The sequence below is a fragment of the Cytobacillus gottheilii genome (genome assembly GCF_900166665.1).
GTDB lineage: Bacteria > Bacillota > Bacilli > Bacillales > Cytobacillaceae > Cytobacillus > Cytobacillus gottheilii_A.
Genome location: NZ_LT800494.1, coordinates 1,100,031 through 1,330,716 on the forward strand (window position 1 = coordinate 1,100,031; position 230,686 = coordinate 1,330,716).

General features: G+C 39.6%; 204 protein-coding genes, 1 tRNA gene, 2 pseudogenes, 1 riboswitch and 6 other annotated features (2 of these 214 only partly in view). Of the genes and pseudogenes, 175 read left to right on the plus strand and 32 right to left on the minus strand.

Annotated elements, in window-relative coordinates; genetic code table 11:
* Window positions 1-1,225 (minus strand): annotated as a pseudogene (locus tag B7E07_RS05435) (transglycosylase domain-containing protein) (its annotated part extends 1,421 nt beyond the left edge of the window); the annotation flags it as partial.
* A 350-nt stretch (window positions 1,226-1,575) separates the two neighbouring features.
* Window positions 1,576-1,807 (plus strand) — a binding site (T-box leader).
* A gap of 46 nt (window positions 1,808-1,853) precedes the next feature.
* Here B7E07_RS05435 and tyrS point away from each other — a divergent pair.
* From tyrS to B7E07_RS23530, 5 genes are all read left to right on the plus strand, one after another.
* Window positions 1,854-3,113 carry a tyrosine--tRNA ligase gene (gene tyrS, locus B7E07_RS05440; RefSeq protein WP_080844413.1) on the plus strand — a complete coding sequence of 420 codons (1,260 nt, stop codon included), beginning with the start codon at window positions 1,854-1,856 and terminating at the stop codon, window positions 3,111-3,113.
* A gap of 93 nt (window positions 3,114-3,206) precedes the next feature.
* Entirely contained in the window at window positions 3,207-3,662 is a 456-nt protein-coding gene (locus B7E07_RS05445; protein ID WP_080844414.1) for a hypothetical protein, read from the plus strand.
* A gap of 314 nt (window positions 3,663-3,976) precedes the next feature.
* Window positions 3,977-4,423 (plus strand): MarR family winged helix-turn-helix transcriptional regulator, encoded by a 447-nt coding sequence (locus B7E07_RS05450; protein WP_080844415.1) that lies wholly within the window; start codon window positions 3,977-3,979, stop codon window positions 4,421-4,423.
* A gap of 69 nt (window positions 4,424-4,492) precedes the next feature.
* Entirely contained in the window at window positions 4,493-5,359 is an 867-nt protein-coding gene (locus B7E07_RS05455) for a permease (protein ID WP_080844416.1), read from the plus strand.
* An 18-nt stretch (window positions 5,360-5,377) separates the two neighbouring features.
* Window positions 5,378-5,515 (plus strand): hypothetical protein, encoded by a 138-nt coding sequence (locus tag B7E07_RS23530; RefSeq protein WP_176215117.1) that lies wholly within the window; start codon window positions 5,378-5,380, stop codon window positions 5,513-5,515.
* A 130-nt stretch (window positions 5,516-5,645) separates the two neighbouring features.
* Here the strand turns inward: B7E07_RS23530 and rpsD are convergent, their stop codons facing one another.
* Window positions 5,646-6,248 (minus strand): 30S ribosomal protein S4, encoded by a 603-nt coding sequence (rpsD, locus tag B7E07_RS05460; protein ID WP_066442997.1) that lies wholly within the window; start codon window positions 6,246-6,248, stop codon window positions 5,646-5,648.
* 821 nt (window positions 6,249-7,069) lie between these two features.
* Here rpsD and B7E07_RS05465 point away from each other — a divergent pair.
* From B7E07_RS05465 to megL, 3 genes are all read left to right on the plus strand, one after another.
* Entirely contained in the window at window positions 7,070-7,582 is a 513-nt protein-coding gene (locus tag B7E07_RS05465; RefSeq protein WP_218970401.1) for a hypothetical protein, read from the plus strand.
* Window positions 7,583-7,634: 52 nt separating this feature from the next.
* On the plus strand, window positions 7,635-9,521 hold the full coding sequence (locus B7E07_RS05470; protein WP_080844418.1) for a sensor domain-containing diguanylate cyclase: 1,887 nt from the start codon (window positions 7,635-7,637) through the stop codon (window positions 9,519-9,521).
* A gap of 207 nt (window positions 9,522-9,728) precedes the next feature.
* Window positions 9,729-10,907 (plus strand): methionine gamma-lyase, encoded by a 1,179-nt coding sequence (gene megL / locus B7E07_RS05475; RefSeq protein ID WP_080844419.1) that lies wholly within the window; start codon window positions 9,729-9,731, stop codon window positions 10,905-10,907.
* A gap of 166 nt (window positions 10,908-11,073) precedes the next feature.
* On the opposite strand, the gene B7E07_RS05480 is transcribed toward megL, so the two are convergent.
* Complete coding sequence (locus B7E07_RS05480; protein WP_080844420.1) at window positions 11,074-11,553, minus strand: GAF domain-containing protein; 480 nt, start codon at window positions 11,551-11,553, stop codon at window positions 11,074-11,076.
* Window positions 11,554-11,770: 217 nt separating this feature from the next.
* On the opposite strand from B7E07_RS05480, the gene refZ reads away from it, so the two are divergent.
* Complete coding sequence (gene refZ / locus B7E07_RS05485; RefSeq protein WP_080844421.1) at window positions 11,771-12,400, plus strand: forespore capture DNA-binding protein RefZ; 630 nt, start codon at window positions 11,771-11,773, stop codon at window positions 12,398-12,400.
* An 8-nt stretch (window positions 12,401-12,408) separates the two neighbouring features.
* Here the strand turns inward: refZ and hisJ are convergent, their stop codons facing one another.
* Entirely contained in the window at window positions 12,409-13,218 is an 810-nt protein-coding gene (gene hisJ / locus B7E07_RS05490; protein ID WP_080844422.1) for a histidinol-phosphatase HisJ, read from the minus strand.
* A gap of 189 nt (window positions 13,219-13,407) precedes the next feature.
* On the opposite strand from hisJ, the gene ezrA reads away from it, so the two are divergent.
* Window positions 13,408-15,096 carry a septation ring formation regulator EzrA gene (gene ezrA / locus B7E07_RS05495; RefSeq protein WP_080844423.1) on the plus strand — a complete coding sequence of 563 codons (1,689 nt, stop codon included), beginning with the start codon at window positions 13,408-13,410 and terminating at the stop codon, window positions 15,094-15,096.
* Between the two features lie 74 nt (window positions 15,097-15,170).
* On the opposite strand, the gene brnQ is transcribed toward ezrA, so the two are convergent.
* Complete coding sequence (brnQ, locus tag B7E07_RS05500; RefSeq protein ID WP_080844424.1) at window positions 15,171-16,496, minus strand: branched-chain amino acid transport system II carrier protein; 1,326 nt, start codon at window positions 16,494-16,496, stop codon at window positions 15,171-15,173.
* A 216-nt stretch (window positions 16,497-16,712) separates the two neighbouring features.
* Here brnQ and B7E07_RS05505 point away from each other — a divergent pair, with 216 nt between their 5' ends.
* The 6 genes from B7E07_RS05505 (at window position 16,713) to rarD (ending at window position 24,318) form a co-directional block, all read left to right on the plus strand.
* Window positions 16,713-17,852, plus strand: a complete 1,140-nt coding sequence (locus B7E07_RS05505) for a cysteine desulfurase family protein (RefSeq protein WP_080844425.1) — start codon at window positions 16,713-16,715, stop codon at window positions 17,850-17,852.
* A complete protein-coding gene (gene thiI, locus B7E07_RS05510) occupies window positions 17,849-19,057 on the plus strand; it encodes a tRNA uracil 4-sulfurtransferase ThiI (protein ID WP_080844426.1) in 1,209 nt (402 codons plus the stop codon). The genes B7E07_RS05505 and thiI overlap by 4 nt, the downstream gene beginning before the upstream one ends.
* A gap of 83 nt (window positions 19,058-19,140) precedes the next feature.
* The gene (locus tag B7E07_RS05515) at window positions 19,141-19,344 is read left to right on the plus strand and encodes an alpha/beta-type small acid-soluble spore protein (RefSeq protein ID WP_066443007.1); all 204 of its coding nucleotides are present in this window, start codon (window positions 19,141-19,143) and stop codon (window positions 19,342-19,344) included.
* A 241-nt stretch (window positions 19,345-19,585) separates the two neighbouring features.
* Window positions 19,586-21,175, plus strand: coding sequence for an acyl-CoA synthetase MbcS (gene mbcS, locus B7E07_RS05520; protein WP_080849115.1), 1,590 nt, complete (start codon window positions 19,586-19,588; stop codon window positions 21,173-21,175).
* A gap of 389 nt (window positions 21,176-21,564) precedes the next feature.
* Window positions 21,565-23,172 carry an amidohydrolase gene (locus tag B7E07_RS05525; RefSeq protein WP_080844427.1) on the plus strand — a complete coding sequence of 536 codons (1,608 nt, stop codon included), beginning with the start codon at window positions 21,565-21,567 and terminating at the stop codon, window positions 23,170-23,172.
* A 213-nt stretch (window positions 23,173-23,385) separates the two neighbouring features.
* Complete coding sequence (gene rarD / locus B7E07_RS05530; protein ID WP_080844428.1) at window positions 23,386-24,318, plus strand: EamA family transporter RarD; 933 nt, start codon at window positions 23,386-23,388, stop codon at window positions 24,316-24,318.
* 335 nt (window positions 24,319-24,653) lie between these two features.
* Here the strand turns inward: rarD and B7E07_RS05535 are convergent, their stop codons facing one another.
* The gene (locus B7E07_RS05535; protein WP_080844429.1) at window positions 24,654-25,457 is read right to left on the minus strand and encodes an NAD kinase; all 804 of its coding nucleotides are present in this window, start codon (window positions 25,455-25,457) and stop codon (window positions 24,654-24,656) included.
* Window positions 25,458-25,618: 161 nt separating this feature from the next.
* On the opposite strand from B7E07_RS05535, the gene sppA reads away from it, so the two are divergent.
* From sppA to B7E07_RS05595, 12 genes are all read left to right on the plus strand, one after another.
* Window positions 25,619-26,623 carry a signal peptide peptidase SppA gene (gene sppA, locus B7E07_RS05540; protein WP_080844430.1) on the plus strand — a complete coding sequence of 335 codons (1,005 nt, stop codon included), beginning with the start codon at window positions 25,619-25,621 and terminating at the stop codon, window positions 26,621-26,623.
* Between the two features lie 113 nt (window positions 26,624-26,736).
* On the plus strand, window positions 26,737-27,171 hold the full coding sequence (locus B7E07_RS05545) for an RDD family protein (protein ID WP_373886066.1): 435 nt from the start codon (window positions 26,737-26,739) through the stop codon (window positions 27,169-27,171).
* Window positions 27,172-27,248: 77 nt separating this feature from the next.
* Window positions 27,249-27,953 (plus strand): DUF2953 domain-containing protein, encoded by a 705-nt coding sequence (locus B7E07_RS05550; protein ID WP_306807544.1) that lies wholly within the window; start codon window positions 27,249-27,251, stop codon window positions 27,951-27,953.
* A 16-nt stretch (window positions 27,954-27,969) separates the two neighbouring features.
* Window positions 27,970-28,461 carry a GerW family sporulation protein gene (gene ytfJ, locus B7E07_RS05555; protein ID WP_080844433.1) on the plus strand — a complete coding sequence of 164 codons (492 nt, stop codon included), beginning with the start codon at window positions 27,970-27,972 and terminating at the stop codon, window positions 28,459-28,461.
* Between the two features lie 156 nt (window positions 28,462-28,617).
* The gene (tpx, locus tag B7E07_RS05560) at window positions 28,618-29,118 is read left to right on the plus strand and encodes a thiol peroxidase (RefSeq protein WP_080844434.1); all 501 of its coding nucleotides are present in this window, start codon (window positions 28,618-28,620) and stop codon (window positions 29,116-29,118) included.
* 163 nt (window positions 29,119-29,281) lie between these two features.
* Window positions 29,282-30,268, plus strand: a complete 987-nt coding sequence (locus B7E07_RS05565) for a class I SAM-dependent methyltransferase (RefSeq protein WP_080844435.1) — start codon at window positions 29,282-29,284, stop codon at window positions 30,266-30,268.
* A 278-nt stretch (window positions 30,269-30,546) separates the two neighbouring features.
* Window positions 30,547-31,734 (plus strand): acetate kinase, encoded by a 1,188-nt coding sequence (locus tag B7E07_RS05570; protein WP_080844436.1) that lies wholly within the window; start codon window positions 30,547-30,549, stop codon window positions 31,732-31,734.
* A 161-nt stretch (window positions 31,735-31,895) separates the two neighbouring features.
* Window positions 31,896-32,729 (plus strand): EcsC family protein, encoded by an 834-nt coding sequence (locus tag B7E07_RS05575; RefSeq protein WP_080844437.1) that lies wholly within the window; start codon window positions 31,896-31,898, stop codon window positions 32,727-32,729.
* Window positions 32,730-32,731: 2 nt separating this feature from the next.
* Complete coding sequence (locus B7E07_RS05580) at window positions 32,732-33,244, plus strand: MogA/MoaB family molybdenum cofactor biosynthesis protein (protein WP_080844438.1); 513 nt, start codon at window positions 32,732-32,734, stop codon at window positions 33,242-33,244.
* Between the two features lie 734 nt (window positions 33,245-33,978).
* On the plus strand, window positions 33,979-35,187 hold the full coding sequence (locus B7E07_RS05585) for an argininosuccinate synthase (RefSeq protein WP_080844439.1): 1,209 nt from the start codon (window positions 33,979-33,981) through the stop codon (window positions 35,185-35,187).
* Window positions 35,184-36,581 carry an argininosuccinate lyase gene (gene argH / locus B7E07_RS05590; protein ID WP_080844440.1) on the plus strand — a complete coding sequence of 466 codons (1,398 nt, stop codon included), beginning with the start codon at window positions 35,184-35,186 and terminating at the stop codon, window positions 36,579-36,581. Before B7E07_RS05585 ends, argH begins: the two co-directional genes overlap by 4 nt.
* Window positions 36,582-36,923: 342 nt before the next feature.
* Entirely contained in the window at window positions 36,924-37,718 is a 795-nt protein-coding gene (locus B7E07_RS05595) for an aminoglycoside 6-adenylyltransferase (RefSeq protein ID WP_080844441.1), read from the plus strand.
* A gap of 192 nt (window positions 37,719-37,910) precedes the next feature.
* On the opposite strand, the gene B7E07_RS05600 is transcribed toward B7E07_RS05595, so the two are convergent.
* Window positions 37,911-38,363, minus strand: coding sequence for a universal stress protein (locus tag B7E07_RS05600; RefSeq protein WP_080844442.1), 453 nt, complete (start codon window positions 38,361-38,363; stop codon window positions 37,911-37,913).
* A gap of 103 nt (window positions 38,364-38,466) precedes the next feature.
* On the opposite strand from B7E07_RS05600, the gene B7E07_RS23535 reads away from it, so the two are divergent.
* The gene (locus B7E07_RS23535; protein ID WP_176215118.1) at window positions 38,467-38,622 is read left to right on the plus strand and encodes a hypothetical protein; all 156 of its coding nucleotides are present in this window, start codon (window positions 38,467-38,469) and stop codon (window positions 38,620-38,622) included.
* A 347-nt stretch (window positions 38,623-38,969) separates the two neighbouring features.
* Here the strand turns inward: B7E07_RS23535 and B7E07_RS05605 are convergent, their stop codons facing one another.
* Entirely contained in the window at window positions 38,970-40,064 is a 1,095-nt protein-coding gene (locus B7E07_RS05605; protein WP_080844443.1) for a M24 family metallopeptidase, read from the minus strand.
* 215 nt (window positions 40,065-40,279) lie between these two features.
* Here B7E07_RS05605 and B7E07_RS05610 point away from each other — a divergent pair, with 215 nt between their 5' ends.
* The 3 genes from B7E07_RS05610 to B7E07_RS05620 all read left to right on the plus strand — a co-directional run bounded on the left by B7E07_RS05610 (window position 40,280) and on the right by B7E07_RS05620 (window position 43,059).
* Window positions 40,280-40,960 (plus strand): metal-dependent hydrolase, encoded by a 681-nt coding sequence (locus B7E07_RS05610; RefSeq protein WP_080844444.1) that lies wholly within the window; start codon window positions 40,280-40,282, stop codon window positions 40,958-40,960.
* A 457-nt stretch (window positions 40,961-41,417) separates the two neighbouring features.
* Window positions 41,418-41,660, plus strand: a complete 243-nt coding sequence (locus B7E07_RS05615; RefSeq protein WP_080844445.1) for a hypothetical protein — start codon at window positions 41,418-41,420, stop codon at window positions 41,658-41,660.
* Window positions 41,661-41,739: 79 nt separating this feature from the next.
* Entirely contained in the window at window positions 41,740-43,059 is a 1,320-nt protein-coding gene (locus B7E07_RS05620) for a CBS domain-containing protein (RefSeq protein WP_080844446.1), read from the plus strand.
* A gap of 90 nt (window positions 43,060-43,149) precedes the next feature.
* On the opposite strand, the gene B7E07_RS05625 is transcribed toward B7E07_RS05620, so the two are convergent.
* On the minus strand, window positions 43,150-43,455 hold the full coding sequence (locus B7E07_RS05625) for a YtpI family protein (RefSeq protein ID WP_080844447.1): 306 nt from the start codon (window positions 43,453-43,455) through the stop codon (window positions 43,150-43,152).
* Window positions 43,456-43,659: 204 nt separating this feature from the next.
* On the opposite strand from B7E07_RS05625, the gene B7E07_RS05630 reads away from it, so the two are divergent.
* Window positions 43,660-44,595: a DHH family phosphoesterase gene (locus tag B7E07_RS05630; protein ID WP_080844448.1), complete on the plus strand. Its 936-nt coding sequence runs from the start codon at window positions 43,660-43,662 to the stop codon at window positions 44,593-44,595.
* Window positions 44,596-44,992: 397 nt separating this feature from the next.
* Here the strand turns inward: B7E07_RS05630 and ytrI are convergent, their stop codons facing one another.
* Window positions 44,993-45,493 (minus strand): sporulation membrane protein YtrI, encoded by a 501-nt coding sequence (gene ytrI / locus B7E07_RS05635; protein ID WP_080844449.1) that lies wholly within the window; start codon window positions 45,491-45,493, stop codon window positions 44,993-44,995.
* Window positions 45,493-45,828: a sporulation membrane protein YtrH gene (locus B7E07_RS05640; protein ID WP_066443031.1), complete on the minus strand. Its 336-nt coding sequence runs from the start codon at window positions 45,826-45,828 to the stop codon at window positions 45,493-45,495. Before B7E07_RS05640 ends, ytrI begins: the two co-directional genes overlap by 1 nt.
* Before the next feature lie 74 nt (window positions 45,829-45,902).
* Between B7E07_RS05640 and B7E07_RS23895 the strand changes: the two genes are divergently transcribed.
* From B7E07_RS23895 to B7E07_RS05680, 9 genes are all read left to right on the plus strand, one after another.
* Window positions 45,903-46,073: a hypothetical protein gene (locus B7E07_RS23895; protein ID WP_218970402.1), complete on the plus strand. Its 171-nt coding sequence runs from the start codon at window positions 45,903-45,905 to the stop codon at window positions 46,071-46,073.
* Between the two features lie 100 nt (window positions 46,074-46,173).
* The gene (gene dnaE / locus B7E07_RS05645; RefSeq protein ID WP_080844450.1) at window positions 46,174-49,539 is read left to right on the plus strand and encodes a DNA polymerase III subunit alpha; all 3,366 of its coding nucleotides are present in this window, start codon (window positions 46,174-46,176) and stop codon (window positions 49,537-49,539) included.
* 191 nt (window positions 49,540-49,730) lie between these two features.
* The gene (locus tag B7E07_RS05650) at window positions 49,731-50,969 is read left to right on the plus strand and encodes an NADP-dependent malic enzyme (protein ID WP_080844451.1); all 1,239 of its coding nucleotides are present in this window, start codon (window positions 49,731-49,733) and stop codon (window positions 50,967-50,969) included.
* Window positions 50,970-50,978: 9 nt separating this feature from the next.
* Entirely contained in the window at window positions 50,979-51,599 is a 621-nt protein-coding gene (locus B7E07_RS05655; RefSeq protein WP_080844452.1) for a FadR/GntR family transcriptional regulator, read from the plus strand.
* A 265-nt stretch (window positions 51,600-51,864) separates the two neighbouring features.
* Entirely contained in the window at window positions 51,865-52,734 is an 870-nt protein-coding gene (gene accD / locus B7E07_RS05660; RefSeq protein WP_080844453.1) for an acetyl-CoA carboxylase, carboxyltransferase subunit beta, read from the plus strand.
* Entirely contained in the window at window positions 52,728-53,705 is a 978-nt protein-coding gene (gene accA / locus B7E07_RS05665) for an acetyl-CoA carboxylase carboxyl transferase subunit alpha (protein ID WP_080844454.1), read from the plus strand. The genes accD and accA overlap by 7 nt, the downstream gene beginning before the upstream one ends.
* A gap of 662 nt (window positions 53,706-54,367) precedes the next feature.
* Window positions 54,368-55,327, plus strand: coding sequence for a 6-phosphofructokinase (gene pfkA / locus B7E07_RS05670; RefSeq protein WP_080844455.1), 960 nt, complete (start codon window positions 54,368-54,370; stop codon window positions 55,325-55,327).
* A gap of 29 nt (window positions 55,328-55,356) precedes the next feature.
* Complete coding sequence (gene pyk / locus B7E07_RS05675) at window positions 55,357-57,117, plus strand: pyruvate kinase (protein WP_080844456.1); 1,761 nt, start codon at window positions 55,357-55,359, stop codon at window positions 57,115-57,117.
* A 318-nt stretch (window positions 57,118-57,435) separates the two neighbouring features.
* Window positions 57,436-57,825: an FxsA family protein gene (locus B7E07_RS05680; protein WP_080844457.1), complete on the plus strand. Its 390-nt coding sequence runs from the start codon at window positions 57,436-57,438 to the stop codon at window positions 57,823-57,825.
* A 338-nt stretch (window positions 57,826-58,163) separates the two neighbouring features.
* Here the strand turns inward: B7E07_RS05680 and ytvI are convergent, their stop codons facing one another.
* Window positions 58,164-59,279, minus strand: a complete 1,116-nt coding sequence (ytvI, locus tag B7E07_RS05685) for a sporulation integral membrane protein YtvI (RefSeq protein ID WP_080844458.1) — start codon at window positions 59,277-59,279, stop codon at window positions 58,164-58,166.
* 239 nt (window positions 59,280-59,518) lie between these two features.
* On the opposite strand from ytvI, the gene B7E07_RS05690 reads away from it, so the two are divergent.
* The 27 genes from B7E07_RS05690 to B7E07_RS05820 all read left to right on the plus strand — a co-directional run bounded on the left by B7E07_RS05690 (window position 59,519) and on the right by B7E07_RS05820 (window position 88,673).
* Window positions 59,519-59,980: a DUF441 domain-containing protein gene (locus B7E07_RS05690; RefSeq protein WP_080844459.1), complete on the plus strand. Its 462-nt coding sequence runs from the start codon at window positions 59,519-59,521 to the stop codon at window positions 59,978-59,980.
* Between the two features lie 451 nt (window positions 59,981-60,431).
* The gene (gene citZ, locus B7E07_RS05695; protein WP_080844460.1) at window positions 60,432-61,550 is read left to right on the plus strand and encodes a citrate synthase; all 1,119 of its coding nucleotides are present in this window, start codon (window positions 60,432-60,434) and stop codon (window positions 61,548-61,550) included.
* Window positions 61,551-61,723: 173 nt separating this feature from the next.
* On the plus strand, window positions 61,724-62,992 hold the full coding sequence (icd, locus tag B7E07_RS05700) for an NADP-dependent isocitrate dehydrogenase (protein WP_080844461.1): 1,269 nt from the start codon (window positions 61,724-61,726) through the stop codon (window positions 62,990-62,992).
* A gap of 89 nt (window positions 62,993-63,081) precedes the next feature.
* Window positions 63,082-64,020: a malate dehydrogenase gene (gene mdh, locus B7E07_RS05705; RefSeq protein ID WP_080844462.1), complete on the plus strand. Its 939-nt coding sequence runs from the start codon at window positions 63,082-63,084 to the stop codon at window positions 64,018-64,020.
* A 246-nt stretch (window positions 64,021-64,266) separates the two neighbouring features.
* Window positions 64,267-64,743, plus strand: a complete 477-nt coding sequence (locus tag B7E07_RS05710) for a MaoC/PaaZ C-terminal domain-containing protein (RefSeq protein ID WP_080844463.1) — start codon at window positions 64,267-64,269, stop codon at window positions 64,741-64,743.
* A gap of 303 nt (window positions 64,744-65,046) precedes the next feature.
* On the plus strand, window positions 65,047-65,763 hold the full coding sequence (locus B7E07_RS05715; RefSeq protein WP_080844464.1) for a response regulator transcription factor: 717 nt from the start codon (window positions 65,047-65,049) through the stop codon (window positions 65,761-65,763).
* Window positions 65,760-67,529, plus strand: coding sequence for a two-component system histidine kinase PnpS (gene pnpS, locus B7E07_RS05720; RefSeq protein WP_080844465.1), 1,770 nt, complete (start codon window positions 65,760-65,762; stop codon window positions 67,527-67,529). The genes B7E07_RS05715 and pnpS overlap by 4 nt, the downstream gene beginning before the upstream one ends.
* 346 nt (window positions 67,530-67,875) lie before the next feature.
* Entirely contained in the window at window positions 67,876-68,841 is a 966-nt protein-coding gene (gene hflK, locus B7E07_RS05725; protein WP_080844466.1) for an FtsH protease activity modulator HflK, read from the plus strand.
* Window positions 68,834-69,784 carry a protease modulator HflC gene (gene hflC, locus B7E07_RS05730; protein WP_080844467.1) on the plus strand — a complete coding sequence of 317 codons (951 nt, stop codon included), beginning with the start codon at window positions 68,834-68,836 and terminating at the stop codon, window positions 69,782-69,784. Before hflK ends, hflC begins: the two co-directional genes overlap by 8 nt.
* 130 nt (window positions 69,785-69,914) lie before the next feature.
* Window positions 69,915-72,551, plus strand: a complete 2,637-nt coding sequence (polA, locus tag B7E07_RS05735) for a DNA polymerase I (RefSeq protein ID WP_080844468.1) — start codon at window positions 69,915-69,917, stop codon at window positions 72,549-72,551.
* 33 nt (window positions 72,552-72,584) lie between these two features.
* The gene (gene mutM, locus B7E07_RS05740; RefSeq protein ID WP_080844469.1) at window positions 72,585-73,415 is read left to right on the plus strand and encodes a DNA-formamidopyrimidine glycosylase; all 831 of its coding nucleotides are present in this window, start codon (window positions 72,585-72,587) and stop codon (window positions 73,413-73,415) included.
* A gap of 240 nt (window positions 73,416-73,655) precedes the next feature.
* A complete protein-coding gene (gene ytaF / locus B7E07_RS05745; protein ID WP_080844470.1) occupies window positions 73,656-74,297 on the plus strand; it encodes a sporulation membrane protein YtaF in 642 nt (213 codons plus the stop codon).
* Between the two features lie 18 nt (window positions 74,298-74,315).
* Window positions 74,316-74,921, plus strand: a complete 606-nt coding sequence (gene coaE, locus B7E07_RS05750; RefSeq protein WP_080844471.1) for a dephospho-CoA kinase — start codon at window positions 74,316-74,318, stop codon at window positions 74,919-74,921.
* 454 nt (window positions 74,922-75,375) lie between these two features.
* On the plus strand, window positions 75,376-76,407 hold the full coding sequence (locus B7E07_RS05755) for a glyceraldehyde-3-phosphate dehydrogenase (RefSeq protein WP_080844472.1): 1,032 nt from the start codon (window positions 75,376-75,378) through the stop codon (window positions 76,405-76,407).
* A 680-nt stretch (window positions 76,408-77,087) separates the two neighbouring features.
* Complete coding sequence (gene speD, locus B7E07_RS05760) at window positions 77,088-77,468, plus strand: adenosylmethionine decarboxylase (protein ID WP_066443056.1); 381 nt, start codon at window positions 77,088-77,090, stop codon at window positions 77,466-77,468.
* Window positions 77,469-77,573: 105 nt separating this feature from the next.
* Complete coding sequence (locus tag B7E07_RS05765) at window positions 77,574-77,975, plus strand: hypothetical protein (RefSeq protein ID WP_080844473.1); 402 nt, start codon at window positions 77,574-77,576, stop codon at window positions 77,973-77,975.
* Window positions 77,976-78,053: 78 nt separating this feature from the next.
* The gene (gene nrdR / locus B7E07_RS05770) at window positions 78,054-78,512 is read left to right on the plus strand and encodes a transcriptional regulator NrdR (RefSeq protein ID WP_080844474.1); all 459 of its coding nucleotides are present in this window, start codon (window positions 78,054-78,056) and stop codon (window positions 78,510-78,512) included.
* A 78-nt stretch (window positions 78,513-78,590) separates the two neighbouring features.
* Window positions 78,591-79,982: a replication initiation and membrane attachment family protein gene (locus B7E07_RS05775; RefSeq protein ID WP_080844475.1), complete on the plus strand. Its 1,392-nt coding sequence runs from the start codon at window positions 78,591-78,593 to the stop codon at window positions 79,980-79,982.
* 3 nt (window positions 79,983-79,985) lie between these two features.
* Window positions 79,986-80,915, plus strand: coding sequence for a primosomal protein DnaI (dnaI, locus tag B7E07_RS05780; RefSeq protein ID WP_080844476.1), 930 nt, complete (start codon window positions 79,986-79,988; stop codon window positions 80,913-80,915).
* 572 nt (window positions 80,916-81,487) lie between these two features.
* Window positions 81,488-82,369: a putative sporulation protein YtxC gene (gene ytxC / locus B7E07_RS05785; RefSeq protein ID WP_080844477.1), complete on the plus strand. Its 882-nt coding sequence runs from the start codon at window positions 81,488-81,490 to the stop codon at window positions 82,367-82,369.
* Window positions 82,370-82,754: 385 nt separating this feature from the next.
* Window positions 82,755-84,686 (plus strand): threonine--tRNA ligase, encoded by a 1,932-nt coding sequence (thrS, locus tag B7E07_RS05790; RefSeq protein ID WP_080844478.1) that lies wholly within the window; start codon window positions 82,755-82,757, stop codon window positions 84,684-84,686.
* Between the two features lie 329 nt (window positions 84,687-85,015).
* Window positions 85,016-85,139: a sequence feature (ribosomal protein L20 leader region), on the plus strand.
* A gap of 164 nt (window positions 85,140-85,303) precedes the next feature.
* A complete protein-coding gene (infC, locus tag B7E07_RS05795) occupies window positions 85,304-85,807 on the plus strand; it encodes a translation initiation factor IF-3 (protein WP_066443063.1) in 504 nt (167 codons plus the stop codon).
* A gap of 16 nt (window positions 85,808-85,823) precedes the next feature.
* Complete coding sequence (gene rpmI / locus B7E07_RS05800) at window positions 85,824-86,024, plus strand: 50S ribosomal protein L35 (protein WP_009333215.1); 201 nt, start codon at window positions 85,824-85,826, stop codon at window positions 86,022-86,024.
* 25 nt (window positions 86,025-86,049) lie between these two features.
* Window positions 86,050-86,409, plus strand: coding sequence for a 50S ribosomal protein L20 (gene rplT, locus B7E07_RS05805; protein ID WP_066443064.1), 360 nt, complete (start codon window positions 86,050-86,052; stop codon window positions 86,407-86,409).
* 95 nt (window positions 86,410-86,504) lie between these two features.
* Entirely contained in the window at window positions 86,505-86,777 is a 273-nt protein-coding gene (locus B7E07_RS05810) for a DUF1294 domain-containing protein (RefSeq protein ID WP_080844479.1), read from the plus strand.
* Between the two features lie 132 nt (window positions 86,778-86,909).
* Window positions 86,910-87,470, plus strand: coding sequence for a TVP38/TMEM64 family protein (locus B7E07_RS05815; RefSeq protein WP_306807545.1), 561 nt, complete (start codon window positions 86,910-86,912; stop codon window positions 87,468-87,470).
* Window positions 87,471-87,659: 189 nt separating this feature from the next.
* The gene (locus tag B7E07_RS05820; protein WP_080844480.1) at window positions 87,660-88,673 is read left to right on the plus strand and encodes a DUF3231 family protein; all 1,014 of its coding nucleotides are present in this window, start codon (window positions 87,660-87,662) and stop codon (window positions 88,671-88,673) included.
* A gap of 630 nt (window positions 88,674-89,303) precedes the next feature.
* On the opposite strand, the gene B7E07_RS05825 is transcribed toward B7E07_RS05820, so the two are convergent.
* The gene (locus B7E07_RS05825) at window positions 89,304-89,681 is read right to left on the minus strand and encodes a sigma-w pathway protein ysdB (protein ID WP_080844481.1); all 378 of its coding nucleotides are present in this window, start codon (window positions 89,679-89,681) and stop codon (window positions 89,304-89,306) included.
* Window positions 89,682-89,828: 147 nt separating this feature from the next.
* Here B7E07_RS05825 and B7E07_RS05830 point away from each other — a divergent pair, with 147 nt between their 5' ends.
* Window positions 89,829-90,317 (plus strand): dUTP diphosphatase, encoded by a 489-nt coding sequence (locus B7E07_RS05830; protein WP_080844482.1) that lies wholly within the window; start codon window positions 89,829-89,831, stop codon window positions 90,315-90,317.
* 70 nt (window positions 90,318-90,387) lie between these two features.
* A complete protein-coding gene (locus B7E07_RS05835) occupies window positions 90,388-91,473 on the plus strand; it encodes a M42 family metallopeptidase (RefSeq protein WP_080844483.1) in 1,086 nt (361 codons plus the stop codon).
* Window positions 91,474-91,528: 55 nt separating this feature from the next.
* Here the strand turns inward: B7E07_RS05835 and sspI are convergent, their stop codons facing one another.
* Entirely contained in the window at window positions 91,529-91,735 is a 207-nt protein-coding gene (sspI, locus tag B7E07_RS05840) for a small acid-soluble spore protein SspI (protein ID WP_066443070.1), read from the minus strand.
* Window positions 91,736-91,853: 118 nt separating this feature from the next.
* Here sspI and B7E07_RS05845 point away from each other — a divergent pair, with 118 nt between their 5' ends.
* The 3 genes from B7E07_RS05845 (at window position 91,854) to pheT (ending at window position 96,449) form a co-directional block, all read left to right on the plus strand.
* Entirely contained in the window at window positions 91,854-92,606 is a 753-nt protein-coding gene (locus B7E07_RS05845) for a TrmH family RNA methyltransferase (RefSeq protein WP_080844484.1), read from the plus strand.
* Between the two features lie 74 nt (window positions 92,607-92,680).
* Window positions 92,681-92,934: a binding site (T-box leader), on the plus strand.
* Window positions 92,935-92,981: 47 nt separating this feature from the next.
* Window positions 92,982-94,019 carry a phenylalanine--tRNA ligase subunit alpha gene (gene pheS / locus B7E07_RS05850; RefSeq protein WP_080844485.1) on the plus strand — a complete coding sequence of 346 codons (1,038 nt, stop codon included), beginning with the start codon at window positions 92,982-92,984 and terminating at the stop codon, window positions 94,017-94,019.
* Between the two features lie 18 nt (window positions 94,020-94,037).
* Window positions 94,038-96,449, plus strand: a complete 2,412-nt coding sequence (gene pheT, locus B7E07_RS05855; RefSeq protein WP_080844486.1) for a phenylalanine--tRNA ligase subunit beta — start codon at window positions 94,038-94,040, stop codon at window positions 96,447-96,449.
* Window positions 96,450-96,520: 71 nt separating this feature from the next.
* On the opposite strand, the gene B7E07_RS05860 is transcribed toward pheT, so the two are convergent.
* A complete protein-coding gene (locus B7E07_RS05860) occupies window positions 96,521-96,727 on the minus strand; it encodes a twin-arginine translocase TatA/TatE family subunit (RefSeq protein WP_080844487.1) in 207 nt (68 codons plus the stop codon).
* Window positions 96,728-96,913: 186 nt separating this feature from the next.
* A complete protein-coding gene (locus tag B7E07_RS05865) occupies window positions 96,914-97,819 on the minus strand; it encodes a 4Fe-4S binding protein (protein WP_080844488.1) in 906 nt (301 codons plus the stop codon).
* A gap of 234 nt (window positions 97,820-98,053) precedes the next feature.
* Between B7E07_RS05865 and B7E07_RS05870 the strand changes: the two genes are divergently transcribed.
* Genes B7E07_RS05870 through B7E07_RS05880 form a run of 3 tightly spaced genes read left to right on the plus strand, consistent with a single transcriptional unit; the run spans window position 98,054 to window position 101,840 of the window.
* On the plus strand, window positions 98,054-99,271 hold the full coding sequence (locus B7E07_RS05870) for a PucR family transcriptional regulator (protein ID WP_080844489.1): 1,218 nt from the start codon (window positions 98,054-98,056) through the stop codon (window positions 99,269-99,271).
* Window positions 99,272-99,289: 18 nt separating this feature from the next.
* Window positions 99,290-101,308: a molybdopterin-dependent oxidoreductase gene (locus B7E07_RS05875; protein WP_080844490.1), complete on the plus strand. Its 2,019-nt coding sequence runs from the start codon at window positions 99,290-99,292 to the stop codon at window positions 101,306-101,308.
* Window positions 101,301-101,840: a 4Fe-4S dicluster domain-containing protein gene (locus B7E07_RS05880; RefSeq protein WP_080844491.1), complete on the plus strand. Its 540-nt coding sequence runs from the start codon at window positions 101,301-101,303 to the stop codon at window positions 101,838-101,840. The genes B7E07_RS05875 and B7E07_RS05880 overlap by 8 nt, the downstream gene beginning before the upstream one ends.
* Before the next feature lie 157 nt (window positions 101,841-101,997).
* Here B7E07_RS05880 and B7E07_RS05885 read toward each other — a convergent pair whose 3' ends face one another.
* On the minus strand, window positions 101,998-103,371 hold the full coding sequence (locus B7E07_RS05885; protein WP_080844492.1) for a VWA domain-containing protein: 1,374 nt from the start codon (window positions 103,369-103,371) through the stop codon (window positions 101,998-102,000).
* A gap of 157 nt (window positions 103,372-103,528) precedes the next feature.
* Between B7E07_RS05885 and B7E07_RS05890 the strand changes: the two genes are divergently transcribed.
* Window positions 103,529-104,317 carry an SDR family oxidoreductase gene (locus B7E07_RS05890; protein ID WP_080844493.1) on the plus strand — a complete coding sequence of 263 codons (789 nt, stop codon included), beginning with the start codon at window positions 103,529-103,531 and terminating at the stop codon, window positions 104,315-104,317.
* A 213-nt stretch (window positions 104,318-104,530) separates the two neighbouring features.
* Here the strand turns inward: B7E07_RS05890 and rnhC are convergent, their stop codons facing one another.
* Window positions 104,531-105,469, minus strand: coding sequence for a ribonuclease HIII (gene rnhC, locus B7E07_RS05895; RefSeq protein WP_080844494.1), 939 nt, complete (start codon window positions 105,467-105,469; stop codon window positions 104,531-104,533).
* Window positions 105,470-105,597: 128 nt separating this feature from the next.
* On the opposite strand from rnhC, the gene zapA reads away from it, so the two are divergent.
* The 13 genes from zapA (at window position 105,598) to B7E07_RS05960 (ending at window position 121,221) form a co-directional block, all read left to right on the plus strand.
* Complete coding sequence (zapA, locus tag B7E07_RS05900) at window positions 105,598-105,849, plus strand: cell division protein ZapA (RefSeq protein ID WP_066443082.1); 252 nt, start codon at window positions 105,598-105,600, stop codon at window positions 105,847-105,849.
* Window positions 105,850-105,857: 8 nt separating this feature from the next.
* Window positions 105,858-106,400, plus strand: coding sequence for a CvpA family protein (locus tag B7E07_RS05905; protein WP_080844495.1), 543 nt, complete (start codon window positions 105,858-105,860; stop codon window positions 106,398-106,400).
* 122 nt (window positions 106,401-106,522) lie between these two features.
* The gene (gene polX, locus B7E07_RS05910) at window positions 106,523-108,241 is read left to right on the plus strand and encodes a DNA polymerase/3'-5' exonuclease PolX (RefSeq protein WP_080844496.1); all 1,719 of its coding nucleotides are present in this window, start codon (window positions 106,523-106,525) and stop codon (window positions 108,239-108,241) included.
* Window positions 108,242-108,324: 83 nt separating this feature from the next.
* Window positions 108,325-110,682 (plus strand): endonuclease MutS2, encoded by a 2,358-nt coding sequence (locus B7E07_RS05915; protein WP_080844497.1) that lies wholly within the window; start codon window positions 108,325-108,327, stop codon window positions 110,680-110,682.
* A 15-nt stretch (window positions 110,683-110,697) separates the two neighbouring features.
* Complete coding sequence (locus B7E07_RS05920) at window positions 110,698-111,105, plus strand: DUF350 domain-containing protein (protein WP_080844498.1); 408 nt, start codon at window positions 110,698-110,700, stop codon at window positions 111,103-111,105.
* Window positions 111,106-111,425: 320 nt separating this feature from the next.
* Window positions 111,426-113,129: a long-chain-fatty-acid--CoA ligase gene (locus tag B7E07_RS05925; protein WP_080844499.1), complete on the plus strand. Its 1,704-nt coding sequence runs from the start codon at window positions 111,426-111,428 to the stop codon at window positions 113,127-113,129.
* 336 nt (window positions 113,130-113,465) lie between these two features.
* Entirely contained in the window at window positions 113,466-114,050 is a 585-nt protein-coding gene (locus tag B7E07_RS05930) for a TetR/AcrR family transcriptional regulator (protein WP_080844500.1), read from the plus strand.
* Between the two features lie 30 nt (window positions 114,051-114,080).
* Entirely contained in the window at window positions 114,081-114,854 is a 774-nt protein-coding gene (locus tag B7E07_RS05935; protein WP_080844501.1) for an enoyl-CoA hydratase, read from the plus strand.
* 134 nt (window positions 114,855-114,988) lie between these two features.
* A complete protein-coding gene (locus B7E07_RS05940) occupies window positions 114,989-115,762 on the plus strand; it encodes an electron transfer flavoprotein subunit beta/FixA family protein (protein ID WP_080844502.1) in 774 nt (257 codons plus the stop codon).
* Window positions 115,763-115,799: 37 nt separating this feature from the next.
* Window positions 115,800-116,777, plus strand: coding sequence for an electron transfer flavoprotein subunit alpha/FixB family protein (locus tag B7E07_RS05945; RefSeq protein ID WP_080844503.1), 978 nt, complete (start codon window positions 115,800-115,802; stop codon window positions 116,775-116,777).
* Between the two features lie 281 nt (window positions 116,778-117,058).
* Complete coding sequence (gene trxA / locus B7E07_RS05950; RefSeq protein WP_066443093.1) at window positions 117,059-117,373, plus strand: thioredoxin; 315 nt, start codon at window positions 117,059-117,061, stop codon at window positions 117,371-117,373.
* Window positions 117,374-117,588: 215 nt separating this feature from the next.
* Window positions 117,589-119,361 carry an excinuclease ABC subunit UvrC gene (uvrC, locus tag B7E07_RS05955; RefSeq protein WP_080844504.1) on the plus strand — a complete coding sequence of 591 codons (1,773 nt, stop codon included), beginning with the start codon at window positions 117,589-117,591 and terminating at the stop codon, window positions 119,359-119,361.
* A 231-nt stretch (window positions 119,362-119,592) separates the two neighbouring features.
* Window positions 119,593-119,770, plus strand: a riboswitch (Lysine riboswitch).
* A gap of 221 nt (window positions 119,771-119,991) precedes the next feature.
* Window positions 119,992-121,221: an aspartate kinase gene (locus tag B7E07_RS05960; RefSeq protein WP_080849117.1), complete on the plus strand. Its 1,230-nt coding sequence runs from the start codon at window positions 119,992-119,994 to the stop codon at window positions 121,219-121,221.
* A 109-nt stretch (window positions 121,222-121,330) separates the two neighbouring features.
* Here the strand turns inward: B7E07_RS05960 and B7E07_RS05965 are convergent, their stop codons facing one another.
* Window positions 121,331-121,780: a YslB family protein gene (locus B7E07_RS05965; RefSeq protein WP_080844505.1), complete on the minus strand. Its 450-nt coding sequence runs from the start codon at window positions 121,778-121,780 to the stop codon at window positions 121,331-121,333.
* Window positions 121,781-122,130: 350 nt separating this feature from the next.
* Between B7E07_RS05965 and B7E07_RS05970 the strand changes: the two genes are divergently transcribed.
* The 14 genes from B7E07_RS05970 to B7E07_RS06035 all read left to right on the plus strand — a co-directional run bounded on the left by B7E07_RS05970 (window position 122,131) and on the right by B7E07_RS06035 (window position 135,666).
* Window positions 122,131-122,739 (plus strand): succinate dehydrogenase cytochrome b558 subunit, encoded by a 609-nt coding sequence (locus tag B7E07_RS05970; protein ID WP_080844506.1) that lies wholly within the window; start codon window positions 122,131-122,133, stop codon window positions 122,737-122,739.
* Window positions 122,740-122,787: 48 nt separating this feature from the next.
* A complete protein-coding gene (gene sdhA, locus B7E07_RS05975) occupies window positions 122,788-124,548 on the plus strand; it encodes a succinate dehydrogenase flavoprotein subunit (protein ID WP_080844507.1) in 1,761 nt (586 codons plus the stop codon).
* Between the two features lie 2 nt (window positions 124,549-124,550).
* On the plus strand, window positions 124,551-125,318 hold the full coding sequence (gene sdhB / locus B7E07_RS05980) for a succinate dehydrogenase iron-sulfur subunit (RefSeq protein ID WP_080844510.1): 768 nt from the start codon (window positions 124,551-124,553) through the stop codon (window positions 125,316-125,318).
* A 462-nt stretch (window positions 125,319-125,780) separates the two neighbouring features.
* Window positions 125,781-127,391: a bifunctional metallophosphatase/5'-nucleotidase gene (locus B7E07_RS05985; protein ID WP_080844513.1), complete on the plus strand. Its 1,611-nt coding sequence runs from the start codon at window positions 125,781-125,783 to the stop codon at window positions 127,389-127,391.
* 65 nt (window positions 127,392-127,456) lie between these two features.
* A complete protein-coding gene (locus B7E07_RS05990) occupies window positions 127,457-127,933 on the plus strand; it encodes an acyl-CoA thioesterase (protein ID WP_080844515.1) in 477 nt (158 codons plus the stop codon).
* Between the two features lie 338 nt (window positions 127,934-128,271).
* On the plus strand, window positions 128,272-128,496 hold the full coding sequence (locus B7E07_RS05995; RefSeq protein WP_009333184.1) for a helix-turn-helix domain-containing protein: 225 nt from the start codon (window positions 128,272-128,274) through the stop codon (window positions 128,494-128,496).
* 237 nt (window positions 128,497-128,733) lie between these two features.
* Window positions 128,734-129,192 carry a MarR family winged helix-turn-helix transcriptional regulator gene (locus B7E07_RS06000; RefSeq protein WP_080844518.1) on the plus strand — a complete coding sequence of 153 codons (459 nt, stop codon included), beginning with the start codon at window positions 128,734-128,736 and terminating at the stop codon, window positions 129,190-129,192.
* A gap of 11 nt (window positions 129,193-129,203) precedes the next feature.
* Window positions 129,204-130,004, plus strand: a complete 801-nt coding sequence (racE, locus tag B7E07_RS06005) for a glutamate racemase (protein ID WP_080844520.1) — start codon at window positions 129,204-129,206, stop codon at window positions 130,002-130,004.
* A gap of 102 nt (window positions 130,005-130,106) precedes the next feature.
* Window positions 130,107-132,257 carry a DNA helicase RecQ gene (gene recQ, locus B7E07_RS06010; protein WP_257391402.1) on the plus strand — a complete coding sequence of 717 codons (2,151 nt, stop codon included), beginning with the start codon at window positions 130,107-130,109 and terminating at the stop codon, window positions 132,255-132,257.
* Between the two features lie 117 nt (window positions 132,258-132,374).
* Entirely contained in the window at window positions 132,375-133,442 is a 1,068-nt protein-coding gene (locus B7E07_RS06015) for a GerMN domain-containing protein (protein ID WP_080844524.1), read from the plus strand.
* Between the two features lie 114 nt (window positions 133,443-133,556).
* A complete protein-coding gene (gene rph, locus B7E07_RS06020; protein ID WP_066443106.1) occupies window positions 133,557-134,300 on the plus strand; it encodes a ribonuclease PH in 744 nt (247 codons plus the stop codon).
* A 35-nt stretch (window positions 134,301-134,335) separates the two neighbouring features.
* On the plus strand, window positions 134,336-134,947 hold the full coding sequence (locus tag B7E07_RS06025; RefSeq protein ID WP_080844527.1) for an XTP/dITP diphosphatase: 612 nt from the start codon (window positions 134,336-134,338) through the stop codon (window positions 134,945-134,947).
* The gene (locus B7E07_RS06030; protein WP_080844529.1) at window positions 134,944-135,459 is read left to right on the plus strand and encodes a metallophosphoesterase family protein; all 516 of its coding nucleotides are present in this window, start codon (window positions 134,944-134,946) and stop codon (window positions 135,457-135,459) included. The genes B7E07_RS06025 and B7E07_RS06030 overlap by 4 nt, the downstream gene beginning before the upstream one ends.
* 133 nt (window positions 135,460-135,592) lie before the next feature.
* Window positions 135,593-135,666, plus strand: a tRNA-Arg gene (locus B7E07_RS06035).
* Between the two features lie 304 nt (window positions 135,667-135,970).
* Here the strand turns inward: B7E07_RS06035 and B7E07_RS06040 are convergent.
* Together B7E07_RS06040 and B7E07_RS06045 are read right to left on the minus strand one after the other, a co-directional pair.
* Window positions 135,971-136,174, minus strand: a complete 204-nt coding sequence (locus tag B7E07_RS06040) for a hypothetical protein (RefSeq protein ID WP_080844531.1) — start codon at window positions 136,172-136,174, stop codon at window positions 135,971-135,973.
* Complete coding sequence (locus tag B7E07_RS06045; RefSeq protein ID WP_080844532.1) at window positions 136,167-136,688, minus strand: DUF6241 domain-containing protein; 522 nt, start codon at window positions 136,686-136,688, stop codon at window positions 136,167-136,169. Before B7E07_RS06045 ends, B7E07_RS06040 begins: the two co-directional genes overlap by 8 nt.
* Before the next feature lie 857 nt (window positions 136,689-137,545).
* Between B7E07_RS06045 and B7E07_RS06050 the strand changes: the two genes are divergently transcribed.
* Entirely contained in the window at window positions 137,546-138,583 is a 1,038-nt protein-coding gene (locus B7E07_RS06050; RefSeq protein WP_176215119.1) for an N-acetylmuramoyl-L-alanine amidase family protein, read from the plus strand.
* 220 nt (window positions 138,584-138,803) lie between these two features.
* Here B7E07_RS06050 and B7E07_RS06055 read toward each other — a convergent pair whose 3' ends face one another.
* Complete coding sequence (locus tag B7E07_RS06055) at window positions 138,804-139,625, minus strand: STAS domain-containing protein (protein WP_373886044.1); 822 nt, start codon at window positions 139,623-139,625, stop codon at window positions 138,804-138,806.
* 450 nt (window positions 139,626-140,075) lie between these two features.
* On the opposite strand from B7E07_RS06055, the gene B7E07_RS06060 reads away from it, so the two are divergent.
* Together B7E07_RS06060 and B7E07_RS06065 are read left to right on the plus strand one after the other, a co-directional pair.
* Window positions 140,076-140,651 carry a nucleotidyltransferase family protein gene (locus B7E07_RS06060; protein ID WP_080844535.1) on the plus strand — a complete coding sequence of 192 codons (576 nt, stop codon included), beginning with the start codon at window positions 140,076-140,078 and terminating at the stop codon, window positions 140,649-140,651.
* Complete coding sequence (locus B7E07_RS06065) at window positions 140,632-141,834, plus strand: hypothetical protein (RefSeq protein WP_080844536.1); 1,203 nt, start codon at window positions 140,632-140,634, stop codon at window positions 141,832-141,834. The genes B7E07_RS06060 and B7E07_RS06065 overlap by 20 nt, the downstream gene beginning before the upstream one ends.
* Window positions 141,835-142,273: 439 nt before the next feature.
* Here the strand turns inward: B7E07_RS06065 and B7E07_RS06070 are convergent, their stop codons facing one another.
* Entirely contained in the window at window positions 142,274-143,029 is a 756-nt protein-coding gene (locus B7E07_RS06070) for a hypothetical protein (RefSeq protein WP_080844537.1), read from the minus strand.
* A gap of 375 nt (window positions 143,030-143,404) precedes the next feature.
* Window positions 143,405-143,636, plus strand: a binding site (T-box leader).
* Window positions 143,637-143,702: 66 nt separating this feature from the next.
* Between B7E07_RS06070 and ilvB the strand changes: the two genes are divergently transcribed.
* The 13 genes from ilvB to yihA all read left to right on the plus strand — a co-directional run bounded on the left by ilvB (window position 143,703) and on the right by yihA (window position 161,988).
* Window positions 143,703-145,424, plus strand: a complete 1,722-nt coding sequence (gene ilvB, locus B7E07_RS06075; protein WP_080844539.1) for an acetolactate synthase large subunit — start codon at window positions 143,703-143,705, stop codon at window positions 145,422-145,424.
* Window positions 145,421-145,936: an acetolactate synthase small subunit gene (ilvN, locus tag B7E07_RS06080; protein ID WP_066443113.1), complete on the plus strand. Its 516-nt coding sequence runs from the start codon at window positions 145,421-145,423 to the stop codon at window positions 145,934-145,936. The genes ilvB and ilvN overlap by 4 nt, the downstream gene beginning before the upstream one ends.
* 62 nt (window positions 145,937-145,998) lie before the next feature.
* Window positions 145,999-147,024 carry a ketol-acid reductoisomerase gene (ilvC, locus tag B7E07_RS06085; RefSeq protein WP_080844540.1) on the plus strand — a complete coding sequence of 342 codons (1,026 nt, stop codon included), beginning with the start codon at window positions 145,999-146,001 and terminating at the stop codon, window positions 147,022-147,024.
* Window positions 147,011-148,549: a 2-isopropylmalate synthase gene (locus B7E07_RS06090; protein WP_080844542.1), complete on the plus strand. Its 1,539-nt coding sequence runs from the start codon at window positions 147,011-147,013 to the stop codon at window positions 148,547-148,549. The genes ilvC and B7E07_RS06090 overlap by 14 nt, the downstream gene beginning before the upstream one ends.
* Window positions 148,550-148,737: 188 nt before the next feature.
* Window positions 148,738-149,850, plus strand: a complete 1,113-nt coding sequence (leuB, locus tag B7E07_RS06095; protein ID WP_080844543.1) for a 3-isopropylmalate dehydrogenase — start codon at window positions 148,738-148,740, stop codon at window positions 149,848-149,850.
* Window positions 149,851-149,898: 48 nt separating this feature from the next.
* Window positions 149,899-151,314: a 3-isopropylmalate dehydratase large subunit gene (leuC, locus tag B7E07_RS06100; RefSeq protein WP_080844544.1), complete on the plus strand. Its 1,416-nt coding sequence runs from the start codon at window positions 149,899-149,901 to the stop codon at window positions 151,312-151,314.
* Between the two features lie 11 nt (window positions 151,315-151,325).
* Entirely contained in the window at window positions 151,326-151,907 is a 582-nt protein-coding gene (leuD, locus tag B7E07_RS06105) for a 3-isopropylmalate dehydratase small subunit (protein ID WP_080844546.1), read from the plus strand.
* A gap of 99 nt (window positions 151,908-152,006) precedes the next feature.
* Complete coding sequence (locus tag B7E07_RS06110; RefSeq protein WP_080844548.1) at window positions 152,007-153,020, plus strand: tetratricopeptide repeat protein; 1,014 nt, start codon at window positions 152,007-152,009, stop codon at window positions 153,018-153,020.
* Window positions 153,021-153,201: 181 nt separating this feature from the next.
* Window positions 153,202-154,488, plus strand: coding sequence for a trigger factor (gene tig / locus B7E07_RS06115; RefSeq protein WP_080844549.1), 1,287 nt, complete (start codon window positions 153,202-153,204; stop codon window positions 154,486-154,488).
* Window positions 154,489-155,252: 764 nt separating this feature from the next.
* The gene (clpX, locus tag B7E07_RS06120) at window positions 155,253-156,518 is read left to right on the plus strand and encodes an ATP-dependent protease ATP-binding subunit ClpX (protein WP_080844551.1); all 1,266 of its coding nucleotides are present in this window, start codon (window positions 155,253-155,255) and stop codon (window positions 156,516-156,518) included.
* Between the two features lie 328 nt (window positions 156,519-156,846).
* The gene (gene lonB, locus B7E07_RS06125; protein ID WP_080844552.1) at window positions 156,847-158,514 is read left to right on the plus strand and encodes an ATP-dependent protease LonB; all 1,668 of its coding nucleotides are present in this window, start codon (window positions 156,847-156,849) and stop codon (window positions 158,512-158,514) included.
* A 562-nt stretch (window positions 158,515-159,076) separates the two neighbouring features.
* On the plus strand, window positions 159,077-161,404 hold the full coding sequence (gene lon / locus B7E07_RS06130) for an endopeptidase La (RefSeq protein WP_080844554.1): 2,328 nt from the start codon (window positions 159,077-159,079) through the stop codon (window positions 161,402-161,404).
* Window positions 161,401-161,988, plus strand: coding sequence for a ribosome biogenesis GTP-binding protein YihA/YsxC (gene yihA / locus B7E07_RS06135; protein ID WP_080844556.1), 588 nt, complete (start codon window positions 161,401-161,403; stop codon window positions 161,986-161,988). The genes lon and yihA overlap by 4 nt, the downstream gene beginning before the upstream one ends.
* A 410-nt stretch (window positions 161,989-162,398) precedes the next feature.
* Here yihA and B7E07_RS06140 read toward each other — a convergent pair whose 3' ends face one another.
* The gene (locus tag B7E07_RS06140) at window positions 162,399-163,238 is read right to left on the minus strand and encodes a TetR/AcrR family transcriptional regulator (protein WP_080844557.1); all 840 of its coding nucleotides are present in this window, start codon (window positions 163,236-163,238) and stop codon (window positions 162,399-162,401) included.
* Between the two features lie 100 nt (window positions 163,239-163,338).
* On the opposite strand from B7E07_RS06140, the pseudogene B7E07_RS06145 reads away from it, so the two are divergent.
* The 5 genes and pseudogenes from B7E07_RS06145 to B7E07_RS06165 form a co-directional block, all read left to right on the plus strand.
* Window positions 163,339-164,970, plus strand: a pseudogene (locus tag B7E07_RS06145) (efflux RND transporter permease subunit); the annotation flags it as partial.
* Window positions 164,971-165,152: 182 nt separating this feature from the next.
* Window positions 165,153-165,443, plus strand: a complete 291-nt coding sequence (locus tag B7E07_RS06150; protein ID WP_080844559.1) for a hypothetical protein — start codon at window positions 165,153-165,155, stop codon at window positions 165,441-165,443.
* A gap of 215 nt (window positions 165,444-165,658) precedes the next feature.
* Complete coding sequence (locus B7E07_RS06155) at window positions 165,659-166,441, plus strand: transporter substrate-binding domain-containing protein (RefSeq protein ID WP_080844560.1); 783 nt, start codon at window positions 165,659-165,661, stop codon at window positions 166,439-166,441.
* 64 nt (window positions 166,442-166,505) lie between these two features.
* A complete protein-coding gene (locus tag B7E07_RS06160) occupies window positions 166,506-167,153 on the plus strand; it encodes an amino acid ABC transporter permease (protein WP_080844562.1) in 648 nt (215 codons plus the stop codon).
* A 22-nt stretch (window positions 167,154-167,175) separates the two neighbouring features.
* Window positions 167,176-167,898, plus strand: a complete 723-nt coding sequence (locus B7E07_RS06165; RefSeq protein ID WP_176215284.1) for an amino acid ABC transporter ATP-binding protein — start codon at window positions 167,176-167,178, stop codon at window positions 167,896-167,898.
* A 112-nt stretch (window positions 167,899-168,010) separates the two neighbouring features.
* On the opposite strand, the gene B7E07_RS06170 is transcribed toward B7E07_RS06165, so the two are convergent.
* Window positions 168,011-168,493, minus strand: a complete 483-nt coding sequence (locus B7E07_RS06170; RefSeq protein ID WP_080844565.1) for a LiaI-LiaF-like domain-containing protein — start codon at window positions 168,491-168,493, stop codon at window positions 168,011-168,013.
* A 308-nt stretch (window positions 168,494-168,801) separates the two neighbouring features.
* On the opposite strand from B7E07_RS06170, the gene hemA reads away from it, so the two are divergent.
* From hemA to ysxE, 8 genes are all read left to right on the plus strand, one after another.
* Window positions 168,802-170,148 (plus strand): glutamyl-tRNA reductase, encoded by a 1,347-nt coding sequence (gene hemA / locus B7E07_RS06175; protein WP_080844566.1) that lies wholly within the window; start codon window positions 168,802-168,804, stop codon window positions 170,146-170,148.
* Window positions 170,149-170,161: 13 nt separating this feature from the next.
* Window positions 170,162-170,995 carry a cytochrome C assembly family protein gene (locus tag B7E07_RS06180; RefSeq protein WP_080844568.1) on the plus strand — a complete coding sequence of 278 codons (834 nt, stop codon included), beginning with the start codon at window positions 170,162-170,164 and terminating at the stop codon, window positions 170,993-170,995.
* Between the two features lie 36 nt (window positions 170,996-171,031).
* On the plus strand, window positions 171,032-171,964 hold the full coding sequence (hemC, locus tag B7E07_RS06185; RefSeq protein WP_080844570.1) for a hydroxymethylbilane synthase: 933 nt from the start codon (window positions 171,032-171,034) through the stop codon (window positions 171,962-171,964).
* Complete coding sequence (locus B7E07_RS06190) at window positions 171,964-172,746, plus strand: uroporphyrinogen-III synthase (RefSeq protein WP_080844571.1); 783 nt, start codon at window positions 171,964-171,966, stop codon at window positions 172,744-172,746. Before hemC ends, B7E07_RS06190 begins: the two co-directional genes overlap by 1 nt.
* A gap of 18 nt (window positions 172,747-172,764) precedes the next feature.
* Window positions 172,765-173,745, plus strand: coding sequence for a porphobilinogen synthase (gene hemB, locus B7E07_RS06195; RefSeq protein ID WP_080844573.1), 981 nt, complete (start codon window positions 172,765-172,767; stop codon window positions 173,743-173,745).
* 43 nt (window positions 173,746-173,788) lie between these two features.
* A complete protein-coding gene (gene hemL / locus B7E07_RS06200; RefSeq protein WP_080844575.1) occupies window positions 173,789-175,075 on the plus strand; it encodes a glutamate-1-semialdehyde 2,1-aminomutase in 1,287 nt (428 codons plus the stop codon).
* A gap of 670 nt (window positions 175,076-175,745) precedes the next feature.
* Complete coding sequence (spoVID, locus tag B7E07_RS06205) at window positions 175,746-176,933, plus strand: stage VI sporulation protein D (RefSeq protein WP_080844578.1); 1,188 nt, start codon at window positions 175,746-175,748, stop codon at window positions 176,931-176,933.
* Between the two features lie 108 nt (window positions 176,934-177,041).
* Entirely contained in the window at window positions 177,042-178,109 is a 1,068-nt protein-coding gene (ysxE, locus tag B7E07_RS06210; RefSeq protein ID WP_080844579.1) for a spore coat protein YsxE, read from the plus strand.
* 15 nt (window positions 178,110-178,124) lie between these two features.
* Here ysxE and B7E07_RS06215 read toward each other — a convergent pair whose 3' ends face one another.
* The gene (locus tag B7E07_RS06215) at window positions 178,125-178,316 is read right to left on the minus strand and encodes a hypothetical protein (protein WP_080844581.1); all 192 of its coding nucleotides are present in this window, start codon (window positions 178,314-178,316) and stop codon (window positions 178,125-178,127) included.
* Between the two features lie 190 nt (window positions 178,317-178,506).
* Window positions 178,507-178,747, plus strand: a binding site (T-box leader).
* 63 nt (window positions 178,748-178,810) lie between these two features.
* Here B7E07_RS06215 and B7E07_RS06220 point away from each other — a divergent pair.
* From B7E07_RS06220 to B7E07_RS06235, 4 genes are all read left to right on the plus strand, one after another.
* Window positions 178,811-181,459, plus strand: a complete 2,649-nt coding sequence (locus B7E07_RS06220) for a valine--tRNA ligase (RefSeq protein ID WP_080844582.1) — start codon at window positions 178,811-178,813, stop codon at window positions 181,457-181,459.
* An 80-nt stretch (window positions 181,460-181,539) separates the two neighbouring features.
* Window positions 181,540-182,871, plus strand: coding sequence for a bifunctional folylpolyglutamate synthase/dihydrofolate synthase (locus B7E07_RS06225; protein ID WP_080844584.1), 1,332 nt, complete (start codon window positions 181,540-181,542; stop codon window positions 182,869-182,871).
* A 57-nt stretch (window positions 182,872-182,928) separates the two neighbouring features.
* Window positions 182,929-184,647 carry a sensor domain-containing diguanylate cyclase gene (locus tag B7E07_RS06230; RefSeq protein WP_080844586.1) on the plus strand — a complete coding sequence of 573 codons (1,719 nt, stop codon included), beginning with the start codon at window positions 182,929-182,931 and terminating at the stop codon, window positions 184,645-184,647.
* Window positions 184,648-185,085: 438 nt separating this feature from the next.
* Window positions 185,086-188,001, plus strand: a complete 2,916-nt coding sequence (locus B7E07_RS06235; RefSeq protein ID WP_080844589.1) for a VWA domain-containing protein — start codon at window positions 185,086-185,088, stop codon at window positions 187,999-188,001.
* Window positions 188,002-188,079: 78 nt separating this feature from the next.
* On the opposite strand, the gene B7E07_RS06240 is transcribed toward B7E07_RS06235, so the two are convergent.
* The 3 genes from B7E07_RS06240 to B7E07_RS06250 are packed head-to-tail and all read right to left on the minus strand — an operon-like array spanning window position 188,080 to window position 191,169.
* Window positions 188,080-190,092, minus strand: a complete 2,013-nt coding sequence (locus B7E07_RS06240; RefSeq protein WP_080844591.1) for a hypothetical protein — start codon at window positions 190,090-190,092, stop codon at window positions 188,080-188,082.
* 11 nt (window positions 190,093-190,103) lie between these two features.
* Window positions 190,104-190,664 carry a PilW family protein gene (locus tag B7E07_RS06245; protein ID WP_080844594.1) on the minus strand — a complete coding sequence of 187 codons (561 nt, stop codon included), beginning with the start codon at window positions 190,662-190,664 and terminating at the stop codon, window positions 190,104-190,106.
* Window positions 190,648-191,169 carry a type II secretion system protein gene (locus tag B7E07_RS06250; protein WP_080844597.1) on the minus strand — a complete coding sequence of 174 codons (522 nt, stop codon included), beginning with the start codon at window positions 191,167-191,169 and terminating at the stop codon, window positions 190,648-190,650. The genes B7E07_RS06245 and B7E07_RS06250 overlap by 17 nt, the downstream gene beginning before the upstream one ends.
* 151 nt (window positions 191,170-191,320) lie before the next feature.
* Here B7E07_RS06250 and B7E07_RS06255 point away from each other — a divergent pair, with 151 nt between their 5' ends.
* The 30 genes from B7E07_RS06255 (at window position 191,321) to pheA (ending at window position 218,722) form a co-directional block, all read left to right on the plus strand.
* Complete coding sequence (locus tag B7E07_RS06255) at window positions 191,321-192,733, plus strand: hypothetical protein (RefSeq protein ID WP_080844600.1); 1,413 nt, start codon at window positions 191,321-191,323, stop codon at window positions 192,731-192,733.
* Window positions 192,734-193,064: 331 nt separating this feature from the next.
* A complete protein-coding gene (locus B7E07_RS06260) occupies window positions 193,065-193,820 on the plus strand; it encodes a PRC-barrel domain-containing protein (protein WP_080844602.1) in 756 nt (251 codons plus the stop codon).
* 26 nt (window positions 193,821-193,846) lie between these two features.
* Entirely contained in the window at window positions 193,847-195,229 is a 1,383-nt protein-coding gene (locus B7E07_RS06265; RefSeq protein ID WP_080844604.1) for a G5 domain-containing protein, read from the plus strand.
* A gap of 22 nt (window positions 195,230-195,251) precedes the next feature.
* Entirely contained in the window at window positions 195,252-196,916 is a 1,665-nt protein-coding gene (locus B7E07_RS06270) for a GspE/PulE family protein (RefSeq protein ID WP_080844605.1), read from the plus strand.
* Between the two features lie 12 nt (window positions 196,917-196,928).
* Window positions 196,929-197,969, plus strand: coding sequence for a type IV pilus twitching motility protein PilT (locus B7E07_RS06275; RefSeq protein WP_080844607.1), 1,041 nt, complete (start codon window positions 196,929-196,931; stop codon window positions 197,967-197,969).
* Between the two features lies 1 nt (window position 197,970).
* A complete protein-coding gene (locus B7E07_RS06280; protein ID WP_080844608.1) occupies window positions 197,971-199,176 on the plus strand; it encodes a type II secretion system F family protein in 1,206 nt (401 codons plus the stop codon).
* Between the two features lie 114 nt (window positions 199,177-199,290).
* A complete protein-coding gene (locus tag B7E07_RS24895) occupies window positions 199,291-199,746 on the plus strand; it encodes a prepilin-type N-terminal cleavage/methylation domain-containing protein (RefSeq protein WP_080844610.1) in 456 nt (151 codons plus the stop codon).
* A gap of 8 nt (window positions 199,747-199,754) precedes the next feature.
* Window positions 199,755-200,498, plus strand: a complete 744-nt coding sequence (locus B7E07_RS06290) for a prepilin peptidase (protein WP_080844612.1) — start codon at window positions 199,755-199,757, stop codon at window positions 200,496-200,498.
* Between the two features lie 12 nt (window positions 200,499-200,510).
* A complete protein-coding gene (gene pilM, locus B7E07_RS06295) occupies window positions 200,511-201,503 on the plus strand; it encodes a type IV pilus biogenesis protein PilM (RefSeq protein ID WP_080844613.1) in 993 nt (330 codons plus the stop codon).
* A 3-nt stretch (window positions 201,504-201,506) separates the two neighbouring features.
* Window positions 201,507-202,148, plus strand: a complete 642-nt coding sequence (locus B7E07_RS06300; RefSeq protein WP_080844616.1) for a PilN domain-containing protein — start codon at window positions 201,507-201,509, stop codon at window positions 202,146-202,148.
* Window positions 202,145-202,939 carry a pilus assembly protein PilO gene (locus B7E07_RS06305; protein ID WP_257391403.1) on the plus strand — a complete coding sequence of 265 codons (795 nt, stop codon included), beginning with the start codon at window positions 202,145-202,147 and terminating at the stop codon, window positions 202,937-202,939. Before B7E07_RS06300 ends, B7E07_RS06305 begins: the two co-directional genes overlap by 4 nt.
* Before the next feature lie 95 nt (window positions 202,940-203,034).
* Window positions 203,035-203,487 (plus strand): type II secretion system protein, encoded by a 453-nt coding sequence (locus B7E07_RS06310; protein ID WP_139785579.1) that lies wholly within the window; start codon window positions 203,035-203,037, stop codon window positions 203,485-203,487.
* Between the two features lie 122 nt (window positions 203,488-203,609).
* Window positions 203,610-204,662 carry a hypothetical protein gene (locus B7E07_RS06315; RefSeq protein ID WP_080844622.1) on the plus strand — a complete coding sequence of 351 codons (1,053 nt, stop codon included), beginning with the start codon at window positions 203,610-203,612 and terminating at the stop codon, window positions 204,660-204,662.
* Window positions 204,663-204,865: 203 nt separating this feature from the next.
* Window positions 204,866-205,438, plus strand: coding sequence for a Maf family protein (locus B7E07_RS06320; protein WP_080844625.1), 573 nt, complete (start codon window positions 204,866-204,868; stop codon window positions 205,436-205,438).
* A gap of 44 nt (window positions 205,439-205,482) precedes the next feature.
* Complete coding sequence (gene radC / locus B7E07_RS06325) at window positions 205,483-206,172, plus strand: RadC family protein (protein ID WP_080844628.1); 690 nt, start codon at window positions 205,483-205,485, stop codon at window positions 206,170-206,172.
* Between the two features lie 145 nt (window positions 206,173-206,317).
* On the plus strand, window positions 206,318-207,340 hold the full coding sequence (locus B7E07_RS06330) for a rod shape-determining protein (RefSeq protein ID WP_080844631.1): 1,023 nt from the start codon (window positions 206,318-206,320) through the stop codon (window positions 207,338-207,340).
* A 101-nt stretch (window positions 207,341-207,441) separates the two neighbouring features.
* Entirely contained in the window at window positions 207,442-208,341 is a 900-nt protein-coding gene (mreC, locus tag B7E07_RS06335; RefSeq protein ID WP_080844634.1) for a rod shape-determining protein MreC, read from the plus strand.
* Window positions 208,338-208,853 carry a rod shape-determining protein MreD gene (mreD, locus tag B7E07_RS06340; protein ID WP_080844637.1) on the plus strand — a complete coding sequence of 172 codons (516 nt, stop codon included), beginning with the start codon at window positions 208,338-208,340 and terminating at the stop codon, window positions 208,851-208,853. The genes mreC and mreD overlap by 4 nt, the downstream gene beginning before the upstream one ends.
* A 287-nt stretch (window positions 208,854-209,140) precedes the next feature.
* Window positions 209,141-209,818: a septum site-determining protein MinC gene (gene minC, locus B7E07_RS06345; RefSeq protein WP_080844639.1), complete on the plus strand. Its 678-nt coding sequence runs from the start codon at window positions 209,141-209,143 to the stop codon at window positions 209,816-209,818.
* 1 nt (window position 209,819) lies between these two features.
* A complete protein-coding gene (gene minD, locus B7E07_RS06350; protein WP_080844641.1) occupies window positions 209,820-210,623 on the plus strand; it encodes a septum site-determining protein MinD in 804 nt (267 codons plus the stop codon).
* 142 nt (window positions 210,624-210,765) lie between these two features.
* Window positions 210,766-211,551 carry a M23 family metallopeptidase gene (locus tag B7E07_RS06355; protein WP_080844644.1) on the plus strand — a complete coding sequence of 262 codons (786 nt, stop codon included), beginning with the start codon at window positions 210,766-210,768 and terminating at the stop codon, window positions 211,549-211,551.
* The gene (locus tag B7E07_RS06360) at window positions 211,544-212,410 is read left to right on the plus strand and encodes a M50 family metallopeptidase (protein WP_080844647.1); all 867 of its coding nucleotides are present in this window, start codon (window positions 211,544-211,546) and stop codon (window positions 212,408-212,410) included. The genes B7E07_RS06355 and B7E07_RS06360 overlap by 8 nt, the downstream gene beginning before the upstream one ends.
* Window positions 212,411-212,432: 22 nt before the next feature.
* Window positions 212,433-213,899 carry an Rne/Rng family ribonuclease gene (locus B7E07_RS06365; protein ID WP_080849121.1) on the plus strand — a complete coding sequence of 489 codons (1,467 nt, stop codon included), beginning with the start codon at window positions 212,433-212,435 and terminating at the stop codon, window positions 213,897-213,899.
* Between the two features lie 49 nt (window positions 213,900-213,948).
* Window positions 213,949-214,029, plus strand: a sequence feature (ribosomal protein L21 leader region).
* 12 nt (window positions 214,030-214,041) lie between these two features.
* Window positions 214,042-214,350 (plus strand): 50S ribosomal protein L21, encoded by a 309-nt coding sequence (gene rplU / locus B7E07_RS06370; protein WP_080844649.1) that lies wholly within the window; start codon window positions 214,042-214,044, stop codon window positions 214,348-214,350.
* A 12-nt stretch (window positions 214,351-214,362) separates the two neighbouring features.
* A complete protein-coding gene (locus tag B7E07_RS06375) occupies window positions 214,363-214,695 on the plus strand; it encodes a ribosomal-processing cysteine protease Prp (protein WP_080844653.1) in 333 nt (110 codons plus the stop codon).
* A 12-nt stretch (window positions 214,696-214,707) separates the two neighbouring features.
* Entirely contained in the window at window positions 214,708-215,001 is a 294-nt protein-coding gene (gene rpmA / locus B7E07_RS06380; protein ID WP_066443170.1) for a 50S ribosomal protein L27, read from the plus strand.
* Window positions 215,002-215,332: 331 nt separating this feature from the next.
* Window positions 215,333-215,893, plus strand: coding sequence for a sporulation initiation phosphotransferase B (locus B7E07_RS06385; protein ID WP_080844655.1), 561 nt, complete (start codon window positions 215,333-215,335; stop codon window positions 215,891-215,893).
* A 103-nt stretch (window positions 215,894-215,996) separates the two neighbouring features.
* Window positions 215,997-217,289: a GTPase ObgE gene (obgE, locus tag B7E07_RS06390; RefSeq protein WP_080844657.1), complete on the plus strand. Its 1,293-nt coding sequence runs from the start codon at window positions 215,997-215,999 to the stop codon at window positions 217,287-217,289.
* 28 nt (window positions 217,290-217,317) lie between these two features.
* Window positions 217,318-217,773, plus strand: a complete 456-nt coding sequence (locus B7E07_RS06395; protein ID WP_080844660.1) for an ACT domain-containing protein — start codon at window positions 217,318-217,320, stop codon at window positions 217,771-217,773.
* 88 nt (window positions 217,774-217,861) lie between these two features.
* Window positions 217,862-218,722, plus strand: a complete 861-nt coding sequence (pheA, locus tag B7E07_RS06400) for a prephenate dehydratase (RefSeq protein ID WP_080844662.1) — start codon at window positions 217,862-217,864, stop codon at window positions 218,720-218,722.
* Window positions 218,723-219,406: 684 nt separating this feature from the next.
* On the opposite strand, the gene B7E07_RS06405 is transcribed toward pheA, so the two are convergent.
* On the minus strand, window positions 219,407-219,943 hold the full coding sequence (locus B7E07_RS06405; protein ID WP_139785708.1) for a transcription repressor NadR: 537 nt from the start codon (window positions 219,941-219,943) through the stop codon (window positions 219,407-219,409).
* A gap of 333 nt (window positions 219,944-220,276) precedes the next feature.
* Here B7E07_RS06405 and safA (B7E07_RS24385) point away from each other — a divergent pair, with 333 nt between their 5' ends.
* Window positions 220,277-221,803, plus strand: coding sequence for a SafA/ExsA family spore coat assembly protein (gene safA / locus B7E07_RS24385; protein ID WP_080844665.1), 1,527 nt, complete (start codon window positions 220,277-220,279; stop codon window positions 221,801-221,803).
* Window positions 221,804-221,886: 83 nt separating this feature from the next.
* Here safA (B7E07_RS24385) and B7E07_RS06415 read toward each other — a convergent pair whose 3' ends face one another.
* A complete protein-coding gene (locus B7E07_RS06415) occupies window positions 221,887-222,423 on the minus strand; it encodes a transcription repressor NadR (RefSeq protein ID WP_139785708.1) in 537 nt (178 codons plus the stop codon).
* 333 nt (window positions 222,424-222,756) lie between these two features.
* Between B7E07_RS06415 and safA (B7E07_RS06420) the strand changes: the two genes are divergently transcribed.
* The 5 genes from safA (B7E07_RS06420) to B7E07_RS06440 all read left to right on the plus strand — a co-directional run bounded on the left by safA (B7E07_RS06420) (window position 222,757) and on the right by B7E07_RS06440 (window position 227,580).
* Window positions 222,757-224,262, plus strand: a complete 1,506-nt coding sequence (safA, locus tag B7E07_RS06420) for a SafA/ExsA family spore coat assembly protein (protein ID WP_080844666.1) — start codon at window positions 222,757-222,759, stop codon at window positions 224,260-224,262.
* Complete coding sequence (locus B7E07_RS06425) at window positions 224,234-225,229, plus strand: aminoglycoside phosphotransferase family protein (protein ID WP_257391404.1); 996 nt, start codon at window positions 224,234-224,236, stop codon at window positions 225,227-225,229. Before safA (B7E07_RS06420) ends, B7E07_RS06425 begins: the two co-directional genes overlap by 29 nt.
* 96 nt (window positions 225,230-225,325) lie before the next feature.
* Window positions 225,326-225,979 (plus strand): YhcN/YlaJ family sporulation lipoprotein, encoded by a 654-nt coding sequence (locus B7E07_RS06430; protein ID WP_176215120.1) that lies wholly within the window; start codon window positions 225,326-225,328, stop codon window positions 225,977-225,979.
* Between the two features lie 283 nt (window positions 225,980-226,262).
* Window positions 226,263-226,697, plus strand: a complete 435-nt coding sequence (locus B7E07_RS06435) for a BofC C-terminal domain-containing protein (RefSeq protein ID WP_373886067.1) — start codon at window positions 226,263-226,265, stop codon at window positions 226,695-226,697.
* Between the two features lie 331 nt (window positions 226,698-227,028).
* Window positions 227,029-227,580, plus strand: a complete 552-nt coding sequence (locus B7E07_RS06440; RefSeq protein WP_080844679.1) for a tyrosine-type recombinase/integrase — start codon at window positions 227,029-227,031, stop codon at window positions 227,578-227,580.
* A 60-nt stretch (window positions 227,581-227,640) separates the two neighbouring features.
* On the opposite strand, the gene B7E07_RS06445 is transcribed toward B7E07_RS06440, so the two are convergent.
* On the minus strand, window positions 227,641-228,327 hold the full coding sequence (locus tag B7E07_RS06445; RefSeq protein WP_080844681.1) for a universal stress protein: 687 nt from the start codon (window positions 228,325-228,327) through the stop codon (window positions 227,641-227,643).
* A gap of 270 nt (window positions 228,328-228,597) precedes the next feature.
* Between B7E07_RS06445 and B7E07_RS06450 the strand changes: the two genes are divergently transcribed.
* Window positions 228,598-230,686: the 5' portion of a Na+/H+ antiporter subunit A gene (locus B7E07_RS06450; protein WP_080844682.1), read on the plus strand. The gene runs 347 nt beyond the window's last position; 2,089 of the gene's 2,436 nt are visible here — the first part of the coding sequence; it begins with the start codon at window positions 228,598-228,600; its stop codon lies beyond the right edge, outside the window.

Here is a 230,686-nt window from a genome sequence, read left to right on the forward strand (position 1 = left end):
CAGTTTCAGGGTCTTTAACGGTTTCCCCTTTATCTGGTCCATAATTTGGATAATTATCTTTTACAGCTTGCATACTGTCGTAAATTTCTTTATTAACAGTAGAGTGTATTTTATAGCCATTTTGTCTAATATTACGATCTGCTAATGTTTGATATTCTTCTCTTAGCTGGTCATCGTTTTCCAAGTCTTTCTCTTCATAACCATCATTCTTTGCTAATATCTTACTCATAATGTCAACTGCTCGTTTTTCTATTTCATACGTTAAGTAAGGATATTTCTCCAGAGGGTTGTCCTCATCTTGCTGCCTAAAATCTTGTGTAATATCATAGGCTATTGCTTCTTCATATTGTTTTTTGTTGATCTGTTCATCATCATACATCCGTTTTAAAACGGTCTGCATTCTGCTTAGTCCAGGTTCTAATCCTTCAGGCTCCTTTAATTCACCAGATTGCGTAAATGGTGTGTAGCCGAATGGGCTTTGTGGAAGTCCTGCAATAAAGGCAGCCTGCGGTAAGGTTAAATCTTTTGCTGCAACACCAAAAATACCTTCTGCAGCCGATTGAACTCCTGCAATATTTCTACCAGCAGAGTTTCTTCCAAAGGTTGAAACATTCATATACGCTTCTAAAATTTCCTTCTTTTCAAAAAACTTCTCAAGTCTGAGAGCAAGTAAAATTTCTTTCGCTTTTCTTTCGAAGGAAATTTCATTTGTCAATATTTGATTTTTGATCAGCTGCTGGGTTAATGTACTTCCACCAGACTGAACGGATGAATTGCTGACTTCTTGAAAAAGAGCTCGCAGTATGGCTTTAGGAACAACTCCTTCATGCTCATAGAAATATTCATCCTCTGTAGCTACGATTGCATTCACTAAATACTCAGAAACATCATCAATATTTACTTCTTCACGTTCCAGATCAGTTCTAAGCTTTCCCAAGTAAACATCGTTTGCAAAATAAAGCTCTGATGTTTCTTCATAGTTGTATATGTCTTTTTGCATGTTATCATAAGAACGGATAGGTTCATCTTTAACAAGAGAAGCAAAATATCCTGCGCCAGCTCCGCCTGCAAAGGCTGTACCGAGTACGATAACAATGATCAATAAGAGCGTCAAATTCCAAATGACCTGGTATGTGATGCTTGCACCCTTGACTGTTTTCTTATTTGTAAAGAAACCGGCTGTCGGCTTTAACTTATTCTTCCAATTTTGAAGAATCTCTTTCATTCGCATCATTCCCCCTAAAATCACATACATTATAGCATAAGTCAACATCTAATATGACAAGGTTCGCCATTTATCTGAAATTTCCTTTTATTACTAGAAGTTTTTTGAAGAAAGATCGTTTATCTTTTGGGTAAGTAGAAACCTTTAATAAGTAATTTTATAAAAATAAATTTATTCAAAATGCTTGCACCCATGCTGCATATTTGCTTTTTTTCAATTTTTCAATTCGAACAAAATTATGCAAAATCTTTTTTCCAGTAATGGTAAAGCGGAAATTGAAATCTGTCATAATTTTTTTGATATTGACATCGGTTTACTAAATATGATAAAACTGCTTTATTAACTAAATAGCTTATGCATTGACGGGAATCAGTAGTGCTTCTATCCCTGTTTCAGAAAGCCGGCGGCTGCTGTGAGCCGGTGCAAATAGAAGGATGAATTACCTCCCTGAGCGTTCTCGCTGTCAACCTGTGATCGGGCAGTTATAGCAGCGGACGGTTCAAACCGTTATTTTTGTTTGAGTGGAGGAGATTTTATCCTCAATCTGGGTGGTACCGCGCAATGTATTTATGCGTCCCTGCAATTTGCAGGGACGTTTTTTTATTTGAGGAAAATAGGAGGCCAAACGATGAGTTTATTAGAGGATTTACAATGGAGAGGAATTGTTTACCAGCAGACAGATGAAGAAGCGATTAAAAATACGCTAAACGATCAGAAAATTTCTTTGTACTGTGGCGTTGACCCGACTGCTGACAGTATGCATATTGGGCATTTGCTTCCATTTTTAACGTTAAGACGCTTTCAAAATGAAGGTCACCGTCCAATCGTGCTTGTTGGCGGTGCAACAGGTTTAATTGGTGATCCTAGCGGCAAAAGTGAAGAACGTAAGCTTCAAACGTTAGAAATGGTTCAGCATAATGTCAGCTGCATTAAAAACCAGCTTGAAAACATTTTTGATTTTGAAAGTGAAAATGGAGCGATCATGGTGAATAACTATGATTGGGCAGGCTCAATGGATATTGTTACCTTCCTTCGTGATTTCGGGAAGCATGTTGGCGTCAATTACATGCTGGCTAAGGATACGATTTCTTCACGTTTGGAAACAGGCATTTCCTTTACTGAATTCACTTACACGATTCTGCAGGCAATGGACTTTTATCATTTGTACAAAAATCATGATTGTAAGATGCAAATTGGCGGAAGTGATCAGTGGGGCAATATTACAACAGGCCTTGAACTCATCCGCAAAATGATGCCTGAAGGTGCAAAAGCTTACGGCTTAACCATTCCTCTTGTCACAAAAGCGGATGGAACAAAATTCGGGAAAACAGAAAGCGGCGCAATCTGGCTTGATCCTGAAAAAACAACTCCATACGAGTTTTACCAGTTCTGGATTAACACGGCTGATGCTGATGTGATTAAATACCTAAAGTTCTTTACTTTCTTAACAAGAGAAGCTATTGAAGAACTGGAAGAAGCAGTAGCAGCAGAACCGCATCTGCGCAAAGCACAGAAGGCGCTGGCGGAAGAAATGACTCGTTTAATTCATGGAGAGGATTCTTTGCAGCAGGCCATTAAAATTTCGGCAGCTCTTTTTAGCGGCGATGTTAAAAGCTTGTCTGCAGCAGAAATCAAGCAGGGCTTCAAGGATGTTCCGTCATACGAGCATAATGGTGAAGCAGAGATGAATATTATCGACCTATTAATAGATGCAAAAATTGCCCCTTCTAAACGTCAGGCACGGGAAGATGTGACAAATGGGGCGGTTTCCATTAACGGAGAGCGTGTGACAGATACAGCTTACACTCTTTCTGACAAAGACCGGATTGATGGACAGTTTACCATCGTGCGCCGCGGGAAGAAGAAATACTTTCTGATTAAATACTAAACAGCATAGTATAACAACGAAGAGGATGATATGTTTATAATAAGCATATTTCCTCTTTTTTAAATCTTTAAAAAGCAGGCAGGTGAACAATTAATGCTATCAACACCGTTAGGACCGATTAAGATTTTTATTAATGATATTGAAATAGAATATACCGTAATAAAATTAAGTACCATGGAAAGGCAATGGCCGGATGTAAACGGCAGGTACTTAATCCAATATGAATACCAAAAGGAATTTAAAAAACAGCATATTAAGTGCTGCATCCCAACCCTGGATATAAAGGGAGATATAGAAAGCGGAGAAAGACTCGAAACGATCGCTTTTTATAAAGATGATATTAAACTGTCCATTAGAGCAGAAGGGGAGTTTCACGAGTATCCGGTCTATTTAGACTATAGTGGAAAATATTTAGATAATGGAATTCAATACGAAACCTTCGAAGCAACCGAAGATCGGACATTTAAATTTGGTGTCAGCTGGATTCAGCCTTGTACGGAAGAGAATGAAGTTCAAACATGGTTAGCTGCTGATCCGACGGTGATGTAATAAAGATGTAATCGCCTAATGAGAAGGGAATTTTCTAAGTAAATAGCATTCTTTGGATATACATATAAGAGGCATGATAAAGAATATTTATGATTCTCAACTAAAGTATGGTCTTTGTTTGTAAGGTCATAGCGGTAATGTTTCGGAAACATCCTTATTTTTACAATTAATTTATTCCGGAAGTTCTTCCGCAATAAATAGCTGTTTTTATCTAGGTCTATAAATGAAAACATGCCATATTAGAAGAGTAGATATGAGGATATTATTTGCAAAATACAAATAATATGTTATAACTAAACATAGAGGTGAATATTATGGAAAATCCTAGAGAGCTATTTCAAATAATGACAAGAAGGTTTGGGATGCTTAATAAGAATTGCTGTTCAAGCGGGGGAAATGACATTTCTTTAGTGCAAAGTCACATTCTTTATGAAATAGACCGGCTGGAGCAGCCCAATGTCCAGCAGGTGGCAGATGTTTTAGGCATGGATATTACAACGTTCAGCAGGCAGATACAGACTCTTGTGAAAATGAATCTCGTCAAAAAATCGCAGCTGCCTGAAGATAGAAGAATACATATTCTTTCACTTACGGCAGAAGGGAAATATACAGCAGCTGCAATTGATGCAGAGATGAATCAATACTTAGAAGAAGTGTTTTCACATATGAACGAGTTTGAGAAAGAAACGGTTATCCGTTCCATTAAGCTGCTGAATAATGCGATGGCTAAATCAACTGTATGCTGTAAACCATTAATATGAGCAAGATAAAACTTGCTCATTCATTTATAAATAATATTTGCAAAATGCAAATAAAATGAGGTGGTTAGTGTGTGGGAAGAATTTGTAAGAAGTTTTTTTGGGATTGTTGTAGAACTAACGATCTTATTTGTATGTATCTCTTTTATTATTAACCTTTTTCAAGTATTGATCCCATATGGAAAAATGGAAAGGCTGATGCAAAAAAGCCATCCGGCGATAAGTGTATTGGTTACGCTCGGATTTGCTTTCATCACCCCATTTTGTTCATGCTCGACGATCCCAATCATTGTTAATCTATTAAACAAGAAAGTTCGTTTCAGTATTGTGATGATCTTTCTATTTGCTTCTCCCGTTCTCGATCCAACGATTATCACATTGATGTCTGCCACTCTTGGCATTAAAGTTGCGTTGGTTTATACAGTTGTTACATCTCTTTTATCTGTTGTGATTGGTTTTGCGTTGGAGAAATTTGGATTCGAAAGGCATGTTAAAAAAGTGGTCATGACGGGTTATCAGCAGGAAGAACTTCAATTCTCCTTAAAAGGAGCACTTCTGGAAACATTACAGCTGATGAGAACCGTGTATCCCTTTTTAATAATCGGTGCTGCAATTGGAGCATTGATTCATGGGGTCATTCCAACTGAGTGGATTACAGACTACCTTGGCGGTGAGCAATGGTGGCTTGTACCTATTGCTGCAATAATGGGTATTCCGCTTTATATTAGGTTATCCACGATGATTCCCATATCACAAATCATGATCCTTAAAGGAATGGCACTTGGACCAGTAATGGCGTTAATGATTAGTTCGGCAGGTGCAAGTTTGCCAGAATTAGCGTTATTAAATAGCATATTTAAAAAGAAATTAGTCTTTGCGTTCGTGGGATCTGTCTTTATGATGGCAACATTATCAGGTTTGCTGTTTTACTTAATTTAGAAGAATGGAGAATTTACGATGAATATATTAAAAGGTTTATTTGGAAAAAAAGAAACTGCTTGCTGCATGGTAAAGATTGAGGAAGTAAAAAATGATTCAAAGCCTGCCAGTAACAAAAAGAATGACCCAGTGAAAGAACGAAAAGATGTTAAATGAAAGGACCTTTGAGAAGCGCATCTTTTTACTTTCTTATTACCAGAGACGATAAAATATAGAAAAGCAGACAAAAAGAAAAACCCTTAAAATGGTTAACATTTTAAGGGTTTTTCGTATGTTAATCAATAGATTAACGAGAGTAGAATTCAACGATTAATGATTCGTTGATTTCAGCAGGAAGTTCAGAACGCTCAGGAAGGCGAGTGAATGTTCCTTCTAATTTGTCAGCGTCAAAAGAAACGAAATCAGGTACGAAGTTGTTTACTTCGATTGCTTCTTTCACGATGTCAAGGTTGCGAGACTTTTCGCGAAGTGTGATTGTTTGACCAGGTGCTACGCGGTATGATGGGATATCTACGCGAGCTCCATCAACCATGATGTGACCGTGGTTAACGATTTGGCGAGCTTGGCGGCGAGTGCGCGCTAAGCCTAAACGATAAACAACGTTGTCAAGACGTGATTCAAGAAGAATCATGAAGTTTTCACCGTGTTTACCAGCCATTTTACCTGCTTTATCGAACAAGTTGCGGAATTGGCGCTCGTTCACACCATACATGTGACGAAGCTTTTGCTTTTCCTGCAATTGTAAACCGTATTCAGATAATTTTTTACGTTGGTTTGGACCATGTTGTCCAGGAGCGTAAGGACGCTTTTCTAATTCTTTACCTGTACCGCTTAAAGAAATGCCAAGACGGCGAGATAATTTCCAGCTTGGGCCAGTATAACGAGCCATGAGAGACTCCTCCTTTAGTGTTTTTATTTGGGTAAAATAAAAACAGATGCTTACGAACTCTAAGACCATTTTGTTTTCATGTACCTTCGCCCTAGCAGCTAAGGGTTACACAGTACCCCATCCTCAGAATGTATCTGATTGAGGAACAAAATGAGAACGAAAAGTGTTTGCATAGGCTGCAATATTTTACACAAAGAGTATTATATAATTTTTTCCTGCAATAAGTCAATAGTAATCTCAACTTTAAAAAAGGAAAGCATAGCAGCCAAGCTCATTAAAGGGAATCTTCAATTGGCTGCTTACTGAAGCAATGTGAGGTATAAGCGGAGAAATTCCTCTTATTTATAAAAAAACACTGAAAATAGCTAAAATAGACGGAGGATTTCCGACTATTTCCTAAAAATATGTGAAAATGGAGCATTTTGCTATGAATAACCGGAAATATTCCGCTTATTTAGACCGGAATGGCTCCATTCTTCATTTTAACCGGAATAACTCCGCTTATTTTAAATAACATTGGCTTCCAGATAAGGATACAATACTTGCATATTTTTTATTGCTTTGGTTCAGCAGCCCGGGGCTAGAAGGCTAGTGAAATGACACTATAAGCTCTTACCCAGCTTGCCGGAATGTATGCTTCTTTCATAAATATAGGTATAATCCTACCATCATATCGTAAAACAATAATTAATGAAATTAAATATACAGGAAAAGGCAACCTAATGTTATAATATAGGAAAATAGATATAAGAGTGATCGTTGTGAAGGAATCAAGAAAAGAAAAACGTATCCGCTTGATTCTCATTTTTGTATGTATCTGTGTGACTATACTAGCTTTTTTATATAAGAGGAATCATGAAGTCATTGATTCAAATGACACATATTCACCGCTTTATCTAGTTATAGCACAGGGAACATCCATAAACGAAAATCCCAAAGTGGCTATATACAAAGAGACAAATCAGGAGCCTGTGCTGGCAATCTATGAAGTGGACATATCGAATGGGCATAAATTCTCAGCCATTCAGGCAGTCACCTTAAAAGGATTACCAGAAAAGCTCTCAAATGATGAGTCAAATCGAGGAATATGGGTATATATGAGTAATGATTGGCTTTATTTGGATGAATTGCTGAAAGTTGCTGATCGCGATGAAGCATTTAAAATGGAAGATCCTTTATTTGAAGTTGAGCTAACAACAGAAAAGAAGGAAGAGCTGCATAAAAAAGGGGTGCAGAAACCGACTGCCATTCATTCTTTGACAGCTGATCAGGACTTATGGCTGGTTGTTGAACAGGACGGCAGTTTTAACATAGTTGAGAACTTGCAGGATTAAATAATAGTGGGCATGCTGCGTAAAATAAATGCCAGCATGATAACAGGTGATGATGTTGATGGTCAATACAAAGGAAGATCCAATAATATTAAAACTAAAAAGTCACTTCTATGATCTTATTGATACAGAAAGTGGTTTATTTCATTATGATCATATTGTAAATAAAATGCTAACAGCCATTCATTCATTGCTTGAAGTGCCTGGTATCCTTCTATATAAATGTAATGAAAGAGAGCAAGTTCTTCAACTCACAGCTCCAATTGGCACAATAGATGTGAGTCAGTTTCCAAAAAGATTTGACTTAAGTGCCATTCCTGACATAAGCAGGAGCGGTGCACCAGTAAAGCGAACGAGTTTAATTGAACTAAATGGAAGTGCTTTTATGCTTCTGCTGAAAAAGAAAAATCAAGTGCTGGGCTGTCTCGTTTTTCAAGGGAATGTAAAGGAATGTATCTTATCAGAAGAAGTTTTACAATCTTTAGCAACCGAATGCGGACATTTCTTAGCAAAAATCCAAGAGCTTTCGACTGTTCTCTCTGAGGAAAAGAGATATCAGCAATTATTTCGGGTAACAGAGAAGTTTCACTCTTCCATGAGCATGGATAGTGTTTTAGGAGAGATCATTCAAACCTTGCAGGAGGTTTACCCGACATTCACCTACTATTTGCTTCTATCTCATGATAACAATAATAATACAGATCTGCCGATTAAGGATTTGGAATATGATAGTGAAAATATTGCTGCTATGCAGGCGTATGTAACTGGGACGATTCAATTTGAGGATTCTCAGTCGTATGAAAGGTCAGTGCTGTATGCGCCGTTAATGGGCAAGCAGGGTGTTTATGGCGTTTTACAGGTTATTGCACCAAACACGGTTAATTTCCCTAAAAATGAGGTGGAATTCATCACACTGCTTGCAAATACGGCTGGAAGTGCACTTGAAAATGCTCAGCTTTATCAGCAATCGAAACGTCTAATTTCGGACTTGCAGCTCATTAATGAGACTTCTCATCGGTTAAATTCAGATTTACGACTAACTGAAACAATGAAATATATGTCCGAACAAATTTCAAGTTCGTTTGGTGCTGAAGAAGTTGGCTTCATTTTATTATTGAATGATGGAGAAGATATCAATGTTCTGCAGGGCAGCACACCTTTCTTTCAAGTAAGAGAATCGGAAAGATATATTCATCTGATGAAGGATAAGATCTCGAAAGAAAGGGAGCCATTATTTTTAGGAGATTTTCATTTTCCTGAGGGCTCAGAAGACAATGGGTTTAAGTCCATTATGGCTGTTCCGATGGATCAATCTGGTGAATTAAAGGGATTTGCGCTCGTCATGCATCATCAGCCCTATCATTTTTCCTTTGAAGCCTTTAAGCTGCTGCAGTCGCTCATCCACCACTCTACATTGGCATTTACAAATTCAATGCTTAGAGAAGAGTTAGAGAGAATGGTCGTTACAGATCATCTTACAAAACTTTTCTCAAGGAGCTATCTTGATAAAAAGATTTATAGCTCAATGAATGAGGACCAAGAAGGAACCTTCATGCTAATTGACATTGACAATTTTAAAAGGGTAAATGACACTTATGGTCATCAGGCCGGTGATGAGGTAATCGTTCAAGTTGCCAATATGATCAGAAAGAATATCCGCGGTTCAGATATTGGGGCACGATGGGGCGGTGAAGAACTAGCCGTATACTTGCCGAATGTTGTCTTAGAAGCGGGCATTGCTATTGCCAACAGACTCGTGAAAAAGGTAAGTGAGACGACTAACCCTCATGTAACCATTTCATGTGGAGTTTCATATTGGTCTAAAGCGAATATCACGGCTTCTCAAGAAGAAGATTCATATTCTGCTTTGTTTAAACGAGCAGACAAAGCTCTTTATAAAGCAAAGGAAACCGGAAAAAACAAACTGGTTGTTCAAAATTAAGATGTCCTTTTGGGCATCTTTTTGTTTAATTTTATTAATCATGAACTTATGAAAAACTTCAAATGATCAATTGTACCCTGCTCAATATGCTGATCGATTTTTAATGTGCAATAATAAATGAAGCTATTACTCTTCCATTTTTTGAGAAAGTATCATATTCTAGTAAGAGGATGATGTAAACGCTTACAAAAGAGGAGAGATACTTGTATGCATAAGAAACATTTCGAGACCATGACCATTCATGGCGGATACAGCTCAAATGAACATAAAGGCAGTTTGGCACCGCCAATTTTTCAAACGTCTACCTTTACTTTTGAAAATGCTGAACAAGGAGAGAGGCGTTTTTCAGGTGAAGAGGATGGGTTTATTTATTCGCGTCTTGGCAATCCAACAGTATCCATGCTTGAGCAAAGAATAGCACAATTGGAACAGGCTGAGGCGGCACTTGCATTTGGCTCTGGTATGGCAGCAGTTTCTGCTATTCTGCTGTCTTTAACAAAAACGGGCGATCACATCGTATGCTCTCAAGGTGTGTATGGATGTACATTTGGATTGTTGAAGCTGATTCAAGAAAAATATAAAATTACACACGACTTTTCTCCAATGAGATCAAGAGAAGAACTACTTCGAGCGATTCGGCCAGAAACAGCCTGTATCTATGTTGAAACACCGATTAATCCAACCATGCAGCTTGTTGATTTGGAAATGGTAGCAAAGGTAGGGAAAGAAAAAGGAATTCCAGTTGTCGTAGATAATACGTTTTGTTCGCCATATCTGCAAAATCCATTAGTGCTAGGCTGTGACATTGTGGTGCATAGTGCTACTAAATATATAAGCGGACACGGAGACGTCATTGCTGGAATAGCGGCAGGCAGCAAGGAAATCATGAGCAAAATAGCTCAAACGACACAAAAAGATATTGGCGGAGTACTCTCCCCGTTTGATGCATGGCTCTTACTTCGCGGTTTAAAAACACTGGCTGTCCGGATGGATCGCCATTCTGACAATGCGGAAAAACTTGCAGAATTTTTATATGATCATAAAAAGATTGCACAAGTTTATTTCCCAGGCAACCCTGAACATTCTGATTATAAAATTGCCAATAAACAAATGAGAAGACCTGGAGGATTAATATCCATTGAAATTAAGGGAGATAAAAAGGCTGCCCAGGCCTTTATGAACGAATTAAAACTTATTCAAATTGCCGTCAGTTTAGGAGATGCAGAAACATTAATTCAGCATCCGGCAACGATGACACACGCTTCGGTTCCTTTTGAGGATCGAAAGAAGATGGGAATATCAGATTCACTGATCAGATTATCTGTTGGACTGGAAGCTTGGGAGGATCTGCGCAATGACCTCAAGTATGCTTTGGGAAAAATATAATATAGAAACCGGGCCATTAAGCCAGATTGTTTATGAGTAATTTAAAAAAGACCCGAACGATCTCTGCTTATCGTTCGGGTTTTATCATTGTACTTATAGAAAGTTGAATGTTTATATTTGCTCCGCACTCTGAATGACTAGTTCACGTGCCGATATATAAAGCAAATTATAAATGTTTAACAAGTTCTTGAACAAATTGTTCCAGTTTGCTCTGGTCAATTTCATCAAAACGATTTTTTTCTGGAGAATCAATATCCAAGACGCCAAGGAGTTCGCCATTTTTGATTAGAGGCACGACAATTTCTGATTGTGAGGCCGCATCACATGCAATATGTCCAGGGAATTGGTGTACATCCTCCACTCTATATGTTTTTTGTTCTTGTGCAGATGATCCGCAGACACCTTTGCCTAAAGGAATCCGTACACATGCAGGCAACCCCTGGAAAGGTCCTAACACAAGCTCTCCTTCTTCTAGCACGTAAAAGCCGACCCAATTGACACGATCTAAAAATTGATTAAGTAAAGCAGACGCATTACTTAAATTTGCAGTTGTATTTGTTTCTCCTTCAAGCAAAGCAGCAAGCTGCTTTATGACAAGGTCATAATTTTCTTCGCGTGTACCGCGGTATGTTTCGACGTTAAACATCATGGTTCACCTATCTTTCAAGAAATGTATGGAAATGTATCGCAAAATCACAGGATTTTCGCTAGAATTTGTCGAGATCTTTATAAAGGAATCTCGAAATCTTAACAAGAATGTATACATTATAGCAAAGGTAGAAACACAATGAACAGTAAGTTTCCTCGGATTAATCTAAAAAATATTATACGATCTTAGCTGAAGCAGAAAGAGAGGAAAGATTTTGAAAAGAAACGCTCGGGACGCAATTATTGATGCTGCAGTATACTTATTTAATCATAAGGGCTTTAAAGGCACTTCCGTCCGTGATATTGGAGACAAGGCTGAAACGAATTCTGCAAATATTGCCTATTACTTTGGCAATAAGGAGGGTTTGCTGGAATATTGCTTTACAAAGTATTATGAAGGCTATTTGAGAGAAATGGAAAAAGGTGTCGCCTCTTTAGAAGATGGAGCTGTCAGCTGTTTAAAGAAGACACTTGAAAAGATTATGCTTTATCAATTTGACAATAGTCAATTAACAAGAATGATTGTGAGAGAAATGTCTTTAGATTCACAGATGGTCCGGGAAATTATGTCCACATATGCCATGAAGGAAAAATACTTTTTTCAGCTAATATTTGAACACGGCTTTGCAAATGGGGAATTTCGACGAGAATCCTCGGGTTATTATTTGCTGCAGCTGAAGGGTCTGCTGACAATGCCTTTCTTAAATACACATTATATGACTGAGGTGCTGTATCTTCTTCCCCAAGAAAAATATTTCGCAGACAAATATTTACAAGAGTTATACAGCTGGGTGGATGGGAGGATGAACAGCCAGCATCAGGATAAAAAGATGCTGACTGTGTAATCATTATTCTATCGATTTAAGTGCTGCTGCCCGATCATCATCTGCAAGCCTTGGCCAAGCTCTTTGACTTGGTGTGCGTCTGATCCATAAACAAGTTTTATGCCCATATCCAGTGCAGCCTGAGCTGCCCATAAAGGCGGATAGGGCTCGCGGCATAAAGGCTTACTTGAGCCGGCGCCATTATAGTCCAGCTCATATCCGTTTTGTTTTATTGCTGTCAGTATGGAAGTAATCGTTTGCTTAAAATCTTCATTACTCTGAAATTTTTTCTTAAACTTTTCAACAAGATTGATATGTCCAATTCTTTTGGGCTTATATTTTCCCAGGTCAGTGTTTATAGAGTGGTGGACGGTTTGATAATATCGATTATAGACTTTCTCAATACTGCCGTATCTGCTGATCATCTCCTCAAAAACATCCGGGCTATAATCGACACAGTCATACTTGTTATCATGCTTTAAAAAGTGGACGGATAAAATGGAATCGTCGATAAGATTCCCGTATTCGTCAAGAAAAGCTTTAATCTCCTGTTCATACCCTTCAATAAAATCTACTTCTAATCCAGCATTTACGATGATGCTGTTTTTATATTTTTCCTTTAAGATATTTACTTCTGTAAAATAGGCTTCAAGCCGGTCAATGGACATAGCACTATCCTTTAGCGGAGTTGGTTCTGCAAACTGCGGAGGGAGAGGTGCGTGCTCTGTGAAGGATATTTCTTGGAATCCAAGTGATATTGCCTTTATAATATAACTTTCAAGAGAATCTTTTGATCCGTGCGGACAGTATGGTGTATGGATATGACCATCTTTTCTCATATTCTGATTGCCCTCCTTGAACTGCATATGAACAAATGTTAAAGATTTAGTGATTTATTTCGATAAAATGTGAAATAAATAGTCAAAAAATGTCGTTTACATGGTATCATAAAAACATTGAATTGAACACGAAAAGTGAAAGTATAGATGAACATACCGGCTCGGAACAGAACAGGGGGCTTTTAAGAAGTGGAATACATAATTGGCGGTATTGTAATTGTCATTCTTATATATTTGACAGGTTACTTTTTAAAAAAGAAGTATTATAAAGAAGTCGATCGGCTTGAAACATGGAAAATGGATATTATGAATCGCCCTGTGCTGGATGAAATGGCAAAGGTGAAACAGCTGAATATGACCGGTCAGACAGAAGAACTGTTTGAAGCATGGCGTTATAACTGGGATGAAATTGTAACAGCAGAACTTCCAAATGTTGAGGAATATTTGTTTGATGCTGAAGAATCAATAGATAAATATCGTTTCAATAAAGCGAAAGAGGCATTACGTGCAATTGAAAGCAGCCTTGAACGTATTGAAGAGCAAATTAAAGGTCTGCTTACAGAAGTCAAAGATCTTGTTGGCAGCGAGGAAAAGAACAGACTTGAAATTGAAGAATTAAAAGAAAACTATCGTGAAAATAAAAAGATTTTACTCGCACACAGACATACATTCGGCAAAGCAGAGGAAGTATTAGAAAAGCAATTTGAGAAAGCTGCTGACTTATTCGAGCAATTTGATGAAAAAACAGAACAAGGGAATTATTTGGAGGCACGTGAAATTGTGCTGGCGATTCAAGAAATACTTAATCATTTGCAGAAGTGCATGGAAACCATTCCTGAATTGCTGATTGAATGCCAATCTAAGCTGCCATCTCAAATGTCGGATCTACGTGATGGGTATAAAGAAATGCAGGAAAACGGTTATATTCTTGATCATATTCAACTGGATAAGGACCTTGAACAATTTCAGCAAGAGCTTAATCAGCTCCTGGAATCACTTCATAAAGCGGAGCTCGAAAATGTGCAAAGTACAGTAGACGATATGAGAGACAGTATCGACCTTTTATACGATCTTCTCGAACAGGAAGTACATGCAAAGCATAATTTACAGCAGCAGGAGTCACTTGTAAGTGAAAGGTTTTATAATAGTTTAGAAAGCAATAAGCTTCTTAAGAGAGAGCTTAACGAAATTTGTGAAAGCTACCATGTTGACCAGCAGGATAAAGAAGTACAACTTAAATTGGAAAAAACATTAGCTGCTCTAACAAAAAAATATGATGTGCTCCATCATAAGATGAAAAGTCAAGGTTCTGCACAAACACAGCTGCAGGAAGAGTTTTTGCAGATTAAGTCAAGTCTGGATGAAATTTGCCTTGAACAGGAAGTATTCTCAGAAAAGCTGCAGGCGCTTAGAAAAGATGAAATGACTGCAAGAGAAACTGTGGCAGAATTGAAGAAGACCATGACAGATACAATTAAACTGGTTTCTAAAAGCAATATCCCAGGCTTATCTCAGGAATATAAATATTTGGTGCATGATACAAAAGAAAGCTTAGAAAATGTGATGCTAAAATTAGAAGAAAAACCGCTTAACATTCCTACTGTTCAGCAATATCTAGAAGTTTCTGTAATGACAGTGGATAAGCTGGTACAATATACAGAGGAAATGATTGAAACCATCCAGCTGGCTGAAAAAGTAATCCAATATGGAAACCGCTATAGAAGTTCCTATCCTTCTATTGAAAAGGCATTGCAGGAGGCAGAACAGGCTTTCAGAAGCTACGATTATAAAACATCTCTTGAACAGGCTGCTTCTTCTATTGAAGAAGTTGATCCTGGTGCATTAAAGAAAATAGAAGAGCTGTTAAAAGAAGAATAAGATGTGAAAAAGGCTTAGAGTGAATAAACTCTAAGCCTTTTGTATGATCTTTCCCGATCGCTGCTAAGGTTCGCCTAAAGCACCTTTTTGCCCATATAGAAGGATAGAATGTATCCGAAAAACGCACCGGCAAATGCAGGTGTGATCCAGCCGAGTCCTTCTGAAAATAAAGGCAAAAATGCGAGTGCATTATGTATACTTGAAACATTGACACCAGCTTCTTTTAAACCATCCGCCAAGCTGATGAGTCCTGTTGGCAGCAAAGCACAAACATAGACGAAGGAATAGCCTTTAAACAGATGATGAAAAAAGGATAAAACAATTAATACAATTGCAAGCGGATAAATAATGACTAGAACAGGAATAGAAAACGTAATAAGCTGAGTCAGTCCTGCGTTAGCCAGTATCGCGCTAAAAAGCGAGAATACAATCACAATCATTTTATAAGATAAAGCTGGATATAGCTTTGAAAAATACTCCGCACAAGATGAAACAAGTCCAATGGAGGTTGTTAAACACGCAAAAACAATGGCTGCTGCTAAAATGACTGATCCAAGTGGACCGAATAAATACCGTGCAGTTGCGGATAAAATAGCACCGCCATTATCTTGAAAGCCAATGGCTTCAGGTGCGGTTGAACCAATATAAGCAAGTGCCATGTAAATAACGGCAAGTCCGGCAGCAGCAATGAGTCCGGCTGCTACACATATTTTTGTAATTGATTTCTGATTTTTCACGCCTAAGCTATTAATAGACCCAATCACGATAATGCCAAATACCAGAGCAGCGATCGTATCCATCGTTAAATAGCCTTCAATAAATCCTGTAAAAAATGCGGCATCATTATAAGAGTCTTCCGGCAAACCTTGATTGCCAAGCGGTGTAATAATGGCTTTTATCACAATAATTCCTAAAATGGCTAATAGAGCAGGTGTTAAAACCTTTCCGATTGTATTGACGAGTTTAGTTGGATTCATAGCTAGCCATGCAGTTAGGATAAAGAATACTGCTGAAAAAAAGAGTAGAGGCCAAATAGTATTGGAAACGTTTTCATTAAGAAACGGAATAACACCAATTTCAAAAGAAACAGTAGCGGTACGCGGAATAGCGAACAATGGCCCAATAACCAAATACATGACCACTGTAAATACAACTCCAAAGACAGGATGAACTCTGCTGGCCATTGTTTGTACATCACCCGTTCTTGCAATGGCAATGATCGCTAATAAGGGCAATCCAACACCTGTAATTAAAAAGCCGAAAGCAGCGGTCCAGACAGAAGTGCCAGCCTCCTGGCCCATAAATGGAGGAAAAATCATATTTCCAGCTCCAAAAAATAAAGCAAATAGCATTAATCCTATTACAAATATTTGTTTAATGGAAAGCGAATTTTGTTTCAAAGAATAATCCTCCTAAACAATTGCTGTTTCCTTTCATTCCTCAAAATGTTTAGAACATTTTCATAGTAACATGATTTTTTAAAAATAGCAGATTTTAAAATAATTTAAATATTAGCAAAAATATTCCGCTATATTATTAATATTGGCAGTCATTCTTTATATCGTCCTTCTGCTATTTATGGTAAGATTGAGAATTGCATAAGGTGGTGACCATTCATGATTTATTTTGATAATAGCGCAACAACGAAACCATATAAAGAGGCAATCCAATCATTTGTAAAGGTTAGTGAGGCTTACTATGGCAATCCCTCTTCCCTTCATTCATATGGAGCGAAGTCTGAAAAGCTTCTGGCTCAGGCGCGTGAACAGATGGCAAAGCTGCTGCATGTGGATGCACAGGAGATTATTTTTACTTCTGGTGGAACAGAAGGAAACAACCTTGCCATCAAAGGAGGAGCACTTGCCAAGCGCGGAAAACATTTAATTACAACTGATATTGAACATCCATCCGTAAAGGAAGCCATGAAGCAACTGCAGGAAATCGGCTTCCATATTACCTATATTCCGGTTGATTATAGAGGCATCGTAAATGTTGAAGATATAAAAGCAGCTATAACAAATGATACTGTGCTTGTATCAATCATGCATGTAAATAATGAGGTAGGCTCCATACAGCCGATTCATGAAATCGGGGCAATACTAAAAAGCTATCCTAATATTCTTTTTCATGTGGACCATGTTCAGGGGATTGGAAAGGTTCCTTTAAATATTAGAGACTGTCATATTGATCTCTGCACCATATCAGCTCATAAATTTCATGGATTAAAAGGTACTGGCGCTTTGTATGTTCGACGAGGAGTAAAAATCTCTCCTCTGTTTTCTGGAGGCAGTCAAGAACAGCAGATTCGAAGCGGAACCGAAAACCTGCCAGGCGCCGTTGCAATGGCAAAAGCGCTGAGAATGGAGCTTTCAAGACAAGAAGCAGAATTCAGTAGGCTAGTTGCAATGAAATCATATCTGATAAGGGAATTATGCATGATCGATGGAATCATCCTTCATACCCCGGAAGAACATTCCGCTCCCCATATCATTAATTTTTCAATCAGCGGTATGAAAGCAGAAGTGTTTGTCCATGCTCTTGCTGAGCATGATATATATGTTTCAACCACAAGTGCATGCTCGTCAAAATCAAAGGCAGTCAGCCAGACACTGCTGGCTATGAGCGTGAATGAAGACCTTGCCAAAAGAGCGATTCGTGTGAGTTTATCTTATGACAATACACTGGAAGAAGCGCAATTATTTATTGTGGCAGTAAAAAATTCAATTACGAGTTTAAGAAAGGTAATGAAAACATGATCAATTATGACCGCATATTAATCCGGTTTGGCGAAATTTCTACAAAAGGGCGAAACCGCAGCAAGTTTTTAGATAAATTAAGACAAAATGTCAAACGAGTATTATACCAATTTCCTGAAATAAAAATAGAAACGCATCGTGATCGAATGTTTGTAAAACTTAACGGAGCAGATGGAGAAAGTGCTGCACAGTGTTTAAAAGAAGTGTTTGGCATCCAATCCTTCAGTCTGGCCATTAAGACGGAGCGTGATATCGATCAAATTAGAGATGCTTCATTAGCATTATTTATGAAGGTATTTGAGGAAGGCAAAACGTTCAAAATCACTTCTAAACGTGCCTATAAAAAATTCGAGCTTGATACTGGGGAAATGAACCATACTTTTGGGTCTCATATCCTAAAGAATGTTGAGCATGCAAAGGTAGATGTGAGAAATCCTGATATTAACCTGCAAATTGAAGTAAGAGAAGAAGGGGTTTATTTATCCTGTGAAAATATAAAAGGTGCAGGAGGTCTTCCTGCTGGTTCAAGCGGAAAAGCCATGCTAATGCTTTCAGGAGGAATCGATAGTCCTGTAGCTGGTTACTTAGCAATGAAGAGGGGAATTGAAGTGGAGGCAGTCCATTTTCACAGTCCCCCTTTTACAAGTGAACGCGCAAAGCAGAAAGTCATTGATTTAACAGAAAAGCTTTCTAAGATTTGTGGAAAAGTTACCTTGCATATTGTGCCGTTTACTGAAGTGCAGCAAATGATTCAGAAGCAAGTTCCGGAGAATTATACGATGACTTCAACAAGAAGAATGATGCTTACCATAACGGATCAGCTTCGTAAAAGAAATGAAGGCCTTGCTATTATTACAGGAGAGAGCCTGGGACAAGTTGCCAGTCAGACTCTAGAGAGCATGTATGCTATTAATGATGTGACAGCTACACCAGTGCTTCGTCCATTAATTACGATGGATAAAGAAGAAATTGTAGAAATCGCCCAAAAAATTGATACATTTGAAATTTCAAATCGACCGTTTGAGGATTGCTGTACAGTATTTGTCCCTGCTTCTCCAAAAACAAAGCCAAAACTTGATAAAGTAGAGCGATTTGAAAGCTTCGTTGATTTTACAGATGCTATTTCAAAAGCAGTTGCAGACACAGAAACGCTAAATATTACGCCTGGATTCCGTTACGAGAACGATGAAGAGGATTTATTCTAAACTCTTTCATTAAATTACCAATTTAAAAGTGCATACCGCCATGTGATTCTACACATTCTATACTCACAAGGAGGTGAAATCACATGGCAAACAACAACAACTCAAACCAGCTTTTAGTTCCTGGTGTACAACAAGCTCTAGATCAAATGAAGTACGAAATCGCTACTGAATTTGGTGTAAACCTTGGTGCAGAAACTACTTCTCGTGCTAACGGTTCAGTAGGAGGAGAAATCACTAAGCGTTTAGTTCAAATGGCTGAACAACAATTAGGCGGTTACCAAAAATAAAAATAGATAATATGGCTACAAGGAGCAGGGCAAACGCCCTGCTCCTTTTCATTTTTAAATAATACTGAAGAGGTTTGCGGCAGTTGCAGTTGAGATTAAAGTATGGATGAACTATACCTAGTCGTTCGCCTTTTTTGCCAATCAACAAGTATTCTTTATAAAATGGTAAATTTGATTGTTTTGATTTTTTGGAAAATTTAGTATAATGTTTGGAGATGAAACAATTAAAGGGGGAAACGTTGTGAAAGTAGAAGATTTACTTGCTCCTGATCAGTATAACCTTGTCGATGAAGTAGAAAAATTTGCGATTGATCCTCAGAAAGTTGCATTAAAATGGGAAAATGAACTAGGTTCGAAACAGGAAATTACATATCAGAAGCTGATGGAAAGAGTGAATAGAATTGGAAACGTTTTCTTGGATAGTGGACTGCAAAAAGGTGATACAGTTTTGGTCATCGTTCCGCGTCTAATTGAAGCATATGAAGTCTACTTAGGTGCATTAAAAATAGGGTTAACAGTGATTCCAAGCTCAGAAATGCTTCGTGCTAAAGACCTGCAGTATCGCATTAGTCATGGAGATGTAAAAGCGATCGTAAGTTATTATCCTTTTATTGAACAATTTTCTGAACTAGAAAAACTCCAAACGTTAAAAAAATTTACTTTAGGGGATAAAGCAGAAAATTGGACTTACTTAGATGAGGAGCTTGAAAAGGCATCTCCAATTCTTGAAGCTGCTAAAACAAACAAAGATGATATGGCTTTTTTATCATATACATCTGGCACCACAGGAAATCCGAAGGGTGTTGTGCATACACATGGATGGGCGTTTGCACATTTAAGAACGGCAGCACCTCACTGGTTATTAATTGAAGAAGGAGATACCGTCTGGGCAACAGCCGGTCCAGGCTGGCAGAAATGGGTTTGGAGTCCCTTTTTATCAGTCCTCGGTTCTGGCGCAACTGGTTTTGTTTACAATGGCAAGTTTGATCCAAATAAATATTTACAGCTTTTACAGGATTATGAAGTGAATGTCCTCTGCTGTACGCCTACAGAATACCGGTTAATAGCTAAAGTGGATGAAATTGGCCAATATCAATTACCTCATTTACGAAGTGCAGTATCTGCAGGGGAACCATTAAATAGAGAAGTAATTGATATTTTCAAGAAGTACTTTCAAATTAATGTGCGAGATGGGTATGGCCAGACTGAGAATACATTGCTTGTTGGTGTTACAAAAGATATGGAACTTAGACCTGGTTCAATGGGTAAACCAACTCCTGGAAACAGAGTTGACATTATTAATGAAGATGGGAAACCTTGTGAAGCAGGGGAAGTTGGAGATATTGCCGTGCATGTGAGCACACCTGCCTTGTTTAAAAATTATTATAAAGATCCTGAGCGAACAGCTATGCAGTTTAGGGGAGAATATTATATTACTGGAGATAAAGCAAAAAAGGATGAAGACGGATACTTCTGGTTTGAGGGACGAGGCGATGACATTATCATAAGCTCCGGCTATACGATCGGGCCATTTGAAGTGGAGGACGCCCTTGTTAAGCACCCTTATGTCAAAGAGTGTGCTGTCGTTGGCAGTCCTGATGAAGTTCGCGGCTCCATCGTAAAGGCATTTGTGGTCTTAAAGGACATTCCCGATTATGAAGAAAGTGAGATTATACAGCTGCTTCAGGACCATGTGAAAAAAATGACTGCTCCATACAAATACCCTCGGAAAATTGATTTTGTTGAGGAGCTCCCAAAAACGATTTCGGGAAAAATAATGAGAGTGGAGCTGCGGAAAAAAGAACTTGAAAGGGCGGCAAACAAGGTATGATTTGAGGAAAAGCAGGCGAGGGTGCCTGCTTTTTGTTTTAGGGGCGTATTTATCGCGTTGGCGGATAAATTGATATTTTTGGCAGGAAAATCAAAATAACGGCGGATATAATTTTTTTACGGCGGATAAATTGAAAAAAACAGCGGATATTTCAAATAGACGGCGGATATCCGGAAAAAGAAACCAGCAAAACTTGATTTTTTAAGGATGAAAACCGCTAATTTGGCCAGCTTTATGGTGTTTCCAATGGATTTTATCAACATAAGCTTTAAAACCGCAATATTTTCATTACAGACCACCAGCTTCAGATACTAAAGATTTATTTTGCTTGTCCATGCTTCACTAGGTGTACTATACTATGTTCAAATTGAATTAAAGGAGCATGGAGTATGGGGACGCTTTGGCATGGGGGAAATATTTATACATTAGAGCAGGAAAATGAACAAGTAGAAGCTGTTTATACAGACGGCGGAGTGATCATTGAAATAGGATTTTACAATGAACTTTCTCAAAAATACAAAAATAAAATAGATGTGATTGAAGACCTTAAGGGTGCGACCATGCTGCCAGGATTTGTTGATAGCCATATGCATTTAATTGGCCATGGTGAAAGGCTGATCAGACTTGATTTGTCAAAGTGTACATCAAAAGGAGCTGTGCTCGCAGCTGTGAAAGAATATTCGCTGCAGTTCCCTGCTGGTGAGTGGATTGTTGGAGAAGGCTGGAATGAAAATTTATGGGAAGACCCTACACCGATTACTTCAGCTGAAATAGACAATGTAGTTCCAAATCATCCTGTTTTATTAAAAAGAGTATGCCGTCATGCAATAACAGCAAACACCTTAGCTTTTGAGCTGGCAGGCATCACAGAAGCTACTGAATGCCCTCCAGGCGGCGTTATAGAACTCAACGCTCAAGGACAGCTCACTGGCATCCTAAAGGATCAGGCGCAAGAACTGCTATTTTCAGCGGTGCCGCCTGTTACAAAAGCCTATTTGAAAAAAGCACTCCAAGCTGCAATAACGGATGCTTATTCTTTAGGTTTAACAGGATCGCACACAGAAGACCTTAATTACTACAATGGATTTGAACATACATATGAAGCAATTAAAGAAGTCATTGAAGAGGATCAATTTAACTATCGGGCACATTTACTTGTCCATCACGAAGTAGTAGACGACATGATTGCCAGTGGACAGCATTTTATGAGCGGTTCTGAATGGGTTGAATTTGGAGCGATGAAAATTTTTGCTGACGGTGCATTGGGAGGACGTACGGCATTGCTGAGTCATCCTTACGCAGATGACGAATCTACTTCAGGAGTGGCCATCTTTTCACAAGAACAGCTGGATGAGCTCGTGAAAAAAGCACGAGAATACAATTTGCCTGTTGCTGTTCATGCCATAGGTGATCTGGCCTTTGAAATGGTCGTGAATTCAATTGAAAAATACCCTCTAATCGGGAAAGGCAGAGATCGTCTGATTCATGCGCAAATATTACGTAAGGAACTGATCGACCGGATTAAAGAGCTGCCGCTAATACTTGATATTCAGCCGCGATTTGTTGCTTCCGATTTCCCTTGGGTCGTAGAACGTGTTGGGCAGGAATACATGAATTATTGTTACGCTTGGAAGACGTTATTGGATGAAGGTCTCCATTGTGCAGGAGGCTCTGATGCGCCAATAGAGCCTGTTGATCCGCGGCTTGGCATCCATGCAGCTGTCACGAGAACAAATATTGATAGCACCGATCAAACGGTTTATAACGAAGAAGAAAGGCTTACCGTGTTTGAAGCGGTTTCTCTTTTTACAAAAGGAAGCGCATATGCGATTTCACATGAACATGACCGAGGTGTCATTAAGAAAGGGAACCTTGCTGACTTTACGATCCTTAAAGAAAATATATTTACAATTGCTTCAGAGGAGATTGCTTCCATCCCAGTTCAACAAACTGTCATTGGCGGCAAAACTGTGTACCGGAATGTGACTGTGAAATAAATATTTTACCTACTATACCGAATGATTAGAAATTATCTTTCTAACCATTCGGTTTTTATTGTGTATAAATATGAGCGAAATGAAGCAGATGGCAAAAATGATCTGTTGATAGAGTAAATTTTTAATAAAGATTGATAAAAATATATTGCAAGTCTTTTTAACTGGTGTCTATAATAGTAATATTTCGAAATCAGAAAGAATTGAGGATGGAAGATGGGACAAAACGATATTAAAAACGGCGCACTGTATGCTGGATTCTCATATCTATTGTGGGGGATTCTGCCAATCTACTGGAAGCTCATTCATCATGTCAATTCGGATGAAATATTGGCAAATCGGATCTTATGGAGTTTCATATTCATGATTTTTATTTTAGTAGTTAGCCGAAAATGGGCACCATTTTTACAAACACTAAAGGGCTTAAAGGCAAATAAAAAGCAGGCTGCAGCCCTTGTTTTAGCATCTATACTCATTAGCTGCAACTGGTTTGTTTATATTTGGGCAGTGAATGCTGATCGAATGATTGAAGCGAGCCTTGGCTATTATATAAACCCTCTAGTAAGTGTTCTGCTTGGAATGCTGGTCTTTAAAGAGCGGCTTGGTATTATGCAATATATATCCTTTATATTAGCTTTAGCGGGAGTGCTTATATTAAGCATTTCTTACGGCCAGGTTCCGTGGGCATCCCTTTTGCTTGCTTTTTCTTTTGGTTTCTATGGCCTTGCGAAAAAGCTGATTACCGTTGAACCAGCAATTGGATTAACATTGGAAACATTAGTAGTTGCACCATTTGCCTTAATCTATTTAGTTATTTTATATTCAAATCAATCATTGGCTCTTTTTCACTTATCAGCAGGAACGGATTTATTGCTGCTTGGAGCAGGGATTGCAACAGCTATTCCTCTGCTGCTTTTTGCAAAAGGTGCACAAAAAATCCCTTTATCTATGCTAGGGTTTTTGCAGTATATTGCACCAACTATTACTTTGATTTTAGGGGTGTTTGTGTATGGTGAAGCATTTTCATCCGTACACCTTCTGGCTTTCCTATTTATTTGGAGTGCATTGACTGTTTATTCTCTTTCTAAAACAAAGCTATATGTACATTGGCAGGAGAAACGAAAAGAACGAAAGAAAATAGCCCTTTAATGCAATTGCAAAAGAGGCTGGGACATAAGTATTTAACAAATGCATAGAACCGAATGGTTAGGAAGTCATCTTTCTAATCATTTGGTTTTTTTATGGTTATAAAATAATATTTTATTAACATGAGTGAAATGGAGCGGAGGATCCTCGACTCCTGTGGGCAATAGAGGAAAAGCTGAGACCCCGCAGAAGCTTTGCTTCGAGGAGGCTCAGCTTCCTCCCCACGGAAAGCGAGGGTCCGCAGCGCACTGGAACGGACTTGTTTAAATACCAAACCAAGATATTGAATATTCGTGTTTTAGAAAGATTAATTTCGTTTTGTCCCAGCCTCTTTCTGTTTATGATAGAAATGTTCTTTTAACTTTCTCCCAGAAGGAATTGTCCTTTAGTTTAACGGTTTTAATTTCCTTGCCGCTTAGTTTTACATCAATTTTCTGTACATGCTGAACACTCATGGCTTCGTTATCCATCGCCATGACAGGATGATCATTGCCGTCTTGAATAACCTTTAAAGTGAGTCTCCGGTTTTCACTAAGGATAAAAGAAGAACCGAGTGTACGATACGTATTGTTGTTAAGTGAAGCAAGTTCACTTACTTGCAGACAAGGAATCATCGGATCTACGACTGCACCAGTTACAGATTTATTGTAAGCAGTACTGCCTGTAGGCGTCGATACAATCATGCCATCTCCTCTGAATGTTTCAAAATGAAGATCATCAATCAGCACATCCATCGCAAAGGTTTTAACTATGGAAGAGCGAATTGTATATTCATTCAGGCAGTAAAAGGATGCCTCATCATCAACCGAAACTTCGATAGTCGGATATCGGCGAACCTCAATATTTTCACTTTGTGCGGCCTCTATCATTTTGTCTATATCGTCTATTTGGAAATCACAATACATGCTCAAGCTTCCAGTCGTTGAAATTCCGGCATAAAGGCAATCATCTCTAAACCCTGTTTTTCTCACAGCTTGTAGAAACGATCCGTCCCCGCCAATACTCACAATGATATTAGCGTCCTCAGGCTCACTTAAAACATGAAAGCCATTTTTTTCTGCCAAATCGTAAAGAGGCTGAACCATCTCTAATGTCTTCGAATCCTGCTTGTGGTAGAAATACATATTACGTCGAGCTGTCATCATTATTCCTCCAGACTAGTATAAATAGAGTAGTGATTCTTTTACTAAGTAAACCTTATTTTGTTATCATAGTGTTGACATTTCCAGTTTACATGTTTTTGAAACATTTTTAAAGTTTCGTACGTATGAGTTACTAGCTATTAAAAGGGAGGTTTTTATGAATGAATGGAAAACGCTGGGCAGCTATAGGGATTGCGGTATTTCTTTTTGGCTTTTCCGTCGTCAGCAACTTATTATTTGCTTTTAGAGATGCAGAGAGCTCGCTGGCAGAAATGCTCACTGCAACTTCAGAGCCTTTTGTTCCTGAAGTGATTGAGGAAGGCAATGCAATGAATAAAATTGCGGTCCTAAATTTAAATGGGACGATTCAGGATACAGGTGAAGCGGGCTCTTTATTGGGAGCAACAGGCTATAATCATCAATCCTTTATGAAAAAGCTGGATTTTGTAAAAGAAGACAATAGTGTAGAGGGAATTATCCTTCGTGTGAATACACCAGGCGGCGGTGTGGTGGAAAGTGCAGAAATCCATGATAAGATCGTCGAAATCCAAGAAGAGACAGAAAAACCAGTATACATATCAATGGGATCAATGGCTGCTTCTGGCGGTTATTATATTTCTGCTCCTGCGGATAAGATCTTTGCCAGTGCAGAAACAATGACAGGTTCTCTTGGCGTTATTATGCAAGGCTATAATTTCTCAGGACTTGCAGAAAACCTCGGAGTTGATTTCGTCACAATCAAAAGCGGGGAATACAAGGATATTATGAGTTCCACGAGGGAAATGACGGAAGAGGAACGGAGCATACTGCAGGATATGATTGATAACTCCTATGATGGCTTTGTAAAGGTGATTGCGGAAGGCCGTGAGATGACTGAAGCAAAAGTCAGGGAGATTGCAGATGGAAGAATATATGATGGGCGGCAAGCGCTTGAGTTGAATTTGATTGATGGTTTTGGCTATCTTGATGATGTCATCCAGCAAATGGAAGACGATTATGATTTGGGCGGAGCTCAAGTTGTTCAATATACTGATAATGTAGGCTTTGGATCCTTGTTAAGCATGGGAGTACAAAAGTTTGCCGGTCCTGAAACAGAAATGGCGGGACTTGTTAATATGTTATCGCATACTCACTCTCCACGCCTCATGTACTTATACGCGGAATAGGAGGTATTCTCATGACTGACGATAAACGTTTGGATACAGAACTAGAAAAAACGGAAATTCATACTCAATCAGATGAGTATCCTCTAGTAGATGAGAGTGTGCATTCTTCTGCAATGGCCATTCAGCAGACAGAACATATTCGGTTTGCGGGGTTTTGGATGCGATTTTGGGCGTATTTAGCTGATATCATTGTAATCGGCAGTATTAATGGGCTTTTCATTAAACCGCTATTCAGAGTGCTGGATTTACCACTATATGAAACAGGTCTTTTTTCAATGATGACGATTGCAACAGCACTGACCTTTTATTTATATTTTGTCCTTATGACTAAATTTTTCGGTCAGACATTAGGCAAAATGATTTTTGGCTTAAAGGTTGTGCACCTGAATGGAGAAAAACTCTCATGGAATACGGTTCTATTTAGAGAATGGATCGGCCGTTTCATTTCTGGTTATATCATCGTATTATATGTCATTGTTGCTTTCCTGCCTAAAAAACAGGGTTTACATGATCTTTTCGTCGATACTTCAGTGGTTCATGAAAAATAAGATAACGAAAACCTGTTAGTTTATATCTAACAGGTTTATTTTTGCCCAAATTGGTCGATACTTGCGGCTGAAAGGCTGTGAATGAAGTGAAGTGGCTGCTGATTATTGCTGGTATTCTACTATTTCTCCTGCTCCTAATCATCTTTACAAAAGTAAAGGTGTATTTTCATTTGTATCATAATAAAGATCAAAACCATATTAAGCTTGAATTTAGAGCATGGTATGGATTAATTAAATATAAAATAGATATTCCCCTTGTTAAAATAGCAGAAAACTCACCAGCTGTTGTTGTGAAGGAAAAAACGGCTGCGGGTCCAAATGAGAACCAAACGAGTAAGGATACAAAGGAATACTCGGCCGATACACTGCTAGATAGTCTGCATGACACAAAAGAAATATTAAATCATGTTGTTTCTTTATATAAAATCATTGAATCTTTTCTTAAGAAAATAACGATTAAGACCTTATCCTGGCATACGTTAGTTGGTGTTGGCGATGCAGCCATGACGGGTATGATAACGGGAGCCTTTTGGACAGTTAAAGGAAGTTTAATGGGATTTATCAGTCATTATTTTCGTCTAAAGGCAACTCCGGATATAACCATTACCCCTCAATTTCAATTTGCTGTATCTCAAACGGCACTATCATGTATGTTTCATTTTCGGATCGGGCATGCTATGGTGGCAGGAATTAAACTGATCAAATATTGGAAGGGCGGTATGGCAGACTTTCGAACCAAGCCATTATCTGTCTTATCTGATGATAAAACCAATACTGTTTAGTTAGGAGGCGCAGTAAATGTCTGAACATCCAATTCAAGGCTTGATGACTACTGCAATGGAAAATCTTAAGGAAATGATTGATGTAAACACCATCATTGGTGACCCGGTAGAAACACCGGATGGCAGTGTTATTTTAACTGTATCAAAAGTAGGGTTTGGTTTTGCGGCCGGCGGAAGTGAATTTAAACTTGAAGATAAGAGCGGCGGCCAAGGAGAAACAAAAACGCATCCTTTTGGCGGAGGTAGCGGTGGCGGTGTATCAATTACGCCAATTGCTTTCTTGATTGTAAATTCGCATGAAGTGAAAATGGTTCATCTCGATGAAAGTACTCACTTATACGAGAAAATTATTGACCTTGCACCTCAAGCTGTTGAAAAAATTCAGCAAATGTTTAATAAAAAGGATTCCCAGAATCAATCTGGCGGAGGTCAGCAAAACCAAAGTCAAAATCAAAGCCAAAATCAAAATCCAGGTTATAATGGACCAAAAGAAGATTTACAATTTTAGTATAAAAAAAAGAGTTAACTTCATGATTTTCGAAGTTAGCTTTTTTAATGGCCAGCAGGCACGTTTTTTATTGAAATAAGAACCTTTTTCTTTGCAAAACCGCAGCCGAAAAGCTATGATTTACACTGTACATAATACGAAAGGGAGGATTTTTTTATGGCTTCTATTACATTTAAAGGCGGTCCTGTTACACTGTTAGGCCAAGAGGTTAAGGTGGGAGACAAGGCACCTGAGTTTACAGTGCTTGCCAATGATTTATCTCCTGTGACACTTGCAGATTCTAAAGGGCAGGTTAGATTAATTAGTGTAGTTCCATCCATTGACACTGGTGTATGCGATGCACAAACGCGCCGTTTCAACGAAGCAGCTGCAGAATTAGGCAATGTGAAAGTATTGACAGTTAGTGTTGATCTTCCATTTGCACAGAAGCGCTGGTGTGCAGCAGCAGGCATTGAACAAGTACAAACGCTATCTGATCATCGCGACCTTTCATTTGGGGAAGCGTTTGGAGTAGCCATTAAAGAACTCCGTCTTTTAGCAAGAGCGGTATTTGTTGTAGATTCTAATGACGAAGTGACATATGTTGAATATGTAAGCGAAGCAACAGATCACCCTGACTACGATGCTGCAATTGAAGCGGCAAAAGCAGCAAAATAAGATAGCCAGCCCCGTGTTTATGCGGGGTTTTTTATTGCTTTATGAGAGTATTGTCCTCTTGAAAAGTAAGTGAATGATTGAAAATTACAAGATTACGTTTAACTTGTGATAATATAGCTACATTCTGTATAGTGAGGATTTTTTAAGAACGGGGGAAAGATGATTGAACAAATTAGCACCGGTGGAAGAATTATTTACTGTTTTTAATGAGACAGCCACCGTTATTCAAGAGGAAGTAGATTGTACATTTTTAGAGGCACTTGCTGAAACAGGGGAAAATCTGTTTCATGGAAGCATACTGCAAGAGGATCTGAGTGAGCTTGGTATGAAAAGGATACGCAAAAGCTATGATTCTATCCAGCTTGAACGCTTCAGCTCTGAAGAAATAAGGAAATCGTTTCAGCTAGCCATTTTAAAAGGTATGAAACAAAATATTCAGCAGAATCATCAAATGACACCAGATTCCATCGGGATGTTTATGGGTTATTTAGCTGATAAGTTTTTAAGCGGAAAAGAACTTCATCTTCTTGATCCAGCTGTTGGGACAGGGAATTTATTAACAACTGTTATCAACCATATGCATAATCGTACAATCGATGCAACAGGTGTAGAAATTGATGACATCTTAATTAAGCTTGCTTATATTAATGCAAATTTACAGCAGCATCCAATTCAATTTTTCAACCAAGATGCGCTGGAGCCTTTATTCACAGAGCTTGCTGATGCTGTAGTTTGTGATTTGCCAGTAGGCTATTATCCGAATGATGTAAGAGCTGCTGAATATAAGCTAAAAGCGGATGAAGGGCATGCATATGCACATCATCTCTTTATTGAACAGAGTGTGAACCATGTGAAAGAGGGCGGCTATTTATTTATGCTCGTACCAAACGGTCTTTTTGAAAGTCAGCAGGCAGGAAAGCTTCACAATTATTTGAAGGAGCATGCGATCATACAAGGGCTCTTTCAGCTGCCGTTAACACTATTCAAAAATGAACAAGCTGCTAAAAGCATCTTAATTCTGCAAAAGAAGGGTGAAGGAGTAAAGCCTCCGAAAGAGGCATTACTTGTCAATCTGCCTAGCCTATCAAAAGCGCAAGCGGTTGACCGCATCCTTACACAAGTGAACGAATGGATCAAAGAGAATAAGTAGATAAAAGCCGGGAATTTCCCGGCTTTTTCTTATGTTTAAATAGTGTTAACCTCTCATAAAGGGGAATTATAATAGAGAATATTCTGTGCATTAATTTAAACTCAATTTCTAATAATTATCAGAATAAAATTACTTTTGTTATGAAAACGATAACAATTTGTACTTGTCTTGAAAAATACGGAAAGCAATGATTAAATGAGAAATTGAGAGATATAAATGATCAGCGTTGAGCAGACTATATTTGTATGTAAACGCAGTTTATAAAAGGAGCGGACAAAATGGCAAAAATTATTGCAATTAATGCCGGCAGTTCATCATTGAAATTTCAATTGTTTGAAATGCCTAATGAAGAAGTTATTACAAAAGGTTTAATTGAGAGAATTGGCTTAGATAATGCGGTATTCAACATTACGGTAAATGGTGAAAAGGTAAAAGAAGTAACAGATATTCCAGATCACGAAGTGGCTGTAAAAATTCTTCTTGATAAACTAACTTCACTAGGAATCATTCAGTCATTAGACGAAATCGAAGGAATTGGCCACCGCGTAGTGCATGGCGGAGAAGAATTCCCAGATTCAGCTTTAATTACTGAAGAGGTTCTTGCTAAAATTAGCGATCTTTCAGAGCTTGCACCTTTACATAATCCTGCAAATATCACAGGAATTAAAGCGTTCCAGCAAGTTCTTCCAAATGTACCGGCTGTAGCTGTTTTTGATACAGCATTCCACCAGACAATGCCCGAAGCTTCATTTTTATACAGCTTGCCATATGATTACTACACAGAGTATGGAATCCGTAAATATGGTTTCCACGGTACTTCACATAAATATGTATCAGAACGTGCAGCGGAAATGCTTGGACGTCCGATTGAACAGCTTCGCCTTATTTCCTGCCACTTAGGAAATGGAGCAAGTATCGCAGCTATTGAAGGCGGTAAATCAATCGATACTTCAATGGGCTTTACACCTCTTGCAGGGGTGACAATGGGAACAAGATCCGGTAACATCGATCCTGCGTTAATTCCATTCATCATGGAAAAAACAGAAAAAACAGCTGAAGAAGTACTTGATGTTTTAAATAAAAAGAGTGGTATGCTTGGCGTTTCCGGTTTCTCAAGCGACCTTCGTGATATCGAAGTTCAAGCTTCAGAAGGAAATGAAAGAGCTGAGCTTGCTCTGCAAGTTTTTGCAGACAGAATCCATAAATATATCGGTTCATACGCTGCAAGAATGTATGGCGTAGATGCGATCATTTTCACAGCTGGAATTGGTGAAAACAGTGACGTCATTCGTGAACGAGTTCTTCAAGGACTTGAGTTCATGGGTGTATACTTTGATCCTGCACTTAACCAAGTACGAGGCAAGGAAGCATTTATCAGCTATCCGCATTCACCTGTAAAAGTCATGGTCATTCCAACTGATGAAGAAGTTATGATTGCACGTGATGTTGTAAGATTAGCACAGTAATAAATTACATTAAGGGGAATCCATCCAGTCAAAATTGACCGGATGGATTCCTTTTTTGCTTTTATTGATCTTTCGTTCCTACAGCCGGAAAAGAATTCTGTCATCACGCTATGCTATACTGGAAGTAACAGAAGAAATTATTGGATTCGGAGGGATGTTTAATGGCATTGACAGCCAGCGAGCAAAGAGTACTAAGCTCAATTCAAGAATGGGAAGAGAAGTTGTATAGTTACGAACCAAATGATTTTATGCTGACATATGATAAGTATTTGGAGCGTTCATTCTCTATGCTGCCGGAAGAAATACAGCGGCAATTTTTTGCTTCATTAGATAATTGGCTATTTCACTTACATGCACTGATTCAAGGATCACAGCTGCAGATGGACGCAAAAGAGCGCATTTTAAATGCAGGCAGGATTTATAATCCTAATATTGAAAAAGTAGAGGATTTACGTTTACTGACCATCGACCAGCTTCAATACATAGCACAGCAGCAAATTTCAAGGCATCGAATGTATTCACTTGCACAAGGTGGTCTTACTGGTACAGGCAGTGCGATTATGCTGGGGTCCGATCTGCCTGCAATGGCTGTCATTAATTTAAGATCTGTACAATTAATTGCGATGACATATGGTTTTGAGGTGAATACACCATATGAAATGATGAATTCCTTAAAGGTTTTTCACTCTGCTCTTCTTCCAGCAAGGCTGCAGCCTGCTATATGGGAAGAATTAAAAGCGGATTTGAAAAGTGAAGAAGAGCGCTACTTTTACGAAGGGAACGAAGACTTGACGGATATTTCTTGGATAAACCAGCCAATTCAGCAAATTCTAAAAGGTTTGTTAATTCTCCTTCTCAAAAAGAAATCAATCCAAGGAATTCCTTTTGCGAGCATGGCGATTGGAGCAGGAGCGAACTATCGGTTAACGTCCAAGGTGACAGATTTTGCGCATAAATATTATCAGCTTAAATATTTGAATGGGAAAGGTGAATAATCGTGAGCCAGCTCGAGCATAAAATGGAAGCACCAAAGTTAGTGAAATGTAAGGTGATAACGGTTAGTGATACACGAACAAAGGAGACAGATAAAAGCGGTCAGCTTATGAATGAGCTTCTAAAAGATCATGGCCATATTATTGTGGACTATGTCATTGTAAAAGATGATGCAGATTCTATTGTTGAAGAGGTGCAAAAAGGCTGTAAATCACCTGATATTGATGTGATCTTAACGAATGGCGGGACGGGAATCGCCAAAAGAGATGTGACTATTGAGGCCATCTCTGCTTTGTATGAAAAAGAAATATCAGGATTTGGCGAGCTTTTTCGTTTGCTCAGTTATCAGGAGGATATCGGTTCAGCTGCCATCCTTTCGCGTGCTTCTGCTGGAGTTTTTCAAAATAAAGCCGTTTTCTCAACACCTGGCTCAACTGGCGCAGTAAAACTGGCCATGATCAAACTCATTCTGCCTGAATTGGGCCATGTAGTACGCGAGCTGAAAAAGGATTTATAGAGGAAAAGGCCAGATATAAAAATAAGCGGAGCTTTTCCGCTTGTATGTAAAATAGAGCTTAATTCGTGTTAAATAAGGGGAATTCTTCCGATTATGAACTGCAAAATCCTCTATTTTCCCGTTTTATCAGAGAATAGCCGGAATTTCTCCTTCTGTTTTTGCTGATTTTTCTGCTTCTTCACGAATAAGAGAAATTTCTTCGGTTATGATCTCACTCGCTTTTTGCTTCAAATCAACTTCTACACGTTAATAAGAGGCTCGGACTTAAGTATACAGTTTAGCTATATTTCCGAATGATTGGGTTTTAATATCCAAACATTCGGTTTTTTTATGTGGAATTTTAAACATGAGTGAAATGGAGCGGAGGACCCTCGACTCCTGTTTGAAAGGCAAGGGTGAGCACCCGCACGAACGATAAAGATGAGGAGGCTCGGGCTTCCTCCACAAGGAAAGCGGGGGTCCACAGCGCAATTGGACGGGAATAGATGTGATCGTCTTATTATTTGTATGTTGGAATGAACATTTTATGTTTTCTCCCACTCTCTTTCAAATATCCAAGTATTCCATTCCAAGTTATCGTTGAATATATATATACAGAATATTTAATTTTTATACAATTGAGTGAATTTGTATTGATTTTTATAAGAAAGGTTGATAAAGTAGTAGAATAATAAATGAATAAAAATATATTAATATGTATATTTATACGAACAGATCGAAAGGGGATTAAAACGATGACAAACCCAAAAATAGTTCTTGCCTATTCAGGCGGTTTAGATACTTCTGTAGCAATTAAATGGCTTGGTGATCAAGGATATTCAGTAGTTGCATGCTGTTTGGATGTTGGGGAAGGGAAAGATTTAGATTTTATTAAAGAGAAGGCACTTAAGGTGGGAGCTGTATCTTCATATGTAATTGATGCAAAAGAAGAATTTGCAAATGAATTTGCATTAGTGGCACTTAAAGCCCACGCTCTTTATGAAAATAAATATCCGCTTGTATCAGCATTATCAAGACCTTTAATCGCTAAAAAGCTAGTAGAGGTAGCTGAAAAAGAAGGTGCTGTAGCAGTCGCACATGGATGTACTGGAAAAGGAAATGACCAAGTTCGTTTTGAAGTAGCTATTCAAGCATTAAATCCGGACTTAAAAGTACTTGCTCCAGTTCGTGAATGGAAGTGGTCGCGTGAAGAAGAAATTGAGTATGCAAAACAAAAAAATATTCCAATTCCAATTAATTTAGATTCCCCTTATTCAATTGATCAAAATCTATGGGGCAGAAGCAATGAGTGCGGAATTTTAGAAAATCCATGGGCAGCTCCTCCCGAAGATGCATATGAGCTTACGTCCAGTTTGGAGAATGCTCCTGATCAAGCTGATATTGTTGAGATCGATTTTGAAAAAGGAGTGCCTGTTAGTTTAAACGGTAAAAAATATCCACTATCTGAGCTTATTTCAGAATTGAACTACTTAGCTGGAAAACATGGTGTAGGCCGGATTGATCATGTTGAAAATCGTCTTGTAGGCATTAAGTCACGTGAAGTTTATGAGTGTCCTGGTGCTATGACGTTAATTAAAGCGCATAAAGAGCTTGAAGATTTAACACTCGTAAAAGAGGTTGCTCATTTTAAACCTGTGATTGAAAAGAAAATTGCTGAATTAATTTATGAAGGATTATGGTTTTCACAGTTAAAGAATGCACTCCTTGCATTTCTTGAGGAAACACAAACCTATGTGACTGGAACGGTAAGAGTAAAGCTCTTTAAGGGGCATGCAATCATTGAAGGAAGAAAGTCTCCGTATTCTCTATACGATGAGAAGCTTGCAACCTATACATCCGATGATGAATTTGACCACAATGCAGCTGTCGGCTTCATTCAGCTTTGGGGGCTTCCGACAAAAGTACAAAGCATCGTTCAAAAAGAGAAGAAGGTGACAGTGTGAAAAAGCTTTGGGGAGGCAGGTTTACTAAATCCGCTGAAGAATGGGTAGATGAATTTGGTGCATCCATTTCATTCGATCAGGAGCTGGTGCAGGAGGATCTGGAAGGCAGTATAGCGCATGTTACGATGCTTGCCTCCACTGGCATTATATCTGAAGAGGATGCTGCTAAGATTACAGACGGACTAAACGAACTTAAGCAAAAGGCAGAGCGGGAAGAACTGAACTATTCTGTAAAGCTGGAAGATATCCATTTAAACCTGGAAAGCATGCTGACAGAGATTGTTGGTCCAGTAGGCGGAAAGCTTCATACAGCTAGGAGCCGTAATGATCAAGTAGCAACAGATATGCACTTATACTTGCGGAGTGAAGTTGGCCAAATCATTCAGTTTACTGAAGAGCTGCAAAAGGCTCTATTAGAAAAGGCAGAAGAACATGTTGAAACGTTGATGCCAGGTTATACGCATCTCCAAAGAGCACAGCCTATATCTTTTGGGCATCATTTGATGGCTTATTTTTGGATGCTGCAGCGCGACAAGGAGCGTTTGGCGGAGAGTTTGAAACGCATTAATATCTCCCCGCTTGGCGCCGGTGCATTAGCAGGAACAACATTTCCGATTGACCGCCAGCAAACGGCTGATTTGCTGGGGTTTGATGGGATTTATGAAAATAGTCTGGATGCGGTTAGTGACCGTGATTTTATTCTCGAATTCTTATCAAATAGTTCAATTTTAATGATGCACCTATCTCGCTTAAGTGAAGAGTTTATTCTTTGGTCTTCACAGGAGTTTCAATTCATTGAACTTGATGACAGTTTTGCAACGGGGAGCAGCATTATGCCGCAGAAGAAAAATCCTGATATGGCAGAATTAATTCGCGGGAAAACGGGTCGTGTCTATGGCAATTTAGTTGGTTTGCTCACAGTTTTAAAGGGGTTGCCACTGGCATACAACAAAGATATGCAGGAAGATAAAGAAGGCATGTTTGATACGGTAAAAACGGTAGCAGGTTCGTTAAAGATCTTTGCTGGAATGGTAAGTACAATGAAGGTAAAGAAGCAGCAAATGGAAAAGGCAACAAAAACAGACTTTTCTAACGCTACGGAACTTGCCGATTATCTTTCTGATAAAGGAATTCCTTTCAGAGAAGCCCATGAAATAGTCGGGAAACTGGTGCTGACATGTGTAGAGAAAGGCTGCTATCTTGGTGATCTTCCACTAGAAGAGTATAAAAATGCTCATTCTCTTTTTGGAGAAGACATTTATGAGGTGCTTGATCCTTCTAATGCGGTTCAAAGACGTAATAGTGCTGGCGGAACGGGCTTTAAACAGGTGGAATTAGCAATAGAAAAAGCGAAAAATCTAATAAATAATAAAGAAAAGCACGCTGTTTTGTAATAAGTAGTTCAGTTATTGGGGAGACACATTATTAATAGCATACGTATTAGCATATCAATTCGCATACAAATTGGTATGCTTTTTTTATTTGATATTACTGTGTTTATTATGAAAAACAATCTAAATTAACTGCATAAAAGCATTTTCAATAGCAATGTGACAATAGCTATTGTCATTCTGTGATTTATGGTGCTAATTCTATTGCCAATTCCTTTGCTATTTTCTAAAATAATTCACGATTTACGCAGTAATTGTAATTTTATGTTAAAATACCTCTAAATGATTTTGAAAATTTTAAATAAAAAATTAATGGTTTTCTGACAAAATTAGGAGAGAGAAATAATGTTTAGTTTCGAAGAAAGAAGCACTTTTTTTAATAATACTGTTAAGTCATTTGAATCTTTCGAATTAGTGGAAGGGATTGTTCAATTAGGTTCAGGGGTAATTGGATACAAAGATGAATACTCTGATATTGATTTAATGGTTGCTACTTCAAAAATTGAAAATGCAGAAACAACAAGAGATTTTATTCGAGATACACTAAAAAGATTCAATCCCTCTTACATCAAAGAGAAGCAGTTTAGTAAAGACATTTTTCTTGTAATTGCAATTATGGAAAATGGACTCGAAATTAATGTATCTATTGTTCCAAGAGAGTTTTTATCAGTAAAATCTCCTTTATGGAAAGTAATTGTTGATAAATCAGGTTTAGTTACGGAGAAAATGAATAATGAAAATGACCGATTTCTTAACAAACCTTTCAAGTATAATGTAGGTATTGATGTTCCATTTGAGTTTGTATATTGTGTTTTAGCCTTAGAGAAGGAATTGAAAAGGGATAACCTAATTTATGTACTAAAGATGCTTGAGGAAATGAGAGACTTTACCTTAATAGTACAAGCATTAAACGAAGACAAAAAACTCCATCAGTTTAAAGCATATGAAACATTGAAACCTTCTTTTGTTAAAGCCTACCTTTCAACATTTCCAAATGAAGTTTCAGCAGATAATTTAAGAGTATCGGCTGAAAAGTTGAAGGAACTGTTCGTAAGCACGTTAAAACAAAGTTCAATTTTCCATATGGATAATGATTTGGAACAACTTTTGAATAAGCCTAATATGACAAATATATCTTAATGATAAAACGCTTGGTTGCCCAAGCGTTTTATTGTGCTAATTATTCAGTTATTTAATGGTCAATTGATGTGTTAAACAATATGTTTTTTAGAGTGCTTTTAGTTATTCTCCACATTATCTGAATTATTTAGTTTTGTAACAGTGTACTTTTTTTTCAATGGTTTCATATACAATGATGTCATTATAAGTAGATTATTCTGCTTCTTTTTTTGTCCGAACAACTAAAACATCACATTCCGCATAACGAGTAATATGCTCGGAAACACTGCCGATAAGGAATCGTTCAACGGCATTCATTCCTGTTGCTCCACAAATAATTAAGTCTACCTGATGGTTTTTGGCCATTTCTTTTGGAACTTTTACTTTTGGAGATCCGAAATCAATCTCATAATCAACTTGGCTGACACCTGCATCTAATGCTTCTTTTTTGTATTTTTCCATTAGTTCAACCGCATATTCATTGGCACGGTCTGCAACTGCTCGATCATAGGCTTCAACTGTAGCAAATGTACGTGTATCAATGATATGAGCTACAATAATTTTCGCTTGATTTCGCTTCGCTATTTCAATTGCTTTCCTAAAAGCCCAATCTGCCTCTGTAGATCCATCAACAGCAACAAGTATATTTTCATAATTCATAGCCATAAAAAATCTCCTCCTTTACCTAAATTATACATACCCCAAACTTGTATAACTTTAACAAAAAATCGAACAATATATGGAGAACTTAAAAAAGGAGCGATAATAAATGAAAAAACAGGATGCAAATAATCAATCTTATTATGAGCTGGATGAAAAAGGCACAAATGAAGTAAGCGAGCAAATTACAAACGCCTATAATAGCGGTGTGATTGATTATTCAGAAGAGCAAATTCAAAAACAAAATAAGAAAAAACGCCACTAATGTAAACGAATAAAGAGGCTGGATAATACGAAATTAATCTTTCTAAAACACGAATATTCAATATTTTGATTTGGGTATTTAAACAAGTCCGTTCCACCTGCGCTGCGGACCCTCGCTTTCCGTGGGGAGGAAGGTGAGCCTCCTCGAAGCAAAAGCTTCTGCGGGGTCTCACCTTTTCCTCTATTGACCACAGGAGTCGAGGGTCCTCCGCTCCATTTCACTCATGTTAATAAAATATATTTTATAATCTTAAAAAAACCGAATGATTAGCAAGATAACTTCCTAACCATTCGGTTCTATGAGTGTGTTAAATACTTATGTCCCACCCTCTTTATTCTGCTATTGTTCTAGATGATTTGCAGTTCCTTAGGAAATTTCGTTAACACTTCTACACCATCTTCGGTAACAGCCAGATCGTCTTCAATTCGAACTCCTGCAACACCGGGTACATAGATGCCCGGTTCAATTGTATAGACCATTCCTTTTTCAAGCTGAAGCGGATTTGCTTCTGTTAAGGAAGGGTATTCATGCACACTGATTCCCAGTCCATGGCCTAAACGGTGAGGGAAATAGTCTCCATACCCTGCATCTCTAATAATATTTCTTGCTGTTAAATCAATATCAGCAGCCGTCATACCAGGTTTACTGGCTTCTACTGCTGCCAGCTGTGCTTTTAAAACGGTATCATAGATTTCTTTTTGCTTATCATTGATATCGCCAAATGCAATGGTTCTAGTAATATCAGAACAATATCCTTTCCATACCACACCAAGGTCGAATAAAACCAGATCACCCTTTTTCATCTTGGTCATTCCTGGTGTGCCATGTGGTGAAGCACCATTAGCTCCAGTCAAAACCATGGTTGAAAAGGACATTTCGTTGACACCCTTTTTCTTAAGTGCATACTCAATTGCTGCTAATACATCAAGTTCTGTTTTTCCTTCCGCAATTTCCGAGCAGCCGACTTCAATTGCGTAGTCTGCTAAAGCACACGCTTCTCTAATGATTTCAAGCTCTTGCTCATCCTTTACCATTCGAAGCTTTCTGAGTTTCTCCTCAGCTGAAACAAACTGTGTGCTGCTGAAAAGCTGTGTAATGGCTTCATAGCGTTCCACATTCATATGCTCTTTTTCAATTGCTGCCTTTGTAATATGAGTCACGCGTTTTTGAATAGCCTGGTGAACTTTTTCCCAAGGATTTTCGATATCACTATATCCAATGATTTCATGGTTCCAGCCAGCCTGTTTGGCATCTTCTTTTTCCATGGCAGGGCATACGAGAAATGGCTCAGCATCTTGAAAAACCGCAAGTCCCAGTAAACGCTCATGCGGATCACTGAAAAATCCGCTCAAATAAAAAACATTATCAGAAGAGGTGATAAAGCTAAACTGTATATCATTCTCTTTCATCCACTCAGAAACACTATGTAACTTTTTATTCATATATATACCTCCCTAATCGTCCTTACTATGAGAGTAGCAACTAATAAAGGAAAAGTAAATATCAAGAACCTAGAGAGATGCCGATGAAATTTATAATTCATGTTACAAGGGGATTTTCACTGAATTTATATTTTACGTTACATAATGGATATAAAAAAAGGGAATAGCAACTATGTGGAAGTAGTGAATGAAGAAAATGTTAAGGAGTGTTGATCTTGGAAGTATCATATCATGGACATTCAATCGTGAAGATTGAAACAAATGGAAAAACGATTCTTATCGATCCTTTTATTAATGGGAATGAACTAACAGATTTAAAAGCTGAAGATGTAAAAGCAGATGTCATCATTGTCACACATGGCCATGGCGATCATTTAGGTGATACAGTTGAAATAGCAAAAAAGAATGATGCGTTAGTAATTGGGAATGCAGAGCTTGCTGCCTATTTAGGCTGGCAAGGAGTCAAGACCCATGGAATGAGCATTGGCGGAGCTTACGAATTTGATTTTGGGAAAGTGAAGTTAACACAAGCTATCCACGGAACAGGGTACATTACGGATGACCAGCAAATTATTTATTTGGGGATGCCAGCCGGAGTGCTGTTTATGGCAGAAGGAAAAACCGTATATCATGCGGGAGACACAGCCTTATTCTCAGATATGAAGCTAATTGGGCAGCGTCATCCTATCGATGTAGCATTTTTGCCGATTGGCGATAATTTTACGATGGGCCCTGAGGATGCTGCTTATGCAGCCAAATTATTGCAGGCAAAAACAGTGGTGCCAATTCATTTCAATACATTCCCGCCAATTAAACAGGATCCCCATGAATTTATTAAGCTTCTTGATGATCAAAGCGGAAAAGTACTAGAGACCGGCGAGTCGATTGAACTGTAGTAAGGTTTTTATTATTAGAGTATGAACTGTCTTCTAAATGTAGAGAGCTAAAGATGGAAAAATAAGGAGACTGGGACATAAGTATTTAACATGAACAGAGAACCAAGTGATTAGGAAGTGCATCTTTCTAATCACTTGGTTTTTTTATTTATGCTTATAAAAATATTTTATTAATATGAGTGAAATGGAGCGGAGGACACTCGACTCCTGTGGGCAATAGAGGAAAGGGTGAGACCCCGCAGGAGCACAGCGCGACGAGGAGGCTCAGCTTCCTCCCCACGGAAAGCGAGGGTCCGCAGCGCAGTGGAACGGCTTATGTAAACACACAACCATGACAATGACTATTCATGTTTAGAAATAGAATTATAGTTTAGTTCCAGTCGCTGTTTGCATGTTTTCAGCATGTCCGCATACATTTTAAAGAGAGATGTAAGAGAGATGTATTAGGAGGGAAATCATGAATAAAAATCGTTACTTATTATGTTTGCTCATTTGTGGGCTCATGCTTTATTATGCTGTGCCGCGTTTAAGTATTCAGGCAGGAGGCGAGCAAGGCTTATTCTCTGCCGTATGGCTTGCATTTATGTTAATGGCCGTTGCCGGAAATTTAACAGCAATGCTCTATACTCCAAGACGTACTGCTGTCACACAAAAAACACAGCTCACTGGCAAAAGAAAAATCCGCTCTTATAATCGCTAGCAATTGGCACGCTGAATTGAATATAGACCCTCTTAACCTTATAATAGACTTAGCATTAAGGAGAAGAGGGTGACAAGGATTGGCGACGAAACACGAACAAATCCTGCAATATATAGATGAATTGCCTGTTGGGGAAAAGATTTCTGTTAGACAGATTGCAAAAGCATTATCTGTGAGCGAAGGAACAGCATATCGAGCCATTAAGGAAGCCGAGAATAAAGGGTATGTCAGTACTATTGAACGTGTTGGCACGATTAGAATTGAACGGAAGAAGAAAGAAAACATCGAAAAACTTACGTACGCAGAGGTTGTCAATATTGTCGATGGCCAAGTCTTAGGAGGCAGATCAGGACTTCATAAAACACTCAACAAGTTTGTGATTGGAGCAATGGAACTTGACGCCATGATGCGTTATACCGGAGCTGGCAATCTTTTGATTATCGGGAATCGGACGAATGCTCATGAGCTGGCTTTAAAAGCAGGTGCGGCAGTGCTCATCACTGGGGGATTTGATACAGATGATGATGTTAAGAAAATTGCAGATGACTTGCAGCTTCCGGTCATCTCAACCAGCTATGATACCTTTACTGTCGCCACCATGATCAATCGAGCCATTTATGATCAGCTGATCAAAAAAGAAATTGTCCTTGTAGAGGATATTTTAACACCTATAGAAGAGACGACTGTCCTTAGAACTACAGATACAGTCGAGGATTGGTTTACATATAACCGGCAGACAACTCATAGCCGTTTTCCTGTAGTTGATCATAATGGAAAAGTATATGGAATGGTTACTTCAAAAGATGTTATGGGCAGAGACCCGCAAACAGCTATTGAGAAGATCATGACAAAAAACCCGATGACGGTTGGAGGGAAAACAAGTGTTGCTTCTTCCTCCCATATGATGGTCTGGGAAGGAATTGAACTGTTGCCGGTAGTGGATGATGCTAATAAACTAATTGGTATTATCAGCAGGCAGGATGTATTAAAAGCGTTACAAATGATTCAGAGGCAGCCGCAGGTAGGGGAGACGCTTGATGATATTGTGACCAATCAATTTGTCGTCACCAAAGGAAAAGGCAAAGGCGATGATGTCTACCAATGTGATGTCACTCCGCAAATGACAAATTATCTTGGCACCATATCTTATGGCGTGTTTACTACGATTGTTTCTGAAGCAGCCAATCGAATTCTTAAAAGCTACAAAAAAGGGGATCTGGTTGTAGAGAATATGACAATCTATTTTTTGAAGCCAGTACAAATTGACAGCACCCTTGATATTTTCCCAAAAGTACTGGAGGTAGGTCGGAAATTTGGTAAAGTGGATGTTGAAGTATTCAATGAAGGCATCCTTGTCGGTAAGGCCATGATGATGTGTCAACTGATTGATAGAAGCTGATCAGATCTATTTATATCTAGAAACTTCGTCATCTAGGCATGAAAAAGCCCGCCATTTGCCGGCGGGCCAGTTTATCCTATTTTTAATGCTTTATCCTTTTTTATACGCTTCAACCTCTGCTGCTGCATGAGGCAGATGAAATTTATACGCTTTAAAGCCAGTATATAGGCAAAGCACACCGACAATGATAAAAATAGCTGAAACAATGTAGGCTGTTGTATTAGGCATTAAAAATAGCTGGTTTACTCCAAAAATTCCAACAAATGAGCCTAACGCCATTCTGCCTTTTGCGGTGATCCAATGACTTTCAGCAGGACCTTTAGCCATAAATGATCTTACTTTGTAGAAAATATAAAGTGAGAACGATACAATCACTAGTATAACGAGTATGGGCATTGTTAAACCTCCAAGTGTAATCAATCATCTTTATTTTAACGGGAAAAACAGTAAAATTCCAATTATATTTATAAATGAGCAGGTAAAACGATTGAATCCCAATAATATATAATACAAGTTATTACTAGGCGTTTCAGTTACTGAATCACCTAGTATGCTTATGGTCAATTAAATTATCAAATGTAAATTCTAAAGGAGTATCTCATGAAAAAGCAAATAATCGAAAAGATAAAGCAGTATGAAACCATCATTATACATAGACATGTAAGGCCAGATCCAGATGCATATGGATCGCAGGGAGGACTGGCAGAAGTTATTCAAGCATCTTTTCCTGACAAAAGGATATATGCAGTTGGTCAGGAAGAAGAGACGCTGCACTATCTGCGCCGGTTAGACAATATCTCAGATGAAACGTTTAAAGGAGCGCTTGTGATTGTCTGTGATACAGCCAATACAGAGCGAATTTGTGATCAGCGTTATACAATGGGCGATTACTTAATTAAAATTGACCATCATCCGAATGTAGATCCATATGGAGACATTATGTGGGTTGATACCAATGCAAGCTCTACCAGTGAGATGATTTATGAATTTTATAAAGAAGGAAAGGAATTAGGTCTCGAGATGTCTGATGAGGCAGCCCGCCTTCTTTTTGCAGGGATTGTAGGAGATACCGGCAGATTTTTATATCCAAGCTCAACAGAAAAAACATTTGCCTATGCAGGTGAATTGATTCACTACCAATTTTCGCGTACAGAGCTTTTCGACAAAATGTATGAGCTGCAGCCGAATATTGTGAAACTGAATGGTTTTGTGCTGCAGAACTTTGAAATGCTTGCAAATGGTGCTGCTATGATGGTGCTGAAAAAAGAGCTGCTCGAAACCTATGAGGCCAAACCTTCTCAAGCTTCCTTACTGGTCAGTGAACTTGGAAATGTGGCAGGCATTAAAGCATGGGTGTTTTTTATCGAGGAAGAAGATCAAATCCGTGTGCGGTTGCGCTCAAAGGGACCGGTTATTAATGGTATTGCTGCTAAATATAACGGAGGCGGCCATCCGCTGGCTGCAGGTGCTTCCATCTATTCATGGGAAGAAATGAGCTCTGTCATAAAGGATTTAGAAGAGGTTTGTAAAAAGTAAAGAGGCTGGGACATAAGTATTTAACACAACCACAGAACCGAATGATTAGGAGGTGAATCTTTCTAATCATCCGGTTTTTTTGTTTGTTTAACATTTAATATTTCTAAACATGAGTGAAATGGAGCGGAGGACCCTCGACTCCTATGGGCAATGGAGGAAAAGGTGAGACCCCGCAGGAGCTTTGCTCCGAGGAGGCTCAGCTTCCTCCCCATGGAAAGCGAGGGTCTGGAGCGCAGGTGGAACGATCTTGTGTAAACACGTAAACCTTGAAAATGAACATTCGTGTTTCACAAATAGTAGTTTCGTTTTGTCCCAGCTTCTTTTTGCTTGTCGCGTTTTGCTTAGTATTTGCCTGCCCATTTCAGGCAAGTATCCTAACCAATTCTAGGATCCATTTTTATTCCAGCTGAAGATTCACATGAATAGAGAAAGTCGTATATACACTCATTTTCTTGATGGTCACTTTGTATCGCTTTCCGTTTATTTCAAGTGTTTTATTTTGGATAATTCTTTCAATTAATCCCAAGCTTGAATGTACCGTTTCAATATCTTTGGCAACCATCATGCTGATTTCTTCTTTTAATGTTTTTTCAGCTTCAAATACACTATATAAATCAAGTTTGTATTTATTATAGTTATCTATTTTTAAATTAATCTGCTGGACGGTTAGTTTTTCCTTATTTTCTTTATTTAGCTTTTTAAACTCCTCCTGCCAAATATCCTTTTCCTTAGTCAATTCTTCAATTAAATCCTTCTGGTCATCAATTTGCTTACTGTAATCCTCCTGCCATTCTCCAAAGATATACAGAAAAAAAAACCAGCTGATAAAAGCGCCAATGGCCATCCCGCCTAAAAAACGCTGCCACGACGGCTTGCGGTAAAGAGGGGGGATTCTCATTATGAAACATGCTCCTGTGTTAACCAATTAATCAGCAATGCTCCAGTTTGAGCGCCTCCAAGTGCGGAAAGAATGAGCAGGCATTGTTTAAAAAGATCCTTTGTTTGTCCATCTAAAACGCCTCTTTCAAAACTATATACCGTATCAAATGTCCCGCCGATTGCTGCGATGATCGCCCATATTCGGATCAGATTAGATAGGCGAAAAACTTCTGTCAGCGGAGGCTTTCCAGTAATAAACGCTGCAAGAGCGCCAATAATGGAACCTCCAAGCAATACACCAAGTGCAATAAAGTAGCTTTCAAAAAGTGATGCGAAAAAAGGTTGATTTTCCATATATCTATCTCCATCCTCGATAAGCAGATTCGTAAGCATCTATTAGTACATCATATGGACATACTGCTTTTTTTATGATGGTTGTCTCATTTTTAACATTGCATGGAGTAATGACCTTTCATAACGTTCTGTTTGAGCATACATTTAAGTATAAAGGTGTATTCATTCAGACACTCATCGCCCGCCCCGCAGAAAGCGAGCAACCTGGAGCGGAAATCAACTTCTACTCATTTAAATTTATGTAACAATGTTTGCGAAAACAGCCTATAAAAAGAGAACATATTTTCTTTTTTATATCTCCCGTTCTATAATAAAAGGAATAGAAGAAGTAAGGGTGTGATTACAGTGTCTTTTATTCACCTTCATGTGTATAGTGCATACAGTTTGCTGATGAGTACAGTTAAAGTTGAGGATTTGGCTAGACAAGCTAAACAACTTGGCTTTGAGGCAATTGCATTAACCGACCGAAATGTGATGTATGGCGCTGTCTCTTTTTATAAGGAATGCTTAAAAAATGAGATAAAGCCTATTCTGGGACTAACTGCAGATGTGATAAATGATGAATCGGACCAGCAAGAGCCTTTTCCCCTTGTTTTACTGGCTAGGAATCAAACAGGCTATCAAAATTTATTAAAGATTTCGAGTGTAATTGGCACAAAATCTCCAAATGGAATTCCGGCACGGTGGTTAAAGGCATACAGTGAAGGCTTGATAATGCTGAGTTCAGGTTTAGAAGGGAAAATTGAACAGCACTTGATGCAAGATGAATATGATGCAGCAAAAGCGACTGCTGTTTTTTACCGTGACCTGTGCGAGGATCAGCAATTTTATTTATCACTGCATGATCATGGGATAGCGGCTGAAGAAAAGGTGAGAAATGGTTTAATACAAATTGGTTCAGAAACAGGTATTGAGCTTGCTGCTGCAAACGCTGTGCATTATTTGCAGAAAGAAGACGCTTTTGCACAAGATTGTTTGACTTGTATAAAGACTGGTGAAAAAATTCAATCTGAAGACAGAACCAGATTGCAGGGAGAAGAATATAATTTAAAATCTGCAGCGGAAATGACAGGACTTCTATCAATGTTTCCGGACGCATTGGAAAATACGCTTAAAATCGCTGAGAAATGTAATGTCATGCTTGAGCTGAATGGAGAGCATCTGCCAAAATATCCTTCTGAAAATGGTTTAAGCTCAGAACAATTATTAGATAGATTGTGCTGGCAAGGCTATCGGGAACGCTACCCGCACGATACAAAAGTGCATAAGGATCGTCTGACATACGAATTAAGTATTTTAAAGAAAATGAAATATAGCGATTATTTTTTAATTGTCTATGATTTTATGAAATATTGCCGGGAGCAGGATATTTTAACAGGACCTGGACGGGGCTCAGCAGCTGGTTCTATGGTGGCTTACGTTCTTTATATTACAGATGTTGATCCAATCGCTCACGGTTTATTATTCGAGCGTTTCTTGAATCCTGAGAGAATCTCTATGCCGGATATTGATATTGATTTCCCAGATCATCGCCGTGATGAAGTGATTCAATATGTGGCCAATAAATATGGAGAAATGCATGTAGCCCAAATCGTGACCTTTGGAACGATGGCGGCAAAAGCTGCACTGCGGGATGTGGGCAGAGCTTTTGGCTTAAATACAAAAGAGTTGGACAGGCTCTCCAAATCAGTTCCTTCCAAGTTGGGCATTACTCTTCAGGAGGCTTACCATCAATCAGAGTCACTGCGAAGATTTACAGAAGAATCGGGCATGAATAAACGGCTTTTTGAAACCGCGCTTAAACTAGAAGGCTTGCCCCGACATACATCAACACATGCAGCAGGTGTAGTTATCAGTGAAATGCCTCTCGTTTCGGTTGTTCCTATACAAAGTGGCCATGATCAAGTCTATCTGACACAATACTCAATGGAATATTTAGAAAATATCGGACTCTTGAAGATGGACTTTTTGGGATTAAGAAACTTATCTCTAATTGAAAATATCGTCAGCTCCATTACGAAAAGCAGAAAAGAAGGATTGAATATTAAGTCGATTCCCTTAGATAATGACAAGGTATTTAAGCTGTTGAGCAGCGGCAAAACCAATGGCATTTTTCAGTTTGAATCAGCAGGAATGCAAAGAGTGCTCAAAAATCTGCGTCCATCTTCTTTTGAAGATATTGTGGCCGTAAATGCCCTTTATCGTCCAGGTCCGATGGAAAACATTCCTCTCTTTATTGACCGTAAGCATGGAAAGCAGGAGATTTCATACTATCATCCTGATTTAAAGCCGATTCTTGAAAACACATACGGAGTCATCGTTTATCAGGAACAAATAATGCAAATAGCTGCGGTAATGGCTGGATTTACATTAGGAGAAGCAGATATGCTCAGACGTGCGGTGAGTAAAAAACAGAAAGCAGTACTGGACCAGGAAAGAGAGCACTTTGTGGCTGGTGCCTTGAAAAAAGGGTACTCAGAACAAACTGCCCACAATATTTATGATTTAATCGTAAAATTTGCTAATTATGGATTTAACAGGAGTCACGCGGTTGCTTATAGTTTAATTGCGTATCAGCTAGCCTACCTTAAATCACATTACCCGCTCCATTTCATGGCAGCCCTGCTAACATCATCAGCAGGCAATGAGGTGAAAATTTCTCAATATATAAGAGAATTGAAGGAAATGGATCTTGCTGTGCTGCCGCCGTCTATTAATAAAAGCTGGTATACCTTTACTGTTGAACAAAACGCTGTGCGATATAGTCTTGGAGCGATTAAAGGGGTCGGTGGGAATATTCTGAAGGAAATTTTCAAAGCACGGAGCCAGCAAAAGTTTCATGATTTATTTGACTTTTGTTTACGTGTTTCTTCCAAAATTGCAAATAGGAAAATAATTGAAACCCTTATTCATTCTGGCAGCTTTGATGAATTTGGTGAAGACCGGGCGATTCTTCTTGCGAGCATCGATGCAGCGATGGAGCATGCTTTGCTTGTGAAACCGGATGAGGATCAGGGTGACTTTTTTTCTGACGGAGACTTCTTTCCAAAACCAAAATATACAATCGTTGATCCGATCACAGCAGACGCTAAGCTCGCATTTGAGAAAGAAGTGCTGGGGCTTTATTTATCCGATCATCCTGTATCCGTTTATGAAGAGCAGCAAAAAAGGATGGAAACAGATCTTATTGCTGAATTAGATCTATCATCCCGTCAAGTAAGGTTATTTGTATTTACAGCAGAGCTAAACAAAATTCGCACCAAAAAAGGGAGCACCATGGCATTTGTCACGCTAAGTGATCAGAGCGGGGAAGTGGAAGGTGTTATCTTTCCAGAGGCCCTTAACCAGTATTCACACCTGCTTAGCAAAGGAAGAATTCTTTTCTTAACAGGCAAGCCTGAAGAAAGAGAAGGAAAGAAGCAAATAATTGTTCAAACCATTCAACCACCTGAACAGGCTATTGCGACATACAAGGAGAAAGAGCCGATCCTTTATTTAAAAATACCAAAAGAACAAGAAACAAATGAACAGCTGCGGCAGCTAAAGCAGTTATTCAAAGATCATTCAGGAGATACTTCCGTGATTTTATATTATGAAAGCAGCGGCAAAAGGATGAGGCTCGGGGAAGAAGATTGTATTCATCCGACTCAATCGTTTTTAGATAGGCTAAAAGGTTTATTAGGGAGAGAAAATGTGATATTAAAGCGATAGCTCTTTACATCATTTTCATATATGTTATAGTAGTTGGTGTTACGAGTCATTGGTCAGACCACTGTGTACGATGCGAATTTAGTGCCTGATACTAGCTTTGTTACTTCTATGTAGTGTCTGCAAATTAAACATATAATAAGTAAAATAAATAAAATTAATTCGTCTTTTTGGGACACAGAGGGGTGGATATTTTGACGTTGAGAGAAGAAGCTCTGCATATGCATAGAGTGAATAAAGGAAAACTTGAATCAAAGTCAAAGGTTGAGGTTAAGGACGCAAAGGATTTGAGTTTAGCTTACTCTCCTGGTGTTGCTGAGCCTTGCAAAGAAATATATGACAAGCCGGAAACTGTATACGAATATACAATGAAAGGCAATATGGTAGCAGTTGTTTCCGATGGAACGGCAGTACTTGGGCTTGGAAACATTGGCCCAGAAGCGGCCCTCCCAGTAATGGAAGGGAAAGCGGTTTTGTTTAAGAGCTTCGCGGGAGTAGATGCATTCCCTATATGCTTGAATACAACAGATATTGATAAGATTGTTGAAACTGTAAAACTGCTTGAACCAACGTTTGGCGGTGTTAACCTTGAAGATATCGCTGCGCCAAATTGTTTCTATATAGAAGAAAGACTTAAGAAAGAAACCAATATTCCTATTTTTCATGATGATCAGCATGGAACAGCAATCGTGACAGTTGCAGGTTTAGTAAATGCATTAAAACTGTCTGGCAAAAAAATGAATGAAATTAAAGTGGTCGCAAATGGTGCAGGAGCAGCTGGCATTGCGATTATCAAGCTGCTATACAGCTATGGTGTCCGAGAAATTATTATGTGTGATACAAAAGGTGCCATTTACGAAGGCCGTCCGCAGGGCATGAATGAAATTAAAAACGAAGTAGCTAAATATACGAATCGTGATAAGAAATCAGGTAGTCTTGCAGAAGTAATGACCGGTGCAGATGTCTTTATTGGGGTTTCTGCTGCTGGTGCCTTAACAGCTGAAATGGTGAAAACCATGAATGCAGATCCTGTAATTTTTGCAATGGCTAATCCCATCCCGGAGATTATGCCAGAAGAAGCTAAAGAAGCAGGAGCGCTCGTTGTTGGAACTGGAAGATCAGACTTTCCGAACCAAGTTAATAATGTGCTTGCTTTTCCAGGGATTTTCCGTGGAGCTTTGGATGTGCGCGCTACCCATATTAATGAAAAAATGAAGGTTGCAGCCGTTGAAGCGATTGCTAGTCTTATAGAAGAAACCGATTTGAATGCGGATTATGTCATCCCTGGACCTTTTGATCCTAGAGTTGCTCCTGCTGTTGCTGCAGCGGTTGCCAAGGCGGCAATGGAAACGGGAGTAGCACGCTTGAAGGTAGATCCAGAAGAAGTGAAAGAGAAAACAAGAAGATTAGCTGTTATTGGAAAAAGCGAGTGATGAATTGACGTGTTATCAGCTCAAACTGGATCTAAAGTATATGTCGTAATTGTACAGAAACTTCGAGAAATGATTGCAGCAGACGATTTAAAACCTGGAGATAAATTGCCATCTGAACGTGAATTATCAGAACGCCTGAAAGTAGGGCGTTCTTCTGTTCGCGAAGCTTTTAGAGCGCTGGAGCTGCTTGGCCTCATTGAAACGAGAAGAGGCGAAGGCACTTTTATACGCGATTTTAAAGGTCATCAGCTTGTTCAAGTACTCAGTACCTTTATTCTTCAAGATGAGAAGGCAAAAAAAGATATTAAAGAAACAAAGTATTTAATTGAGCTTGATTGTCTATGGCTCATTATGCAAAAAAAGAATAAAGAAGAACTATCAGACTTTAAGAAGTGGACAGAGCAGACCGCTTTTACAGACGATGAATTTTTCTATAAAATTATATTATTGGCAGATAATCATTTGTTTTTAAGAATGTGGGAAATTTTAAAGGACTATTATAATTCTCTGGACTTTCCGAAAGAAGAACTTCAAAAGCAAGATTATCTCTGGCTTATCGATGAATTACAAACTAAAGAAGAAATGAGAATCCGTTCCGCTTATAAGAGGTTACGAAAGCTTGTCGAATGAATAGCGACATATTTCAGCACTTTTTTTAGTATGGTTCATATATAGTAATTGGACAAGAATAGAAGCAATTTAGTTCTTATAGCTTGGAACTTATTTTACATGAGCATTAGTGGAATTTTTTAAATGAAATGAAGGTTACAATGAGAGGATGTCTGATTGCGCCTGTTGGCTCTGCAATCGGTAACTTTCTTTACATTGGTGGTCAGACCACCGATGGGGTGGGGAAAAATTAAATTTGAGTTTTATCAAACGGGGAGGTTTCATCTTGTTTAAAGAGATCTTTACGAAATCAAAAAAGATTAAATATGCAACAATACCATCGGAAGCAGCGAAGCAGGATGTTCCCGAGGGCATTATGACTAAATGTCCAAATTGTAAGAAAATCATGTATTCAAAAGAGCTTGTGAAAAATCTTAAGGTTTGTTTGAATTGTGATTATCATCTTTCTATGAATGCTTCCGAGCGCCTTGAAAGTTTTCTTGATCAAGGGAGCTTCGAAGAGATCAATGAAAATATGGTTTCAGAAAATCCATTGAATTTTCCAGGCTATTTAGAAAAACTGGAAAAAGACAGACAAAAAACAAACATCAACGAAGCGGTTGTAACTGGAATCGGAACAGTAGACAATCAGTCCCTCGTTGTTGCCGTGATGGATTCTACCTTCCGCATGGGAAGTATGGGGTCAGTTGTCGGTGAGAAGATTACTCGTGCCATTGAGAAGGCAGATGAACTTAGTGTTCCATTTGTGATCTTTACAGCTTCTGGCGGTGCCCGTATGCAAGAAGGGGTACTCAGCCTTATGCAAATGGCGAAGACAAGTGTGGCGCTGAAACGATTCAGCGATCATGGCGGGTTAATCATTTCCATTATGACCCATCCGACAACAGGCGGAGTTTCTGCGAGCTTCGCTTCACTGGGAGATTATAATTTTGCTGAACCAGGAGCTTTAATTGGATTTGCAGGCAGAAGAATTATCGAACAGACGATTAGAGAAGATCTTCCAGAGGATTTCCAGACGGCGGAATTTTTACTAAAGCATGGTCAATTAGACGCGGTTATTCACCGAGGTGAGCTGAAAGAGCAGCTTTCGAATATATTATCCATTCATCAGCCAGGAGGTGAACTAGAGTGGTAGGAGAATTAGAATTTGAAAAGCCGGTTGTTGAGTTAAAAAAGAAAATTGCTGAATTAAAGGAATTTACAAAAACGGCAGAAGTGGATTTATCTGCTGAGATTATAAAACTGGAGAGTCGTCTGGCCAAATTGGAAGAAGATATCTATGATCACATGAAGCCATGGGATCGTGTGCAGGTGGCACGTCATCCGCAGAGGCCTACCACTTTAGATTATATTTCAGAGTTATTTGAAGGGTTCTTTGAGTGTCATGGAGACCGGGTATTTGGTGAAGACGAGGCAATTGTTGGCGGAATTGCTAAATTTAAAGGTTTGCCTGTAACTGTCATTGGACATCAGCGCGGCAAGGATACAAAGGAAAATATCCGCAGAAATTTTGGGATGCCACACCCTGAAGGATATCGTAAAGCCATGCGTTTAATGAAACAGGCAGAGAAGTTTCAGCGCCCGATAATTTGCTTTATTGATACAAAAGGCGCGTATCCTGGAAAAGCAGCGGAAGAACGTGGGCAAAGTGAAGCAATTGCCCGCAATCTGTTTGAAATGGCGAGCCTAACCGTCCCAGTCATTTGTATTGTGATCGGTGAAGGAGGGAGCGGCGGTGCACTTGCATTAGGTGTTGGAAACCATATTCATATGCTGGAGAACTCAACCTATTCAGTTATTTCGCCTGAAGGTGCTGCGGCTATTCTTTGGAAGGATTCAACACAGGCTAAAAAGGCAGCAGAATCAATGAAAATTACAGCTCCGGACCTAAAAGAACTTGGTATTATTGATGAGATTATTCCTGAAGTTAAAGGAGGAGCACATAAAGATATCCAGCAGCAGGCTGTATCAATCGGAGAAGTTCTAAAAGCTTCTTTAAAAGAGCTTCTTTCATTAACAGAAGAAGGATTAGTCGATCATCGTTATGTAAAGTATAAGCAGATAGGTAAATATTCGTTTTTAAATGATTATATTGGGGTAAAATAAAACGTGCTAACGCACGTTTTTTTATACTTTTTGAAATATAAAAGGCACCACCCAAGGAGAAGCGCCTCATTTAGAATTAAGAAAATTTGGTACTTTATCCAAACTGATATAGAATGTGAATGAGGAGTATTTATAATTTTTCTCCAAAATGAATGAATTTTTTTGCCCTAGGTATGGGTTTTTTCTTAAGGAAAGGCTTTTTCTGAGCGATTGTTGTTTTAATGATCACTTTAAAAAGGGAATTTTAGTATTATGGCTGTTGATTGAAACATAAGAGTGGGAGATTACTGCGCGATGAGGAGCGTGCACCCGACCGACCGAAAGCGAGTATTCTGAAGTGGGAAATCTTTGTAAATTCAAGTGAAAACAACAAAGCTTGTGAGATAGCCAGGAAAATGGTGTCCATGTTCAAAAAACAGGCTTAACTCTAAAATGTGTCACATTTTTGTACAAATAAGCGTTTTCATTTCACGAATAATTCCGTCTATATTGTTTATTTTTTATTACAGTTGAGATAGGCTGTTCTTCATGGTATTTTAGAAATATTGATTAGTATAGAATATATGATTTGTGTAATTATGTAAAGGATATGAAAAATTTACATTATTAGCAAATTAAAAACCGATGCAGGTTTTGTCATTCTAAATAAGAGGTGAGTAAACATGAAAAGAATTGGTGTTTTAACGAGTGGTGGAGACTCTCCAGGCATGAATGCAGCAGTTCGTGCAGTAGTGCGTAAAGCTATTTTTCATAATGTAGAGATTTATGGAATTTTTGGAGGGTATGCTGGTCTGATCAGCGGCAATATTAAAAAGCTGGAATTAGGATCAGTAGGTGACATTATACATAGAGGCGGTACAATGCTGTATTCTGCAAGATGTGAGGAATTCAAAACAAAAGAAGGACAGCAAAAAGGAATTGAGCAGCTGAAGAAACACGGAATTGACGGACTTGTTGTTATTGGCGGAGACGGTTCATACCGTGGCGCGAAAGCATTGACAGAACAAGGATTTCCATGTGCTGGTGTTCCTGGAACGATTGATAATGATATTAACGGCACTCAATACACAATTGGCTTTGATACTGCGTTAAATACAGTTATTGATGCAATTGATAAAATCAGGGATACAGCAACATCACATGAAAGAACATTTATTATTGAAGTAATGGGAAGAGATGCTGGTGATATTGCGCTATGGGCAGGTCTTGCTGGCGGAGCAGAGACGATTCTAATCCCTGAAGTTGGCTATGATATCCAGGAAATTAAATCTCGTCTGATCAAAGGTCATGAGCGTGGAAAGAAACATAGTATTATTGTGGTTGCTGAAGGTGTGTGCAGCGGAGTTGATTTTGCTAAACAAGTGAAAGAAGTAACAGATTTCGATACTCGTGTATCTGTGCTTGGCCATATTCAGCGCGGCGGATCACCAACAGCATTTGACCGTGTACTAGCAAGCCGCCTTGGTGCACGTGCAGTTGAACTTCTTTTAGATGGTAAGGGCGGACGAGCAGTTGGTGTTCAAAATAACAATGTTGTTGATCATCACTTTGAAGAGATTTTCAATATGAAGCATGAAATCGATACGGATTTATACAAGTTATCTCAAGAATTATCCATATAAAATTATAAAGAGATATTGGAGGAAGAAAAATGCGTAAAACGAAAATTGTTTGTACAATTGGTCCTGCTAGTGAAAGCATTGAAAAACTTACACAACTGATTGAAGCTGGAATGAATGTTGCAAGACTTAACTTTTCACACGGAGATTACGAGGAGCATGGTGCGCGGATTAAAAACATTCGTGAAGCATCAGAAAAAACTGGAAAAACGGTTGCAATCCTTTTAGACACAAAAGGTCCTGAGATCCGTACAAACAACATGCAAAATGGTTCCATTGAGCTTGTTGCCGGTAATGATGTTATTGTTTCCATGACTGAAGTAGAAGGAACACCAGAGAAGTTTTCTGTTACATATGAAGGACTAATTGATGATATACATGTTGGTTCAAAAATCTTATTAGATGATGGTCTTATTGGCCTTGAAGTAACAAAAATTGAAAAAGCTACAAGTGAAATCCACACAAAAATCTTAAACAGCGGTACATTGAAGAATAAAAAGGGTGTAAATGTACCAGGTGTATCAGTAAAACTTCCAGGAATTACAGAAAAGGATGCAAATGATATCCTATTTGGAATAGAGCAGAAAGTAGACTTCGTCGCTGCATCATTTGTTCGACGCGCTTCTGATGTTCTGGAAATCCGTCAGCTTTTAGAGGATAATGGAGCATCATATATTAACATTATTCCTAAAATCGAAAACCAAGAAGGTGTCGATAACATCGATGAAATTCTTGATGTATCAGATGGATTAATGGTTGCCAGAGGAGACCTTGGTGTTGAAATTCCGGCTGAAGAAGTACCTTTAGTTCAAAAAAGCTTAATTAAAAAATGCAATATCCAAGGAAAGCCAGTTATCACTGCAACACAAATGCTTGATTCTATGCAGCGCAACCCGCGTCCAACAAGAGCAGAAGCAAGTGATGTAGCTAATGCGATTTTTGATGGAACAGATGCCATCATGCTATCAGGTGAAACAGCTGCTGGAACATATCCAGTTGAAGCAGTTCAAACAATGCATAATATTGCTTCACGTGCAGAATCTGCATTAAACCATAAAGAAATTCTATCAAATCGCAGCAAGAGCACTGAACACAATTTAACTGATGCGATTGGACAATCTGTTGCACATACTGCATTAGATTTAGATGTGAGTGCGATCATTACAGCTACTGAAAGTGGACATACAGCTCGAATGGTTTCAAAATACAGACCAAAGTCTCCAATCGTGGCTGTTACATCAAACGAGTTTGTTTCCCGCCGCTTGGCATTAGTGTGGGGCGTGCATACACAAGTTGGGCCAAGATCCACATCGACTGATGAAATGCTAGATGTTGCTGTACAGGAAAGCTTAAATAGCGGCATTGTATCTTCAGGAGATTTAGTTGTAATCACTGCAGGTGTTCCAGTGGGTGAAGCTGGAACGACGAACTTAATGAAGATCCATGTAGTTGGGGATGTCATTGCTAGAGCTCAAGGTATTGGCAGAAAGACAGCTTATGGTAAGGCTGTTGTTGCCCGCACTGCGAAAGAAGCTTTAGAAAAGGTAACAGAAGGATCAATCCTAGTTACGATTGGAACAGATCGTGAAATGGTACCAGCTATTGAAAAATGCAGTGCCCTTATCACTGAAGAAGGCGGACTTACAAGCCATGCGGCTGTAGTTGGCTTAAATGTTGGAGTACCAGTCATTGTTGGGGTAGAAGACGCCATGAAGTTGATTAAAGATGGACAAGAGATCACCGTTGATGCACGCCGAGGCATTATTTACAACGGGCACGCTAGCGTCCTTTAAAAATTAATTATTAAATAAATGAGAGCTGCTGAGACATAAGTTTTAACACAACTACAGAACCGAATGATTAGGGAGTGAATCTTTCTAATCATTCGTTTTTTTGTTTGTTTAATATTTAATATTTCTAAACATGAGCGCAATGGAACGGGCTTGTGAAAACACGTAATCCTTGAAAATGAACTTTCGTGTTTTACAAATAGTAGTTTCGTTTTGTCCCAGCCTCTTTTTCCCCTAATAATGGTAATTATTCTTTTTGTTCTGAGGTTCAAGTGATTTCTGATACAATGTTAGTAAGAATAAAAATAAAGAGGTGGCAATATGCGCTACATCCTTTTAACAATATTTATTGTGATTCCGGTATTAGAAATAACAGCAATTATGCTTTCAGGTAATATTATTGGAATTGGTCCAACACTAATTCTTATTTTTATCACAGCACTTTTAGGCGGGTACTATGCGCGTAAACAAGGACTTGAAACGTTTAGGAAAGCACAAAGGCAGATGCAATACGGAGAAATGCCAGGAGATACGATCATGGATGGAGTCTGTATCTTTGTGGGAGCTATCTTATTATTGCTGCCAGGCTTTTTTACAGACATTCTGGGACTGGTTCTGTTATTGCCCCCAACACGCTCCTTGATTAAAGGAAGACTGTTTAAAGCCATTACAAAACGAGTTAATAAACGTAATATCAAAATTATTACGTAACAAAGGAGGTTGGGACATAAGTATTTACCACAACAACAGAATCGAATGATTAGAAGGTAAACCTTTCTAATCATTCGGTTTTTTTGTTTAACATTTAATATTTCTAACATGAGTGAAATGGAGCGGAGGACCCTCGACTCCTATGGGCAATAGAGGAAAAGGTGAGACCCCGCAGGAGCTTTGCTCCGAGGAGGCTCAGCTTCCTTCCCATGGAAAGCGAGGATCTGGAGCGCAGTGGAACGGGCTTGTGTAAACACGTAAACCTTGAAAATGAACATTCGTGTTTTACAAACAGTATTTTCGTTTTGTCCCAGCCTCTTGTCTTTTTGGTCACTTACTTACTTTTCTGTTCCTTTTATAAAAGACCATATGTCACGAAAAACATTGGCTCGGTGCAAGGTAGAAATGATGACAAGAGTGACGGGTCCCACAATAAGCCCCAGAAATCCAATCAGCTTAAATCCGACAAACAGTGCAATAAGTGTTGCAAGCGGATCTAGACCAATGCTTGAGGAAAGCACTTTTGGCTCCATAATTTGACGTTGTACAATGACGATAATATATAAGATTCCAAGACCAATTGCCATGCCCATATCACCAGAAATCGCCTCAAAAATAATCCAAGGCACAAATATTAAACCTGTCCCAAGGTAAGGAATAATATCAACAATCCCTGTAATGAGGGCAATCGTAATCGCATAATCGACCCGTAAGATCAAGAGGCCGATTAAGATGATAACAGTTGTAAATGATACAAGTGTTGCTTGTGCTTTAATGAAACCAAATAATGCTTTTTTCAAATCTTCAATAACGGTTCTGCTGCTTGATTTAGCACGTGATGGCAGCATTTTTCCGAATCTTCCTGAAAGGCGATACCAATCTTTGCTTATAAAAAAAGTGGCGAGCATAGAAAAAATTGTGACAGTTGCGGCGTTCGGAAACCAGGATAATATGTTTGGAATTTTTTCGAAAAAAGACTGAATAAAGGTACCAAGCGTACTGCCGATATTGCGGCCAACATTTTCTATATTGGTCATAATGGTATCCTGCTGACCCGTCTCCAAATTGTTAAAAATACTAGTTAATTGGTTATAAAGCGGAATGATTTGTCCAGCAAAGAAGAGTTCGATATGCGTAATAAGTGTCTCTAGATGTTCAGGAACGACCTTAGCCAGATAATCGGCTCCTGAAACGATTTCAGCTATAAGAAGTGTGATCAAACCGGCAAATATGGCAAAAATAAGGATTAACGCAATAAATACAGCCAAAAGTCTAGGCATACGGCCTTTTCTTTCAAGAAAATCTACTGCAGGGTTGATAAAAAAGGCGATGGCCAAGCCGATTATAAATGGATATGTAACCTTCGATATGTAGTAAAAAGAAAGTAGGCTCAATATGATCAAGCCAATGACAAAGATTAGCCTCAATGCCCGGTTAAGATAAATATTGTTCAATCTTTTGCCTCCTTGCCCTCTATTCTTGAAAATAGGTGTTATGGTTATATACGACGACTAGAACATAATTACCTTTAAATGAATCTATAATCTAAAACAATCATACATAAATGATATATATGAGAATCATTTAAATGATGTAAATTTTGTATCATATAGTTATGATGTTTTCTAGAACCGATGAACAGGATTATAAAGATATAACTATGTTACGATAATTTGTGTAAGGTGGAATAATCATGATTTCTCAATCTCTTGTTTTCTTATTGTTATTATTGGGAATAAGTATAATAGCTAAAAACCAGTCATTAATGCTGGCTGTATTTGTGCTGCTCATTTTAAAGGCAGTTGGCGGTGGAAGTCATCTGTTTTCTTTTATACAATCAAAAGGGATTAATTGGGGAGTTACAATCATTACCATTGCTGTCCTGGCTCCTATTGCAAGTGGTGAAATTGGTCTGCGGGATTTAGGGGATGCTTTTAAGTCACCATATGCATGGATTGCGCTAATATCTGGTATTGTGGTAGCTCTTATCGCAAAAGGAGGAGTAACTCTTTTAGCTGAAGATCCGCAAATAACAGTCGCCTTGGTATTAGGAACGATTCTGGCTGTCTCACTATTTAAAGCAGTAGCTGTTGGTCCATTAATTGGTGCAGGCATTGCTTATTTAATGATGAAAATAATCGATTTAATTAAATAACATTTTTCTTGTAAAACAATTTATTTTATTAATTTAAGTTGTTTTCGTTCACAAAAGTCAGATAATTGTTTATAATAGGACTTGTAAGCGCAAACTATTTGTTATTCATTATATTCTCTATTAAAATAGTATTAACTATTTTTGCATCAAAAAGAAATGTAAGCATTTTCTTTTTTTTTATTGTATATTCTCGAGCAAGCGCTCAGTCCGGTCAAGTATATAAAACCTTTTGATTTAGGGGGATTTGTAGAAGGGTTTATACATATCTCCTAATGATTTAGCCGAGAGCAATAAAAATTTGTGATCCAATAGTCTGTACTTCGGCTGCTTGTGCCGGCTTTTAAGCTAACAGTTATTGAAATTCATTCGAGAGTATTCAGCATGATAATTTGTAAACGCTTATGTGTGCAAAGGGTAAGGGGAAATTTATTACGTAGAGGAGATGTTTTATATGACAGTAACACGCGGACTTGAAGGAATCGTCGCCACACAGTCATCTATTAGTTCAATCATAGACGATACATTAACGTATGTAGGCTATGATATTGATGATTTAGCGGAGAATGCAAGCTTTGAGGAAGTTATTTATTTGTTATGGCACCGCAGTCTTCCAACAAAGGCGCAATTAGATGAATTTAAAGCCCTGCTTGCTGAGAATGCTGAACTGCCTGAAGAGGTTCTGCAGCACTTTAAAATGTATCCAATTAATAAAGTTCATCCAATGGCTGCATTACGCTCTGCTGTTTCATTGCTTTCTTTATATGATGAAGAAGCAGATTTAATGGATGAGGAAGCAAACTATCGAAAAGCTGTTCGACTTCAAGCGAAAATGCCGGCAATTGTTACAAGCTTTTCGCGGATTCGTAAAGGTTTAGAGCCTATCGCACCGAAGAAGGATTTAGGATTTGCTGCAAATTTCCTTTATATGCTTACAGGTGAAGAACCTGAAGATATTGCTATTGAGGCGTTTAATAAAGCGTTGGTGCTTCACGCCGACCATGAATTAAATGCATCTACATTTACAGCACGCGTGTGTGTAGCTACGTTATCAGACGTTTATTCTGGTGTAACAGCAGCTATTGGAGCGCTCAAAGGGCCGCTGCATGGCGGAGCTAACGAGGCGGTTATGAAGATGCTGTCTGAGATCGAGACCCTCGATAATGTTGATCCATACATTCGTGAAAAACTTGCTAACAAAGAAAAAATCATGGGCTTTGGTCACCGTGTTTACCGTCAGGGAGATCCACGTGCTAAACACTTAAGAGAAATGTCTAAAAGGCTGACAGAGCTTACTGGAGAACCTCATTGGTATGAAATGTCTACACAAATTGAAGGCATTGTGACAGGGGAGAAGAACCTGCCGCCAAACGTTGATTTTTATTCTGCTTCTGTCTACCATAGCTTAGGCATTGACCATGATTTATTTACACCAATTTTCGCAGTAAGCCGTGTATCTGGCTGGTTAGCGCATATTTTAGAACAATATGACAATAATCGTCTGATCCGTCCTCGTGCTGAATATACAGGACCAGGCATGCAAAAATATGTACCAGTTGAAAACAGAGGCTAATATATAGCTGCTGTTAACTTATACAAATGATGTACAGCATTTTACTTTTCTGTGTATAATTGCTGTGTTAGATTGAAATAGGCTAAAGGTTAGAAGCAGACACATGCTTTCTGACCTTCAGCTTTACTATTTTGGCACGAAAACCTGATGTGAAAAGGAAGGGAGAAATGAACATGCAAGGTGAAAAAATTACAGTAAGCAATGGGGTATTAAATGTACCAAACAATCCGATCGTTCCATTTATTGAAGGAGATGGAATTGGTCCTGATATTTGGGCATCTGCATCAAGAGTTTTAGACGCTGCTGTTGAGAAGGCATACAACAATGAGCGCAAGCTTGTATGGAAAGAAGTACTGGCTGGTGAAAAGGCATTTAACCAAACTGGTGAGTGGCTTCCAACTGAAACACTGGATACGATTAATGAGTATTTAATTGCTATTAAAGGTCCTTTAACGACTCCAATCGGCGGAGGAATTCGTTCTCTGAATGTTGCGCTTCGTCAAGAGCTTGACTTATTTGTTTGTTTGCGCCCTGTACGCTGGTTCGAAGGAGTTCCTTCTCCTGTAAAACGTCCTCAAGACACAGATATGGTTATTTTCCGCGAAAATACGGAAGATATTTACGCTGGTATTGAATATGCAAACGGCTCAGACGAAGTGAAAAAGCTTATTTCTTTCCTTCAAGACGAACTGGGTGTTAACAAAATCCGTTTCCCTGAAACTTCAGGAATTGGGATTAAACCAGTATCAGAAGAGGGTACATCTCGTCTAGTACGCGCTGCAATTGAGTATGCAATCAAAGAAGGGCGTAAATCTGTAACACTTGTACATAAGGGTAACATTATGAAGTTTACAGAAGGTGCATTTAAAAACTGGGGTTATGAGCTTGCAGAAAGAGAATACGGTGAGAAGGTATTCACTTGGGCAGAGTATGACCGCATTAAAGATGAAAAAGGCGCAGATGCTGCGAATAAAGCACAAGCTGATGCTGAAGCAGCTGGCAAAATCATCGTTAAAGATTCTATTGCTGATATCTTCTTACAGCAAATCCTTACACGTCCAAGTGAATTTGACGTTGTGGCAACGATGAACCTGAATGGTGATTACATTTCCGATGCATTGGCTGCACAAGTTGGCGGAATTGGAATTGCACCTGGTGCAAATATCAACTACGAAACTGGCCATGCGATTTTTGAAGCAACACATGGTACAGCACCGAAGTATGCTGGTCTTGATAAAGTAAATCCATCATCTGTTATTCTATCAGGTGTGCTATTGCTTGAGCATTTAGGCTGGACTGAAGCGGCAAGCCTGATCTTAAAATCAGTGGAAAAAACGATTGCCTCTAAAGTGGTAACATATGATTTTGCACGTTTAATGGATGGAGCAACAGAAGTAAAATGCTCTGAATTCGGTGATGAGTTAATTAAAAATATGGGTTAATCCTATTCAATAACTGTTGTATGAAGGCTGTTCGAATAGAACAGCCTTTTGTTTAAAAAATGTAAAGACAAGCTTAGGAGGAATTTTTCATGACAATGAGACGAAAAAAAATATCCGTGATCGGCGGCGGGTTTACTGGAACTACAACTGCATTTTTACTTGCTCAAAAGGAGCTTGGCGATGTAGTGCTAGTTGATATGCCTCATAATGAAAATCCGACAAAAGGAAAAGCCCTCGATATGCTGGAGGCAAGTCCTGTTCAGGGATTTGATGCAAATATTATCGGCACTGCCAATTATGAAGACACGAAGGATTCAGATATTGTTGTAATAACTGCTGGAATTGCCCGAAAGCCAGGAATGAGCCGTGATGATTTAGTGCAAACCAATCAAAAGGTAATGAAGAGTGTGACACAGGAAATTGTAAAATACTCTCCTAATTCCTATATTATCGTCTTAACAAATCCAGTGGATGCAATGACATATACGGTATTTAAAGAGTCCGGCTTTCCGAAAAACCGTGTAATCGGACAATCAGGGGTATTAGATACTGCTCGTTTCCGAACTTTTGTTGCCCAGGAATTGAATCTTTCCGTAAAAGATATTACTGGATTTGTGTTAGGTGGGCATGGTGATGACATGGTTCCGCTTGTCCGTTATTCCTACGCAGGCGGGATTCCGCTTGAAACATTAATTCCTGCTGAGCGCTTAGAGGCAATTGTTGAACGTACACGAAAAGGCGGCGGTGAAATTGTTAACCTGTTAGGAAACGGCAGTGCGTATTATGCTCCTGCAGCTGCATTGGTTGAAATGTGTGAAGCCATCCTAAAGGATCAGCGACGTGTATTACCAGCAATTGCGTATTTAGAAGGTGAATATGGCTATGAGGGGATTTACCTGGGTGTTCCAACAATACTAGGAGCAAACGGGATTGAAAAGATTGTTGAGCTAGACTTAGAAGAAAATGAAAAGACTGCGCTGGATCAATCTGTTCAGTCTGTTAAGAGCGTATTAGAAATATTGGTTTAACTTCTAAACAAGCTGATAAAATGTAAATGAATGATTAGGGATTGAAGGAATAATGACTTGATCGTTTGATTCCTTCAATCCTTTTTATTTTTACTAGCTCAATAAAATTCATTTTTGCTTTACAACAAGATATATGCTAATATAAAAAAACAGAATAGTAAGTTAACAGTTGTTTTTACCTTGCGGAAGAACAATCATTTTTTTGTTTAAAAATGAAACCGCTTACATAATTATGGAGGTGTTTGAATGCTTTTAGGGAAAAAAAGAAAGCTTGGGAGAAAGATTGAAGAAATATCAGTAGGTGAAAAACTAACATTAACAGAAGTGATTGAAGACAAAGATCTGCTGTTATATTTAGGATTAACTAATGATGCGAACCCTTTATATATTCAGCATGATTACGCATCACAAACTCCATATAAAAAACCAATCGTGCCCAGTATTATGTTAAATGGCATGATCACTTCAGCAGTCTCTAAATATTTACCCGGTCCAGGCAGTCATGTCTTAAAGCAAAATCTTGACTATGTAAAGCCTGTTTATCATTATGCATCTGTAACTTTTTTATTTGAGGTAACAGCAGTAAACCCATCTGATCATACAATTCTGCTGAATGTAATAGGTACAAATGAAGAGAACGATATTGTCATTCAAGGTGACGTCACAGTGTGCCCGCCCCACCGAATTCAGCAAATGGATGGCAATGCGCTTGATAACTTTTAACTTATAAAATTTTGGATGCTGGCTGATCAAGCCGCATCTTTTTTTGAGGTGAAAATAGCGAATGCACGTTCCTTTATTGCTATAATGATATTAGGCAATTTATGAAAATGGATTACATAGATGTATTTGTGGTTTCTGAATAAATTAACAATTTTTAATTGGATGCGTTTTCATCATAAGATATTCTTTCGAAAGGGTTGCATTGTAAAGAAGTGTTTATATTATAATAGATTTAGGTAGTTGGGGGATGTTGCCGGTTATCCGGCAATATATTTGGGGGAATAAACATATCGGAGGCTTTTCATGAATAAAAAAGTACTTGTCGTCGACGATGAACAATCAATTGTTACTTTGCTTCAATATAACTTACAGCAAGCTGGATATGATGTTTTAACTGCTGAAGACGGAGAACTGGGAATGGAGCTCGCAATTTCCGAAAAACCAGATTTAATTGTTCTCGATTTAATGCTTCCTAAAATGGATGGCATTGAGGTATGCAAGCAGCTTAGGCAGCAAAAAATTGAGGTGCCTATTCTAATGCTGACGGCCAAGGATGATGAATTTGATAAAGTACTAGGACTTGAATTGGGCGCAGATGATTATATGACGAAGCCTTTCAGCCCTCGAGAAGTTGTAGCTCGTGTGAAAGCTATTTTAAGAAGAATACAAACTCAGCCAGAGTATGATACAGGCCAAGCCGAACTTCAGGATTATATTCAAATCGCCGGATTAAAAATTTATCCGGATCGATATGAAGCCTTTGCAGAAGAAGAACTTTTGGAATTAACGCCGAAAGAATTTGAACTCCTGCTCTATCTGGGCAGACATAAAGGACGAGTGCTGACAAGAGATCAGTTATTAAGTGCCGTCTGGAATTATGACTTTGCAGGCGATACACGCATTGTCGATGTTCACATCAGCCATCTGCGGGAAAAAATCGAACATGACACGAAGAAACCTGTTTATATTAAAACGATACGCGGACTAGGATATAAGCTGGAGGAACCTAAGAAAGAATGATTAATTTCAGATCACGGCTATTGTTCGCTTTAATAACCTTAATTATAGCCATATTAATATTCCTGGGAATTCTATTAGGGCAGCTTTTTAAGACGAATTCTCTGCAGTCTTTTGATGAACGTTTGCAGAGTGAGAGTGATTTAGTAAAAAATTATGTGGACGACCAAGGTGGCGTCAACAGGCTTAGTGAAGAAAAAATAAAAGAAGTAGCTGAAACCTTAAATGTTCATATTACAATAGCACTGCCTGGTGGCAGCATTGTTCTTGAGAGTCATGATAAAAGTAATGTTAGCAGGCATCAGGCTATTGTTGAGGATATAACAAAGGGAATTAACAGCTCAGAAGAAGTTCTAGAAATTCAGGGCGGATTTAATCTGAATTATTATTGGCGGCCAATCGGGCTAAGTGAGGACCCAGAAGGTTATATCATTTTAAGCACTGCGATCACCCAGGTGCAAGATGCTTACAGGCAAATTTGGTGGACTTTAAGCATTAGCCTTGGAGCAGCATTATTTATTATTATCTTGCTTGTAACTCGTATAACATCTAATTACACACAGCCGATTGAATCAGCTACAAAAGTGGCAATTGAATTGGCAAAAGGGAATTATCGGGCAAGAACGTACGAGGATCCTTTGAATGAAACGAGTATGTTAAGTAATTCTATCAACATCCTAGCCAGGAACCTGCAAGAGATGGTGAAATCTCAGGAAATTCAGCAGGACCGCATTGAGACATTAATTGAAAACATGGGCAGTGGCCTTGTTTTGATTGATAGCAAAGGATATATAAATTTAATAAATCGTTCTTATAAAGAGATTTTTCAAGTCAGCTCTTCATTCTATTTACATAAGCTCTATTATGAAGTGATGGATAATAATGAGTTAACATCGATGGTAGAAGAAGTATTTATGACCGAGCATAAGGTGCGCAAGCAGCTTTTAATTCCAGTTGGCATTGAAAGAAAGCATTTTGATGTTTCTGGTGTACCCATTATTGGAACAAATAATGTTTGGAAAGGCGTCTTGCTTGTTTTTCATGATATTACAGAATTAAAAAAGCTTGAACAAATGAGAAAAGACTTTGTTGCAAATGTATCGCATGAGCTGAAAACACCTATTACATCTATTAAAGGGTTTTCAGAGACTCTTCTGGACGGTGCGATGGAAGATAAGCAGGCATTAACGGACTTTTTAAAGATCATCCTCCAAGAGAGCGATCGATTACAATCTCTTGTTCAAGATTTATTAGATTTATCAAAGATTGAGCAGCAAGGCTTTAGCTTATCTAAAGAAATATTTGATATACAAGTAATGATGAAAGAAGTCTTAGCCATTATGCATGGTAAATTAGAAGAAAAGGATATCTCTCTTTTCTTTGAAAGACAGGAAGAAGCTATATTAATGGAAGGAGATCCTTCCCGGCTGAAGCAAGTAATCATTAATTTATTGTCAAATGCCATATCATACACGCCTCAAGGCGGCAGAATCTCATTAACCGTTGCAAATGGACCGAAAACATTATTTATTAAGGTTCAAGATACTGGGATTGGAATTGAACAAGAGGAGATTCCAAGGATTTTCGAACGTTTCTATCGTGTCGATAAAGCGAGAAGCCGCAATTCAGGCGGAACTGGTTTAGGTCTGGCGATTGTAAAGCATATTGTTGAAGCTCATAAGGGGAAAATTTCAGTTGAAAGTGATGTTGGTGAAGGCACGTCCTTTCATATTGAGCTTCCTAAAGGAAATCTAGAAAACCGCGTTTAGTAGGCAGTGGGATTAAAAAACACATAACTCATGAAGGGTTTACATTATATTTACAGTCTGTTTATCTTCTGTTTACATTAGACCTTTATAATGATTAAGGAAACCCCTTCATCCAAGGTACCAAAGAAAGGAGAAAGCCTACCCCGCTTTCTCCTTTTCTTTATGTCTCACACTCTCAATTAAATTTCTCCATAGATTAGACTCCCACTCCCTTGTTTTCATATAAAACTTAATCATTGAAGATATTGATCTTCATCTACTTCAACTTAATTGTCATTTTTATGAAACTTTTTTGTATTCTGACCGTAATAAAGTTACAGACAAAGAAACAGGGAAGGGGAGTAAAATGGTTAGTTTAAAGAGGATTTATACATTAGCTGGTTTGGCTATCTTGATTGTCGTTTTAGCAATTATCGCCTTTACTTCATGGTACACAGTTGATGAATCAGACCAAGCAGTTATTTTAACTTTTGGAGATGCAAAGGATACAATTACCGAGCCAGGATTGCATTTCAAAATGCCATGGCCAATTCAAAGTGTTGAAAAATTATCAAAGGAAACCTTCAGTCTCCAGTTTGGCTATGAAGAGCAAGAAGGAGAGATTAAAGATTTTCCGGATGAAACCAAAATGATTACGGGTGATGAAAACATTGTATTAGCCGACCTGGTTGTTCAATGGAAAATTACCGATCCTGAAAAATTTCTTTTTAACGCTGAAGATCCCGAAGAAATTTTATACGATGGTACGTCTTCGTCACTGCGCAGTATTATTGGAAGCTCACAAATAGACGATGCCTTAACTTCAGGAAAAGCACAAATTGAAGCAGATGTGTGGGAACTGCTGACAACTCTCATTGAAAAATATGACATTGGTATATCCATATTAGCTGTTAAGCTTCAGGATGTAGAGTTGCCTAATGCAGATGTTCGGAAAGCGTTTACAGATGTTACGGATGCGCGTGAAACCATGAACACGAAATTGAATGAAGCTGAAAAGTACAAGAATCAAAGAATGAATGAGGCACAGGGTGAAGTTTCAGCGATCAAATCACGTGCACAAGGGGAGCAGGAATCCCGGTTACAGGGTGCACGAGGAGATGTTGCGGTCTTCAACAGCCTATATGAAGAATATCGGAATAGCCCTGATATTACAAGGGAACGGTTAATGCTTGAGACGATGGAACAGGTATTGCCTGGGGCTGAAATTTATATTATGAATGATGATGGAAATACGATGAAGTATTTCCCCATTAGACCTTTAGAGAAAGAACAACCAAAGCAAGCGGCTGAAGGAAGTGAAAATAATGAGTGATCACAACATAGTGGATATAAATGAACGAGGTGGCGGAGGCGGCAATCAGTTCATGAACCGAAAATTTATTAGGTTTGGCATCATTGCAGTTATTTTCATAGCTCTGCTTTTAATCTTGTTTACAAACCTTTTTATTGTAAAAGAAGGTGAATATAAAGTAGTCCGTCAGTTCGGTGAAGTTGTCCGAATCGAAAATACGCCAGGTCTTTCCTATAAAATCCCTTTTATACAAAGTGTAACGACTTTACCAAAATATCAAATGACTTATGATGTATCTGAGGCAGAGATCAATACGAGAGATAAAAAGCGTATGATCATTGATAATTATGCTGTATGGAAAATTGATGACCCGATTAAAATGATCTCAAATGCCAGAACGCTTCAGGGTGCGGAAGCGAAAATGGAGGAATTTATTTACTCTGTTACGAGAACACAGCTTGGACAGCTTGATTATGACGAGATCATTAATGATGAAAAGTCTTCTAGAGGATCCTTAAATACGGAGATTACAGATATGGTCAATGAACTGCTAACGAAAGATAATTATGGCATCTCAGTGACTGACGTACGTATAAAAAGAACGGATTTGCCGCCTGAGAACGAGCAATCTGTTTTTACCAGGATGATTTCTGAACGTGAATCAACGGCACAGGAATACCTATCCAAAGGAGATGCTGAGAAAAATAAGATTATCGCTGAGACGGACCGTGATGTTACGAAAATGCTGGCAGCTGCCAGAGCCGAGGCTGAGCAAATTCGTGCAGACGGGGAAGCGGAAGCAGCAAGAATTTATAATGAGGCTTTCTCCAAAGATCAAAGTTTTTACAGCTTATATAGGACCTTAGAATCCTATAAAAAGACGATAAATGGCGAAACGGTAATTGTATTGCCATCTGATTCTCCTTATGCACGTTTATTAATGGGATATACAGATACAGAATAAAATTGATTGATTTTTATACCGAAACCGTTATTTTCCTTTCCTTATCATGACATGATAAAATAAAGGAAATTACGGTTTTTTTTTATGAATTTAAAAATATAATTCGAAAAAAACACGGGAGGAAGAAAAGATGACCAAAAATAAGCTTGTTCTTATTGACGGCAATAGCATCGCTTATCGTGCATTTTTTGCACTGCCGCTCTTGAATAATGATAAAGGTATACATACCAATGCTATATATGGTTTTACAATGATGCTGACAAGAATACTAGAAGATGAGAAGCCATCCCATATTCTTGTGGCTTTTGATGCTGGGAAGACGACATTCCGCCATAAAACATTTAGTGAGTATAAGGGAGGAAGGCAAAAGACACCGCCTGAGCTGTCAGAACAATTCCCGTTTATAAGAGAATTGCTTGACCGGTACAGCATCTCACGCTATGAATTAGAAAATTATGAAGCTGATGATATTATCGGCACTCTATCTTTACAGGCAGAGCAGGAAGGCTTTGAAGTGAAGGTGATTTCCGGTGACAAAGACTTGACCCAATTAAGCTCGCAGAATACCACTGTTGCCATTACGAAAAAAGGAATTACGGAGATTGAAGAATACACACCTGCACATATAGAGGAAAAGTATGGAATTACTGCTGATAGAATTATTGATATGAAAGGTCTTATGGGAGATAGCTCAGATAACATTCCCGGTGTTCCAGGTGTCGGGGAAAAAACGGCCTTAAAGCTGTTAAAAGAATTTGGATCTCTTGAAGATTTGCTCAATTCGATTGAACAAGTAAGCGGAGCCAAGTTAAAAGAAAAGCTTGAGCAATACAAGGACCAAGCCGTCATGAGTAAAGAGCTTGCGACGATCACAAGAGAAGCGCCAGTTGAAATTTCTATAGCGGATCTGCATTATAATGGCTATGAATTAGATCAAGTAAAGAGTTTATATAAGGAGCTTGGCTTTAATTCTCTTCTGGACAAGCTCGGAGCAGATAGTGAAGAAGCAGAGGAAGCAAACTTAGAGGAAATTTCATTCACAATATCAGAAGAAATTGAACAAGATATGCTTACAGAGCACAGTGCATTTTATGTGGAGATCCTAGAAGATAATTATCATTATGCTGAGATCACCGGTTTTTCGCTTGTGAATGAGTCAGGAAGCTATTTCTTCAGTAAAGATGTCGCTTTACAGTCTGATCTCTTTAAAAAATGGGCAGAGGATCCTAATAAGAAAAAAACAGTTTATGATGCTAAGCGTTCAGAGGTTTCCTTGCGCCATCATGGCATTCACCTAAAGGGTGTTGAATTTGATCTCCTGCTGGCGACTTATATCATTGATCCATCTGAGACAATTGAAGATGTAGCATCAGTTGCCAAAAAGCATGGATATTCATCGATCCAATCGGATGAAGTGTTTTATGGGAAAGGCGCAAAACGCAAAGTGCCTGAAGCGGAACAATTAGCAGAGCATCTTGTTCGGAAAGCGCTTGTGCTGGATGCATTAAAGGATCAGCTTATTGATCAGCTCGAAGAAAATCAGCAATCTGATTTATTTTATCAGCTGGAAATGCCGTTATCCCTTATCCTGGCAGATATGGAGTCATATGGAGTTAAGGTGGATTTGAATCGGCTTAAGGATATGGGCAAAGAAATCATTTTAAAATTAGATGAAATTGAAAAAAATATTTTCTCTTTGGCAGGAGAAGCATTTAATATTAATTCACCAAAACAGCTTGGTGTGATTTTATTCGATAAGCTTGGTCTTCCAGTAATCAAAAAGACAAAAACAGGTTACTCCACCTCTGCAGATGTACTGGAAAAACTAGAAGACGATCATGAAATTATTCGAGAAATCCTGCATTATCGTCAGCTTGGCAAACTGCAGTCCACCTATATTGAGGGCTTACTAAAAGTAGTAAATAATGAATCTGAGAAGGTGCACACAAGATTTAATCAAGCACTGACACAAACGGGCAGGCTCAGTTCTACTGATCCCAACCTGCAAAATATCCCCATCCGTTTGGAAGAGGGCAGAAAAATTAGACAAGCATTTGTACCTTCTGAGCAGGATTGGGTGATCTTTGCAGCAGATTACTCTCAAATTGAGTTAAGAGTGCTTGCTCATATTGCAGATGATGAAAAACTCATCTCTGCTTTTAGAGAAGATCTTGATATTCATACCAAAACGGCCATGGAAGTCTTTCATGTGGAGGCTGAAGAAGTTACTTCCAATATGCGCCGCCATGCAAAGGCCGTTAACTTTGGAATTGTATATGGTATCAGTGATTATGGATTATCTCAAAGCCTGGGAATTACTAGAAAAGAAGCAGGGCAATTTATTGAGCGCTATCTGGAAAGTTATCCTGGCGTAAAACAATATATGGAAGATATTGTTTATGATGCAAAGCAGAAAGGCTTTGTATCCACCCTTTTGCAGCGCAGAAGATATTTACCTGAAATTTCAAGCCGAAATTTTAATTTGAGAAGCTTTGCAGAGAGAACGGCAATGAATACGCCTATTCAAGGCAGTGCAGCAGATATCATCAAAAAGGCAATGATTGACATGGCTGCCAGATTGGAAAAAGAAAAAGCTAAATCTCGACTTTTACTTCAAGTACACGATGAATTGATTTTTGAAGCACCAAAAGATGAAATTGAATTGCTTTCGAAAATCGTTCCTGAGGTGATGGAAAACACAGTCGAATTAAAGGTGCCTTTAAAGGTGGATTTCTCGTATGGTCCAACATGGTTTGATGCAAAGTAATGAAAATTAAGCAAAAGATGCAGGTGATAAGAAATGCCAGAATTACCAGAGGTTGAAACGGTACGGAGAACGCTGAAAGAACTGGTTATCGGCAAAGTCATTAAAGATGTTTCCGTTTCTTGGGCGAAAATGATTAAGTTTCCAGAAGAATTGCAGCAGTTTAGAGATGCGTTAATTGGACAAACATTTACGGATATTGGCAGAAGAGGAAAGTTCCTAATTCTTTATACAGAAGGACTGGCACTTGTTTCTCATCTGCGAATGGAAGGGAAATACGCTTTAACACAAAGCGATGAGCCTGTTGATAAACATACACATGTTATTTTTCATTTTACCGATAAGACTGAACTTCGGTATAAAGACGTTCGTAAATTCGGGACCATGCATTTATTTAAAAAGGAGGAAGTTTTTCTATATCTTCCACTTTCCCAGCTTGGTCCTGAGCCAATGACAGAATCCTTTACGCCTGAATTGCTGGCGGCCAGATTAGCGAAGACATCACGTCATGTAAAAACAGCCTTGCTTGATCAGAAAACGGTGGTAGGGCTAGGAAATATTTATGTAGACGAAACGCTATTTCGGGCAAATATCCATCCGGAGAAAGTAGCCAATACGTTAACACAAGAAGAAATTATACGCATTTATACTGAAATAAATCGAACATTAGAAGATGCTGTTGAAAAAGGCGGCAGCACCATCCGTTCCTACATTAATTCACAAGGGCAGATTGGAATGTTCCAGCTTGATTTATTCGTGTACGGCCGAAAAGGTGAACCATGCAAAAAATGCGGTACAACACTTGAACGAATTATAACCGGCGGCAGAGGCACTGTTTTTTGTCCTGTATGCCAAAAAAAGGAATAAAATAAACACCTTTCGCATTTCAGGGCTGAGCGAGGCGCTTCCGCATTTCGTAGTGTCTAGCTCCAGGCGTTAGGGGCTCGAGGTCATAAGCTGATCTGTCCTAAAGGTAAAGAACAACCTTTATGCCATCTCATCTTATGCTTGTCGCCCCTGAGCAAACGCCTTCCGCATTTCGTGTTAACAATGGATGGGCTTCTTCCATATACTATCCTAGCGATTGACAGGAAGGAGCTCTATCGTATGTCGTATTCATTCACACTTCTATTGCTTGCATTTGCGGTAAGTTTGGATAGTTTTAGTGTTGGTTTGACTTATGGATTAAGGAAAATGAAGATTCCCATTAAGTCCATTTTGATTATTGCCTGCTGTTCGGCGGTTACTTTATTCGTTGCAATGGGAATTGGTCATATTATTGTTGAATTTTTATCACCTCATGCTGCAGAGCAGATTGGCGGAATCATTCTCATAGCACTTGGCTGCTGGGTATTATATCAATTTTTTCGTCCGGAAAAAGAGAAAGATAAAGACTTGCTTCCACACGAGAAAACGATTGTTAACTTTGAAATAAAATCGTTAGGACTTGTGATTCATATTTTAAAGAAACCGATGTCAGCCGATTTTGATAAGTCAGGTACGATCGTTGGCATTGAAGCGATTTTGCTGGGGCTCGCTCTTTCACTTGATGCATTTGGAGCTGGGATTGGAGCGGCACTGCTTGGGTATTCTCCTTACTTACTCGCATGTGCAGTAGCTGTTATGAGTTCGCTCTTTGTGCTCTTGGGCCTGAAGATTGGTGCGGTATTCTCCAACAGTTTATTTATTCAGCGATTCTCATTTTTGCCCGGACTATTGCTGATCATTATTGGTGTTTGGAAAATTTAGCTGCAGAAAGGATTTAGCATGACACTTGTAATTGGATTAACTGGCGGAATCGCCAGTGGAAAAAGTACAGTTTCTTCTATGATCAAACAAATGGGATTTCCCATTATCGACGCAGATATAGAAGCAAGATTAGCGGTTGAAAAAGGAACAGAAGCATATGAAGAAATTGTGCGCCATTTTGGGCATGACATACTTAACGAAACTGCGGAAATTGACAGAACCAAGTTAGGTTCCATTATTTTTCATGCAGAAAAGCAGCGTTTAAAGTTAAATAGCATTGTACATCCAGCTGTTCGCCGTCAAATGCTTCAGAAAAAAGAGGATGCAATCCAAAACGGAGAGTCATTAATAATCCTTGATATCCCGCTTCTTTTTGAAAGTAAACTTCAATCAATGTGTGATCAGACTCTGTTAATTTATGTAGATGAACAAACTCAATTAGAGCGTCTGATGGCGAGAAACGAGCTTTCTTTACAAGAAGCAAAAGCGCGCATACAATCACAGATGCCGCTTGCGGACAAAAAGAAGCTTGCAGATGACATCATCGATAACAATGGAACTATTGAAGAAACCCATCAGCAGTTAGTCTCTTTGCTGAAAAAATGGGAAATAGCGCTCCGTTGATCTCAGTTAGTATAAAAATACACTAAAAAAACCTTGCATGGATGATCTTGCAAGGTTTTTTCAGTGTAAAACATAAAGAATGAATAATAAGTTCTATACTGTATTCAAATAAATAAGCTCTTATCAAGAGCACTCTTTCAAAAGATTGTTGATTTGAACAGGTTTTCTATTTAACAAAAGACTTGTTGATTGACGCAGAGGTGCGAGCCTCCTGCTCAGAGGAGTGGGACAGGTGAGCCCCGCAAGTGCTTAGGCGTACCATCCCGCGGAAAATGAGCATCTTGAAGCTCATTTAAGTTCATAGCAACAATGTTGAAAATACAGCGAATAAATAAAATGATATTTCTTAATTGTGTTATTTAATATATCAAAATCACCTTTATATATGTTATACTAATTGCAGAATAACAAATTAATAAGTATAACATTAATTTGAAAGGGGTCATCATATCATATGACGGCGAGAATAGCGATTAACGGGTTTGGCAGAATTGGAAGAATGGTTTTTAGAAAGGCCATTCTTGATCATAATCTTGAAATTGTTGCGATCAATGCCAGTTATCCCGCAGAAACATTAGCACATTTAATTAAATACGATACAAATCATGGTACATTTGAAGCAGCTATTGAAATTGAAGAAGGTGCTTTGATTGTCAATGGAAAAAGAGTAAAACTGCTTAACAGCAGAGATCCTCTGCAGCTTCCATGGAATGAGCTTAGTATTGATATTGTTATTGAGGCAACAGGGAAATTCAATTCTCGTGATAAGGCAAGTCTTCATCTCGATGCAGGTGCAAAAAAAGTGATTTTAACAGCACCTGGAAAAAATGAAGATGTGACAATAGTAATGGGTGTAAATGAAAGCGTATTAAATATTGAAGAGCATGATATTATATCAAATGCTTCTTGTACAACAAATTGCCTTGCTCCAGTAGTTAAGGTTCTTGATCAGCGTTTTGGAATCATTAATGGTTTGATGACAACTGTACATGCTTATACAAATGATCAAAAAAACATTGATAATCCTCATAAAGACTTACGTCGAGCACGTGCATGCGGACAATCCATTATTCCAACGTCTACAGGAGCTGCTAAAGCTTTATCGTTAGTGCTTCCGCAATTAGAAGGAAAAATCCATGGCATGGCTCTAAGGGTACCAACACCGAATGTATCTCTAGTTGACCTTGTGGTGGACCTGCAAAAAGATGTAAGTATTGATGAAATTAACGAAGCTTTTGCACAGGCTTCCGAGAATGATTTACACGGCGTTCTGGCTATTACGGATGAGCCTTTAGTGTCTGTTGATTTTAATACGAATGAACATTCTGCGATTATAGATAGTTTATCCACAATGGTAATTGGTGAAAACAAAGTAAAAATACTCGCATGGTATGACAACGAATGGGGCTACTCCTGCCGAGTTGTAGATTTGGCGAAACATGTAGCCATGCAGCTTGTACAGATAGAAAACATAAAGGTAAGTTAATGTTTAGGCAGATCCTGTTCTGAGATAATTAGAGCAGGATCTTTTTTTGTGTTTTAGAACGATTTTGTTTTATAGTTACTTTTTTAAAATATTTTAGTGCTTTGCCTGTTTGTTGAAACGAAGGAGTGCGAGACTGCACTTCATGATAGTGGGGAGATGCGATCCTGCAGGAGTGAGCGCCCGTTCCGCCGGAAACGAGTCCTTCTAATTGGAGAAATAAATTGCGAAAGCAGCATTTGGAATAGAAGGGAAATTAATTCTAAGCTTATTTTATAGAGGCTACTAGCCTTTTTTTGAACAGCAAGAATTTTTAGGTTCATTCATTAATCAGCAAGAACTTTTATATCGGCGCATATCTCCGTAGCTTCGGGCAATAGTAAGAACTGATTCGCTGGGAAGAGAATCAAGATAAAGAGAACGATCAGATAACTCTTTTGGGAGTTTTTACAAGCTGAAAAGAGTGTTCATTTTTAATGAAAATTTACAAATAAAATATTGCATCCTTTTGTTGCAAAAAAATAATAAACAAAGTATACTAATCATCGTGAACTTCTAAAGTAATGGCGGTTGATCACTACTTAAAGGGTTAGGACCTCTCCGGACTAACTTTCCCCCGTGGTAGAAGTACGTCAATATGAACTTAGGATTTCATTTTTATAACGTAAAGGGGGAAATTGAATATGGAAACAATGGGTCGTCACGTGATCTCTGAACTTTGGGGTTGCGATTTTGAAAAGTTGAATGATATGGAGTATATTGAACAAACATTTGTGAACGCTGCATTAAAGTCAGGTGCTGAAATTCGCGAGGTAGCATTTCATAAGTTTGCTCCACAAGGTGTGAGCGGAGTTGTTATTATCTCTGAATCGCATTTAACGATTCATAGCTTTCCTGAGCATGGTTATGCAAGCATTGACGTTTATACTTGCGGTGATCTTGATCCTAATATTGCTGCAGAGCATATTGCAGAATCGCTTGGTGCAAGTGCTAGCGAAAACATTGAACTTCCTCGTGGAATGGGTCCAGTTCAAGTGAAGCAATCAAAAGCAAATGTTCTTTAATTTAAACTACTAATGATATTTCAGGAGTGCATCATATGCACTCCTTTTAATTTTCTCCAAAAAAATAGTACAATATAGATATATGTACATAACGGAGGAAATAAAATGCCGAAATTACGTCCAATTATGGGCAGATTTGAAAAACAGTGTGAAACAAGTGATCACCACTCTGATCCGAGTCTGCAAACAAGATACTATAAAAAAAATTCATCTGAATTATTTCAATTGCTGGAACAATTAATACGCCGAAAACAAAATATGAGGATTATCAGTTCTTCAAGAGAGCATGGAGAACTAGCAGCAGAACTGAATGGTGCTAAAAAATGTTTTGTTGTCATTACGGTTACAGGACTTAAGCCTCTGGAAACAGCAGTGGATATGACGATTTCGACTGAGCAGTCATCTCCGTTCGGCATTTACCCAACATTAAAAAAAGAGTTGCTGTCTCTTTACGATAGTATGAACAAGGAATTTGAATTTATAGGAGCGGGAAGATACGGAAACTAGTGACAAGTACTTGTACTGACAACTTCTTTTTTATAAGATAAGTTTAAGGAAGTTGATCGTTAATCGGGAGTTGATTGTATGAAATGTCCTTCATGCCACAATAATAATACCCGTGTACTCGACTCAAGGCCGGTAGATGACGGAAGATCAATCCGCAGAAGGCGTGAATGTGAGAAATGCCAATATCGGTTTACGACGTTTGAAAAAGTGGAAGAAATTCCGCTCGTTGTCGTAAAAAAGGAAGGTACGAGAGAAGAGTTTAGCCGGGAGAAGATTTTGCGCGGATTGATTAAGGCATGTGAAAAGCGGCCTGTTGCTCTTAAAGAGCTTGAAGCAATTACTGCAGAGGTAGAAGCAGAGCTGCGCAGCAATGGTGTGTCTGAGATCAAAAGTGATGAAGTTGGTGAAATGGTCATGGACAGGCTCGCCAAGGTGGATGATGTCGCTTATGTTCGCTTTGCATCTGTGTACAGGCAATTTAAAGATATAAATGTTTTTATTGAAGAATTAAAGGAATTAATTAAAAAAGAACAATAGAATGGAAGAGCCTAAGAGTGAATGAAGGAATCTCTGGCTCTTTTTTTGCAAGTTAAGCTGAAATGAGGTTGAATACTATTGGCCCAGCATTGGACAGAACTTATACCGATTGATCGATATGCCGTGGCCGCGGGCGGACTGCTGCATGAATACGACAGAAAGATATTGACCCTTTTGTACCAGCCCCTTATCGGCTCTACCTGCCTGAGTCTTTATATGACGCTATGGGCAGAGGTAGAGGAAAATAGAATTTGGTCAGATTCAAGTACCCACCATTACTTGATGACGACAATGGGACTGGGTTTGAAAGATATTTACGAAGCACGCTTAAAGCTCGAAGGAATTGGCTTGTTAAAGGTGTATGTTAAGAAAGAGGGAGATAATCGTTCATTTATATATGAATTACTGCCGCCCTTATCACCACAGCAATTCTTTCTTGATGGCATGCTGAATATTTATTTATTCAAAAAAGTCGGGAAGACTCAATATGCAAGATTAAAGAGATTCTTTTCCGATACAGCTATTCATTCTCAAGAAGGTTATATAGAAGCAACTAAAGCATTCCAGGATGTGTATATGTCAGGCCATCAAGGGCTAACTCAATATGAGGAGCAGGAGCTGCTGGGAGATGAGGTCTATTTGGGAAGAGCAGAATCAGACGGCATTCAGATTAACACTGACGCATTCGACTTTGATCTGCTTATCGCTGGTCTAAATGAATCACTCGTACCTAAAAACGCACTAACGAAAAAAGTGAAATTGGCGATTAGTAATCTTGCTTTTCTATACGATATAGATGTGTTGCAGATGAAAAATGTTATTATTAGTGCACTTACCGAAAATAATGACATCAATATTGAAGAACTGCGTAAGTCTGCGAGAGATTGGTATCAATTCCAGCACAATGACCAGCTTCCATCTTTACTGGATCGAACACAGCCGGCTGCAAACCGTACAGCTCCATCAGCCCCAGTGTCTAAAGAAGATGAGCTGTTATTATACTTAGAAACGACTTCCCCTAGACAATTATTAAAAGATCTATCAGGAGGAGCTGAGCCTTCTAAAGGAGATTTGAAAATAATTGAGGATGTTCTTTTTCAGCAAAAGCTGCTGCCTGCTGTTGTAAATGTGCTGATTCAATATGTTATGTTAAAAACTGATATGAAGCTTACAAAATCATATGTTGAAAAGATCGCAAGCCACTGGGCCCGCAAACAAGTAAAAAGGGCAAAAGATGCGATGGAGCTGGCGAAAAACGAACATAGACAATATTTAGAATGGGCTGGGGGAAATAAAACGAGCAAAAGGACGACGAAAAAGCAGCCTATTCGTTCTGAGCTCCTGCCTGATTGGTTTGATCATAATGAGGAAGATGCCAAGATAGCAGATGAAGGAAATAATGAAGAGCTGATAAAGAAAAAGAAAAAAATGCAGGAAACGTTAAAAAAGCTGCATTCAGGTGGTGAATAAATAGTGGAAAAAATTAATGAAACACTGAAAAGGCTCACTGGTAATGAAGATTTCAAAAAAAGATATGAACAGCAGCGTGCGGAAACGTTAAATCATCCGGATGTAAAGGCATTTTTAATTGCGCATCAGCATGAGTTAACAGAAGATATGGTGAACAGGAGCCTAATTAAGCTGTATGAGTATTCGAAGCTCAGCAAAGAATGCAATAAATGCCCAAACTTGGATGGGTGCATCAATGTACTGAAGGGGTATCATCCGGAGCTTGTACTCACAAGAGGGCTTATTGATATTAAATATGATAAATGTCCTCGTAAAGTTATTAATGATGAAAAAAGAAAAAATGAAAATCTCATCAAAAGCCTATATGTACCTAAAGATATTTTGCACGCAAAATTTGAAGATTTGCATGATGATGTATATCGTGCAGATGCAGAAGAAAAGGCTGTAGATTTTATATCTAATTATAGTAAAAATCCATCACAAAAAGGGTTTTATTTTTACGGGCAATTTGGTGTGGGGAAGTCCTACTTATTAGGTGCGATAGCAAATGCACTTGCAAATCAGGGAGTTTCCTCGATGATCGTATACGTTCCAGAGTTATTCAGGGAAATGAAAAGCTCAATAGGTGATTCAACATTGAATGAAAAAATGGAAGCGATCAAAAGGGCGCATGTACTCATGTTTGATGATATTGGCGCCGAAACGATGTCAAGCTGGACAAGGGATGAGGTTCTTGGGCCATTGCTTCAATTCCGTATGCTTGAAAATCTGCCAACGTTCTTCACTTCAAACTTTGATTTAAAAGAGCTCGAACATCATTTATCGTATACACAGCGTGGTGAAGAGGAACGGATGAAAGCGCGCCGCATTATGGAACGTATTAAGTTTTTATCAGAGCCTGTCTTGGTTGAAGGGCCGAATAGAAGAAGATAATATTTTTGGACTGCCTGTTTAGAACAGGCGGTTTTTTTTGTTTTTTGAAGTTTGCGGATAAATAAATTGGACGGCGGATATAATTTTTTACGGTGGATTTCTTCGAAGCTGGGACATAAGTATTTAACACACCCATAGAACCGAATGATTAGGAAGGTATCTTTCTAATCATTTGGTTTTTAGTAATTTATAATTATAAAATATATTTTATTAACCTGAGTGAAATGGAGCGGAGGACCCTCGACTCCGGTGGGCAATAGAGGAAAGGGTGAGACCCCGCAGAAGCTTTGCTTCGAGGAGGCTCAGCTTCCTCCCCACGGAAAGCGAGGGTCCGCAGCGCAATGGAACGGATTTGTTTAAATAGCCAAACTATGAATATTCGTGTTTTGAAAAAAATAGAATAGATTTTTTCTCTGTATCTCCCTTAGTTAATTAGTTATTTCTGCTATTCACTTTTCTGCTTCTAATTTAGGCAAGTCCACCATATATATTAAAAGAAACCTTGCACCTGTTTAATCTATGACTAAGCAGGGGAAGCGAAAGGTAGAGATTTCTTTTAAGGGGGGATTTGGTTGATCGAAATCATTTTCCGAAGTAAGAAGGATGCATTACGTTTACATACACTGCTTCAAGGTTTGCTAACCGCTTCAGCTTGTACTGATCATATTCATCTTCGATATGAAGATCACCATATAGTTAAGCTGCAATTTTTTCATGAAGCTGGAAATTCCATACACTTGTTGAAAGAGGCTTTTTATGAGTTTGTTATAGAAAGTAAAATCGAGGACTGGTTCCGCACCATTCTAACAGATCAATATTATTATCAAGTGGAAGAAGAACAGCAGCAGATTATGGAGATTGCTCAAGCTATTATTGAAGGGAATCGTGAAGATCTTTCATCTTTTGTCCCTGATCAAAATGTGAAGGAACGAGTCAGAAAAGACATCCACCAGATGATACAGCCAGATATCAACTTTTCTTTCGACTCTTTCGTGAAGTTTAGAATGAGATCATTTATGGATCAGCTTGTGAAGTATATCGAAATTTCTATTGATGAATATAAAATGGAGCAGGAATATCAGATGTTTGTGCAAATGCTGCGTGAGTTTCTGACAGATCGGCCAGCGAAGTTTCAGGAGATTCATGTGCTGATGGATGAAGGTGTCTTTTTTTATGATGAAGGTATGAATGAGATTCGAAATACAGAGCTGCGTGCACTTATAGACCGCAAGCTTCTCTTTCATCACCCTGTTTATATCGACTCAGCAACCATTGCACCACTGTTATCTATTGCACCCAAAAAAATCAATTTATATTGTGATGATGTGGAACTCCCGTTAGTAAGGACAATTTCGAATATCTTTGAAGAGCGGCTGAAAATTAAATCGGTTACTTCATTCAAGTCCTATGAGAGCATGCAGGAATTAAGCGGGCAAAAACGTGAAATTAATTAGTGAAACACAACTTGCAGTTCTGTTTAGAAAAATTTACAGAGGATGCCCTTGATTTTTTTGCTGTAATAAAGCTATAATACGTACATATTACATTTATACAGCAAAAGTTATGACAAGGACATGGGTATTCTTTTCTTGTTTGAAGAGAGGGAAGGCATGGCTGCAACCTTCCTAGCGTAGATTGAATACTTACCACCTATCGAGCTCCGGCCAGGAAATGGGCTGGCGGATTACATCCGTTATTTTCTACAAGTCATTTTTCCTATGGGGAAAATGAGAAGTAGGGTGGAACCACGTGTATATAATAACTCGTCCCTTTTTTAGGGATGGGTTTTTTTGTTTTTCTGCAAACATAACTTTTACCATTCATTAGGAGGGAAAGACGATGACTGAAATGATTAAAATTTCATTTCCAGACGGTGCAATAAAGGAATTTGAAAATGGTGTATCAACTGAAGAAATTGCAGCATCCATTAGTCCAGGATTGAAGAAAAAGGCAATCGCTGGAAAAGTAAACGGAGAAATGTACGATCTGCGCAGAGGAATTGAAGGAGATGCTGCTGTTGAAATCGTAACAAATGATTCTCCAGAAGCGCTTGAAGTATTGCGCCACAGTTCGGCTCACTTAATGGCTCAAGCGATTAAACGTCTATATAAAAACGTGAAGCTTGGTGTTGGTCCGGTTATTGAAGGCGGCTTTTACTATGATGTGGATATTGAAGAATCATTAACACCAGAAGATTTGCCGGTAATTGAAAAAGAAATGAAGAAAATCATCAATGAAAACATTGATATCGTTCGTAAAGAAGTCAGCCGCGATGAAGCGGTCGCTCTTTATAAAGAGATCGGCGATGAATATAAACTGGAGCTTATTGAAGCCATTACGGCAGACGAAAAGGTAACAATCTATGAGCAGGGAGATTTCTTTGACCTATGTCGCGGTGTCCACGTTCCATCAACAGGAAAGCTTAAAGAGTTTAAGCTTTTGAGCATTGCAGGTGCATACTGGCGCGGAAACAGCGATAACAAAATGCTTCAGCGCATTTATGGAACAGCTTTCTTTAAAAAGGAAGATCTGGCTGAGCATCTTCGCTTGCTTGAAGAAGCAAAAGAGCGTGACCATCGTAAAATTGGCAAAGAGTTAAACTTGTTTATGACTTCTCAAAAAGTCGGACAAGGTCTTCCAATGTGGCTGCCTAAAGGTGCAACCATCCGCCGCAATATTGAACGCTATATTGTCGACAAAGAAGAACGCTTAGGATATGACCATGTATACACTCCGATTATGGGAAGCGTTGATTTATATAAAACATCTGGTCACTGGGATCATTATCAGGAAGACATGTTCCCTGTTATGGAGATGGACAATGAACAGCTTGTGCTTCGTCCGATGAACTGTCCGCACCATATGATGGTATACAAAAATGGCATCCACAGCTATCGCGAATTGCCAATCCGTATCGCAGAATTAGGAACAATGCATCGCTATGAGATGTCCGGGGCTCTCTCAGGCCTTCAGCGTGTACGCGGCATGACGTTAAATGATGCTCATATCTTTGTGCGTCCAGATCAAATTAAAGAGGAATTCAAGCGTGTTGTTCATTTGATTTTAGAAGTATACAAGGACTTTGACATTAATGATTACTCTTTCCGTTTATCCTACCGTGATCCTCAGGATACTGAGAAGTATTTTGATGATGATGACATGTGGGAGAAGGCACAAGCAATGCTGAAAGAAGCAATGGATGAAATCGGTCTTGATTATTTTGAAGCTGAAGGAGAAGCTGCATTCTATGGTCCTAAATTGGATGTACAAGTGAAAACAGCTCTTGGCAAGGATGAAACTTTATCAACAGTTCAGCTTGACTTCCTTCTTCCTGAGCGCTTTGACTTAACATATGTTGGTGAAGACGGGAAACCGCATCGTCCGGTCGTTATCCACCGGGGTGTTGTATCAACAATGGAGCGTTTTGTTGCATTCTTAATCGAAGAATACAAAGGTGCATTTCCAACATGGCTTGCTCCTGTACAAGTTCAGGTGATCCCTGTTTCACCAGAAGTGCACTTCGACTATGCAAAAGAAGTGCAGGAACAGCTTCAAGCACAAGGCCTGCGCGTCCAGCTCGATGACCGCAATGAAAAAATCGGCTATAAAATCCGTGAAGCCCAAATGCAAAAAACACCATATATGCTAGTAGTCGGAGACAATGAAGTAACTGAAAAAGCCGTAAACGTCCGCAAATACGGCGAACAAAAATCAGAAACCATCGCATTTGCAGACTTTTTAGAAAACATTACAAAAGAAGTTAAGAGATAAAAGGTAAGTAATTAATTGCTTTCTTGAAAAGGGTATTTTAGCAATATGCCTGTTGATTGAAACGTAATGGCACGAGACTCCTGCGGGAGAAGTGAGAAAGGTGAGATCCCACAGGCGCGCAGCGCCGAGGAAGCTCACCTCTCACCCGCGGAAAGCGAGTGCCATGCAGTGGAAATCACCCCTGTTTTTTTATGTGAAAAAGAAATTACAAAATTTATATTGCCAAATCCCTATTCTTTTGATATCATTTTCTTCGTTGCAATAAAAACGACAGTTTGACAGCCTATTGTCTTTTGTGATATAGTATCTAAGGAAATTGAATACTGTTTGAGGAAAAGAAGAAGCACCCGCTTCTCACCTGATTGACGCAATTAGCAGTTGGCAGGTTTTACGTGAACATTTTTTGTTTATATACGTAAGTGTGGGTGTTTTCATCCGCACTTTTTTTATTGCGAATTTAGCTTTGATCCGGTGCAGCTAGCAGCTTCTTTCAGAATTCGACAGTATGGTGGAGCTAAAGAATACGTCTGGCCCCGCAAAGCTACTGATCAAATCATTCTTGACCCAAACATTGTGTTCCGATTAAACCTTGGAGGTGTCTAACTATTAGCAAAGATATGTTGTTAAACGAGGGTATTCGCGCCCGCGAAATTCGTCTTATTGACCAGAATGGCGAGCAATTAGGAATCAAGTCTAAAAATGAAGCACTTGAGATTGCTGCTCGTGTAAATCTTGATCTTGTGCTTGTTGCACCGAATGCAAAACCGCCAGTTGGCCGTATTATGGACTATGGCAAGTTTAAGTTCGAACAGCAGAAGAAAGAGAAAGAAGCGCGTAAAAATCAAAAGATTATCAGCATTAAAGAAGTGCGTCTAAGTCCTACGATTGAAGAGCATGACTTTAATACAAAGCTTCGCAATGCGATTAAATTCCTTGAAAAAGGCGATAAAGTAAAGGCATCGATTCGTTTCAAAGGTCGTGCAATTACACATAAGGAAATCGGCCAGCGCGTTCTCGTCCGATTTGCAGAGGCTTGCTCTGAAGTTGGAACGGTAGAATCACATCCTAAAATGGATGGCCGTAGCATGTTCATGGTGCTAGCACCGAAAAACGACAAGTAAGAGGAGGAATTCCAAAATGCCAAAAATGAAAACTCACCGCGGCGCTGCAAAGCGTTTTAAAAGAACAGGTTCTGGTAAGCTGAAGCGTTCTCACGCTTACAGAAGCCATATGTTCGCGAATAAATCTCAAAAGCAAAAGCGTAAACTTCGTAAAGGAACTCTTGTTTCTTCAGGCGATTACAAGCGTATCCGTAACTTATTAGTAAATCTTAAGTAATATCCGATATTAGGAGGGAAATTTAATGCCACGTGTAAAAGGCGGTACTGTTACTCGCAAACGTCGTAAAAAGGTAATAAAATTAGCTAAAGGTTATTTCGGTTCAAAACATACATTATACAAAGTTGCTAACCAGCAGGTTATGAAATCTTTAATGTATGCTTACCGTGACCGTCGCCAGAAAAAGCGCGACTTCCGTAAACTATGGGTTACTCGTATCAACGCAGCAGCTCGCATGAACGGTCTTTCTTACAGCCGTTTAATGCATGGCTTAAAGCTTGCAGGCATCGAAGTAAACCGCAAAATGCTAGCTGAATTAGCGATTGCTGACGAAAAAGCATTTGCTGAATTAGCTGCAGTTGCAAAACAAAACTTAAGCAAGTAATTGCTTTTAAAAAAGCCATTCTCTTTCATGAGAATGGCTTTTTATACTTTTAGAACGTATACTCAACTTAAAACGAAAGAGAAGCAGGTACAGGTATGATATTAATTTCAGCAGCATTAATTGTTATCGTTATAAATATAATCGGGTTTCTGATCATGATGATCGATAAGCGCCGAGCGGTTAATCAGCAGTATCGCATCAGTGAAAAAACGCTTTGGACAGTTGCCATATTATTTGGTGCTGCGGGAATGACTGTTGGCATGAATATGTTCAGGCATAAAACGAAGCATACTCAGTTTAAAATCGGTCTGCCACTTCTAACCATAGTCCAGCTGGTTATTTTATATTTTTTGCCGAACATCATGTAACTGTATAAATATCGGAATAGACAAGACAGGTATAGGCTGATCGCTTTCTTACCCAAGTTGTCATAACAGCTGATTTCTCCCCATATGCTAGAGTAGACAGCATGACTATGCATAATAAAGGGGTGAAATAAGGTGGCGGTACTGTTAACGATGGTTGAAACCGCAGGAATTCTAGCTCCATTGGCATTTATTCTGTTTCATATTGTAAGGCAGTTTCTTTTTATTCCAGTCCCGCTTGTTTGTGTAGCGGGCGGTGTAATGTTTGGCAGTGTCTTTGGTGCTGTATTCTCCTTAATAGGCTTAACACTTAGCAGTTTTTTGTTTTTTTTCTTAATTCATAGGCTGCCAAAAACACATGGAAAGATATCGAATTTAAAAAAGCGCTGGTTTGGAGAGTACCGGAACATAAATGTTTCTCAAGCAGCCGTATTAAGGCTAGTTCCTTTCCTTCACTATCATTTGATTAGTTTTTGTTTAATGGAAAAGTGCAAAAGCTTTCCACGATATGCAAAAGCAACTGTTATTGCAAATATTCCTCTTGCTGTATTTTATACTGTATTTGGCCAGTTTATCAGCAGGTTTACACCGACCATGATCATCGTTATTTTGGGTGTCATAACCCTGCTCTGTTATTTATTGCGTGAAAAAGTGACTGTGATTAAATGGACGGAGTTTTTTAAGGAAGCAGCATAAAATATTTTTAGGCACTCTCCAATAGGAAGGTGCTTTTTTTATTATATAAAGGCCAACTGAATATGATTTTAAAAACATGCATGTTATTCTCCTGACAATGGGTATCATATTTCCTGAATTGGATAATCTAGAAATAAATGACAAATAGAAAACAGAGATATCTTTTTAATGAGTCAGGAGGTGCGGTACATGGTACAAACCAATATGCTAAATGTCTCGGAAATAGGTTCACTTTGGCAGACTTATCAAGAAAAAACGCTCATTATGAGATTTTTGGAATATTTCATTGAAAAAGCCGAAGATCCTCAAGCAAGAAATATTCTAGGAGGGCTATGGCAGGAGCTTAATTTCTATGTGACTGAAATGGAGAATCTTTTTTCAGAACAAGGAATGGTGAAGCCGATTGGATTCACATCAGAGGATGTTAATCTTGAAGCGCCAAAATTATATGATAATGGTTTTGATATCATGTTTGTTCGTATATTAAAGGAAGTAAGTATGGGTCTTTACACGCTTGGGATAAATATGACCTACAATAAAAAGGTAATGGGAATCTATGAAGGACTCACAACAGTTACCCAAAAAATCTATAAGCTATCAACAACTTATTTACTTGAAAGAGGCATTCTGGTTCCGCCTCCATTCGTCACAGTACCGAAAAAAACGGAAGTGATTAAAAATAAAAGTTATATGGCAGGGTTTAAGCTAATGGGTGATAAAAGACCTTTAAACGATCTGGAGGTTGGGATTCTTCACCATAATCTTGAAGCGAATAATATTGGAATGCAGCTGATTACGGGTTTTGCTCAATGTGCACAAAATAAAGAAGCGAAGAAATATTTTATAAAAGGGAAGGAACTTGCTAAAAAACAGATTAAAACAATGCAGGAATTACTTTTGGAGGGAGATATTCAGTTATCTGCTAAATCAGGGGCTACAGTAACACCTTCCACAGTTCCCCCATTTTCCGATAAGTTAATGATGCACTGTATTTATATTCTTAATGGATTCGGTCTTATTGGATCTGGAACAGGCGGTTTTTTCAGCTTAAGAAATGATCTAGCGATGAAAACACTTTTATTAGCTAAAGATGTCTATTTTTTTGCTCAGGAAGGGATTGAGCTCAAGATCAAGTACGGCTGGTTCGAGGAGCCGCCGCAAATGGAAGGCCGTTCACAGATTATTAAGAAGGAAAATGAATAAAGCATACTGCTCTAGAAGATATTAAGGTTAGTGTCGGAGCATCCGGACACTAAAAAAGGATGTGGAGGGATACAATTTGAGTACACTTTCAAGCCTAATTAGAAGGATTATTTCTTTAATTGTTAAGATTGCGTTCTTAATTGAAACCTCTAAACAGCGTTTAAATCGATTATCAAACCTGCTGCCGACAACATAAGCAACAATCTTTAATGAACATAATAAAAGGTAAACACTATTCGTGTTTACCTTTTGTTATAAACCAAACTTCCTATTGCATAAATTTCTTAACAGGAAGCTGGGACAAAATGAAATTAATATATTTAAAACACGAATATTCAATATCTTGGTTTGGTTATTTAAACAAGTCCGCTCCATTGCACTGCGGACCCTCGCTTTCCGTGGGGAGGAAGGTGAGCCTCCTCGAAGCAAAGCTCCTGCGGGGTCTCGCCTTTTCCTCTATTGCCCACAGGAGTCGAGTGTCCTCCGCTCCATTTCACTCATGTTAATAAAATACATTTAATAATTATAAATAAAAAACCGAATGATTAGAAAGATCGCTTTCCTAAACGTTCGGTCCTATAAGTGTGTTAAATACTTTTTTCCCAGCCTCTTTGCTATAAACCAAACTTCCTATTGCATAAATTCCTTAACAGGACTTTTCCAATCAATTTTTGCACTTGGGTACTGCTCTGAAATTTTCTTTTCAATAAATAAGAAGTCTTCCTTTACAAGCCCCTTTAAAGCCATAACTTTATGAGGCCACACAAAAATTGAGACAACATCGAAAGAAGCTGCAGTTGTACCTAAGTACTTCTCTCCTTCAAAAAGAACTCCTTTATATGTTACTAAGAAATTCTTATGAACGTTATTTTCATCATCATAGAAATAATAACGCTTCTGCTCATGGGCAAGTTCAAGCTTTCTTTTTGGATTTAATAAATATTTAACAGCAGTGTATATTAAAAAGATGATGATTGCTAAAAGCAACAGACGCAACAGCCACATCATAATAAGCCCTCCAAATGCGATTTGCTACTATGTACGAATGAACTTCAAAAAAGTTTCAACTTTTTTTTATTTATTATAAAATTTATCATAGATCGGTTGAGTAAAGCATAATCGATCTGTGATGAATTAAAATAGGATGGTGCTGGAATGAATTTTGAAAGACTATTTAATATGCAAAAAGAACTTGATGCTCATATTGAGACCAAACATGAATTAAATAATGAAAATCTATTTGACCGAAAAGTGCTTGCATTGCTGGTAGAACTTGGAGAACTGGCAAATGAAACACGCTGCTTCAAGTTCTGGAGTGTCAAGCCAGCAGCTGAGCAGGAAATAATTCTCGAAGAATATGTAGATGGAGTTCATTTTATTTTATCACTTGGAATAGAGCTTCAATTTGAAGCAGTTGCTCCGATTATTGAAGCTGCTGGTCAGAATGACATAAATGAACAATTTCTCGCTGTTTTTGAACAGATCCATCAGTTTAGGGCAGAAAAAACACGAAATACTTACGAAAAGCTTTTCTTAGCGTATTTACAGCTTGGCCAATTACTTGGCTTTTCAGCCGCTGATATTGAACGAGCTTATTTTGAAAAAAATGAAGTAAACTATGAAAGACAAAAAGAAAATTATTAGCTGAATTTTTGCACATTAACAGGGCAGTCTAGTATAATGAAGTGGAATACATATTAAGGGAGTCGAAATAATGGCTAAATTAGATGAAACGTTAACCATGCTTAAGGATTTAACGGATGCAAAAGGAATTCCAGGTAATGAGCGTGAAGTGCGCGAAGTAATGAAACAATACATAACTCCATTTGCAGACGAAGTAACAACTGATGGATTAGGAAGCTTAATTGCCAAGAAAACAGGCAAAGAAGGTGGACCAAAGATCATGGTTGCTGGCCACTTAGATGAAGTAGGCTTCATGATTACAAGTATTGATGACAAAGGTTTTCTTCGTTTTCAAACGGTTGGCGGCTGGTGGTCACAAGTTATGCTTGCCCAACGAGTCACGATTGTTACAAGCAAAGGGGATGTAACGGGTGTAATTGGCTCAAAGCCACCGCATATTCTTTCCGCAGAAGCTCGTAAAAAGCCTGTTGATATTAAAGATATGTTTATTGATATTGGTGCAACAAGCCGTGACGAAGCGACTGAGTGGGGCGTTAAGCCTGGTGACATGGTTGTTCCTTATTTTGAATTTACAGTGATGAACAACGAAAAAATGCTGCTTGCCAAAGCGTGGGATAACCGCATTGGCTGTGCAATTGCAATTGATGTCTTAAAACAATTAAAAGATGCTGAGCATCCGAACGTAGTATACGGAGTAGGAACAGTCCAAGAAGAGGTTGGCTTGCGCGGTGCAAGAACTGCTGCACAGACGATTCAGCCTGATATTGGCTTCGGAGTAGATGTAGGGATTGCTGGAGACACACCTGGAGTCACAGAAAAAGAAGCACTGAGCAAAATGGGCAACGGTCCGCAAATTATCCTTTATGATGCATCAATGGTATCGCATAAAGGCTTGCGCGATCTTGTAACAAACACAGCTGATGAGCTGAATATTCCATATCAATTTGATGCTGTGCCTGGAGGCGGAACTGATTCAGGTGCAATCCATCTGACACATAACGGTGTACCTTCCTTATCCATTACCATTGCGACAAGATATATCCATTCACATGCAGCAATGCTACATCGTGACGATTATGAAAATGCAGTAAAACTAATTGCTGAAGTCATTAAGCGATTAGATGAAGATACAGTTAATAGCCTAAAATTTGATTAATAAAAGAATCCGCAGATGTATGTCTGCGGATTTTTTCCTATTTACTGAGCTCCTCTTATTTTAAGCCGCTTTCAAGGGTATGCAGCATTTCCTGTTTGTCTTCCTCAGAAGAGTTGTTCCAGATGACTTCAAAAAGAACACCAAGACCAGGCAGCATTTTTTCTTCCCCATTTTGGATCGCATCAACAATTGTATCCTTTAATTCATCCTGATTGTTTCCAGAAACATTATGAAGAATGGCATTACGCAGATTCAAGTTCATTTTTTTACACTCCTTCCAATTTCATGATTACGTTCATAGTTTTTCTTTTCTCAGATTTATTATGTATGGTATTTGCGTTATAATAGACAAACTGATGTTAGAAAAAGGAGAGAACACTGTGAACTATATTCACTCTGCACAAAATCAAAAGGTTAAGCAGTGGAAGAAACTTTTGACAAAAAAAGAGAGAGATAAGACGCTTACTTTTCTAGTAGAAGGCTATCATCTTGTCGAGGAAGCATTAAATAGCGGCAGCATTGCCGAAATGATAATAGGAGAACAAGTAGAACTGCCCGCAGCATGGAACTATGGAGATATCCCTGTCAATGTTGTCAGTAATGAGATCATTCAGCTGCTCTCTGATACTGAAACGTCACAAGGGATCTTTGCTGTCTGTGAACAGAAAACATATGACAGCGTTCTTGAAGAAGGAAGGAAGTTTCTCTTAATTGATGCGGTACAGGATCCCGGCAACTTAGGAACAATGATCCGAACAGCTGATGCAGCCGGTATGGATGCTGTTTTCGTCGGAAAAGGCAGTGTCGATATGTACAATCCAAAAGTTCTGCGTTCAGCCCAAGGCAGTCACTTTCATCTGCCGATCATCGGGGAAGATCTTGGTGTATTGATTCCTAAGCTCAAACAGCAGGGTGCAGCCGTGTACGGAACTGCATTGGAAAATGGCCGTCCATATACAGAAATACATAAACGTGACGGTTTCGCTTTATTAGTCGGAAATGAAGGCAATGGTGTCAATCCGGAACTTTTAGCTGAAACAGATGAAAATCTCTATATCCCGATTTTCGGAAAGAGTGAGTCTTTAAACGTATCAATTGCTGCCGGTATTTTAATGTATCATTTACGCTCTTGAAATGGGCAGTAAATTTGCTTAAAACGATTTGAAAGTTGTAAAAGAATGTACTATAATTAACAACAAATTATATGTAAAAAACAATGACGGAGAAAAGTAGCCTGCTGAAACTTTTTTAGGGAGAAAACACCTTGACTGCAAGTGTTTTTAAAAGGGATGCAAGTGAACATTCACCTCCAGAGTTGGCATCGGGACCATAGCAATCTGGCTATGTAAAGATGCACCGGCATCTGGCCGTTATCTCAATGAAGCGAATACATATACGCGGGTTCCCCTGTTTACATGTATTAAAAAGGGTGGTACCGCGAACCAAAACCTCGTCCCTTTATAGGGATTAGGTTTTTTTGTTTGTCCAAAAAAAGGAGGTTATTATACATGCAAGAACGTTTAAAAGAGTTGCAGACTGAAGCTCTCGAACGCGTGAACACAGCAGGTGATCTTAAAGAGCTAAATGAGATCCGGGTTTCTTATTTAGGAAAAAAAGGCCCAATAACAGAAGTTTTAAAAGGAATGGGAAAATTATCAGCTGAAGAGCGTCCAAGAATGGGTGCTTTGGCAAATGAAGTGCGAGATGCGATTGCTGCTGCAATTGAATCGAAGCAAAAAAATCTTGAAGAAGCCGCTGTTGCTGCACAGTTAGCTGCGGAAACGATTGATGTCACATTGCCGGGACGACCTGTTAGATCAGGAAATCACCATCCACTAACACGTGTGGTGGAAGAAATTGAAGATTTATTTATCGGGATGGGCTATACAGTGGCAGAAGGACCAGAAGTGGAAAAAGACTACTATAACTTTGAGGCCTTGAATTTGCCGAAGGATCATCCTGCACGTGATATGCAAGATTCCTTCTATATTACAGAAGACATTTTGCTTCGGACGCAAACTTCCCCTGTTCAGGCTAGAACGATGGAAATGCACCAAGGCAAAGGGCCAGTTAAAATCATCTGCCCAGGAAAAGTGTTCCGCCGTGACCATGATGATGCAACACACTCTCATCAATTCATGCAAATTGAAGGCTTAGTTGTTGACGAAAATATCCGTATGAGTGACTTAAAAGGAACGCTAGAGGTTTTTGCAAAAGCGATGTTTGGCAGCGACAGAGAAATTCGTCTTCGTCCTAGCTTCTTCCCTTTCACAGAACCTTCTGTTGAGGTAGACGTATCTTGCTTCAAATGCGGTGGTAAAGGCTGTAATATCTGCAAAAAAACAGGCTGGATCGAAATCTTAGGCGCTGGAATGGTACATCCAAATGTTCTTGAAATGTCTGGATTCGATTCAAAGAAATATTCAGGTTTTGCATTTGGGATGGGTGTCGAGCGCATTGCGATGCTGAAATACGGTATTGATGATATTCGTCATTTCTATACAAATGATGTCCGGTTTTTAAAGCAATTTTCAATTCATGAATAAGTGTCAGGAGGAAAACACATGTATGTTTCATATAAATGGCTCGAGGATTATGTCGATCTTTCTGGCATAACTGCAAACGAGCTTGCTGAAAAGATTACAAGAAGCGGAATTGAAGTCGAAGGTGTAGAAAAGTTAACAGAAGGAATCAGCGGTGTTGTAATTGGACATGTGCTTGAAAGAGAGCAGCATCCGAATGCCGATAAGCTGAATAAATGCCTTGTTGATATAGGTGCAGAAGAGCCTGTGCAGATTATTTGCGGAGCTCCAAATGTAGACAAAGGACAAAAAGTGGCTGTTGCAACAGTTGGCGCTGTTCTTCCTGGGAATTTTAAAATTAAGAAGGCTAAACTGCGCGGAGAAGCTTCCAATGGGATGATCTGTTCCTTGCAGGAGCTTGGATTTGAAAGCAAGCTTGTGGCAAAGGAATACGCGGAAGGCATTTATGTTTTTCCAGAAGGTGTTGAAGTAGGAAAGAATGCATTAGAAGAACTTCACCGTGATGATGAAGTACTGGAGCTTGGCTTAACACCGAACCGTTCAGATGCTCTAAGCATGCTTGGTGTAGCATATGAGGTTGCTGCCATTTTAGGCAGAGACGTAAAGCTTCCTGAAGGAAAAGCTTCAGAAGCGGCTGAAAAGGCAGAAGACTATATTTCTGCAGTGGCTGAAGCAGCTGAAGACAATCCATTATATATTGCAAAAGTAATCAAGAATGTAAAAGTAAAGCCGTCTCCACTATGGATGCAAGCGAGACTGACAGGTGCAGGCATACGCCCGCATAACAATGTGGTCGATATTACGAATTACATTTTGATTGAATATGGCCAGCCTCTTCATGCTTTTGATTATGATAAGCTTGGTTCAAAAGAAATTGTTGTCAGAAGAGCTAAGGATGGCGAAGAAATTGTAACGCTTGATGATGTGAAAAGAACACTTTCCAGCGATCACCTTGTGATCACAAACGGAACAGAGCCAGTTGCATTAGCCGGTGTCATGGGCGGTGCAAACTCAGAAGTTCAAGATGATACAACAACAGTCTTACTTGAATCAGCTTACTTCAAAGGAAGCACAGTTAGAAAAGCTTCTAAAGATCATGGTCTTCGCAGTGAAGCAAGTGCACGTTTTGAAAAAGGGGTTGACCCAAATCGTGTACGTGCAGCTGCAGAGCGTGCGGCTGTATTGCTTCAGCAATATGCGGAAGGCGAAGTTCTTGCTGGCAGTGCTGAAGCAAATACATTGAAAATAGAGCCTGCGGTTGTAGAAGTATCGATTGATAAAATCAACCAAGTTCTCGGCTTACAATTGAAATCAGAGGAAGTTGTGGATATTTTCACTCGTCTGCAGTTCGAGGCTATTGCCGAACAGGGACAAATTACGGTTACGGTTCCTACCCGCAGAGGAGATATCACAATTGGAGAAGATTTAATTGAAGAGGTAGCAAGACTTTATGGCTATGATAATCTTTTATCCACATTGCCAGTTGGATCTACTACCCAAGGCGGTCTTACGCAGTATCAGCAATCTCGCAGAATCGTTCGCAATACGCTTGAAAGTGCTGGATTATACCAGGCTATTACGTATTCTTTAACAAGCGAAGCAAAAGCAAGCCAGTTTGCTCTTAAAGTCCGCGAGCCTCTGCCGCTTGCAATGCCAATGAGCGAAGAGCGCAGTGTATTACGATTAAGCTTAGTTCCTCAGCTTCTTGAGGTATTAAAATATAATTCAGCTCGTCAAAATGACAGCCTTGCTGTTTATGAAATTGGTTCGGTCTTTTTATCAAACGGAAAAGATCAGCTTCCGGAAGAAAAAGAGCATGTGGCAGGTGCTATAACAGGATTATGGGTAAACCACCCATGGCAGGGCGAGAAAAAGCCTGTTGATTTCTACGTGCTAAAAGGAATTGTGGAAGCACTAGTTGACAAGCTTGGAATCAATGATCGCATCGAATTCCGTCAAACTGAAAGAGATGGCCTGCATCCGGGCAGAACAGCTGAAGTGCTGATTGACGGCAAGGCTTGCGGTTATATTGGTCAAGTTCATCCGATCGTTGAGAAGGAACTTGATTTAAAAGCTACTTATGTTTTTGAATTATCTCTAGAGTCGCTCCTTGCTGAAACAGCACCGCTTGTATACGAAGCGATCCCTAGATTCCCTTCCATTACAAGAGATATCGCCTTAGTAGCGGATCAGGAAGTGTCTGCTGGACATTTGCAATCGATTATTAAGGAAGCAGGCGGCAGTCTGTTAAAAGAAGTATCTGTTTTTGACCTTTATGAAGGAGAGCGAATGGAAGCAGGGAAAAAGTCCATTGCTTTCTCCTTAAAATACTTTGATCCTGAAAAAACATTAACAGATGAAGAAGTGGTTAAAGCACATACAAAGGTATTAGAGGCGCTGGAAGAAAAAGCTGGTGCAGTCCTAAGGGGCTAATTCAGTAATTAGAAAAGCCAAGAATGCGATATCTGCATTCTTGGCTTTTTATAATGGTTGATTATTTACGCTTAAAGATCTTTAATGTTATTGTCGGTTTTCTTCTTTTCATCTTCACTTTGGCTATTATCCTCCAGCATCCCTTTCGTAGAGCTTTTAAACTCTTTCAATGTTTGGCCCATTGCACGGCCGATTTCAGGGAGTTTCTTCGGTCCAAAAATGATCAGAGCAAGTACTAAAACTAAAATTAATCCTGGAATTCCAATGTTTGATAACATTTAAAACACTTCCTTACTTATAATTAGTATTCAAATTCCCGCTGTTATGCTGAAAAAGGCAGGAAGGTTAAGCTTTTCTATCAAAATTAATGAACTTCCTATCAAATGAAATGAACTTCCTATCAAAATAGTTGCATTTCCTATCAAATTTGAGCGTTTACCTATCAAATGGCATATTACGATCCTTTATCTCATGAAAGATCCATACTGTTTCATTTTTTTACAGCGTACACATTCCTCTTCCACATGGGAAGCTGAAGTAAACGCAGCATGACAGGAGGAACACTGCCTTTGATAGAGGTGGTGTACATGAGTGCTGGCCTTCTGAATTTCATCTGTTATGGTGATCGCCTTTTCCTGGCATACATCAGCACATAGCATACAGCCTGTGCAAGCTTGAGCAGAGATAGTAAGCTCAGTCTCTGAAAAATGAAAACAATTCTTTATGCAAAGCTTTTCACATGCTTTACATAGTGTGCATTTCGAATCATCCAGCTCGATCTTCTTAAATTGATACTCCTTATAGTAATGGGCAAGCTCCAAATCCTGATGATTAAAGCGCCATTTTGCTGGAGCCATTTGTCTGACAGTTGAAGCTGCTCCCTTTTTCCAAAAAGAAAAGATTTCACGTCGTGTCATTGTTTCTTCTGGCTCTTGTATTTCAAATTGTATCATTATATCCTCTTCGTTCAATTGTGCTAACTTGCTATTTATCTCTTCTAGAAAGCCTGTCCACTCTTCACTTAGTTCTTTAATCTGAAAGTAAACAGCGTGCACTCCAGTTTTATAATATCCAAGCATCTCTCGAATGGAGGGAGGCTTCTCTTCAGCAATGAATACATTGTCAGTAATGCGTCTTTTTGGGAAAAAACCCTCAACCGCCTGAACTGGACATTCAGCGATGCAATCGCCGCATTCAGTACATTGATCAGTATGAATCAATGGTTTTCCATTCTCTAAAGAAATGGCCTTCAGCTCGCAGGAATCCAAACATTTTGTGCAGGTTGAAAAAGGACTTTGATTGCGGCTGCACGTATTTAAAATTCGGAACTCATAATCCAAACTTTCCATCCATCGATCGAATAACCCCATCAAAGCCGCTCCTTCCAATGAATAATTGTGATTTATTTCACAAACTAAATGATGATTATAGTATAAATCATAATCCCCAGGAGTGATATAGCTTCCTTGCACGAAAATTTTCTTGTTTTTTTGTACGATAATCCAATGAATTTTTACGGTGTTGTGACATCCATTGTTAATAGAGGTTTATTCTTATAAGATGATTGTAATGGATACTTCGAGTTCAGAAAGGAATTGAATATAATGGAAATGATTTTTTCAGTTCCATCCTACTTGCAAAGATTATTAGTCTCCTCACAAAAGGGAATGGAAGGGATTGCACAAGAATTAGCAGATATTATATCAGTGCCTGTTCTGATTGCCGATCCTCTCCTAAATCAAATCGTGTCTACCTGGCATAAAGAAGGAACAAAGATTGAATACATTGAGACAGCAAAAGATAGCAGAAAACTTAAAGAGCCAGACCCCGTACCGTGTGTATTATCTGCTAGAGAAGAGCTCATCCAAGGGATAAGTATGGAAATACATGTTGATGGGCGGGTTCGGGGTTATGTGATTGCAGTTCTTGACGGATCAATACCTCCTTTAGAACTAAAAGGAATCCTTCAATACACGTCTACCTTATGTTCCATAGAGCTTCAAAATACATTAAAAATGAAGCAGGACAGACAAAGGCTTCGCGAAGTCTTTCTATATGATCTTTTATATGGAAACATCAAAAAGAGGGAAGATATTATATCGTATGGACAGATTTGGGGCTGGGACTTTCAGCAGGCGCATACGGCTATCGTTTTCTCTTTAAAAGATTTTGACTATTTTTCAGATGATCGGCATTTAATAGATTTGTTGTTCTATATGATTGAAAAAGCCCTGCTTGATCGCAAGCAAAGACCGATTTCTATCAAAAAGAGAGGCGAAATCATTCTTATGTATCCTTCATCTCCTGAGGGAGAGGCGGATCATCAATTAGAGATAAAGAATTTTGTTACGTTAATCACAAACTTGTCTCAGTCTCATAAGCTCAGTGAAAGAATTGCTGCGGGGATCGGAAGGAGAAGAATACAACCAGAAGAAATTTACCGCAGTTATCAGGAGGCAAAGGTAGCGTATGAACTGGGGTTGCTATTGAATATTGCTGTCCCTTTTTTTAGCAGCCTTGGTCTGGAAAGAATCTTATATAATCACGATTTGCATGATTTAAAAGAGTATTATGAGAATACACTCGGGGTGCTGGAAAATTATGATCAGATATATGAAACGGATTTAATGAGCTCCCTAAGTGTATTTGCAGCCAATCAATTTGATCTAACTAAAACTGCCGAAGAAATGTTTGTACACCGAAATACGTTAAGGTACCGCTTTAAAAAGATAGAAGAAATTCTTGATGAAAAGCTGGATGATATGAATATAAGGCTAAATATTATTGCCGCCTTAAAAATAAAGCAGCTTGGAAAAATCTAAAAAGGGAAGGTGTACAGCATGAAAATTTTCCGAAATGCTTGTCCGCGTAATTGCTATGCCTCCTGCAGCATGCTTTCTTATGTGAATAATGGGAAGCTCATAAAGGTGGCTGGAGATGATCGGCATGGCTATACGAAAGGCAGCTTATGTGCGAAGGGATTTGCTTTTACACAATACGTTTATCATCCTAATCGGCTAAAATATCCGATTATGCAATCACCGCGAGGCTCAGGAAACTGGAACAGAATCTCTTGGGAACAGGCATATACAATAATCGCTGATAAAATCATTGAATTGAACGAGCGTTATGGATCAAATTTAGCAAGCGGCTATAATAAATTCTCAGGCAATGTTGGACTGCTGCACTACGCAGCAGAAGCCATGTTTAACAGTATCGGACCACATACAAAACCGAAAGGAAACCTTTGTCTGACAACTGGAAATGAAGCGCTTAAGGAGAGGTTTAAGCAATACGAACAAAGCAGCCCTGAAGATATGGCAGAAGCTGATTTAATTGTGATCTGGGGAGCGAACCCTGCTGTAACAAATGTTCCACAAATGAAGTATATTTTTCAGGCAAGAAGAGCAGGTGCAAAGATTGTTGTCATTGACCCACTTTTCACAGAAACCGCAGCAAAGGCGGACCTCTATATTCAAATTAAACCGGGAAGTGATGGGATTCTTGCTTTATTCGGTGCTAAATGTATAGCTGAGTCGTCTTTTTTTGACGAAACCTATGCTCAGGAGTGCACAAACAATTTTCTTCAGTTTAAAAGGGTTATAGAAGAAATACCCCATGCTGACAAAGTGAGTGAGCTGACAGGTGCACCTATATCGGGAATTGAGGAACTTGCAAGATTGTATACCCATTCAGCCTCCAGTGTTACATGGATTGGATTTGGCATGCAAAGAACGAATACAGGCGGCGACAACGTTCAAGCTATAAGCACCATTGCAGCCTTGGCCGGGATTCTCCACAAGAAGAAGGGAAGGCTGTTTTATGCTCATAATGATATCGAGCATTTTCCATTGCATCTTCTGAATTACCCAGAACAAAATCATTCAAGTATTGCTTCATCCAGGGAAATAGATATCAATTCTTTTGCACAAAGTGCCATTGAGGTTACAGACCCTCCTTTAAAATTTCTATGGATTGCTTCCCGGAATCCCTTCTCCCAGGATAATAATCTGCAGTCATGGCTGAAGCTGATACAGCAGCTTGAATTGATTGTAACGGTTGATTTATTTATGACCAAAACAGCGGAGATTTCTGATATTGTCCTTCCGGCAGCTGCCCATTTCGAAGAGTTGGATTTAATAGTAAGCTATTGGCATCATTGGATCTCTATTAATGAGCAATCCTTGACAGGGTATTTTGAATCAAAAAGTGATCTGCAAATTACAAGAGAACTCACAAACAAGCTGAATGAATTATCACCGGGATTTTCAACATTTCCATCTGTGCTCGAGCCATTAGATTGGATTCAGAAAGAGCTGTCGCCGGAAATTCAAGAATTATATGGTATTCAAAGCTATAAGGACTTGCTGAGCGGACCGCAGAAAAAAAAGCTAGAGGAAACTCCCTCTAAGGAAAAGTTTCACTTTTATATTCCTGATGTTAGTGCTTTTTTAAAAGATGTAAGTGAACAGGAAGAAAGCCTATTATTTCCGTTCCAGATGATCACTCCACAATCGCTTTTAAAAATACATTCGCAATACGAGCAGCTGTCATGGCTGACTCAAGCAGATGAATACGAACATGATGTCGTAGCTGAAATTTCTTCCTTTGCAGCTGAGAAGAATGGATTAAAGTCAGAAGACAGTATTGAAATTTATAATGAGTATGGATGGGTGGAAGCAAAAGTCATGGTAAATGCCCATTTGTCGAAGTACATTGTACTTGTCAAGCAGGGGGGCAATAAACCCATAAATTGGATCATTGTTCATCAAGGAAATGACCAGTGTCAGGAAACAAGTACTCATTTTTACGACAGCAAAGTGAACATTCGGAAAAAAGTGGTGAGTGCAGGTGGTTAAGCAGCTTGGTTTTGTATTTAATATTGATTTATGCATTGGCTGTAAAACATGTGAAGTTGCTTGCAGAAACGAAAATCATACCGATGGAACTGTACGATGGCGGAAAGTAACAAAACAAGATAATGGCAGCTTTTTATCACTATCATGCAATCATTGCAGCAGTCCGGAATGTTTTAGAGTTTGTCCGGAGCATGCATTTACAAAGAGAATGGACGGGATTGTAGAAATTCACTCTGAGCGCTGCAGCGGCTGCGGGCTCTGTATCACTGCGTGTCCGTATGAAGCTCCGCAGTTTGATCGCATGACTCATAAAGTAAGTAAATGCCAAATGTGCCATAGCCGTATAGACCAGGGTTTGCAGCCTGCTTGTGTGGAGGCTTGCCCGACAGAAGCATTAGCACTTAAAGATCTAAACACGTTCTGCTATGTAAACGGATTAGAAACAACGTTGGGTTTTCCTGATACGAGACTGACAAATCCATCCATTGTATTTTTACCAGAGAAAGAAAGGAAGAGGTATTTCCTAAAATAAACGAAATTCGTCCGCTTATTTTTTAAAAATTAGTGCAAATAATGCTTGGGCAACATGCTCCAAGCATTTTTGCACCAATTCCATCTAATATTGGACTTATAGAACAAACTGAAACGATTGCTGATTATTCTCTGCAATCTATGAAACAACCAAATGATTAGAAATGGTACTGCGCTTGAGCGATTAATCCTTTTTGTTTTGCTTCCCTTACCCATTGAGGGTATTCCTGCATGAGCAAGTCATATAATTCGCCATCAGAGATGAGCCCGGGATCTTCAACACTGAAGAAATCAGCGTTATCTATATATCTTCCTTTTAAGTCATCAAGCTTTTCTAAGAAGGTAAAATCTGATTGAAACACACTGCTGAAAAAGCCGCGTTTTTTGGTCCCTTTATTGGCTTTTCCTATAGCCATGAATTGCCAGAACAATGGTTCATAGGAAGCGTTTTGAATATGGCTGATTGTTGAACTTTCATCAAATGTCGCTCCATCCGTTACAAACATGACATAAACAGGAACCTTGCTTGCATACGGTGAATTTCTTTTAGAGGCAGAACCGAAGTAATGCTCACGTATAGTCTTCATAGCTTTTCCGTAATAGGTGCCTCCTTCAAGAGGATATTTTTTAATAAGGTTGTTAACGAATCCACTGAAATTATCGACAGACAGTTCTCCTGCATCGTGTGCATTTGCTCCAAATAAGAAAATATCAATGGTGCCATCATCATCAAAACGTGTCCCTAATGCAAGGATTCTTTCAGCAAATTCCTGTATTTTTCCGGAACGGTACAGGCTGTGCATGGAGCCCGAAATATCGAGGCATAATGCCACCTTTGCCTGGTGGTCGTGCAATCCTGCTTTCTCTAAAGACACTTTTGCTTTTTTTGATAAATCTAGTAGTTTAGGAGCTTGTTCTGCCATTTTCTTTTCGAGCATGATTTTTTTGGTCAGAACTGGAGGGGTTTCTGAAGCTGGCTGCGTTGGAACAGATGGTGTTGGCTGTTCTTGCTCCTCTGCCACTTCTCCGCCGAAATCCTTTAATAATGCTGCTAAGCCGCCGTCAAAACCTCTTCCAACAGAAGCTGCTCTCCACACACTTTTATGATAGATTTCCGAGATGATAATGGCCTTCTCATTTTGAAAATCCTGGCCGCTAAATGAATAGCTTAGAATGGCTTGTCCTCCTGATTTAATTAGCAGACTGCCGCTCTGTATGGATCCCATTGCTTCATCGCCATCAATGGTGGCTGTGAAAACAAGGTTTTGAACTGTTGCTGGAAGCCCCGATAGATCAATCCGAAAATGCCCCATGCCGCTTTGATGATTCAGCAGCTGAATTTCTTGTGCAGGGGAAGCGTTTTGATTATAAAAAATCATATACCGATCATCTGCAAGTTTCTTATTTTCATTTAGTCCAAAACAGGTGATATCAATTTCGGCATGAGAGTGAAGTTCTACCTCTACCTCAATCAGCGTTTCAGTTGTGAAATCTGATAGTTTAACTTTTTCTCCGCGAATTAAATGCTTCATATGCGCCTCCTGAATTGTTTTTTCTATAAAATTATACAAAATATGCATTCGTTTTGTACAATTTTACCATATACACATCCCAGCCTATTAAGTGAGGTTTATGGCTGGAAAGAGTGGGAACAAGAGAATATATACACGCAATAAAGGAGATGGTTTCATGAAAAAGACCATAATGATAACCGGTGCAGGTTCTGGTTTGGGAAGAGGAACTGCTTTTGGATTGGCTAAGAATGGCCATAAAGTGATTGCTGCAACTGAAACAACTTCACAGAAAACGAGTGTACTCAGAGAAGCTGAAGAACTTGGGCTCACTAACTTAGAAGTTTTTAAATTGGATATTACCAATCCCATCGATTTAATCCAAATAGATGAATACGATTTTGATATTTTTGTAGCAAATGCCGCTATCAATGAAGGCGGGCCGCTGAGTGAAATTCCAATGGAGCGCTTTAGAGCCATCTTTGAAGTGAACGTCTTTGCGACACTTGAATCGGTTCAGTACGCAGCGAGGAAACTTGTTGAAAAAGGGAGCGGAAAGATATTCCTTTTAAGCTCGATGGCAGGTATTATGAAAACGGCATACGGCGGTCCTTATGCGTCAACCAAGCATGCAATAGAGGCGATGGCCTTAACACTAAAACAGGAGCTTGAGCCTCATGGCGTAAAAGTGGCAACGATTAATCCAGGACCGTACAATACTGGATTTAATGACCGGGCAGCTGAAGAAAAATGGAAATGGTTTGATGACGAAGTCCACTTTACAAGTGGGGAAGATATGAAAGAAAAGGAAAAAGGCTTAGAAAATCAATACGACCCTAAAGAAATGATTGAGGTAATGGTCGAACTGATTCCGTCTGACCATCATAAGGTCCGAACTGCCTATCCGCCTGAAACGGAAAAACAAATGAAGGAAACGGAAAAGAAACAGTGGGAAATGGAGATTTAAAGAATTTATTTCAGATTTTCTAAAAAAAGTTGAGGCTTGGACATAAGTATTTTAACACAAGCATAGAACCGAATGGTTAGGAAGTTATCTTTCTAATCATTCGGTTTTTTTATGATTTTAGTATATATTTTATAAACATGAGTGAAATGGAACGGACTTGTTCGTATTTTAGAAATATTAATTTCGTTTTGTCCCAGCCTCAAGATAAGACCATTACATATATTTCTTCCTATAAAGTTTCTTTGATTTCTCCGTATTGGCAAAATGCAGCTTCACAAAATGAGGAAGTGCATTTATCCCTTTTTCATGGATTAAGCGGGCTCCGGCTTCGTCTACTTTGCCGCCAGCTCCTTTGGTTAAGGGAAATCCGGCTTCTTTTGCCAGTTTGTCGAAATGTTTTACAAATGCATAACGTGCAAGAATGGAAGCCGCTGCGACAGCAAGGTGAACACTTTCAGCTTTTGTACTGAAATAAACCCGATCCCGATGCACCTTAGGCTGACTTTTTAAATATTGGTAATAAACATCCTTTTGTGCAAACTGGTCAATTAAAATGATTTCCGGCTGTTCTGGAGCAATTTTTTCCAGCAGATGGCCAATGGCTTGGTTATGTAAGAGAGCCTTTATTTTTCCCTGCGACATCCCTGACATTTGCAGTTTGTTGTATTTATCATTATGCAAGGTTAAGAGACTGTATGGAATCACTTCTTTAATTTGTTTGGCAATGCTGATAATCTTCTCGTCATTTAAGTTTTTGGAATCGCGAACGCCAAGCTCTTTCAGCAGTGGAAGATTGGTTTGACTGACATAAGCGGCAACGACCGTAATTGGGCCAAAAAAGTCTCCTGTTCCTACCTCATCGGATCCTATACAGGACAGGCTGCTAATATTCTCTGGCAAGTTGGCAGCAGCATTTTTACTTTCCTTTTTTTGCTTAGGTTTAGCTGTTTCTCCCCCCCACCTGGCAGATTCAGATGCTGCCCCGGCTCCTTGAAAAAGAACCTTTCCAGATTTATAAGCTGTAATTGAGCAATTGTTTGCCTTAGCAGCAAATAACCCTCCAGGAGGAACTTTTCCTGTCGAGAATGGCTCATAATGAGCTTGCATCTCTTTAATTTCAGGTAAACTCTTTAACAGTACAACATGACTCATTTTATTAACTCCTTCAAAAATCTCTGAATTTACAGTATCTGTGCTTTTTTGACATGCTTTGACTTCCCACAAATTATACGTTCGTGTTATGATATTGATTAGGATTCTTTTGAATGGAGGTTCATAGGTTGTCAAATACGGAAAAAAATCGCACTAGTGTAGATATATATGGGCAGCAATATGTAATTGTCGGCACTGAAAACTCCAGTCACATCCGGCTTGTTGCATCAATCGTAGATGATAAAATGCGTGAGATAAGCTCTAAGAATCCTTCACTCGATACGAATAAATTAGCTGTCCTCACTGCTGTAAATGCTGTAAATGATTATTTAAAGCTGAAAGAGCGGCTTGAGGATGAATTAAAAAGAGTAAAGGACTGAAAAGCATCATGCTTGATCTTTTTATTATAGTTATATTACTATTTGGTTTTTTAGTAGGATTAAAGCGCGGCTTTATCCTGCAGCTGATTCACTTAACTGGCTTCATAATTGCTTTTATCGTAGCTAGAATGTATTATGAACCTCTTTCTGAAAAGCTGACATTATGGGTGCCTTATCCCAATTTCGGCAGTGATTCAACCATACAAATGTTTTTTGCCAATGAAAATTTAGAAGATGCTTACTATCGAGCAATTGCCTTTGCCATCATATTTTTTGCTGTAAAAGTGCTCTTGCAGATCATTGGAAGCATGCTCGATTTTGTTGCAAGCTTGCCGATTATCAAACAGCTTAATGTATGGGCAGGAGGCATATTAGGCTTTATAGAAGTTTATCTTATCATGTTTATTATATTATACATAGCCGCATTAGTACCAATTGCGGGAATGCAGACATACTTTAATGATTCCTTTATGGTGGATCTGATCGTAAATCATACACCTGTATTATCAGAAACAATTAAGGATATGTGGATTGAATATATGGCAGCCTAACTTCTCTTTAAAAGAGAAGTTTTCTTTTTGACTATGGATGAAATGTTATAATCACTAAGGATGTACATTTTAAATATTAGGAAACACTAAATAAACAGGATCAAAATGGGCAGGTGTGTAGGATGACCATAAATAAAAAAGACGTAATAAAATTACTGGAAACGATTGCGGTATATATGGAATTAAAAGGAGAAAATCCATTTAAGACGGGAGCTTTTAGGAAGGCTGCTATTGCCTTGGAAAATAGCGACTTAAGTTTATCTGAAATGACAGATTATACGAGTCTCCCTGGCATTGGAAAAGGTACGGCAGCTGTTATAGAAGAGTATGTACAGGAAGGAACATCTTCTGTACTCACTGATCTAAAGGACCAGGTGCCGCCTGGCTTAATACCTTTGCTGCATATTCAAGGCTTGGGCGGTAAAAAAATAGCAAAGCTCCATAAAGAGCTGGGAATAACAGATGCACAAGAATTAGAGCAGGCATGTAAGGAAAAACGTGTACAGGGCTTGGCTGGATTTGGAGCGAAGACAGAGGAAAAGATACTGGCAGCTTTGTTAAATGCCGGTACACAGCCAGATCGGCTGCCGCTTGCATATATGCTTCCTGTTGCAGAAGCAATAGAGGATGCACTAGGCCAAATTCCAGAAGTATTGCGGTTCTCTAGAGCCGGCAGCCTAAGAAGAATGCGTGAAACCGTTAAAGACCTTGATTTTATCATTGCAGCTGATGATCGGACAGCCGTAAAGGAAAAGCTTCTCGGTCTGCCATCTATTAAAGAAATAATCGCTGCGGGAGAAACGAAGGTTTCTGTTGTGTTTGAGCATCGATATGATGTTTCCTGTGATTTCCGTATAGTTGCACCAAGTGAATTTGCTACAACCCTCCATCACTTCACTGGATCCAAGGATCATAATGTAAGAATGAGGCAGCTTGCTAAGGAGCGCGGAGAAAAGATCAGTGAATATGGAGTGGGAAATGTTGAGACTGGAGAAATAAAAACATTTTCTTCAGAAGAAGAGTTTTATGCACATTTTAACTTGCCTCATTTTCCTCCCGAAATTCGTGAAGATGGCAAGGAGATTGACTTGTATACAAAAGATACGAAGTTAATTTCGCTTGAAGACATTAAAGGCGATCTTCATATGCATTCGACGTGGAGCGATGGAGCGTTTACAATAGAAGAAATGATAGATGCATGCCGAAAGCGCGGCTATCAATATATGGCCATTACGGATCATTCACATTATCTGAAGGTAGCAAACGGTCTGACACCAGAACGATTGCGCCAGCAAAGAGAAGAAATTAACAGGCTGAATGATAAGTATGAGGATATCACGATTTTAGCTGGAGTTGAAATGGATATCCTGCCGGACGGATCACTTGATTATGATGATGAACTGCTTGCTGAAATGGATATTGTTATAGCGTCCATACACTCATCCTTCTCACAGCCAAAAGAAAAAATAATGGACAGGCTAAAAACGGCTCTCCATAATGCACATGTAGACATTATTGCCCATCCAACAGGCAGGCTGATAGGGAAACGCGAAGGCTATGAAGTAGACATCGATTTATTAATTCAATTAGCTAAAGAAACGAATACGGCACTCGAATTGAATGCCAATCCAAACAGACTTGACCTTGCTGCAGAGCATATTAAAAAGGCACAGGAAGCGGGTGTCAAGATCGTTATAAATACCGATGCACATAAAATTGATACACTATCTCACATGGAAATAGGTGTATCTGCAGCGAAAAAAGGGTGGGTGCAGCCAGCATCCGTATTAAATGCAATGAAAACACAGGATTTATTGGACTACTTAAAAAATAACAATTGATATTTTGAATCTAGAAAGGCGAGGAAATTCTGCAGTAAACGAATTTCCACTTTTCTAAACTTATCCTCGAAGGAGGGGGAATTATGCAAGAACGGGCTTTAAAGGTTTTAGAATTTAATAAAGTTAAAGATCAGCTGCTTGATTATGTTGCATCTGAGGTGGGCAGAAGAAAAGCAGAAAGAATCCAGCCTTCTACTGACTATGAAACGGTTGTGCGTCTTCAGGAGGAAACAGATGAAGCGGCAACAGTACTAAGGATTAAAGGCAATATCCCTTTAGGCGGAATTTTTGATATAAAGCCGCATGCCAAGCGTGCAGTAATTGGAGGAATGCTTAGTCCGCAGGAACTTATGCAAGTGGCATCAACCGTGCATGCCAGCAGGCAAATGAAACGGTTTATTCAAGAGTTCTCAGAAGAAGAAAATGACATTCCCATCTTAACAGCTTATTCGGAAGAAATTATTGTATTAGCAGATTTGGAAACCTCTATCCGAAATGCAATTGATGAAAATGGTGAGGTACTGGATAGTGCAAGTGAAACACTAAGATCGCTTCGTGTTCAGATTCGTACTAGAGAAGCGCGGGTGCGCGAAAGACTTGAAAGTATGATCAGGTCTTCTAATGCCCAAAAGATGCTTTCCGATGCCATCATTACGATCAGGAATGACCGCTTTGTTATTCCTGTAAAGCAAGAATATAGAGGCAATTACGGCGGAATCATTCATGATCAAAGTTCATCCGGACAAACATTATTTATTGAGCCTCAATCTGTTGTGCAATTAAACAATGAATTGCAGAGTATTAAAGTAAAAGAACAGCAGGAAATTGAAAAGATCTTAATTGCTTTATCAGCATACACAAGCGAATTTAAAGCTGAGCTTGAAGTAATTGTAGATGTACTTGCTCAGATTGATTTCATGTTTGCAAAAGCAAGATATGCTAAGAAGATAAAAGGCTCAAAGCCGAAAGTAAATGATGAGGGCAGAATTTCGCTCTTTAAAGCACGGCATCCGCTCATCCCAATAGATGAGGTGGTTGCCAATGACATTTCCATTGGCGATACCTACACCTCTATCGTGATAACTGGACCAAACACAGGCGGAAAAACGGTCACACTCAAAACAGTAGGATTGTGTACATTAATGGCCCAAGCAGGTCTGCAAATTCCTGCTCTTGATGGATCTGAAATTGCTGTTTTTGATGCCGTTTATGCAGATATTGGGGACGAGCAGTCCATTGAACAGAGTTTAAGTACATTTTCATCTCATATGGTTAATATTGTCGATATTCTTGAAAAGGCTCAATACAACAGTCTTGTTTTATTCGATGAGCTAGGTGCAGGCACAGATCCGCAGGAAGGTGCTGCTTTAGCGATTTCCATTTTGGATGAAGTGAATAAACGCGGAACCCGTGTCATTGCGACAACCCATTATCCTGAATTAAAGGCATATGGCTACAACCGGGAAGGTGTCATTAATGCCAGTGTCGAATTTGATATTGAAACATTAAGTCCGACCTATAAACTGCTGATTGGTGTTCCTGGCCGAAGCAATGCTTTTGAAATTTCCAAACGGCTTGGCTTAAAAGAAGACGTTATAAATGTGGCAAAGTCGTATATTAGTGCAGACAGCAACCAAGTGGAAAATATGATTGCATCATTGGAGGAAAGCCGCAAACAAGCAGAAACCGATCGTGAAGAGGCCAATGAATTGCTCAAAGATGCAGATCGGCTGCATAAGGATCTTCAAAAGCAGATGGCTGAATATTATACGAAGAAAGAAACTCTTTACGAAAAGTCTGCAATAAAAGCAAATGAGATTGTTGAAAAAGCGAAGCAGGAAGCAGAGCAGATCATTCATGATTTGCGGAAAATGCAAATAGAAAAGCAAGCGGAAGTCAAGGAACACGAATTAATTGAAGCGAAGAAGCGCCTGTCAGAAGCGGCTCCTGTACTTAAAAAGAAACAAAGTCCAGATAGAAATGCTGACGGCAAAAGAACCTTAAAACCTGGTGATGAGGTCAAGGTGTTAACATTTGGTCAAAAAGGTCAGCTGCTTGAGAAATCAGGTGAAAACGAATGGCATGTTCAAATTGGGATCCTGAAAATGAAAGTAGAAGAAAAAGACTTAGAATTCATTAAAAGTCCAAAGCAGGCTGAAACCAAGCCGCTTGCTACCGTAAAAGGCAAAGATTATCATGTCAGCTTAGAGCTTGATCTTCGCGGAGAACGATATGAAAATGCACTCATGCGCGTAGAAAAATATATAGACGATGCGCTTCTTGCAAACTATCCGCGTGTATCGATCATTCATGGAAAAGGAACTGGTGCCTTGCGACAGGGTGTGCAGGAGTATTTACGCAACCATCGTTCGGTTAAGAAAATTCGCTTTGGAGAAGCGGGAGAGGGCGGTACAGGTGTGACCGTCGTAGAATTTAAATAAGGAGGGGAGTAGAATATGGAAGGTTTTTGGGAAAATGAATTTATCCAAACCGCTGCCTACTATAGCGTTGTCATTCTTTGTATGATTGTCTTTTTAGCTGTATTTGAGCTTGTAACAAAGTACAGAAACTGGGAAGAGATAAAAAATGGCAATATTTCTGTTGCAATGGCAACTGGCGGGAAAATATTCGGGATTGCAAATGTATTCAGACACTCCATCATGCATAACGACACACTGTTCACCATGATTATTTGGGGAGTTTTTGGTTTTTTCCTTTTAGTAGTAGCCTATTTTATCTTTGAGTTTCTAACACCTAAATTTAATGTTGATGACGAAATTAAAAACAATAATAAAGCAGTTGGTTTTATTTCGATGGTCATTTCCATTGGCCTGTCATTTGTCATTGGAGCAAGTATTGCATAGAGGGAGCAGGGGAAAATGGAGAAGCTTGCAAAAGTATTAATCGTCGTTAGTGCCCTATTTGTGCTAGTTGGAATTGTATATATATTTTTCATTGCATAAAAGCAAAAACGAAAAGAATTGCTCGCATTTGGGCAATTCTTTTTTTTGACTGTACGTATAACCTGTGGTAAGTTGCACTTCCTGCTTATTCGGCTTAAACGGCTGAAGCATGTACCCTCGTATTAGCTTCGTTTATTCTAATTGTTTTGTTTACAGCAGTATATTATAATGAGGTAAGAACAGTTAGAATGTTCAAAATACTTATAGAAAGGGGTTCCCGTATGACAGATCATAAGCCATGGCTTAACCTTTATCCTGAAGAGATTCCTAGAGAACTGACATATGAAAACCAGCCTGTTCAGGATTTTCTGAAAAATACAGCTGCAGAATTTCCCGAAAAAACGGCCGTTCATTTTATGGGAAAGGAATTCACTTACTCATACATTTATGAGGCTTCACTTAAGCTTGCCGGGTATCTGCAGTCCATTGGAATTGAAAAAGACGATCGTGTAGCAATCATGCTGCCGAATACACCACAGTCCGTTATCAGCTATTATGGAATTTTAATGGCAGGCGGTATTGTTGTGCCTACAAATCCGCTTTATATGGAAAGAGAATTAGCCTATCAGCTCAAGGATTCAGGAGCAAAGGCGATTATTACAATGGATATTTTATTTCCGCGTGTGTCTAAAGTGAAGCAGCAGACAGATGTTCAGCATATTATTGTAACCGCTATCAAAGATGCACTTCCATTTCCGAAAAACCTTATTTATCCGTTTATCCAAAAGAAACAATACGGCATTGTTGTAAATGTAAAGCATGAAGGAAACCATCATTTATGGACAGAGATTGCAAAGCTGCCCTCTTTACCTGTATGTGAACATGAGATTGACTTTGAGAATGATTTGGCTCTTTTGCAATATACAGGCGGAACAACCGGTTTCCCTAAAGGGGTCATGCTGACTCATAGAAATTTAGTCGCAAACACAGCAATGTGCAGAGCCTGGCTGTATAAATGTGAAAGAGGAAAAGAGACCGTTCTTGGCATTTTGCCTTTCTTCCATGTATATGGAATGACCACTGTTCTGCTGCTATCTGTTTTAGAAGGAAATAAAATGGTGTTAATGCCTAAGTTTGATGCAGGAGATACGCTAAAAACCATTCAAAAGCAAAAACCTACTTTGTTCCCTGGTGCCCCAACAATTTATATTGGCCTATTAAATCATCCTGAGATCGGAAAATATGACCTCTCATCGATTGACTCTTGTATTAGCGGATCGGCTGCACTCCCTGTGGAGGTTCAGCAGAAATTTGAGGATATTACAGGCGGAAAATTAGTTGAAGGCTATGGCCTGACTGAATCATCTCCTGTTACTCATGCCAATTTCTTATGGGATATGCCAAGAATAAAAGGAAGCATTGGCGTGCCTTGGCCAAACACAGATGCTGCTATTTTCTCAATGGAGAATGGCGAAAAACTGCCGCCAGGTGAAATTGGAGAAATCGCTGTTTACGGGCCACAAGTGATGAAAGGATATTGGAACCGTCCAGAGGATACGGAGCAGACGCTAAGAGATGGCTGGCTATTAACAGGTGACCTTGGATATATGGATGAACAAGGATACTTTTATGTTGTCGATCGTAAAAAAGACATGATTATTGCTGGCGGCTTTAATATTTACCCGCGTGAAATTGAAGAAGTGTTATACGAGCATCCGGCAGTCCAAGAGGCTGTAGTAGCAGGTATACCGGATCCGTACCGAGGAGAAACCGTTAAAGCCTATATTGTACTAAAGGATGGACATGAAGTAAGTGAAGAAGACTTAAATGGGTTTGTTCGCAAACATCTAGCGGCCTTTAAAGTGCCAAGAGTGTATGAGTTCCGAGAAGAATTGCCTAAGACAGCAGTAGGGAAAATTCTTCGAAGAGCATTAATAGATGAAGAGAAAAAGAAGTTTAACGACAGTGAAGAGAAGCAGGCATAAAGGGGATAAAAGGCATAAGCTCCAAAGACTAGATAAAATAATACGGCTCTCATTAATAGGACCGGAATATTCGGCTCTTCTTTTTTGGAAAACAAGGCTTGTCCATCATTCTTTAAAAATGTCATAATAGAGTAGAAGAAAATTGTGGTTATTTTCTTGACAATATAACCTTCTATAACTATTATTAAATTATGAATGATCATTCATTCATAAAATCTTTCCTTGTGTTCAGCATTACATTTAACAGCTCATTTGCGGAATGCAGAAGCTGTACCTATAGAAAGAAAAGGATCACGAGATAAGATGTACGATTTATCTTGAAGGGAGGGAAAAGGATTGAAAAAAGATAAACCGAAATATCGGCAAATCATCGATGCTGCCGTAGTGGTCATTGCGGAAAACGGCTACCACCAGGCACAGGTTTCCAAAATCGCGAAGCAGGCTGGTGTCGCAGATGGAACGATATACTTATATTTTAAGAATAAAGAAGATATTTTAATCTCTCTCTTTCAAGATAAAATGGGGCATTTTATTGAAAGAATCGAAGAGCAGATTGCAGGAAAAGAACAGGCTGTAGAGAAGTTATTAGTAATGGTCGAATCCCATTTCACCATGCTTTCTCAAGATCGGCATCTTGCCATTGTAACACAGTTAGAACTTAGACAATCTAATAAGGAGCTTCGTCTAAAGATCAATGAGGTGTTGAAGGGCTACTTATCACTTGTTGACAAAATTTTGTTTGAAGGAAAAGAAAACGGAGAGTTTTCAGCAAACCTGGAAACAAGACTTGCACGGCAAATGATATTTGGAACAATGGATGAAGTGGTGACAACTTGGGTGATGAATGATCAGAAGTACGATCTTCCATCCTTGGCGCCATCTGTACATCAGCTGCTGATCAACGGATGCAAGGCGGATTGACCATCTATAATTAGAGAGGTGAATGAACCAGTGGAATACTTAAAATGGAGTTACCAAGATCATGTTGCAACTATTACGATCGACAGAGCACCAGCAAATGCACTTTCATCACACGTTCTAAAAGAATTCTCATCTGTATTGGATGAAATTGAGAAAGTAGAGGACATCCGTGTTGTATTGATTCACGGAGAAGGAAGGTTCTTCTCTGCTGGAGCTGATATTAAAGAGTTTACATCGATCACTAGCGGAAGTGAGTTTGAAAAGCTTGGCCAATATGGCCAGGATCTATTTGAGAAGATGGAAAGATTTCCGAAGCCTTTAATTGCAGCCATTCATGGAGCAGCATTAGGCGGTGGGCTGGAGCTCGCTATGGGCTGCCACTTCCGCCTCGTTTCTGAAAATGCGAAACTCGGACTTCCTGAATTACAGCTAGGATTAATACCTGGCTTTGCAGGCACCCAGAGACTGCCGCATCTTGTCGGCAGAGCAAGAGCAGCCGAAATGCTCTTTACAAGCGATCCAATTACGGGTCTTGAAGCAGTTAAATACGGCCTGGCTAACCATGCATACCCAGAAGCTGAACTGCTGGAAAATGCTTATAATTTAGCGAAGAAAATTGCCAAGAAGAGTCCGATTTCCATTAAGGCGACGATTGAATTGTTAAATTATACAAAATCAGATCAGTTTTATGAAGGCGTTAAGAAAGAGGCTGAGCTGTTTGGTGAAGTATTTGCTTCAAACGATGGCAAAGAGGGGATAGCGGCTTTTATCGAAAAGCGTGACCCTAACTTCACTGGTAAGTAAAGGGAAACAATCTTCCATAGTGAAAAATGATGACTGAAGGTGAGCGTTTGCTCAGGAACCTTCAGTTTCATTTAAGATAAAATTTCAGAATCTTTAGAAGTAAAGCAATGATTTAATAATTTAGGAGGGACATTATGAACATCTATGTTTTATTAAAAAGAACGTTTGATACTGAGGAAAAAATTACTATTTCATCCGGGAAAATAAATGAAGATGGTGCTGAATTTATTATCAATCCTTACGATGAATATGCAGTGGAGGAAGCGATCCAAGTCCGCGATGCACATGGCGGAGAAGTGACGGTTGTTTCTGTCGGCAGTGAGGAAGCGGAAAAGCAGCTCCGGACTGCGCTTGCGATGGGAGCGGATAAAGCGGTTTTGATCAATACAGAAGACGATCTTGAAGAAGGAGATCAGTTTACAACATCCAAAATATTAGCTGAATTTTTAAAAGATAAGGAAGCTGATTTAATTTTAGCAGGAAATGTTGCAATCGACGGCGGTTCTGGTCAGGTTGGACCAAGAGTGGCTGACCTTCTGGATATTCCGTACATCACAACCATCACAAAGCTTGACATTAATGGTACAAATGTAAGCATTGTCCGAGACGTTGAAGGAGATTCCGAAGTGATTGAAACATCCCTTCCATTATTGGTCACAGCTCAGCAAGGTTTGAATGAACCGCGCTATCCGTCACTGCCGGGAATCATGAAAGCAAAGAAGAAGCCTCTTGATGAACTGGAACTGGATGATTTAGATCTAGATGAGGACGATGTTGAAGCAAAAACAAAAACGATTGAAGTGTATTTACCGCCTAAAAAAGAAGCAGGCAAAATTCTTGAAGGTGAGCTGCAGGATCAAGTGCAAGAGCTGGTAAAGCATCTTCATAATGAAGCGAAGGTTGTTTAATTAAAAGGCTAAAAATAAAACGCAGGAGGTTAACACAATGGGCAGAAAAATGTTGGTAGTAGGAGAAGTAAGGGATCAAGCTTTGCGTAATGTCACATTTGAAGCAATAGCAGCAGCGAAACAGGCCGCAGAAGGCGGAGAAGTGATCGGGTTATTAATCGGCGATTCTGTAAGCGCTTTATCTCAAGAGTTATTCCACTATGGAGCCGACCGCGTCGTAACGGTTGAACATGAGCTTCTTAAGCAATATACTTCAGATGGTTTTTCACAAGCATTAATGGCAGCTGTTGAATCTGAGAATCCTGAAGGTATTATTTTGGGACATACGGCACTAGGAAAAGATCTTGCACCTAAGATTGCAGCAAAGCTTCAGTCGGGACTGATCTCTGATGTCACACTGATTGAAGAAGCAGGTGGAAATATTGTTTTTACACGCCCAATCTATTCAGGTAAGGCATTTGAAAAGAAAATTGTGACTGAAGGTCTGATTTTTGCAACGATTCGACCGAATAACATTGCACCTCTTGAAAAGGACGAAACAAGATCAGGAGATACTCAATCTTTATCGGTGGATGTTAAAGATATTCGCGCTATTATTAAAGAGGTGGTCCGCAAGGCAAGTGAAGGTGTGGATCTTTCGGAAGCGAAAGTAGTTATCGCAGGCGGTCGCGGTGTGAAAAGTGAAGAAGGCTTTGAGCCTCTAAAAGAACTGGCACAGGTTCTAAATGGGGCGATTGGTGCATCACGAGGTGCTTGTGATGCTGACTACTGTGATTACTCCCTGCAAATTGGCCAAACTGGAAAAGTAGTCACACCTGATTTGTATATTGCTTGCGGTATTTCTGGAGCAATCCAGCATTTAGCGGGCATGTCGAACTCTAAAGTAATTGTTGCTATCAATAAAGATCCAGAAGCGAATATCTTTAAAGTTGCCGATTATGGCATTGTTGGCGATCTCTTTGAAGTCGTGCCGATGCTGACGGAGGAATTCAAAAAGGTTTTAGTAAACGCATAAAGTTCCCTGAAACAGACAGATGGAACTGCTGAAAAAGTTATTACAGCAGCTAGCTGTCTGTTTCGTTTTTACATCTTGGAATTGTCAAAGTAATAAATAGACTTCCTTGTTAAAATCCTTTTTAAACAGGAGCATTAGCAATAAAGTTTAATTACAATATTAGAATAAGGCAAAGAATTTGTGGGTAAAGTACCAACGAGCAAATTGTTCGCTTCAGATGGTGTTAAATGGTATACTCTCGATATGTTATGAATTAGTTGAATTGATTAGGAGGCATATAAATGGCTATTACACATGCAACAGATCAAAACTTTACGGAAGAAACAGGTTCAGGTTTAGTACTTGCAGATTTCTGGGCTCCATGGTGCGGACCTTGTAAAATGATTGCGCCAGTTCTTGAAGAACTTGACGGAGAAATGGGCGATAAAGTAAAGATCGTTAAAATCGATGTCGATGAAAACCAAGAAACTGCTGGTAAATTCGGCGTAATGAGTATTCCTACATTAATCGTTCTTAAAGACGGTGAAGTAGTAGATAAAGTAGTTGGCTTCCAGCCTAAAGAAGCATTATCTGAGCTTCTTTCTAAGCATGCTTAAGCATAACAATCCCGGCTTCTTTAGAAGAACGGTTTAGATTTTTAATACGATAAAATCAGCTCTTCTTCAAGCCGATCTGCTTTGAATGCCATGATGAAGTAATACCTTTAAGGATAAGGATCATTGCAGAAAGCAGATCATGAGTTTAAACAGTTGATCCCCGGCTTCTTTTGAAGACCGGGGTTTTTACTTCCTTCTCGAGGATGTGTTTGACGATGAATGACATCATCAAAAATAAATTAATGATTTTGCCTGCACAGCCCGGCTGTTATTTAATGAAGGACAGGCAAGGCACTATTATTTATGTCGGCAAAGCAAAAGTATTAAAAAACAGAGTAAGATCTTACTTTACAGGTTCGCATGACGGTAAAACACTGCGGCTTGTCAATGAAATTGAGGATTTCGAATATATTGTCACTTCCTCTGATATGGAAGCGCTAATTCTTGAGCTGAATTTAATAAAGAAGCATGACCCTAAATACAATGTCATGCTGAAGGATGATAAAACCTACCCTTTTATTAAATTAACGGCGGAAAGGCATCCGCGTCTTATTACGACGAGAAAAGTGAAAAAAGATAAAGGCAAATATTTTGGTCCTTATCCAAATGTGCATGCTGCCAATGAAACGAAAAAGCTGCTTGATCGCATTTATCCGCTTCGGAAATGTGCTACATTACCAGATCGCGTTTGCCTGTATTATCATTTAGGGCAATGCCTGGCTCCGTGTGTAAAAGAAGTAGAGCAGCAGCAATATCGAACAATGACAGAGGAAATTACCCGCTTTTTAAATGGCGGTTATAAGGATATAAAGAAAGAACTAACAGAAAAAATGGCATCCGCAGCTGAGGAGCTTGATTTTGAACGTGCAAAAGAGTATAGAGACAAAATTGCTCATATAGATGCAACGATGGAAAAGCAGAAAATGACAATGACGGACTTCACCGATCGTGATGTCTTTGGCTATGCTGTGGATAAAGGCTGGATGTGTGTACAGGTCTTTTTTATCCGGCAAGGAAAGCTGATCGAAAGAGATGTCTCAATGTTTCCAATTCATAATGAGCCTGAGGAAGAAATTCTTACGTTTCTCGGTCAGTTTTACATGAAAGCGAATCATTTTAAGCCAAAGGAAATATTAGCACCATCTTCTGTTAATGGCGAGATGGCAGAAAAGCTCCTTGGCGTAAGAGTATTGAATCCGCAGCGAGGCCAAAAGAAGGACTTGGTTTCATTAGCATATAAAAATGCCAAAATTGCTCTTCAGGAAAAGTTCTCGCTCATTGAACGTGATGAAGATCGGACGATTAAGGCAGTGGAAAGTTTGGGCGAACAGCTTGGAATCTATACGCCTCATCGGATTGAAGCATTTGATAACTCAAATATTCAAGGCGCTGATCCAGTTTCTGCAATGATTGTTTTTATTGATGGAAAACCGGCGAAACGGGAGTACCGTAAATATAAAATTAAAACGGTTCAAGGACCAGATGATTATGAGTCCATGCGTGAAGCGGTTCGCAGAAGGTATACCCGGGTGTTGAAAGAAGGGCTGCCTTTGCCGGATCTGCTCATCATTGATGGAGGAAAAGGTCATGTTGAAGCTGTCAGAGATGTTCTAGAAAATGAGCTTGGTCTGGATTTGCCGCTGGCAGGACTTGTAAAGGATGAAAAACACCGGACATCACAGCTGCTTTTTGGCAATCCGCTTGAAATAGTGGCACTTGCCCGCAATAGTCAGGAATTTTATTTGCTGCAGCGCATTCAGGATGAGGTCCACCGCTTTGCGATCACCTTCCATCGTCAGTTAAGAGGCAAAGGAACATTTCAATCTATGCTTGATGACATCGCTGGAATTGGAGAAAAACGCAAAAAGCAATTATTGAAGGAGTTTGGCTCGGTTAAAAAAATGAAGGAAGCTTCTGCAGATGATTTTCGGAAAATAGGGCTTCCTGCCAATGTAGCAGAAGAACTTGTGAAGAAACTAAGTGAATAGCGTTGTCATCAATTTGACAATATGCTATACTTGGACCAACTTTCATATTCACTCACTTTTTTATACTTTCTGAAAGTATAAATGTATAGACTTAGATTAGTGTCTAGCTCCAGTGCTTAGTCCTCAAGGTCTTAAGCCGATCCAGTCCAAAGGTCAACAACGACCTTCTATCTGGTCCGTCTTAATTTTATCGGGGGATGAGCAAGGGCGCTTCCGCTTTTCTTAGCGTTAAGTGAAGGTAGAGGTGCAAGCTTCATCAGTAACAGCAATGAGGAGAATGAGCTCCAATGATTTGCTGTGAAAGGGAATGTTTGCCGAAGCAGGGGGAGTCTCATCACTCACCATGCTGGTCTTGCATTGAATAAATGCCGGATTGTCAAGACGCTTGTCTTGGAGAGCTATCTCACTGTGTGCACGTATTTTTTGTATACGTTCGATTACACAGCAATGAGATAATTCTCATTGCTTTTTTGTTTTGTAAGCAAGTTTGCAGAAGAAAACGGGAACTTCTAAATGTACGTTTTTCATACATTCCTGCAAAAAGGAGAGAATACGAAGATCATTCTTCTCTATACTACACAACAAAATGGCAAAGGGAACATCATCATAGTCGGAAGGAAGGGATTTCAGATGGGTTTAATTGTGCAAAAGTTTGGGGGAACATCGGTCGGCAGTGTCGATAAAATTCAAAATGCTGCAAACCGGGCGATTGAAGAGAAAAATAGGGGAAATGACGTTGTAATTGTTGTATCAGCAATGGGGAAAACAACAGACCAGCTTGTGGGTATGGCAAAAGAAATAACGTCAAGTCCAAGCAAAAGAGAAATGGACATGTTATTAACAACAGGAGAACAAGTGACGATTTCACTGCTAAGCATGGCTTTGATCTCCAAAGGACATCCTGCTGTTTCAATGACAGGCTGGCAAGCGGGAGTTGAAACAGAAGCAATCCATGGAAATGCACGGATCTTAAATATAGATACAGATAAAATTCAAAAGGAAATACAGCAAGGAAAAATTGTAATAGTGGCCGGATTCCAAGGCGCTACTTCTGAAGGAGAGATTACAACCCTTGGCAGAGGCGGGTCTGATACGACAGCCGTTGCACTTGCGGCAGCACTTGGAGCAGATAAATGTGATATTTACACAGACGTGACAGGGGTATTTACAACCGATCCCCGATACATAAAGGATGCCCGTAAGCTTCTATCCGTTTCTTATGATGAAATGCTTGAACTTGCCAATTTAGGTGCAGGAGTTCTGCATCCAAGAGCGGTCGAATTTGCCAAAAACTTTGGTGTTTCTTTAGAAGTAAGATCGAGTATGGAAAAAGAACCAGGAACAATCATTGAGGAGGAAGTTAAGATGGAGCAAAATTTAGTTGTGCGCGGTGTTGCTTTTGAGGATGAAATCACAAGGGTATCTGTTTTAGGGCTCCCAAATAGCCTTGGCGGTTTATCGACCATTTTCTCTGCATTAGCTCATGATCATATCAATGTTGATATTATTATTCAGAGTATGACGGAAGGAGAAACATCTTCATTGTCTTTTTCGATTAAGAATGAAGATTTAACAGAAACAGTTAAGGTGCTTGAGAGAAATCGAGATGAACTGCAATATGATCGGATCGAATGGGAATCCGGTTTAGCTAAAGTGTCCATCGTAGGCTCAGGCATGATCTCAAATCCGGGTGTAGCAGCTGAAATGTTTGAAGTGCTTGCGCAAAATGAAATACTCGTCAAAATGGTTAGTACCTCTGAGATTAAAGTTTCAGCTGTCGTTGAACAGGAGAAAATGCTCTCTGCCGTTGAAGTGCTTCATGATGCATTTCAGCTGTCTGCCAATTCAGTTAAAGCATAAGAATAAAAACATTAAAAGAAGAAGCTTCTTTTATTCGAGAGCTTCTTCTTTTCAGCATAATTTCGGTATTTGTATTGCAAATTATTGCAACTCAAGCTTCTTAGCCTTATTAGATCGTATCCTTTTTATCCCATTTAACGGTGATAAGGACTTTCCCTTTTCTTTTCTTAGGATGTTCAAACGCTTCGCAAATAAAGCCTTTCTGCTGCTCGATCTGTTCGGCAATAAAGCCGGTCTCAAGCTGAAAGGTGCAGTCTTCATCTTTTTTGCAGCGTGCGTTAATTAATGTGCTAGTAAGCTCTAAGTCCATCTCATTTTTTGATTCATTTAAGAGTGTTAAGCTACCCCAGCCTGCACTGGAAAAAAAAGCAGTCATTTCATCTATTGAAGCTAATGGGTATTTACGCGCCAATCTTTTGCCTGCCCAATATAAAATGGCAGGAGCCTCTTTGCCTAATAAATCTTTAAGCAGCACTTCGCGAATTAACTCATACCCAAATGCTGGAACAATTTCATCATGATTGGTGAATGATTTTTGCTCTGGTATTTGTTCAGTCAATAATCTCCCCTCTTTCTATGAGTCTATTATATACAATTTGGAGACCTTTTAGTCAAAGTTACATGAAAAAAGCATATATTTGATAAGGGAAAATAATGCTATTTTAATATATTTCATCTTTTGATAAAAATGAATGGTAATTCAAGCGTGGACGTGTTTTTTTCAATTTCAATATATTTATAAAATTTTATTAATATTGAACAATTTGTGTATCCGTTTTCTTGACGCTCTTTTCTGTTGAGAGTAAAATGGACTTGTCACATAATTGTAAGATATAAATTTTCATTTTTTACTGATGTTAGGATATGAATAGATCCTGAGCATCACGTTACAAAACAGGGGGGATATTTATGGCGGGGAATCGAGAGTTTTTTTATCGCAGATTGCATTCATTGCTTGGTGTTATTCCGGTTGGATTGTTTTTAGTACAGCACTTGGTTGTGAATCATTTTGCAACTAAAGGTGAAGAAGCATTTAATGATGCGGCACATTTTATGGAAAGTTTACCATTTAGGATTTTCCTAGAGTTGTTTATCATATTTTTGCCTCTTTTATTTCATGCAATCTATGGGCTTTATATCGCTTTTACAGCAAAGAACAATACTGTAAAGTACAGCTTTTTCCGTAACTGGATGTTTATGCTGCAAAGGGTAACTGGTGTTATTACATTGATCTTTGTGGTATGGCATGTTTGGGAAACGCGTATCGCAGCTGCTTTTGGTGCAGAAGTAAACTATCAAATGATGGAGAATATTTTTGAGAATCCTTGGATGATCGCATTTTACATTGTTGGTGTCATCTCTGCTATTTTCCACTTTGCTAACGGTTTATGGAGCTTTTTTGTGAGCTGGGGAATTACAGTTACTCCAAGATCTCAATTAATCTCTACTTATGTAACACTAGGTATATTCGTTGCACTTTCAATAGTTGGTATTCGCGCGATTTTCGCATTTGTATAAAATTTTTGCAACCTGTTGATATAAAGAAGCAATAAGGGAGTGAGTCACATGGGTAAAGGAAAGGTTATCGTAGTTGGCGGTGGTTTGGCAGGCTTAATGGCCACAATCAAGGTTGCCGAAAAAGGGAATCCAGTTGAATTATTTTCATTAGTTCCAGTAAAACGTTCTCACTCTGTTTGTGCCCAGGGCGGCATTAACGGAGCGGTTAATACAAAAGGTGAAGGCGACTCACCTTGGGAGCATTTTGATGATACAGTATATGGCGGAGACTTCTTAGCGAACCAGCCGCCAGTCAAAGCAATGACAGAAGCAGCACCAGGCATTATTCATTTATTAGATCGTATGGGTGTTATGTTTAACCGTACACCAGAAGGATTGCTTGACTTCCGCCGCTTTGGGGGAACACAGCATCACCGTACCGCATTTGCTGGTGCTACAACAGGTCAGCAATTATTATATGCACTTGATGAGCAAGTCCGCCGCCATGAAGTTTCTGGTTTAGTAACTAAGTATGAAGGCTGGGAGTTTTTGGGTTCTATAATTGACGACGACGGAGTTTGCCGAGGCGTAGTTGCTCAAAACTTAACAACAATGGAAATCAAATCGTTTGCCGGAGATGCTGTTATTATGGCTACTGGCGGACCAGGGATTATCTTTGGTAAATCAACAAACTCTGTCATTAATACAGGCTCTGCTGCGTCCATCGTGTATCAGCAGGGTGCTTATTATGCTAACGGAGAATTTATTCAGATTCACCCAACCGCGATTCCAGGGGATGACAAACTTCGTCTCATGAGTGAATCTGCCCGTGGTGAAGGTGGACGAGTATGGACGTATAAAGACGGAAAGCCTTGGTATTTCCTTGAAGAAAAATATCCTGCTTACGGAAACCTTGTTCCTCGTGATATCGCAACGCGTGAAATCTTTGATGTCTGTGTAAATCAAAAACTAGGAATCAATGGTGAGAACATGGTTTATCTGGATCTATCTCATAAAGATCCAAAGGAACTTGATATTAAGCTTGGCGGTATTATCGAAATCTATGAAAAATTCATGGGTGATGATCCGCGTAAAGTACCAATGAAAATTTTCCCAGCTGTTCACTATTCTATGGGTGGATTATGGGTTGATTATGATCAAATGACGAATATTCCTGGCTTGTTTGCTGCGGGTGAGTGTGATTATTCACAGCATGGTGCTAACCGTCTTGGAGCAAACTCCCTGCTTTCAGCTATCTATGGCGGAATGGTTGCAGGACCTAAAGCACTTGAGTATATTAACGGCTTAGAAAAAAGTGCGGATGACATTTCTTCTTCTGTTTTTGAGCGTTTTGTTCAGCAGGAAGAAGAAAAATGGAACAGCATCATGTCTATGGATGGCACAGAAAATGCATATGTTCTTCACAAAGAGCTAGGTGAATGGATGACAGATAATGTAACAGTTGTTCGTCATAATGACCGCTTATTAAAAACAGATGAAAAAATTGTAGAGCTTTTAGAGCGCTATCAAAATATAAATATTAATGACACAGCAAAATGGAGCAACCAAGGTGCAATGTTTACCCGCCAGCTTCAAAACATGCTTCAGCTGGCACGTGTTATTACAATTGGTGCTTATAACCGTAATGAAAGCCGTGGAGCTCACTATAAGCCAGATTTCCCAGATCGTAACGATGAGGAATTCTTAAAAACAACAATGGCAAAATTTGTTGATGCAAATAGTGCGCCAGCTTTCCATTATGAAGAAGTAGACACAGGTTTAATCACTCCGCGTAAACGCGATTATACGAAAAAGAAAGGTGGCAAATAAGCATGCAAGAAACACAAGCTAAAACAGTTACGTTTATTGTCAGCCGTCAGGACTCTCCTGATGCCACCCCTTATCAGGAAGAATTTAAGCTGGAATATCGTCCTAATATGAATGTCATCTCCGCGTTGATGGAAATCCGCCGGAACCCAGTTAACTCTAAAGGTGAAAGTACAACACCAATTAACTGGGATATGAACTGTCTCGAAGAAGTTTGCGGCGCATGTTCAATGGTCATTAACGGCAAGCCGCGTCAATCATGTACAGCACTTGTTGATCAGCTTGAACAGCCAATTCGTTTAGAGCCAATGCGCACGTTCCCTGTTGTGCGTGACCTTCAGGTTGACCGCAGCAGAATGTTTGACTCATTGAAAAAGGTAAAAGCGTGGATTCCAATTGACGGTACGTACGATCTTGGACCAGGACCACGTATGCCTGAGAAAAAGCGCCAATGGGCTTATGAGCTATCAAAATGTATGACTTGTGGTGTATGCCTAGAAGCATGTCCAAATGTAAACAGCAAATCTGACTTCATTGGACCAGCACCATTATCACAAGTGCGTTTATTTAATGCACATCCAACGGGAGAAATGAACAAAGCCGAACGCCTTGAGCAGCTTATGGGCGATGGAGGACTTGCTAACTGTGGTAACTCCCAAAACTGTGTTCAATCTTGTCCAAAAGGCATTCCGTTAACAACATCAATCGCAGCCTTAAACCGTGACACGACTTTCCAATCATTCAAGAACTTCTTTGGCAGTGACACGGTTTGATTCTGCAATTTGCCCTTCCCGTCCAATACGGGGAGGGTTTTTGGTTTTTTAAAAATGGAGTACAGTGCGGGAGAGGAGGGTTACGATCAGTTGAATCAGCAACAGCAGCAGGGGAATCTGGATTTGTAAGTGTTATAATCCAGTATAAGGAAAAGTGTGTCGCGGAAACCTGATACTCAGACCTCTGAAAACCAGAAAAGGTAAATGGAGTCGCAAAAAACTAATAAACAGACCTCTGAAATCCAGAAAAAGGCAAATTGAGTCGTGAAAACCGAATAAACACCCCTCTGAAATCCAAAAAAAGATAAGCAATATCACATAAACTTAAAAAACACCCCTCTATATCCCGAAAAAAGTAAACAATATCACAAAAACTCAAAAAAACACCGCTCCTATTATAATTCATCCATTCGGGAAATATATCTTTAGGATGCTATTAATACCTAAGGAGATTGTAATGAAATGATAAAGAAGATCTTTGTTATTCAACTTGTTTTCACCCTACTATTGCTCTGCACTCCGCCTGCAAATGCTAACATTATCACGGCAACAAGCAAAGAAATATCGTTCAAAATCATTCATACCAATGACACTCACTCCCATCTTGAACAAATGCCCAGGCTATTTACAGTGATCAACAGCATTCGGGCCGAAAATAAAAATAACCTGCTTTTAAATGCTGGTGATGTTTTTATTGGTACTTTATATTTCTCTCAATTCAAGGGTCTTGCATCCATTCCTTTTATGAACAAATTGAAATATGATGCAATGACGTTAGGGAATCATGAATTTGATTTGAAATCAGAAGTTTTGGCTGATTTTATTAAAAAAGCTGATTTTCCATTTGTGAGCAGCAATATTGATATAAGCGCTGATCCGTTTCTTGAGCCTTTATCTGTTCGTAAGATAACAGATAATCCTCAGCCGGGAAAAATATATCCAGCAATTATTAAAAATATTGAAGGAGAATTAGTTGGAATCTTCGGCTTAACGACAGAGGAAACGCCATTTATTTCCCAGCCAAGTCCAAAACTTATCTTTGAAGATGCGTACAAAAGTGCTCAAAAAACGATAGCTCAATTACAGCACTTAGGGGTCAATAAAATCATTACTCTTTCTCACTTAGGTGTTGAGGAAGACCAAAAACTTGCTACCCTGGTTAAAGGAATAGACATTATCGTGGGTGGACATTCGCATACAAAGCTGGAGGAGCCAACTATTATTTATAACGAAACGGATCCAGTATTAATTGTACAGGCAGATGAAAATGGTGCATATGTTGGTGAGCTGTCTGTTTCTTTCACAAAAGAAGGGATCCTAAAGAAATGGAATGGAAGACTTATAGAAGTTCAAGCAAAGGATTTAGAAGGGAATTACATCTATAAGGAGGATCCTTGGGCTGTAAGGCAGCTAAATGAATGGAATCAGGAGCTAGTTGATCTTCTTCAGGAAACAGTTGGATACACATTGGTTCCATTAAACGGCTCTAGAGAAGATGTTCGTGTGGGAGAAACGAATTTAGGAAATCTGATTGCAGATTCAATGCTAAAAAAAGCAAATGAGGTTGTTCCGACACAAATTGCACTTCAAAACAGCGGAGGAATACGGGCATCTATACTAGAAGGTGGTATTACGATGAAAGATGTTTTAGCTGCCATTCCTTTTTCCAATATATTATCGATCATGGATGTAACAGGTGCTGAATTAAAAGAAGTTCTAGAGCACAGTGTTTCACGTATTGGCGGGGAAACCGGACAATTTTTACAGGTGGCAGGTTTGCATTTCACCTTCAATCCCCATTTGCCTGCTGGAAAGAGAGTCCTTTCTGTTTGGGTGAATAATGGGAATGCGTTTGAGCTGTTGAACCCTAAAGGAACATATACGATTGCGGTTAATTCTTATCTGGCAGAAGGCGGGGAAGGATATAACTTATTTAAGAGAAAGAAAGCGAATGGGGAAGTTATTGAAACTCCGTATTTAGATTATGAAGTTTTCGCAAATTTTTTAGAAGATCATAGCCCGGTTGCTCCCAAAACAGAAGGAAGAATTCAAGAAATTTTTACTAACGAATAATTGTGAAATTATGTTAAAATAGAGAAAGTGAATCGATATTCATTTAATCGAAGGGGAGGAATATGATGAGCATAAAAGCATATGTCACGGATATAAAGGAATGGGAAAGAGAATTCTCTTTCTACTATGAAACAAAAGTAAGATTTAACGAAACAGATATGTTTGGTCACTTAAATAACACAGTTCCTTTTGTTTATTTTGAGTCGGCAAGAATTGAATTTTTTAAAAGTCTCGGATTTATGCAAAATTGGCTGGAGCCACAAGAAGAATGCATCCCAGTTGTTGCAGATTTACAATGTGATTTCCTAAAGCAAGTATTTTTTGATCAGCAGCTGAAAATCTATGTTAAAGCGGCTGCCATTGGCGGGTCCTCAGTTGATATTCACTATATGGGGAAAAATGATAAAGAAGAAATCGTTCTAACAGGAAGAGGAACAATGGTGCAAATATCAAAACAAACAGGAAAAGGGGTTCCCTGGACAGAAGAAATGCGGGAGATGCTTGCTGGCCATAAACATGTACTCGTTGACGATCATCAATAGGAAGGAAGCAAAAGCCGGTCACAATCAGGTAAAATCAGTGACTGGCTTTTGCTGTTTTTTTGATAAGTTTTATGTTTTCCATTTCTTCAAGGTACATCTCACTCCTTATATACATATCATAAAAAAGGTAAAAAACTAACAAGGTATTAGGTTATTGCCGCGGGTAAATGGATCAACTAGAGGCAGCGATTTATTGTAAAAGACATAACCTAAAAATAAACCTTCTTTGATGGTTATTTGTAGTCACTTCATATCTGCAATGTACATATGATATGGTGACTAAATATATACCCACCCCGCGATTCATAGCTGGCGAAAGGCAAGGAGGGTTACAATACTTGAAGGAGAATGAATATACTCACAAGCCATTACTCACTAAACGTGAAAGAGAAGTATTCGAACTGTTAGTACAAGATAAAACTACGCGTGAAATCGCTGGTGAATTATTTATAAGCGAAAAAACGGTTCGGAACCATATTTCGAATGCCATGCAAAAGCTTGGTGTAAAGGGGCGTTCACAAGCTGTTGTAGAGCTCCTTCGAATGGGAGAGCTAGAACTTTAATCAAGACCGGCAATTCGTCTGCGGATTGCCGGTTAAGATGTTTATAGGACTATTTTTAAAGTAACACTTAAAACACGGCCTTCTTTCCATTGAAATCCCATAACTTAACATGCAGTACAAAAAATAATTATTTTCTTCCATATAGGTATTCGTTCTTGAATTTTCTCTAAAAAAAGGCGAAAATTAATCTAATGGGGCGAAATATGAGTCTGTTAAAACTACATAGGAGTGTATGGTATGGAGCTTGAGGATTTAAAAGGAAACGGCGTAAACGATGTGGTTGCGAATATCGAAAAAGATTTGCGCTATATAGCTGGAATTGTAAAGCAAAAAGGCCGGGAAATCTTGAGTAATTATACAATTACTCCTCCACAGTTTATTGCACTGCAATGGCTGCTTGAGGACGGAGATATGACGATTGGCGAACTGTCTAACAAAATGTTCCTGGCGTTCAGCACAACAACAGATCTTGTTGATCGCATGGAAAAGAGCGAGCTTGTGAAAAGGGTTAAAGATCCAAACGATCGCCGAGTAGTGCGCATTCATCTTCTAGAAGAAGGAGAAAGAATTATAGAAGAAGTGATCAGAAAACGGCAAGACTATTTATTGGATCTGCTGAAACATTATTCAGAAGAAGAAGTGATGCAGCTCAGCAAGAACCTAAATCGATTACACCAAGATATGGCGAAAGAATGAGGCGGTAAGTTTTGAGGAATAGACCGATAGGGGTAATTGACTCGGGAGTTGGCGGATTGACTGTAGCTAAGGAGCTGATGCGGCAGCTGCCAAATGAGAATATCATCTATCTTGGAGATACAGCACGCTGTCCATATGGGCCGCGAACAGGTGCTGAAGTTAAAGACTTCACATGGCAAATGACCCGATTTCTGCTTGAGAAAAACATGAAAATGCTGATCATTGCCTGCAATACAGCTACAGCAGTGGCGTTAGAAGAAATCCGAGCCGAATTGCCAATCCCTGTACTCGGTGTTATTGCTCCCGGAGCAAGGACAGCTATGAAAGTCACCAATAATCACCGAATTGGTATAATAGGCACAGAGGGGACCATCAAAAGCAAAGCTTATGAAAAGGCGATCAAACGAATCTCCAGCAAGTCAGAGGTATTTGGCTTAGCTTGTCCAAAGTTTGTGCCACTCGTTGAAAGCGGAGAATACGAAGGTGAACTAGCGAGAAGGATTGTAACGGAAACCTTGGCTCCCTTAAAAAATTATAAACTTGATACGCTTGTTTTAGGCTGTACTCATTATCCGTTGCTGGAGCAATTAGTTAAAGAGGTCATGGGAGAGTCAGTCAAAGTCATCAGTTCAGGCGAAGAAACAGCAAGAGAAGCAAGCACGATTCTGCATCATCTGGGCCAATTAATTAAAGGTGAACAAAAACCTATTTATCATTTTTTTACAACAGGTTCACCAGTAATCTTCTCTAAGATTTCATCCAATTGGCTGGAAATTGAGGAACCGCTGGTGGAGAAAGTACATCTTTCATAATGAACAGAAAACACCTCTATCATGATTCATTCATTTGTAGAGGTGATTTTTTTCTAAAAGATTATTGCTCTATTTACCCGATCTAAAAATTGAATTGAAAGGATGATCTATTTGCTAACTGAAGCATATCAGCACCTGCAGCAGTATTTTGGCTATTCTTCGTTCCGTGCCGGCCAGGAAGAGCTGATCAAAAAAGTCTTAAACAATGAGCACTCATTAGGCATTCTGCCGACTGGAGGAGGAAAATCCATCTGCTTTCAAATTCCTGCCTTAGTAAAGACGGGAACCACAATCGTTATTTCCCCGCTTATCTCCTTAATGAAGGATCAGGTTGATGCACTGAGTGCTGCCGGCATCCCCGCTGCATTTATTAACAGTTCCCTATCTAGGACGGAATATGAAGAGACGGTTTATTCACTGCGTAAAGGAGATTACAAGCTTCTATATGCAGCACCAGAACGGTTTGAATCACCTTCATTTATTGGACTGCTGAATTCAATTGATATCTCAATGATTGTTTTTGATGAAGCTCACTGTATTTCGCAGTGGGGGCATGACTTCAGACCAAGCTATCGGTCGATCATTCAAAATATTGAACAGCTTTCTTCCCGTCCAGTCATTATGGCACTGACAGCCACAGCGACGAAGGAAGTGGAGCAGGACATTTGCCGTTTGCTTCATATCACCGATGAAAATACCGTCATAACAGGTTTTTCTCGTGATAACTTATCTTTTCATATTATGAAAGGCGTCAACAAAAGAGACTATATTGAAAGCTATATTCGTAAGCATAAGAATCAATCTGGGATCATTTATACGTCAAGCCGAAAAGAAGCCGATCACCTATACACATTTTTGAATGGAAAAAATATTAAAACGGCGAAATATCATGCTGGTCTTTCTGAACAGGAAAGAAAAAATGAGCAAAATCGTTTTGTATATGATGAAGTGGAAATGATGGTTGCAACAAATGCTTTTGGTATGGGGATTGATAAATCGAATGTCCGTTATGTTATTCATTATAATATGCCTCGTAATATTGAAGCGTATTATCAGGAAGCAGGGAGAGCTGGACGTGATGGCGAAGAAAGCGAATGTATACTACTATTTGCTCCACAGGATATTCAGCTGCAAAAATTCCTGATTGAAGAATCAAACCTTGATTTCACCATGAAGGAGCAGGAATATTTTAAACTCAAACAAATGACTCATTATTGTCATACGGAAAAATGCCTGCAATCATATATTATCGAATATTTCGGCGATGAACCTGTCCAAAAGTGCGGCAAATGCAGCAATTGTCAGGATCAGCGCGAAAGTGTCGATATTACAAACGAAGCTTTAATGATTTTTTCGTGTGTAAAAAGAATGGAAGAACGATTTGGAGTGACGCTAACAGCACAAGTGTTAAAAGGATCTTCCAATAAAAGAATAAAAGAGTTAGGTTTTCAGAATCTAACAACCTATGGTTTATTAAGGAACCGTAAGGAAAAAGAAATTACAGACATTATCAACTTTCTGCTGGCAGAAGGCTTTTTACAGCTGACAGATGGAAAGTATCCGGTCGTTAAGCTTTCGGCACAAGCTCTGCCGGCTTTAAAAGGATCCATGAAAATTCATATGAAAATTGCATTGGCTCCAGAACGGGTGGAGGGCACGGAAAATGAAGAGCTATTTACGAAACTTCGTGCGTTAAGGAAAGAGATTGCAGATCGGGAGAAAATTCCTCCATATGTTGTGTTTGCTGATACCGCTTTAAAGGAAATGTGCACGTATTTTCCCCGGGATAAAGCTGAAATGCTCCAGGTTAAAGGTGTGGGACAAGCTAAATATGAAAAGTATGGGGAAATCTTCTTAGGGGAAATACAAACCTTTCTACAAGAGAATCCTGATCTTACACCAACAGCTTCATCCGCTTTAAGTGTTTCTGCTGCTTCTCAAAATAGCAAAGAATCAGATATGGCGAGTCACTTAATCTCATATAATATGTATATGGAGAACATGTCCATACAAGAGATTGCCAAAGAACGCAATTTTTCGCCAATGACGATTCAGAATCATATTTTTAAGGCAGTAAAAGAAGGAAAACTCATTGACTGGGATCAGTTATTTGATGAAAAATTAGAAAACAAGATATTAGAAGCTGCCTCAAATGTCGGCCATGAAAAGCTGAAGCCGATTAAAGACGAGCTCGGAGATCAGGCAGATTATTTTACCATTAAAGCAGTTCTGGCTAAGAATGACCTAGCTTAAACATCCTGTTTGTCCAAAATTGTCATAAAACATTTCACGATTTTCTCTCCAAAGACGGTCTAAATTCCAAATAGGCTCGTATACATGTAGTACAAACTGTCTTAGGAGGGAAATTTCATGTCAATAAATAAAAAATGGACAATAGTGTCAGCTGTGGTTGTATCATCCGCATTATTAACAGGTTGCGGATTATTTGGCGGAGATGAAAAAGCACAGATCGATCCGCCCCAATCTGTAACATATACAGATGATGGAGAAACGGTTACGGAGGAAGCAGCTGGTGCTGGTGAAGAAGTGGCGGAAGTCGGCTCACTTCAGACTGAACTGTATTTGGTAGATAAAAATGGCTATGTTGTGCCGCAAACATTGCAGCTGCCGAAAACCAATTCAGTTGCAACACAGGCACTTGAACACTTAGTTCAAAATGGTCCAGTAACCGATTTGCTTCCGAATGATTTTAAAGCTGTATTGCCTGAGGGTACGAAAATGTCTGTGAATGTAAATGAAGATGGAGTAGCAACAGTTGATTTTTCGAAGGAGTTTCAAAATTATCAGCCAGAGGATGAAATGAAAATCCTCGATTCCATTACATGGACGCTTACTCAATTTGATACGATTGATGAAGTGAAGCTGACGCTAAACGGCAATGAGCTGACAGAAATGCCAGTCAATGGAACACCAATTGGCGAGTCGCTTACAAGAGCGAGCGGCATTAACTTGGATGCCAGCGATGTTATTGATATGACAAATACAAAGCCAGTTACTGTTTATTACCTAGGAGGAACAGAAGATCATTATTATTATGTTCCTGTCACAAAACGAATCAGCAATGACACAGATGATAATGTAGTTGCTGTCGTGAATGAACTTGTGGATGGTCCCAATTATGGTTCTAACCTGTTAATGGACATGAATAGTGATGTGCAGCTGTTGGATGAACCGAAAATGGAAAATGGAACAGTGACATTAAACTTTAATGAAGCCATCTATTCAAGCTTTGAAGATGAAGAGAAAATAATTTCTCAGCATTTAATGAACGCGTTGGTACTTTCTTTAACAGAGCAAAAAGGCGTTGAAAGTGTAGCCATTACGGTTAATGGCGAGGCCGGCTTCTTAAATGAAAACGGAGAAACGATCACAGAGCCTGTAACACGCCCAGAAAAAGTGAACACAGGTAGTTTTTAAAAATGAGTTTTTGATATACTATATAGTAACAATAAAAGAGGTAGGCAAATATTGCCGCCTCTTTTTATTGGATTCATGTTAGCAGTGAAAATGACTTGAGGGGGAAATGTACCATTGCGAAATGATGGACGACAACCGCTGCAATTGCGGCCTATACATATTGATACAAACTATTTAAAGCATCCGGAAGGCTCTGTGCTTATTACTGTTGGCGATACAAAAGTAATTTGTACCGCAAGTATTGATGAACGAGTGCCTCCGTTTTTAAGAGGACAAGGAAAAGGCTGGATTACAGCAGAATATTCCATGCTCCCGCGTGCAACCGATCAGCGCAATATTAGAGAATCTTCAAAAGGAAAGGTTTCCGGCCGGACAATGGAAATTCAGCGCTTAATCGGACGGGCTTTAAGAGCGGTTATCGATTTAGATGCGCTTGGGGAAAGAACGATCTGGCTAGATTGTGATGTCATCCAGGCAGATGGCGGAACAAGAACCGCATCTATTACAGGTGCCTTTGTTGCCATGACGCAGGCGATTAACAAGCTACACAGCCAAAAGAAACTGTCAAAATTTCCGATCCACGACTTTCTGGCTGCCACAAGTGTTGGTATTTTAACGAATGATCAAGCAGTCGTTGATCTGAATTATATCGAAGACTCTAGCGCAAAAGTGGATATGAATATTGTCATGACGGGAAATGGGGAATTTGTTGAGCTTCAAGGAACAGGAGAAGAATCAACATTTTCTTATAATCAGCTCCAGGAAATGTTAAAAGCTGGGCAGGACGGGATCTCTGAGCTATTTGAACTGCAAAAAGAAGCTTTAGGGGAAGAGATCACAGGGAAGATTAAGAAATAAGAAATAAAAATAAACAAAGAGGGAGAGAAGCAAACATGCAAGAAGTAATCATCGCAACCAAAAATGCAGGAAAAGCCAAAGAATTTAAACGCATGTTTTTGCCGCTTGGCTATGAAGTGAAAACCTTACTGGATTATCCGGAATTTGAGGATATTGAAGAAACGGGAAGTACATTTGAGGAAAATGCGATTTTAAAAGCAGAGGCCGTATCAAAAGCTCTTAATAAAATAGTCATTGCTGACGATTCAGGGCTTATGATTGATGCATTAGACGGCAGACCTGGAATCTATTCTGCACGCTATGCAGGAGAAACGAAAAACGACAATGCCAACATGGATAAGGTGCTAGAAGAGTTAAAGGATGTTCCCCAAGCTGAGAGAACGAGCCGTTTTTACTGCGCTTTAGCAGTCGCAGTTCCAGGAAAAGAAACAGAGACTGTAGCGGGTACATGTGAAGGATCGATTTTAACGGAAAAAAGAGGAAGCTTTGGATTTGGCTATGATCCAATCTTTTTCTGCAATGCAAAAGGAAAAGCTATGGCAGAGCTTGAGCCGGATGAAAAGAGTGAAATCAGCCACCGTGCGAATGCTTTAAGAAAGCTGGAGGACATGCTGCCAGTTCTTTTTCCAGGAGCTGATGGGAAATGAAACTCCTCATTTTAAGTGACAGTCATGGACTAACGGATGAATTAGTGTCAATTAAGGAACGTCATCAAGATTGTGCCATCATGATTCACTGTGGAGATTCCGAGCTTGAGCCGAATCATCCAGCAATGAAAGGGTTCACAGCTGTCCGGGGGAACTGTGATTTTTCTGGCGGCTATCCCGAGGAGATCATGAGCCTGGCAGATGGTCTAAAGGTGTTAACGGTACATGGCCATTTGCATTCGGTTAAGTCGTCTTTGATGAATTTGTCATACCGGGCTAGAGAAAAAGATGCTAATATTGTATGCTTTGGCCACTCACACCAGCTTGGCGCAGAGATCATAGACGATATTCTATTTATCAACCCTGGCAGCATCTTAATGCCACGGGGACGTGCAGAGAAAACATACGTCATCTTAACAATTGATCAATCAGAGCTGCAGTTTGATGTATATGAAACAGATGGTGAGAAATTAGACGAGCTTTGTCGTAACTTCTCCCTTCCAAAAGAGTAAAGAATCGCATATAATAATTGAGGGAAGCAAACACTTCCCTCAATAAGAATTTTTTTCTAAAAAAATGTTGACTTTTAATTATTACTTTAATATAATAAATATTGTCCTCAAGAGGACGTTAACATTTTAATATGTCCCAGTAGCTCAGCAGGATAGAGCAACGGCCTTCTAAGCCGTCGGTCGGGAGTTCGAATCTCTCCTGGGACGTCACAACTACTTAAAGAAACTCAATAACACCAACGATGTGAAAGAAAAGGGGATTTTTAAAGGTATTTTAACCTGATTGAAAAGCCCGTAAAAATTCGTTGGATAAAAAACTTCCAAATATGATTATTTGGAAGTTTTTTGTTTTGATTAAAATTCGAACTCCTTGATAGCTTTTCTCATTTTATATTTAATATAACACAGGACGATGTAGCAGAATTTCAAGAAATACTTTTCCGTGGCGACACAAATGCAAATTAATTGTTCGAGGATTATAAAATATACGCCAATGGCGGTGCACTGACGTTTAGTGATGTTCTGACATATATTCAACTTGCAGCTTCTTAATTGCTTTAGCACGTTGTTCCGCTTTTTCCGCAGCAATTTCTTCTCGTTCATGTTCCACTTCATCGTAAGGAAAGGCAGCCATCCAAAACATAAAAAGAAATATGCCTAATAACAGAAACACACCGAATCCCAAAGTAATCGTTTTTGCTTGATTTTTATTCAATGTCATAATGCTCCTCAATAAAGGCTTTTTCTTCTTCAACCGATAAAATGCCAGTTGCTTTACCAATTGTCCCTCCCTGAAGATCCCAAATAGCATTATGGTCATGGTCGACTCGTGAAAAATCATTGTTGGCCCAGCGATTTAGAATATCAAGATAAAGTCCTTTTTCTTCGTATTCGTTGGCTTCCACAACAGCTTTCAATCTGTTTACTCGTTCGGCAGTTAAAGGAATAAAACCCCATTTATCTTCGGCTCGCGTCTTTTGGTGTGACATGCCATGTATAGCGTTTTGTACTGCATATTCGGTAATATCAGATGGAAATTCATCTTCAACAGGTTCTGCATGGGTTTCTTTTATTTCGATGGTTTTACCTTCATCATTTACTGAAACAGTTTCTTGTATTGATACGGACTCTTTAGACATGGATTGATATGTATAAATCGTAATTGCTCCAACAATGGCTAAGGAGCCAATTGCTGTTATTATGGTAATCTTAAAAGCTTTATTTTTCATCTATATACTCCTTTCCAGTCAGCTCGACAATATCCTTGTTTAGTTTCGGCGTGTCCTCAAAGGCATATACCTTTGCCATCGTTCATCATCTCGATTCCTGGTGCTGTATCGGAAATTGTTGTTCCTTCTCACAAGTTCCGCGAATAATGATTTCTTATATATCATTTTAACTGGAAAGTCTCTTCCTGTTAAATCCCATAAGGTAATAACTTGTCATTTATCTCGTCAATCCATTCAGGTTCTGTACAGTTGCTTTCATGTTAATGTGTTAGGTTAATAGTATAAATTTCGTATACTTGTTTCATTGGTAATATCATCAAATGCTACCCCATTTTCCAATCTTAAGGATTTCCATCATAATAAATCCCATACATACTTCATTCTGCCAACTCCTAAATTTTAGTATTTACTTCATTATAATGGGTGAAAAATTGGCAGCATAGGGAAAATCGAAATCTATTGTTCAAGATTTGCTTATCAAGTTAATAGTTTTATTCAGATTCGAAGTACCTTCGGTAGTTCGAATCTCTCTTGTGACATCATAAGGTTTGCGTATAAGTAGGTTACTGTGAAGAGCGCTTTAAAACGTGGTTAAATTCGATGTTTTTTTATTTAGTGAGGAAGTTCAGAAAAAATCCATAGGAACAGATAGAACATGAAACTTTCTCACACTATTTTATACTTTCGCCGATTTAATAGGCATCACAGTATTTTTCATCTCCTGCAGGCAACTCTTTAACTACTTCTATCCAGCTTTTGTAATGTAAATTTCATATTTTTGTAAAATTTATGAAACAATTCTATCTCTTAATCGTCTAATTATTATGACAGATTATTTTAATAGAAATGAGGAGATTATGTTGAACAAGTTGGCGAAACCCATATTACTGGCTTTATCGTTTTTGTTTATTTTTATTATATTGGCTGGCATTCATGCGAGTAGCGCAGAAGCAGAACAGCATGAATCTGGAAAATGGGAAATGAATAATGGATCATGGTATTGGTATTACACAGCAGATGAACATCCTAGTAAAGACTGGGAGAGAATCAACAACAAGTGGTACTACTTTGATTCCTTAGGTAGGATGCAAACAGGCTGGGTTAACGACAATGGCACTTGGTATTATCTAAATTCAAACGGGGACATGGCTACTGGCTGGAAGCAAGTAAATGACAGATGGTACTATTTAAATGTTTATGGTGCCATGCAGACAGGCTGGATAAAAGATCACGGAAAATGGTATTACTTATTGGAAAGTGGTGCAATGCGAACTGGCTGGTTGAAAGAAAATAGTACATGGTATTACTTAAATCCAAACGGAGACATGGCTACTGGCTGGAAACTTGTAGAGGGAAACTGGTATTATCTTTATGAAAACGGTAGAATGGCAACAGGCTGGGTCTATGATTGGTATGATTGGTATTATTTAAATGAAGATGGTGAAATGCATATTGGCTGGAAAAAGATAAATGGAAATTGGTATCATTTTAGTGAAGATGTAGGTAGTATGACTGATTCTAGCCTTGTAGATGGGTATTATTTAAATTATGAAGGCAGTATGGCTTATCCAGGGAATAAATATAACGAAGGACTAGCCAAGCAAATGTTATCCAAGGTGAATGTAGGGCAAACTAGACAAAAAGTGCTTGATAACTTTGGCGATCAATATTCGACTTATCATACAGATTGGTCTTGGGAATATAATTTTGTTGTATCAAAAGATGGTAAAGCTATCCCTATAGTGGAGGGTTTTTCTCATTTTCTACCAAACAATTTAGGGGGAGGCTTTGTAGATTTGACGATAAATTTTTATTTTGGTGATGGAGATAAAGTAAAAGAGATTACGATAATGTATTTTGATGAAAATCATAAATTTAAAACATACTCTAAATAGTAAGACCATAATAAGAAGACCTTCCGTTTTGGGGGCTAAGTTTTTAACATTTTCTTGGTGTACTGGAAGCGTAAAAGGGAATAGTTAGGGCGTTAGGAACCTTTTTAGTGGAGCCAGATACTCTGATTGTTGTTAAATAACATAAGTGTGTTTTTTGTTTGATATCATGTAGTTATTAATAATCCAATATAAAAGACCGCCTCTCAGCGGTCTTTATTGTTTAAAGATATTCCCTCAATGTATCCTGAAGCGTTCCTCTTGTATCTGCATCTTTATCGAAGCGGATTCCCGCATGTACCATTCGTCTTACTAGGTCCGGGCGTAAACCAGTCAGCACGGCTTTACATCCCATCATGGCAATGCCAGCTAATATTTTCTCAAATTGATCTATAACATCCATTTCCATCAAGGCAACGCCTGAAAGATCCAGGATGAGGGTCTGGATTCTCGAGTTTGCAATTTCATTTAGAACCTTTTCCTCAATGATCCGCACTCTATAAGAATCAATTGTTCCAATGAGAGGAAGAACAGAAACATGTTCTCTAACAGGAATGATCGGAACAGATAAATGTTCGACCATATTTCTCTGCTTTTGCAGCATTTCATCTTTGTAGGATGAATAGTTAAGAAAAAAGGTGTTGAGGAACTGGTCGATTCGATCGTTTATAAGCTTTTCTAATTCATAGAAATCATCTCGATCTATTGTCATCTGTTTAATAGCATCCAGTTTGTTTATGGATAGCCATAATGTTCTTCTTATTGCCTGTACCCATTCTAGTTTTAACGAAAGGGTTAAAGAGTGAGATGCCCACGCAATGCCTTCTTGCTTTGCGAAGGCGGTTAATTCCTCATCTCTTTGTTCAAGAACACACGTGATGAGCTTCCTTGCATTTTTTAATAAATCGATGTTTCCTGTATTTAAGATGTCTTTTATTTTCGTAGACACGTTTACAGCTTCAGATAAAAGCTGCTCCTCAAACTTATTACCATTTTCTTGTATAAATGATTGTACTTCTTTACTGATGTTTGACATTAATTCCACCGAAAAGTCCTCCTCCAGTTCTTGTGCAAATAATATTACAAAAATCCCAATTAGTTGAAGTTTTTGCTTATGTTAGTGTCTTTATATAAGGATTTGGCCAATGCACTCCGTTATGAAGGTAAAATTACTATTGCGTTATATAAGATTGGTATTATTTCATTTTCATTAAACTATTCTATGTAATTTGCCGGAAGTACGTGGATCCATTCCTTGCACAAAGACACAACATTATCATTTACCCTAATTAAAATAATTTAAACATATAATTAACATTTACACTGTGAAAAAATTAGAAACCTATTACCTCACTTACCAAAGCAGCTGTTTACGATTTGATTATACCAAATATTTGAATTTATTAAATGATTTTACGCATTTATTTTGATTAAACAGGAGCTTGAACAATTTGAATAGAATATTATTAAGACGTTATAAGAAAAGGTGATACAAATGATTAAAACAGAAGAAGACATTATTGAACTGATCCGGGAAGATCCCTGGATGATGAATCTGCTAAGAGCGGTTCAATCCCTGCATTTGCCTGATTGGTGGATTTGTGCTGGATTTGTGCGCTCAAAAATATGGGATACATTACATACCTTTAAAGAGAGAACAGCACTGCCTGATATTGATGTGATCTACTATAATCCATCTAATATAGATGAATCCGAAGAAAAAGAATTGGAGAGTAAGCTAAGCAATCTTGTTGCGGAAATACCTTGGTCAGTTAAGAACCAGGCAAGAATGCATGTGAAAAATAATATGCAGCCCTATACATCATCAACAGATGGCATTTCCAAGTTTCCTGAAACGGTAACAGCTTTAGGTGTTAAGTTAGACGAGAAAGACAATCTATTATTAACAGCGCCATGGGGAATTGAAGATGTATTGAACTTAAAAGTAAGGCCAACTCCCTATTATTTGGAGGAAAATGAGAGAATGGCCATTTATAATGATCGAATGAGAAAGAAGCATTGGAATTCTATATGGGAGAAGGTAGAGGTTTGTGGAAATGAATATAAATGAGTCTAATGTTTTTGAAAGAATAGCAGAAAACGCAAATTTATATTGGCCCGAATTTCAATTAGTCGCAGTGGCTTTGTATGATCAAAATGGTGTGTATTTATACAACCATCCAAAATTTTTATCTACAGATAAGCCTTATTCGTTTTTGAAATGGAATAATGAATTCAATGGGATCAATACGTTAATCTTATACGAGGGTTATCCTACTGCAATTGTAAACTTAGATTATTATAATGAAATGGAAAGTGTCTATTCTATTATGGTGCATGAGCTTTTTCATGGGTTTCAGTACCTAAAAGAAGAGAATCGCTTTCCGGATGAGTTAGCAGGCATGAATTATCCAATGAAAAAGGAAAATATTGAATTGCGTAATAGAGAAAGGAGATATCTATACCAAGCAGGTATCTCAACGCGCAGAGAAGAAAAGCTTGATAATATGAAGAAATTTGTTGAATTAAGGGAAAGCAGGCGTAAATTCATAGATCAATATCTAGATTTCGAGCTTTTCGTTGAAACAGTAGAAGGACCAGCTTTTTATGTTGAGTTTCAAGCTTGCCTGCATAATAGCAATCATTCATACGAAGAATTGTTAGAAACATTTAGCAAAGGATTAATAGAAAATAAAGAATCCTCTCAATTTCTCAGAAGAAGCTGCTATCGTTCTGGATTTGTTATTTGCTGTCTGCTGGATGAGTTTTTTTCTGATTGGAAAGAAGGTTTTTTTACTGAAGAAATGACACTTTATGATATTTTAAAGGAAAAAGTTAAGCATCAATATAATGAGATAAAACATTTCGATATCAGCAGCGAAACTACTGCTATCATAGAGGAAATTAACAGTGAACGAAAAGACATGTTTACACAATTTGAACATAAAGAAGGGTACCATCTTTACCTTATTGGCGATATGGAGAGAGCAGCGTTTGACCCAATGAACGCTTTGGTAGGGAAACAGAGGGAAATGCATCAAAACTTTATAAAAATTCTTTTGAACGGCAGGGAATATGTAATTAATCAGCCTGTCATTGCATACTATAATTCTTTTAATAAACTTGATAAGCTCCATATTGTGCTGCCAGACAAACCAGTTAATAAGAATGGGAATGTTTCAATAATTGGGATTGGTGATATGAAAGGCAAACTATCTGAAAAAGATGGATCCTACTATTTTAGGGCAGACTGATAGAAATGTATAATTTCCTGCAGGGAGGTGAAATTAATCGGCTAGAGAGAATTTAATTCATAAGGATACAGTCGCTAAAAGGTGTGCATTTGCAAAGTGCCCGTCGCCCCTAAAAAAGCAGTCTGAAGGGAACTAACATACATGCAAAGTGCCCGTCGCCCCCCTAAAAAGCGTCCTAAAGGGTATATACAGGCTCGCAAAGTGCCCGTCGCCCCGCAAAAAGCAGCCTGAAGGGAATTAACATACGTGCAAAGTGCCCGCCACCCCGCAAAAAGCGGTCTAAAGGGAACTAACATACGTGCAAAGTGCCCGCCACCCCTCCAAAAGCGAACTGAAGGGAACTAACACCCCTGCAAAGTGCCCGTCCCACCACAAAAAGCGGTCTTACGGGAATCTACCCACCTGTATAACTGTTCCTTCAGCCTGAGACTTGATTCTTTTACATATTTCTATACAATTTTAGAACATCAACTAATATTTCACGGTTATATCCCGTCTTCCCAAATATTCTTTCACCCCATTCTTCTATGCTTCCTAGTGTTGGATCAGGAAACAAACCGTCATTTGTGCTTAAGAAACTCTTCCAATTATAAAACTCCCAATGAGCGATCTCTGACTTATAAGGAATTCTGCATTCTACTAGAGGTTTGGAACTGATTGCATTCTGGGAAAGTTCAGCAGCTTTTAAAAAGAAATCCATACCCACGGGTTTCGGATCAAAAACTTGTTTGGACGTTTTTCCGTTAGGACGATGATAGAGGATTTGAAATTCATCTTTGGCAGAGTGAACCTGCACTTGTGCGCCAGGAAAGAAACCAGACAGCCTTTCATTTGTAAAATCCTCACACTCTCCGTCTATTAAAATCGGAGTAATCCATTGATCGCCTAAATCACAGTAATATCTCTTTCCTTCCTCGCACACTGCGATGACAGCTGCATGAGCATCTTCCGTCATGAGCTGATCGCCGATTGGATAGGCGTGTACACCATCTTTTTTAAATTCATCTAAAAGCCAGATTGCAAGATCAAAACAATTCCCTGACATTCCATATTGCTCTCTATGCTCTTTCATAAGAGAAAGTGCTCGTTGTTTTTTGCTGCTTGCACTGTTATAAACCCATGCTTTTGTTAAAGTCTCCATAGGAAAGTCGTTAAATTTTTCCCATGTGGCTAATATACTTTGTGAAGCTTTCATTCGTTCACCTTCCCTCTTCAAGTAACAGATCTATATCTTAATTAAGACTACCACCCAGTCATTAGAAATAAAATATATTTTTGGTAATTATTGAGAAAATATTGAAGCGTTAAGTTCAAAATTATAAATTTTTTACAAAAAATTTTGTCCAACAGGAACGGCAAGGTAACAACAATGAAAGCGCATCCAATTAAATTGACTAATCAAAATTATCAAATAATTTAAAAAATGCTATTGACGATGCTGGTAAATGCGGGTAAGATAGTCCTCAATAAAACAAATTACACAAATAACAAAATCACAGCAAGACGTTTTCACTTTGAAAAACTGTCATTTTTTTAACCTAAAAATTTAACGGTTTAAAGTGTTGAATCGATAAAATCAATGATGAGGACAAGTAATTTTATGAACAGGATTTTACAGAGAGCCGGGGATGCTGAAATCCGGCAATCCAGCATAAAATGAACTCACCTCTGAGTGCGGGTCTGAACGTTTTAGTAAGTCCTGCCGGGTAGATGCACCCGTTATCAAACAAAATGAGAGCACGTTTTATACGTGAATCAGGGTGGTACCGTGGAACAGGTTTTCAAGCCTTTTCATCCCTTGTTTTCCAGAGATCTGGATAAGGGGATGGGAAGGCTTTTTATTTTTTAAAAGAGGAGGATTTTCATTCATGTTGCAGGGAGCTGCGTTACCTGAGGTTAAAGCGGAGAATACACGGTCAATAACAGGGTCCGATTTGTTATTAGATGCCTTGGAAAGAGAGGGAGTTGAAGTTATATTTGGCTATCCAGGAGGAGCCGTGCTTCCCATCTATGACAAGATTTATTCGTCAAAGATTCAGCATGTTTTACCGAGGCATGAGCAAGGAGGCATTCATGCAGCAGAAGGCTACGCAAGAATATCCGGCAAACCAGGCGTTGTCATTGCTACTTCTGGGCCAGGAGCAACGAATATTGTGACTGGGCTTGCAGATGCCATGATGGATTCACTGCCCCTTGTTGTATTCACTGGCCAGGTTGCCACAGGAGTTATTGGTACGGATGCTTTCCAGGAAGCTGATGTATTAGGGATTACCACACCCATTACCAAGTATAACTACCAAGTCCGAAAAGCAGAGGACATACCTAAAATCGTGAAGGAAGCCTTTTATATTGCTTCGAGCGGCAGACCTGGCCCAGTTTTAATTGACATACCAAAAGATATCGCAGCTGCTCCAGCCGAAATGCAGGAAGAGACAGAAATCCATCTTCCAGGTTATCAGCCAACCAAACATCCAAATTATTTGCAAATCCGAAAATTGATTGAAGCGGTCAGCAAAGCTAAAAAGCCAGTTATATTAGCAGGGGCGGGCGTTCTTCACGCAAAAGCGATGCACGCATTAAAAGCCTATGCTGAGCAGCAGAAGCTCCCGGTTATTCATACATTGCTTGGCTTAGGCGGATTTCCGGCAGAACATCCTCTATTTATCGGCATGGCAGGCATGCATGGCTGTTATACAGCCAATATGGCACTATCACAATGTGATTTGCTTATCAACATTGGTGCACGCTTTGATGATCGGCTTACCGGTAACCTGAAGCATTTTGCTCCGCATGCATCGGTCGCTCATATTGATATTGATCCGGCAGAGATTGGCAAAAATGTTGAAACGCTTATTCCGATCGTTGCTGATGCAAAAGAGGCACTGCACGAACTTGTGAATGGAGAAGGCAAACCGCCAGTTCATGAAGAATGGATAAAACAGCTAGAAGAGTGGCAAGAAGAGTTTCCATACCATTATGACCAAACATCACTTGAGGTGAAGCCACAAAAGGCTATGGAGCTTATTCACTCTTTTACAAACGGTGAAGCGATTGTGGTCACGGATGTCGGGCAGCATCAAATGTGGGCGGCGCAATATTATCGATTTAACGAAGCGAATCGCTGGGTCACATCAGGTGGATTAGGAACAATGGGTTTTGGTTTGCCAGCAAGTATTGGGGCACAGCTCGCTGATCCCGAGCGGAATGTCATTGCGGTTCTTGGAGATGGCGGCTTTCAGATGTGTACGCAGGAATTAGCCGTTATTCGTGAGATGAACCTGCCAATTAAAATCGTTGTCCTGAACAACCAGGCTCTTGGAATGGTGCGCCAATGGCAGGAAATCTTTTATGATTCGCGTTTTTCTCATAGTAAGTTTTCCTCACAGCCATCATTTGTAAAACTGGCAGAAGCCTATGATATTAAAGGAGTTTTTATTGATACGAAGGAACAAGCGGAAAATGAATTAAAACACCTATTAACATGTAACGAACCAGTATTAATCGATTTGCGGATTGATCCAAATGAAAATGTATTTCCGATGATTGCTCCAGGAAAGGGGCTGCACGAAATGGAAGGTGTTAAACCGTGAGAAGAATCATCTGCCTGACCGTAATGAATCGGCCGGGCGTGCTAAATCGAGTGACCAACTTATTTTCTAAACGAAATTACAATATTGAAAGCATTTCTGTCGGCCACTCTGAACTGGAGGGCATGTCCAGAATTACATGTGTTATACATGTCGAGGACGAAAAAGCGAGCGAGCAGATTACCAAACAGCTAAATAAGCAAATTGATGTGATCAAGGTAACGGATATTACAGACCAGTCCATTGTCGCAAGAGAATTGGCCTTAATCAAAGTGCAGTCGACTCCGCAGACAAGAAATGAGCTTTATTCGTTAATAGAACCTTTTCGAGCGTCCGTTATTGATGTAAGTAAAGAAAGCATGGTCATTCAAATTACCGGCGAGTCTGAAAAAATTGAAGCTTTTATAGAACTAATCAGTCCTTATGGAATTAAAGAGCTGGCAAGAACGGGCACTACCGCTTTCCCTCGAGGGACGCAAAGAAGTGCACCGCCGAAACAGGTATCGATTTTATAAAAATTTCCAAGCACTTTCTAAATATTTTAAAACCATAAAACAATAGAAGAGGAGAATGAAAAATGGCGAAAATGTACTATAACGGAGATGCAAATGCAGAATACTTAAACGGGAAAAAGGTTGCAGTAATTGGCTACGGATCACAAGGGCATGCACATTCTTTAAACATGCGTGACAGCGGTGTAGAAGTTGTGATTGGACTGCGCAAAGGGAATTCCTGGGACAAAGCAGAAGCAGATGGATTTGCAGTCTATCCTGTAAGCGAAGCAGTAGCACAAGCTGATGTAGTCATGATCCTGTTGCCTGATGAGCAGCAAACGAAGGTGTATAAAGAAGAAATTGAGCCTAATTTGACAAACCAGGCTTTAATGTTTGCACATGGCTTCAACATTCATTTCAATCAAATTGTTCCTCCTGAGGAAAGTGATGTGTTATTAGTAGCACCTAAAGGACCTGGTCATCTTGTACGCAGAACATACGAAGAAGGTGCAGGGGTGCCAGCTCTATTTGCGGTCTATCAGGATGTAACAGGCGAAGCGAGAGAGCTAGCTTTAGCATATGCCAGAGCCATTGGATCGTTAAGAGCAGGCGGTTTAGAAACAACCTTTAAAGAAGAAACAGAAACAGACTTATTTGGAGAACAGGCGGTTCTGTGCGGAGGACTAACTTCTTTAGTAAAAGCAGGGTTTGAAACATTAACAGAGGCAGGATATCAGCCAGAACTAGCTTATTTTGAATGTTTGCATGAGCTGAAGCTGATTGTTGATTTAATGTATGAGGGCGGATTAGAGGGGATGCGCTATTCAATCTCAGACACAGCACAATGGGGTGATTTTGTCAGCGGACCTCGAGTAGTGGATGCAAGAGTAAAAGAAGAAATGAAAAGCATCTTAACGGACATCCAGCAAGGTAAGTTTGCGAAAGGCTGGATTCTTGAAAATCAGGCAAATCGCCCAGTGTTTAACGCCATCAACGAAAGCGAAAAACAGCATCAAATTGAAATTGTTGGCAAGGAGTTAAGAAAAATGATGCCATTTGTGCAAAAAAATAACCAAAAGAAAGAAGTGGCTGTCAGTGCGAACCATTAAAATATTCGATACAACTTTGAGAGATGGAGAACAGTCAGCTGGTGTAAACTTGAATTTCTCAGAAAAGCTCGAAATTGCCAAACAGCTTGAAAGATTAAATGTGGATATTATTGAAGCTGGTTTTCCAGCAGCTTCTAAAGGTGACTTTGCTTCTGTTGAGCAAATCGCTAATACGATCCGCAGCGCTTCTGTTACAGGTTTGGCAAGAGCAGTTAAATCGGATATTGACGCAGCATGGGAATCTTTAAAGGGCGGGGCAGAACCGCGGCTTCATACATTCCTGGCAACTTCTCCTATTCATAGAAAATATAAATTGAAAAAATCAAAAGAAGAAGTCATTGCAACAGCTGTCGAAGCAGTAGAATATGCCTCCAAAATGTTCCCGATTATTCAATGGTCTGCAGAGGATGCTTCAAGAACGGAGCTGCCATTTTTAGCAGAGATTATTGAAAAAGTAATCAAGGCGGGAGCAACGATTATAAACATACCTGATACAGTTGGTTATGGGACTCCAGCTGAGTATGGACGAATTTTTTCCTACTTAAGAGAACATGTTCCTTCTATTAATAAAGTTCATCTTTCTGCACATTGCCACGACGATTTAGGGATGGCGATTGCAAATTCACTTGCAGCTGTTGAGAATGGTGCAACACAGGTGGAAGGTACGATCAACGGCATCGGTGAACGTGCAGGCAATGCAGCGTTAGAGGAATTTGCCGTTGCTCTTCATATAAGAAAGGATTTCTATGGAGCGAGCACTGCTATGAATCTGCAGGAAATCAGCCGCACGAGCAGTCTCGTCAGCAAGCTTACAGGAATGACGGTTCCAGCCAATAAAGCGGTTGTCGGTAAAAATGCATTTGCACACGAATCAGGCATTCATCAGGATGGCGTGCTTAAAAACAAGTCGACCTATGAAATCATTTCACCAGAACTTGTTGGCTTCCATTCAAATGCGATGGTGTTAGGCAAACATTCCGGCAAACATGCGTTTAAAAACCGTCTTCAGGAGCTTGGTTTAACTGTTCCTGATGAAGAAATTCCAGCTCTTTTCACCATCTTTAAGGATTTGGCAGATCGGAAAAAGGAAATGACCGATGATGACCTGGCCGCTATCGTTCTTGAAGAAAAGCTCTCTAAAGACCAGCGCTTCTATGAGCTGATGCAAATACAGGTTCAATACGGCACAAATCAAATTCCTACAGCGACTGTCACTTTATCCGGCAAACAAAATGAAATGCTGCAGGAAGCCGCAACAGGTGCTGGCTCGATCGAGGCACTTTATAATACGCTTGAGAAATGTATTACAGGCGAAGTTCATTTATTGGATTACCGCATACAGTCAGTTGGTGCCGGCAGAGATGCGTTAGCACAAGTATATGTGAGTCTTCAATATGAAGGGCAAGAGTCAAGCGGCAGAGGCTTAGCACAGGATGTTCTTGAAGCTTCAGCCAAAGCCTACTTAAATGCTGTTAATCGTGTGATTTATTTAAATGAAAGCAAAACAGCCGTCTTAAATGTGTAGTATTCGCTTCTATTCTAAAAGATATAGTTTTTAAATTACTTTATGTGGAAATTTCCTCGTTGATTGGAGGGGACTGGTGTTCGCCACCAGCCCAGCGGAAAGCGAGCACCAGGAATGAAAATCTCGTCGGAATTATATTTTTCATATAACAAACAGCAGCTTAATTGAACAAATCGGAGGGGTTAGGAATGGAAAAACGGATCGTTGTTCTTCCAGGAGACGGAATTGGAAAAGAAGTGACAAAAGGAGCTGTTGAAGTTCTTCAGGCAGTTGGAGAACGCTTTGGACACCAGTTTCATTTCACATATGGAAGCATTGGCGGAGAAGCCATTGATACATATGGCACGCCTTTACCGGATGAAACCATACAGCATTGTAAAGATAGCGATGCGGTTTTATTAGGTGCTGTTGGCGGGCCTAAATGGGATGCACAGCCGCCGAACCTCCGGCCAGAACGCGGTTTACTGAAAATAAGAAAAGAACTAAATCTTTTTGCCAATCTAAGACCAACAAGCTATTATGAGAGTCTTGCAGAAAATTCTCCATTAAAAAAGGAATATATCGAAAATGTAGATCTGCTTTTTGTTCGAGAGCTGACAGGCGGGCTGTATTTTGGCAAACCAAGTGAGCGCGTGGAAAGAGACGGAAAAGAGGCGGTTGTTGATACATTATACTATCAAAAGTCTGAAATGAAGCGTGTTATTAAGCTTGCTTTTGAGCTTGCGGAGAAACGAGATCAAAAAGTAACATCAGTTGATAAAGCGAATGTCCTTGAATCAAGCCGAATGTGGAGAGAAGTAGCAGATGAGATTGCCAAGGAATTTCCGAATGTGGAGCTTGAGCATATGCTGGTCGATAACGCAGCAATGCAATTAGTGACAAATCCGAAAAGGTTTGATGTTATTGTAACGGAAAACATGTTTGGCGATATTTTAAGTGATGAGGCTTCCGTTCTGACAGGGTCATTAGGGATGTCAGCTTCAGCCAGTCTTTCAGAGGACGGTCCTTCATTATATGAACCGATTCATGGCTCAGCACCTGATATTGCGGGTCAGAATATTGCCAATCCGCTTGCAGCCATTCTATCCGCAGCAATGATGCTTCGTTTATCCTTTGGAATGCAGGAGGAAGCAAAGGCGGTTGAAACAGCAGTCAACCAAGTGCTTGATGCAGGCTACCGAACGAAGGATATCGGCAGAACTGTCAATAACTATGTATCTACTAGTGAAATGATTAATGAAGTTAAAGCAATGATTTTAGATCATGAAGCGATTATGCATATTATGGAGGCTTACTCTTAATTATTCGGAAAAGTAATTCAGACACTCGTCTCGATCGGGGGGAACGTAATGGGGAAGTCAATTATTGAAAAGATATGGGATAAACATGTTGTATATGAAGAAGAGGGGAAGCCGGATTTATTATATATTGATTTACACCTTGTACACGAGGTTACTTCACCGCAGGCATTTTCTGGGCTGCGAATGAAAGGCAGAAAGGTACGCAGACCGGATAAAACCTTTGCTACCATGGACCATAACGTTCCAACAGATAACCGTTCCGAAATTCATGATAAAGTGGCGCTGAATCAGATGACGACATTAGAAAAAAACTGTCATGAATTTGGAATTCCTTTAGCAGGCATAGATAGTCCAGATCAGGGGATCGTTCACGTCATTGGTCCTGAGCTTGGACTGACATTGCCAGGCAAAACAATTGTCTGCGGAGACAGCCATACTTCAACACATGGTGCTTTTGGTTCTATTGCTTTTGGCATTGGAACGAGTGAGGTTGAGCATGTATTGGCCACTCAAACCATATGGCGTGCCAAACCAAAGACACTGAAAATTGACATCAGCGGAACTCCTAATAAAGGAGTAACGGCGAAGGACATTATTTTATATATCCTTTCAAAGCATGGATTTGATTTTGGAACAGGCTATATTATTGAATATTGTGGTGAAGCGATAAGAGGCATGTCAATGGATGAAAGAATGACCATCTGTAATATGTCTATTGAAGGCGGGGCAAGAGCAGGTTTAGTGAGTCCTGACGAGACGACTTTCTCCTATATAACAGGCAGAAAGTTTGCTCCTAAAGGCGAGGAATTGGCGAAGGCAGTTGCAGAATGGAGAGAGCTTGCTTCAGATGATGATGCGGTCTATGACAAGACGATTCATATCAATGCAGAGGAAATTGCTCCAATGGTCAGCTGGGGGACGAATCCTGCAATGACTTCAAGAGTGCATGAAAGAATTCCGTATCTCTCAGATTGCAAAAACGAAATTGAAAGAAAATCACTGCAAAGTGCTCTATCTTATATGGGATTAACAGAGGGGCAAAAAATAGAGGATATTCAAATTCAGCATGTATTTATCGGATCGTGCACAAATTCCCGCCTCGAGGATTTAAGACAGGCAGCGGAAATTGTGAAAGGCAAACAGGTGCATAGCAATGTGAGAGCATTGGTGGTTCCGGGCTCACAGCAGGTGAAGAAGCAAGCAGAAGAAGAAGGATTGCACCGTATCTTTACGGAGGCAGGCTTCGAGTGGAGAGAGTCTGGCTGCAGTATGTGTTTAAGCATGAATAATGACATTGTTCCTGCTGGCGAGCATTGCGCATCAACATCGAACCGAAATTTTGAAGGCAGACAAGGAACAGGTGCAAGAACCCATCTTGTCAGCCCAATCATGGCTGCTGCGGCTGCTATATATGGAAAAATTACCGATGTAACAGCGATAATGCCGGAAGAAGCATTTAAATAGGGGGGATAAGGATGAGTGCATTTACAAAAATAACAGAAAAGGCGGCAGCTTTTGATCGCGCAAATGTCGACACAGATCAAATCATCCCAAAGCAATTTTTAAAGAGAATTGAAAAAACGGGCTTTGGCCGCTTTTTGTTTTATGATTGGAGATATTCAGCCGATGGTGAGCCAAACCCTCATTTTGAATTAAATAGAGCTGAGAACGCAGGTGCGAAAATATTAATTGCCAATGAAAATTTCGGATGCGGCTCATCCAGAGAGCACGCACCATGGGCATTATTAGATTATGGTTTTAAGGCGATTATCGCGCCTTCATTCGCAGATATATTCTATCAGAACTGCTTAAAAAACGGCCTGCTTCCAGTTACTCTGGATGCGGAGAAAGTCGCACAGCTGCTGCAAAAAGCAGAACATGAAAACTATGAACTTACCGTTGATTTAGAAAACGAAAGCATTTCCGACACTGCCGGTTTCAAAGCACATTTTTCAATTGATCCTTATTGGAAAAACATGCTCGTAAATGGCTGGGATGAGATTGAAATTACCATGCAGTTAGTTGAATACATTACTGTTTACGAAAAAGCGCAGTAAAAAGAGGGTCCATTACTACTACTAGGTGATGGATCTTTTTGTTTTTTTATTCTCACCATGCTAAACTAACTGCAAACCAATTACAAGGACGGTATAAATATGAAAAAACGGGAACAGAAAAATTCAAATGATAATATTATTCTCTTTCCCGGTCTGGAACAGCGGCTGATTGAAAAAGGACTGGAGGCGGTCAAACAAAAGGACTTTAAACACGCGGTTCGCTATTTAGAAGAGGCGATCCTCTTGGATCCTGAAAACAGTGAAATACATATTGGCCTCGTGCTTGCCTATTTTGAGTCAGGGAACCTTCAGAAATCAAAAAGACTAGCTGAAAATATGCTGCAAGCAGATATCGGAAATTATATTGATATAATGGATTTATATTTAATGATCCTCGTTCAGCTTGGGCATTATGCCGAAATTATTACAGCGATTGAAGGCCTCCTGGAAGAGAAAGAGGTGCCAAGTGAAAAATACGAGCATTTTAGCACACTGCTTGCCTTTAGCCGAAAACAGATCCAATCAGCTCCTATTGAAATAGAAGAAGAACAAGAAACATTCAGTGAGCTTGAGCATATCAACTTTTTTGCTTTGCATGATCAAAATGAGCAAATCCAAATAGCCGCAAAACTGGCTCAATCGAACATACAGAATCATCTTCAAGGAATAGAAGAGTACTTAAAAGACGAGAACGGCCAATATTTCTTTAAAACCATTCTATTAAACGTTTTAGCAGAGCACGGCATAGAGCGTTCAGTGCTGGTTAATAAGGGCGGAAGGCAGCAGCTGGTAATACCTGCAGAAATGCTTAATTGGAATGACCAGGAGCAATATAGCGAGGTTATAGGGATTTTGGAAGCGATCATCTCTCAGGAAGATCCTATTTTATATGAAAATACAAAAGAAATCATAAAGCGGCATTTCTTCCTTCTCTATCCTTTTGAGGTAGAATCGATCTCCTCAAAAGCGCTGGCGGCTGCTTATCATAGATTAGTCACAGACTATTTCGGATTAGAGACTTCATCGGAAGAATTAGAAGCTTTATATGAAGTGGAAGAGAGAAAGATTCAGGCTGCAAGTGAGTACATCTCTGCACTAGAAGAAATTTCTTAACGTAAAAATTAGGCTCAATCTTGAAAGCTATGCTCCGTGTGTTATAATATAATGGTTGTATTACGCAGATAAGTAATTTTTAACAGTTACTAGTGAATGAATAGTGGCTTGAAAAACAAGACGTATTCATACCATTTCGTGAAAAATGAAATGATCATAGATTTTGGAGGGAAATAATTGTATGTCAGCTAAATTTGAAAAGCTTGAAGGGAACCAGGGGGTTCTTACTATTGAAGTAGATGCAGAGAAAGTAAACGAAGGTTTAGATGCTGCATTCAAGAAAGTTGTTAAACAAATCAATGTACCAGGCTTCCGTAAAGGAAAAATGCCTCGTGGTATGTTTGAAAAGCGTTTTGGCGTAGAATCTCTTTATCAAGATGCTGTAGATTATCTATTACCGGATGCATATGCAAATGCAATCGACGAAACTGGAATTGAGCCAGTAGATCGTCCGGAAATCGATGTTGAGCAAATTGAAAAAGGCAAAAGCTTAATCTTTAAAGCAACTGTTACTGTTAAGCCTGAAGTGAAATTAGGCGAATACAAAGGAATCGAAGTAGAAAAATTCGATACTGAAGTAACAGAAGAAGACGTAACTGCAGAACTTACTGCTATGCAAGAAAAACAAGCTGAGCTTGTTGTAAAAGAAGAAGGCAAAGCTGAAAACGGCGATACAGTTGTTATGGACTTTGAAGGTTTCGTTGATGGCGAAGCATTTGAAGGCGGCAAAGCTGAAAACTATTCTTTAGAATTAGGTTCAGGCCAATTTATTCCGGGATTTGAAGAGCAATTGGTAGGTGCAGCTTCTGGAGAATCTAAAGATGTAGAAGTTACTTTCCCTGAAGAATACCATGCAGCTGAACTTGCTGGTAAGAAAGCTACTTTCAAAGTAACTGTTCACGAAATTAAAGGAAAAGAACTTCCTGCTTTAGATGATGAGTTTGCAAAAGATGCTGATGAAGAAGTTGAATCTTTAGATGCACTTAAAGAAAAAATCAAAACTCGTTTAGAAGAGAGCAAAAAGCATGAAGCAGAGCATCATGTACGTGATACTGTTGTTGAAAAAGCAGCAGAAAATGCTGAAATCGATGTTCCTTCTGCAATGGTTGACACTGAAGTTGACCGCATGCTTCAAGAGTTCGAACAGCGTCTGCAAATGCAAGGCATGAATCTTGAGCTTTACTTCCAATTCTCTGGACAAGATGAAAGTGCATTGCGTGAGCAAATGAGCGAAGAAGCTGCAAAACGTGTTCGTGTGAACTTAACTGTTGAAGCTATTGCTAAAGCTGAAAACATTGAAGTAACAGAAGAAGAGATTACTGCTGAGCTTGATAAAATGGCTGAAATGTACAACATGGGCGTAGATGCAATTAAGCAAGCACTTGGCGGCAACCTTGATGCGTTAAATTCTGATCTTCAAATGAAAAAAGCAATCGATTTACTTGTAGAAAACAGCAAAACTGTATAATATAATAGATAAAAATAAGGCGCGATTTTGATCGTGCCTTGTTTTATACTCCAAAGAATTATTACATAACTTTTGTATCTCCTTGCTCTGTGAAAAGACAAAAATGATAACGCAGTACATAGAAACCATGTATTCTTGCAAAAGATAGACTTATGGAAATCAGATACAATGGATATCCTTAAGGAAGTACATATTTTTTCGTTTACCGAAAAGAATCGGTGCGAACATTCACTTTTGAAAGATCATTGGGTGTTATATCAAGAAATTCGTGATGGATCAGAAGTGTAAGCTAAGATAGCCGTTGGCTGTGTCAGTCGGCAAGTATTCATTGGCAATCGCAAATAGCGATCGCTTGTTTTTCATAACCAGCGAATCATATTTATTGAAAGAAATACATATCCTATTTTCAACCTAAGCGTTATCATTTCCTGTCTGCTGTAAATATGTGTTACAATGCAGTACATACTTGTTTTGGGAAAAATTTAAAGTTACGTTTAAATGCCTAATATGAGAGGGAAAAGTAAGTAACATAAATCATTATGTGCTTATTTTAGATTACTCTTTTTTAGAAGCCGGAAATTTAGTTGGAGTAAGCAACGATGATCTAGTGGTTCAATTTCATGGAACATTTAAAATACTTAACGTCGTAGCGACAACCTATTCCATACATATATCTAAATTATTTTCGGGTCAGTCAACGGAACTTTCAGTGAAATAGGATTCGCGGTTATATATCTTTTCAGTTTTTTTGAGGGGTGAAGGAATTGTTTAAATTTAATGATGAAAAAGGACAGCTAAAGTGCTCCTTCTGTGGAAAAACGCAGGACCAGGTTCGCAAACTTGTTGCTGGACCAGGTGTTTATATTTGTGACGAATGTATTGAGCTTTGCACAGAAATCGTTGAAGAGGAGCTTGGAACAGAAGAAGAAGTAGAATTCAAAGATGTTCCAAAGCCTTCTGAAATTCGCGATATTTTAAATGAATATGTAATTGGGCAAGATCAAGCTAAGAAGTCACTTGCTGTAGCCGTTTATAATCACTACAAGCGCATCAATTCAAACAGCAAAATTGATGAGGTAGAGCTTGCAAAGAGTAATATTGCGATGATCGGACCGACTGGTAGCGGTAAAACATTGCTTGCGCAAACTCTTGCACGCATTTTGAATGTACCATTTGCCATTGCTGATGCGACATCATTAACAGAGGCTGGTTATGTAGGTGAGGATGTTGAAAACATTTTGCTTAAGTTAATCCAATCAGCTGATTATGATGTTGAAAAAGCGGAAAAAGGCATCATCTATATTGATGAAATTGATAAAGTGGCACGTAAATCTGAAAATCCATCGATTACTCGCGATGTTTCAGGTGAAGGTGTGCAGCAGGCATTACTGAAAATTCTTGAAGGCACTGTGGCAAGTGTTCCGCCACAAGGAGGAAGAAAGCATCCTCATCAGGAATTTATCCAAATTGATACAACGAATATCCTATTCATTTGCGGCGGTGCTTTTGATGGCATCGAGCAAATTATCAAACGCCGTTTAGGTCAGAAGGTTATTGGCTTCGGTTCTGATAACAAGCAAAATGAGCTAGAGCAAAAAGAACTTCTTTCTAAGGTTCTTCCAGAAGACCTATTAAAGTTTGGATTAATTCCAGAATTTATTGGCCGTCTTCCGGTTATTGCAAGCTTAACTCAGCTTGATGAAGAAGCATTAATTGAAATCTTAACAAAACCAAAAAATGCTCTTGTTAAGCAATATCAAAAAATGCTTGAGCTTGATGATGTTGAGCTTGATTTCGAAGATGATGCGCTTATTGAAATTGCGAAAAAAGCAATCGAGCGTAAAACGGGTGCCCGTGGACTTCGATCCATTATTGAGGGCATCATGCTTGATGTTATGTTTGACCTTCCGTCCCGTGATGATATTAAAAAATGTATCATTACGAAAGAAACAGTTCTTGACAGTGGCTCTCCAAAGCTAGTTCTTGAAGATGGAACTGTAGTCCAGGAAGAACGGAAAACATCCGCATAATTATAATGAAAGAAAAGCTGACCCCGGTTGGCTTTTCTTTTTTTTTTCAGAAAGTAAAAATCGAAGTGAAAGAGAAAAACCTCCATCTAGTTGATTGAAACGGAGTGGTGCGAGACTGCGAGGAAGTCCAGGTCCCGCCCCCGCGGGAAAAAGAGTACCTTGGAGTGGAAATCCTCGCAATTCACTTAAATTTTTTAACATACTTTAATAACAGAGAAATCTACTTTCTAAGTTACTCTTCAACGGATTTTTCTTTTTCTGTTTATTCCAGCCATGTCGGGGAGATACTAGCAGTTAACAGCTAGACTAAAATCCAGGAGGGAACGACATGAGTTGGACGGGGATTGCGTTATTTATTCAATTGTTTTTTGGAATTGTAATCGGGTTGTATTTTTGGAACTTACTAAAGAGTCAGCGCACGCAAAAAGTATCCATTGACCGTGAATCAAAAAAAGAAATGGATCAGTTAAAAAAGATGAGGTCTATTTCACTGACAGAGCCATTAGCAGAAAAGGTGCGTCCTGCAACCTTTGCTGATATTGTTGGCCAGGAGGACGGAATAAAAGCATTAAAAGCAGCTTTATGCGGACCTAATCCTCAGCATGTCATTATTTATGGACCACCCGGTGTCGGGAAAACAGCAGCAGCAAGATTGGTCTTAGAAGAAGCAAAGAAATATAATAAATCACCATTTAAAGCTTCATCTATATTTATAGAGCTAGATGCTACAACTGCAAGATTTGATGAGCGCGGTATTGCGGACCCGTTAATTGGCTCTGTTCATGACCCTATTTATCAGGGAGCAGGAGCCATGGGACAGGCTGGAATTCCTCAGCCGAAGCAAGGTGCTGTCACTAATGCCCATGGAGGCGTCTTATTTATTGATGAAATAGGAGAGCTTCATTCCATTCAGATGAATAAGCTTCTAAAAGTATTGGAAGATCGCAAAGTCTTTTTGGAAAGTGCCTATTATAATGAGGAAAACACACAAATTCCAACACATATACACGACATCTTCAAAAATGGACTTCCTGCTGATTTTCGTTTAATTGGTGCCACAACGAGAACGCCTAGTGAAATTCCGGCGGCAATTCGGTCACGCTGTATGGAAGTATTTTTCCGCGAGTTAACGGAAGAAGAAATTGAGTCGGTTGCCTTAAAGGCAGCACAAAAAGTAAACCTATTGATTAGTGAAAAAGCATTAAAAACACTCGCAACCTATGCTAGAAATGGAAGAGAAGCAGTTAATATGATTCAAATATCTGCTGGGTTAGCGATTACAGAAGAAAGAAATTACATAAAAGATGAAGATATAGAATGGGTGGTTCAATCCAGTCAGCTGACTCCACGACTAGAGCGTAAAATTGGTGAAAAAGCGGCTGTCGGGCTAGTGAATGGGCTGGCTGTTCATGGTCCTAACACTGGCGCCCTGCTCGATATTGAGGTCACTGTCATCCCAGCCCAAGATAAGGGCAGCATCAATATTACGGGCATTGTTGATGAAGAGAGCATTGGCGGACAAGGGAAATCGATTAGACGAAAAAGTATGGCACGCGGCTCTATTGAAAATGTATTAACGGTGCTCAGATCAATGGGTGTGCCTGCAGATGAGTATGACATCCATGTTAACTTTCCAGGCGGAGTGCCGATTGACGGACCGTCTGCAGGAATCGCCATGGCTACGGGCATTTATTCCGCAATCTATAAGCTGCCGGTAGATCACACTATTGCAATGACAGGTGAAATTAGTATCCACGGATTTGTTAAGCCTGTTGGTGGTGTATATCCAAAAGTAAAAGCTGCAAAAAAAGCTGGTGCTACCACCGTTATTATCCCGCAGGAAAATATGCAAAGCCTTTTAGATGAAATAGATGGAATCACAATCATTCCTGTAAGTCATTTAAGCGAAGTATTTAAAATTGCCATCCAAAAAGAAGGCTATAAAGACCAAATTTTATCAGTGCCGATTGAATTGTCGAAGAAAGAAAGTATGTAATACTGCGGAGGCTGAGACATAAGTATTTAACACAATCACACGACCGAATGATTAGGAAGTGAATCTTTCTAACCATTCGGTTTTTTATTTCTTTAACATTTAATATTTCTAAACATGAGTGAAATGGAGTGGAGGACCCTCGACTCCTATGGGCAATAGAGGAAAAGGTGAGACCCCGCTGGAGCTTTTGCTCCGAGGAGGGCTAAAGCTTCCTCCCCACGGAAAGTGAGGGTCTGGAGCGCAGGTGGAACGAACTTGTGTAAATACGCAAACCTTGAAATGAACAATCGTGTTTTACAAATAGTATCTTCGTTTTGTCTCATCCACGATTTTTTGCCCTAATATTGGTTTCCTTCTCTTTTGTCCTAATGGAATAGGAAGAAGAAGCTTGAGAAAAAATATAGGTATGAATGGCATAATGCGTCTGATAATTTTTGATACTAAGGCGAGTATGTGAAGAAAGTGGCTAAACAGTCGACACTGCAAGGCAAATAAGATAGAATTGTACAAAGTAATCAGCAATTATTATGGTTTTAGATTTGCATTTGGAGGTGCATGTGAAATGACGAAAAAGGAAAAAATCATCGTCCCCCTCCTGCCGCTTAGAGGCTTGCTTGTATATCCAACCATGGTGCTTCATCTGGATGTCGGCCGTGAAAAATCGGTACAAGCGCTTGAAAAAGCAATGGTAGATGACCATTTAATCTTCTTAACAACGCAGAAGGATATGTCTATAGACGACCCTTCTGAAGATGATTTGTATCATATGGGTACACTGACAAAAGTGAAGCAGATGCTAAAGCTGCCAAATGGTACAATCCGCGTGTTGGTTGAAGGTCTCAAAAGAGCAGAAGTAATGGAATTTCAAGATGAGGATGAATTTTACTCCGTTCATGTAGAAGTACATGAAGATCCTGATACAAAGGATGTAGAGGATCAGGCGTTAATGAGAACCATGCTTGAATATTTCGAGCAATACATAAAGGTATCGAAAAAGATATCGGCCGAAACGTATTCATCTGTTACGGATATAGAAGAACCAGGAAGGCTTGCGGACATTATTTCATCGCATTTGCCGTTAAAGCTGAAAGAGAAACAGGATATACTTGAAACACTAAATGTAAAAGATCGAATGAATACAGTTATTGAGATCATTCATAATGAAAAGGAAGTCCTGAATCTTGAGAAGAAAATCGGCCAGCGCGTAAAGAAATCAATGGAAAGAACGCAAAAAGAATATTACTTGCGTGAGCAAATGAAGGCCATTCAAAAAGAACTGGGCGATAAAGAAGGAAAAACCGGCGAAGTAGAGGACCTGACTGACAAAATCGAAAAGGCGGGTATGCCAGAGCATATTCAGGAAACAGCACTAAAGGAGCTGGGAAGATATGAAAAAGTACCTTCAAGCTCTGCAGAAAGTGCAGTAATCCGCAATTACATTGAGTGGCTTATTTCACTTCCATGGACTAATGCTACAAAAGATGATATCAATATTCAAAAAGCTGAACATGTTTTAAACGAAGAGCATTATGGTCTTGAAAAAGTAAAAGAGCGTGTCTTAGAGTATTTGGCTGTTCAAAAGCTTACCAACTCGTTAAAAGGTCCAATTCTTTGTTTAGCCGGACCTCCAGGAGTTGGGAAAACAAGTCTGGCCAAATCAATTGCCTCCTCTTTAAACCGCCATTTTGTGCGGATCTCACTTGGTGGTGTCCGCGATGAATCAGAAATACGCGGTCACAGACGTACGTATGTAGGGGCAATGCCAGGCCGCATTATTCAAGGGATGAAAAAAGCCGGTACTATTAATCCTGTCTTTTTATTAGATGAGATTGATAAAATGTCCAGTGATTTCCGTGGCGACCCATCATCGGCAATGCTTGAAGTGCTGGATCCTGAACAAAATCATAATTTCAGCGATCATTATATTGAAGAAACATACGACTTATCAAAAGTAATGTTTATTGCTACAGCCAATAATTTAAGTACAATTCCTGGTCCGCTCTTAGACCGTATGGAAATCATTACAATTGCTGGTTATACAGAATTGGAAAAAATCCATATTGCCAAGGATCACTTGCTTCCAAAACAGGTGAAGGAACATGGTCTGACAAAAGGACAGCTGCAAATTCGTGAGGATGGCATTCAAACGATTGTCAGATATTATACGCGCGAAGCCGGTGTCCGCAGTTTAGAGCGCCAGCTTGCTACAATTGCGAGAAAAACGGCTAAAATTATTGTGTCAGGTGAAAAGAAGAAAGTCATTATTTCGAGCAAAAATGTAGAGGAATTCCTTGGTAAAGCTAAATTCCGTTATGGACAAGCTGAACTGGAGGATCAAGTGGGAGTCGCAACAGGACTTGCTTACACAACAGTAGGTGGTGACACCCTGCAAATTGAGGTTTCCCTTTCACCAGGAAAAGGAAAGCTTGTATTAACAGGAAAGCTTGGAGATGTAATGAAAGAATCAGCACAGGCAGCATTCAGCTATGTTCGTTCAAAAGCGGCTGACCTTAATATTGATGAAAATTTCCATGAAAAATATGATATCCATATCCATGTTCCAGAAGGCGCTGTCCCTAAAGATGGGCCATCTGCTGGAATTACCATTGCAACTGCACTTGTATCTGCACTTTCCGGCAGATCCATCCGAAAAGAGGTCGGCATGACAGGAGAAATTACATTAAGAGGCCGTGTGCTTCCAATCGGCGGTTTGAAGGAAAAGTCGCTTAGTGCACATCGGGCTGGTTTACGGAAGATTATCCTGCCTAAAGATAATGAAAAGGATATTGATGATATTCCTGAAAGTGTGAGAAATGAACTGGACTTTGTTCTTGTTTCTCATTTAGATGAAGTGCTTGAGCATGCATTGAATGGTGGTTTGCATTCATGAAAGTAGTATCGTCTGAAATTGTCATCAGTGCCGTTAAGCCAGATCAATATCCTGAGACTGAATTGCCTGAGTTTGCACTGGCAGGCAGGTCTAATGTAGGGAAATCATCTTTTATTAATAAAATGCTGAACCGTAAAGCACTTGCCCGAATTTCTTCGAAGCCTGGAAAAACACAAACACTGAATTTCTATTTGATCAATGAAATTCTACACTTTGTCGATGTACCGGGATACGGATATGCAAAGGTATCCAAGAAAGAGCGGGAAGCTTGGGGCAAAATGATTGAAACATACTTAACATCAAGGGAACAGCTGAAGGCAGTTGTCCTTATCGTCGATCTAAGGCATCCGCCTACAAACGATGATGTGATGATGTATGACTTTTTAAAGCACTATAATATTCCATGTGTCATCATTGCCACCAAAGCGGATAAAATTCCAAAATCAAAATGGCAAAAGCACTTAAAAGTGACAAAAGAAACATTAGATCTGGACCCCCAGGATTCAGTTGTTCTCTTCTCTTCAGAAACAGGACAAGGGAAAGATGAAGCATGGTCAATCCTCAAAGGGTATATGAGATCATAATAATTCATCTAAAGAGGCTGGGACATAAGTATTTAACACACTCATAGAACCGAATGGTTAGGAAGTTATCTTTCTAATCATTCGGTTTTTTTTATGATTATAAAATATATTTTATGAACATGAGTGAAATGGAGCGGAGGACCCTCGACTCCTGTGGGCAATAGAGGAAAAGGTGAGACCCCGCAGAAGCTTTGCTTCGAGGAGGCTCAGCTTCCTCCCCACGGAAAGCGAGGGGCCGCAGCGCAGGTGGAACGGACTTGTTTAAATATCTAAATCAAAATATTAATATTCGTGTTTTAGAAAGATTAATTTTGTTTTGTCCCAGCTTCATTTATTCGTTTGAAATCATGTCTCGGTTCCGTGAAATGAACCTTATCACTGAATCAGCACTAATTTTTTAATCGTTAATCTCAGCTTAAATTAAAATAGCGGCGAAGGAGAAATGCAACCCACATGCACTGAGCATCTTGGCGCACGATTTCTACTAATCCGTTAATCAGCAGGATATCTAATGTTTGTTTATTTATTTGTTCTTTTAACTCATGCAGTGCATCTTTTACAAATCCTTCTTGTACCTCAGCAATGAGATCATTTATATGTTTGACTAAGGTTTCTTGTGTCGGAGGACCTTCTGCCGGCAGATCGAGCAAATTAACAAGCTCTTTTGTAACAAAAGGGACCGTAGAATGCTTTGCAAGCAAATTTGTTTTTTCAACAAGTGAGCTGGCCAGCAACTTCAAATCAAGCGGAAGCTTTGAAAAGATAAAAAGCTCCGAGTACATTTTCATAAATCCCTTTACACAATAAAGCAAATCAAACTTTGTGGCCGCAATTGAATCACCATAAATTTGATCAATCATTTTCAGGATGGCACGATTGATTTGTTTATCATAAAAATGAAGCTTCATAATCAGTTCCATATTTAACGTATGTGTTTGTTCCTTCATAAAAACAGTCGCAAGATTGGAGTGTTCTTCAAAGTTTCTTAATATGGTCAGGTAAAACTGATATAACAGCTCATCCTGATGATATCCCCCACCACTGACCAGATAGTCAATGTTGGAAACGATTTCACTCATAAAATGATCAATTAAAGCAAAGATTAGCTCATCCTTTGATTTAAAGGATAAATAAAACGCACCTTTAGATATACCGCTCTTTTCAGTAATCTGTTGTACAGAAGTAGCATCAAATCCCTGTTCCGCAAATAATTCAAGTGCCTTTTCCATTATTAACTGTTTCTTTACCATATCTTAATACTCTCCTAAATGAAATCAATTGACAAATGACCGATTAGTCATTATTATATGTAATTAATTGAACAAAGTCAATAAAGGGGCAGGTGTAATTGTGAAAGGTTTAGTAAATTTTGTCCTGAAAAATAAACTCGCTGTATGGTTATTAACGATCATTATTACAGCATCAGGTATTTATTCAGGTACACAAATGAAAACAGAAACGATTCCGAACATTAACATTCCATATTTAATGGTCATGGGGATCTATCCGGGAGCAACTCCTGAAAAAGTAATGGAAGACGTTTCAATTCCTATTGAAAGTGCGATCGAAGGACTTGAGGACGTAAAAGCTGTTTTCTCGAACTCCAGTTCAAATGTAGCAAGTATTCAGGTTGAATATGAGTATGGCATTGATATGGATGAAAAGAAAAGAGAACTTGAGTCAGCCTTAGATACAGTAACACTGCCTGAAGATGTTCAGGAACCTACTGTAACATCTATTGGGATGAATATGATGCCTGTAGTTGCTTTATCGATCAGCAGCAGCTCAGAAGATATTGTAGAATTAACATCTACTGTAGAGGACACAATTTTACCAGAGCTTGAAAAGATTGATGGCGTTGCTTCTGCAACAATTTCTGGACAGCATATTGAAGAAGCTATCTTTACCTTCAATGAAGAAAGAATGGCTGAGCTTGGTTTAACAGAAGATGATGTTAAGCAAATGATTCAAGCAAGCGATATGGCTATGTCTCTTGGCCTTTATGAATTTGAAGATGGTGAACAGGCAGTCGCTGTAGACGGCAAAGTTACATCGGTTGAGGAGTTAAGAGAGCTTCTTATTCCAGTAACTCCTTCAGAAGAAAATCAAGTTCCATTCGTAACATTGGGCGATATTGCCTCAATTGAAACAGTTGGACGCGAACAATCTGTTTCTCGAACGAATGGTGAAAATGCCATTGCTATTCAGATTGTAAAAGGACAGCAGGATAACACTGTTGATGTTGTCAATGCAGTTAAAGATTTTGCGAAAGAACAAGAAAAAGCAATAGATGGATTAATCATTGATATCTCGTTAGACCAAGGAGCTCCTATCGAAGACTCCGTTCATACAATGATTGAGAAAGCCTTATTTGGAGGACTAATCGCTGTATTAATTATCCTTCTATTCTTACGTGATATTAAATCAACGATTATTTCGATCGTTTCCATTCCAGTCTCTATTTTCATGGCTTTCCTATTGCTGCACTGGCTGGATATCACATTAAATATTATGACGCTTGGGGCTATTACCGTCGCAATCGGACGGGTTATTGATGACTCCATCGTTGTTGTGGAAAATATTTATCGCCGCATGCATCTGAAAGAAGAAAAGCTTACAGGCCGCGCATTAATTAGAGAAGCAACAATTGAAATGTTTAAGCCAATTTTATCTTCAACTCTAGTAACTGTAGCTGTATTTGCTCCGTTAATTTTTGTTGGCGGCATGGTTGGAGAATTGTTCATGCCTTTCGCATTAACAATGACATTTGCATTAGGTGCATCCTTAATTGTTGCGATCACGATCGTTCCGGCTCTTTCTCACTTCTTATTTAAAAAGAAGCTTTACAGTCCGAAAACAGAAAGCAGCCATAAAGAAGTTGGCAAGCTTGCAATGTGGTATAGAGGTGTTCTCGAAAAAACATTGAATCACAAAATCATTACATCCGTGATCGCTGTTATTCTTCTTGTTGGAAGCTTGGCGNCGTCCGCAGCGCAGGTGGAACGGTCTTGTTTAAATACCTAAAAACCAAGATAGTGAATATTCGTGTTTTAGAAAGATTAATTTCGTTTTGTCCCAGCCTCTTTTTGTGTTTTTAAGAAAATTTTAATGACATAATTTTTACTTCAACCCGATAAAATTGAAATAAAGGAGAGATATTGTTTATGTGGAAATCATTTTTAATTGGGCTTGGATTAGGTTTGTCTTTTATTATTGTTGCTTTTGTAACGGATCATTCTTTGATATTTAGCTATGTAACAGGTGGAATTGGTCTCATTGCTCTTCTAATCAGCGGGATCGCATCAAATAATTGGAGCAAGGATAAAAATGATGCAGATACAAAGAATTATGCTTTAAAAGATGCTGATCGATTTAAGAGTCGCAGAAATATGTATCGCCTCGCTTTATTTAGTACTCCTCTTTTAATCACCACACTTTTTCTTTATTTTACTTAAGCTTAAAAAGGCTTTGCGCCAATCCGAGTTGATAAGGATAACGGAGCATGCTCACTTATACGTATGTATACGTCTGAAAGATATTAGCAGAAACTGGCAGAGCGTTGTATAACGTTAATTATCATAAAATATGAATTTTGTGATAATTTCGTTTAATTGTTACTGTTAAAGGGTAAGTTTTCTTTGCAGAACAAATAAAGGGGGAGTGAAGTAAAATGCAGATTTTAAAAAAGGGTGTTTATGGATTACTGCTCGTTATGATTTTGTCAGCATGCGGTGCAGAGGATGCTTCAACTGGCGGAATGACATTAGTAGATGAAGGAAAGTTTACATATGCATCTTCTGGAGAGTTTAATCCATTTTCAGTTACAGAAGCAGATGGAACCATGACAGGATTTGATATTGATGTCGGAATAGCCGTAGCAGAAGAGCTAGGTCTTGATCCGGTTCAGAAGAAAACAAAATTTGGCGGCATTGTGGAAGGTGTAAAGGCTGGACGATATGATGCAGCGGTAGCAAGTCATACCATTACAGAGGAACGCTTAAAGGCAGTAGACTTTTCCATTCCATATTATTATTCTGGTCCGCAAATCTTTGTAAGACCAGATAGTTCGGTTGAAACACTTGAGGATTTAGCTGATTTAGAGGTTGCGGTAGCAAAAGGCACGACATATGCTGAAGAAGTTTTGCCGGTAACTGATAATGTTAAGTATTATGATAGTGATGTTGTCGCTTTAGAAGCTTTGAGTAAAGGCAAGCATGACGCGGTTGTAACAGACTTTATTACCGGCAAGGAAGCGATCGGATCTGGAATGAATATTGAAGGGCGCGATCTGCTGGGGGTAGGCGAGCAGGCCATTGCGGTTAGCAAAGACAATCCGGAGCTGCTCGAAAAGATAAACGAAGCTCTTAAGAAACTGCACGAAAATGGAACATTGAAGGAAATCAGCGAGAAATATATCGGCGAAGATATTACAGTGGATCCTGATAATGAATAACCATTTGAGGCGGATGTTCGATTGCATTCGCCTTTTATAATGCATAGAAGGAGGCGTAAAGGAAATGGATTGGTTAACAACGTTTATTGATACAGCACCGATCTTTTTAAAAGGGATGCTGCTCACGTTTCAGCTGACTGTTGTATCAGTCATTATTGCGATCGCAGTCGGACTGCTGTTTGCATTCTTAAAAATCTCCAAAATAAAAATACTTGAAGTGATTGCGGATATATATATATTTGTCGTACGCGGAACACCGCTCGTTGTTCAGATCTTTATTTTCTATTTCGGATTGACTTCCCTTAATATTTCAGATTTCTGGGCTGTTGTGCTTGGACTGGCCTTTCACAACGGTGCCTATATTGCTGAAATTTTCAGGGGAGCCATCCAATCCATTGACAAAGGGCAAATGGAAGCTGGAAGATCCCTTGGAATGACAAGAAGCCTGGCTATGAGGAGAATCATTCTACCGCAGGCAAGCAGAAGAGCACTGCCTCCTCTTGGAAACCAGTTTATTATCGCCTTAAAGGATTCTTCACTCGCTTCCTTTATAGGAATGTATGAATTATTCAATGTAGCAACAACACAAGGTTCTATTTCCTATGACTATATGACATATCTATTAATTGTTGCAGTCTATTACCTAGTACTTGTGCTATTCTTCTCTATTATTGTCAGCTTAATTGAAAAAAGAATGTCAATCAGTGATTAAGGAGGTGCTCGATGTGAATGTAATTGTAGAGGTTGAAAAGCTAAATAAATCTTTTGGTGATCTCCATGTGTTAAAAGATATTGATTTGACGGTTAAGGAAAGCGATGTCGTTTGTCTGATTGGGGCGAGCGGATCTGGAAAAAGCACTTTGCTGCGCTGTCTGAACTTCCTCGAAATCAAAGACAGCGGCAATATAAAAATTGAGGGAGAAAAAATCCATCAGAATACACATGATTTAAATAAGGTGAGACAAAAAGTAGGAATGGTCTTTCAGCATTTTCATCTCTTTCCGCATAAAACGGTTCTGGAAAATGTGATGGAAGCACCATTGCACGTGAAGAAACAGCCAAAAGAGCAAGTGAAGAAAGAGGCACAAGAGCTGTTAAAGAAAGTGGGTCTTTCAGATAAAGAAAATGTATATCCGTCGAAGCTTTCAGGCGGTCAAAAACAGCGTGTTGCTATTGCCCGCGCTTTAGCAATGAAGCCTGATATCATGCTTTTTGATGAGCCGACTTCCGCCCTGGATCCCGAACTGGTCGGTGAGGTATTGACTGCCATGAAAGAGCTGGCAGAGGAGGGGATGACCATGGTTGTGGTCACACATGAAATGGGTTTTGCCAGGGAAGTTGCAGATTGGGCCGTTTATATGCATGACGGCCGAATTGTGGAGGTTGGGCACCCGGATGAGCTTTTTACAGCTCCCAAAGAAGAAAGAACAAAAAACTTCTTAGATTCAGTTCTTTAACGTGTTTAGATAAAAAAGGACGGGGAAAGATAACGTAAACTCCCTGTCCTTTTTCCATTTGATAGTCTATGATTTCTGCAGGTGACCGTGCTGCATGGCGCCATCAATGGAGTTATTTCTTTTTCATAAGAAGAAACAGCCCGGCGATTATTAATAGCAGCGGCCAAAACCTCCATGCAGATGAAACGCTGCTTGGTAAAATGCCAAGCCATCCCAGTATGGTATTGTAAAAAAGCAGAAGAATAGCAAGAATTAAGAACAGCAGCCCTTGAAAAAGCCCTGCTCCTGTCTTTAAATAGCGCAGCAAAAAGGCTAAAGCAATGATTAAAATAAAGCTGCCAATATGGTCTGGCCAAATATCTAATTTATTGACAATATGAAAATGCAAACCAAAACCAGTAAGAATGACTCCTGGGAGAATTGCTTCATAGTCTTTGGCCGCATAGCCTTGGATTAAAAAAGAAATACCGACAATGATTAATAATGTTGGCCAGGAGTATATGGGCTGCAATTCAGAGATATTTAATTGCTGCAGAAAAAAGTAGGCACCAAAACCTAGCAGGATCATCCCAGGGAAGAGACGCTGATTTTTCATCTATTTTCACCGCTTTCGATTATGTATACTTGAATATAAGTGTGATATTTGTTACTGTACATAAGGGAGTATTTCGATCTATGTCTTACTTAAGCAAGATAATGGCTGGATGACTGGAAGCTAAATGAATTGTTTCCCCTACCATATTATCAGATTTTGCTTCGTTTGCAGTGCAAATGTGTAAGAATGCATTTATTTATATTTAAACACGAGTTCATAATCTGTTCACATTTTATGACGGTTCTAAGTCATTGAAATGATATAATTAGAGTAGCGAACTATGTAATTATTCTGGGGGTGTCAATTTCATGCATATTTTAGTTGTTGGTCTAAACTACAGAACTGCCCCTGTAGAAATACGAGAACGTTTAACATTCAATCCTGCTCAGCTTGGGGATGCAATGCAGAACTTGCAAAAGAAAAAGAGTATTCTTGAAAACGTTATTATTTCAACATGTAATCGTACGGAAATTTATGCGGTTGTCGACCAGATTCATACTGGCCGCTACTATATAAAAGAGTTTTTATCAGAATGGTTCCAAATTGAGCAAAGTGAATTCTCTCCGTTCTTATTCATATATGAGCAAGAAGGGGCAATGGAACACTTATTTAAAGTAGCCTGCGGACTTAATTCTATGGTTCTTGGCGAAACACAAATTCTTGGACAAGTGCGAACAAGCTTTTTGCAGGCACAGGATGAGAAAACGACGGGTACGATCTTTAATCAGCTTTTCAAACAGGCTGTGACTCTAGGAAAAAGAGCACATTCTGAAACAGATATTGGTGCAAATGCTGTATCTGTCAGCTATGCTGCTGTTGAATTGGCCAAAAAGATCTTTGGCTCTCTTGAAAACAAGCATGTGTTAATCCTTGGCGCCGGTAAAATGGGTGAGCTTGCCATTCAGAATCTCTATTCAAATGGAGCAAAGAAAGTAACGGTCATCAACAGAACGTTTGAGAAGGCACAGAACTTGGCCAGCCGTTATGAAGGACAAGCAAAATCATTGCAGGAGCTGCAATGTGCTCTTGTTGAAGCAGATATTTTAATTAGCTCAACTGGTGCTAAAGGTTTCGTCATTACGAAAGACTTAATGGAAACAGTTGAAAGAATGCGCAAAGGCCAGCCTCTTTTTATGGTAGACATTGCTGTGCCACGCGACTTGGATCCTTCTTTATCCGAACTTGATAGTGTCTTTTTATATGATATTGATGATCTCGAAGGTATTGTCCAGGCTAATTTGGCAGAACGGGAAAAAGCTGCAGAGAAGATCCAGCTTATGATAGAAGCGGAAATTGTTGATTTTAAACAATGGCTTAATATGCTTGGAGTAGTCCCTGTTATCTCTGCATTAAGAGAAAAAGCATTAACGATTCAAGCAGAAACAATGATGAGCATTGATAGAAAGATGCCGCATTTGAGTGATCGCGATAGAAAAGTATTGAATAAGCATACAAAAAGCATTATTAATCAGCTATTAAAAGATCCGATTCTACAGGCAAAAGAATTAGCTGGCCGCAAGGACGCAGAAGAGGCATTAGACCTTTTTGTTAAGATCTTTAATATAGAAGACATTGTTTCAGCTCATGAAAATGTGAAAACGGAACAGGCTAGTCAAACACGGACTGTGGTTCCGCTGACTTCCTTGCAAGTATAAGTGAGGTTCAGACATGTTTGACATCTATATGACGAGGCTGCATGAATTTACGGTTATTCTGTATGCTTTATGTGTACTCTTATATTTTATTGACTTTCTTCATAATAACCGGAAGGCGAACCGAGCTGCCTTCTGGTTACTTTCGTTTGTATGGGTTTTACAAACACTTTTTTTAATTCTTTATATGTTTGAAACAGGCAGATTTCCTGTGCTGACGATCTTTGAAGGCTTATATTTTTATGCATGGGTGCTCATTTCGCTGTCACTTGCCATTAATACCTTGCTGCGTGTTGATTTCACTGTGTTTTTTACAAACATTATCGGTTTTATCTTCATGGCGATTCATACATTTGCACCAGTACAATTTGAATCGAGTGTTCTCGCGGGGAGGTTAATGTCAGAGCTTTTATTTTTTCATATAACAGTAGCAATACTATCATATGGAGCATTTGGATTATCATTTGTGTTTTCGCTCCTTTATTTAATTCAATATGATCTCCTGAAAAGAAAAAAGTGGAATTCCCGCCTCGTCCGGTTATCAGATTTAGCGAAGCTGGAACATATGTCATATGTATTAGCTGTTATCGGAGTGCCGCTATTGATGATTAGCTTAATACTTGGTGTACAATGGGCATATATGAAGCTTCCCGATATGTCCTGGCTTGATTCGAAAGTAGTAGGTTCTTTTTTAGTGCTAATTTTATATAGCATCTATTTATACCTTCGAGTAGGCAGAGGGTTCTATGGAAAGAAGCTGGCTTATTGGAATGCTGCCGCTTTTCTAGTCGTATTAATAAACTTTTTCTTATTTGGGAAGTTATCATCTTTCCATTTTTGGGATCAATAAAATGTCAAAGCATACTGCAAACATTAGGAGGCCGTCATGAGAAAAATTATCGTGGGTTCAAGAAGAAGCAAACTGGCGCTTACACAAACCAATTGGGTTATTAATGAATTGAAAAAATTAAATCCCAGCTATGAGTTTGAAGTGAAAGAAATCGTAACAAAAGGAGATAAAATTCTTGATGTAACCTTATCTAAGGTTGGCGGAAAAGGATTATTTGTAAAAGAAATTGAACAGGCTATGCTTGATAAAGAGATTGATATGGCTGTACATAGTATGAAAGATATGCCTGCCGTTTTACCTGAAGGGCTGGTCATTGGCTGTATTCCTAAACGTGAAGATCACCGTGACGCCTTAATTTCGAAAGGACATATTAAGCTTGCAGATTTAAAGCCAGGCTCTGTCATTGGCACGAGCAGTTTGCGCCGCGGAGCACAGCTGTTGGCAAGACGTCCGGATTTAGAAATTAAATGGATTAGAGGAAATATTGATACACGTCTTGCGAAGCTGGAATCGGAAGACTATGATGCCATTATTTTGGCAGCTGCGGGACTTGCACGCATGGGCTGGTCACAGGATGTTGTAACAGAATTCCTTGATCCGGACCTTTGTCTTCCGGCAGTTGGGCAAGGCGCATTATCTATTGAGTGCCGCGAAGAAGATGAGGAATTATTATCACTGCTTGAGAAGTTTGCGTGTAAGGAGACAACCAAAACCGTAACGGCAGAAAGAGCATTCCTTCATAAAATGGAAGGCGGCTGCCAAGTGCCGATTGCCGGCTATGCCACTCTAAAAAACAATGGAGAAGTGGAGTTAACAGGGCTTGTTTGTTCTCCTGATGGCACAACCATGCTGAAAGAAATGTCTTCTGGAACAGAAGCTGAGAGTGTCGGGATACAAACAGCGGCATCTCTAACTGAAATGGGTGCAAAGGACTTAATTGACGAAGTAAAACGGGAGCTTGGTGAGTAATGTCCGCCGCGTCCTCGCTGCTTGGCAAAAGGGTGCTAATTCCAAGGGGCAGGCAGCATGCAAAGCCTGTCGCTGCATTGGTGAGAGATTTAGGAGGAGTTCCAGTGGAAATTCCTCTTATCTCTTTTAAACCAACTCTTACTCATGATTCTGCTGCTGAATTGAACGAAATCTTACATACATACGACTGGCTTATTTTTACAAGCAATGTAACAGTAGAAACGTTTTTAGCTCATGTGAATACAAAAAAGGGATCATTTCCTAAAATTGCTGTGATCGGTGAAAAGACGAAAGAAGTGCTGGAAGCCAAAGGCATGAAGGTCGATTTTGTTCCATCGCAATATGTTGCAGAAGGGTTTATAGAGGAGTTTTTGCCTCGAATTCAAAAGGGTGAGCAGATTCTCATTCCGAAAGGAAACCTAGCAAGAGATGCGATTGCGACCGCTTTACTTAAGAAAGAAGTAAAAGTAAAAGAAATCATTGTATATGAAACAACTATGCCGGAAGAAAGCAAGGCTATATTAAAAGACCAACTGCTGGCACATCAGCTTGATATTGTTCTTTTCACAAGTCCATCCACTGTGGATCACTTTATGGATGTTGTTCTTGAAAACGATCTGGTCGAACAATCCAAACGATGTCTTATTGCCTGTATTGGACCGGTATCAAAAGCCAGGGCGGAAACACATGGTTTGCATGTTCATGCAATCCCGGATCGATATACGGTGAAGGATATGCTGAATGAAATCATTCAGTATTTAAAAGAGATAGAAACAACATAAAACAAGGAGGATTCTATTATGGACCTACAATTCAATCGTCACCGCAGACTTCGTAAGACAGCTAATATGAGAGCGCTTGTAAGAGAAAATAGACTGCATACGGATGACCTTATTTATCCAATCTTTATTGCAGAAGGTCAAGATATTAAAAGAGAAATAACATCAATGCCAGGTATTTACAACTTATCATTAGATCATCTTCACGCTGAGCTTGAAGAAGTGGTCTCTTTAGGCATAAAATCGGTTCTGCTATTTGGGATTCCTGAAGAAAAGGATGCTTGCGGCACGCAGGCTTATCACGATCATGGCATTGTACAGGAAGCAACAAGATTAATTAAAGAAAGCTTCCCTGAGCTGATTGTTATTGCGGATACTTGCCTATGTGAATTTACAGACCACGGCCATTGCGGTCTTGTGGAAAATGAAGAAGTTTTAAATGATGAGTCACTTGATTTGCTGGTGCAGACGGCTGTCAGTCAGGCAAAAGCTGGAGCAGATATAATTGCTCCATCCAATATGATGGATGGTTTTACAGCAGCGATTCGTGCGGGATTGGATGAGGCAGGATTCGAAAATGTACCGATTATGTCCTATGCTGTTAAATATGCCTCAGCCTTTTATGGTCCTTTCAGAGAAGCAGCGGATAGCACGCCGCAATTTGGAGACCGCAAAGCCTATCAAATGGATCCGGCGAACCGCCTGGAAGCCATTAGAGAAGCAGAGTCCGACCTGGTAGAGGGAGCCGATTTCCTTATTGTGAAGCCAGGGATGCCATACTTGGATATTGTCCGGGATGTTAAGAACAATATCAATCTTCCGCTTGTAATTTATAATGTGAGCGGAGAATATTCCATGGTCAAAGCAGCCTCTCAAAACGGCTGGATTGACGAAGAGCGAATTGTAATGGAAATGCTGACAGGCATGAAGAGAGCCGGCTGTGATCTTATCATTACGTATCATGCCAAAGATGCTGCAAGATGGCTGAAGGAACAAAATTAAGAAAGAAACTAATCTATAACTAAAAAACGAAAAGAGGGATCGTATGCGTTCTTATACTAAATCCATTCAAGCGTTTGAAGAAGCGAAAAAACTATTGCCTGGCGGTGTTAACTCCCCTGTCCGTGCCTTTAAATCTGTTAACATGGATCCGATCTTCATGGAGCGGGGAAAAGGCTCAAAAATTTATGACATTGACGGCAATGACTATATTGACTATGTGCTTTCTTGGGGACCGCTAATTTTAGGACATAGTAATGATCGAGTGGTAGAAGCAATTAAAAAGGTCGCTGAAAACGGGACAAGCTTTGGCGCACCGACTGAAATTGAAAATGAACTTGCCAAACTAGTAATTGACCGGGTTCCATCGATTGAAATCGTTCGGATGGTTTCTTCCGGAACAGAGGCAACGATGAGTGCTCTCCGCCTGGCAAGAGGTTATACAAGCCGAAATATGATTATGAAATTTGAAGGCTGCTACCATGGACATGGTGATTCCTTGCTTATCAAAGCTGGATCTGGTGTAGCTACATTAGGACTGCCAGATAGTCCTGGTGTGCCTGAAGGTGTAGCTAAAAATACAATCACAGTTCCTTATAATGATCTTGAGAGCGTGAAGCTGGCGTTTAATCAATATGGAGATGATATTGCTGGTGTTATTGTTGAGCCAGTGGCCGGTAATATGGGTGTGGTTCCTCCAATGCCTGGTTTCCTTGAAGGTCTGCGTGAGATCACTGAGCAAAATGGCACACTACTCATTTTTGATGAGGTTATGACAGGGTTCCGTGTGGATTATCAATGTGCACAAGGATATTATAACGTGACTCCTGATATAACTTGTTTAGGAAAAGTGATCGGTGGAGGATTACCTGTTGGTGCATACGGCGGTAAAGCAGAAATCATGGAAAGAATTGCACCGAGCGGGCCGATCTATCAGGCTGGTACTTTATCAGGAAATCCGCTTGCAATGACAGCTGGTCTTGAAACGTTAAGTCAGCTGACACCTGAAACATATAAAGAATTTGGCCGTAAAGCAGATATGCTAGAGACAGGCTTAAAAGCTGCGGCTGAAAAATACGGAGTTCCGCATACAGTTAACCGTGCAGGTTCAATGGTTGGTCTCTTTTTCACAAACGAAAAAGTAACAAACTATGATCAAGCGAAAACGTCCGATTTGAACCTATTTGCATCCTACTATCGCGAAATGGCTAATGAAGGAGTCTTCCTTCCGCCATCCCAGTTCGAAGGATTATTCCTCTCAACTGCACACAGTGATGAAGACATTAAAAACACCATAAAAGCAGCAGAAACTGCTTTTTCAAGAATTATGTAATACAGTAGAGACAGCACCGGAATAGCAGGTGCTGTTTTTAATTGCTGTTTTTTTAGAGGGTGTGAGCGATATATGGTGTCTTGAAAAGGAGGAAACACACCTTGATATTCCAAAAAACTGGGATATAATGTCTTAAAAAAGGAGGAAACACACCTCTGTAATCCATAAATTGGTATATAGTGTCGTGAAAAAGGAGGAAACACACCTGAATAATCCATAAATTGGTATATAGTGTCGTGAAAAAGGAGAAAACATACCTCGATAATCCAGAAACTGGTATATAGTGTCGCGAAAAAGGAGGAAACACACCTCTATAATCCATAAAATGGAATATAGTGTCGTGGAAAATAAATTCCAGCAACAACCAAAACTAAAACACGCCACTGAAAGCCAGAACTGTCGCTATGCCTCTCTGCCAGAAGTGAAATAGTTGACAATCAAGTAGAATTAACCCCAAAGAGAAGCACAACAGCCCTCTGCAATAAGCCCTCCCTTCAAAGCAGAAAACAAACCAGCTGCCTATTGCATGTTCTTGATCTCAAAAACTCCTGCACCGAAAGCACTCTTACTAATCTATCCTGCAATTTTTTACTCATATTTAGTATGGTCTATTCATAAATTGATAATGACATAGTGATTAGACGTGAAAGATATGAAGGGAGGAGTCGCTTTGACTCAGGGAAATCCATCGTGCTTACGATTTTCTTTAGAAGAATCAGTGTGGTTTCAAAGAGGACAGGAAGTACTGCAGTTAATATCAATCTCACTTGATCCAAACATTACGATCCAAGAAAGTGAACAATATGTAACCATCCAAGGTGCATTGGAGCTTACAGGAGAATACAACCGCGTAGATGCAGACGAAACAGAGCAGCAAAACGCTGCCTCACAAGCAAAGTTTGTGCAAAGTGTAGAGGAAAGAGATGAAGGCATTTTTGAGTTCACTCATTTTTTCCCAGTGGATATTACGATTCCAAACAATCGGATTCAAAGCATCGAGGACATTGATGTCGAGGTTGAGTCCTTTGATTATGAATTCCCAGAGCGCAGCTGCATGAAGCTTAATGCAAACTTAATGATTTCTGGTTTGTATGGCGAACAGCGGGAAGAGGCTGCTCAAGCGGTTGTTGAGGAAGCAGAAGAAGTAGAAGAAGTAGAAGAAGTAGAAGAAGCACCTGAACTTGAGGCAGAATTAGAACCGCTTTATCGCTCATCGATCTTTGAGCCTCCTGTACAAGAAGAACAAGAAGATGATTTTGTTACAGAACTACAATTAGAAAAGACAGAACAGCAAAAGCAAGCAGAAGAATTGTACCGACCATTTGAAGCCGAGGCAAAAAAACAGCCTGAGGTTTCCGACTTCGAATCACATGAACAAAACACGTCCGCAGCGCCAGTCCTAAATGAAATTCAGCCGGAACCTCAAGCAGCTGAAGAGCTTAAGGAAGCATTTCCTGAAATTGCTTTTACAGCACAAAGAAGTGAAGCTCCTGCTGAACCTTTAGTGGAAGCAGTTGAGGAATTCAATCAGGTACCGCTTGAAGAAAGTCCCGTTCAAGAAGTAAAGGTGACGGAACATGCTTATATGGAAGAAGAATCATCTTCATCTGAACAGGAAGTAAAGAAAAAGAGTAAATCCAAAAAGAGTATGACATTAACAGAGTTCTTTGCACGCAAAGATGAAAATGAAATGTCTAAAGTAAAGGTGTGCATCGTTCAGCACGGCGATACACTTGATTTAATCGCTGAAAGATATGAAGTGTCATCTCAGCAGCTGCAGCGGGTTAATAATCTTGATATCAATCAAGATGTTTACGAAGGTCAAGTTCTGTATATTCCTGCCGTTGTAACCCGTTAATGTATTCCGAGATCAATGAGCAGGTGTTTTATTAGCCTGCTCATCTGTTTTTCACGCAGAAGCCATAAAGAGTTCTGCGCTGAAATAGGAGGAAGTGAGTGATTTACTGTGCAAGAAAAAAATCGATTGAAACAGGTAGCACCTATTTTAAGACATTATGCTGTAGAAGCTAACTTTGTTGAGGATTTTGGCAGAGTTCAAAAAATTTACAGCAATAAAGGCGTTTTTGCGTTAAAAAAAATTAAAACCAATCATGGTGCTGATTTTATAAGACATGTCCACTATTTATATCAAAAAGGCTATAACCGGGTTGTGCCAATCTTCCCAACTGCAGATGGCCGATATGCGGTGCTGCATGATCAGCATTTGTATTATTTAATGCCATGGCTGGCGAACGAAATAAAAGAAGATCGCACGCAGCGGTATCAGCAAATGTTTCGGGAGCTGGCGAGAATGCACACCCTTTCAGTCAGAGAAGTCAGCGTCCGTACTGAAGAAAGAGAAGAGCATTACGAAAACACGCTGCAGCAGTGGGAAAAGGAAAAGGAGTTTCTATTAGGCTTTATTGAGCAATGTGAAAAACGGGTGTATATGTCGCCAACAGAGCTGTTGTTTTGCTTGTATTATCATGACATTGTGCAGGCGATTAAATATGCGGAAGATAAACTGAAGGCATGGTATGAAAAGACAAAAGAAGAAGAGAAATCGAGAACTGTTATTATTCACGGCAAGATTTCGCCCGAACACTTCCTGTTTGATGAGCGCGGCTACGGCTATTTCTTAAATTTTGAAAAAGCAAAGCTCAGCTCCCCTTTACATGATATGCTCCCTTTTCTGTCAAGGTCGCTCAAGACATATCCTAAGCGATCAGAGGAAGCTGTCGATTGGTTTTATACGTATTTGAAATATTTTCCCTATAAAGAGGATGAATTGCTGCTTTTTCAAAGCTATTTCGCCTATCCTGGTCCGGTGATTCGGGCAGCGGAACGATATTATAAAAAAAATAATAGCCGGGGCGAGCGTAAAATGCTGCAATATTTACAAAGGCAGTTTTGGCTATTAAAAAATACAGAGTATGTGATTATGAGAATTGAAGAAACGGAAAGACAAAAACAAGAGGCAGCTGCTGCAGCACAAGCACAAGCCAAGGCAGAACAAGAAGGAGCCCAGAATTAATTTAAGTTCCGGGCTCTAGATCATTTCAAATTGAAAGGCAATAATTGCAGCCATCAGCAAGATCAGCAATAGCACGTCTAGTATAGAAGGCAGAATCAGTGTTCGAATACCCTGAAAAATACAAATGGGTACAATAAATTGTCCGCATACATTGCGTATGGACCTTAGCCAAGGCGGCAGTCCATGCGGGTTATATTTTCTCTTCATCGTCAATCCCCCTTCTCCTCATTATATGAAACTCATTTAGTGATAGTGCCTAACTCAATGCTTAATTTGCCGTAACCCATATCAGATTTTCTTGGAACGTTTCATTCTGCCAAGGTATAAAATAAAAAAATAGTGTTACGATATTGACTAGCGATATTGATTTGAGTAGTATAGAGCATATATATCATGAATAAAAGCCACGATAGGGAAGAGTACAAAGTGAAAAGCCTTAAGAGAGACGAACCATTTGCTGGGAGGTTTGTCAGGCGGATGCTTTAGAAGGTCGCCCTTGAGCTTCTTTTGCGAACAGCATTATGCTCAGTAGTGAAAGACGGGAAAACCGTTATCTATTTTAAGAGTCAATATCATGACTGTTTTTTTGGTATTGAAAAAAAGGTGGTACCGCGAAGCAAACTCCATTCGTCCTTTTACGGCGAATGGGGTTTTTTGTTTTTATAAAAGTATTAGGGTCATTTGAAAGGATGAATATAAAAATGGAAAACAATAATGAACTGACAATGCCGACGAAATACGATCCGGCATCGATTGAGAAAGGGCGCTACGACTGGTGGCTTTCCGGCAAATATTTTGAATCTGGTGCAGATGAAACAAAAACGCCTTACACCATTGTTATTCCGCCGCCAAACGTAACGGGAAGACTGCACCTTGGCCATGCATGGGACACAACTCTTCAAGATATTTTAACGCGTATTAAAAGAATGCAAGGCTATGATGTTCTTTGGCTGCCTGGAATGGACCATGCCGGTATCGCGACACAGGCAAAGGTTGAAGAAAAGCTTCGCAATGAAGGAAAAAGCCGCTACGATTTAGGGCGTGAAAAGTTTGTGGAAGAAACATGGAAATGGACAAATGAATACAAAGGCCATATCCGTGAGCAGTGGGGTAAGATCGGACTTGGACTGGACTATACGAAAGAACGCTTCACGCTTGATGAAGGATTATCAAAAGCTGTAAATAAAGTATTCGTTTCTCTTTATGAGAAAGGTTTAATTTACCGCGGTGAATATATCATCAACTGGGATCCTGCAACAAAAACAGCACTATCTGATATCGAAGTTATATATAAGGATGTTCAAGGTGCTTTCTACCATATGAGATACCCATTAACAGATGGAAGCGGCTATATTGAAGTTGCGACAACTCGTCCGGAAACGATGCTTGGAGATACAGCGGTTGCTGTCCACCCTGAAGATGACCGTTATAAGCATTTAATCGGCAAAACGGTGAAGCTTCCGATCACTGGAAGAGAAATCCCGATTGTCGGTGATGATTATGTAGATATGGAATTTGGTTCTGGTGCAGTTAAAATTACACCAGCACACGATCCAAATGACTTTGAAATCGGCAACCGCCATAATCTTGAGCGTATTCTTGTTATGAACGAAGACGGTACAATGAATGGAAATGCCGGCGAATACAAAGGATTAGATCGTTTCCAATGCAGAAAACAAATCGTAAAAGACCTTCAGGAAGCAGATGTTCTCTTTAAAATTGAAGAGCATATGCATTCTGTTGGACACTCTGAACGAAGCGGCGCCGTTGTTGAACCATACCTTTCAACTCAATGGTTTGTTAAAATGCAGCCATTAGCGGATGAAGCCATTGCACTGCAAAGCAAGGACGAGAAAGTGAACTTTGTTCCGGCCCGCTTTGAAAATACGTATTTGCGCTGGATGGAAAATATCCGTGACTGGTGTATTTCCCGTCAGTTATGGTGGGGACACCGCATTCCTGCCTGGTATCACAAGGAAACTGGCGAGCTTTATGTTGGTGAGAATGCTCCTGCTGACCCAGAGAACTGGACACAGGATAACGATGTATTAGATACATGGTTCAGCTCTGCTCTATGGCCATTTTCAACAATGGGCTGGCCAGATGAAGATTCAGCAGATTTCAAACGCTATTACTCAACAGATGCCCTTGTAACAGGATATGACATCATTTTCTTCTGGGTATCTCGTATGATTTTCCAAGGTCTGGAGTTTACGGGTAAGCGTCCATTTAAAGACGTGCTTATTCATGGGCTTGTCCGCGATGAGCAAGGCCGCAAAATGAGTAAATCGCTTGGAAATGGTGTCGATCCAATGGATGTTATTGATCAATACGGAGCAGATGCACTAAGATACTTCCTGTCCACTGGAAGCTCACCTGGTCAGGACCTGCGTTTTAGCATGGAGAAGGTTGAATCGACTTGGAACTTTGCCAATAAAATCTGGAATGCTTCCCGTTTTGCGTTGATGAATATGGATGGACTGAAATACGAGGAGATCGATTTATCTGGAGAAAAATCCGTTGCGGATAAATGGATTCTGACACGTTTAAATGAAACGATCGAAACGGTAACAAGATTATCTGATCGCTATGAGTTCGGTGAAGTAGGACGTATTCTTTACAACTTCATCTGGGATGATTTCTGTGACTGGTATATTGAAATGGCGAAGCTGCCGTTATATGGCGAAGATGAAGCAGCTAAGAAAACGACACGTTCGATTCTGGCTTATGTTTTAGACAACACGATGAGACTTCTTCATCCATTTATGCCATTCATCACAGAAGAAATCTGGCAGAACCTGCCGCATGAAGGGGAGTCTATTACAGTAGCTTCTTGGCCAGAGGTTGTAGAAGAGTACAGCGATGAAAAGGCTGCTGCAGAAATGAAGCTTCTTGTTGAAATTATCCGTTCTGTACGAAACAGCAGAGCTGAGGTAAACACACCAATGAGCAAGAAAATCAAGATGCTGATTAAAGCGAAGGATGAAGAAATCGAAAGCATCCTAGAAAGCAACCGCGCTTATATTGAACGCTTTTGTAATCCGGAAGAATTAACAATTGGTATTCATGTTGAGACTCCTGATAAAGCAATGACCGCTGTTATTACAGGTGCTGAAATCATCCTTCCGCTTGAAGGTCTGATTAATATTGATGAAGAAATCGCGCGCCTTCAAAAAGAGTGGGAGAAGCTGAACAAAGAAGTAGAGCGTGTTCAAAAGAAACTAAGCAACGAAGGCTTTGTTAAAAAAGCTCCGGAAAAAGTAATTGAAGAAGAAAGAGCGAAGGAGCTTGATTATACGGAAAAACGTTCTGCTGTTGAAGCACGTATGAATGAACTGAAAAACGTGTAATCTAGTTAAATAATGTATGGATCGAAGGCGAGTCCCTCTTATGAAGGATTCGTCTTCCATACTGTAAGGAGGTTTTTATAATTTTTAATTCGTATGAACAAGCATTGGAATGGATCCACGGCAGATTGCGTTTAGGCATTAAACCAGGATTAAAACGAATGGAATGGATGCTTTCGAAACTCGGAAATCCAGAGAAAAAAATAAAGACCGTACATATTGGCGGAACAAATGGAAAGGGCTCGACACTGACGTATTTACGCTGTATTTTACAGGAAGCAGGGTTTACTGTGGGCAGCTTCACTTCTCCATTTTTTGAACAATTTAATGAGCGGATTTCATACAATGGCAAACCGATTTCCGATAAAGAGATTTTACTGCTTGTGAACCGGATTTTGCCGCTTGCAGAGGAATTAGAAGAGACAGACCTTGGTGGTCCGACTGAATTTGAGGTCATTACTGTGATGGCATTTGAATATTTTGGTCATGTTCAGCCTGCAGATTTAGCCTTGTTTGAAGTGGGTCTTGGCGGACGGCTTGACTCCACAAATGTCATAGAACCTCTTCTCTCTATCATAACAAGCATTGGTCTGGATCATACGAGTATCCTTGGAGAGACTTATGCAGAAATCGCCTATGAAAAAGCCGGGATTATCAAGCAGGATACCCCCCTCATTACAGCTGTAAAAGAAGAAAGCGCGAGAAATGTGATTTTACAGACGGCGTCTAAGCAGAAAGCAGAGATTTATCAGCTTGGAAAGAATCTTACTATTCAAGAGCATTCTTCAACCGCAGCGGGTGAGCAATTTAGTCTCAAGACAACCCAAAACGAGTATAGACAACTTGAAATTACGATGCCAGGAGAGCATCAAGTCGAAAATGCTTCTCTGGCCGTCATGGCTGCTGACCTGCTAAACCTAAAAGGGTTTCCTTTAGAGGAACATCATATAAAGCAGGGATTAGCAAGAGCTTATTGGCCAGGACGATTCGAAAAAATCAGTGAGAAGCCTTTAATTATAGTGGATGGTGCGCATAACAATGAAGGAATGCAAGCCCTAACAAACGAACTGCAAAAACGATACAATAACTTACAAAAGAGGGTTATATTCGCTGCCCTTTCTGATAAAAAACTAGACAAAATGATCATGCAACTAGACTCAGTTGCAGATACAATGACATTTGTAGACTTTGACTTCCCGCGTGCAGCAAAAGCTTCAGAGTTGATTAAACTCAGCTCAACACACAATAAAAAAGAAGAATCAGATTGGGAAAAAGCGATTAGCACCGAAATCCAATCAATGCATGATAATGAGATGCTGATTATTACAGGATCATTATACTTTTTATCAGAAGTAAAGCCATTTATCATTAAAAGTTTAAATAGTTTGAATATAGATGTGACAAAAAGCTTTTAATTTGATAAAATATCCACATTATACAACTTTTTACCTATGCATAAAGGGGGGATAAAAATGATAGAAAAATATAAGAAGTTCATTTGGGCTGCTTGGATTATTATATTGCCTGCATCACTCTGGGTCGCCTATCATTTTTATCCGCCTCCCGTTGAGGCTATACCGCTTGCTGATTTGGCAGCCTTTTTTTTACTTACTTTTCTGGTTTCACTCTTGCCAGTGGTCATTAATAACACTCCTGTATTTTTACTGCAATGGGTTTCAATGGCAGTATTTCTTTTATTTGGTCTTTTTGTTGAAATACTGCTCGCTCAATTTGCCATCTTTGTACTGCTGGGAAGACTGAATATCATTAAGAATAAGCAGTTGTACCGATTGCCTTTGAATTCTAGCATGTTTCTCCTTGTTTCGCTGTTCAGCGGTATGCTTTACTATGCAGTTGGAGGCGTTTCAGGTGAAGAGCTGACCTATAGTACAGAGTCATTTTTTATAGCTATTTTATATCCAATTTTCTACTATATTTTAAATCTCGTATTCCTCATTTTTATTGATGTAACCATGACTGATAAAAAGAAGTTTATCTTTGGAAAAGATACCGTTTGGGACATGCTCTCATCGTTAGCATCTTTCCCTGTGGGGTATGTGCTTTTTATCCTCTATAAAGAAATTGGTGTGATTGCGGTTTTATGTGTTGGAATTCCGTTTGCAAGTCTTTCGCTGATTATGAGTCTCTATTCGTCAAGTGAAAATGTAAATGCTTATTTGCAGAAAGTAGCGGAAATTGGCCATCAGCTGGCAGAACGGTTAAAAGTAGATGAAGTGCTCAATTTGTTTATGGAAAAGCTGATCCATATGCTTCCTGCAGAATATGTGTATTTGATGGAAATCACCGAAGATAAGGAGCTGCAGCTGATCCGCAGCTATGAAAATGGAGAACTAAATGAAGCGGTAATGGAACCGCTGAAAAAAGGTGAAGGAATAAGCGGCTTTGTCTGGGAACAGAAGAAGAGCGTTTTATTTAAATCCAAAAAAGAATGGCAGTTATTGATAAAAGGCTATACGCCAGCTAATATTGAAAGCATCGTGTCTGTTCCAGTTGTCCGCAACAGCGAAGTAACGGGTGTTCTTTTTCTAGCTTCTACAAGGAAAGCTGCCTTTGACAAATCTCTGCTCATGATTGTCGATATCCTTTGTTCACATCTTGCAATTGCAGTCGAAAATGCCAATCATTACGAGAAAACGAAAGAAAAAAGTGAACGCTGTGCCCTTACAAAGCTTTACAATTACCGTTACTTGGAGAAGAGACTTAACGACGAATTTGGAAAACTGGCACGGCAGGAAATGTATACTCTTTCTTTAGTTATTCTTGATCTGGATCATTTTAAATCCATCAATGACACATATGGACACCAAAGCGGCAATGAGATCTTATGTGAACTGGCAGATCGACTGACAACTGCTACTGGAGAGTCTGGCATTGTTGCCCGTTATGGAGGCGAGGAATTTGTCATCGTACTTCCGGACTACCCCAAAAATGAAGCGATCCAATTTGCTGAAACATTAAGACTCCTGCTGGCCAATAAGCCGTTTCAATTATCACAGCATATTGGAGCAGAACAGATTGACTTAGAAATTCAGATTACGGCCTCATTCGGGGTTGCAGCAGCTCCAGAGAATGCCGAAGACCCAATGACTCTTATTCGCCATGCTGACAGAGCACTCTATACTGGCGCGAAAAGAGCAGGGAGAAATAAAGTTGCAGAGTATGTGAAGTAATGCAGTAGAAAATTAGAAAAGGCTGCGACATATAAATTCCGTTCAGTTGTAATTCCGAATGATTGGATATTAATACCCAATCATTCGGTTTTTTTTATATGAAAAATCTTTACTATGTGTGAAATGGAGCGGAGGACAATTGAAGAGGAAAAGGTAAGGCCCGCAGAAGCTTTGCTGCAAGGAGGCTCAGCTTCCTCCCCTCGGATAGCGATTGTCCGCAGTGCAATGGGACGGGCTTATTTTTAAAGCTTAACCGATCCAATGAACATTCATATTCTGGAATAGGCATTAATCTTTTATCACAGCTTCTCTTCTTTTAAAAAATTTTATGATTTCAATAGATTTATCTATTTGTTTTATAGGTAAATTGGTATACTTATAGTATAAAAGATCTGATATTAATCTGAAAAATTCATATATTTGAAAGGAGTGAAAAAGATGAAGCAAATAAAGAAAGGCTTTCTACTATTATTGATGCTGCCATTGCTATTATCTATTCTTTTTTCTCCAGCGGGAGCGTCTGCAGCAGCAGATCCTCCGTCGGTAAACTTTTCGGCTAAAGCATCGCAGGAAATAATTGTTAAGCCACAAAACGCCGATGCCATTGGAGGGCTTGATCTTCACCTTGTGCCAAAAGGAATGGCAACAAATCCTGAAAGAGATCCGATTGACTTAATCTTCATCTTTGACAAATCTGGTTCGATGAATGAATCGGGTAGAAATCCGAAAAAGTTTCAGGATGCAAAGGATGCCATTGATGAAGCGGTTGACTATTTTAAAGAGCATGGTCAACCTGGGGATCGTTTTGGGTTAGTTCCGTTTGATACAAAAGTATCGGACAAAGTCGTTTATTTCTCAATCGAAGACTTTATATCAAATTTAAAAAAAATTCAATCCACAGTTGAAACACTATCAGCATCTGGCGGTACCAACTATACACAATCCTTTGAAATGGCACTTGGAATGCTTGGCGGCCAAACAGGAGGTGCAGCAAAGCCTGCTGATAATCAGTATGTTGTTTTCATGACGGATGGAGAGCCGACGTTTTCTAATTATCATGAAGATATTACTTACACTAAAAAAGTATTTGTAAGGACTGAAAAAGTTTGTGTAAGCTCATTTTTAGGTTTTTGTCTTAGATATGAAGATAGGGATATATATGAAGACAGAAAAGTTACAGAAAGTGTACTGGTTTATAATGAAATATGGCAATATACAAATTCTGGAGTGGAATTTAGTGAAGTATATTACTATCTTAATGGAAGAAAGTATACTATTGACCAGGATGTTAATGAAACAAAACGCAGAATTAAACAGCACGGCTTAAATCTTGCTCAATCCTTCGCCCAAAAAGATATTAAACTCTATTCAATAGGCTTTGGAAGTAACAGTGAAGTGGATATGGATTATTTGCGTAAGCTTTCTTCTGTTACCGGCGTAACAGCCCGCCAAGCATCACAGGGGAATATATCAGAAGTTTTCCGGGCAATTTCCGGGGAAATCGATACACCTTCTATCAGCGGGGAAATTACAGTTGATCTAAACAAATTTAATGGAAAAGTTAAGCTGCAGGACGGTGCAAATGCTACCATTAATAATGGGATTGCAACGATCAAGTTTGATTTAAAATATCCATTAAACCAAAGTGCTCCGCAGCCAATTGATTTCTCTCTTCCACTAAGCTTTACGGAAGCAGGAGACTATGTATTTGATAATATTAAACTTTCATATAGGGATATTGATGGCAACGCGGTTGCACCAATCACACATACACCAGTCAAAATTTCTGTAAAAGACGATGCGGCACCAAGTATGTTTGGTGAAATGAGTTTAAAGGGTGTCATTAATAATCCTGATAACCTGATTAAAGTTTCTGGTTCAAATGAAAGAACAAATGAATTTAACGTTAATTACTCTTTAACTCCAAATGGATTATTTAACAGCCAAGTGAACGGGAATCTATCAAATATACAAATTGTTCAGCCACTGCCAAGTGGAGTTTCTCTGATTCCTTCTGATGGAGTAAAGCTTATTACAGGACAAGATGGACGTCCGGCAGCACAAATTACACTAGGTCAGTCAATTAACTATGCTTCCGGAAAGTTTTCACCAAACAGTTTAGCTGCCTCCTTAAACCTAAAAGGAGACTATGCGCTAAATAACGTGAAGATGCCAACAGCATATGTTACGTACAAAGACAGTCGTTTTGGTGAACAGCAGGCTTCCATTGCACCGGCAAATCAGTTTATTAACCTAAGAGTGCGTTTGAACGAAATGGGCGGCAAGGCTTATGATGGCTATGCATCTGGGGTTATTAATAAAGTTGATTTAAATAACAATAATGCAGTATTGGCCCAAACAGAGTTTCCAAATGATTATGGATTAAAGCCTAAGCCAATTAAGGATATGGAGTTTGTTGGTGATCGAAATACAGCTATTAAGATTACGTATTCTGATAATGATGAAGTGACAATCTATTTGACTCCAGACTTTGAAATGACAGGCCAGGATAGCGGCACTGTATACAAGGATGGAGACGTTACAAATGAAAAGGTCAATGTAGATGTTACACAGCTTGTTGCAGGTAAAGGTGTAAAATATTATTACTCTATTGAGAATCCTGCCGGCAATCTAGGATGGACAGAATTTGACCCTTCAAAATCCATTGTACTCGATGAGATAGGCAAAAATACGATCAGAATAAAAGGAGAAGGCGGATTTGCTTATAATACGCCTGTTGAAAAGGATATCACGCTTCAAGTTCCGATTGAATCAATCAATGTATCGCCAAATCCGTTGGAAATGGAAGTAGATGAAGTTAAATCCTTTACGGTTAACATTTCTCCGCTAAATGCATCTAATAAAGATCTTGATATTTATATCGAAGATCAGAATATAGCTGAATACAAAGGGGATATGAGAATTATCGGTAAAGCGGAAGGCGAAACCTATTTAGTAGTCAAAGCGAAAGATGGCTCTGGTATAACAGTCAGGGTGCCGGTAATTGTTAAGGACGCTTATATTGCATTAAAGGAAATTAAGTTTATCAAGTCTGTGTTCAAAATTGAAGAGGGTGAAGAGATTGCTCTCAGCGATGTGCTAATCTTTAACCCAAATAATGCAACAGACAAAGAAATTGAATCTCTGCTGTCTAATCTGCCAGATAAAGTTTCGGTAAGAAAAGAAGGATCAGAATGGTATATAATCGGTGAAGAAATCGGGTATTCCACGATTACAGCTGAAGCTGAAAAACAGAGAGATCAATCAAAACCAAAGGCATCTGCTTTATTTGAAGTAGGACCTGAGGGAGAAAACCCTGACAGCGGCGGCTCAAACGGGGCAGGACGCTGGTAAAAAGAGAAGTCAGAACAGTAAAAAACGCCTTGCATGATATGCAGGGCGTTTTTTGTATTGCTTATATAGCTAGCTTTTTTACTCCACGATCAACTCATCAGAGAATACCTGCAGCTGCTCTACAATTGGCAGTGCTTCAATTCTTTGCAGCAGGACATCTTGATTATAATTCACGATAAAACGAGAGTAATAATCTTCCTGATTATTTGGCAACTGTGTTATGGTACTTACTATTCCGCGTATCGCGTTAATGGTTAATGCTTCTTTCGCAAACAAGCCGCCTTCTATATAAAAGAGTGATCCGACTCCATATAATTCAGCGTCCTTTTCAGTATAGAAAAATCCTTTCAGCGGCTTTACTGTATTGTTTTCCCTTGGCAAATAAGGAAGTCCTTCTTCTTTTTCTGGTGTGTAATTGTCAAACTCATTAATCCTCGTAATTAACAAATCATCATGTACAAGCAGGACAATTTGCTTCGTATTGTTTTCTGCACCAATAATATTAACATTGGATATGCTTGCCTTCTCCCCGGTGTATACGACAGAATCAAACATGACTTGATCATCTTCTCCGCCTTGATCATTCTCATCTCCAACAATCGTCAAGTTTGCATTACTAATCATATTGCTCTGAATATCAATCGTTGTCGAATAGGGTTTAAGCAAAATATCTTCTCCAGACACGATGTCACCAGCTACTTTTAGTCCGCTGTTTTCCACAGAAGATGCGTTATTTTCATAGGACTCTAGCTCAACATTCTTTGCACCGATAATATTGCGGTCCGCACGTAACGTTCCAGTCATATTAATGATATGAATATCACCTGTCGCGAGAATGTCACCTTTAAATGTCATATCTTCATAGCTGACTAAATATAGGTCACCGTCTACTACAAGCTGCTCACGGAATATAATGGGGTAATTTGTGCTCATAACGACAAGGTCGCCATTCACCTTTAAAGGATCTTCAAAGTCCATTGCTTGCTCTGCACTTTCAATAATAAAGCTATTATCAAGAGGAGCAGCGGTTTCGCCTACAATTGAAAGGGGATTTGGCTGAACGTCTACTTTCTCCACATACCCATCACTTCCGACAATTTGTCTGCTTGGCGAAGTGCTCCTGATGGCTGAAGTTAAGCTTTCAGAGAAGTCAGAGTCATTACCCATCCTAATGGCCGATAATTTACTGTCTGTTAAAATCGAATTGGTGAGTTCGTTCATCGATTTTTGGAACTGAATGTTAATGAATTGACTGTCATGTTTTAAATCTGGAATTTGTTCTTTATAAAAATTATCTTCTTTTAAGAGAGGCAGCAAATTGGCTGAACTGCTAAAGATATCACCTGTTATCGAAGACATTTCTGTATCCTGCGTCTTCTCTGTGCCGTCACGCAGTTCAAACTCTGCTTCCTCTTGAATATGAAGATGATTTGCATATACATTTCCGTTGAAATTGGCAGAGCCATTTAACTTGAAGCCTTTGGACTCATCCTCAGAGAATGAACCGGCTGCATACTTCAGAAAGCTTGGGAGCGGAGAAAGAATTAATCTTTTTTTAATGGTTCTGGTTACTTTTCCTTCTGTTTCAATTGGGTTTTTTGTTACCAGTACAACATCGAGTATTCTAGTAAAATCAAGATCTTTATCAATGTTAAAAGGAGCATCATAGTTTGTAAGACTGCCTACACATGCGTGACTGTTATCCAGGTACGATGGTGAACCTGTACTGACATCAATTACATTCATACATTCGATGTAATCTGCTGAGCGATTGGGTTCAAGAATCTGCTCCACAATGGCGTGTTCTAAGACATCGTCAAATCGCCTTTCTACATATAAGTGATGATTGCTGTCCCAACGTCTGAAATTTTCCAGGTTCAATTCATCTTCACCAAGCAGCTCTGGAAGTGTACTGGTCATTTCGTTCAGCAATTTCAATGCATCATACGTATAAACAACATCACTTTCCCTTGTTTCGGTTCTTTTTGCACCCCCAATAGATGCAGAGACAACGGCCATGCCCAAAACAGTAAAAACGAGTGAAACAAGTAACACGATAATTAGGCTATTGCCTTGTTCGTTTTTAATCATATTGCTCTCCTTTAAAAGCCAAATTGACTATCAAGCTTCAAATTTCCTCCATCAAGCCGTTTATGCGTTAAATCAAAATGAAGCTGAATGATTCCGCTATCACAGGGACCATTTTCACAGCCTGTAATGGTTGAGTTCGAAAAATCGGATTGTACATCTAAAGCAGCTCCATCTATTTCAAACACCTGAATGGTTTTATCGTTTACGGTCTTATCTGCTAATGTAATGACCGTTACCTTCTCTTCATCATAAACACTTGATTGATCGATGCTATAAAATGATTGCTGTTCTCCTTTTTCGAGAGCAACAGTGGTATGCTCACTGTCTACAAGTTCGATGCAATTTTCCCCGCAGGAGCGGACATAATCAAAGGGAGTAGAATAAAAGGTATTCATAATCATGGTAGCCGTATAATCTGCATCATCACGAAGCTGACCTTCAGCATTCACTTTATTGTACAATTTATAGCCTGACGAAAAGACACCATATATCACCGGCAAGACAATCATTAAAATGACCATTACCGCGAGCAGTTCATAAAGCGTTGCTCCTTTTTCATCTAATATCTTCACTTTGTATAGCTCCTTCAACCTCGGTCGATTTTTGAGTATCTCCATCATTCCATGTCACGACTGCCTTAAGCGGAACAAAATAATCCTTTTTGTCTTCCTTATAATCACTCGCATAATTTGAGGTAATGCGCACATCATACTCTATATTATTGACCGTGATAGGTGAACAGGCTGTAGACGGCACATCGCCTTTCCAAAACAGTTTATATTGTTCACCTTCATTATTACTGCATATGAAAATACGAACTTCTTCATTTGGATTGGTAGAGTTAGAGGAAGAGAATTTTTCTCTCACTTCTATAAAACTTTGGTTTTCTATATACATTAAAGCGTTGCGGGCGACATTAATGGCTGCCGTTTTTGTCTCATTTTTGCTGGTATAAGAAAATGCCTGTGTAAAAAAGCTCATAATTCCAATTAAAACAATACTCAATATTGTTAATGAGGCTAAAACCTCAATAAGAGTAAGGCCTTTAGTACTAGAAAGGATTTTTTTACAATTCATTCGTTTCCCTTCTTTCATTCTTGATGATTATATTATACAATATTTCTTATGATTTACTGTTTTTTTAGGACAATTTACATTGTTTTCTATTATTTTTCGACAATGTTAGCAATATTATGAATCTTTTATCCTATACTAGAGAGGTGAAACGATGATTAGCTTCATTTTAGCTGCAATTTCCCTGATCGTCATCATTCCACTCGTGTTTTATTTGCCGCTCGGTTTAACGAAAAAAGGAAAAGTGATGATGACTGTTTTATCCTTTTCATTCGCACTTCTAGGCATAGCGGCACAATCGGTGATGGAACTATGGAAATTGTTATTATTACTTCTGCTGCTGGTTGTTATGAGTGGATATTTAATGATGAAAAGAAGCGAGCAATTTCTATCCGCAGAAGCAGCTGCAGACACTTCTTATTCCTTTTACAGTCAGGAAAATCAACAAGAGTATGCACAGCAGGAAACAGAAGAGGTTTTATCTCCAATTAAGGAAGATGAATACCCCGCTGAGAATATAGAAGATGATGTCCTGGAAGTATTAGAAACAGAAAGCACACTGCCGGTTTCGGACGTGTTGCTTCCACTGGCAACAGAGTCAGAGGTAGAAGCAGAACCAGAAACAGAAACAGAGGAAGCGCAGCTTGATGAAATTGATTTCGAACAAATTCGTTTAACGGAAATTGCTGAAGACAACGAGCCGCTCTCCTTAATCGAACAAGAACCGTCAATTCAATCTGCTGGCCCAGAGCTATCCTATATTGGCGAATTAGAGTCACTCATGTCTGATGAGAATCCTGTAAAGCCGGTTGAACAGGTGGTACAGGAAGAAACTCCTATTCAGATAGAAGAAAATGAATTTAGTCTTGGACTGCCATTAGAGGATGATGATTATATTATCCCGGCAGTAGTTGAAAATGAGACAAGCCTATCAGTGGAAGAAGTACAGGCATCTACAGAACTAGAAAGCGATTTGGTGGAAGACGATTCACTGGCTGAACCTTCATTAGAAGAGAGGCTAGAGGATATTGATGTCTCTCTTGAAGAAATGAATGAACAGCAAGACTTAGAAGTCATTGATTTTGAAAAAGAAGAAGAAAGTCTGCCTGCTGAGACCGAAGAAAAGGCTGTTATCGAAAAAGATGAAATTCTCTTAGGTTTTGAAGAAACAACTGAAGAAGAGCCTGTCCTTGAGGAAGATGGTGCAGAGCCATGGCTTGAAGCGGCAACATCCTCTGATTCCAGTGAAGAGCAGCAAGAACAAGAAGAAAATAGCACACTTCAAAGAGAAATGCTGAAAACCCTTCTTGAGCAGCTGCAATTGGCTAAAGAAACAACGGAGCCACATATATATGAAAAATGGATTCAGCAATGCATGCAGCAAAAAATGCCTCCAAAAGAGCATTACATTTTTGCTAGCCTGCTGATTGAACACTATATCGCACAACAAGAGAACCAAAAACTAGTAACACTGCTAAACGGTCTAAAAAACCAATACGCCGACATGCCAATCATCTCAGAACAAATCCAATTTTTACTACTTTCATATTCCAACAAGGAACAGTAATCTATAAGTAGCGGGTTGATATGACTAGTATGTTATATACTTTCTTATAGTTAAATTGTATTTAGAGCGTTGTTAAAAATGATATGACAGTTGATTGAAACGGAAGGGTACGAGACTCCTGTGGGAAGAGTGGGAAGGTGAGACCCCGCAGATGCGTTAGCATTGAGGAGGCTCACCACCCGCCCCGCGGAAAGCGAGTACCCTGAAGTGGAAATCACCTCTACTTATTATGTTAGTTAAAATAGTCTATAAATATTAAAATAATATTCATACTTTTCTCCTGCATGTAAGCAGAAAAGTGATCTCTTAAAGAATAGGTGTGGTGACATAAATGAAAAACAGCTCACAAATTACAGGATTGCCAATTATAAGCATTGCCGACGGCCAACAGATCGGTGCCGTAAAAACACTCGTAATCAATCCTGAAAAAGGCACAATTGACTTCTTAACCATCGAACACGAAGACTGGCAAGTTAGTGTAAAAGCAATTCCATTCAAAAAAGTAGTTGGAATTGGAGAATATGCGATTACTGTAGAAACAGACAACGCCGTCATTGACCTCAACGAAATCCCAATTGCAAACCAACTAGTTAACAAAAAAATAAAAATTAACCAAACCAAAGTAATGACACGAAAAGGTGCATTGCTTGGTGAAGTCATTGAATTTTATGCAGATGATGAGACAGGACAGATCTTAGGAATGGACCTGCTTGTAGGTGAAAAGCAAGTTACAATGCCTTCTGAATATGTTCTTACGTATGGTAAAGATATTGTTATTGTTAAAGAAGATGCAGAACAAGGATTCCTTGAAAACCATGAACTTTTAGAAGCGGAAAAGTCAGTCGAATTGGATACGATTCATCAAGAAGAAGCGGCTGCCAGTGAAGAGCAAAACAACGTCCAGCTTGATGCGTTAAAAAATAAACAAGTTGAGCTGCTTGTAGGCAAAAAGGTTATTAAAGATATTGTAGGCTTGAATGGACAAGTTTTCATTCCAGCTGGAACGATTCTAACAGAAGACAAAATTCACTCTGCACAAACGGAAGGACCAGCAGTCCTAATTGAATTGGCAGTGAATGTTGAATAGGCAGAAAGAGCGGAGCGGATCGGAGCATGAAGAAATCAGATAGTGCTAAATTATATATTATCTTACTTGTTAGCACAGCGTTTATTTTTAGTTTTTCATACTTTGGCACTGCTGTTTATGGGAATGTTACGGGAAGTAAGGGTGTTTATACAGAGAAGACAATGGTAGGATCCGTTGATATCACGGGTTTAACACGCCAAGAAGCATATGATCAAGTTCTGCAGAGCACCATACTTTGGCAGGAGCAAAGCACTCTTACTTTTAACTATAAAGAAAAAGACGAACAAGTGGAATTATCTATTTTTTCTTTTGATGTAGAATCTTCAATGCAGGCCGTTAAGGAAGGCGGAAGCTATCCTTTGCTTGTAGAAGTAAATGAAGAAGACCTGGCACTTAAGCTTCTAGAAATGTCTCCAGAATTAACCTCTGAAGACTTTCAGGAAGAAAAACTAAAAACAGAACTGCTTAATGCGGCTTCAGTGCTGCATACTGGCAGCCAGACGATGAAGCTGCAGACATTCTTTGCTCAAACAGAAGAGAATCAAGTCGTAGCTGAAGCGACTGTATCAGCTGATGGAGTATATGAAAGTTTGGAAAAATGGACACAAGCTGCGAGTCAAATAGAAATTGAGCCCCAATCACAGCTTTCTCTACTAAAATATGTAGATGAAAACGGGTTAACGTCTTCTTTTAGCAGTGATACATTGAGCTATATTGCGTCTGCCATGTATAAGACGGTGCTGTCAACCAATTTCCTTATTTCAGAGCGCCATATTAGCAGACTGCTGCCAGCATATGCAGAAGCAGGCTATGAAGCAAAAGTAGATCCTGCTAAGAATATGGATTTTATTATTTCAAATACAAACGATAGCTCTTTTACCCTTGAATTTAAGCTTATAGATAATCATTTTCACGTATCATTGAAAGGCTCGCCATTTTTATATGAATATAGTCTTTCTCTAGAAGATAAAGAAGTATTTAAGCCAAAAACGATTGTGCAATATGATGCCAAGCTGAGGTTCGGTGAGGAAAAAACGGTTTCCGAAGGCACGGATGGTGTCATCATTAAATTGTACCGTGAAGTAAAGGAACCATCGGGCAGCATCCTTCGAAAAGAGTTTATTTCGGATGACTTTTACCCGCCTGTTCATAAAGTTATCGTCAAGAGTTTAATAGCGAACACCCAGCCTAATGGTTCGGACAACAATGGTACGGACATCAATTCAGCAGATACATCGATTGAAGACGAAACGGGTTCGGAAGAAGATGTAAATGCAGATCCTGCAGATGATCTGAGGGACGAAGAAGAAACAGCAGATTCTGAAACTGGCTCGGATGAAGAAGCTCAGAACGCTGGCAAAAAGAATGAAAATGATTTATGGGGTCACGAGAAAGAAGCAGTAAAATAATGAGGTTAAAGCAGGGATATAGATGACTCAAGTGCGTAAAAGATTAGGAGACTTGCTCGTCGATGCAGGATTAATAACGGAAGAACAGCTGCAGCTGACGCTAAAGGAAAAGAGCAGCGGTCAAAAGCTTGGAGATGCTCTCCTGCAGCGCGGTTATGTGACAGAGCAGCAGCTGATCGAAGTCTTGGAGTTTCAGCTTGGCATTCCGCATGTAAGCTTGTACCGCTATCCATTTGATACGAATCTATTTAGCATTGTTCCCAAGGATATGGCGAAAAGAAACTTAATTATTCCAATGAAAAAAGATGGAGATAAGTTATATGTAGCAATGGCTGATCCGATGGACTTTTATACGATTGATGATCTTCGGCTATCAACAGGCTTTCAAATTGAAACAGCTATTGCGACAAAAGACGATATCCTGCGCGCTGTTAATAAGTATTACGATATGGATGAAGGCCTGGAGGAATTATTCGGAACTTCACCTGCACATACAGAAGAAGTAGAACAGGAAAAAATCGTTGACCAGGATTCTCCGATTGTCCGTCTTGTAAATCAAGTATTAACGAATGCTGCCGTCGTAAAGGCAAGTGACGTGCATATTGATCCGCAGGAGACAAAGGTGGTCATCCGCTATCGTGTGGATGGCATACTCAGAACGGAACGGGTTCTGCCTAAGCATATGCAAAGTGTCCTTACAGCAAGAATTAAAATTATGGCCAATCTTGATATTACAGAGCATCGCATTCCTCAGGACGGCCGTATTAAGATGAACTTGGATTTTCATCCGGTTGACTTGCGTGTATCCACATTGCCCACTGTATATGGTGAAAAAATTGTTATGCGTCTTCTTGATCTCGGAAGTACGCTGAATGATATTAATAAACTGGGCTTTAACAAGGTAAACCTGCAGCGCTTTACTGATATGATCGAAAAACCAACGGGCATTGTTCTTATTACAGGCCCAACCGGTTCTGGTAAATCGTCTACTTTATATGCTGCTTTAAACAAGCTGAATAGCGAAGAAGTGAACATTATTACAGTAGAAGATCCTGTTGAGTACCAGCTTGAAGGCATCAATCAAATTCATGTGAATTCAAACGTCGGCATGACCTTTGCAGCTGGACTGCGCGCCATACTCCGTCAAGATCCGAATATTATCATGGTCGGGGAGATTCGTGATAAGGAAACAGCTGAAGTTGCCATCCGTGCTTCCTTAACAGGACATCTTGTGTTAAGCACGCTGCATACAAATGATTCGATAGGCACCATTACGAGATTAGTAGACATGGGTGTCGAGCCTTTCCTTGTAGCATCTTCATTAAGTGGTGTAGTGGCACAGCGTCTTGTCAGAAGAGTGTGCCGTGACTGTGCGAAAACAATGGAGCCATCGAAACGGGAGATTGAGATTTTTGCCAAAAGAGGCATGAAAATCGAACAGGTTGTAAAAGGGGCCGGCTGCTCCTCCTGTAATATGACAGGTTATAAAGGCCGTGTCGCTATTCATGAAGTTTTAGTTGTAGATGATGTAATGCGCCGTGTGATTATGAATGGAGAGTCTCTCTCGAAATTACGAGAAATTGCGATTCGAAATAAAACAATTTTCCTTGTAGATGATGGCTTAATCAAAATCAAACAAGGGATCACAACAACAGAAGAGGTGCTAAGAGTAGCACTACCTGATTAGGAGTAAAACGGTATGGTGAATAAAATTGATTTGCTTCTGAAGGCAGGCTTTGAGCTAAAGGCATCAGATATTCATCTCACGGTTGGAGTTCCGCCGATCATGAGAATCAATGGAGATTTAAAACGCTACGGACAAGATGCTCTTTTACCGGCAGATACGGAAAGCATGGCCCGGACCGTCATTCCGGAACATTTATGGAACACATTTAAACAAAATGGCGAGCTGGATTTCTCGTATGGACTTCATGGCGTTTCGCGTTTTAGGGTGAACGCATATCATCAGCGATCCTGCGTGGCGCTGGCTGTCCGTGTGGTCCCGACGAAAATTCCTTCAATGGATGATCTTGATTTGCCGTTAATCCTGAAAGAAATCGCAGCTAAGCCGCAGGGTCTTGTGCTGGTAACAGGACCTACGGGGAGCGGTAAATCAACTACACTTGCTTCCATGATCGATTATATGAATCAGACGATGCGCAAGCATGTGATCACATTGGAAGATCCGATTGAATACTTGCATAAGCATGGAAAATGCATCATTGATCAGCGCGAGGTTGGCTTTGATACGAATAACTTTGCGAATGGGTTAAGAGCCTCTCTTAGACAGGATCCAGATGTCATCCTAGTTGGGGAGATGAGAGATCTTGAAACCATTCAAACCGCTATTACTGCAGCTGAGACAGGACATTTAGTGTTTGCAACCTTGCATACATCAAGTGCACCGGCAACCATCAACCGGATTATTGATGTTTTTCCGCCGGCACAGCAGGACCAGATTCGCATTCAACTTGCATCCGTACTTGTCTCGATTGTGTCGCAGCGTCTATTTCCGCTTGTGAATGGAAATGGAAGAAAGGCGGCTACTGAAATATTGCTTAATAATGCGGCTGTCGCTAACCTCATTCGCAATGAAAAAATTCATCAGATTGTGAATGTGATGCAAACATCACGGAGTCAGGGCATGCACACATTGGAGACAAATGTGAAGGAACTCTATCAGGCTGGCCTCATTTCAAAGGAACTCGCCAACCCTTATTTAGTTGAGAAGGTGGAATAGTATGCCTCGATTTAAATATAGCGGAAGAGACCGTAAAGGAAATAAGTCAGGTGTTATAACAGCTTCTTCAAAACGTGAGGCAGTGATGCAGCTGAGGGAAAATGGCATTCGTGTCATGGACTTTCAGGAATTGCCTGAAACAGTTCTAACGAAGGATATCTCGATAGGCAACCCAGTGAAGCTTGAGGATTTTGTCATCTATCTGCGGCAATTTTCGACGTTGCTGAAGGCTGGCGTTTCAGTTGTCGAATCGACCGCCATTCTTGCCGAGCAAACGGAAAGCAAAGCATTAAGGAAGGCTTTAAAGGTAGTCGAACAGGACCTTCGGGAAGGAAATCCGCTTTCTGATGCAGCGGCTAAGCATAAGAAGATCTTTACAAGTATGTTTATTAATATGATCCGTGCCGGAGAAGTGGGCGGTAATATGGATGATACACTCGAGCGGCTTGCAGTTCATTATGAAAAGCAGCATTTTACGAAGCAGAAAATTGTCTCAGCGCTCGCTTACCCAATTGTGGTCGGCATCATTGCTGTTGCGGTTGTCATCTTTTTGCTTGTATCGGTTGTTCCGACCTTTGTCGAGATGTTTGAGGACTTTGGCGGGGAGCTGCCTGCAATTACTCAGTTTGTCTTGAAATCAAGTGAGCTGATGCAGGTGTATTGGTGGCTTGTTATTCTTCTATTTATCGCATTTGCGGTAGCAATCGTTTTGATTCGAAATAATAAACAATCAAAATATTATTTAGATTACTTTCTGTTAAGAATGCCAGTGTTCGGTAAGATTTTTCAAAAAGCAGCTTTAGCACGTATGACGAGAACACTTAGTTCGCTCTTTACATCATCCGTTCCGATTCTGCAGGCAATGACCATTGTCGAAAATATTGTTGAAAATGAAGTCATTGCAAAAGTCATCCGCCAATCAAGAGATTCATTAGAACAGGGGCGATCATTAACCGAACCAATGCGCAGGCACTGGGTCTTTCCACCTCTTGTCTCGCAAATGATTGCAATCGGTGAGGAAACGGGATCCCTTGACGCCATGCTCACGAAAGTAGCCGATTTCTATGAAAAAGAAGTTGAAAGCGCAACAGACCGATTGAAATCCCTGATTGAACCAATCATGATTGTCTTCCTTGCAGGAATTGTCGGAACCATCGTTACCTCTATTATGGTGCCAATGTTCGAGATCTTTAACCATGTCGGATAACTATACAATATTTTTACAATTTCAAACAATTTCCTACTAGCGCAAATCTATGATTCTGTTATAATAAGACTAGTAAAAAAGTAACATAAAAATCACATTTTAAGGAGAATGAACATGTTTCAAAAACTAAGAAACACATTAAAAAATCAAAAAGGTCTAACACTTATCGAGCTTCTTGCTGTTATTGTTATTTTAGGGATTATTGCTGCGATTGCTATACCTAGTATTGGTGGGATTATTCAGGGATCTAAAGAAGATGCTGTTAGAGCGGATGCTATTACAGTATTAAATGCTGCTAAAATGCATGTTTCTTCAAATGGTGTTAGTGATGGAGCGACTACAACAATTACTAAGGATAATATTCTTGAATTTATTGATAATCCAGGTTCATTTGGTCAAGATGGATTAGTCTTTTCAGTAGTATATGATGGTACTAACTATGAATTAACTACTACTGGAAACGTGACTGCGGGTAATAAATCAATTAAGTTTACTGATGCTACAGTAAGTGGAATTGACGATACAGGATCACATACAGAAACAGACGATTTAATTACCATTTCAAATTAAGGCTTCCAATGTTAATAGCTGTATTCATCTACGGCCTCCTCCTAGGCTCCTTCTACAACGTAGTTGGCCTGCGAGTCCCGAACGGAGAGTCTATTGTAAAGCCGCGGTCACATTGTCCAAAGTGTGAACATGTTCTGTCCCCGCTTGAGCTTATACCGGTTATATCTTATGTATGTTTACGAGGACGATGCAGGTGCTGTAAGGCACCTGTTTCGCTCGTTTATCCGCTAATTGAATTGATGACCGGTTTGCTGTTTGTTGCAGCCCCACTCCTTTTGGGATGGAGTGCTGAATTATTGATTGCCTGGACGCTTATCTCGCTTATCGTCATCATCTGGATCACCGATATTAAATATATGCTGATTCCAGATAAGATCCTGCTTGTATTTGCAATTATTTTAGTAGTTGAACGTATTTTTATTCCGCTTACACCATGGTGGGATTCCATTGCAGGTGCTGCAGTTGGCTTTGGTCTGCTGCTTTTCATTGCCGTGATCAGCAAAGGCGGCATGGGAGGCGGAGATATTAAGCTTTATGGAGTTCTCGGAATCGCACTTGGCGTTAAGTTTGTCTTATTATCGTTCTTTATCGCAACTTTAATTGGTGCTGTATATGGCGGTTTGGGTTTGCTTTCAGGCAAGCTGAAAAGAGGAAACCCTATTCCGTTTGGTCCTTTTATTGGGATCGGTGCTTTGACGGCTTATTTTTTTGGCAATGACATTATCACCTGGTATTTGCATTCACTATTATAAGGAGTTTTGAAAATGGCCTTTCGTTTGAAGCTGGGAAAACAATCAAATATTAGCCTGATCATAAAGGATCATGTTATTCGTTTAGCTGAAGTAAAGTCACATGGAGATCTGCAGATCCAGCGTTTAGAAGAACGATTTATTCCTGGTGGATTGATTAAGGAAGGCAGAATTCAGGATAGTGAAACACTAATAGCCATCTTAGAAGAATGTGTGAATGAATGGAAGCTGAAAAATAAACAAGTCACATTTTTAGTGCCAGATCCTTTTATTGTCATGAGAAAGATCGCTATCCCTGCAGACGTGCATGAAGATGAATTAAAAGGCTACTTATTTATGGAGGTTGGAGCAACCATTCACCTTCCGTTTGAGGACCCAATATTTGATTATTACTTATTGCCGCAGCAGAACAATGAGCGCAAGGAAGTATTGCTTTTTGCCGCACCAGAGAGTGTGGTTTCTGAGTATACAGACATTCTTGAAGAAGTCAAATTGAAGCCGGCAGCTGCCGACTTATCAGCACTATCCATCTATAGGCTGTATCATAAGCTGGATATGGCAAGCTCGGATGAAAACTTAATGCTTGTTCAATATGATCTTACAACCGTTAATGTCAGTATATTTGAAAATCATATTCCCATCATTATGCGTCATTTGAAATTAGATCTGGATGCATCGCAATGGGATAACGTTAAAGCTGAAAATGGCGGCAGGAAGCTTCATTATTCTGGTTCTGCAAATGATGTCGGCAGTTCTTTAATGGACAGTTATAAAGAAATCGATCGTGTTCGGGATTATTATCAATTTTCACTAACCCAAGGTAAAAAGAAGATTACGAAGATGGTCGTTGATGGTGATCATCCATACCTTGAAGATATATTTAAAGAAATGAAGGATCGTTATTCTGTTCCTGTTTTTACATTGAAAAACGATGTGATTGATAAAGGACATGCTGCTGACCTCGCTTCGTTTTATTTGAATATCGGATTAGCTTTAAAAGAGGTGTAGAAGATGTTAGTCGATATTAATCTGCTTCCGCAAAAAGAGAAAAAAACCAAAGCTTCTTATATCGTCCTTCTAGCTTCTTTGCTGATTGTACTGCTTATAGCTGCTGTATTCTTTTTCATTATCCAGGATCGTAAGCAGACCATAGCTAATACAGAGCAGCAGCTGGAGCAAACGACTGAACTGCTTGAGGCAAAACGGGCAAAGCTGGAAAACTATCAGTCTTCCAATTCTGTGACCGACTTGCAGAATGCTATTACCTGGGCAGATCACCAGCCTTATGATGTCGTCTATATGCTGCAGGAGCTGACGAAGCTTTTGCCTGAACGCGGATTTATCAGTGACTTCGAAATGGATGGAGACAATGGGGTCAACCAGCAGGTTCAATTCGATACGAAATCAGAAGCAGCATATTATTTGAACTTGCTGACCTCTGTCGAATGGATTGAGGAAGCAGTGCTTACAGAAGCACAAACAGCTGACTTAACTGATGAAGAGAATGAAGCTGCAGCAAGTGATGACATTGTACCAAGGTATATAGCGAATTTCGAGATGAGAATCAATGTGCCCGCATTGAAGGAGGCCAATCCGTCAGAGAAAGAAGAAGAACTAGAAAGCAGCGAGGATGAAGGAGGCACTTCACCATGAATGTACAACTTTCAAAAAAACAGCTAGGATTTGGTTTTCTGGGAATCGTTGTCATTGGCCTTCTCGTTTTTGCAAGCTACTATTTGTTTATTCTGCCGCTGAATGATCAAATTGACCGAAAAACCACTGAATTGGACATGGCGAGACAGGAGCTCGACATCATTGACAATACACTGAGCCAAAGCAGTGAGCAGACCGTTCTGAATACGATGGAGCTGCAAAAGCAAGTACCTGTTAAGCGTTTGCTCGACCAGCTGCTTCTGAATGTAGAGAAAGCAGAAATCGTGTCGGATGCAACGATTAATGAAATCCAGCTGAATGGCACACAGGAAGATGAAAATGTGGATTTAATCAGTGAGGATGGAACGGTACAATATGATCCTGAATCCGAAGATGAGGAAGCTGATCCCGAGGAAATCACTGAAGAAGATGCTGAATCAGGTGAAACATCTGAAACAGTCACTCCATTGCCAAACGGCATTAAAAGAACATCTCTGACGTTGTTCGGAGAGTCAGATTCTTATTTTGAATTAGAAAAGCTGCTGGAGAATCTTTTATCCATGGAGCGCATCATCAAGATTGAGGAGCTGAACTTTACCGGACTTCAAGAAGTCTATTCTGTCGAACAGGATACAAGCAATGTCGAATTTGAAATTACATTAGCTGCTTATTATTATCCAGCACTTGAAGATTTACAGGCGGAGCTTCCTCCACTGGATGCGCCAGCTGGGTCGAATAAAAACGATCCGCTCAATCGTTTTTCCAGTGAAGAAGAGGATGGAACACCTTAAAGATATTTTCTGAGAGAGGGGATGTGAAGATCATTCATCATCCTCTCCATCGCTATTAGTTAAAAATACTGCTGCTAAAAAAGAGGGGTCTAGTCATGATCAAACTGAATACTAGACTAAATGAAAAGGGACTTACATTAATAGAACTGCTTGCAGTGATTGTCATTTTGGGCATTATTGCGGCTATAGCGGTTACGTCTATCATGAATGTCATTCAAAAAGCACGTGATCAGGCATTTGTGGGCAATGCCATTGCTTTAAAAGAGGCTGCTGACTTTTATATTCGCCATGAATTAACAAGCGGTGGGACACTCCAGGCTACTGTTTCTTATAAGATGCTTGAAGAGCAGCGGTTTATTGATGCTTTTAAAGACCCGCACAGCGGCGAGCAGCTTGAGCCATCGGATGATACATATGTTGTGATAACAGGGGAATCAGCCACAGCCGTATGCTTAAAAGGAACAGAGAAAAACCTTTGCACGTACAAAGGTGCTGAAAATGCAATCCCTATCAGTGATTTAATCACAGCCAATATAGTGCCGAATTAAATGTCATTTTAAAAAATTTGACGAAACTCTCCCATAACAAGACGACAAAAGTCTTGTTATTTTTTTTTGCTGTTGTGTTAGGATGTAACCATTCAAAAATCGACAGGATGGGAGGACAAGCAGTGGATCATCAAAGAGAAAAAAGGACGATTACCATTAAAATAAATGGAGAAGACCGGCCATTCCAAGTGAACAAAACAGATAACTCCGAGAATAAAGAAGAAAAAAAGGAGCCAATGGAGAGTTTTGCCAGCTTCCAGACAGCAGCTGCTCAGGAGGCGGAAACGGAAGACCAATTTGATTGGATTCTTCCAGAGGAGGAGCCAGAAGAAGAGGTGAAGGAATTTAACATTGCTTCTGCTCCTGAAAAAAAGAAAAACACGAACGGATTTAAGGTTTTTAATGCTGGACTAATAAAGAAAGGAAAAAAGAGTTTTGTGCCAACGTTCTTTTTTGCTGTCTTTTTCGCAGTGCTGCTTGGGACAAGCTTTGGTTTCATTTTATTAAAGCTCGTGATCGCTGAACCAGATGCAACTGCTTCTCCAGCTGCAACGAATGGTGGACAAAGTGCTGAACAGCCCGAACAGCCTGCAGGAACCATTCAGTATGAAGCAGGATCCTTAAACACATTTATCGTGCAAGGAGGAGTCTTTACAACAGAGGAAGCGGTGAAGCAGGAGCAGCAAAAGAGTTTGGATAAAGGTGTGCCGGCTTCTTATATTCAAGGTGAGGAGAATTTCCCTCTGTTCCTCGCCATATCCGATGATTTGACAAAAGCAAAGGATGCAGGAGCTAAACTGAAGGAACAGGGCTTTCAAGTATTTGCGAAAGAAATCACTTTTGGCGGAAATACCCTACAAGGTTTGACAGAAGATGAGAAGCTTCTTCTTGAGCATATTCCCAATCTGTTTAAAAGCTTGACAGCTAGTGCATCAGCTGCATACAGCGGGATTGAAATTCCTGCAGATACTGCTGAGAATACAGCAGCAGCAGGGGAAATCCTGTCTTCGATCTCTGATGAAAATATAAAGCAAGAGAAGCTGATCCTTTTAAAACAGGAGCTTAATTCAGCTCTTAGCCAATTTGAGGCATACGCAAGCAATCCTGATGCTGCTGCTTCAAATAAACTGCAAGGTCATCTGCTGGCTTTTTTAGCCGCATATGATGCTTTATAAAACTATATCAGGGAAAAATTTTCCCGGGAAATTTTTTTCGAGTCTGTTCGATTGTATGCGACAGGCTCTTTTTTTATGCTATGTGATGAAAATTATAAAGATTTTCAGCAAAAACTCTATTAAAAATTGTTAGCTTCTGCAAAGTTTGGTACGATTAGAATGTATCTCCATTCTGGTACAATAACATAAGGTCAGGTGATTACATGCAAACCCTCATTTTAGCCTCTTCTTCTCCACGTCGAAAAGAACTACTTGAAATTCTTCAACTACCATTTGAAATCAAAAGCAGTGATGTTGATGAAAGCTTTGAGCCGGGCACAGAACCTGCCGAGGTTGTCATGGAACTTGCCAAGCGTAAAGCAGATGCCGTTTTCCAGGGAAATAAAGAATCGTATGTGATCGGAGCGGATACAGTGGTCGTGTTAGGTGATGACATTTTAGGGAAACCCCGCGACGAAAAGGATGCCTTTCAAATGCTTCGTTCTCTCTCAGGGAAGCAGCATTCTGTTTTTACCGGTGTTTCGATTGTTTCTTCTCAAGAAACAACGACATTTTTCACAGAAACAAAAGTTACGTTCTGGGAGTTAGCGGATGATGAAATAAATGCCTACTTACAAACGGGTGAACCGTTTGATAAGGCAGGAGCATATGGAATTCAAGGTTTTGGTTCCATGCTTGTGAAGGAAATACACGGTGATTATTTTGCCGTTGTAGGTCTTCCTGTTTCACAAACGGTTCGCAAGTTAAAACAAGCTGGCTTTAAGCTCCCAATGTAAACTGCAGCTATTCCATAACTCCTGCCAAAAAAGGGAGGAATAAGATGGACTCTGAATCCTTATTAATAAAGGATTTCCCCGAAAGTGAGAGGCCAAGGGAACGGTTTGTTCAAAAAGGGCCAGAAAGCCTTTCTACTCATGAGCTAATCGCCATTTTATTAAGAACAGGTACAAAAGATGAATCCGTTCTGCAATTATCAAATCGGCTGATCAAACATTTTGAAGGCTTGCGCTTATTAAAGGATGCTACGCTAGACGAAATTACGTCGATTAAAGGCATTGGAACTGCCAAGGCCATTCAAGTCTTAGCAGCAGTGGAAATTGGCAGGCGTATTTCTAATCTCACTTATGAGGAACGCTACAGTATCCGCTCTCCTGAGGATGGAGCAAATTATGTGATGCATGATATGCGTTTTTTATCACAGGAGCATTTTGTATGCTTATATTTGAATACGAAAAATCAGGTGCTGAGTAAACAGACCGTTTTTATCGGAAGCTTAAATGCTTCGATTGTTCATCCGCGCGAGGTGTTCAAAGAAGCCTTAAAACGTTCTGCCGCTTCTGTGATTTGTGTTCACAATCATCCTTCAGGCGATCCTACTCCTAGCAGAGAAGATATCGAAGTCACAAAGCGTTTAGGTGAGTGCGGAAAAATAATTGGCATTGAAGTGCTTGATCATCTTATTATCGGGGAAAATAAATTTGTCAGCTTAAAGGAAAAAGGGTATTTATAGCACTAGGTTTTTATTTGACGTTGGGCTATAATATTGTTTATGATTTTTTAGATGCACAGTAATAAAATGATATAATGAGGGATATGAACTTTAATTGTTCACGGATAGTGGACAGGTTATATGTATCAGAAAGGGAGATACTGTTATGTTTGGAATTGGAACAAAAGATTTAGGAATAGATCTGGGAACTGCTAACACACTTGTGTATGTTAAAGGAAAAGGAATTGTTGTAAGAGAGCCATCTGTTGTGGCCTTGCAAACAGATACAAAGAATATTGTGGCTGTCGGAAATGACGCGAAAAATATGATTGGCCGTACACCTGGTAATATTGTGGCTCTTCGTCCGATGAAAGACGGAGTCATTGCTGATTACGAAACGACGGCTGTTATGATGAAATATTATATTAAACAAGCGAATAAAAATAAAGGTTTGTTCTCTGGTAAGCCATATGTCATGGTTTGTGTACCTTCTGGCATAACGGCAGTTGAAGAACGTGCTGTTGTAGATGCAACACGCCAGGCTGGGGCAAGAGATGCCTATACAATTGAAGAACCCTTTGCAGCTGCAATTGGTGCCAATCTGCCTGTTTGGGAGCCTACTGGCAGCATGGTCGTTGATATTGGCGGCGGTACGACAGAAGTTGCAATTATCTCCTTAGGTGGTATTGTAACTAGTCAGTCGATCCGCATTGCTGGTGATGAGATGGACGATGCGATTATTAATTATATCCGCAAAACGTATAATCTGATGATTGGGGATCGTACAGCGGAAATGATTAAAGTCGAAATTGGTTCTGCCAGCGATCCAGAGGGTGTGGATAATATTGATATCCGCGGTCGTGATTTATTAACAGGATTGCCTAAGACCATTGAAATTACAGCAGAAGAAATCGCCAAAGCATTAAATGATACTGTTGCTGCCATTGTTGATGCTGTAAAAGTAACTTTAGAAAAAACTCCGCCAGAGCTTGCCGCAGATATAATGGATCGCGGAATTGTGCTGACAGGCGGCGGTGCATTGCTGCGAAATTTGGACAAGGTCATTAGTGAAGAAACGAAAATGCCAGTGCTGATTGCTGAAAATCCATTGGATTGTGTAGCGATCGGAACAGGAAAAGCATTGGATCATATTGATCTGTTCAAAACAAAAGCAAAGGATTCACGCTAATTAAGGAAAATGTATTGGCATCATTCTATAAGAGAGCTGATGCCTTTCTTCCTTTCCATATGCTAAGCGAATAAGCGAAAAAATAAATCGAGGTGTTCAAAATGCCACAGTTTTTTTTGAATAAGCGCCTGATTATTTTGCTTGTCAGCATTATTGTACTTGTGGCTTTAATTGGTTTTTCCTTGCGTGAACGCGAAAAGGTAACGTGGCCGGAGCAATTCCTTAAAGATATGACAGGATTTGTGCAAAATGCTCTTTCAGGCCCAACAAATTATATTGCCGGCTTTATAGAAAATGTGCAGGACTTGCAAAATACATACAGTGAAAATCAAGAGCTTAAGCCAAGGCTTGACCAGCTAGCCAGTCTTGAAGCGGAAGTGCAGCGGCTGAAAAAAGACAATGCAGAACTGCGTGAAATTGTCGGAAAAGAAGATTCACTCAGTCAATATGAACCAATACAGGCGACTGTTATTGGACGAAACCCTGACCGTTATCATGAGAATCTGATTATTAACAAAGGGGAAAACGACGGCATTCAGGCAGATATGGCTGTAATTACTGCAAATGGTTTAATTGGAAAAGTAAAAAATGCGCAAAGCTTTACGTCAACTGTACAGCTCTTAAGTTCTATGGATCCAACAAATCGTATTTCAGCAGCAATTCAGGCTGAGGATGATAAGAAGATTTTTGGTTTGATTGAAGGCTATGATAAAGACAAGAAGCTGTTAATGATGACAAAAATCCCTTATGATGCCGAAGTGAAGGAAGGTCAAAATGTAATTAGCTCCGGACTTGGCGGTGTCTTTCCTGAAGGGCTGATTATTGGGAAAGTGCTTGAGGTTGAAAATGCCGAATACGGATTGACGCAAACAGCTTATCTGGAAACGGGCGCAGACTTGTATGATATCAATCATGTCATGGTTGCTAAAATTACAAGCATGTCAGCAGAGCTTCAAGAAGAATTACAAAGTGCGATAGAGGAAGAGGAGGAAGAGGAGTGAGAAAATATCTTCTTCCATTCTTGTTTCTTTTTCTGTTTGTTTTTGAAAGTATTTTTGTGCAATACTTGCCGACTGAAATGTTTGGCGGCGATAGAATTACAGTGCCGCGCTTCTTAATCATCAGCATTCTGTTTTTAACAGTATTCAGCGAGCGTAAATATGGCATCATTTATGGTATTATTTTTGGTTTGCTATTTGATATTGTTTATACCGGAGTTATAGGCATCTATTTGTTTTCATTTCCAATCCTGGCCTATTTAATGTCCAAGCTCATGCGCATTCTGCAGAGTAACATCGTCATGGTCAGCTTGGCTTCATTAGTGATGATTGTCTTGCTTGAAATAAGTGTATATGAAATAAACGTAGTGATTAATCAGACGGAGTTGAACTTTGCGGATTTTGCTTCACTAAGGCTTCTGCCAACAGTGGTGCTTAACTCTGCCTTTATCATCATTGCTGGGTATCCGTTAAAGCGGCATTTTGAAAAATTTATTGCAAGTTTGTCGGATTAAAACAACTATTACAAGCAGTACATGATACAGAATTATGCATTTTAGGTTCTTTAGGCTGGTTAAAAAAATATCTCATCAGCCTAAGGAATCGTCCAATTGGATAAAGGATTTTCTGAGCTTTCTGTCGAATATATTTTCACATGGAGAAAATCTGTGAGCTTTTTACATGAGGTAGTAGATTCATATAGAAACAAAAAAGGAAGAAATAGAACATCATAACTGGTTCCCTATTCCTTCTGAATATATGATTTTTATGCGGAGAGCTTTTTTGAGGTGAACAACTTGAAATGAAAAAATACCAGAATGTAACGATAAAAGGAACTAAAGAAGGACTAACATTGCATCTTGATGACACATGTTCCTATAGTGATTTAAAAGAAGAGCTCGATCAGAAGCTTTCTGAAAGCAGCAAGTCTCAAAGCGATAAATTAATATCGGTTATGGTCCAAGTGGGAAATCGCTATTTAACAGCTGACCAAAAAGAAGAATTGAAAGAATTAATCCGTCAAAAGAAAAATCTTGTTGTTGATACAATTAATTCAAATGTAGTAACAAAGCAAGAAGCTGAAGCTGAACGAATTGCACATGAAGTGGTTTCCATTGCGAGAATTGTAAGGTCAGGACAAGTGCTAGAAGTGGCAGGAGACCTCCTGCTCATTGGCGATGTGAATCCTGGCGGGACCGTGAAAGCCGGAGGGAATATTTACATATTAGGAGCTTTAAAAGGGATTGCACATGCTGGCTGCAGCGGAAATCGCGACGCAGTCATTGCTGCTTCTGTTATGAAACCTTCACAATTAAGAATTGATGAATGTTTAAATCGTGCACCCGACTCATATCCGGAAGAAGATGGCCGCGAAATGGAATGTGCTTATATAGATGAAAACAATCAAATTACGATTGATAGATTACAAGCTTTAATGAATATTCGACCAAATTTATCGAAATTGCAAGGGGGATTCTAGTGTGGGAGAAGCAATAGTCATTACATCCGGTAAGGGTGGTGTCGGAAAAACAACGACATCAGCAAATGTTGGTACTGCCTTAGCCTTGCAGGGCAAGAAGGTATGCCTTGTTGATACGGATATCGGCCTCCGCAACCTGGATGTTGTAATGGGACTCGAAAACCGCATTATATATGACCTTGTGGACGTCGTCGAAGGCAGATGCAAAATTCATCAGGCGCTAGTGAAAGATAAGCGTTTTGAGGACTTGCTTTATCTGCTTCCAGCAGCACAAACGAGTGATAAAAACGCTGTATCTCCAGAACAGATGAAAGTGTTAATTGATGAACTGAAACAAGATTATGATTATATCGTCATCGATTGTCCTGCGGGAATTGAGCAAGGCTACCGAAATGCTGTTGCCGGAGCGGATCATGCAATTGTCGTGACAACACCTGAGGTTAGTGCTGTAAGAGATGCAGACAGAATTATTGGCTTATTGGAAAAAGAAGAAGGAATCAGCGCTCCGAGACTTATTATCAATCGCATTCGCAATCATCTGATGAAAAATGGAGACATGCTTGATGTGGATGAAATTACTACACATTTGTCTATCGATTTGATTGGCATCGTTGCAGATGATGATGAGGTCATTAAAGCATCCAATCACGGTGAACCGATTGCCTTAAATCCGAATAGCAAGGCCTCTATTGCCTACCGCAATATCGCCCGCCGCATACTTGGTGAATCGGTACCTCTGCAATCACTTGAAGAAGAAAATGCGGGTATGTTTACAAAAATTAAAAAGTTTTTTGGCGTGAAATAAGAAAGTGCCAGTTTGCAGACGTTAAATTCGAAAACCGGGGATTCCCGGTTTTTTTTTATATGGATTGCTTCCATATCAGTCATACTCTATTTGGACAACTCATAAAATGGTAGAAATAAATACCATGATGGTGGTGGGATATATGAGTTCAAGAGCTGATGAGATACGGAAGAAGATGGCAAAGAAGAAACGAGAAATGCAAAGATCACCAAATAGAGGTCATAAACCTCTTATGTGGAATGAAGAGGAACAAGAAACCAGCTACGGTTACAGCACAATCCCGGATTATGATCATCCGCCTCTAAAGGATGATGGACATCCCCTTTTTAAAAAAGAGGCGATCATTTTTAAAATTCTATTTTCAGCGTGCCTATTTCTTGCTGTGGCAATTATGTTTCGCAGTGAAGCGCCTTCATTGTCGACTGTAAAAACATTTATCACTTCAACAATGGAAAAGGATTTTCAGTTTGCGGCGGTCGCCGACTGGTATGAAGACCAATTTGGCAAACCACTTGCTTTATTGCCAGTCAAAGATGATGAAAAGGATGAAGAATCCGACCAGAATCTTAACAATTATGCTTTGCCTGCTTCTGCTAAAATTGTCGAAGATTTCGATGATAATGGTCAAAGAATGATTTTGGAAACAGAAAAAGGCGCAAGTGTGGAAGCCATGAGTGAAGGCTATGTGTCCTTTGCGGGATTGAAGGAGGATTTTGGCAATACTGTTGTGATTCAGCATCCAGACCGAAGCGAGTCGTGGTACGGCAATCTTGAAAGCATTGATGTAAAGCTGTCACAGTATATAAATAAAGGCACCTCTGTAGGAGCAGCTTCAGCGTCAGAAACTGGTGAAAAGGGATCTTTTTACCTGGCGATTAAAAAGGGGGATAATTTCATCGACCCTATTCAGGTGATTCCTTTTGATTAAAATGCTGAGATTGGTAAAATATCTTTATATACATCCGCTCCTATGGCTTGTAATAGGACTGGCAATTGCTACTGGACACTTTAGAGAATTACTGCTGCTGCTTTTCATTATCACTGTCCATGAATTTGGTCATGCAGCGGCAGCAGCTCATTTTAATTGGCGCATCAAAAGAATTGCATTGCTTCCATTCGGCGGAGTGGCTGAAATGGATGAGCACGGCAACCGACCGCTGCGTGAAGAACTTATGGTTGTTTTGGCAGGTCCGATTCAGCATGTTTGGCTGATCGGCGGAGCTGCCATATTACATAGCCTCACATGGATGTCAGCAGACGTGTTTCAGCTGTTCGTTCAATATAACTTAATGATCCTGATATTTAACTTGCTGCCCATTTGGCCGCTTGACGGGGGAAAACTTATTTTTTTATTTTATTCAAGTAAGCTTCCCTTTCCAGCTGCCCATAAAAAGACACTCTATTTGTCGATCAGCAGTCTGTTTGTATTTATGATCTTCTTTTTGTTTACTGGGCCTTTTAATTTAAATATATGGATTGTTGCTGCTTTTTTAGCCTTTTCACTATATTATGAATGGAAGCAAACGAGGTATATGTTTATGCGCTTTTTACTTCAGCGCTATTATGGGAAGCATACAGATATACGGACATTGAAGCCAATCATTGTGGACGAAAAGGATAAATTGATCGATGTGCTCGATCAGTTTCAGCGAGGCTGCAAGCATCCGATTGTCATTGAGCAGGATGGAGCTGAAAAAGGAACACTGGACGAAAATGAACTGCTTCATGCCTATTTTTCTGAAAAGCTCGTAACTGCTAAAATAGGAGATATTGTTTATTTGTATTAAAGATAAAGCGAGGAACTTAGAGTTGGAAAAGCTAATCATTAACAGCAGCACAAGGGAAAAACGGTATATCCTGCTAAAAGAAAATAAAGTCGATAAACTTATCATTGAACAGCCGAAGTCGCAGGCTGCAGTAGGCAATATTTATCTTGGACTGACTGAAAAGGTTCTTCCGGGGTTAAATGCTGCCTTTATAGGTATTGGGCAGGAGAAAAGCGGCTTTCTCCATAAAGAGAAGCTTAGTTCTTATGTGAATGATGAACAGGAGAAGGCGGCAAAAGAAAGCCGTTCGATCTCAACATTTATTCACCAGGGAGAGAAAATGCTTGTTCAGATTGAAAAAGATGCAGACGGAACAAAGGGACCGAGATTAACTGGACTTATCGAATTAGCCGGAGATCATCTTATCTATATGCCAGAAGGACGTTATGTGGCTATTTCAAAAAAAATAGATCAGCCAGCTGACAGGCAGCGATTGAGAAGCTTCGGCATGAGAGAAAAAAACGAACGTGAGGGTCTAATCTTCCGAACATCCGCTTTGCTTCAGCCTGAATCTATACTCTTAGAGGAGCTTAAAAGGCTTAGAGAACAATATGAAGAAATTTCAGCAGCCGCTGCTTCTAAAAAAAAGCCTGGAGTTGTCTACGAAGAAAACCTCTTTTTACAAAGCATGATAGAAGAAGTAAAAAAAATGAAGTCAGGCGATATTGTGGTGGATGATCTTTCCCTAAAGGATCTTCTTGTCCGCTATACCTCTTTACCTGTTACATATTACGCCGATAAGGAAAATATTTTTGCGGCTTATAGCATTGAAGGAGAAATTGAAAAAGCGATCAAACGAATTGTCTGGCTTAATCAGGGAAGCTATTTAATTTTTGATGAAGCTGAGGCACTTACCGTAATTGACGTGAATACCGGAAAGTTCTCAGGCAAACAAAGTCGCCAGGATACGGTGTACAAAACAAATGAGCTTGCTGCAAGGGAAGCGGCGAGGCAAATTCGGCTCCGTGATCTCGCTGGCATTATCCTAATTGACTTTATTGATATGGGAAATGAAAACGATAGAAAAGCAATCTTAAATGTGATGAAAGCAGAGCTCATGAAGGATGAGCGCCAAACTAAGCTAATTGGCTTCACTCCATTAGGAATTCTGCAGCTGACGAGAAAAAAGACGAAAAATTCTCTTCGCGAAACACTCACCTCTCCATGTGGTGTATGCCATGGAACAGGGCGTGTGTTCAGTGCGGAAAGTATTGCTTTTCGGTTAGAGCGCGAGCTATGGGAGTATCGAAGCAATGATCATGAAGCAGTGCTGATTGGACTTACCGAAGATGTGAAAGACATATTTACAGGAGAGAATGCTGCACACCAGTCACGATTAGAAGAGATGCTTGGATTAAAGATCGTGTTGGTGAACACTGAGGACAAAAGCCCTTCGTATGAGATTAAGAAATTTGGTGCATATCGTGATTTAAAAAAGAATTTACATTGACACATATCCCAATAATATGATAGTATTTTCATGTTATGTTTGTAGCGCACCTGTGCTACAACCGCACAGAACAGGTGTTAAGAGGTAGCTACCCGCTTCCCACCTGAAGATGGCGAGTCTTAGTTTATGAGGAGGTGCATTTATGTACGCGATTATTGAAACTGGCGGTAAGCAAGTACGTGTAGAAGAAGGTCAAGCAATCTACATCGAAAAACTTAACGGCGAAGCAGGCGAAACGGTAACTTTTGATAAGGTTCTTTTTGTAGGTGGAGACAGTGTGAAAGTAGGAAGCCCGGTTGTTGAGGGTGCTACTGTAACGGCTAAAGTTGAAAAACAAGGCCGTGCGAAGAAAATCACTGTATTCAAATACAAAGCGAAAAAGAACTACCGCAAAAAGCAAGGTCATCGTCAGCCTTACACAAAAGTTGTTATTGAAAAGATCAACGCATAAGGCGATTCTGACATGATTGATATTACGATTACTCGTAATCAAACCGGTAATATTCAATCCTTTGCCATCAGCGGCCATGCCTTTTTTGCTGAAAGAGGTCAGGATATTGTGTGTGCAGGTGTTTCTGCTGTCTCGGTCGGCGCAATTAATGCGGTGCACGAGCTAACAGGTGTTACACCAGATATCACGCATGATCCGGATGGACTGCTTCATTGCACTCTTCCTGATGACCTGTCAGGAGATGTACTTGATAAAGTTCAGCTTTTGCTACAAGGAATGGTTGTCTCTTTGCAGAGTATTGAAGAAACTTACGGACAGAATATAAGAATTACCTTCAAAAAATAGGAGGTGGAATAAATGCTATTAAAATTAGATCTTCAGTTGTTCGCTTCTAAAAAAGGAGTAGGTTCTACTAAGAACGGCCGTGATTCAATCTCTAAGCGCCTTGGTGCTAAGCGTGCGGACGGTCAATTCGTAACTGGCGGCTCTATTCTTTACCGTCAGCGCGGCACAAAGATTTACCCAGGTGTAAACGTGGGTAAAGGTGGAGATGACACGCTTTTCGCGAAAGTGGACGGTGTTGTTAAATTCGAGCGTCTTGGACGTGACCGCAAGCAAGTGAGCGTATATCCACAAGCACAAGAAGCATAAGCGATTAGGAAAACTCTAACCTTTATGGTTAGAGTTTTCGTTTTATATAGACCTTAATTACCTTATTGTATTTTCAGAAAGAGCGAATGCTAAAGAAATGCGAGGCATCCGCTCATTCAAAAAGAAAATGTAAGTGCAGGTTTGTCTTTGTCTTTCAGAATGGCCATTGTCCATTTCCTTTATCGCCTGAACGCAAAGATATATGGATAAAATTCATAAAGATGTACTTTATAGTCATGTTATTTTGCTCAAATTAGATTACGACCAGATACTTTTTTGATATACTTACTAAAAGGGATGATATTGTAACTACTTAGTATAGGAGTATCTTATGGATAAAGAATGGGATATGATTGAAGTGCTTCGCCATGCTCGTCATGACTGGCTTAATAAACTTCAATTAATCAAAGGAAATCTGGCACTGGATAAAATAGAACGGGCAAAAGAAATTATTGATGAAATTGTGTTGGAATCGCAGCAAGAGGCGAAGCTTTCAAATCTAAAAATTCCTCTATTTGCATCATTGCTCCTCACCTATAATTGGGAAAATCACTTTTTTCAGCTCGAATATGATGTGCTGGAGGTTGATGGAAGCAGCTGTATTAAACAGCTGGATGACAAAGCGCTGGCACAATGGACAAGCGAATTTTTTGAATGTCTCAATGCATCTGTAAAACCCTATTATGAAAATCACCTATCCGTTTCAATAGAGCCCCAAAACGAAGCAGCGCGATTCTTTTTTGATTTTAGCGGGATGATTGTCGATAAAAGCATGTTAAATGAATTTTTTACGAACAATCCCAGCTTTTTAATCGTACATCTTCATGAATTTTCAGATATGGAGCTTGGATTGGAAGTTTTCGTGCCTTTTCGCATCGAAAATAAAAAGTAGTGATTCTCGTCGAATAGCATTTCATCAAACATGCACAAGCTAAGGCTATAAAGAGCTGGCATATTAGAAGCAGAGTTTCTGCATGACGGGAGGAAATTAAACAATGTTTGTTGATCAGGTTAAAATATATGTAAAAGGCGGAGATGGCGGCAACGGAATGGTTGCATTCCGCCGTGAGAAGTATGTACCAAAGGGAGGTCCCGCTGGCGGTGATGGCGGAAAAGGCGCAGATGTTATTTTTGAAGTAGAAGAAGGCTTGCGTACTTTAATGGATTTCCGCTACCAAAGACACTTTAAAGCAACACGCGGTGAGCACGGGATGTCTAAAAACCAGCATGGCCGCGGCGCAAAAGATATGATTGTAAAGGTTCCGCCTGGTACGGTGGTGTCGGACGCTGAAACAAGTGAAGTCATTGCTGACTTGACTGAGCATGGTCAAAGAGCGGTTATTGCCAAAGGCGGCAGAGGCGGCAGAGGAAACTCACGATTTGCTACTCCAGCCAACCCGGCTCCTGAACTTTCAGAGCACGGAGAGCCAGGGCAAGAACGTGATGTTATTCTTGAACTGAAGCTATTGGCAGATGTAGGCTTAGTTGGATTTCCAAGTGTAGGAAAATCAACATTGCTTTCGGTTGTTTCATCGGCTCGTCCAAAAATTGCTGAATATCATTTCACAACGATTGCGCCTAACTTAGGGATGGTCGAAACAGAAGATAGCAGAAGTTTTGTTATGGCTGACCTTCCAGGCTTAATTGAAGGAGCTCATGAAGGAGTCGGTCTCGGACACCAATTTCTGCGTCATATCGAGAGAACAAGGGTTATTGTTCATGTCATTGATATGGCTGCAACAGAAGGCAGAGATCCATACGAAGATTATGTGACAATCAACAAGGAATTAAAAGAATATAACCTGCGTTTAACCGAAAGACCGCAAATTATTGTAGCGAACAAAATGGACATGCCTGAAGCTGAAGAAAATCTGCAGGTATTTAAAGAAAAGCTGCAAGAAGATTATCCGATTTTTCCAATTTCTGCAGTAACACGCAAAGGCCTTCGTGATTTGCTGTTTGCGGTTGCTGATAAAATTGAGCAAACACCTGAATTCCCAATTATGGAAGAACAGGAAGAAGAGAATGGCGTCCATCGCGTCCTTTACAAGCATGAAGCACAGCAAACTGAGTTTGTGATTACCCGTGATTCTGCTGGTGCCTTCATCTTAGAAGGAGATGCTGTTGTCAAACTCTTCAAGATGACCGATTTCAGCCGTGAGGAGTCTGTACGCCGTTTTGCTCGTCAGCTTCGCGGAATGGGCATTGATGATGCGCTGCGTGAAAAAGGTGCAAAAGACGGAGATACCGTTAAGCTCATGGAATTTGAATTTGATTTTGTTGACTAGCCTTTTCTGAATGTGACGAGGTGTAAAGATGAAACAAGATAAGTCTGATAAAAAGTTCTTTTTAATAAGAGAAGATGTGCTGCCTGAAGCGATGAAAAAAACGTTAGAGGCAAAGGAAATGATTGAAAGAGGAAAAGCGGAGTCTGTTTGGGAAGCTGTTCAAAAGGTGGACTTAAGCAGAAGTGCTTTTTACAAGTACCGCGATACCGTTTTTCCTTTCCATACGGTCGTAAAAGAGCGAATCATCACTTTGTTTTTCCATCTGGAAGACCGTTCAGGCACACTATCGCATTTGCTGAGTGTCGTGGCTTCTTCCGGCTGTAATGTGCTAACGATCCATCAGACGATTCCCTTGTTAGGAAGAGCAAATGTAACTTTATCATTAAATGTGGCTGAGTTGGCTACTGAGATTGATGAACTGCTGACAAATTTAAGAAGGCTCGAGTTTGTTGACAAAGTGGAGGTACTCAGTTCAGGTGCGTGAAGATGCGCGCCTGCCGAGTGCCTGTTTTTTTACATACAGGTTCAAGAAAATACATAGATCATGTTTTTAGAAGTGAGGAGAGGTTTTCATGAAGATCGGCTTTTTAGGACCACAAGCAACATTTACCGATATTGCGGTAAGAGGTTTGTTTCCATACGGAACAAGAATTCCTCTTCAAACCATACCCGACTGCTTTGATGTTTTAAATGAAGGAGAAGTTGACCTGGCTGTGATTCCGATTGAGAATGCATTAGAAGGATCAGTTAATATAACACTCGATTATTTAATTCATGAAGCAAAGAAACCAATCATCGGAGAAATCACAGCGCCAATTCGGCAGCATTTAATGATTCATCCTCTTCATCAGGACAAATGGGATGAAATAACGGCTGTCTATAGTCACTCACATGCGATTGCACAGTGTCATAAATTTTTACACTCCCAGTTAAAAGGGATTCCGACAGTAAATACAACTTCTACTGCTGCAGCAGCGTCCTATGTTAAAGATCATCCTGAGCTTAAGGTTGCTGCGATTGCAAATGAACTGGCGGCAGAAGTATATGGATTAGCCATCGCCAAATCAGATATTCATGATTTTGATTACAACCATACGCGTTTTATTGTTGTATCTAAAGAGGAACAAGAACTCAATATCGATACGCCACTCTTTAAAGGCTATAAAACAACCATCATGGTTACTCTGCCTTTAGACCGTGCTGGTGCGCTCCATCAAGTTTTATCAGCGTTTGCCTGGAGAAATCTGAATTTATCCAAAATTGAATCGAGGCCGATGAAAACGGGACTTGGCAACTATTTCTTTATCATTGATGTGGATATGCAGAAAGATGATGTATTAATTCCAGGTGTAACAGCAGAGTTAGAAGCACTTGGCTGTAAAGTGAATATATTGGGGAGTTATCCTTACTATAGTTTAGAGAAAAGTAATTAAAAGTTATTTGAAAATGGAGGGGCTGTTCCAAAGGAGCAGTCTTTTCGCTTTGGAAAAATAAAAGGAAATTGTGCTTTGGCGAAGTGTTGGCGAGTAAAGGGTGAGTAGATTCTTTTTGTGACGCTGGGAAGATAGACATGAATACTACGCTGGAAAAAAGACAATGGGTAGAATAGAGGGGAGTGAAGTGCCCTTCCCATCGCGAAAAGAGAGTTGGTGGGGGCTAATGGGGAGGCAGAGTTCCCGTCACGTCGCAAAAAGAGAGCCGGCGGGCACTAAGAGGGTACCAAAGTGCCCGCCAAGCCGTGAAAAGAGAGCTGACGGGAACTAAAGTGGTACCAAAGTGCCCGCCAGGCCGTGAAAAGAGAGCTGACGGGAACTAAGAGGGAAACAAAGTCCCCGCCATGCCGCAAAAAGGGAGTTGGCGGGGACTAAGAGGGAAGTAAAGTGCCCGCCCCGCCGCAAAAAGAGAGCTGAAGGGAACTAAGGTGGTACCAAAGAGCCCGCCACGCCTCAAAAAAGAGCCGCCCCCCAGCAAAAGAGCCGCCATCAATCACCCACACCCCAAAAAATAAAGTTGACGGAAAGAAATAGATACTAACCTACCCGCAGCAAGTGATCTTCCTCTCACCAACAACTAAAAAGAGGTAAGGATTAAATCCCTACCTCTCCAATCGCTCGTAACTATTCCACCAAAAATCCCGCTTCTCTTAACGCATCAACCGCCTCATCTAAATTTTTTTCTGAGGGAGCTGAAATGGTATGGATATGGTAGCCATCGGTCAGCTCTGATAAGAAGGATGCTTGTGTGGTTTTAATTTTTTTTATGAATTGATTTACTTCTTTTCTGCTTGAAACCATAATGGAGGCAGTTAAGTCTCCGTAAACAGGATGTTCAATTTTAACATCTTTCACTGTTACCCCATAATCCACAAATAGGTGCAATTCTTCTTCGGCGCGCTCGGGTGTGTGACAGCAGGCAATAGTCCGTTCAGCAACGGGAGAAGGAGCGTTGTTCGCTAAATACATATAACCTTGACTTGTGGCAATGATTGGCTCGCCTCGTGCTTTTAATAAGGTAATGTCTCCGACAATTACTTGCCTGCTTACATTTGTTTTTGTGGCCAGCTCTCCGCCCGTAATCGGCTGACCTCCGCTTTGTAATAATTTAAGCAGCAAGGAGCGTCTCTCTTCACCAAGTATTTTCTTTTCACTCAAAATAAGTTCCCCCCAAACGCTCACATATTGTCCCATTTTACCATAAATTCTAGCTGAATTTAAATGGATGTAGATCAGTCCGCTGCAAGAGAAATAGATGTTTTTTCAGATTAAATCATATTTTCATAAAAAAAATCATAAGTTTTTGTGTAGATTGTTAGCAATTTGCCCAATCCTTCATACACTATATGGACTATCGCAGATATTCAGTTTTTAAACTGCTTGCCCACAGCTGCAGGGAAAAACTGAAAGCCCGATTTGATCAACAATCCGCGTCCCCGTTACAATCAGCGAAGCGGTTCGTGGTATGACTTTACACATAGGAGGGAAATCAGAGTGAAAATCCATATCGTACAGAAAGGGGATACCCTTTGGAAAATCGCCAAAAAGTACGGAGTCAATTTTGAAGAGCTTAAAAAGATGAATACACAGCTCAGCAATCCTGATATGATTATGCCCGGCATGAAAATAAAAGTTCCTGCATCAGGCGGCACAATTAAAAAAGAGGCGCCAATAGGTCCGGAAGTTAATATGGGTTCCAAAAAGGAAATGCCAAAGGCTGAGCATCCATTTGTAAAAGAAAAGCCAATCACACAGCCTGTAGCTGAAACACCTAAGGAAATGGTTCAGCCGCAGAAACCGGCGCCGCTTAAGCAAGAAAAACCTAAAAAACCATATATGCCCAAAATGCCAAAGCCTATGATGCCAGATATTGATATTAACAATTATTATTTAATGAATCTTGCTAATATACAACCGCAGCAGCCTGCCCCACAGCCAAAGCCAATGCCGCAGCCAAAGCCAGTTCAGCAAAAGCCTGCTGCACAGCCGAAGCCGGTACAGCCAAAGCCAGTGGAACAAATAAAGCCTGCAGAACAAATTAAACCTGTAATGCCTAAGGCAACAGAACAGCCAATTGCAGCTCCTGCAAAACCGAAGCTGCCGCCGAAACCACTAAATTTATTTCCACAGGAGAATCCTGTTGAAATGCATGAGAGTATGAATTTGCCAACAAACCAAGGAGGTTACGAACAGCCTATGAATCCTTATCACAATCACAATGCTTTTTTCCCGGGAGCACCTGTCGCACCAGGAGCAGCACAACAAGGTGGATTTCCTCAAGCACAAATGCCATATCCGCAAGTTCAGGGTGTGCAGTCGCCATATTATGGAATGATGCCAGGTGTTGAAAGTCCTAACTATGAAGAATCTTCACCGTATATGTCACAGCAGCAATTGCCGCTTTCACCAGCACAAGCGCAAATGCCAGCGCCAGTAATGGGTGTTGAGGATTACGGTCATCAGCTGCCGCATCAGCCGACATACACAGCTCCTGCCTATCAGCAGCCGTATTATCCATGCCCGCCAACACAGATTTATCCTGTTTCGCCTGTAATGCCGGGGCCAGGGCCAGGCTACTGCCCGCCGCCGATGCACTATGGTTATCCGCAATATGCGCCGATGCCGCAAGTGCAAGGGGTAATGGAGGAGCCGAATTATGCTCAGATGCCATTGATGCCAACGGAGAGTCAAATGCCTTTAAGTCCAGCTCAAAACCAAATGCCATTAATGCCGTCTCAAAGTCAAGTGCCATTAATGCCTACTTCTGTACAAGGAGCAGAAGCTGACTGTGGATGTGGTGGAGGAACACCAGCACCAACAGGATTTGCACCACAATATCAGCAGCCATTTGCTCCAGCACCTGCATTTCCAGTAGCGGTTCCTTATGGTCAGCCTTATGGAGCATTTCCACAAGCGCAGATGAATCCATACGGATATGGACCAATGGGCGGANAGCAAAAGAGCCGCCATCAATCACCCACACCCCAAAAAATAAAGTTGACGGAAAGAAATAGATACTAACCTACCCGCAGCAAGTGATCTTCCTCTCACCAACAACTAAAAAGAGGTAAGGATTAAATCCCTACCTCTCCAATCGCTCGTAACTATTCCACCAAAAATCCCGCTTCTCTTAACGCATCAACCGCCTCATCTAAATTTTTTTCTGAGGGAGCTGAAATGGTATGGATATGGTAGCCATCGGTCAGCTCTGATAAGAAGGATGCTTGTGTGGTTTTAATTTTTTTTATGAATTGATTTACTTCTTTTCTGCTTGAAACCATAATGGAGGCAGTTAAGTCTCCGTAAACAGGATGTTCAATTTTAACATCTTTCACTGTTACCCCATAATCCACAAATAGGTGCAATTCTTCTTCGGCGCGCTCGGGTGTGTGACAGCAGGCAATAGTCCGTTCAGCAACGGGAGAAGGAGCGTTGTTCGCTAAATACATATAACCTTGACTTGTGGCAATGATTGGCTCGCCTCGTGCTTTTAATAAGGTAATGTCTCCGACAATTACTTGCCTGCTTACATTTGTTTTTGTGGCCAGCTCTCCGCCCGTAATCGGCTGACCTCCGCTTTGTAATAATTTAAGCAGCAAGGAGCGTCTCTCTTCACCAAGTATTTTCTTTTCACTCAAAATAAGTTCCCCCCAAACGCTCACATATTGTCCCATTTTACCATAAATTCTAGCTGAATTTAAATGGATGTAGATCAGTCCGCTGCAAGAGAAATAGATGTTTTTTCAGATTAAATCATATTTTCATAAAAAAAATCATAAGTTTTTGTGTAGATTGTTAGCAATTTGCCCAATCCTTCATACACTATATGGACTATCGCAGATATTCAGTTTTTAAACTGCTTGCCCACAGCTGCAGGGAAAAACTGAAAGCCCGATTTGATCAACAATCCGCGTCCCCGTTACAATCAGCGAAGCGGTTCGTGGTATGACTTTACACATAGGAGGGAAATCAGAGTGAAAATCCATATCGTACAGAAAGGGGATACCCTTTGGAAAATCGCCAAAAAGTACGGAGTCAATTTTGAAGAGCTTAAAAAGATGAATACACAGCTCAGCAATCCTGATATGATTATGCCCGGCATGAAAATAAAAGTTCCTGCATCAGGCGGCACAATTAAAAAAGAGGCGCCAATAGGTCCGGAAGTTAATATGGGTTCCAAAAAGGAAATGCCAAAGGCTGAGCATCCATTTGTAAAAGAAAAGCCAATCACACAGCCTGTAGCTGAAACACCTAAGGAAATGGTTCAGCCGCAGAAACCGGCGCCGCTTAAGCAAGAAAAACCTAAAAAACCATATATGCCCAAAATGCCAAAGCCTATGATGCCAGATATTGATATTAACAATTATTATTTAATGAATCTTGCTAATATACAACCGCAGCAGCCTGCCCCACAGCCAAAGCCAATGCCGCAGCCAAAGCCAGTTCAGCAAAAGCCTGCTGCACAGCCGAAGCCGGTACAGCCAAAGCCAGTGGAACAAATAAAGCCTGCAGAACAAATTAAACCTGTAATGCCTAAGGCAACAGAACAGCCAATTGCAGCTCCTGCAAAACCGAAGCTGCCGCCGAAACCACTAAATTTATTTCCACAGGAGAATCCTGTTGAAATGCATGAGAGTATGAATTTGCCAACAAACCAAGGAGGTTACGAACAGCCTATGAATCCTTATCACAATCACAATGCTTTTTTCCCGGGAGCACCTGTCGCACCAGGAGCAGCACAACAAGGTGGATTTCCTCAAGCACAAATGCCATATCCGCAAGTTCAGGGTGTGCAGTCGCCATATTATGGAATGATGCCAGGTGTTGAAAGTCCTAACTATGAAGAATCTTCACCGTATATGTCACAGCAGCAATTGCCGCTTTCACCAGCACAAGCGCAAATGCCAGCGCCAGTAATGGGTGTTGAGGATTACGGTCATCAGCTGCCGCATCAGCCGACATACACAGCTCCTGCCTATCAGCAGCCGTATTATCCATGCCCGCCAACACAGATTTATCCTGTTTCGCCTGTAATGCCGGGGCCAGGGCCAGGCTACTGCCCGCCGCCGATGCACTATGGTTATCCGCAATATGCGCCGATGCCGCAAGTGCAAGGGGTAATGGAGGAGCCGAATTATGCTCAGATGCCATTGATGCCAACGGAGAGTCAAATGCCTTTAAGTCCAGCTCAAAACCAAATGCCATTAATGCCGTCTCAAAGTCAAGTGCCATTAATGCCTACTTCTGTACAAGGAGCAGAAGCTGACTGTGGATGTGGTGGAGGAACACCAGCACCAACAGGATTTGCACCACAATATCAGCAGCCATTTGCTCCAGCACCTGCATTTCCAGTAGCGGTTCCTTATGGTCAGCCTTATGGAGCATTTCCACAAGCGCAGATGAATCCATACGGATATGGACCAATGGGCGGACCTGCATTTGGGCGTCCTTTTGACGAAAGCAGTGATTTCGAAGGATAATGGAGGAAGAGACGATTTAGAGTTAAATCGTCTCTTCACCTATTTAAATGGTCAACTTCCTTTTGTCTTAACCGATCTGAAACGCATTCGAAAAAATGTTTTTAAGATTCGTACGGATAAGGAACAATATATTCTAAAAGAATTTTCACCAAGCCACCGCTTAAAGCTTCAGGAAACCTTTACTTCTTCTTTGAAAAATGAAGGTTTTGATTCAACATATCAATTTGTAGACATTGCACGAGATGCACCGCTTTATTTTCAAGGAAGGTTTTTTGGACTGCTTGAGTATATTCCTTCATCGCAAATGCCTTTTACGTACGGCACATCTAAAAACAGAAAAGATGCACTGAGGCTCCTTCATCAATATCATGAAACAACCGCCAAATTATATCCAAGATACAAAACCTTGCTCCCCGCATTTGATCAAATTGCGAAATGGGATGACCGGTTGACAGGTTTTCTGCAAAATATTTCGCTGATTAAGTTGTTTATATATGCTGATATTCTTGATGAATTTGTTGGATGGGCTAAATGGTCGTTATCTGGAATGAAGGAAACGTACGAATGGCTTGAATACCAGCCGAAAGTTGTTCTGCATGGAGATGTAGCTTTTCATAATTTTCTTCGTGGAGAGGATGATCGGCTTTACGTATTAGATTTTGATTTAATCAGCAATGGGTATGTTTACTCTGATTATTTGCAATTCGCAAATCGGATATTGCCATCTATAGGCTGGTCCTTTAATGAACTGCAATCCTTTAAAATTCTAAAGCCTTATCTTTCAGAAAAGGGCTTTTTGTATGGTCTCATCTATCCATCAGATATTTTTCGTGAATGGAATCGGATTATACGCGAGAGAATGTACAATGATCGTGTGAAAATAAAAAATGTGCTTGAGATGACTTATTCTCAATTAGAGAAAAGGCGCACATTTATTCATGATGTAAAAATGGAAATCGGTTCATAGATCTTCCTGTATTCTTCAGGCATTAAACCTCCTCGACGCAGCCAAGCTAAACAAGAGCAGACCGCTCAGGCTTGTGAAAACGAGGAGGTTTTTACTTTGAATAAAAAACAGGCTCTTATTCCCTTTGCAGTATTTGTATCTCTTGGATTAACGGCATGCGGTTCGAATGGAGATACTGCTGTTCAAGATCGAAATACGGAAGTGACGCAGCCAATGGGTTATTATTCAAATGAGCACCACGAAGAACAAGATCGCGGAAATGCACGATTGCTCACAAGCAATGATAATGATGGACCAATCGTTGAAATGATGGATCATTCTCTTGGAGAAGAAAGAGGACATCAGCGTGATGGGACGTATAGCAGAGCGGATCGAAACTACCACAAGCATCTTGGAGATCCGATGAAGACCCCGCGCTCCTCATATTATCAATCGTATGATGGCGCTACTGCTGAAAATGTAAGTAAAGCGGCATCTCGTGTTGAAAATGTCAAGGATGCACAAGCATTGTTACATGGCGATGAAATTGTCATTGCAGCAATGCTGGAAAATCAGAACAATGATACGGAGACGAAAAAAAGCATTCAGCAGGCAGTTCGTCCATTAATTGGCGATCGCTCAGTTCATATCTTAACGAATGAAAGTCAATATAACCGCATCAAGGTCTTAAACAACGACCTAAAAGATGGCGGGATGCGCGAGCAGATTGACTTGGATGTGGAAAACTTGTTTAAGGATTTGAATCATTAAGTTAAGCATGAAAAAAAGCTTAGATATAAGTGTGTAAACCATCCGAATGATTAGGAGTATTTTCTAATCATTCGGTTTTTTGTTGATGATTTGATTTTTAAAATAGATACGGATAAGCTTGTAAAATTTGGTCACACTAATAATAAACAATGATCCTTAAGCGATACTATTTCGCATTTATAGACGAGGTGACCAAACAATGAAAATCTTACCTGCATCACTGCTATCTGCTTTTATTATGATCATAGGAATTGGTGGTGCCAATGAGGCATTCGCACAGGTAATGGATCAAGAAGAATCTGCCCCCCAAATGAAAGTGATCTTGGAAAGAGTCTATTTGGATGGCGAAATAAGCGAAGAAACAGTGACTGAAACCATTTGGGCTGCCGAAGATTTTTGGGCGAAATATGAAGATTGGAACTTAATAGATATGGATGAAGATGTCGTTGTCTTTAGACAGCAGACAGACGATATTTCGCCGCTTTTAAAAGCAAATGGATATTTTGGCATTACAGAAGAAGGGGTTCTCACCATTTTTAACGGAAAACCGCAGAGAGCCAATATTATTCAATCCTTTTTTCAAATTGATATCCAAAGACTAGAGAGCAAGAAATGTGAACAATTAAAAGAAGGCATTCCGATTATGACAAAAGACCGCTATATAAATGTGCTTGAAACCTTCAAAACCTATTCAACAGATGGAAAGGTCTTAAATTAGACTAGAGACATTTTATAAAAGGCCTTTTCTAATTGAATATTTTAAGTATTATGCCTAAAACAGAAGAGTACAAGACTCCTCCGTGGTGAGTGGGAAGCTGCGACCACGAAGCTTCATAGCAACAAGAGAGCTTAGTTTCCTCCTAATCGTTTGGCGTAAGAAATCTGTTAAACAGCAAAAGCTTGCATAAACGCTTCAAAAAAAAGCAATAAGTTTAGTTACGGCCGGTGACAGATGTCCTGGTCTTTTTATTGCGGATTAAACATTTGTAATGTTACATAGTATTTGTTAACATGTAATTAAGTAACATTAGATATCAGGAGGAAATTCTGTGGAGTATGTCGATCCTATTAAAGATATTCAAAGTATTAATGAAATAAAAAAAGAATTAAAGGAACAGTCACAAAGGGATTTGCTTCTTTTTGTTTTAGGAATTAATACCGGGATCAGAATTAGTGACTTACTTTCATTAAAAATCAGCGATGTATCTGATGGTAGCGGAACAAAAGAGTTTTTAGAATTGGAAGAATCACAGCAGACAATCTATTTGAATCATGCCGTGCGTGTAGAATTGCAGAAATACCTGGGACAGTTTAATTACCACCATGATGATTATTTATTCAAGTCAAAAAAGAATGAGTTGCCGATTACCAGACAGCAGGCCTATAGAATCATTAACACTGCTGCCAAAAAGGTTGGCATACCAGGAAAAATTGGTACGCATACCCTCCGCAAAACATTTGGGTATCATGCTTATCGCAAAGGGATTGCGATCTCGATTATTAAGGGGATCTATCAGCATCATTCTTCTGCTGAGACGTTAAAGTATATTGGAATTGATAAACACGAGGGGCAGATGATCAAAGTCGATGTGAATTTGTAGGCGATAAATGCAAGGAATGAACATAAAGAAAACCCCCGCATTTTGATGCGGAGGCTAGAATTAATCGTCAGTATCCTCAAGCGTTGTGTTCATATCGACATGTGTCAAATCTGTCACAATATCCTCAGTCACGTTTACTTGAAGCATCTCGTTGTTTTTCATAAATTTAAAAATTCCATTGTTAAAGTCTGTACAGCTGTCCTTGAAGAAGATTCCTTCGTATTCAACATTTTTGGAATGTTTGAAAATGACCCGATATTGCTCACTGTCTTTGACAAGATATGCACGAACGCCTTTCTCAAACAAACCTTCATTATCTTTCAGATCACGAGAAACAGAGATGATATGAAGGTCTACAAAAGGGATTTCGCGCAGCAAAGAATTAATAATGGATCCTTTTGCAATTTGCTCCCATCGGCTTTGTGCTGTCTGGCCTAGAATAATCTGCGTAATATGCTGTTCTCGGGCAACTTCGGCAATCACTTTAGATACAGGTTTCTTTTCATTATCTCTTAAGATAAAAGCATCAGCGCCTTGTTTCTCTGCCAGCTGCTGCCATCTGGTAATATAGTGAGATTTCTCTGCATCCATTTCATCAAATGGCTTAGGGTCTATCGTCAAAATATAAAGTGGACAATCAAGCATGTTTGCGAGCTTGCTGCCGCGCTGAATAAGTCGTTCTCCATTCGGGCCATAGTAGACGCACACTAAGATGCTTTCGTCCATACGACCTTTAATTTTCTTCATTTAAAGCTCACCTCGTAATAGATGTGAAATAACTAATCAAAAATCTTTATTAAATTGGCTATGTATGACTATAGCTCATGACACACACACAGTCAATGTAAAAAACAAAATTAAAGCAGTCCTTTTTTAAAAGATAAAATATGCATCCAGATCACCAGTAACGATCATTTTGCACCACGGCAGATCGGACCGGAAGAATACGTTTTAAAAGGGTTCTTTCTTTACTCGGCATGTTCTCATTAAAAATTTATATAAAGGAGGTACTCCAATATGGTATGGCTAAGCATCATCATTTTAGTACCATTTATTGCTGCTATCATTGTTCCCTTTTTGCATAAAGTGTGCAATCACAAAATTCATATAGGCTGGTTCGTAATGTTTATACCGTTACTGATTTTTATCTATTTATTAACGTATATTCCTTCCATATCAGCCGGTAAAACATTTACCTACCTTGTTCAGTGGATCCCCACTTATGACATCAATTTTGAGCTCTATATGGATGGATTATCTTTAGTATTCGGTCTTCTCATCACAGGAATTGGAGCTCTTGTTATTTTTTATTCGATCTTCTACCTCTCTAAGGAGCGGGAAGCTCTCCATAATTTCTATGTGTATCTTATGATGTTTATGGGTGCCATGCTGGGACTGGTGTTCTCGGATAATGTCCTTGTGATTTACGTCTTCTGGGAGTTAACAAGTATTTCTTCATTCTTATTAATTGCCTACTGGTATCAGCGGCAGCGTTCTCGCTACGGAGCTCAGAAATCAATGATGATTACCATTTTTGGCGGTCTGAGTATGCTCGCGGGCTTTATTATGCTTTCCATCATAACGGATACTTATAGCATGCGGGAAATTGCCGCTCAAATGGATATCATTCATGGTCATGAGCTGTTTTTTCCTATGATGATCTTAATCTTGATTGGGGCTTTTACAAAATCTGCTCAGTTTCCTTTTAGTATTTGGCTTCCGGACGCAATGGAGGCACCAACGCCAATTAGTGCTTATTTGCATTCAGCAACGATGGTCAAGGCTGGCATTTATTTAGTTGCCCGCTTTACGCCGGTTTTTGGAGGAACAGCTGAATGGTTTTGGCTTGTGTCAGGAATTGGAATACTAACCTTGTTATACGGCTCTGTTAATGCTGTCAGGCAGACGGATTTAAAAGCATTGCTTGCTTATTCCACCATCAGTCAGCTTGGTTTAATTATGAGCTTGCTTGGGATTGGCTCTGCCATTTTGTATTTTGGCTACAACGAAGAATCGTCTGTATATGCGATCGCATCACTTGCTGCTGTATTCCACTTAGTCAATCATTCTACCTTTAAAGGGTCCTTGTTCATGGTTGTTGGAATCATTGACCATGAAACGGGTACACGTGATATCCGTAAGCTGGGCGGTTTACTGAGTTTTATGCCGATTTCTTTTACACTTGCTGTTATCGGAAGCTTTGCTATGGCAGGCTTGCCGCCATTTAACGGTTTCTTGAGTAAGGAAATGTTTTTTACGGCAGTTGTAAATGCCTCACAGCTAGAAATTTTTAACATGGAGACAATTGGGGTACTATTTCCTGTTATTGCTTGGATCGCAAGTGTTTTCACGTTTGTTTATAGTATGATACTTGTCTTCAAAACGTTCGGTGGGAAATATAAGCCTAAAATGCTTGAAAAACCGGCGCATGAAGCACCGCTTGGCATGCTGATACCACCTGCTATTTTGGCTTCTCTAGTTGTGATCTTTTTCTTTTTTCCAAATGTCCTATCAAATTATTTATTGAAGCCGGCTCTAGCTTCATTATTGCCGGAGGAAGTGACTGCGGTTGATATTGAAATGAAAATCAGTGCCTGGCATGGCTGGAATACGGAATTATTTATGACAATTGGCGTTGTTGTTGTCGGGGCTATTTTATATGTTCTTTTAAAAAAATGGATCGGGCTATACAGCGTTTATCCGCAAAGTGTTACGCTTAATCGCTTATATGATAATGGTCTGGCCAAAATGGAAAGCGGAGCAAAAACCATTACAGATCAGTATATGACAGGTTCTCTGCGCGCATATATGATTTACATCTTCTCTCTTCTGATCGTTGTTTGGGGAGGTGCGCTGCTGCTGCCTGGTGCATTTTCAATTGATGTTTCAAATGACGCACCAGTGAGTTTTTATGAAGTCGGCATTATGGGCTGTATGCTGGCTGCGGCGTTAACTGTGTTATTTGCCAAGTCGCGTCTGACTGCCATAATTGCAGTTGGCGCACTCGGTTACCTGGTGGCCATCTTCTTCGTTCTGTTCAGAGCGCCAGATTTGGCTTTAACGCAGCTTGTGGTAGAGACGGTCACAACTGCTCTGTTTTTACTAT

Excerpts from the sequence above, each read along its gene's own strand:
- B7E07_RS05545 (WP_373886066.1), top strand. The coding sequence starts at position 26,737 with ATGGCCATTCAGCAGACAGAACATATTCGGTTTGCGGGGTTTTGGATG.
- B7E07_RS05810 (WP_080844479.1), top strand. The coding sequence starts at position 86,505 with ATGATATTAATTTCAGCAGCATTAATTGTTATCGTTATAAATATAATC.
- hisJ (WP_080844422.1), bottom strand. The coding sequence starts at position 13,218 with ATGAGAAAAGATGGTCATATCCATACACCATACTGTCCGCACGGATCA.
- B7E07_RS05535 (WP_080844429.1), bottom strand. The coding sequence starts at position 25,457 with ATGACAGCTCGACGTAATATGTATTTCTACCACAAGCAGGATTCGAAG.
- B7E07_RS05985 (WP_080844513.1), top strand. The coding sequence starts at position 125,781 with ATGATAAAGAAGATCTTTGTTATTCAACTTGTTTTCACCCTACTATTG.
- B7E07_RS05915 (WP_080844497.1), top strand. The coding sequence starts at position 108,325 with ATGCAAGAACGGGCTTTAAAGGTTTTAGAATTTAATAAAGTTAAAGAT.
- rplU (WP_080844649.1), top strand. The coding sequence starts at position 214,042 with ATGTACGCGATTATTGAAACTGGCGGTAAGCAAGTACGTGTAGAAGAA.
- pheT (WP_080844486.1), top strand. The coding sequence starts at position 94,038 with ATGTATGTTTCATATAAATGGCTCGAGGATTATGTCGATCTTTCTGGC.
- B7E07_RS05905 (WP_080844495.1), top strand. The coding sequence starts at position 105,858 with ATGCTTGATCTTTTTATTATAGTTATATTACTATTTGGTTTTTTAGTA.
- B7E07_RS06355 (WP_080844644.1), top strand. The coding sequence starts at position 210,766 with ATGAGTTCAAGAGCTGATGAGATACGGAAGAAGATGGCAAAGAAGAAA.
- B7E07_RS05615 (WP_080844445.1), top strand. The coding sequence starts at position 41,418 with ATGAATAAAAATCGTTACTTATTATGTTTGCTCATTTGTGGGCTCATG.
- B7E07_RS06270 (WP_080844605.1), top strand. The coding sequence starts at position 195,252 with ATGACTCAAGTGCGTAAAAGATTAGGAGACTTGCTCGTCGATGCAGGA.
- rarD (WP_080844428.1), top strand. The coding sequence starts at position 23,386 with ATGGGACAAAACGATATTAAAAACGGCGCACTGTATGCTGGATTCTCA.
- rpmA (WP_066443170.1), top strand. The coding sequence starts at position 214,708 with ATGCTATTAAAATTAGATCTTCAGTTGTTCGCTTCTAAAAAAGGAGTA.
- B7E07_RS06435 (WP_373886067.1), top strand. The coding sequence starts at position 226,263 with ATGGATCAAGAAGAATCTGCCCCCCAAATGAAAGTGATCTTGGAAAGA.
- hemL (WP_080844575.1), top strand. The coding sequence starts at position 173,789 with ATGCGTTCTTATACTAAATCCATTCAAGCGTTTGAAGAAGCGAAAAAA.
- B7E07_RS05870 (WP_080844489.1), top strand. The coding sequence starts at position 98,054 with ATGGAAATGATTTTTTCAGTTCCATCCTACTTGCAAAGATTATTAGTC.
- B7E07_RS05625 (WP_080844447.1), bottom strand. The coding sequence starts at position 43,455 with ATGCCCATACTCGTTATACTAGTGATTGTATCGTTCTCACTTTATATT.
- minC (WP_080844639.1), top strand. The coding sequence starts at position 209,141 with ATGAAAAAATACCAGAATGTAACGATAAAAGGAACTAAAGAAGGACTA.
- rpmI (WP_009333215.1), top strand. The coding sequence starts at position 85,824 with ATGCCAAAAATGAAAACTCACCGCGGCGCTGCAAAGCGTTTTAAAAGA.
- B7E07_RS23530 (WP_176215117.1), top strand. The coding sequence starts at position 5,378 with ATGAATATATTAAAAGGTTTATTTGGAAAAAAAGAAACTGCTTGCTGC.
- B7E07_RS06160 (WP_080844562.1), top strand. The coding sequence starts at position 166,506 with ATGGATTGGTTAACAACGTTTATTGATACAGCACCGATCTTTTTAAAA.
- hemA (WP_080844566.1), top strand. The coding sequence starts at position 168,802 with ATGCATATTTTAGTTGTTGGTCTAAACTACAGAACTGCCCCTGTAGAA.
- pheA (WP_080844662.1), top strand. The coding sequence starts at position 217,862 with ATGAAGATCGGCTTTTTAGGACCACAAGCAACATTTACCGATATTGCG.
- B7E07_RS06220 (WP_080844582.1), top strand. The coding sequence starts at position 178,811 with ATGGAAAACAATAATGAACTGACAATGCCGACGAAATACGATCCGGCA.
- B7E07_RS06025 (WP_080844527.1), top strand. The coding sequence starts at position 134,336 with ATGCAAGAAGTAATCATCGCAACCAAAAATGCAGGAAAAGCCAAAGAA.
- speD (WP_066443056.1), top strand. The coding sequence starts at position 77,088 with ATGGAAACAATGGGTCGTCACGTGATCTCTGAACTTTGGGGTTGCGAT.
- B7E07_RS06050 (WP_176215119.1), top strand. The coding sequence starts at position 137,546 with ATGTTGAACAAGTTGGCGAAACCCATATTACTGGCTTTATCGTTTTTG.
- icd (WP_080844461.1), top strand. The coding sequence starts at position 61,724 with ATGCAAGGTGAAAAAATTACAGTAAGCAATGGGGTATTAAATGTACCA.
- B7E07_RS06255 (WP_080844600.1), top strand. The coding sequence starts at position 191,321 with ATGATTAGCTTCATTTTAGCTGCAATTTCCCTGATCGTCATCATTCCA.
- B7E07_RS06375 (WP_080844653.1), top strand. The coding sequence starts at position 214,363 with ATGATTGATATTACGATTACTCGTAATCAAACCGGTAATATTCAATCC.
- B7E07_RS06015 (WP_080844524.1), top strand. The coding sequence starts at position 132,375 with ATGTCAATAAATAAAAAATGGACAATAGTGTCAGCTGTGGTTGTATCA.
- B7E07_RS05690 (WP_080844459.1), top strand. The coding sequence starts at position 59,519 with ATGATTTCTCAATCTCTTGTTTTCTTATTGTTATTATTGGGAATAAGT.
- recQ (WP_257391402.1), top strand. The coding sequence starts at position 130,107 with ATGATCTATTTGCTAACTGAAGCATATCAGCACCTGCAGCAGTATTTT.
- B7E07_RS05960 (WP_080849117.1), top strand. The coding sequence starts at position 119,992 with ATGGGTTTAATTGTGCAAAAGTTTGGGGGAACATCGGTCGGCAGTGTC.
- lonB (WP_080844552.1), top strand. The coding sequence starts at position 156,847 with ATGAGTTGGACGGGGATTGCGTTATTTATTCAATTGTTTTTTGGAATT.
- B7E07_RS06280 (WP_080844608.1), top strand. The coding sequence starts at position 197,971 with ATGCCTCGATTTAAATATAGCGGAAGAGACCGTAAAGGAAATAAGTCA.
- B7E07_RS06000 (WP_080844518.1), top strand. The coding sequence starts at position 128,734 with ATGGAGCTTGAGGATTTAAAAGGAAACGGCGTAAACGATGTGGTTGCG.
- B7E07_RS05480 (WP_080844420.1), bottom strand. The coding sequence starts at position 11,553 with ATGTTTAACGTCGAAACATACCGCGGTACACGCGAAGAAAATTATGAC.
- B7E07_RS06060 (WP_080844535.1), top strand. The coding sequence starts at position 140,076 with ATGATTAAAACAGAAGAAGACATTATTGAACTGATCCGGGAAGATCCC.
- B7E07_RS05865 (WP_080844488.1), bottom strand. The coding sequence starts at position 97,819 with ATGGGGTTATTCGATCGATGGATGGAAAGTTTGGATTATGAGTTCCGA.
- ilvC (WP_080844540.1), top strand. The coding sequence starts at position 145,999 with ATGGCGAAAATGTACTATAACGGAGATGCAAATGCAGAATACTTAAAC.
- ytrI (WP_080844449.1), bottom strand. The coding sequence starts at position 45,493 with ATGAGAATCCCCCCTCTTTACCGCAAGCCGTCGTGGCAGCGTTTTTTA.
- uvrC (WP_080844504.1), top strand. The coding sequence starts at position 117,589 with ATGAATGACATCATCAAAAATAAATTAATGATTTTGCCTGCACAGCCC.
- B7E07_RS06190 (WP_080844571.1), top strand. The coding sequence starts at position 171,964 with ATGTCCGCCGCGTCCTCGCTGCTTGGCAAAAGGGTGCTAATTCCAAGG.
- B7E07_RS06235 (WP_080844589.1), top strand. The coding sequence starts at position 185,086 with ATGAAGCAAATAAAGAAAGGCTTTCTACTATTATTGATGCTGCCATTG.
- B7E07_RS05710 (WP_080844463.1), top strand. The coding sequence starts at position 64,267 with ATGCTTTTAGGGAAAAAAAGAAAGCTTGGGAGAAAGATTGAAGAAATA.
- B7E07_RS05825 (WP_080844481.1), bottom strand. The coding sequence starts at position 89,681 with ATGATGTGGCTGTTGCGTCTGTTGCTTTTAGCAATCATCATCTTTTTA.
- B7E07_RS06215 (WP_080844581.1), bottom strand. The coding sequence starts at position 178,316 with ATGAAGAGAAAATATAACCCGCATGGACTGCCGCCTTGGCTAAGGTCC.
- B7E07_RS05875 (WP_080844490.1), top strand. The coding sequence starts at position 99,290 with ATGAAAATTTTCCGAAATGCTTGTCCGCGTAATTGCTATGCCTCCTGC.
- radC (WP_080844628.1), top strand. The coding sequence starts at position 205,483 with ATGGACTCTGAATCCTTATTAATAAAGGATTTCCCCGAAAGTGAGAGG.
- hflK (WP_080844466.1), top strand. The coding sequence starts at position 67,876 with ATGGTTAGTTTAAAGAGGATTTATACATTAGCTGGTTTGGCTATCTTG.
- B7E07_RS05640 (WP_066443031.1), bottom strand. The coding sequence starts at position 45,828 with ATGGAAAATCAACCTTTTTTCGCATCACTTTTTGAAAGCTACTTTATT.
- B7E07_RS05450 (WP_080844415.1), top strand. The coding sequence starts at position 3,977 with ATGGAAAATCCTAGAGAGCTATTTCAAATAATGACAAGAAGGTTTGGG.
- B7E07_RS23895 (WP_218970402.1), top strand. The coding sequence starts at position 45,903 with ATGATGGTTGTCTCATTTTTAACATTGCATGGAGTAATGACCTTTCAT.
- B7E07_RS05525 (WP_080844427.1), top strand. The coding sequence starts at position 21,565 with ATGGGGACGCTTTGGCATGGGGGAAATATTTATACATTAGAGCAGGAA.
- B7E07_RS06330 (WP_080844631.1), top strand. The coding sequence starts at position 206,318 with ATGTTTGGAATTGGAACAAAAGATTTAGGAATAGATCTGGGAACTGCT.
- B7E07_RS24895 (WP_080844610.1), top strand. The coding sequence starts at position 199,291 with ATGTTTCAAAAACTAAGAAACACATTAAAAAATCAAAAAGGTCTAACA.
- B7E07_RS05470 (WP_080844418.1), top strand. The coding sequence starts at position 7,635 with ATGTTGATGGTCAATACAAAGGAAGATCCAATAATATTAAAACTAAAA.
- B7E07_RS05600 (WP_080844442.1), bottom strand. The coding sequence starts at position 38,363 with ATGGCTATGAATTATGAAAATATACTTGTTGCTGTTGATGGATCTACA.
- B7E07_RS05945 (WP_080844503.1), top strand. The coding sequence starts at position 115,800 with ATGGGCAGAAAAATGTTGGTAGTAGGAGAAGTAAGGGATCAAGCTTTG.
- yihA (WP_080844556.1), top strand. The coding sequence starts at position 161,401 with ATGAAAGTAGTATCGTCTGAAATTGTCATCAGTGCCGTTAAGCCAGAT.
- ytaF (WP_080844470.1), top strand. The coding sequence starts at position 73,656 with ATGTCGTATTCATTCACACTTCTATTGCTTGCATTTGCGGTAAGTTTG.
- B7E07_RS06110 (WP_080844548.1), top strand. The coding sequence starts at position 152,007 with ATGAAAAAACGGGAACAGAAAAATTCAAATGATAATATTATTCTCTTT.
- B7E07_RS05585 (WP_080844439.1), top strand. The coding sequence starts at position 33,979 with ATGACAAACCCAAAAATAGTTCTTGCCTATTCAGGCGGTTTAGATACT.
- B7E07_RS05835 (WP_080844483.1), top strand. The coding sequence starts at position 90,388 with ATGGCTAAATTAGATGAAACGTTAACCATGCTTAAGGATTTAACGGAT.
- B7E07_RS06395 (WP_080844660.1), top strand. The coding sequence starts at position 217,318 with ATGAAACAAGATAAGTCTGATAAAAAGTTCTTTTTAATAAGAGAAGAT.
- B7E07_RS06155 (WP_080844560.1), top strand. The coding sequence starts at position 165,659 with ATGCAGATTTTAAAAAAGGGTGTTTATGGATTACTGCTCGTTATGATT.
- B7E07_RS06310 (WP_139785579.1), top strand. The coding sequence starts at position 203,035 with ATGATCAAACTGAATACTAGACTAAATGAAAAGGGACTTACATTAATA.
- B7E07_RS06445 (WP_080844681.1), bottom strand. The coding sequence starts at position 228,327 with ATGAAGAAAATTAAAGGTCGTATGGACGAAAGCATCTTAGTGTGCGTC.
- rplT (WP_066443064.1), top strand. The coding sequence starts at position 86,050 with ATGCCACGTGTAAAAGGCGGTACTGTTACTCGCAAACGTCGTAAAAAG.
- pnpS (WP_080844465.1), top strand. The coding sequence starts at position 65,760 with ATGATTAATTTCAGATCACGGCTATTGTTCGCTTTAATAACCTTAATT.
- B7E07_RS05505 (WP_080844425.1), top strand. The coding sequence starts at position 16,713 with ATGATTTATTTTGATAATAGCGCAACAACGAAACCATATAAAGAGGCA.
- B7E07_RS05765 (WP_080844473.1), top strand. The coding sequence starts at position 77,574 with ATGCCGAAATTACGTCCAATTATGGGCAGATTTGAAAAACAGTGTGAA.
- B7E07_RS05575 (WP_080844437.1), top strand. The coding sequence starts at position 31,896 with ATGGCATTGACAGCCAGCGAGCAAAGAGTACTAAGCTCAATTCAAGAA.
- tpx (WP_080844434.1), top strand. The coding sequence starts at position 28,618 with ATGGCTTCTATTACATTTAAAGGCGGTCCTGTTACACTGTTAGGCCAA.
- citZ (WP_080844460.1), top strand. The coding sequence starts at position 60,432 with ATGACAGTAACACGCGGACTTGAAGGAATCGTCGCCACACAGTCATCT.
- sspI (WP_066443070.1), bottom strand. The coding sequence starts at position 91,735 with ATGAACTTGAATCTGCGTAATGCCATTCTTCATAATGTTTCTGGAAAC.
- B7E07_RS05970 (WP_080844506.1), top strand. The coding sequence starts at position 122,131 with ATGGCGGGGAATCGAGAGTTTTTTTATCGCAGATTGCATTCATTGCTT.
- coaE (WP_080844471.1), top strand. The coding sequence starts at position 74,316 with ATGACACTTGTAATTGGATTAACTGGCGGAATCGCCAGTGGAAAAAGT.
- tig (WP_080844549.1), top strand. The coding sequence starts at position 153,202 with ATGTCAGCTAAATTTGAAAAGCTTGAAGGGAACCAGGGGGTTCTTACT.
- leuC (WP_080844544.1), top strand. The coding sequence starts at position 149,899 with ATGGGGAAGTCAATTATTGAAAAGATATGGGATAAACATGTTGTATAT.
- B7E07_RS23535 (WP_176215118.1), top strand. The coding sequence starts at position 38,467 with ATGAAAAAACAGGATGCAAATAATCAATCTTATTATGAGCTGGATGAA.
- B7E07_RS06260 (WP_080844602.1), top strand. The coding sequence starts at position 193,065 with ATGAAAAACAGCTCACAAATTACAGGATTGCCAATTATAAGCATTGCC.
- B7E07_RS05925 (WP_080844499.1), top strand. The coding sequence starts at position 111,426 with ATGACAGATCATAAGCCATGGCTTAACCTTTATCCTGAAGAGATTCCT.
- pyk (WP_080844456.1), top strand. The coding sequence starts at position 55,357 with ATGCGTAAAACGAAAATTGTTTGTACAATTGGTCCTGCTAGTGAAAGC.
- mdh (WP_080844462.1), top strand. The coding sequence starts at position 63,082 with ATGACAATGAGACGAAAAAAAATATCCGTGATCGGCGGCGGGTTTACT.
- B7E07_RS05445 (WP_080844414.1), top strand. The coding sequence starts at position 3,207 with ATGCTATCAACACCGTTAGGACCGATTAAGATTTTTATTAATGATATT.
- hflC (WP_080844467.1), top strand. The coding sequence starts at position 68,834 with ATGAGTGATCACAACATAGTGGATATAAATGAACGAGGTGGCGGAGGC.
- trxA (WP_066443093.1), top strand. The coding sequence starts at position 117,059 with ATGGCTATTACACATGCAACAGATCAAAACTTTACGGAAGAAACAGGT.
- B7E07_RS06230 (WP_080844586.1), top strand. The coding sequence starts at position 182,929 with ATGATAGAAAAATATAAGAAGTTCATTTGGGCTGCTTGGATTATTATA.
- pfkA (WP_080844455.1), top strand. The coding sequence starts at position 54,368 with ATGAAAAGAATTGGTGTTTTAACGAGTGGTGGAGACTCTCCAGGCATG.
- B7E07_RS05570 (WP_080844436.1), top strand. The coding sequence starts at position 30,547 with ATGGCAAAAATTATTGCAATTAATGCCGGCAGTTCATCATTGAAATTT.
- rnhC (WP_080844494.1), bottom strand. The coding sequence starts at position 105,469 with ATGAGTCATGTTGTACTGTTAAAGAGTTTACCTGAAATTAAAGAGATG.
- mreC (WP_080844634.1), top strand. The coding sequence starts at position 207,442 with ATGCCACAGTTTTTTTTGAATAAGCGCCTGATTATTTTGCTTGTCAGC.
- sppA (WP_080844430.1), top strand. The coding sequence starts at position 25,619 with ATGAATGGAAAACGCTGGGCAGCTATAGGGATTGCGGTATTTCTTTTT.
- hemB (WP_080844573.1), top strand. The coding sequence starts at position 172,765 with ATGGACCTACAATTCAATCGTCACCGCAGACTTCGTAAGACAGCTAAT.
- B7E07_RS06320 (WP_080844625.1), top strand. The coding sequence starts at position 204,866 with ATGCAAACCCTCATTTTAGCCTCTTCTTCTCCACGTCGAAAAGAACTA.
- B7E07_RS05820 (WP_080844480.1), top strand. The coding sequence starts at position 87,660 with ATGGTACAAACCAATATGCTAAATGTCTCGGAAATAGGTTCACTTTGG.
- B7E07_RS06385 (WP_080844655.1), top strand. The coding sequence starts at position 215,333 with ATGGATAAAGAATGGGATATGATTGAAGTGCTTCGCCATGCTCGTCAT.
- B7E07_RS05595 (WP_080844441.1), top strand. The coding sequence starts at position 36,924 with ATGTTTAGTTTCGAAGAAAGAAGCACTTTTTTTAATAATACTGTTAAG.
- tyrS (WP_080844413.1), top strand. The coding sequence starts at position 1,854 with ATGAGTTTATTAGAGGATTTACAATGGAGAGGAATTGTTTACCAGCAG.
- sdhB (WP_080844510.1), top strand. The coding sequence starts at position 124,551 with ATGCAAGAAACACAAGCTAAAACAGTTACGTTTATTGTCAGCCGTCAG.
- B7E07_RS06045 (WP_080844532.1), bottom strand. The coding sequence starts at position 136,688 with ATGAAAAATAAAGCTTTTAAGATTACCATAATAACAGCAATTGGCTCC.
- B7E07_RS06300 (WP_080844616.1), top strand. The coding sequence starts at position 201,507 with ATGTTAGTCGATATTAATCTGCTTCCGCAAAAAGAGAAAAAAACCAAA.
- B7E07_RS05715 (WP_080844464.1), top strand. The coding sequence starts at position 65,047 with ATGAATAAAAAAGTACTTGTCGTCGACGATGAACAATCAATTGTTACT.
- B7E07_RS05630 (WP_080844448.1), top strand. The coding sequence starts at position 43,660 with ATGAAAAAGCAAATAATCGAAAAGATAAAGCAGTATGAAACCATCATT.
- B7E07_RS05890 (WP_080844493.1), top strand. The coding sequence starts at position 103,529 with ATGAAAAAGACCATAATGATAACCGGTGCAGGTTCTGGTTTGGGAAGA.
- B7E07_RS06305 (WP_257391403.1), top strand. The coding sequence starts at position 202,145 with ATGAATGTACAACTTTCAAAAAAACAGCTAGGATTTGGTTTTCTGGGA.
- pilM (WP_080844613.1), top strand. The coding sequence starts at position 200,511 with ATGGCCTTTCGTTTGAAGCTGGGAAAACAATCAAATATTAGCCTGATC.
- B7E07_RS05605 (WP_080844443.1), bottom strand. The coding sequence starts at position 40,064 with ATGAATAAAAAGTTACATAGTGTTTCTGAGTGGATGAAAGAGAATGAT.
- rpsD (WP_066442997.1), bottom strand. The coding sequence starts at position 6,248 with ATGGCTCGTTATACTGGCCCAAGCTGGAAATTATCTCGCCGTCTTGGC.
- B7E07_RS06275 (WP_080844607.1), top strand. The coding sequence starts at position 196,929 with ATGGTGAATAAAATTGATTTGCTTCTGAAGGCAGGCTTTGAGCTAAAG.
- polX (WP_080844496.1), top strand. The coding sequence starts at position 106,523 with ATGACCATAAATAAAAAAGACGTAATAAAATTACTGGAAACGATTGCG.
- B7E07_RS06150 (WP_080844559.1), top strand. The coding sequence starts at position 165,153 with ATGTGGAAATCATTTTTAATTGGGCTTGGATTAGGTTTGTCTTTTATT.
- B7E07_RS06240 (WP_080844591.1), bottom strand. The coding sequence starts at position 190,092 with ATGATTAAAAACGAACAAGGCAATAGCCTAATTATCGTGTTACTTGTT.
- ytfJ (WP_080844433.1), top strand. The coding sequence starts at position 27,970 with ATGTCTGAACATCCAATTCAAGGCTTGATGACTACTGCAATGGAAAAT.
- B7E07_RS06250 (WP_080844597.1), bottom strand. The coding sequence starts at position 191,169 with ATGAATTGTAAAAAAATCCTTTCTAGTACTAAAGGCCTTACTCTTATT.
- infC (WP_066443063.1), top strand. The coding sequence starts at position 85,304 with ATGTTGTTAAACGAGGGTATTCGCGCCCGCGAAATTCGTCTTATTGAC.
- B7E07_RS06070 (WP_080844537.1), bottom strand. The coding sequence starts at position 143,029 with ATGAAAGCTTCACAAAGTATATTAGCCACATGGGAAAAATTTAACGAC.
- lon (WP_080844554.1), top strand. The coding sequence starts at position 159,077 with ATGACGAAAAAGGAAAAAATCATCGTCCCCCTCCTGCCGCTTAGAGGC.
- B7E07_RS06180 (WP_080844568.1), top strand. The coding sequence starts at position 170,162 with ATGTTTGACATCTATATGACGAGGCTGCATGAATTTACGGTTATTCTG.
- B7E07_RS06170 (WP_080844565.1), bottom strand. The coding sequence starts at position 168,493 with ATGAAAAATCAGCGTCTCTTCCCTGGGATGATCCTGCTAGGTTTTGGT.
- B7E07_RS05860 (WP_080844487.1), bottom strand. The coding sequence starts at position 96,727 with ATGTTATCAAACATTGGAATTCCAGGATTAATTTTAGTTTTAGTACTT.
- leuD (WP_080844546.1), top strand. The coding sequence starts at position 151,326 with ATGAGTGCATTTACAAAAATAACAGAAAAGGCGGCAGCTTTTGATCGC.
- obgE (WP_080844657.1), top strand. The coding sequence starts at position 215,997 with ATGTTTGTTGATCAGGTTAAAATATATGTAAAAGGCGGAGATGGCGGC.
- megL (WP_080844419.1), top strand. The coding sequence starts at position 9,729 with ATGCATAAGAAACATTTCGAGACCATGACCATTCATGGCGGATACAGC.
- B7E07_RS06290 (WP_080844612.1), top strand. The coding sequence starts at position 199,755 with ATGTTAATAGCTGTATTCATCTACGGCCTCCTCCTAGGCTCCTTCTAC.
- polA (WP_080844468.1), top strand. The coding sequence starts at position 69,915 with ATGACCAAAAATAAGCTTGTTCTTATTGACGGCAATAGCATCGCTTAT.
- pheS (WP_080844485.1), top strand. The coding sequence starts at position 92,982 with ATGCAAGAACGTTTAAAAGAGTTGCAGACTGAAGCTCTCGAACGCGTG.
- sdhA (WP_080844507.1), top strand. The coding sequence starts at position 122,788 with ATGGGTAAAGGAAAGGTTATCGTAGTTGGCGGTGGTTTGGCAGGCTTA.
- B7E07_RS06030 (WP_080844529.1), top strand. The coding sequence starts at position 134,944 with ATGAAACTCCTCATTTTAAGTGACAGTCATGGACTAACGGATGAATTA.
- B7E07_RS05990 (WP_080844515.1), top strand. The coding sequence starts at position 127,457 with ATGAGCATAAAAGCATATGTCACGGATATAAAGGAATGGGAAAGAGAA.
- hemC (WP_080844570.1), top strand. The coding sequence starts at position 171,032 with ATGAGAAAAATTATCGTGGGTTCAAGAAGAAGCAAACTGGCGCTTACA.
- B7E07_RS05515 (WP_066443007.1), top strand. The coding sequence starts at position 19,141 with ATGGCAAACAACAACAACTCAAACCAGCTTTTAGTTCCTGGTGTACAA.
- thrS (WP_080844478.1), top strand. The coding sequence starts at position 82,755 with ATGACTGAAATGATTAAAATTTCATTTCCAGACGGTGCAATAAAGGAA.
- B7E07_RS05680 (WP_080844457.1), top strand. The coding sequence starts at position 57,436 with ATGCGCTACATCCTTTTAACAATATTTATTGTGATTCCGGTATTAGAA.
- mutM (WP_080844469.1), top strand. The coding sequence starts at position 72,585 with ATGCCAGAATTACCAGAGGTTGAAACGGTACGGAGAACGCTGAAAGAA.
- B7E07_RS06265 (WP_080844604.1), top strand. The coding sequence starts at position 193,847 with ATGAAGAAATCAGATAGTGCTAAATTATATATTATCTTACTTGTTAGC.
- B7E07_RS05920 (WP_080844498.1), top strand. The coding sequence starts at position 110,698 with ATGGAAGGTTTTTGGGAAAATGAATTTATCCAAACCGCTGCCTACTAT.
- B7E07_RS06140 (WP_080844557.1), bottom strand. The coding sequence starts at position 163,238 with ATGGTAAAGAAACAGTTAATAATGGAAAAGGCACTTGAATTATTTGCG.
- B7E07_RS05940 (WP_080844502.1), top strand. The coding sequence starts at position 114,989 with ATGAACATCTATGTTTTATTAAAAAGAACGTTTGATACTGAGGAAAAA.
- leuB (WP_080844543.1), top strand. The coding sequence starts at position 148,738 with ATGGAAAAACGGATCGTTGTTCTTCCAGGAGACGGAATTGGAAAAGAA.
- B7E07_RS05755 (WP_080844472.1), top strand. The coding sequence starts at position 75,376 with ATGACGGCGAGAATAGCGATTAACGGGTTTGGCAGAATTGGAAGAATG.
- ilvB (WP_080844539.1), top strand. The coding sequence starts at position 143,703 with ATGTTGCAGGGAGCTGCGTTACCTGAGGTTAAAGCGGAGAATACACGG.
- B7E07_RS05830 (WP_080844482.1), top strand. The coding sequence starts at position 89,829 with ATGAATTTTGAAAGACTATTTAATATGCAAAAAGAACTTGATGCTCAT.
- nrdR (WP_080844474.1), top strand. The coding sequence starts at position 78,054 with ATGAAATGTCCTTCATGCCACAATAATAATACCCGTGTACTCGACTCA.
- thiI (WP_080844426.1), top strand. The coding sequence starts at position 17,849 with ATGATCAATTATGACCGCATATTAATCCGGTTTGGCGAAATTTCTACA.
- B7E07_RS05885 (WP_080844492.1), bottom strand. The coding sequence starts at position 103,371 with ATGAAGCATTTAATTCGCGGAGAAAAAGTTAAACTATCAGATTTCACA.